Annotated in this window: 210 protein-coding genes and 6 pseudogenes (2 of these 216 only partly in view); 95 read left to right on the top strand and 121 right to left on the bottom strand. The window is 59.8% G+C overall.

Annotation, left to right across the window (positions count from 1 at the left end):
• Nucleotides 1–87, top strand: the 3' end of a protein-coding gene (locus DQ393_RS33240; protein ID WP_145644290.1) for a hypothetical protein. The gene continues 114 nt to the left of window position 1, outside the view; 87 of the gene's 201 nt are visible here — the last part of the coding sequence; its start codon lies beyond the left edge, outside the window; its stop codon occupies nt 85–87.
• 49 nt (nt 88–136) lie between these two features.
• Here the strand turns inward: DQ393_RS33240 and DQ393_RS27175 are convergent, their stop codons facing one another.
• On the bottom strand, nt 137–934 hold the full coding sequence (locus DQ393_RS27175; protein ID WP_112344785.1) for an SDR family NAD(P)-dependent oxidoreductase: 798 nt from the start codon (nt 932–934) through the stop codon (nt 137–139).
• A 208-nt stretch (nt 935–1142) separates the two neighbouring features.
• Here DQ393_RS27175 and DQ393_RS27170 point away from each other — a divergent pair, with 208 nt between their 5' ends.
• Nucleotides 1143–2081, top strand: coding sequence for a GlxA family transcriptional regulator (locus DQ393_RS27170; protein ID WP_112344784.1), 939 nt, complete (start codon nt 1143–1145; stop codon nt 2079–2081).
• Nucleotides 2082–2394: 313 nt separating this feature from the next.
• Here DQ393_RS27170 and DQ393_RS27165 read toward each other — a convergent pair whose 3' ends face one another.
• Together DQ393_RS27165 and DQ393_RS27155 are read right to left on the bottom strand one after the other, a co-directional pair.
• Nucleotides 2395–2973 carry a hypothetical protein gene (locus tag DQ393_RS27165; protein WP_112344783.1) on the bottom strand — a complete coding sequence of 193 codons (579 nt, stop codon included), beginning with the start codon at nt 2971–2973 and terminating at the stop codon, nt 2395–2397.
• A gap of 748 nt (nt 2974–3721) precedes the next feature.
• Nucleotides 3722–5056, bottom strand: a complete 1335-nt coding sequence (locus tag DQ393_RS27155; RefSeq protein WP_112345196.1) for an aspartate aminotransferase family protein — start codon at nt 5054–5056, stop codon at nt 3722–3724.
• A gap of 144 nt (nt 5057–5200) precedes the next feature.
• Between DQ393_RS27155 and DQ393_RS27150 the strand changes: the two genes are divergently transcribed.
• A complete protein-coding gene (locus DQ393_RS27150; protein ID WP_112344781.1) occupies nt 5201–5749 on the top strand; it encodes a cupin domain-containing protein in 549 nt (182 codons plus the stop codon).
• 170 nt (nt 5750–5919) lie between these two features.
• Entirely contained in the window at nt 5920–6540 is a 621-nt protein-coding gene (locus DQ393_RS27145; protein ID WP_348628028.1) for a GNAT family N-acetyltransferase, read from the top strand.
• Nucleotides 6541–6606: 66 nt separating this feature from the next.
• Here the strand turns inward: DQ393_RS27145 and mnhG are convergent, their stop codons facing one another.
• The 6 genes from mnhG to DQ393_RS27115 are packed head-to-tail and all read right to left on the bottom strand — an operon-like array spanning nt 6607 to nt 12628.
• On the bottom strand, nt 6607–6990 hold the full coding sequence (mnhG, locus tag DQ393_RS27140; protein ID WP_112344779.1) for a monovalent cation/H(+) antiporter subunit G: 384 nt from the start codon (nt 6988–6990) through the stop codon (nt 6607–6609).
• Nucleotides 6987–7268, bottom strand: coding sequence for a K+/H+ antiporter subunit F (locus tag DQ393_RS27135; protein WP_112344778.1), 282 nt, complete (start codon nt 7266–7268; stop codon nt 6987–6989). The genes mnhG and DQ393_RS27135 overlap by 4 nt, the downstream gene beginning before the upstream one ends.
• Nucleotides 7265–7741, bottom strand: coding sequence for a Na+/H+ antiporter subunit E (locus tag DQ393_RS27130; protein ID WP_112344777.1), 477 nt, complete (start codon nt 7739–7741; stop codon nt 7265–7267). The genes DQ393_RS27135 and DQ393_RS27130 overlap by 4 nt, the downstream gene beginning before the upstream one ends.
• Nucleotides 7741–9372 carry a monovalent cation/H+ antiporter subunit D gene (locus tag DQ393_RS27125; RefSeq protein ID WP_112344776.1) on the bottom strand — a complete coding sequence of 544 codons (1632 nt, stop codon included), beginning with the start codon at nt 9370–9372 and terminating at the stop codon, nt 7741–7743. The genes DQ393_RS27130 and DQ393_RS27125 overlap by 1 nt, the downstream gene beginning before the upstream one ends.
• Nucleotides 9369–9707, bottom strand: coding sequence for a Na+/H+ antiporter subunit C (locus tag DQ393_RS27120; RefSeq protein ID WP_112344775.1), 339 nt, complete (start codon nt 9705–9707; stop codon nt 9369–9371). Before DQ393_RS27120 ends, DQ393_RS27125 begins: the two co-directional genes overlap by 4 nt.
• Nucleotides 9707–12628, bottom strand: a complete 2922-nt coding sequence (locus DQ393_RS27115; RefSeq protein ID WP_348628031.1) for a monovalent cation/H+ antiporter subunit A — start codon at nt 12626–12628, stop codon at nt 9707–9709. The genes DQ393_RS27120 and DQ393_RS27115 overlap by 1 nt, the downstream gene beginning before the upstream one ends.
• 77 nt (nt 12629–12705) lie before the next feature.
• On the opposite strand from DQ393_RS27115, the pseudogene DQ393_RS27110 reads away from it, so the two are divergent.
• The 4 genes and pseudogenes from DQ393_RS27110 to DQ393_RS27095 form a co-directional block, all read left to right on the top strand.
• Nucleotides 12706–12991: pseudogene (locus DQ393_RS27110) on the top strand (helix-turn-helix transcriptional regulator); the annotation flags it as partial.
• A 378-nt stretch (nt 12992–13369) separates the two neighbouring features.
• Nucleotides 13370–13696 (top strand): DUF2568 domain-containing protein, encoded by a 327-nt coding sequence (locus DQ393_RS27105; protein ID WP_162737014.1) that lies wholly within the window; start codon nt 13370–13372, stop codon nt 13694–13696.
• Between the two features lie 513 nt (nt 13697–14209).
• Nucleotides 14210–15175 (top strand): alpha/beta fold hydrolase, encoded by a 966-nt coding sequence (locus DQ393_RS27100; RefSeq protein ID WP_112344772.1) that lies wholly within the window; start codon nt 14210–14212, stop codon nt 15173–15175.
• Between the two features lie 25 nt (nt 15176–15200).
• Nucleotides 15201–15917: a hypothetical protein gene (locus DQ393_RS27095; RefSeq protein ID WP_112344771.1), complete on the top strand. Its 717-nt coding sequence runs from the start codon at nt 15201–15203 to the stop codon at nt 15915–15917.
• A 33-nt stretch (nt 15918–15950) separates the two neighbouring features.
• Here the strand turns inward: DQ393_RS27095 and DQ393_RS33565 are convergent, their stop codons facing one another.
• Nucleotides 15951–16190, bottom strand: coding sequence for a hypothetical protein (locus DQ393_RS33565; protein WP_162737010.1), 240 nt, complete (start codon nt 16188–16190; stop codon nt 15951–15953).
• Here DQ393_RS33565 and DQ393_RS27090 point away from each other — a divergent pair.
• The gene (locus DQ393_RS27090) at nt 16090–17010 is read left to right on the top strand and encodes an ornithine cyclodeaminase family protein (RefSeq protein WP_112344770.1); all 921 of its coding nucleotides are present in this window, start codon (nt 16090–16092) and stop codon (nt 17008–17010) included. The two genes, DQ393_RS33565 and DQ393_RS27090, sit on opposite strands and share 101 nt — an antisense overlap.
• Nucleotides 17011–17065: 55 nt before the next feature.
• Here the strand turns inward: DQ393_RS27090 and DQ393_RS27085 are convergent, their stop codons facing one another.
• The gene (locus DQ393_RS27085; protein ID WP_112345194.1) at nt 17066–17461 is read right to left on the bottom strand and encodes a VOC family protein; all 396 of its coding nucleotides are present in this window, start codon (nt 17459–17461) and stop codon (nt 17066–17068) included.
• Between the two features lie 131 nt (nt 17462–17592).
• Between DQ393_RS27085 and DQ393_RS27080 the strand changes: the two genes are divergently transcribed.
• The 4 genes from DQ393_RS27080 to DQ393_RS27065 all read left to right on the top strand — a co-directional run bounded on the left by DQ393_RS27080 (nt 17593) and on the right by DQ393_RS27065 (nt 21270).
• Nucleotides 17593–18096: an NUDIX hydrolase gene (locus tag DQ393_RS27080; RefSeq protein ID WP_112344769.1), complete on the top strand. Its 504-nt coding sequence runs from the start codon at nt 17593–17595 to the stop codon at nt 18094–18096.
• A 104-nt stretch (nt 18097–18200) separates the two neighbouring features.
• The gene (locus DQ393_RS27075) at nt 18201–18716 is read left to right on the top strand and encodes an adenylate kinase (protein WP_112344768.1); all 516 of its coding nucleotides are present in this window, start codon (nt 18201–18203) and stop codon (nt 18714–18716) included.
• A gap of 272 nt (nt 18717–18988) precedes the next feature.
• On the top strand, nt 18989–19819 hold the full coding sequence (locus tag DQ393_RS27070) for a DUF1236 domain-containing protein (protein WP_112344767.1): 831 nt from the start codon (nt 18989–18991) through the stop codon (nt 19817–19819).
• A gap of 404 nt (nt 19820–20223) precedes the next feature.
• On the top strand, nt 20224–21270 hold the full coding sequence (locus tag DQ393_RS27065; RefSeq protein ID WP_112344766.1) for an isopenicillin N synthase family dioxygenase: 1047 nt from the start codon (nt 20224–20226) through the stop codon (nt 21268–21270).
• 62 nt (nt 21271–21332) lie between these two features.
• On the opposite strand, the gene DQ393_RS27060 is transcribed toward DQ393_RS27065, so the two are convergent.
• On the bottom strand, nt 21333–21653 hold the full coding sequence (locus DQ393_RS27060; protein ID WP_112345193.1) for a 2Fe-2S iron-sulfur cluster-binding protein: 321 nt from the start codon (nt 21651–21653) through the stop codon (nt 21333–21335).
• A gap of 29 nt (nt 21654–21682) precedes the next feature.
• Entirely contained in the window at nt 21683–22933 is a 1251-nt protein-coding gene (locus DQ393_RS27055) for a cytochrome P450 (protein WP_432422034.1), read from the bottom strand.
• A 104-nt stretch (nt 22934–23037) separates the two neighbouring features.
• Here DQ393_RS27055 and DQ393_RS27050 point away from each other — a divergent pair, with 104 nt between their 5' ends.
• Together DQ393_RS27050 and DQ393_RS27045 are read left to right on the top strand one after the other, a co-directional pair.
• Nucleotides 23038–23919: a helix-turn-helix domain-containing protein gene (locus DQ393_RS27050; RefSeq protein ID WP_245430469.1), complete on the top strand. Its 882-nt coding sequence runs from the start codon at nt 23038–23040 to the stop codon at nt 23917–23919.
• 143 nt (nt 23920–24062) lie between these two features.
• Nucleotides 24063–24989, top strand: a complete 927-nt coding sequence (locus DQ393_RS27045; protein WP_112344765.1) for a cation diffusion facilitator family transporter — start codon at nt 24063–24065, stop codon at nt 24987–24989.
• Between the two features lie 92 nt (nt 24990–25081).
• Here DQ393_RS27045 and DQ393_RS27040 read toward each other — a convergent pair whose 3' ends face one another.
• The 3 genes from DQ393_RS27040 to phnF all read right to left on the bottom strand — a co-directional run bounded on the left by DQ393_RS27040 (nt 25082) and on the right by phnF (nt 28056).
• A complete protein-coding gene (locus tag DQ393_RS27040; RefSeq protein ID WP_245430468.1) occupies nt 25082–26245 on the bottom strand; it encodes an acyltransferase family protein in 1164 nt (387 codons plus the stop codon).
• A gap of 137 nt (nt 26246–26382) precedes the next feature.
• A complete protein-coding gene (locus DQ393_RS27035; RefSeq protein ID WP_112344764.1) occupies nt 26383–27195 on the bottom strand; it encodes a class I SAM-dependent methyltransferase in 813 nt (270 codons plus the stop codon).
• 102 nt (nt 27196–27297) lie between these two features.
• Complete coding sequence (gene phnF / locus DQ393_RS27030; protein WP_112344763.1) at nt 27298–28056, bottom strand: phosphonate metabolism transcriptional regulator PhnF; 759 nt, start codon at nt 28054–28056, stop codon at nt 27298–27300.
• A 342-nt stretch (nt 28057–28398) separates the two neighbouring features.
• On the opposite strand from phnF, the gene DQ393_RS27025 reads away from it, so the two are divergent.
• The 3 genes from DQ393_RS27025 (at nt 28399) to DQ393_RS27015 (ending at nt 30870) form a co-directional block, all read left to right on the top strand.
• Nucleotides 28399–29199 carry a PfkB family carbohydrate kinase gene (locus DQ393_RS27025; RefSeq protein WP_169643246.1) on the top strand — a complete coding sequence of 267 codons (801 nt, stop codon included), beginning with the start codon at nt 28399–28401 and terminating at the stop codon, nt 29197–29199.
• Nucleotides 29200–29393: 194 nt separating this feature from the next.
• Nucleotides 29394–29729 (top strand): ATP-binding cassette domain-containing protein, encoded by a 336-nt coding sequence (locus tag DQ393_RS27020; RefSeq protein ID WP_245430487.1) that lies wholly within the window; start codon nt 29394–29396, stop codon nt 29727–29729.
• The gene (locus DQ393_RS27015; protein ID WP_112344762.1) at nt 29716–30870 is read left to right on the top strand and encodes an alpha-D-ribose 1-methylphosphonate 5-triphosphate diphosphatase; all 1155 of its coding nucleotides are present in this window, start codon (nt 29716–29718) and stop codon (nt 30868–30870) included. Before DQ393_RS27020 ends, DQ393_RS27015 begins: the two co-directional genes overlap by 14 nt.
• A 103-nt stretch (nt 30871–30973) precedes the next feature.
• Here DQ393_RS27015 and DQ393_RS27010 read toward each other — a convergent pair whose 3' ends face one another.
• A complete protein-coding gene (locus tag DQ393_RS27010) occupies nt 30974–31783 on the bottom strand; it encodes an SDR family oxidoreductase (protein ID WP_112344761.1) in 810 nt (269 codons plus the stop codon).
• Between the two features lie 7 nt (nt 31784–31790).
• A complete protein-coding gene (locus DQ393_RS27005; protein ID WP_112344760.1) occupies nt 31791–32984 on the bottom strand; it encodes a phytanoyl-CoA dioxygenase family protein in 1194 nt (397 codons plus the stop codon).
• Between the two features lie 105 nt (nt 32985–33089).
• On the opposite strand from DQ393_RS27005, the gene DQ393_RS27000 reads away from it, so the two are divergent.
• Nucleotides 33090–34109: a LacI family DNA-binding transcriptional regulator gene (locus tag DQ393_RS27000; RefSeq protein ID WP_112344759.1), complete on the top strand. Its 1020-nt coding sequence runs from the start codon at nt 33090–33092 to the stop codon at nt 34107–34109.
• A gap of 55 nt (nt 34110–34164) precedes the next feature.
• Here the strand turns inward: DQ393_RS27000 and greA are convergent, their stop codons facing one another.
• Complete coding sequence (gene greA / locus DQ393_RS26995) at nt 34165–34647, bottom strand: transcription elongation factor GreA (RefSeq protein ID WP_112344758.1); 483 nt, start codon at nt 34645–34647, stop codon at nt 34165–34167.
• 293 nt (nt 34648–34940) lie between these two features.
• Between greA and DQ393_RS26990 the strand changes: the two genes are divergently transcribed.
• Complete coding sequence (locus tag DQ393_RS26990) at nt 34941–35567, top strand: LysE family translocator (protein ID WP_169643247.1); 627 nt, start codon at nt 34941–34943, stop codon at nt 35565–35567.
• A 233-nt stretch (nt 35568–35800) separates the two neighbouring features.
• On the opposite strand, the gene DQ393_RS26985 is transcribed toward DQ393_RS26990, so the two are convergent.
• The 13 genes from DQ393_RS26985 to DQ393_RS26925 form a co-directional block, all read right to left on the bottom strand.
• The gene (locus tag DQ393_RS26985; RefSeq protein WP_112344757.1) at nt 35801–36637 is read right to left on the bottom strand and encodes a bifunctional allantoicase/(S)-ureidoglycine aminohydrolase; all 837 of its coding nucleotides are present in this window, start codon (nt 36635–36637) and stop codon (nt 35801–35803) included.
• Nucleotides 36638–36727: 90 nt separating this feature from the next.
• Entirely contained in the window at nt 36728–37318 is a 591-nt protein-coding gene (locus tag DQ393_RS26980) for an ankyrin repeat domain-containing protein (RefSeq protein WP_210209438.1), read from the bottom strand.
• Nucleotides 37319–37526: 208 nt separating this feature from the next.
• A complete protein-coding gene (locus DQ393_RS26975; RefSeq protein WP_112344755.1) occupies nt 37527–38978 on the bottom strand; it encodes a sensor histidine kinase in 1452 nt (483 codons plus the stop codon).
• Nucleotides 38975–39649, bottom strand: coding sequence for a response regulator transcription factor (locus DQ393_RS26970; protein ID WP_112344754.1), 675 nt, complete (start codon nt 39647–39649; stop codon nt 38975–38977). The genes DQ393_RS26975 and DQ393_RS26970 overlap by 4 nt, the downstream gene beginning before the upstream one ends.
• 129 nt (nt 39650–39778) lie before the next feature.
• Nucleotides 39779–40123, bottom strand: coding sequence for a type II toxin-antitoxin system RelE/ParE family toxin (locus DQ393_RS26965; protein ID WP_112344753.1), 345 nt, complete (start codon nt 40121–40123; stop codon nt 39779–39781).
• Nucleotides 40110–40385 carry a type II toxin-antitoxin system ParD family antitoxin gene (locus DQ393_RS26960; RefSeq protein WP_112344752.1) on the bottom strand — a complete coding sequence of 92 codons (276 nt, stop codon included), beginning with the start codon at nt 40383–40385 and terminating at the stop codon, nt 40110–40112. The genes DQ393_RS26965 and DQ393_RS26960 overlap by 14 nt, the downstream gene beginning before the upstream one ends.
• 83 nt (nt 40386–40468) lie before the next feature.
• Nucleotides 40469–41125: a class II aldolase/adducin family protein gene (locus tag DQ393_RS26955; protein WP_112345187.1), complete on the bottom strand. Its 657-nt coding sequence runs from the start codon at nt 41123–41125 to the stop codon at nt 40469–40471.
• 32 nt (nt 41126–41157) lie between these two features.
• Entirely contained in the window at nt 41158–42546 is a 1389-nt protein-coding gene (locus DQ393_RS26950; protein WP_112344751.1) for an FGGY-family carbohydrate kinase, read from the bottom strand.
• Nucleotides 42543–43424, bottom strand: a complete 882-nt coding sequence (locus DQ393_RS26945; protein WP_432422038.1) for an ABC transporter permease — start codon at nt 43422–43424, stop codon at nt 42543–42545. The genes DQ393_RS26950 and DQ393_RS26945 overlap by 4 nt, the downstream gene beginning before the upstream one ends.
• Before the next feature lie 169 nt (nt 43425–43593).
• Nucleotides 43594–44628, bottom strand: coding sequence for an ABC transporter permease (locus DQ393_RS26940; protein WP_112344749.1), 1035 nt, complete (start codon nt 44626–44628; stop codon nt 43594–43596).
• Nucleotides 44621–46114, bottom strand: a complete 1494-nt coding sequence (locus DQ393_RS26935; RefSeq protein WP_112344748.1) for a sugar ABC transporter ATP-binding protein — start codon at nt 46112–46114, stop codon at nt 44621–44623. The genes DQ393_RS26940 and DQ393_RS26935 overlap by 8 nt, the downstream gene beginning before the upstream one ends.
• Before the next feature lie 175 nt (nt 46115–46289).
• Complete coding sequence (locus DQ393_RS26930; RefSeq protein WP_112344747.1) at nt 46290–47297, bottom strand: substrate-binding domain-containing protein; 1008 nt, start codon at nt 47295–47297, stop codon at nt 46290–46292.
• A complete protein-coding gene (locus tag DQ393_RS26925) occupies nt 47261–48331 on the bottom strand; it encodes a LacI family DNA-binding transcriptional regulator (RefSeq protein ID WP_245430467.1) in 1071 nt (356 codons plus the stop codon). The genes DQ393_RS26930 and DQ393_RS26925 overlap by 37 nt, the downstream gene beginning before the upstream one ends.
• 178 nt (nt 48332–48509) lie before the next feature.
• On the opposite strand from DQ393_RS26925, the gene DQ393_RS26920 reads away from it, so the two are divergent.
• Complete coding sequence (locus DQ393_RS26920) at nt 48510–49406, top strand: sugar phosphate isomerase/epimerase family protein (protein WP_112344745.1); 897 nt, start codon at nt 48510–48512, stop codon at nt 49404–49406.
• 89 nt (nt 49407–49495) lie between these two features.
• Here DQ393_RS26920 and DQ393_RS26915 read toward each other — a convergent pair whose 3' ends face one another.
• The 8 genes from DQ393_RS26915 to DQ393_RS26875 all read right to left on the bottom strand — a co-directional run bounded on the left by DQ393_RS26915 (nt 49496) and on the right by DQ393_RS26875 (nt 58310).
• Nucleotides 49496–50263, bottom strand: a complete 768-nt coding sequence (locus tag DQ393_RS26915) for a L,D-transpeptidase (protein WP_112344744.1) — start codon at nt 50261–50263, stop codon at nt 49496–49498.
• Nucleotides 50264–50533: 270 nt separating this feature from the next.
• Nucleotides 50534–51874, bottom strand: a complete 1341-nt coding sequence (locus DQ393_RS26910; RefSeq protein ID WP_112344743.1) for an SAM-dependent methyltransferase — start codon at nt 51872–51874, stop codon at nt 50534–50536.
• Between the two features lie 459 nt (nt 51875–52333).
• Nucleotides 52334–53107 carry an SDR family NAD(P)-dependent oxidoreductase gene (locus tag DQ393_RS26900; protein ID WP_112344741.1) on the bottom strand — a complete coding sequence of 258 codons (774 nt, stop codon included), beginning with the start codon at nt 53105–53107 and terminating at the stop codon, nt 52334–52336.
• Between the two features lie 11 nt (nt 53108–53118).
• On the bottom strand, nt 53119–53844 hold the full coding sequence (locus DQ393_RS26895; RefSeq protein WP_112344740.1) for an SDR family oxidoreductase: 726 nt from the start codon (nt 53842–53844) through the stop codon (nt 53119–53121).
• Between the two features lie 23 nt (nt 53845–53867).
• Nucleotides 53868–55145, bottom strand: a complete 1278-nt coding sequence (locus DQ393_RS26890; RefSeq protein WP_112344739.1) for a class II D-tagatose-bisphosphate aldolase, non-catalytic subunit — start codon at nt 55143–55145, stop codon at nt 53868–53870.
• On the bottom strand, nt 55145–56122 hold the full coding sequence (locus DQ393_RS26885) for a tagatose kinase (protein WP_112344738.1): 978 nt from the start codon (nt 56120–56122) through the stop codon (nt 55145–55147). The genes DQ393_RS26890 and DQ393_RS26885 overlap by 1 nt, the downstream gene beginning before the upstream one ends.
• 29 nt (nt 56123–56151) lie before the next feature.
• Nucleotides 56152–57360, bottom strand: a complete 1209-nt coding sequence (locus tag DQ393_RS26880; protein ID WP_112344737.1) for an ROK family transcriptional regulator — start codon at nt 57358–57360, stop codon at nt 56152–56154.
• 65 nt (nt 57361–57425) lie between these two features.
• Nucleotides 57426–58310, bottom strand: a complete 885-nt coding sequence (locus DQ393_RS26875) for a sugar phosphate isomerase/epimerase family protein (RefSeq protein WP_112344736.1) — start codon at nt 58308–58310, stop codon at nt 57426–57428.
• Between the two features lie 294 nt (nt 58311–58604).
• Here DQ393_RS26875 and DQ393_RS26870 point away from each other — a divergent pair, with 294 nt between their 5' ends.
• The 6 genes from DQ393_RS26870 to DQ393_RS26845 all read left to right on the top strand — a co-directional run bounded on the left by DQ393_RS26870 (nt 58605) and on the right by DQ393_RS26845 (nt 63922).
• Complete coding sequence (locus DQ393_RS26870) at nt 58605–60038, top strand: extracellular solute-binding protein (RefSeq protein WP_112344735.1); 1434 nt, start codon at nt 58605–58607, stop codon at nt 60036–60038.
• Between the two features lie 97 nt (nt 60039–60135).
• A complete protein-coding gene (locus DQ393_RS26865) occupies nt 60136–61011 on the top strand; it encodes a carbohydrate ABC transporter permease (RefSeq protein WP_112344734.1) in 876 nt (291 codons plus the stop codon).
• Between the two features lie 4 nt (nt 61012–61015).
• Nucleotides 61016–61852, top strand: a complete 837-nt coding sequence (locus DQ393_RS26860; RefSeq protein WP_112344733.1) for a carbohydrate ABC transporter permease — start codon at nt 61016–61018, stop codon at nt 61850–61852.
• A gap of 4 nt (nt 61853–61856) precedes the next feature.
• Nucleotides 61857–62063 (top strand): DUF2160 family membrane protein, encoded by a 207-nt coding sequence (locus tag DQ393_RS26855; RefSeq protein ID WP_112344732.1) that lies wholly within the window; start codon nt 61857–61859, stop codon nt 62061–62063.
• A gap of 59 nt (nt 62064–62122) precedes the next feature.
• Complete coding sequence (locus tag DQ393_RS26850) at nt 62123–63184, top strand: ABC transporter ATP-binding protein (RefSeq protein WP_112344731.1); 1062 nt, start codon at nt 62123–62125, stop codon at nt 63182–63184.
• Between the two features lie 12 nt (nt 63185–63196).
• Complete coding sequence (locus DQ393_RS26845; protein ID WP_112344730.1) at nt 63197–63922, top strand: SDR family oxidoreductase; 726 nt, start codon at nt 63197–63199, stop codon at nt 63920–63922.
• 43 nt (nt 63923–63965) lie between these two features.
• Here DQ393_RS26845 and DQ393_RS26840 read toward each other — a convergent pair whose 3' ends face one another.
• The 8 genes from DQ393_RS26840 to bhcA all read right to left on the bottom strand — a co-directional run bounded on the left by DQ393_RS26840 (nt 63966) and on the right by bhcA (nt 70775).
• Nucleotides 63966–64184 (bottom strand): hypothetical protein, encoded by a 219-nt coding sequence (locus DQ393_RS26840; protein ID WP_245430466.1) that lies wholly within the window; start codon nt 64182–64184, stop codon nt 63966–63968.
• Nucleotides 64184–64339 carry a hypothetical protein gene (locus tag DQ393_RS33560; RefSeq protein WP_162737015.1) on the bottom strand — a complete coding sequence of 52 codons (156 nt, stop codon included), beginning with the start codon at nt 64337–64339 and terminating at the stop codon, nt 64184–64186. Before DQ393_RS33560 ends, DQ393_RS26840 begins: the two co-directional genes overlap by 1 nt.
• Before the next feature lie 27 nt (nt 64340–64366).
• On the bottom strand, nt 64367–65137 hold the full coding sequence (locus tag DQ393_RS26835) for a 2-keto-4-pentenoate hydratase (RefSeq protein WP_112344729.1): 771 nt from the start codon (nt 65135–65137) through the stop codon (nt 64367–64369).
• Nucleotides 65138–65363: 226 nt separating this feature from the next.
• Nucleotides 65364–66362 (bottom strand): type I glyceraldehyde-3-phosphate dehydrogenase, encoded by a 999-nt coding sequence (locus tag DQ393_RS26830; protein ID WP_112344728.1) that lies wholly within the window; start codon nt 66360–66362, stop codon nt 65364–65366.
• A gap of 76 nt (nt 66363–66438) precedes the next feature.
• Nucleotides 66439–67404, bottom strand: a complete 966-nt coding sequence (gene bhcD / locus DQ393_RS26825; protein ID WP_162737016.1) for an iminosuccinate reductase BhcD — start codon at nt 67402–67404, stop codon at nt 66439–66441.
• Nucleotides 67405–67448: 44 nt separating this feature from the next.
• Complete coding sequence (bhcC, locus tag DQ393_RS26820; protein WP_112344726.1) at nt 67449–68612, bottom strand: 3-hydroxy-D-aspartate aldolase BhcC; 1164 nt, start codon at nt 68610–68612, stop codon at nt 67449–67451.
• Between the two features lie 13 nt (nt 68613–68625).
• A complete protein-coding gene (gene bhcB / locus DQ393_RS26815; protein ID WP_112344725.1) occupies nt 68626–69573 on the bottom strand; it encodes a beta-hydroxyaspartate dehydratase BhcB in 948 nt (315 codons plus the stop codon).
• 11 nt (nt 69574–69584) lie between these two features.
• Nucleotides 69585–70775, bottom strand: coding sequence for an L-aspartate--glyoxylate aminotransferase BhcA (bhcA, locus tag DQ393_RS26810; RefSeq protein ID WP_112344724.1), 1191 nt, complete (start codon nt 70773–70775; stop codon nt 69585–69587).
• 193 nt (nt 70776–70968) lie between these two features.
• Between bhcA and bhcR the strand changes: the two genes are divergently transcribed.
• From bhcR to DQ393_RS26790, 4 genes and pseudogenes are all read left to right on the top strand, one after another.
• Entirely contained in the window at nt 70969–71778 is an 810-nt protein-coding gene (bhcR, locus tag DQ393_RS26805) for an HTH-type transcriptional regulator BhcR (RefSeq protein ID WP_112344723.1), read from the top strand.
• Between the two features lie 137 nt (nt 71779–71915).
• Nucleotides 71916–72220: pseudogene (locus DQ393_RS26800) on the top strand (type II toxin-antitoxin system RelE/ParE family toxin).
• Nucleotides 72213–72506 (top strand): addiction module antidote protein, encoded by a 294-nt coding sequence (locus DQ393_RS26795; RefSeq protein ID WP_112344722.1) that lies wholly within the window; start codon nt 72213–72215, stop codon nt 72504–72506. The pseudogene DQ393_RS26800 and the gene DQ393_RS26795 overlap by 8 nt, the downstream one beginning before the upstream one ends.
• 409 nt (nt 72507–72915) lie before the next feature.
• Nucleotides 72916–74208: an NCS2 family permease gene (locus DQ393_RS26790; RefSeq protein WP_112344721.1), complete on the top strand. Its 1293-nt coding sequence runs from the start codon at nt 72916–72918 to the stop codon at nt 74206–74208.
• Between the two features lie 250 nt (nt 74209–74458).
• Here DQ393_RS26790 and DQ393_RS26785 read toward each other — a convergent pair whose 3' ends face one another.
• Nucleotides 74459–74944: an ureidoglycolate lyase gene (locus DQ393_RS26785; RefSeq protein ID WP_112344720.1), complete on the bottom strand. Its 486-nt coding sequence runs from the start codon at nt 74942–74944 to the stop codon at nt 74459–74461.
• A 43-nt stretch (nt 74945–74987) separates the two neighbouring features.
• On the bottom strand, nt 74988–76433 hold the full coding sequence (puuE, locus tag DQ393_RS26780; RefSeq protein WP_112344719.1) for an allantoinase PuuE: 1446 nt from the start codon (nt 76431–76433) through the stop codon (nt 74988–74990).
• A gap of 159 nt (nt 76434–76592) precedes the next feature.
• Here puuE and uraH point away from each other — a divergent pair, with 159 nt between their 5' ends.
• From uraH to xdhC, 4 genes are read left to right on the top strand one after another with little or no spacing between them, the layout of a single operon-like run.
• Nucleotides 76593–76958, top strand: coding sequence for a hydroxyisourate hydrolase (uraH, locus tag DQ393_RS26775; RefSeq protein ID WP_112344718.1), 366 nt, complete (start codon nt 76593–76595; stop codon nt 76956–76958).
• Between the two features lie 3 nt (nt 76959–76961).
• The gene (xdhA, locus tag DQ393_RS26770) at nt 76962–78446 is read left to right on the top strand and encodes a xanthine dehydrogenase small subunit (protein WP_112344717.1); all 1485 of its coding nucleotides are present in this window, start codon (nt 76962–76964) and stop codon (nt 78444–78446) included.
• Between the two features lie 3 nt (nt 78447–78449).
• A complete protein-coding gene (gene xdhB, locus DQ393_RS26765; RefSeq protein WP_112344716.1) occupies nt 78450–80804 on the top strand; it encodes a xanthine dehydrogenase molybdopterin binding subunit in 2355 nt (784 codons plus the stop codon).
• Nucleotides 80805–80808: 4 nt separating this feature from the next.
• Nucleotides 80809–81660: a xanthine dehydrogenase accessory protein XdhC gene (gene xdhC, locus DQ393_RS26760; protein WP_112344715.1), complete on the top strand. Its 852-nt coding sequence runs from the start codon at nt 80809–80811 to the stop codon at nt 81658–81660.
• On the opposite strand, the gene DQ393_RS26755 is transcribed toward xdhC, so the two are convergent.
• From DQ393_RS26755 to DQ393_RS26745, 3 genes are all read right to left on the bottom strand, one after another.
• Nucleotides 81650–82090 (bottom strand): type II toxin-antitoxin system VapC family toxin, encoded by a 441-nt coding sequence (locus tag DQ393_RS26755; protein ID WP_112344714.1) that lies wholly within the window; start codon nt 82088–82090, stop codon nt 81650–81652. The two genes, xdhC and DQ393_RS26755, sit on opposite strands and share 11 nt — an antisense overlap.
• A 2-nt stretch (nt 82091–82092) precedes the next feature.
• Nucleotides 82093–82344, bottom strand: coding sequence for a type II toxin-antitoxin system Phd/YefM family antitoxin (locus DQ393_RS26750; RefSeq protein WP_095438739.1), 252 nt, complete (start codon nt 82342–82344; stop codon nt 82093–82095).
• Nucleotides 82345–82426: 82 nt separating this feature from the next.
• Nucleotides 82427–83365 (bottom strand): LysR family transcriptional regulator, encoded by a 939-nt coding sequence (locus tag DQ393_RS26745; protein WP_112344713.1) that lies wholly within the window; start codon nt 83363–83365, stop codon nt 82427–82429.
• Nucleotides 83366–83506: 141 nt separating this feature from the next.
• Here DQ393_RS26745 and DQ393_RS26740 point away from each other — a divergent pair, with 141 nt between their 5' ends.
• The 6 genes from DQ393_RS26740 (at nt 83507) to ligD (ending at nt 93019) form a co-directional block, all read left to right on the top strand.
• The gene (locus tag DQ393_RS26740) at nt 83507–84745 is read left to right on the top strand and encodes a urate hydroxylase PuuD (RefSeq protein ID WP_112344712.1); all 1239 of its coding nucleotides are present in this window, start codon (nt 83507–83509) and stop codon (nt 84743–84745) included.
• Nucleotides 84742–86094 (top strand): guanine deaminase, encoded by a 1353-nt coding sequence (gene guaD, locus DQ393_RS26735; protein WP_112344711.1) that lies wholly within the window; start codon nt 84742–84744, stop codon nt 86092–86094. Before DQ393_RS26740 ends, guaD begins: the two co-directional genes overlap by 4 nt.
• Nucleotides 86095–86354: 260 nt before the next feature.
• Nucleotides 86355–87983: an MFS transporter gene (locus DQ393_RS26730; protein WP_112344710.1), complete on the top strand. Its 1629-nt coding sequence runs from the start codon at nt 86355–86357 to the stop codon at nt 87981–87983.
• Between the two features lie 336 nt (nt 87984–88319).
• Nucleotides 88320–89375, top strand: a complete 1056-nt coding sequence (locus DQ393_RS26725) for a hypothetical protein (protein WP_245430465.1) — start codon at nt 88320–88322, stop codon at nt 89373–89375.
• Between the two features lie 186 nt (nt 89376–89561).
• Nucleotides 89562–90449, top strand: a complete 888-nt coding sequence (locus DQ393_RS26720; RefSeq protein WP_112344709.1) for a Ku protein — start codon at nt 89562–89564, stop codon at nt 90447–90449.
• Nucleotides 90450–90451: 2 nt separating this feature from the next.
• A complete protein-coding gene (gene ligD, locus DQ393_RS26715; protein WP_112344708.1) occupies nt 90452–93019 on the top strand; it encodes a DNA ligase D in 2568 nt (855 codons plus the stop codon).
• Nucleotides 93020–93096: 77 nt separating this feature from the next.
• On the opposite strand, the gene DQ393_RS26710 is transcribed toward ligD, so the two are convergent.
• The 4 genes from DQ393_RS26710 to DQ393_RS26695 form a co-directional block, all read right to left on the bottom strand.
• Nucleotides 93097–93903 (bottom strand): Ku protein, encoded by an 807-nt coding sequence (locus DQ393_RS26710; RefSeq protein WP_112345185.1) that lies wholly within the window; start codon nt 93901–93903, stop codon nt 93097–93099.
• A gap of 186 nt (nt 93904–94089) precedes the next feature.
• A complete protein-coding gene (locus DQ393_RS26705; RefSeq protein WP_112344707.1) occupies nt 94090–95697 on the bottom strand; it encodes a DHA2 family efflux MFS transporter permease subunit in 1608 nt (535 codons plus the stop codon).
• Between the two features lies 1 nt (nt 95698).
• Nucleotides 95699–96841 carry an HlyD family secretion protein gene (locus DQ393_RS26700; protein WP_112344706.1) on the bottom strand — a complete coding sequence of 381 codons (1143 nt, stop codon included), beginning with the start codon at nt 96839–96841 and terminating at the stop codon, nt 95699–95701.
• A gap of 63 nt (nt 96842–96904) precedes the next feature.
• Nucleotides 96905–97555: a UdgX family uracil-DNA binding protein gene (locus DQ393_RS26695; protein ID WP_112344705.1), complete on the bottom strand. Its 651-nt coding sequence runs from the start codon at nt 97553–97555 to the stop codon at nt 96905–96907.
• Between the two features lie 142 nt (nt 97556–97697).
• Here DQ393_RS26695 and DQ393_RS26690 point away from each other — a divergent pair, with 142 nt between their 5' ends.
• Nucleotides 97698–98051, top strand: a complete 354-nt coding sequence (locus tag DQ393_RS26690) for a hypothetical protein (RefSeq protein WP_112344704.1) — start codon at nt 97698–97700, stop codon at nt 98049–98051.
• Between the two features lie 86 nt (nt 98052–98137).
• Nucleotides 98138–98656 (top strand): ferritin-like domain-containing protein, encoded by a 519-nt coding sequence (locus DQ393_RS26685; RefSeq protein ID WP_112345184.1) that lies wholly within the window; start codon nt 98138–98140, stop codon nt 98654–98656.
• A 43-nt stretch (nt 98657–98699) separates the two neighbouring features.
• Here the strand turns inward: DQ393_RS26685 and DQ393_RS26680 are convergent, their stop codons facing one another.
• A complete protein-coding gene (locus DQ393_RS26680; RefSeq protein WP_112344703.1) occupies nt 98700–98891 on the bottom strand; it encodes a ribosome modulation factor in 192 nt (63 codons plus the stop codon).
• Nucleotides 98888–99136 carry a DUF982 domain-containing protein gene (locus DQ393_RS26675; protein WP_245430485.1) on the bottom strand — a complete coding sequence of 83 codons (249 nt, stop codon included), beginning with the start codon at nt 99134–99136 and terminating at the stop codon, nt 98888–98890. The genes DQ393_RS26680 and DQ393_RS26675 overlap by 4 nt, the downstream gene beginning before the upstream one ends.
• Before the next feature lie 285 nt (nt 99137–99421).
• Between DQ393_RS26675 and DQ393_RS26670 the strand changes: the two genes are divergently transcribed.
• The gene (locus tag DQ393_RS26670) at nt 99422–99814 is read left to right on the top strand and encodes a response regulator (RefSeq protein ID WP_112344701.1); all 393 of its coding nucleotides are present in this window, start codon (nt 99422–99424) and stop codon (nt 99812–99814) included.
• 36 nt (nt 99815–99850) lie between these two features.
• On the opposite strand, the gene DQ393_RS26665 is transcribed toward DQ393_RS26670, so the two are convergent.
• Entirely contained in the window at nt 99851–100354 is a 504-nt protein-coding gene (locus tag DQ393_RS26665; protein WP_112344700.1) for a sigma-70 family RNA polymerase sigma factor, read from the bottom strand.
• Nucleotides 100355–100681: 327 nt separating this feature from the next.
• Nucleotides 100682–101239: a NuoB/complex I 20 kDa subunit family protein gene (locus tag DQ393_RS26660; protein WP_112344699.1), complete on the bottom strand. Its 558-nt coding sequence runs from the start codon at nt 101237–101239 to the stop codon at nt 100682–100684.
• A gap of 170 nt (nt 101240–101409) precedes the next feature.
• Between DQ393_RS26660 and DQ393_RS26655 the strand changes: the two genes are divergently transcribed.
• The 3 genes from DQ393_RS26655 (at nt 101410) to DQ393_RS26645 (ending at nt 103141) form a co-directional block, all read left to right on the top strand.
• The gene (locus DQ393_RS26655) at nt 101410–101727 is read left to right on the top strand and encodes an oxidoreductase (RefSeq protein ID WP_112344698.1); all 318 of its coding nucleotides are present in this window, start codon (nt 101410–101412) and stop codon (nt 101725–101727) included.
• 97 nt (nt 101728–101824) lie between these two features.
• Nucleotides 101825–102109: a hypothetical protein gene (locus DQ393_RS26650; RefSeq protein WP_245430464.1), complete on the top strand. Its 285-nt coding sequence runs from the start codon at nt 101825–101827 to the stop codon at nt 102107–102109.
• Nucleotides 102110–102172: 63 nt separating this feature from the next.
• A complete protein-coding gene (locus DQ393_RS26645) occupies nt 102173–103141 on the top strand; it encodes a DUF72 domain-containing protein (RefSeq protein ID WP_112344697.1) in 969 nt (322 codons plus the stop codon).
• 39 nt (nt 103142–103180) lie between these two features.
• On the opposite strand, the gene DQ393_RS26640 is transcribed toward DQ393_RS26645, so the two are convergent.
• Nucleotides 103181–103450, bottom strand: coding sequence for a hypothetical protein (locus DQ393_RS26640; protein ID WP_112344696.1), 270 nt, complete (start codon nt 103448–103450; stop codon nt 103181–103183).
• Between the two features lie 185 nt (nt 103451–103635).
• Here DQ393_RS26640 and DQ393_RS26635 point away from each other — a divergent pair, with 185 nt between their 5' ends.
• Both DQ393_RS26635 and DQ393_RS26630 read left to right on the top strand, forming a co-directional pair.
• Nucleotides 103636–104808 (top strand): acetate/propionate family kinase, encoded by a 1173-nt coding sequence (locus DQ393_RS26635; RefSeq protein WP_112344695.1) that lies wholly within the window; start codon nt 103636–103638, stop codon nt 104806–104808.
• A gap of 19 nt (nt 104809–104827) precedes the next feature.
• A complete protein-coding gene (locus DQ393_RS26630; protein ID WP_112344694.1) occupies nt 104828–107203 on the top strand; it encodes a phosphoketolase family protein in 2376 nt (791 codons plus the stop codon).
• A 34-nt stretch (nt 107204–107237) separates the two neighbouring features.
• Here the strand turns inward: DQ393_RS26630 and DQ393_RS26625 are convergent, their stop codons facing one another.
• The 3 genes from DQ393_RS26625 to DQ393_RS26620 form a co-directional block, all read right to left on the bottom strand.
• Nucleotides 107238–107426, bottom strand: coding sequence for a DUF3008 family protein (locus DQ393_RS26625; protein ID WP_112344693.1), 189 nt, complete (start codon nt 107424–107426; stop codon nt 107238–107240).
• 38 nt (nt 107427–107464) lie between these two features.
• Nucleotides 107465–107635, bottom strand: a complete 171-nt coding sequence (locus DQ393_RS33555; protein ID WP_181592424.1) for a hypothetical protein — start codon at nt 107633–107635, stop codon at nt 107465–107467.
• Between the two features lie 93 nt (nt 107636–107728).
• Nucleotides 107729–108190: a YbhB/YbcL family Raf kinase inhibitor-like protein gene (locus DQ393_RS26620; RefSeq protein ID WP_112344692.1), complete on the bottom strand. Its 462-nt coding sequence runs from the start codon at nt 108188–108190 to the stop codon at nt 107729–107731.
• A 142-nt stretch (nt 108191–108332) separates the two neighbouring features.
• On the opposite strand from DQ393_RS26620, the gene DQ393_RS26615 reads away from it, so the two are divergent.
• Entirely contained in the window at nt 108333–108569 is a 237-nt protein-coding gene (locus DQ393_RS26615) for a DUF2934 domain-containing protein (RefSeq protein ID WP_112344691.1), read from the top strand.
• 118 nt (nt 108570–108687) lie between these two features.
• Here DQ393_RS26615 and DQ393_RS26610 read toward each other — a convergent pair whose 3' ends face one another.
• Complete coding sequence (locus DQ393_RS26610) at nt 108688–109026, bottom strand: hypothetical protein (protein ID WP_112344690.1); 339 nt, start codon at nt 109024–109026, stop codon at nt 108688–108690.
• Between the two features lie 274 nt (nt 109027–109300).
• On the opposite strand from DQ393_RS26610, the gene DQ393_RS26600 reads away from it, so the two are divergent.
• Nucleotides 109301–109741: a hypothetical protein gene (locus DQ393_RS26600; protein ID WP_181592423.1), complete on the top strand. Its 441-nt coding sequence runs from the start codon at nt 109301–109303 to the stop codon at nt 109739–109741.
• 122 nt (nt 109742–109863) lie between these two features.
• Here DQ393_RS26600 and DQ393_RS33550 read toward each other — a convergent pair whose 3' ends face one another.
• The 5 genes from DQ393_RS33550 to DQ393_RS26570 all read right to left on the bottom strand — a co-directional run bounded on the left by DQ393_RS33550 (nt 109864) and on the right by DQ393_RS26570 (nt 114064).
• Complete coding sequence (locus DQ393_RS33550; RefSeq protein ID WP_181592422.1) at nt 109864–110007, bottom strand: hypothetical protein; 144 nt, start codon at nt 110005–110007, stop codon at nt 109864–109866.
• 14 nt (nt 110008–110021) lie between these two features.
• Complete coding sequence (locus tag DQ393_RS26595; protein WP_112344688.1) at nt 110022–110570, bottom strand: BON domain-containing protein; 549 nt, start codon at nt 110568–110570, stop codon at nt 110022–110024.
• Nucleotides 110571–110638: 68 nt separating this feature from the next.
• Complete coding sequence (locus DQ393_RS26590) at nt 110639–111367, bottom strand: MgtC/SapB family protein (protein WP_112344687.1); 729 nt, start codon at nt 111365–111367, stop codon at nt 110639–110641.
• Nucleotides 111368–111663: 296 nt separating this feature from the next.
• Nucleotides 111664–112371, bottom strand: a complete 708-nt coding sequence (locus DQ393_RS26580; protein ID WP_181592431.1) for a LuxR family transcriptional regulator — start codon at nt 112369–112371, stop codon at nt 111664–111666.
• Between the two features lie 607 nt (nt 112372–112978).
• Nucleotides 112979–114064 carry a hypothetical protein gene (locus DQ393_RS26570; protein ID WP_112344684.1) on the bottom strand — a complete coding sequence of 362 codons (1086 nt, stop codon included), beginning with the start codon at nt 114062–114064 and terminating at the stop codon, nt 112979–112981.
• A 600-nt stretch (nt 114065–114664) separates the two neighbouring features.
• Between DQ393_RS26570 and DQ393_RS26565 the strand changes: the two genes are divergently transcribed.
• The 4 genes from DQ393_RS26565 to DQ393_RS26550 all read left to right on the top strand — a co-directional run bounded on the left by DQ393_RS26565 (nt 114665) and on the right by DQ393_RS26550 (nt 118791).
• Nucleotides 114665–115240 carry a PE-PGRS family protein gene (locus DQ393_RS26565; protein WP_112344683.1) on the top strand — a complete coding sequence of 192 codons (576 nt, stop codon included), beginning with the start codon at nt 114665–114667 and terminating at the stop codon, nt 115238–115240.
• A 104-nt stretch (nt 115241–115344) separates the two neighbouring features.
• The gene (locus tag DQ393_RS26560; protein WP_112344682.1) at nt 115345–117060 is read left to right on the top strand and encodes a type I secretion system permease/ATPase; all 1716 of its coding nucleotides are present in this window, start codon (nt 115345–115347) and stop codon (nt 117058–117060) included.
• Nucleotides 117061–117074: 14 nt separating this feature from the next.
• Nucleotides 117075–118511, top strand: coding sequence for an HlyD family type I secretion periplasmic adaptor subunit (locus tag DQ393_RS26555; protein WP_112344681.1), 1437 nt, complete (start codon nt 117075–117077; stop codon nt 118509–118511).
• 7 nt (nt 118512–118518) lie between these two features.
• Nucleotides 118519–118791 carry a transposase gene (locus DQ393_RS26550; RefSeq protein WP_162737005.1) on the top strand — a complete coding sequence of 91 codons (273 nt, stop codon included), beginning with the start codon at nt 118519–118521 and terminating at the stop codon, nt 118789–118791.
• Nucleotides 118792–118927: 136 nt separating this feature from the next.
• On the opposite strand, the gene DQ393_RS26545 is transcribed toward DQ393_RS26550, so the two are convergent.
• A complete protein-coding gene (locus DQ393_RS26545) occupies nt 118928–119932 on the bottom strand; it encodes an aldo/keto reductase (protein ID WP_112345181.1) in 1005 nt (334 codons plus the stop codon).
• A gap of 305 nt (nt 119933–120237) precedes the next feature.
• Between DQ393_RS26545 and DQ393_RS26540 the strand changes: the two genes are divergently transcribed.
• On the top strand, nt 120238–120780 hold the full coding sequence (locus tag DQ393_RS26540; RefSeq protein WP_112344679.1) for an AAA family ATPase: 543 nt from the start codon (nt 120238–120240) through the stop codon (nt 120778–120780).
• 73 nt (nt 120781–120853) lie between these two features.
• Here the strand turns inward: DQ393_RS26540 and DQ393_RS26535 are convergent, their stop codons facing one another.
• Both DQ393_RS26535 and DQ393_RS26530 read right to left on the bottom strand, forming a co-directional pair.
• Nucleotides 120854–121024 carry an SDR family oxidoreductase gene (locus tag DQ393_RS26535; protein WP_432422032.1) on the bottom strand — a complete coding sequence of 57 codons (171 nt, stop codon included), beginning with the start codon at nt 121022–121024 and terminating at the stop codon, nt 120854–120856.
• A 52-nt stretch (nt 121025–121076) separates the two neighbouring features.
• Nucleotides 121077–121729: pseudogene (locus DQ393_RS26530) on the bottom strand (glutathione S-transferase).
• A gap of 115 nt (nt 121730–121844) precedes the next feature.
• On the opposite strand from DQ393_RS26530, the gene DQ393_RS26525 reads away from it, so the two are divergent.
• Nucleotides 121845–123050 (top strand): polyhydroxyalkanoate depolymerase, encoded by a 1206-nt coding sequence (locus DQ393_RS26525; RefSeq protein WP_112344678.1) that lies wholly within the window; start codon nt 121845–121847, stop codon nt 123048–123050.
• A 290-nt stretch (nt 123051–123340) separates the two neighbouring features.
• Nucleotides 123341–123598 (top strand): annotated as a pseudogene (locus DQ393_RS26520) (IS110 family transposase); the annotation flags it as partial.
• Nucleotides 123599–123749: 151 nt separating this feature from the next.
• Here DQ393_RS26520 and DQ393_RS26515 read toward each other — a convergent pair.
• Nucleotides 123750–124538, bottom strand: coding sequence for an ABC transporter permease (locus DQ393_RS26515; protein WP_112344677.1), 789 nt, complete (start codon nt 124536–124538; stop codon nt 123750–123752).
• Nucleotides 124538–125074, bottom strand: coding sequence for an ABC transporter permease (locus tag DQ393_RS26510; protein ID WP_245430463.1), 537 nt, complete (start codon nt 125072–125074; stop codon nt 124538–124540). Before DQ393_RS26510 ends, DQ393_RS26515 begins: the two co-directional genes overlap by 1 nt.
• 142 nt (nt 125075–125216) lie before the next feature.
• On the opposite strand from DQ393_RS26510, the gene DQ393_RS26505 reads away from it, so the two are divergent.
• A complete protein-coding gene (locus tag DQ393_RS26505) occupies nt 125217–125969 on the top strand; it encodes a FadR/GntR family transcriptional regulator (RefSeq protein WP_112344676.1) in 753 nt (250 codons plus the stop codon).
• 40 nt (nt 125970–126009) lie between these two features.
• The gene (locus DQ393_RS26500; RefSeq protein ID WP_112344675.1) at nt 126010–127005 is read left to right on the top strand and encodes an MDR family oxidoreductase; all 996 of its coding nucleotides are present in this window, start codon (nt 126010–126012) and stop codon (nt 127003–127005) included.
• Nucleotides 127006–127258: 253 nt separating this feature from the next.
• Here DQ393_RS26500 and DQ393_RS26495 read toward each other — a convergent pair.
• Nucleotides 127259–127699, bottom strand: a pseudogene (locus tag DQ393_RS26495) (type 1 glutamine amidotransferase domain-containing protein); the annotation flags it as partial.
• A 54-nt stretch (nt 127700–127753) separates the two neighbouring features.
• Nucleotides 127754–142792, bottom strand: a complete 15039-nt coding sequence (locus DQ393_RS26490) for a VCBS domain-containing protein (RefSeq protein WP_112344674.1) — start codon at nt 142790–142792, stop codon at nt 127754–127756.
• 410 nt (nt 142793–143202) lie between these two features.
• On the opposite strand from DQ393_RS26490, the gene DQ393_RS26485 reads away from it, so the two are divergent.
• Both DQ393_RS26485 and DQ393_RS26480 read left to right on the top strand, forming a co-directional pair.
• Nucleotides 143203–144240, top strand: coding sequence for a hypothetical protein (locus DQ393_RS26485; protein ID WP_145644300.1), 1038 nt, complete (start codon nt 143203–143205; stop codon nt 144238–144240).
• A 255-nt stretch (nt 144241–144495) separates the two neighbouring features.
• The gene (locus DQ393_RS26480; RefSeq protein ID WP_112344672.1) at nt 144496–145446 is read left to right on the top strand and encodes a transglutaminase-like cysteine peptidase; all 951 of its coding nucleotides are present in this window, start codon (nt 144496–144498) and stop codon (nt 145444–145446) included.
• Between the two features lie 60 nt (nt 145447–145506).
• On the opposite strand, the gene DQ393_RS26475 is transcribed toward DQ393_RS26480, so the two are convergent.
• The 4 genes from DQ393_RS26475 to DQ393_RS26460 are packed head-to-tail and all read right to left on the bottom strand — an operon-like array spanning nt 145507 to nt 151066.
• Nucleotides 145507–146157 (bottom strand): ribbon-helix-helix domain-containing protein, encoded by a 651-nt coding sequence (locus tag DQ393_RS26475; RefSeq protein WP_112344671.1) that lies wholly within the window; start codon nt 146155–146157, stop codon nt 145507–145509.
• A 9-nt stretch (nt 146158–146166) separates the two neighbouring features.
• Nucleotides 146167–147471, bottom strand: coding sequence for an HlyD family type I secretion periplasmic adaptor subunit (locus tag DQ393_RS26470; protein WP_112344670.1), 1305 nt, complete (start codon nt 147469–147471; stop codon nt 146167–146169).
• Entirely contained in the window at nt 147468–149621 is a 2154-nt protein-coding gene (locus DQ393_RS26465) for a type I secretion system permease/ATPase (protein ID WP_112344669.1), read from the bottom strand. The genes DQ393_RS26470 and DQ393_RS26465 overlap by 4 nt, the downstream gene beginning before the upstream one ends.
• A gap of 29 nt (nt 149622–149650) precedes the next feature.
• Nucleotides 149651–151066: a TolC family outer membrane protein gene (locus tag DQ393_RS26460; RefSeq protein WP_112344668.1), complete on the bottom strand. Its 1416-nt coding sequence runs from the start codon at nt 151064–151066 to the stop codon at nt 149651–149653.
• Between the two features lie 1021 nt (nt 151067–152087).
• Here DQ393_RS26460 and DQ393_RS26455 point away from each other — a divergent pair.
• Complete coding sequence (locus DQ393_RS26455; protein WP_245430462.1) at nt 152088–152645, top strand: GGDEF domain-containing protein; 558 nt, start codon at nt 152088–152090, stop codon at nt 152643–152645.
• 371 nt (nt 152646–153016) lie between these two features.
• Here the strand turns inward: DQ393_RS26455 and DQ393_RS26450 are convergent, their stop codons facing one another.
• Both DQ393_RS26450 and DQ393_RS26445 read right to left on the bottom strand, forming a co-directional pair.
• Nucleotides 153017–153700 (bottom strand): DUF6862 domain-containing protein, encoded by a 684-nt coding sequence (locus DQ393_RS26450; RefSeq protein WP_112344666.1) that lies wholly within the window; start codon nt 153698–153700, stop codon nt 153017–153019.
• Between the two features lie 31 nt (nt 153701–153731).
• Nucleotides 153732–154448 carry a GntR family transcriptional regulator gene (locus DQ393_RS26445; protein ID WP_112344665.1) on the bottom strand — a complete coding sequence of 239 codons (717 nt, stop codon included), beginning with the start codon at nt 154446–154448 and terminating at the stop codon, nt 153732–153734.
• Between the two features lie 184 nt (nt 154449–154632).
• Here DQ393_RS26445 and DQ393_RS26440 point away from each other — a divergent pair, with 184 nt between their 5' ends.
• From DQ393_RS26440 to DQ393_RS26420, 5 genes are all read left to right on the top strand, one after another.
• Nucleotides 154633–155619, top strand: a complete 987-nt coding sequence (locus DQ393_RS26440; RefSeq protein WP_112344664.1) for an ABC transporter substrate-binding protein — start codon at nt 154633–154635, stop codon at nt 155617–155619.
• 191 nt (nt 155620–155810) lie between these two features.
• Entirely contained in the window at nt 155811–156590 is a 780-nt protein-coding gene (locus tag DQ393_RS26435) for an ABC transporter ATP-binding protein (protein WP_112344663.1), read from the top strand.
• Between the two features lie 7 nt (nt 156591–156597).
• Entirely contained in the window at nt 156598–157521 is a 924-nt protein-coding gene (locus tag DQ393_RS26430; RefSeq protein ID WP_112345180.1) for an ABC transporter permease, read from the top strand.
• 19 nt (nt 157522–157540) lie between these two features.
• The gene (gene kynU / locus DQ393_RS26425; RefSeq protein WP_112344662.1) at nt 157541–158788 is read left to right on the top strand and encodes a kynureninase; all 1248 of its coding nucleotides are present in this window, start codon (nt 157541–157543) and stop codon (nt 158786–158788) included.
• A 37-nt stretch (nt 158789–158825) separates the two neighbouring features.
• Nucleotides 158826–159656 (top strand): alpha/beta hydrolase, encoded by an 831-nt coding sequence (locus DQ393_RS26420; protein WP_112344661.1) that lies wholly within the window; start codon nt 158826–158828, stop codon nt 159654–159656.
• A gap of 62 nt (nt 159657–159718) precedes the next feature.
• Here the strand turns inward: DQ393_RS26420 and DQ393_RS26415 are convergent, their stop codons facing one another.
• Nucleotides 159719–160144 (bottom strand): VOC family protein, encoded by a 426-nt coding sequence (locus DQ393_RS26415; protein WP_112344660.1) that lies wholly within the window; start codon nt 160142–160144, stop codon nt 159719–159721.
• 140 nt (nt 160145–160284) lie between these two features.
• Nucleotides 160285–162375, bottom strand: coding sequence for a putative bifunctional diguanylate cyclase/phosphodiesterase (locus DQ393_RS26410; RefSeq protein ID WP_112344659.1), 2091 nt, complete (start codon nt 162373–162375; stop codon nt 160285–160287).
• A 237-nt stretch (nt 162376–162612) separates the two neighbouring features.
• Here DQ393_RS26410 and DQ393_RS26405 point away from each other — a divergent pair, with 237 nt between their 5' ends.
• The 4 genes from DQ393_RS26405 to DQ393_RS26395 all read left to right on the top strand — a co-directional run bounded on the left by DQ393_RS26405 (nt 162613) and on the right by DQ393_RS26395 (nt 169347).
• Nucleotides 162613–163149: a pentapeptide repeat-containing protein gene (locus DQ393_RS26405; RefSeq protein WP_245430461.1), complete on the top strand. Its 537-nt coding sequence runs from the start codon at nt 162613–162615 to the stop codon at nt 163147–163149.
• A gap of 106 nt (nt 163150–163255) precedes the next feature.
• A complete protein-coding gene (locus DQ393_RS33545; RefSeq protein ID WP_162737004.1) occupies nt 163256–163414 on the top strand; it encodes a hypothetical protein in 159 nt (52 codons plus the stop codon).
• 28 nt (nt 163415–163442) lie between these two features.
• A complete protein-coding gene (locus DQ393_RS26400) occupies nt 163443–165911 on the top strand; it encodes a glycoside hydrolase family 2 protein (RefSeq protein WP_112344658.1) in 2469 nt (822 codons plus the stop codon).
• A 175-nt stretch (nt 165912–166086) separates the two neighbouring features.
• Nucleotides 166087–169347, top strand: a complete 3261-nt coding sequence (locus DQ393_RS26395) for a GH36-type glycosyl hydrolase domain-containing protein (protein WP_112344657.1) — start codon at nt 166087–166089, stop codon at nt 169345–169347.
• Nucleotides 169348–169406: 59 nt separating this feature from the next.
• Here the strand turns inward: DQ393_RS26395 and DQ393_RS26390 are convergent, their stop codons facing one another.
• Both DQ393_RS26390 and DQ393_RS26385 read right to left on the bottom strand, forming a co-directional pair.
• On the bottom strand, nt 169407–170237 hold the full coding sequence (locus tag DQ393_RS26390; protein ID WP_112344656.1) for an aldo/keto reductase: 831 nt from the start codon (nt 170235–170237) through the stop codon (nt 169407–169409).
• Between the two features lie 27 nt (nt 170238–170264).
• A complete protein-coding gene (locus DQ393_RS26385; RefSeq protein WP_112344655.1) occupies nt 170265–171458 on the bottom strand; it encodes an MFS transporter in 1194 nt (397 codons plus the stop codon).
• 142 nt (nt 171459–171600) lie between these two features.
• On the opposite strand from DQ393_RS26385, the gene DQ393_RS26380 reads away from it, so the two are divergent.
• From DQ393_RS26380 to DQ393_RS26350, 7 genes are all read left to right on the top strand, one after another.
• Nucleotides 171601–172497 (top strand): LysR family transcriptional regulator, encoded by an 897-nt coding sequence (locus tag DQ393_RS26380; RefSeq protein WP_112344654.1) that lies wholly within the window; start codon nt 171601–171603, stop codon nt 172495–172497.
• A gap of 33 nt (nt 172498–172530) precedes the next feature.
• Nucleotides 172531–173187 carry a DUF2161 domain-containing phosphodiesterase gene (locus tag DQ393_RS26375; RefSeq protein ID WP_112344653.1) on the top strand — a complete coding sequence of 219 codons (657 nt, stop codon included), beginning with the start codon at nt 172531–172533 and terminating at the stop codon, nt 173185–173187.
• Nucleotides 173188–173446: 259 nt separating this feature from the next.
• On the top strand, nt 173447–174949 hold the full coding sequence (locus DQ393_RS26370) for a DegQ family serine endoprotease (protein ID WP_112344652.1): 1503 nt from the start codon (nt 173447–173449) through the stop codon (nt 174947–174949).
• A gap of 345 nt (nt 174950–175294) precedes the next feature.
• The gene (locus DQ393_RS26365; RefSeq protein WP_112344651.1) at nt 175295–175924 is read left to right on the top strand and encodes a DnaJ domain-containing protein; all 630 of its coding nucleotides are present in this window, start codon (nt 175295–175297) and stop codon (nt 175922–175924) included.
• Between the two features lie 232 nt (nt 175925–176156).
• Nucleotides 176157–177644 (top strand): lipopolysaccharide biosynthesis protein, encoded by a 1488-nt coding sequence (locus DQ393_RS26360; protein WP_432422037.1) that lies wholly within the window; start codon nt 176157–176159, stop codon nt 177642–177644.
• Between the two features lie 98 nt (nt 177645–177742).
• Nucleotides 177743–178558, top strand: a complete 816-nt coding sequence (locus DQ393_RS26355; protein WP_112345178.1) for a galactosyl transferase — start codon at nt 177743–177745, stop codon at nt 178556–178558.
• 38 nt (nt 178559–178596) lie between these two features.
• Entirely contained in the window at nt 178597–179667 is a 1071-nt protein-coding gene (locus DQ393_RS26350) for an acyltransferase family protein (protein ID WP_112344649.1), read from the top strand.
• 8 nt (nt 179668–179675) lie between these two features.
• On the opposite strand, the gene DQ393_RS26345 is transcribed toward DQ393_RS26350, so the two are convergent.
• Nucleotides 179676–181004, bottom strand: a complete 1329-nt coding sequence (locus DQ393_RS26345; protein ID WP_112344648.1) for a PLP-dependent aminotransferase family protein — start codon at nt 181002–181004, stop codon at nt 179676–179678.
• A 100-nt stretch (nt 181005–181104) separates the two neighbouring features.
• On the opposite strand from DQ393_RS26345, the gene DQ393_RS26340 reads away from it, so the two are divergent.
• The 5 genes from DQ393_RS26340 to DQ393_RS26320 all read left to right on the top strand — a co-directional run bounded on the left by DQ393_RS26340 (nt 181105) and on the right by DQ393_RS26320 (nt 186003).
• The gene (locus DQ393_RS26340) at nt 181105–182082 is read left to right on the top strand and encodes an ABC transporter substrate-binding protein (RefSeq protein WP_112344647.1); all 978 of its coding nucleotides are present in this window, start codon (nt 181105–181107) and stop codon (nt 182080–182082) included.
• 46 nt (nt 182083–182128) lie between these two features.
• Nucleotides 182129–183019 carry an ABC transporter substrate-binding protein gene (locus tag DQ393_RS26335; RefSeq protein ID WP_112344646.1) on the top strand — a complete coding sequence of 297 codons (891 nt, stop codon included), beginning with the start codon at nt 182129–182131 and terminating at the stop codon, nt 183017–183019.
• Nucleotides 183016–183960, top strand: coding sequence for an amino acid ABC transporter permease (locus DQ393_RS26330; protein ID WP_112344645.1), 945 nt, complete (start codon nt 183016–183018; stop codon nt 183958–183960). The genes DQ393_RS26335 and DQ393_RS26330 overlap by 4 nt, the downstream gene beginning before the upstream one ends.
• Nucleotides 183957–184748 (top strand): amino acid ABC transporter ATP-binding protein, encoded by a 792-nt coding sequence (locus DQ393_RS26325; protein ID WP_112344644.1) that lies wholly within the window; start codon nt 183957–183959, stop codon nt 184746–184748. Before DQ393_RS26330 ends, DQ393_RS26325 begins: the two co-directional genes overlap by 4 nt.
• A 73-nt stretch (nt 184749–184821) precedes the next feature.
• Entirely contained in the window at nt 184822–186003 is a 1182-nt protein-coding gene (locus DQ393_RS26320; RefSeq protein ID WP_112344643.1) for a M20 aminoacylase family protein, read from the top strand.
• 172 nt (nt 186004–186175) lie between these two features.
• On the opposite strand, the gene DQ393_RS33540 is transcribed toward DQ393_RS26320, so the two are convergent.
• Together DQ393_RS33540 and DQ393_RS26315 are read right to left on the bottom strand one after the other, a co-directional pair.
• Nucleotides 186176–186352, bottom strand: coding sequence for a hypothetical protein (locus DQ393_RS33540; protein ID WP_169643266.1), 177 nt, complete (start codon nt 186350–186352; stop codon nt 186176–186178).
• 156 nt (nt 186353–186508) lie between these two features.
• Nucleotides 186509–187519 (bottom strand): LysR substrate-binding domain-containing protein, encoded by a 1011-nt coding sequence (locus DQ393_RS26315; protein WP_112344642.1) that lies wholly within the window; start codon nt 187517–187519, stop codon nt 186509–186511.
• 342 nt (nt 187520–187861) lie between these two features.
• Here DQ393_RS26315 and katG point away from each other — a divergent pair, with 342 nt between their 5' ends.
• The gene (gene katG / locus DQ393_RS26310) at nt 187862–190060 is read left to right on the top strand and encodes a catalase/peroxidase HPI (protein ID WP_112344641.1); all 2199 of its coding nucleotides are present in this window, start codon (nt 187862–187864) and stop codon (nt 190058–190060) included.
• Between the two features lie 42 nt (nt 190061–190102).
• Here the strand turns inward: katG and DQ393_RS33910 are convergent, their stop codons facing one another.
• The 5 genes and pseudogenes from DQ393_RS33910 to DQ393_RS26285 all read right to left on the bottom strand — a co-directional run bounded on the left by DQ393_RS33910 (nt 190103) and on the right by DQ393_RS26285 (nt 194818).
• Nucleotides 190103–190711 (bottom strand): acyltransferase family protein, encoded by a 609-nt coding sequence (locus tag DQ393_RS33910; protein ID WP_245430460.1) that lies wholly within the window; start codon nt 190709–190711, stop codon nt 190103–190105.
• A 743-nt stretch (nt 190712–191454) separates the two neighbouring features.
• Nucleotides 191455–191976 (bottom strand): DUF992 domain-containing protein, encoded by a 522-nt coding sequence (locus DQ393_RS26300; protein ID WP_112344640.1) that lies wholly within the window; start codon nt 191974–191976, stop codon nt 191455–191457.
• Nucleotides 191973–192317: a BON domain-containing protein gene (locus DQ393_RS26295; protein WP_112344639.1), complete on the bottom strand. Its 345-nt coding sequence runs from the start codon at nt 192315–192317 to the stop codon at nt 191973–191975. The genes DQ393_RS26300 and DQ393_RS26295 overlap by 4 nt, the downstream gene beginning before the upstream one ends.
• Before the next feature lie 386 nt (nt 192318–192703).
• Nucleotides 192704–193717 (bottom strand): aldo/keto reductase, encoded by a 1014-nt coding sequence (locus DQ393_RS26290; RefSeq protein ID WP_112344638.1) that lies wholly within the window; start codon nt 193715–193717, stop codon nt 192704–192706.
• A 160-nt stretch (nt 193718–193877) separates the two neighbouring features.
• A pseudogene (locus DQ393_RS26285) lies at nt 193878–194818 on the bottom strand (alpha/beta hydrolase family protein).
• Nucleotides 194819–194879: 61 nt separating this feature from the next.
• Between DQ393_RS26285 and DQ393_RS26280 the strand changes: the two are divergent.
• Nucleotides 194880–195518: a TetR/AcrR family transcriptional regulator gene (locus tag DQ393_RS26280; protein ID WP_112344637.1), complete on the top strand. Its 639-nt coding sequence runs from the start codon at nt 194880–194882 to the stop codon at nt 195516–195518.
• Here DQ393_RS26280 and DQ393_RS26275 read toward each other — a convergent pair.
• The 4 genes from DQ393_RS26275 to DQ393_RS26260 all read right to left on the bottom strand — a co-directional run bounded on the left by DQ393_RS26275 (nt 195494) and on the right by DQ393_RS26260 (nt 199506).
• On the bottom strand, nt 195494–196072 hold the full coding sequence (locus tag DQ393_RS26275; RefSeq protein WP_112344636.1) for a hypothetical protein: 579 nt from the start codon (nt 196070–196072) through the stop codon (nt 195494–195496). The genes DQ393_RS26280 and DQ393_RS26275 overlap by 25 nt on opposite strands.
• Before the next feature lie 347 nt (nt 196073–196419).
• A complete protein-coding gene (locus DQ393_RS26270; RefSeq protein WP_112345177.1) occupies nt 196420–196812 on the bottom strand; it encodes a DUF779 domain-containing protein in 393 nt (130 codons plus the stop codon).
• A gap of 80 nt (nt 196813–196892) precedes the next feature.
• Nucleotides 196893–198401 (bottom strand): aldehyde dehydrogenase, encoded by a 1509-nt coding sequence (adh, locus tag DQ393_RS26265; RefSeq protein ID WP_112344635.1) that lies wholly within the window; start codon nt 198399–198401, stop codon nt 196893–196895.
• 154 nt (nt 198402–198555) lie between these two features.
• On the bottom strand, nt 198556–199506 hold the full coding sequence (locus tag DQ393_RS26260; RefSeq protein ID WP_112344634.1) for a GAF domain-containing protein: 951 nt from the start codon (nt 199504–199506) through the stop codon (nt 198556–198558).
• Between the two features lie 375 nt (nt 199507–199881).
• Here DQ393_RS26260 and DQ393_RS26255 point away from each other — a divergent pair, with 375 nt between their 5' ends.
• Nucleotides 199882–200898, top strand: a complete 1017-nt coding sequence (locus DQ393_RS26255; protein WP_112344633.1) for a phosphatase PAP2 family protein — start codon at nt 199882–199884, stop codon at nt 200896–200898.
• 101 nt (nt 200899–200999) lie between these two features.
• Complete coding sequence (locus DQ393_RS26250) at nt 201000–201254, top strand: GCG_CRPN prefix-to-repeats domain-containing protein (protein WP_112344632.1); 255 nt, start codon at nt 201000–201002, stop codon at nt 201252–201254.
• Nucleotides 201255–201440: 186 nt separating this feature from the next.
• Here DQ393_RS26250 and leuA read toward each other — a convergent pair whose 3' ends face one another.
• On the bottom strand, nt 201441–203114 hold the full coding sequence (leuA, locus tag DQ393_RS26245) for a 2-isopropylmalate synthase (protein WP_112344631.1): 1674 nt from the start codon (nt 203112–203114) through the stop codon (nt 201441–201443).
• A gap of 294 nt (nt 203115–203408) precedes the next feature.
• Here leuA and DQ393_RS26240 point away from each other — a divergent pair, with 294 nt between their 5' ends.
• On the top strand, nt 203409–204230 hold the full coding sequence (locus DQ393_RS26240; RefSeq protein ID WP_112344630.1) for an AraC family transcriptional regulator: 822 nt from the start codon (nt 203409–203411) through the stop codon (nt 204228–204230).
• Nucleotides 204231–204233: 3 nt separating this feature from the next.
• Here the strand turns inward: DQ393_RS26240 and DQ393_RS26235 are convergent, their stop codons facing one another.
• The 11 genes from DQ393_RS26235 to DQ393_RS26180 all read right to left on the bottom strand — a co-directional run bounded on the left by DQ393_RS26235 (nt 204234) and on the right by DQ393_RS26180 (nt 215487).
• Entirely contained in the window at nt 204234–204791 is a 558-nt protein-coding gene (locus DQ393_RS26235; RefSeq protein ID WP_112344629.1) for a GNAT family N-acetyltransferase, read from the bottom strand.
• 4 nt (nt 204792–204795) lie between these two features.
• Nucleotides 204796–205857 (bottom strand): serine hydrolase domain-containing protein, encoded by a 1062-nt coding sequence (locus tag DQ393_RS26230; RefSeq protein ID WP_112344628.1) that lies wholly within the window; start codon nt 205855–205857, stop codon nt 204796–204798.
• A gap of 112 nt (nt 205858–205969) precedes the next feature.
• On the bottom strand, nt 205970–207772 hold the full coding sequence (locus DQ393_RS26225) for a sensor domain-containing diguanylate cyclase (protein ID WP_112344627.1): 1803 nt from the start codon (nt 207770–207772) through the stop codon (nt 205970–205972).
• A 647-nt stretch (nt 207773–208419) separates the two neighbouring features.
• Nucleotides 208420–209199, bottom strand: coding sequence for a polysaccharide deacetylase family protein (locus DQ393_RS26220; RefSeq protein ID WP_112344626.1), 780 nt, complete (start codon nt 209197–209199; stop codon nt 208420–208422).
• Nucleotides 209200–209510: 311 nt separating this feature from the next.
• A complete protein-coding gene (minE, locus tag DQ393_RS26215; RefSeq protein WP_112344625.1) occupies nt 209511–209771 on the bottom strand; it encodes a cell division topological specificity factor MinE in 261 nt (86 codons plus the stop codon).
• A complete protein-coding gene (minD, locus tag DQ393_RS26210; protein WP_112344624.1) occupies nt 209768–210583 on the bottom strand; it encodes a septum site-determining protein MinD in 816 nt (271 codons plus the stop codon). Before minD ends, minE begins: the two co-directional genes overlap by 4 nt.
• A gap of 29 nt (nt 210584–210612) precedes the next feature.
• Nucleotides 210613–211344 carry a septum site-determining protein MinC gene (gene minC, locus DQ393_RS26205; RefSeq protein ID WP_112344623.1) on the bottom strand — a complete coding sequence of 244 codons (732 nt, stop codon included), beginning with the start codon at nt 211342–211344 and terminating at the stop codon, nt 210613–210615.
• Nucleotides 211345–211658: 314 nt separating this feature from the next.
• The gene (locus tag DQ393_RS26195) at nt 211659–212075 is read right to left on the bottom strand and encodes an organic hydroperoxide resistance protein (RefSeq protein WP_112344621.1); all 417 of its coding nucleotides are present in this window, start codon (nt 212073–212075) and stop codon (nt 211659–211661) included.
• A gap of 187 nt (nt 212076–212262) precedes the next feature.
• On the bottom strand, nt 212263–213585 hold the full coding sequence (locus DQ393_RS26190) for an ATP-binding protein (RefSeq protein WP_112344620.1): 1323 nt from the start codon (nt 213583–213585) through the stop codon (nt 212263–212265).
• Nucleotides 213582–214322 carry a response regulator gene (locus DQ393_RS26185; RefSeq protein ID WP_112344619.1) on the bottom strand — a complete coding sequence of 247 codons (741 nt, stop codon included), beginning with the start codon at nt 214320–214322 and terminating at the stop codon, nt 213582–213584. Before DQ393_RS26185 ends, DQ393_RS26190 begins: the two co-directional genes overlap by 4 nt.
• A 112-nt stretch (nt 214323–214434) precedes the next feature.
• Nucleotides 214435–215487, bottom strand: coding sequence for an alpha/beta fold hydrolase (locus tag DQ393_RS26180; RefSeq protein WP_112344618.1), 1053 nt, complete (start codon nt 215485–215487; stop codon nt 214435–214437).
• Nucleotides 215488–215845: 358 nt separating this feature from the next.
• Here DQ393_RS26180 and DQ393_RS26175 point away from each other — a divergent pair, with 358 nt between their 5' ends.
• Nucleotides 215846–217618, top strand: coding sequence for a cytochrome c biogenesis protein DipZ (locus DQ393_RS26175; protein ID WP_112344617.1), 1773 nt, complete (start codon nt 215846–215848; stop codon nt 217616–217618).
• A 48-nt stretch (nt 217619–217666) separates the two neighbouring features.
• Complete coding sequence (locus tag DQ393_RS26170) at nt 217667–218425, top strand: alpha/beta fold hydrolase (protein ID WP_112344616.1); 759 nt, start codon at nt 217667–217669, stop codon at nt 218423–218425.
• Nucleotides 218426–218487: 62 nt separating this feature from the next.
• Here the strand turns inward: DQ393_RS26170 and DQ393_RS26165 are convergent, their stop codons facing one another.
• Entirely contained in the window at nt 218488–219384 is an 897-nt protein-coding gene (locus tag DQ393_RS26165) for a LysR family transcriptional regulator (protein WP_112344615.1), read from the bottom strand.
• 94 nt (nt 219385–219478) lie between these two features.
• Here DQ393_RS26165 and DQ393_RS26160 point away from each other — a divergent pair, with 94 nt between their 5' ends.
• The gene (locus DQ393_RS26160; protein ID WP_112344614.1) at nt 219479–220894 is read left to right on the top strand and encodes an aldehyde dehydrogenase family protein; all 1416 of its coding nucleotides are present in this window, start codon (nt 219479–219481) and stop codon (nt 220892–220894) included.
• Between the two features lie 271 nt (nt 220895–221165).
• Nucleotides 221166–221660 (top strand): cytochrome b, encoded by a 495-nt coding sequence (locus DQ393_RS26155; RefSeq protein ID WP_112344613.1) that lies wholly within the window; start codon nt 221166–221168, stop codon nt 221658–221660.
• Between the two features lie 21 nt (nt 221661–221681).
• Here DQ393_RS26155 and solA read toward each other — a convergent pair whose 3' ends face one another.
• From solA to DQ393_RS26125, 6 genes are all read right to left on the bottom strand, one after another.
• A complete protein-coding gene (gene solA, locus DQ393_RS26150; protein WP_112344612.1) occupies nt 221682–222830 on the bottom strand; it encodes an N-methyl-L-tryptophan oxidase in 1149 nt (382 codons plus the stop codon).
• A 1-nt stretch (nt 222831) separates the two neighbouring features.
• The gene (locus DQ393_RS26145; RefSeq protein WP_112344611.1) at nt 222832–224337 is read right to left on the bottom strand and encodes an HAL/PAL/TAL family ammonia-lyase; all 1506 of its coding nucleotides are present in this window, start codon (nt 224335–224337) and stop codon (nt 222832–222834) included.
• Nucleotides 224334–225110 carry an ABC transporter ATP-binding protein gene (locus tag DQ393_RS26140; RefSeq protein WP_112344610.1) on the bottom strand — a complete coding sequence of 259 codons (777 nt, stop codon included), beginning with the start codon at nt 225108–225110 and terminating at the stop codon, nt 224334–224336. Before DQ393_RS26140 ends, DQ393_RS26145 begins: the two co-directional genes overlap by 4 nt.
• Nucleotides 225111–225132: 22 nt before the next feature.
• Nucleotides 225133–225837: an ABC transporter permease gene (locus DQ393_RS26135; protein ID WP_112344609.1), complete on the bottom strand. Its 705-nt coding sequence runs from the start codon at nt 225835–225837 to the stop codon at nt 225133–225135.
• Between the two features lie 10 nt (nt 225838–225847).
• Nucleotides 225848–226573, bottom strand: coding sequence for an ABC transporter permease (locus DQ393_RS26130; RefSeq protein ID WP_112344608.1), 726 nt, complete (start codon nt 226571–226573; stop codon nt 225848–225850).
• Between the two features lie 103 nt (nt 226574–226676).
• A complete protein-coding gene (locus tag DQ393_RS26125; protein WP_112344607.1) occupies nt 226677–227516 on the bottom strand; it encodes a transporter substrate-binding domain-containing protein in 840 nt (279 codons plus the stop codon).
• A 193-nt stretch (nt 227517–227709) separates the two neighbouring features.
• On the opposite strand from DQ393_RS26125, the gene hutC reads away from it, so the two are divergent.
• Nucleotides 227710–228465: a histidine utilization repressor gene (gene hutC, locus DQ393_RS26120; RefSeq protein WP_112344606.1), complete on the top strand. Its 756-nt coding sequence runs from the start codon at nt 227710–227712 to the stop codon at nt 228463–228465.
• 211 nt (nt 228466–228676) lie between these two features.
• On the opposite strand, the gene DQ393_RS26115 is transcribed toward hutC, so the two are convergent.
• Nucleotides 228677–229114 (bottom strand): Lrp/AsnC family transcriptional regulator, encoded by a 438-nt coding sequence (locus DQ393_RS26115; RefSeq protein ID WP_112344605.1) that lies wholly within the window; start codon nt 229112–229114, stop codon nt 228677–228679.
• Between the two features lie 141 nt (nt 229115–229255).
• On the opposite strand from DQ393_RS26115, the gene DQ393_RS26110 reads away from it, so the two are divergent.
• Nucleotides 229256–230305 carry an ornithine cyclodeaminase gene (locus tag DQ393_RS26110; protein ID WP_112345176.1) on the top strand — a complete coding sequence of 350 codons (1050 nt, stop codon included), beginning with the start codon at nt 229256–229258 and terminating at the stop codon, nt 230303–230305.
• 64 nt (nt 230306–230369) lie between these two features.
• Here the strand turns inward: DQ393_RS26110 and DQ393_RS26105 are convergent, their stop codons facing one another.
• Nucleotides 230370–230686: the 3' end of an MFS transporter gene (locus DQ393_RS26105; protein WP_112344604.1), read on the bottom strand. The gene runs 1003 nt beyond the window's last position; the window shows 317 of its 1320 coding nt (coding positions 1004–1320); its start codon lies off the right edge, out of view — the gene reads right to left on this strand; its stop codon occupies nt 230370–230372.

Here is a 230686-nt window from a genome sequence, read left to right as displayed (position 1 = left end):
CAACGAATAGCTCAAGCAGAGGCTGTCAGGATCGCGTCGATCCGCCCTGCATTCCTGAGCCTCTTTAGTTTTGTGGCTTTTGAATGACCGGCACCCGCGATTTGATGCCGGCCATGGCATCATTTCGATAATCTTACTATTTCACCTTGTAGCGCGGTGCGGCGCTGGAGCGTGACAAATTGGGTTTCAGAGCCTGCCGCGCATCCTCATAGGCGTTCTGCAGTTCGACGCTTTCGAGAGCGGGAATCGTCGCCAGCTCTCCCTGATCAAAACCGGCCAGCGCGGCGTCGACCATGTCCTCGGTCGACATTACGATCTCGGACGGCAGATGCTCGACGGGAACACCGGCGACAGCCCAGAATTCCGTAGCGGTCGCACCGGGCAGAACCGCCTGGATGCGAACATTCTTATCCGCCAGCTCATGCTTCAGCGATTGGCTGAACGCCAGAACGAAAGCCTTCGTACCGCCATAGACGCCGTTCAGCAGCTCCGGCGCGATCGCAACGATTGACGCGATGTTGATGATGGCGCCACCACCACGCTTAACGAACCCCGGCGCGGCGGCATAGGTGAGCCGCATCAGCGCCGTGACGTTGAGATCGATCATCTGCTGCATTCTTTCGACGTCCGACTCCAGCAAGGATCCTGCCCCGCCGAAACCGGCATTGTTGACGAGAAGCGTGATCGCATCATCCGTCTTCAACACATGCTCGACACGGCTGAGATCCTTCTGCGAGCCCAGGTCCGCGGCAATGACCTCGACCTTGCGGCCCGTCTCCTCGCGAAGCTGAGCGGCGATTGCCGAAAGCCGTTCTTCATTGCGCGCGACCAGAATGAGGTCGAAGCCGCGTCTGGCAAGACGATGCGCATAAACCGCGCCGATGCCCGACGATGCACCTGTTACCAATGCTTTTCCTAGGGATGAATTTGTCATCGTTTCTGTCCTTTTCCTGCGGTGGGAGGTTCAATCCGCATGAAGGAACAATAGTCTTGAAAGCTTGCGTCCCAAATGTCATATTCACTACGTTTTCGGACATGCGAGCGCGCATATGCGATCAAGTTCCGAGAGCAGATCGAGGCATCCGGCACGGCGTGCCGTCCGAGAAGCGCCTCAGGTACCGTTTCCAGCTGCGAGCGCCGCCATGCATTCCATTGGATTTCTCCTCTTTCCTGGCTTCCAGGTCATGGGTTTCACCGCAGTGACCGCCTTCGAGGTCGCAAATCTGGCGAGGGAAAGAGAGCTCTATCGCGTGACGCTGCTTTCAGAGGGCGGAGGGCTTGTGCGCTCATCCGCGGGGTTCAGCGTCGAAACGGAAGCCTTTGGCGACACGTCGTTCGATTCTCTTTTCATCGGCGCCGCCACGCAGGTCTCGGCCATGTCTCCGGCTATCCTCGATTATATCCGTCGGTCGGCAAAGTCCTGCCGACGCGTCGCCGCTCCTTGCACAGGCGCCTTTGCCTTGGCCGAGAGCGGTCTGCTCGATGGCCGCCGTGCGACGACGCATTGGGTTTTTGCTCGGGAGCTGCGAGATCGGTTCCCTGCCCTGAAGGTCGATGAAGACAAGATCTTCATCATCGATGGGTCGATCTGGACCTCTGCTGGCATGACGGCCACCATCGATCTCGCCCTTGCGATGATCGAAAAGGATCACGGCGAGGAACTGGCCCGGGAGGTTGCCCGGAAGCTCGTGGTCTATCACCGCCGCGCCGGCGGACAGTCGCAATTTTCGGCCCTCCTGGAACTCGAGCCGAAATCGGATCGTGTTCAACGCGCGCTCGACTTCGCAGGACGAAATCTGCGCAAGATCGTGTCCGTCGAGGAGCTGGCGGAGGCGGCAAGGCTCAGTCCCCGCCAATTCAACCGCGTTTTTCGCAGCGAAACCGGCCAGTCACCCGCCAAGGCGATCGAGAACATGCGGGTAGAGGCGGCGCGGTTGATGATCGAAGAAGGCGGTCATTCGATGGACGAAATCGCCATAGAAGTGGGCTTTGCGGATCGCGAGCGCATGCGCCGCGCCTTCTTGCGCGTACTCGGCCAGCCGCCGCAAACGATCCGCCGTAATGTCCGCGCAATCGGGTGAGCAAAGACAAAGCTCTTATAGAGCGGTTGAACAACATCGAAAGCACTGGCAATGCGCCGCGATTGCACCTTCGATTATGCAGCCACAGTCGTTGTTCGGCGATATCGCTAGGTTTTGGACATCAAGACATATCACGGCGGTCACATCGGCCGCTTTGAATTCGTCTTGCTGCTCCTTGCATACGGAATGATGCGAGGTTCCGCGGTGGTCTCAACACTTCGAAGCTTCCTGTTTGACCGTGGATCGAACAGGAAGCTTCAAAGCCAATCGATAGCTGCAGGATCAAAGCCCGCTCGAAGCGGGCTTCGTCATCTTATTCAGCGGCGCTCGCGGCCTTTGCCTTGCGAGCGCGCTTCGGCTTTGCCGTTTCCGCAACGGCCGGCGCGGCAGCTGCGGGAGCAGCCTTTGCCCGAGTGGTCTTCGGTGCGGACTTGCTTGTGGCTGGCTTGGCAGCCGGCTTAGCCGCTGCAGGCTTGGCCTTTGCCTTGCCCTTGGAAGCAACTGCCTTGTCGCCCGTCTTTGCAGCATTCAGAAGTGCAACGCGGCGCTGGCGGTTCTTTTCAAGTGCCTGCTGAAAGCCGACATCATTTTCCGCATGATAAGCAAGATCGTCGAGGAACTCGGAGACGTCCTTGACCGATTCAACGACGACATAGCTTAGTCCGTGACCGGCATTGATGGAGTCACGACCGACCGTCACGCCGAAACCGCCGGGCACGCGCTGGAACCAAGTGGAGCGCCACTTCTTGAAGCCGGAGCTATCGCGCTCATACTCCTCCAGATATGCTTTCTGTTCCGCTACTCGTGCACGAAATGTATCGACAACATTCCGTGCGCCAGCCTTCGGCTTGTCAGCCTTCTTCGAAGACCATTTATCGAGAAAGTTTGCCATTAGTCTGCTCTCTTCTAGTTAGCGTTCCTTGCCAAGCCGCCGTTGCTTGTGAAGCGATGACGGAGCTCCTCCACATGGATGCCCGCACAAATGTAAAGGATAGATGTATAATGGCAACATCATCCGTTATTATTATCGATAATTGGACCCCGCGGTTGCGTTATTTGCCGCTCTTTGGACACCAGGAATCACAAACCTTGTGGCTTTACCCATCGTGAGAGCAGCCGCATCATCTGTGGAGCGGCATGATCCAGCCATTCGAGACGATGATTTTAAGCTCAACGAGCCGGTACTGCGATCGCATACCCGTTGGAAATACTCTATGGCGTTGCCGGAAATCGGCGCAAGTATCTGTGGGCAAGTGATACAGGCTTTCGGCTTTCATCACTGCTTTGTTGTCCGGCAAACTGATATCGCTTCGCCAAAACGACACCGGAAGCGCGGATAGGTACGCTCGCTCCTCACCCATATTCCTCCCCGGCCCGGCGCCTTATACAACCCGCTTCCATTCCTCTTTGTATCGCCCTCGGCATTTGATCGCTGGGTTCGAAAACAAACGTTATTGCACCGCGGTGATCGAGGTTTCCATAGCCTTGTGCCCACATCCTCGAACAGGATGGCCGTGGCGCTGACGACGCCGGCAGCCGGTAACCTGTCATGCGGCATCCCCGTGCCACACCGACGCTTGCACGAACGGCCCGATGATCCCTGGCCGGTGCAGATGGTACCGGCCAGGGATCGTGAATTATCAGGCCACCCGCTTCAGCGCGTCACCAAGCATGGAGACGATCGTCTCGATCTGTTCGCGTTCGATGATCAGTGGCGGAGAGAGCGCGATGATATCGCCTGTTACACGGATCAGCAGGCCCTTCTGGAAGCAATCGACGAAGACGTCATAGGCGCGCGTGCCGGGAGCACCATCGCGCGGCGCAAGTTCGATGGCGCCGACGAGGCCGAGATTGCGGATATCGACGACATGCGGAAGGCCTTTCAGCGAATGCAGCGCACTCTGCCATTCGCCCGCGAGCTCGCTCGCGCGCGTCAGCAGACCTTCCTCCTCGTAGATTTCCATGGCCGCAAGACCGGCGGCACAGGCAACCGGATGCCCCGAATAAGTATAGCCGTGGAAGAGCTCGATCTGGTTTTCCGGACCGGTCATGAGGCCATCATAGATCTTGCGGCTGGCAAAGACGGCACCCATCGGAATCGTGCCGTTGGTGATGCCTTTCGCAGTCGTGACGAGATCGGGAACGACACCGAAATATTCCGTCGCAAACGGCGTGCCCAAGCGGCCGAAGCCGGTGATCACTTCATCAAAGATCAACAGGATACCATATTTGTCGGCGATGGCGCGTAGGCGCTCCAGATAGCCTTTCGGCGGCAAGACGACGCCGGCGGAGCCGGACATCGGCTCGACGATGACGGCCGCGATTGTTTCAGCGCCATGCAGCGCGACCAGCCGCTCCAGATCCTCGGCAAGCTCGATACCATGGGCCGGAAGACCCTTGCTGAAGGCGTTGCGTTCGATGTCCAGCGTGTGGCGCATGTGATCGGCGGGGATCTGCGGGAAGACACGGCGGTTATTGACAAGGCCGCCGACAGAGATGCCGCCGAAGCCCACGCCGTGATAACCCTTTTCCCGACCGATGATGCGCGTGCGCGTGCCCTGCCCAATCGCGCGCTGATAGGCGATGGCGATCTTGAGCGCAGTGTCGACGGATTCAGAACCCGAGCCGGTGAAGAACACGCGATCAAGGCCGGCCTCAGGGCCGCCCGGTGCGTGCGCGGCGAGCTTCGCGGCGAAATCGAAGGCGATCGGATGGCCCATCTGGAAAGTCGGCGCGTAGTCCATGGTGGAAAGCTGGCGCTCGACCGCCTGCGCGATCTTTCTGCGGCCGTGGCCGGCGTTGACGCACCAGAGGCCTGCCGTCCCATCAAGCACCTTGTTGCCATCGACATCGGTGTAATACATGCCATCAGCGGCTGCGAGCAGCCGGGGCGCTGCCTTGAACTGCCGGTTTGCCGTAAACGGCATCCAGAAATTGTCGAGAACAGGGGTATTGGGATGAGTGATCTTGTCCATTTTCGCCTCCATTGCGCTGTCCTTGACATCAGCGATTTTCCAGCTCCGAACAAGTCCTTTTCTATCCGCCTTTAAATTATTGATTTTGTTTCATCGACATGGAATGTTTTCGATATTTCGAACATCCGAAACCCCGGAGCCACGATGTCTGTCGATATCGGCAATCGCCTGCGTCATCTGCGCCTGGCGCGCAACCTCTCCCAGCGCGAGCTCGCCAAGCGCGCCGGCGTGACCAATTCGACAATCTCTTTGATCGAATCCAATTCGGCCAATCCATCCGTCGGGGCCCTGAAGCGCATTCTCGACGGCATCCCGATCGGGCTTGCGGAATTCTTCGCCTTCGAACCCGAAGCGCCGAAGAAGGCCTTTTATGCAGCCGAGGAATTGGTGGAGATCGGCAAAGGCCCGATTTCCTACCGCCAGGTCGGTGAAAACCTCTTCGGGCGCAGCCTTCAGATCCTGAAGGAGCGCTATCAACCGGGCGCCGATACCGGCAAGGTGCCGCTGGTTCATGAAGGAGAGGAAGGCGGCATCGTGCTCACCGGCCGCCTGGAGGTAACCGTTGATGATGAACGACGTATTCTAGGCCCGGGCGACGCCTATTACTTCGAAAGCCGCCGGCCGCATCGCTTCCGCTGCGTTGGCCCGGTTCCCTGCGAGGTCATCAGCGCCTGCACTCCTCCGAGTTTTTAGATGCAGCGGCTGACAATCACCTGGAAGATAGGACCGGACCGCAAAAGGGGGTTCGCCCCTCGTAAACGGAACGCTTTCACGGCCGGTCCCGCTGTCCTGCAGGCCGTGCCTGCAAGAGGCGGCGCTTTTGCGCACGCATTGCGGCAATATATGGGCTGTCACTCAAGAATATGCAGCTAAATGGAATCGCGCGATATAGATGCATCGATAGTCTCCCAGACAGCAAGGCATGTATGATGACCGCAAGATCGATCCCCCGCTCATTCATTCAAACTGCCCGTCTCCTGCTTCGCCCCACATCTGCGGGTGACGCCGAACGCGCGTGCGAAATTCAGAGCGACTGGAATGTGACGCGCATGCTGAGCAACGCCACCTATCCGCCAGGCCGGCAAGATATCCAAAGCTGGTTTTCCAGCCACGAGCAGGAATGGGCCGATGGCACGGCTTACCGCTTCGCCATCGAGCAGGCGGGAAGAATGATCGGTGTCGTCGATGTCGATGGCATCAGCGGCGCCGAGGGCAGCCTGGGCTACTGGTTGGAGAAAGCCGCCTGGGGCAAGGCCTACGCCTTCGAGGCCGCACAAGCGCTGTTCGGTTTCGTCTTCCACGAAGTCGGCCTGACCGGGCTCGAATCCGGTCATGCATCCGACAATCCCGCATCGGGACGCGTGCTGACCAAACTCGGCTTCACACAGATCGGCAGCAGAGAGCTTTTCTCGCGCTCGCGCCGCGAAACCATCATCCAATGCTGCTATATGCTTGAAAAGGGAGACTTGCCTCTCGGACCTTAACGCTGATTGTCCTAGGCGCAACGAAGCCAACCTTTGCCCCAATACATGGCGAAAAGAGTCAGATGACTACGAAGAGCGTCCTTCGGACGACGTTCCTGCAGGCGATTGCTTGGGCGGAGCATTGCTGTTTTGCTCGGCACGATCGCGATGCAAGGCCGCGCGCGCAAGCAGCATAAAGGTGACGGGCGTCGTCACCGTTACGAAAATGCCGATCAGCAGCTCATGGATGACCAGCGACCATGTCGAAATCGAAAAGAAGATCATCGAGGCGATCATGATTGCGCCAATGCCGCCGCTCGTTCCCAATGTCGGCGCATGAATGCGCTCGTAGAAGGTGCCAAGCCTCAGGAAGCCGATCGCACCAACCAGGGTGAGGAAGGCGCCGATGAGAAGCAGTCCACCGACAGGGATCGCAGCCCATAGGGGCAAGTTTTCAAACTGCGGACTCATTCGATCACCTCCCCGCGCATCAGGAATTTCGCTAGAGCAACGGTTGCGACAAAGCCGAGCATGCCGATGACGAGTGCCGCTTCGAAATAGACGACACGCCCCGTGCCGATGCCGAAGGTCAGAAGCAGCAGCATGGCGTTCACATAAAGCGTATCGAGCGCGATGATGCGATCCTGCGCGCGCGGTCCACGAAACATGCGAATGGAAGCAATCGCCATTGCCACCACGATCATCAGCTGTGCAGCCGCGACGGATATCTGGATGATCATGGCGCTCATGCGAATATCTCCATCAGCAAGGCTTCGTATCGATTGGCGACCATGTCGCGCCATTGCGCTTCATTTTCGAGATCAAGAACATGCAGCAGCACGGTATTGTCATTGGAGTCATATTCGAGCCACGCCGAGCCCGGCGTGCTCGTGAGGATAACCGCCAGCAGCGCAAGCGCGATCTGATCGCGCACCCGAAGTTCCAGGACAACGAAACCCGGATTTGTCTTGCGCGATCGACCTTTCAAAATGATCCAGGCGACTTGCAGGTTCGATTTTGCGACGTCGAAGACAACCCGGAAAAAGAGCTTGGGCAGCAGATACCACTTGCGCAAGCGCGGCTTTTCGGGCCTGAGCGATGCCATGCCCCAGGAGGCGAAAACGGCAACGATGATGCCGAGTATGAGTTGACCAAGCGTGAAACCGTTCAGCAGCAGCCACATCAGGATCAAGCTCAGCGCCAACAGCGGATAAGGCAGCATTACAGGCCCCCCGCTTTGCTTGCTTGAGCTGCGATAGTTGCCGGCGCAACCACCGCATTACGGACAGCATCGACATAGATATTGGGATCGCTAAGGGTGCGGATGGTCGCATCCATGTACTGCATGACGGGGCCGGCCCAGATGGTCAAGGCCAGCGTCAATGCGAGCAGGCCCATGACCGGGAATATCTCGATGACAAGCACGCGTGGAACCGTTCCCTCGAGCGAGCTCCAGAATGTGCGTATGCCGGCACGCGTCATCGCGATTAGCGCGGCAATGCCTGAAAGGATGACGAGCAGGATCAAGGTCCAGACGGCGGCGCTCGGCGGAATGCCGATCGCGCCGGTTCCCATCATGGCGGAGAGCATGGCAAACTTGGCGACGAAACCGGAAAGCGGCGGCAGACCGGCAAGCAGGATACCGCAGGCGGCGAAGCAGATGCCGAGCATCGCCATGGTGCCTGGCATGGTGACGCCTTCGCCTTCCGTCGGCTCCGTTTCCTCGGCATCGCCATAAGCTTCCATCGTGACGGCAAGAACGCTGGCGCCCGCATCCTGCCCGCGCTCCACGAGCTCGATCAGCATGAAGAAGGCGCTGATCGTCAGCGTCGAACTGACAAGATACATCAGCGCGCCGGACGAAATGGAACCATCATTGATGCCGATCACCATCAGCAGCGTGCCGGACGAGACGAGCACGGAAAAACCGGCGAGCCGGCCGAGCGCCTGAGACGCCAGCACGCCGACGGTTCCGAAGATCAACGTTGCCATGCCGCCGTAGAGAAGCACGGTCGCGCCGAAGCCGGCGGACGGGCCGGCGCTGAACAGAAGCATGGTCAGCCGCAGGATGACGTAGATGCCAAGCTTGCTGAGAATGGCGAAGATGCCGGCGACCGGCGCCGAAGCCGCGCTATAGGCCGTCGGCAGCCAGAAGCAGAGCGGCCACATGCCGGCCTTGATCAGGAATGCGATGCCGAGCACGCCGGCGCCGGCCTGCATCAGCATGCGGCGATCGGCGGACATCTCCGGGATGCGCACCGCGAGATCCGCCATGTTCAGCGTTCCCGCCGTGCCATAGATCAGGCTGACGCCGATGAGGAAGAGCAGCGCGGCCGCGAGATTGACGGCAATATAGTGCATGCCGGCCTTGACGCGGAGCGGCCCGGAACCGTGCAGCAGCAGGCCGTAGGATGCCGCCAGCATGATCTCGAAGAAGACGAAGAGATTGAAGAGATCGCCGGTCAGGAATGCGCCGTTGACGCCCATCAGCAGCAGCTGGAACATGGTGTGAAAATGCGCACCGACCGCGTGCCAGCGCGCCAGCGAGAATATCAGCGCCGCAACGGCGACGATGGATGTCAGCAGCAGCATCAGCGCCGACAGCCCATCGAGCACGAGCACGATGCCGAAGGGCACGCTCCAGTTTCCAAGCAGATAGGCGCGTTCCTGGCCGGGCGACCCGCCTTCTGCAAGGAAGAGCGTAAGCGCAATGCCGACCAGCAGGACGGTGGCGGCCAAGCTGATGAGCGCCTTCAGTGTCCGCGAGCGCTCGTCGATGAATACGAGCAGCGCTCCCGCGATAAGCGGAACGAGGATCGGCGCGATGATGAGATGGTGCGACCAGCCTGTCATTTCCGATCGCTCCTTCCATCGACATGGTCTGTACCGGTCAGGCCGCGCGAGGCGAGCAGCACGACGAGGAACAGCGCCGTGGTTGCAAAGCCGATGACGATCGCCGTCAGCACCAGAGCCTGCGGCACCGGGTCCGCCAGAGCACCCGTCGCCATGCCATCGCCGAGCAGCGGCGGCACATTCGTCTTCACACCGCCGACGCCGAAGATGAAGAGATTGACCGCATAGGACAGCAGCGACAGTCCGATGATGATTTGATAGGTGCGCGGACGCAGGATCAGCCAGACGCCGCAGGCCGTCATCACACCGATCGCAATGGACAAGATGAGTTCCATCAATCCCCCTTTGCCTTATCGGCATCTAGCACGCGCAGGCGGTTGATGCGCAGTGACTGGTGCGCAAGGGCCACCAGGATCAAAACCGTGGAGCCGACGACCAGCAGGAAGACGCCGAGATCGAAGAGAAGCGCGCTCGCAGCCGGCACCTTGCCGATCAACGGCACATCCAGGTACTGGAAATGCGATGTAAGGAAGGGATAGCCGAAGAACCAGGCGCCGATGCCCGTGGCAGTTGCGACCAGAAGCCCCGCCCCCATCCATCGCAGCGGCAGGATGCGGATGCGATCCTCGGCCCAACGCGTACCGCCGGCCAGATATTGCAGCAGGAAGGCGATCGAGAGCGTCAGGCCAGCCGAGAAGCCGCCGCCCGGCGCATCATGTCCGCGCATGAAAATATAAACGGACAGGGCGATGACGAAGGGGAACATCCACTGCATGATCACGGAGGGCACAAGCAGGTAATCGCGCACCGTATCGCCGGCCGAACGCTCCGGCCTTTCCTCGTCGAAACGGTTCTGGATCTGCTGCTGCTCCGGCATCTGCATGCTGTCGGGCGCCGGGCGGAAACGACGCAGCAGCGCGTAGACCGTCAAGGCGACGACACCGAGGACGGCGATCTCGCCCAAAGTATCGAAGCCGCGGAAATCGACCAGGATCACATTGACCACATTGCGGCCGCCACCCTTCGAATAGGCATTTTCGAGGAAATAATTCGCGATGGCGTCGGGCACCGGCATGGTCATGACGGCGTAGGAGACGAACGTCATGCCGACGCCGCAGATGACGGCCAGCGCAAGATCGCGGAACCGGCGGAAACGAGCGCGCAGGTCGACCGTATCGTCGATCCCTTCCGTCCGCTTCGGCAGCCAGCGCAAGCCGAGCAGGATGAGAACCGTCGTGACGATCTCGACAAGAAGCTGGGTAATGGCGAGATCCGGCGCGGAAAGCCAGATGAAGGTCATGCAGACAATCAGCCCGACGCCGCCCAGCATCACGAGCGCGACAAGACGGTGGTATTTGGCAAAGAAGGCGGTGCCGATTGCAAGGCAGATGCCGATCGCCCAAATGAAGGCAAAGACCGGATCGGCGCCTGAAAAGGCAAAATGCTTCGCCTCGAAACCCGACAAATAGAGCGGCAGCAGGCCGGCCGTAAAGCCGGTCACAACGACCCAGCGAAGCTGCGGCTGCAGCTTGCGCGTGCCGATCCGCTTTTCGGCCGTTCTCGCCCAGTGCCAGGAAACCTCCACCAGCACGCGCTCGAAAATGCGCTGCCCCTTCAGGCGACGGAAAAGGGGCGGACCGTCGTCGCATCGCGACAGATAATCCTTGAAGGCGAAGTAGAAAGCGGTTCCGCCGACCAAGGCGAGGATGCTCATGACCAGCGGCAGATTGAAGCCGTGCCAAAGCGAGAGGCTGTATTGCGGCGTATCGGCATTCAGAACGCTGACGACGGCCGCGTGCAGGAAGGGCGCGACCGAAAGCGCCGGAACGATGCCGACGACAAGGCAAACGACGACCAGAAGCTCGATCGGCAAGCGCATTGAGCGCGGCGGCTCATGCGGCTTGGCGATCGGCAGGTCGGCCGGCGCCGGACCGAAGAAGACGGTCTGAATGAAGCGCAGTGAATAGGCGACACTGAAGGCGCTTGCAAGCGTCGCCACATAGGGAAGCATGCGATCGAGCATGGAATCGGCATGAGTTTCGATCGCTTCGGCGAAAAACATTTCCTTCGACAGAAAACCGTTGAGCAGCGGCACGCCGGCCATCGCGGCACTCGCGACGATCGCGAGCGATCCTGTAAACGGCAGATAGCGGAACAGGCCGCTCAGACGGCGCATATCGCGCGTACCCGTTTCGTGATCGATGATACCGGCCGCCATGAACAACGATGCCTTGAAGGTCGCGTGGTTCAGCATGTGGAAGATGGCGGCAACCGTGGCAAGCGGGCTGCCGAGACTGAGCAAGGTGGTGATGAGGCCGAGATGGCTGATCGTTGAATAGGCGAGCAGTCCCTTGAGGTCCTGCTGGAACATCGCAAAATACGCGCCCAGCAGCAGCGTGATGATGCCGGCAGCGCCGACGATATAGAACCATTCATTCGTACCGGCCAGAACAGGCCAGAAGCGCGCCAGCAGAAAGACGCCGGCCTTTACCAGCGTAGCGGAATGCAGATAGGCAGAGACCGGCGTCGGCGCCGCCATGGCATTCGGAAGCCAGAAATGGAACGGGAATTGCGCGCTCTTCGTCAGCGCTCCCAGCAGGATCAGCACCAGCGCCGGCAAATAAAGCGGGTGATTGCGGATGGCATCACCCGAGGCCAGAATCTTATCCACATCATAGCTGCCGACGATATGGCCGATCAGGATCAGGCCGATCAGCAGGCAGAACCCACCGATCCCGGTGATGGTCAATGCCATGCGGGCGCCATCACGGGCGGCGGCGCTATTGTGCCAATAGCTGATCAGCAGGAAGGAAAAGATGCTGGTCAGCTCCCAGAATATCGAGAGCAGAATGACATTGCCCGACAGCACGATGCCGAGCATCGCCCCCATGAAGGCGAGCAGGAAGGAGAAGAAGCGAGGAACCGGATCCTCTTCCGACATGTAGTAGCGAGCATAGACGATGACGAGAAAGCCGATCGCCGTAATGACGACCGAGAAGAGCCAGGCGAAACCATCCAGTCTGAGACTGAAATCCAGCCCCAGCTGCGGCAGCCACGCGATGCTGTATCGCACCACGCCGCCATCCTTGACGGCGGGAAAGAAGCTCGCGGAAATCAGCAGCGCCAGAAATGTGACCGCTCCGGCGACCGCAGCCGGACCGCGCCGCGACTGAGTGCGCAACAGGCAGACGGAAAGGAGACTTCCGATAAACGGCAGGGCCAAAAGTGCCAGAATGAAAACAGGCTCGCCAGTTATCCCAAAACGTCATTCCCTCGCTTGGCCGGATAACTCAGACTGCTACGGCAGCAAAACCCCTGGAAATCCGGTGGATTATGTCCTATATGATAGATATTGCCCAATATGGGCAGCTTTGAACCCTGCGTCAAGGTTAAGATGGCGATGATTTTGACACCAGCGCTCTGCCGGGCGGCCCGAGGCTTTCTCGATTGGACGCAGATGGACCTTGCGGACCGCTCTGGCGTGTCGCGCAGCACAATCCGCGATTATGAAGGCAATCGTCACAGCCTGCATCGGGCGACGGAAGCACAGCTGCGATTGGCACTGGAGACGGGAGGCATCGCCTTCTTTCGGATTGAAGGACACGAGATCGGCATCTGTCCCAGGGCCCTTGCGGCGGCTGTACCCGCGCCGACACATGCCGAAAGGTGCGAGATCCTTTCGGCCGCCGGCGAGCGGAACCAGGCAGCCGCCCCAAAGACGGCGCGATAGTGCCCATTACAGGGGCCTGAAGGAGGACTGGTAAGCCACACCGTCCATGCCGAGACTCCGCCGTGTGTCGAATATCGCGCCACGAAGGAAGGGTGAGCCTGCGCCCATTGATCGAGTTTGCCGAAGCTTGGGGCAGAGAACGAATGGGAAGTCGGTTGCCCCGGACTTAGGTGCCGCTATAAAGTGACCTGCGGGATCGAGCATGCGACGATACCCTCTGCCATCCGGCAGACCACAAACAATCGTTTGACCGGCATGGGGGGAAGAATGAGAGCGATCGCGCTTGGCATAAGGTTTGCCCTGGAACTTTGCATCCTTGCGTCACTTGCCGCATTAGCAGCGCATCTGGCAGTGCCATTGGTGGTAAAAGCACTGTTGGGTATAGTGTTCTGCGCGGCGGGCGCTATCGGCTGGGGCACATTCCTCTCCCCGAAGCGGAAATACGAAATCGGACCCGCCGGACGGCTGGTGCTTGAGGCCGGGTTCTTTGTCGGCGCGGCCTTGATCCTGCATTATGTCAGTTTGCCGGTGCTGGCGATCGCGCTGATCGTCGTGGCCGCCGCCGATCGGTTCGCTCTGGCGCTGCTTCCATAAGCCCGAAGTCGTGGGTTTCTCGCTCACCTCCCGCATCGGCCGCCTATGAGAAAGCTGAACGATGTCGGTAGAGTGCCGAGATCTTGAACCAATGTTCGTCGTATCACGATACAGAACTTTCGTCGGCCCGTGATTGTCTCATAGCCGCGCCAAAAGCAATTCCGCGCGTCACCCAGTGACTCCATGCTCGGCGACAGGCCGCTGCTTCACTGTGAAGTTCTGCTTCATAGCCCATCGACGTTATCGCCAATAGTCGACCGCAGCAAGCGGCCATACACTCGGTGTGCAATCTGGAATTAGGTCCGCATTTCGGTGCCTTCAAAGCCACCGAGGTTCCGGATGCGACGATCGGAAGAGAGCGACACAATGCGAGATGCGATATTTTCCCGACGTGAAGTCCTCTTGGCAGGGCGCGCGCTTACCATAGGCGCCGCTTTCGGAGAGCCGTTAAAAACCGCCGCCGCTGAACTCGGCGGAGCTGACTCTGAACCGACATCCTGGGTAGATTCGGCAATGCCCGAGATCAGGCATCGCATGGTCAAAGCGAACGGTATCCGGTTGCATGTGGCCGAACAGGGTGAGGGTCCACTCGTCATTCTCTGCCACGGCTTTCCCGAATGCTGGTATTCCTGGCGCCATCAGCTCGGCGCGCTGGCGGAGGCGGGGTTCCATGCAGTGGCGCCCGACTTGCGCGGCTATGGGTGGAGCGATCGTCCGGAAGCGATGGAGAAATATACGATTCTCCATGACATCGGTGACATGCTGGGGCTTGTCGATGCCTTAGATGCCAAACAAGCCGTGATCGCCGGCCACGACATCGGCGCTGCGATAGCATGGCAAACGGCGCTTTTGCGCCCCGATCGCTTCCGCGCAGTCATCGCGCTCAGCCCGCCGTTCCGCTCACGGGGCTTCGGCGACGCAGGACCGCCGACGACGCTCATGCCGCAGACCAAGGATGCGGTGTTTTACCAGCTCTACTTCCAGACCCCCGAGGCGGAGGCGGCGCTCGGGCGCGATCTGCGCCACACGTTCCGATCCATGTTCTACTCCCTCTCGGGCGATAGCCCGCCGCCGGCGGGCGCTGGAGGGTTTACCGCCGGGATGGTGCCGCGGAGTGGGGATCTCTTCACCAATCCGGTTTCGCTGCCTTCCTGGCTCGCGGAGTCCGACATCGATCTCTATGTCGAGGCATTCTCGCGAAGCGGATTCCGCGGCGCTTTGAACTGGTGGCGCAACATCGATCGCAGCTGGGAACTCATGGCCGCCTTTGGCCGAGCAACGATAACCGTTCCAGCGCTCTATATCGCGGGCGACCGCGACATCATTGTCGAGGTGTTTCAGCCGATCATTGCCAAGCAATCGGCAATGGTTCCCAAGCTCCGGCCGGCGGTCATGCTACCGGGCTGCGGCCACTGGACCCAGCAGGAACGCGCGCCGGAGGTGAATACAGCCATGATTGACTTCCTTCGAAGTCTTTAGACGACGGAACGGGACCGGAAGGAGCATGGTATCTATATCGATCAAAGCAGCCACACTCGCAGTCCTTCTGATTGCGACGACAGCCGCCGGCCTCTTGGCCGCATATCCGGCGATAGCTGCTGTGGTGTGCCCGAACTGCATGGGCTTCAAGAGGGCTCGGGGTCAGGTCTATGTCGAGGATGGGATGGCTTCTCAGCAGCAGGCAGCCGTGCTCAAGACGATTGCCATGGCTCGCGACCAGCTCCGCCAGTTCTACGGGACAATCGATAGTGATCCCAGAATCTTCGTCTGCGGCGACGACAATTGCTACCGCAAGATCGGCGGCGGAGGGTCGCGGGGTATGGCGCTTCTCGATTTCGCATTGTTCCTCTCGCTCCAAGGAACGACCGTCACCATTGCATCACACGAGATGTCACATATCGAACTTCATACCCGGATCGGACTGATCAAGACCTTCCGACGTGATGTGCCGCAATGGTTCGACGAGGGCATTGCGGTACTCGTTTCGAATGACGGCCGCTACCTGAGGCCGGCATCGTCGCCTGATCGTTGCTTGGTGGAACCAGATGATACGCTCCCGACGTCGAGGAGAGCGTGGATTGAAAGCGCAGCGTCGGTCAATCTGTATGCGAAAGCTGCCTGTCGGGTGAGCCGGTGGATCGCGACCCATGGCGGTCCACCCGCCGTAACGCGGCTACTGGCAGATATTGCTGCGGGCCAATCATTCGACATGGTGTATTGACGGTATCCTTCACTTACGATGGGAGAGGCGATTTTAAAGCGAAATACCGACCGATTCATCCAGGCCGATACCTGCCCAGCCAACATGTGCCCGGACCAGCGCCGAGCTGAAAATAGAGCTTGACCTCAACTTGCGTTGAGGTTGCAGCATGTCGTCACGCCGGAGGTTCGTGATGTTGAAAATACTGAGAGATGAGGATTTGGACAGTTTCGCGCTCATGCCGATCGCTCTCGACGCATTGGAAACGGCCTTCCTCGCCAAAGCATCCGCCAATATCGTTTGCCCTCCTCGGCATCACGTCTCATTTCCCGGCAGTGGCGACCTGGTGTTTACGGTCGGGGGTATACTCGGGGAAAAGCCGCTCGCCGGCTTCCGCGTGTATGAAACCTTCAATGGACCGGAACATTCGCAGATCGTTGCCGTCTGGTCCGTGCATGACGCAAAACTTAAAGGGATCATCCTGGGCGAACGGCTTGGCCAGATCAGAACGGGAGCGATCGGGGGCGTGGCCATACGCCATCTCAGCGATCCAAACGCCAAAACCGTTGGGGTTATCGGCAGCAGTGCTCAGGCCCGGATGCAATTGATTGCCGCTGCGGCCGTTCGAAACATAAAAAGTGTCCGCGTCTTCAGCCGCGATGAGAAAAACTGCAGGGCTTTCGCCGAGGAAATGCAACGCGAATTGGACATAGCGATAGAACCCGCCGGCAGCATTGCCGAAACCGTGGCGGATGCCGATATCGTACTTTGTGCAACGGACAGCAATGTGCCTGTGCTTCACGCGGCGGATTTGAAGGCCGGAGCGCACGTCAATACGGTCGGTCCGAAAACATTGCGGGGACACGAGCTCGGACTGGACGTAGCCGATGCCGCGCATGTGATCGTCACGGACTCCATCGAACAGACACGAACCTACGCCTCGCCCTTTTTCCTTGCGGGATCGGCGCACGAAACCCGCATGCGGGACCTTGCCGACATCGTTGCGAACAAGGTGCCAGGCCGAACACTGCCCTCCGATACGACACTTTTTTGCTCGGTTGGCCTGGCGGGAACGGAGGTAGCGGTCGCGTCAGCCATATTCGACGTGCTGTGAGAATGCATGCCGCTGCACGGCATGTCCCAAGGCCTACCCGAACGCGAGGATCTTATCAGCCTGCCGCGGGGACCTGTTCGACCGATTGCGGCTCACCGATCTCCACCGCATGACCATCGGGATCATAAAAGCGGAATACCCGCTGTCCCCATTCCTGCTGCTCGACCGGATGGATGAGATCGACATGCAGGGCTATTTTGGTAAAGGCCGCATCCACATCGTCGTGTTCGAAATAGAGAAGCATGTTTCGGCGCCCATATGGCTCCGATGTTTCCGTGACTTTCTTCCAGACCGTTTGCTCCAGCGCTTTTCCGTCATGAATGGCAAAGCCGCTTTCAAAGAGCACGAAACTCCCGAAATCGTTCAGGATCTTGAGGCCCAGCAGATCGCTGTAGAACGTCTTCGAGCGAGCAATATCGCCGACGAAAGGAATTGGATTTACGAAACGCATCGTCCAGGCCGATTTGATGAACAGGATCGATAGAGAAGGAAACAATCTTCAAACGATTTCAATACACTTCGGAGCAAATGTCGATAATTCTGACCACTGATCCCATCCCACCCGGAACCGGAGGCCGATCCATGACAGAAACCCAGCGAACCATGATCGTCATGGATTCGGGGGAATCCCGCTTCCAACTGCGCGCAGGCGCCTTGATCCGCTCGAACGATCATATCCTCATTCACCGCGCACTCGCAGATAAGTTCTGGTCCTTACCCGGCGGCCGGGTGGAATTTCACGAGGCGGGCGCCGAGACGCTTGCCCGCGAAATCGAAGAGGAAATCGGCTGTACGGCCACCGTCGGCCCCTTGCGCTTCATCATCGAGAACTTCTTCGAATTGTCAGGCCGGCGCGTTCACGAAGTCGGCTTTTACTACGAGGCAGAGCTCTCGCAACCGCTTCCGTTTCATGAAACGGACGTCGTGCACCGGGTGAAAGACGGCAGTGCCGAGCTTGAATTTCGCTGGGCACCATCCACACGAGCCGGTCTCGATCAATTCGAGCTGGTGCCACCGACCTTGCGCGATCTGATCGAAACTACTCCGACCGGCATCCGACATTTCGTGCGCCGGGACGCTGTTTGACCGGTAGCAATAGGCAAAGATTGCAACGGCGGCGGAATGGCAGCATAAACATGCAGACATCTCTGTCAGGCTTCCGATAGGTTCAAATCTTCAGGTCTATTCGAATGCTGCGCGTCGCCATTCTCGGAAATGCTGGCGGTGGAAAATCCACCCTCGCCCGTAGATTGGGCGAGAAACACGCAATTCCCCATTTCGAGATCGACACGTTCCTTTGGCGAGAAGGCTGGGTCCCGGCGCCACTTGAAATTTATACAGCAAAGCATGAGCGGATCATAGCCGGCGAGAGCTGGGTTATCGATGGACTGGGGCACCGGAACTCAACCCAAGCGCGAATAGATCGCGCAACCGAGATCATTCTCGTCGACATGCCACTCTGGATGCATTTCTGGCTCGCTGCGGAGAGGCAGATCGCCTGGCAATCAGGCAAGCTCGAGCATGCACCTGGCGGGCTTTCGGCGATGCCGCCAACACGGGATCTGTTCCGAACCATATGGGAAATCGAGCAGGACTGGATGCCTGACATCCGCCGCCTGTGCACTGAGGCCTTTGATGCCGGCAAAAGGCTCACGCTGATCCATAACGTCGATGAGTTGAATACGCTGGCGGAAGATTTGACCTAAGCTCAGCTATCGAGGCGTCCGTGTAAGCAGTTCTCGCAGAAGCAGCCTCGATCGTTTCCCTTTGCGCCGCCGCCATAACGTCTTAGCGGAAAGCAAACAAGCGCGCCCACTCCATCAATAATCGCTATTGCGCCAAGGAACTCCTGTTTGGACTTTAGTCGCGCCCTATTCCGACTGAAGCCGCAGCTCTGGAACACGGCAGCTGCAGCTGTGTTCGTTCCATAGCGGCGGAAAGGCGTCGCCATCGATCACCAGCAGGAAATGAGGAAATCATGAAGACCAAGGCACTTGCCGCTCTGATAGCGGCTCTATCCATGAGCGTTTCGTTTGCAGGCACCATGCCCGCAAACGCACAGGATAACCCGATCGTCCCCAAAAGTGGGAAAACGCACGACAGCAAACAGCCCGCCACGGAATCCCAGCCAAACTCGGGAACCACTACCGGTGGCTCCACAACAGGTTCAAAGTCGGGAACCGGCAGTTCCGCCGATCAACCCTCCGGTCAGTCCGCGCCGGATAATCAGGGTTCGATGTCGAACGGCACCCAAAAAGGTACCTCGACGAACAATGGATCAACCGATCAATCTGGAACTCCTAAGCAGCAAGACAATGGCACCAAAAGCGGAAAGGATACTAAGAGCGGATCGACGAACAACACTACCGCTCCCCAATCCAACGATGCAAATCAGTCCGGCGAGAGCCAGAATGGCGCCAATACAAAAAGCGGAACTGCAGGGAATTCGGGAAATAATATGAAATCTCCCGATAATCCGGCTAGCAACAGCCAGCAGGGTACAACCGGAAGCGAAACTACGACGACAGGCAAATCTCAGACGAACACGCAAGTGCAGGTATCTGTCGAACAACAGACGCAGATCCGCCAGGTCATCAAGGAAGTTCACGTTACGCCCGTCCGCGAGACCGATTTCACGGTATCGGTCGGCACGAGAATCCCCCGGAAGATCAAGCTGCAGCCGCTACCGCCGCGAATCGTCGAAATCGTACCTCAGTACAAGACTTACCGCTTCTTCGTTCTGGCTGACGGCCGAATTGTGATCGTAGATCCCTCCACCTTCGAGATCGTCTACATCATCGATGCTTAGCCGCCACTCGATGCCGGTATCGCGAAGTCGCGATACTGGCATCTTGAGGCTATGACCTTAGGGCTAGACTGATTGGCCCGCAGTTGAGCTCATTGTCTGCGGGGCGGCAAACGTTGGCTTGCCGACAAAATCCGGGATTGCCTCCTCCTACTGTCGCAACAGCAATCCTTTCTTCTAGCTCGATAGTATTCGTAACTGGGCCGCCGCCAGCCTTTTAAAAGGGATTCTCCCGACATAAGTCCTCAGCCGGGCGCCGCAGTGGCTGCAAAAACCATTCCAACGGATCTGCGATCTCTAGGATTATCTTCTTTGCCTTCGCTCCCGATGAATTCTAGCTTCGGCCTGGATGACACGTTGCCATCTGAAACGACAGCAACAAGTTCACCTTGAAAGAGGAGCAATCGTTGACCCCTAACACCGCGCAATCAGCCGTCGAAACATCATTGCCGACGCTCGATCTCCAGCGCTTCTACGCATCGCCATCGGAACGCCAGGCATTCGTCGCGGAGCTTCGCACGGTGCTCCATGATCACGGCTTCTTCTATCTGACGGGCCATGGCGTCGATCCGGAACTGATCGAAAACGTCGTTGCCACCGCGAAGCGCTTCTTCGCGCTGCCGCTCGAAGAGAAGCTCAAGATCGAGATGGTGAAATCGCCGCATTTCCGAGGCTACAATCGGGCCGGACAGGAGCGCACCCGCGGCGAACAGGACTGGCGCGAACAGCTCGACATCAACACCGAAAGCACACCCTTCGAGATCGGCCCGAATACCCCGGCCTGGCGGCGACTGCAGGGACCAAACCAATGGCCCGAGGCACTGCCGGAGCTCAAACCACTCCTGCTTGCCTATCAGGCAGAAGTGACGCGCATCGGCATCGATGTGCTGAAGGCGATCGCTGCAGCTCTCGATCAGCCGGAAAACGTCTTTGCCGACATCTATGAGCCGCAGCCCTCGCAGCTTCTGAAGATCATCCGCTATCCCGGCCGCGATGTCGCCGAAACGGATCAGGGCGTCGGCGCCCATAAGGACGGCGGCTTCGTCACCGTGCTGCTGCAGGATACGACACCCGGCCTGCGTGTGCGCACGGAAGACGGACAATGGATCGATGCGCCGCCGGTGCCCGGCACCTTCGTCATCAATACCGGCGAGTTGCTAGAATTGGCGACCAATGGTTTCGTACGCGCCGACGTGCATGATGTCATCGCGCCGCCTGCGGGCGTCGAACGCTTCTCCGTCGCTTTCTTCCTGGGCTCCCGGCCGGATGCCGCGATCCCCGTCATCGAATTGCCTGACGAATTGAAGCGCGCCGAACGCGGCATCTCGGTCGATCCGCTCAACCCGATCTTCCGCGAGGTCGGCCAAAACCAGCTGAAGAGCCGGTTGCGGTCACACCCGGATGTCGCCCGTGCTCACTATGCCGATCTCCTGGCATCGGAACAGTCGGTCTAGGCCGGAATCGTGAAAGTTCGGGCGAGGTCGCTGCGTCGGACATCTCGTCTGAAGGCTAGTCCCTAGTGCTGGTTATCCGGCACAATGACGCGCATGCCGTCGACGACGCTGCGTGCCACGATCTGACAGCTCAGGCGGCTGTTCGGCGCCGGCTCCATGACGAACTCGATCATCGCCGCCTCTTCTTCGGAAGGCGGGGGCAGGAGATCGAGATAAGGCTGCTCGACATAGCAATGACAGGTGCCGCAGGCCAGTGCGCCGCCGCATTGCGCCACGATGCCATCGATACCGCTCCTGACGGCAGCGGCCATCACCGTCTCGCCATCCTGGGCTACCACATGGGTCTCGCGACCGGCGGAATCGATGAACACGATTTCACACATTGTATTCTCCATGCTTTCGGCAAAACCGATCATGCGGCAACAAGCCTGATGTCCAGGCGTTTCGGGCCGCGCACCGACAGCCCGCGCTTATAGGCGGGATGTTCATCCAGCAGTTCGATGGAACGTGTCCGCTGCAGGAGCGTCGAGAAGATGATCTCCATATCCAGCCGTGCAAGGTGATTGCCAAGACAGAAATGCGCGCCGCCGCCGAATGCCAGATGGCGATTGGGAGTACGCTCGACATTGAACCGATCGGGCGCCTCGAACTGCTCGGGGTCGCGATTGGCCGCGCCATAGAGCAGGCCGACCTTCGTGCCCTTCGGCAGCCGCTCGCCGGCAATCGTCTTTTCTTCCGTCAGGTAGCGATGAAAGAACGGTAGCGGCGACTCGAAACGGAACATCTCCTGGATGGCGGTCGATATGATATCAGGCGTTTCCCGAAGCTTGGTCAAAGCGTCCGGATATTGCAGCAGCGCATGCATGCCGCTGCCAAGCACGTCGATCGTCGAGCCGTGGCCGGCCATCAGGATCAGCATGCAGGTGGAGACGAGCTCGTCTTCGGTCAGTTCACCGGCGACATGCGCCTCTGTCAGCCGACAGAGAAGATCGTCGCGCGGGTTGCGCGTGCGGTCGGCGATGAGCTCCTTGAGCAGTTCGTAGAACTCCGTCGTCGCTCGTTCGGCGATCGCCTTGCGCTCCGCGCTGCGATCGACGTCGAAATATTGCACCACCTCTTCCGACCACTTGCGCAGCTGCCCGGCATATTCCTCCGGCACGCCGAGAACCGAACCGATGATATGCCCCGGGACCTGCGAGGCGAGATCCTCGACAAAGTCGATCGTGCCGGTTTGCAGAAGGCGATCGAGCAGCCGGTCGACGAAATCCTGTATCATCCCGCGCTGGCGGGCGACGAGGGCCGGCGTGAATTCACGAAATACCTTGCGGCGCAATCGGTCATGTGTCTCGCCATCGGAATCCAAAAGGCTGAATTGTACGAAGCGCGAATGGTTCGGCATGTCGTGCCAGTTCTGCCTAACCTTCTGTTCCTGTATTTCCTCCGGGGAGAGAAAGAACTCGAGCGAGCGCACGAGCGTCTTGTCGCCGGCGGCAGCGGCGACGTCCTGATAGCGCGACAACAGCCATATGTCGAAATGCTCGTAATAGACCGGGCCCGGGCTGGCGCGCAGCTCGCGATAGGCGGCGTAAGGGTCGTCTGTAAACGCTTGCGAGAGCGGATCAAACACCGGGCTTGCCATCGACATGATCAGGACCTCGTCCATTCTGGTTCATCGGCCACAGATTACAGCGTCGAACGGCGAAAAGACATGGATGCCAGCCGCAGCTATATGGATAAAACTCTCATCTCCGGATAAGACCTGACGACATGACAGATGAAGCAATCCCAGATGATATTTACCCTCTGGATGACGTCTTCTTTCAGACGCCGGGCAGGCTGTCCCGCGCCCTTCCCTATGCGCTTCTCGCCGCGGGGCGCCGCATCTGCACGCCCGAGGAAATGCCGATCGCCCATCGTTTCAACCAGCACACTCTCATCCTGACCCTCAGCGGAAAAGGCCTGCTGCAGGTCAACGGTCTCTCAAGCGCTCTCTGTGAAGGAACGATCGCATGGCTGGATTCCTCGATGCTGTATTCACATCGTTGCGAGCCGCATCATTCGCACTGGTCTTATCTCTGGCTGGGGTTCGCAGGGCACGGGCTCGACACACTGTTCGACAGCCTCGGCGTGATCGCCAATCCGGTCTTCGCCATTTCTAACCCACGCGATCCGCAGGCGCTGTTCGAAGGCATCCTCCGAAACGTGGAAACTGGCAGTTTCCTCTCCGACAGTCACTGTTTTGCCCTGCTCGCACAATTGATCTCGCTTCTGGTTTCCGCGCGCGCGGAACATGGCGAGCTGAGCGGCGCCGTCCAGCGATTGCAGCGGGTCATGGAATTGGTCCGCGCCGACCTCAGCCGCCCCTGGTCGGTGGATGAACTCGCCATCGCCGCCCATCTAAGCCAAGCGCAGCTTTTTCGCCGCTTCCGTCAGAGAATGGGGACAACACCTGTCGATTGGCTCCGCCACGAGCGCGTGAACGCCGCGAAGCGTTTGCTTGTCGTAACCGACGAGCAGATCGGCAGGATCGCCGCCCAATGCGGCTATCCAGATCCCTTCCACTTCGCCCGGGATTTCAAAAAACTGGTTGGCGTCACGCCGAGCGAATTCAGGCGGCAGGGTCAGAGCGCTCGGCCGCGCGAGCCCTGATCGAACAACGCATTCTGTCACCATATAGGGAGAGTCCCTCGCTATCATGGCTCGGATTGGCTCGGGCCACATGACACGATAGAAGTCTGGCGTGTATGCAAGTTTATCTGAACCGCTGACCAGCCTCTCTCCGGAGATTGAAAGTGACAACCGAACAAAGCGTCCTGCGCATCTCCATTATCGTGACGTTCGTTCTGGCGGTCGCCGGCATTGTCTTCGGTCTTCTCTCCGGCTCCTATGCGATCGTCTTCGACGGCGTCTACGCACTCACGGATGCGAGCATGACGATCGTTGCACTGATCGTCTCCAACCTGATCGTGTCCTCCGCAACGAACACGGCGGCGGGCGGCAGGTTCGCCAAGCATTTCACCATGGGCTTCTGGCATCTCGAACCCATGGTGCTCGGACTCAATGGCGTCCTGCTGACCGGGGCTGCGGTCTATGCCCTGATCAACGCGATCGGCAGCATCATGGCCGGCGGCCGGCACCTCTCCTTCGATCATGCCATCATCTATGCGGTGCTGACCATGATCATCGCCTTCCTGATGGCCGCCTATGGCAGGCGTGCGAACGAAACGCTGAGGTCCAGTTTCATTGCGCTCGATGCCAAGGCCTGGGTAATGACAGGCTGCCTCAGCGGGGCGCTGCTGCTCGCCTTCATCTTCGGCTTTTTCATTCAGGGGACGAGCCTGGAATGGATGTCACCCTATGTCGATCCCATTGCGCTCTCTCTCGTCTGCCTCATCGTCATCCCCATGCCGATCGGAACGATCAAGCAGGCCTTTGCCGATATCCTGCTCGTGACGCCTTCCGATCTGCGGGAACATGTCGATCGCGTCGCCACCGACATCGTCCAACGCTATAATTTTAAATCCTATCGCTCCTATGTCGCCCGCGTCGGCCGCGGCAAGCAGATCGAGCTCTACTTCATCGTGCCACCGGACGGACCGGCGAAGAAGCTGGAGGAGTGGGACCATATCCGCGACGAGATCGGCGAGGCGATCGGCGACGAAGGCCCGGACCGCTGGCTGACGATCGCTTTTACGACCGATCCCGAATGGGCCGATTGAACGGCAGGATAGCTGCCGCAAGAATATAGATCGGCGGGACGGGCGAACCGTTGTCGCATTTCGAATCCGATTTATGAATCGCTTTAGCTTGTTTAGAGGCTTTCAGTGTCGGCTGCCGAAAGGGTTGCCGATATGCGCTTTCGCGGTGCTGCGCGCAGCACCAAGCTCTGGACGTAGCTCGTGAGCGGCTTTTCGACGCCTCTGAAGAGTGCCAGTGCAGACATGGCGGCGACGCTCGTCGCAGCGACAACGAACAAACCAAGAGGAAGAGCCCCGCCAAGCGCTTTTGCCCAGATGGCTCGCATTGGCCGCAGAATAAAGGGGTGCGCAAGATAGAGGCTATAGGAGGCATCGCCTAGGGCGACACCCCAAAGAACGAGACTCCTCTGAGGCAGGACGGGGCCGATTGCGGCTGCAAGAACGAATAGTGCCGCGGGTAGGCCGCTTCGCAGGAATTGCGGCAAAGCCGCATCATCCCAAGGGGTGGAGATGCGTACAAAGCCGAGAAGACCGATGGCCATGAGCCCGACCGCCGCTGCACCGCCGATCCTGATGCCGCTGCGAAAGATCAGGGCGACATAGACACCGAAGAGGAACTCCAGAATGATCGGGCTCGTCCAGAAGGCTATCTGGACATGGCTGAGATCGACGAGCCTTCCGATAAGCGCCATGCCTGACATCAGCACCGACAGCCAGACGAGACCCAGCCTTATCGGCAGCAGGAGTGCGGCCGCAAAGAACACATAGAACAGCATCTCGTAGTTCAGCGTCCAGGCGAGCGCGAGCACCGGCCTGATCTCATCCGCACCACGCCCGGACGGAATGAAGACATAGGATGCCAGGACATGAGACACGGAACCGATAGGAACAGCCAGCAGCGAGGGTGCTACGAGCGCGCCGATAAGCATAAGGCTCGTCAGCAGCCAATAGAGCGGGATCACGCGGGCGCAGCGCCGCAGGAAGAAACGCAATGGAGCGCCGCTCTTGCCGAATTCCGAAGCAGCGGTATGGGTCATGATGAAGCCGGAGAGGACGAAGAATATATCCACCCCGAAACCGAGATTCCATGCAGAGCCGTCGACCGCTGCCCGCCCTGTCGCCCCGGCCAGTATCTCGGTCTCGTGCAAGGCGTGAGCAACGACGACGGACAAGGCGGCGAGCGCACGCAACACCTGAAGATTCGACAGCAGGCGCGATGACTTGCCGGCATTACTGCCGACGGCCGGCCCCTCAAGTATTTCCCTATAAAATCCCACAAGAAATCTCAGTAAATATCGTCTTCGATCTCTATTTATGACCCGGAGGATATAACAACTCGTCGCCGCGCGCTAAATTCGGCAGACTTGCTTTAAATCATAGTTATTCTTCAGTTAAGCTTGCAGCACGAGACGGATTAGGCGGTGGCCAGGATGATATGTGCCTGAATTTTCGCAGCAACTTCGCCATTGCCATGTCTGTCGGCGATCGCAGATGCCGCGCAGGCGGTTGCAGCCTCCAGGCTTCCCGCTTCTCTGGCCTCGATTTCGTTGCGAAGAAGCGTTCCCTGACAATAGGCTACGGCCGGAAGGCGCGGTGAGGATGCACGGCTCTGTTCGGCTCTCGTTTCGATCACCACATCGGTGAAGCTGGCATTCTCGAGATCGCTGCGAATCCGGTCCACATCGTGATAGCCATGCGGGGTGCGTGCCAGAAAGCGCGGCGGATCGTTCGGGAAAATGCGGGCCAGCGCGTTCGTCACATCATCGGCGAAGATATTCTCCTCGATGCGATCCCAGACGTTGAAGAGGAAATGTCCTCCCGGCTTCAAAACGCGCTTTGCTTCGCGATAAGCCGCGATACGATCTGGAAAGAACATCGCGCCGAATTGGCAAAGGACGAGATCGAAGGCCGCATTTTCAAACGGCAGCGTCATGGCATCCGCCTGCCGCCAAGTGATGCGGCTGTCGGGAGCCTGTCGCGAGGCGGCATAGTCCAGCATCGGCTGATTGAGGTCGGTGACGACATAGCTTGCACTGTCGGATAGTTTAGGCGTCAATGCGCGGGTGACCGCACCGGTTCCCGCGGCAATTTCCAAGACGGCGATCGGCGCCAGCGACGCGGCCCGTCGTGCAAGATCCGCGGCGTAAGGCTCGAAAATCAGCGGCACCATATGGCGGTCGTAATTTTCCGGAATCGAGCCGGCAAATACCTTGTCCGTCTCCAACATTGCCATGATCCCCTGCGCACCTCACAGGCCATTATATTAGCATATCGCAGCGGGGGCGTCATTCGGCGTCGGACGGGTGCAAGCCGCGCGAAACTGATCCACTCAGTCCGCATCGCCGCGCGCAAGTACGTCCAGAAGCTGGCTGGTATTATCGATCGAGAATTGGATGCGCTCACCCGGCCATACAGACTCGGAATAGGAGATCGGCGTGCCCTTGAGATCGACGTCCACCTTTCTCGACACGGCCACCGGCTGAGACATGGGCTGGCAGAGCTGCTTGGCCTCCTCGCTCGTCGGCAGACGGACGATGATGTCGGTGCGCAGGCGGATATAGTCGGGAATGCCGTATTCGGCCAGAATGACGGTCACGCTTCGCCCGCTGCGGCGCGCCTCGTCGAAGCCCGGAAAGCGACGCACCGGATAATAGGCATGCGAATAGTTGATCGGCTCCTCGTCGGCAAAGCAGCGCCGGACGATATGGTAGACGGGTTCGCCACGGGGAAGCCGCAAGGCCTCCGCGATCATCTCGGAGGCAGGAACCACCTCTTCGTGAATGGCCTGTCCAAGCGGCTCCCTGCCCTGATCGAGCAGGTTCTGGGAAAAGCGCGTGCGTTCCGACAGGCGGTAATCGAGGCGACTATCCCTGACAAAGGTTCCGCGCCCCTGCTCGACCAGCACGAGCCCCCGGCTTTCGAGACGGGAAATGGCGCGCCTTATGCTGTGGCGGCCGACGCCGAAACGTTCCATCAGGTCTGATTCCGTCGGAAGCTGCGCCTTGGGTAACAGGCGTCCGGTCAGAATATCCTCGGCAATATCGCTCTCGACCTGTTGCCATTGCCCGTGCGGCGACTTTTTCTCCATGCCTGCTTTCCGAATTCAATCATATCATTCGAATGATATATATCGGCTACAACATCGTTTTCAATCTCCGTCCAGTAGCCGAAATCCTACGAACAACTACTGAGGCCGATTCAGCGAGTATATTTGGCATTTAACCATATCTCCTTTCACAGGTGCGTCATTCCTCACGATTAGGTAAATATCCGAATGTTTTTCTAGTCATTCGGATATCGAGGATAAATGGCACTGCTTAATCGTCGGCAACTCATCGCGGGCACGACCCGTTCTCTTGATCTTCCTGCTGGCGCAGCGTTTCATCGAAGACGCGCTGGCACCAGACATTGACGACAGATAGGCAGACGCATGCCCCGGATAATCGTAATCGGATCGGTAAATCACGATCGCATATGGCAGCTGGATGCCCCGCTGGCTCGGGGAGGACGCATACAATTTTCATCCCAGATAACCCGTCTCGGCGGCGGCGCCTTCTATACCGGCCGACAATTGCTGGAATTGGGAGCCGATGTCGCCATCGTCTCGCGATTGATGCAGGATGAGCAAGGGCAAGCAGCGCTCAAGTCGCTCGCAGCGCACGGCTTCGATATCGGCCACATAATGATGGTGGCCGGCGAAACCACACCGCTGGAAATTCTTCTCGAACCGAGTGGAGAGCGGACGATCATCGCGCCGACAGGGCGATCACAGCCGCTCGCGGCCACCGGGACACTGTCAGGCGCCGGCATCTATATCAACGCTATCGCCCTCGACGAAAGCCTTGTCGCACAGATCGACGCCCAGCCCCTTGTAGTCTCACAATTTCCACTGCGGCCGGCGACACCCCGCCCGGCCGATTATGTCATCTCCTCGCGTGACGATGTTCCGGATGATCTTATGCTTGCCTGGCAGCGCGCCGGCCAGATCGCCGGTCCGCGTCTGAAAATGCTCGTGCTCACCGACGGCGCGCGTCCGATCACCCTGTTTGACGGCTTAAAGCCTGTTGAGATTGAACCCACCGAGCGTGTCGACACGGCGAACACGATCGGCGCCGGCGACCGGTTCGCGGGATCTTTTCTCTTTGCCTTGTTGGAAGGGCGGGCGCCAGCGGCAGCCGCACGAGAGGCAAGCCGCATCACGGCGGAATGGCTGCGCCGGCGCGATGACTAAAAGTTCGCGCCGCCTTAGAAAATGCTCCTACATCTGAAAACATCGTGGACAATTCATTCGAATGAATGTAGTCATCATTCGAATATTTAAAGACTCGCCCCGCGAATGCCAAATGCCCGAGGAAAAGATGATGACCGAGGAGAAGGCCGGCACTCCGGTCAGCGCATCCCATAGCCATGCGCAGGCGCTGAGCCCTGACCCAGGCTCGGCACTGGCTCGACGCTTTCGGCGTCAAGAAACGGCTTTGGTCGACTTATCCCTCCACCTTCTCGGGTGGCGAGCAGCAGAAGGTCAATCTGGCCCCCGCGCTCATCCTGCCGCAGCGCCTGCTGCTGCTCGGCGAGCCCACCGCATCGCCCGATCGTGCTGCCCGCAAGGCGCTGGTCGAAAGATTGGCGCAACTTAAAGTGTCCGGCATTGCAATGATCGGTGTCTTTCACCATCCGAGTGATGTAAAGGCATTGATCGACCGGAAATTGCATCTGGAAGCCATCAAGATCGAGGACGAGCAAGACGATGTGGCTGAGTAATTTCGAAATTATATTGCAGGACCGCGTGATCGAACGCGGCGCTATCAGGATCGAGAATGGGTTGATCGCCGAGATCAGCGAACGGCCTGTCCAAGGGGCGGAGATAGATGGCGGCGGCCGGTTTCTCCTGCCCGGTTTCGTCGACATGCATGGCGACATGATCGAGAAATGCGTGGAACCGCGCGTCAATGTCCGCATGCCGCTCGAACTCGGCGTCTACGATCTCGATAAAATGCTCGCCGCCAATGGTGTGACGACAGCCTATGCCGCCGTCGCCTTCACACCCGCAACTTACGGCCATGTCCGCTCCATCGAGCACACCCATGCAATGATCCAGACCCTCGTATCGATGCGGGAAGAGCTTTTGATCGATCATCGCATCCATGGCCGCTTCGAAGTCACCTTCCTGCCCGCCTTGACGGAGGCAAAGACGCTGATCGACGCCGGTGCGCTCCACTTGATCTCGCTCATGGACCACACGCCGGGACAAGGGCAATACCGCGATATCGAACTGCACATCGCCAACACGGCGAAGGCAAGGAAGATCAGCGAGGCCCAAGCGGCCGAGCTCGTGAAGCAGCGCATGGCTGCCCGCTCCGAACATGGCGACGGCACGGACATCATCAACGGCCTGTCGGAATTGGCGCGCGAGCATGGCGTCGTGCTGGCATCCCATGACGACGATACTGTCGAAAAGGTGGCGCTTCTGCACAGCCTCGGCGCTGCGATCAGCGAATTTCCGATCAATATCGCAACGGCAAGAGAGGCGAGGCAGCTCGGGCTGGCAACGGCCATGGGCGCGCCGAATGCGCTGCGCGGACTTTCCTATTCGGGCAATCTATCCGCGCGGGAAGCCCATGAAGCCGGCATGCTCGATATTCTTGCCAGCGACTATCACCCATCGGCCATTCTGCCGGCCGTGATCGCGCTTGCGGAAATCGGCAAGGGCGGCCTTCCCGCCTCCGCTACGCTCGCAAGCGCCAACCCAGCAAAGGCGCTCGGCTTACACGACCGCGGTCGCATCGCCGAAGGATTACGCGCCGATCTGGTCATCGCCGAGCGCGGCCGAATACCGCGGGTGCGCGGCACGATCCGCGGCGGCAAAATGGTCTGGTCTGACGGTTCCATCAAGAGCTTTTGAGCCCCTCATCCGACCCTTCGGGCCACCTTCTCCCCGAGGGGAGAAGGGGAGTTCCGCCCTTGCCGCCAGCGAGAGGGTCGCCGCTCCCGCCAATCTCCATGGCTTACATCGCCTTCTGCGGATGCGGCGAGCCTTCATAGGCGCCCCAGATCGACTGATCGAAATTGATCGTGGCGCCGGTCATCAGGCCGGATTCCTCCGATGACAGGAAGGCGACGGCGCGCGCGACCTCGGCCGGATCGACCAGCCGGCCGAAGGGTTGCTCGGCGGCGGCTTTTGCCAGCCAATCCTCCGCGGCGCCGTGATATTCGCGTTGAATGCGATCCTCGCCATCGCTCGACATCCAGCCGATGTTGAGGGCATTGACCCTGATGCGGTTTCTGAGCAGCGCGAAGGCCGTATTCCGCGTCAGCGTATCGAGCGCGCCCTTGGAGGAGCAATAGGCGCTGATGAAAGGCTGGCCGGCCATCGACGACATCGAGGAGATGTTGACGATCGTGCCTTCGATGCCATTGGCGATCATATTCTTGATCGCGTCCTGCATCAGGAAGAAGGGTGCGCGCACATTGACCGCGAACATCCGGTCGAACAGGCCTGGATCGGTATCGAGAATGGTGCCGCGGTCCGTGATGGCGGCGACATTGACGAGGGCATCGGTGCGGCCGAATTTTTCGACCGCCGTCGCGATGACTTTACGGCAATCTTCGACTTGACCCAGATCGGCGGCAACGAAAGCGACCGGTATTTTATAGCGGTCACTTATCTCACGCGCCTTGGCCTCGCCCTTGGCGGTGCTGCGGCCGCAGATCGTCAGGCCGGCGGCGCCCCGTTCGGCAAAGAGGCGCGCAACTTCCGCGCCCAGGCCTTGCGTGCCGCCGGTCACGACGGCGAATTTTCCATCCAGTCGGCTCATCGGATCCTCAAGCCTCCCTGCGTACTGCATGGGCAGCGATCAATTCGGCAAACTGCCGGGAATCCATTCCGGCATCGATCGCCTCGGCCATGATGGTCGCTTGCGTTTTCGGCGCCAAACCGCCAACGGGCGGATCGCTGTCGAGATTGGTCGGGAAGGCATAGCCCTCGGCCGTTGACGCGATCACGTTCGCAGCTTCTGTGCGGCTCAGCGTGCCGGCGTTGAGCGCGGCAAGAAGTGCGGGATAGACCGTCACCGACATGCGGCTGCGGTTGACGCTCTCCATCGCTCGTCCGAAGGCCGAGGAGATCTGCAGGAGATTGGCCATACGATAGATGTCTTTCGAGACATTGTTACCGGCCCCATGCATGACGGCCGGATTGAAGAAGACGGCATCGCCCTTCTTCAGCGGCAATTGGACGTGATGCTCGGCGAAATAGGCTTGGAACTCGGGTCGGCCGAGGGCGATATAGCCTTCGAAGAAGGTCTGCGAATAGGGCAGGAACAGCGTCGGCCCGCTTTCAAGCGGCATGTCGCAATGCGCGATCGCGCCTTGCAGCGTCAGCAGCGGCGAGACGGCATGGATATGGCCGGGATAGGCCTGCATCTGCTGCGGCGACATGAAGCCGAGATGATAGTCGCGATGCGGCTTCTGCGCGGTGCCGCCCGGATTGACCCGGTTCATCTGCGCCGTCATCTGATAGCCGACGCCGAGCCAGGCTTCCGACACCATGGCGACGGCAGCCGACGCATAGTAGCGGGCAAAATTCTCCGGGTCCGCCAGGCAATGTTTCTCCAGTGCATTCCAGATACGATCATTGGCGCCGGGTTTGGCAAAATGATCGCCGGCGCCCCTGCCCTTCTCTTTTTCCTCGCGAACGATGGCTTCGAATACGGCAGTCGCGCGATCGACAACTCCCGCATCCGGCATGGCGTTCTTGATCACGACGATGCCTGGGCCTGAGGTGAAGGCCTCGACCCACTCGGCCATCAGGGTGCGGCGTTCGTCTTCATCCTCGGCAGCGCTGCGAACCTTGTCGCCATCATAGATCAGGATGTTTTTCTCGATTCCCGCGGCCAAAGGCCAGTCCGCCGGATTGGCAGTCTTTTCCACTAGGCCTTTGAAAGTATCGAAATTGCCGCAATCGGCCGACAGCCAAACCTTTTGACGGCGCCGGCTGGCGAGCGTCTGAGCGTCCATGGTGATCTCCTCCCAAAGTGACGTTGGACTTATGGGATTGATTCTAGCCTCGGGCCGGCCTATGAAAAAGATAGGACACCTCAAAAACACCTCAGAAGAGCCGCCTTGAAGCCGCCTTTCCCATTGAAAGACATCGCGCTGCAGGCCGGTCTCAGCCTCGCGACAGTCGACCGCGTGATGCATGAACGCGATGGCGTGCGCACCGTTACCCGTGCACGCGTCGCAGCGGCAATTGCCGAGCTGGAGCGGCAATATGTGCAATCGGGCTTGGCCGGCCGGCGCCTTGTCATCGATGTCGTCATGCATACGCCGCAACGCTTCTCATCCGCCGTCCGTGGAGCCTTCGAAGCGGAATTGCCCGGCATGCGGCCCGCTTCCTTTTCCGCGCGGTTTCATGTGGCCGAAACGATGAGCGAGCACGAGCTTCTTTCGATCCTGCGCGCCATACGCCGGCGCGGCAGCCACGGTGTCGTCCTGAAGGCAGCCTCCACACCTGCCATTGCCGATCTTGCCGGCCAGCTCATCGCGGCAAAGATCCCAGTGGTTACGCTCGTGACCGATCTGCCCGAAAATGCCCGCATCGGTTATGTCGGAATGGACAACCGCGTGGCGGGGGCGACCGCCGCCTATCTTCTCGGCCGCATGGCTGGAGAACGGGCGGGCAAGGTGTTGGTGACGCTATCAAGCAGGCTCTTTGCCGGCGAGGACGAGCGCGAACAGGGATTTCGCGATGTACTGGCGGCGCGCTTTCCGCACCTTTCGGTCGTGCGGATTTCAGAAGGATTCGGTGTCGATCGTGCAACGGAACTGCTTGTCCGCGACGCGCTGGAACGAGACCCGGATATTCGTGCAGTCTACTCGGCCGGCGGCGGCAATCGCGCCATCTTGAAAGCCTTTGCCGAAGCCCGGCGTGAATGCACGGTCTTTGCCGCCCACGATCTCGATCGGGATAATATCGGGCTGCTTGCGGCCGGCGAGATCAGCTTCGTCATCCATCACGATCTGCGTCATGACGCCCGCAGCGCCTGCCAGTTCATGCTCGCCTATCACCGCATGTTGCCGGCCGATTTTCAGGTGGCGCCGTCACGGGTCGCGATCGCCACGCCCTTCGAGCCCGCGCGCTGAAACACGTCGCGATTTTTCAGCTTTGGCGGCGGCAATATCCGGAACGAAATGGAGGCTATTCGATCGCGATGATCTCCAGCTCTTCCTTGCCAAGGCTGACGATATCGCCAACCTTCTTTCCCATCAGCAACCTTGCAACGGGTGAAACATATGAAATCGATCCAGCCCTGGGATCGGCTTCATCCTCTCCGACGATACGATATTTCTGCACGCGGCCATCTTCCCGGCTGTAAGTCACCGTACTTCCGAAGGCGACAACGTCAGACGAGCCGGGAGCCGTGACGACCTCGGCCGTGCGAACCCTTTCCGCGAAATAGCGCGCATCGCGCAATGGGATGGCAGTCTGCCGCCGGCGCTCATTGATGTCTTCAATGGCATTTGCCGTGTCATACGCTTTTCGCGCGTCCTGAAGCTGCAGTTCCAGTGCTTTCAATCCCGCTTCCGTAACAAGGTTCGGATGCGGTGAAATGGGCCGGTCGGGCAGCACGGTTTCCGCTGCCGCTTCGGCGCTTTCTTCCTTCATGAACGCTGTGCTCAATTCTAAGCTCCATTTCGACGCTTTGTACTCTTACGATATCTCCGGCAGTCTCCCGCCGGCCCTTGCACGGCTCGGCTTGGAGGAAGACGATTGGAAAATCAGCCTTATACCATAGATCAGACAGCAGCCTCGGAGAAATGCAATTGCCGATAGATAGGTCTCCACCGATCTCGGGTGCGGCGATACTATTGAAACAATCCGCGGATCGACTAGTGTTCGACCAGACAATAGTGACGGATGCAGATCACCGTTTTCGCGGCTTCGACCCGCAAATGTCAGCTTGAGAGAGATCGATGATCAGCCTTGGTGTTTTGACGACATATATATTGGTGGTACTCGGCCTGATGGTCATTCCCGGACCTGCGACGCTGCTCACCCTTGCCAGAGCCGTCAGCGGCGGCAAACGTGCCGGGCTGGCAACCGGCCTCGGCATTGCCGTCGGCGATCTCTTCCATACGATGATGGCAACCTTCGGGTTGTCGGCGCTGCTCGCCACATCCGCGCTGGCCTTCGAGATCGTCAAATATGCCGGCGTCATCTACCTGATCTATCTAGGCTTCAAGGCCTTTATCGAAAAGAGCGGCAGCATCGACGTACCGACAGCGCAGGCTATCACCCCCATGCGCGCGTTCCGGCAAGGTTTCTTCACCGAGATCCTCAACCCGAAGACCGCTCTTTTCTTTCTGGCGTTCCTGCCGCAGTTCATCCATCCCGAAAGCGGCTCCGTCATCGTCCAATTCGCGCTGCTCGGCGCCATCTTCGTCGCCCTCAGCATCGCCGTCACGTCGCTTCTGGCGATCGGCGCCGGATCGATCGGCGGCTGGCTGCGCCGCAACCGCACCATCGGACGCTGGCAGGGAAAGGTCATCGGCACGATCTATATGGCCCTCGGCGTGAGGCTTGCCCTGCAGCAGCAGTGATGCGATCTCGTGAAAACTGTAGAAGCGTCCGTAAAAACAGCGTCCAATACGTTCCAGCTCGCCGGCATGCGCATATTCTTCGTAGAGCTGCCCGCGGGCTATGACATGCCAAAACCGGGTGACAAAACTGACAGCCGATAATATTCGCGTCGAGCGAGGCAGCACGCGGGCAATAGCCGCCGAGCGGGCAAAGCCCGGCGCCCAAGGCGCCGGGGTTCCCGATACGCTCGGGCTTAACGGCGCGAGCCGAAGGGACGAAGCGCCATGTGGCGGTTGACATCCTTATAGAGCAGGTAGCGGAAGGGGCCGGGACCGCCAGCATAGCAGGCCTGCGGGCAGAAGGCACGCAGCCACATGAAGTCGCCAGCCTCCACCTCGACCCAATCCTGGTTCAGGCGATAGACGGCCTTGCCCTCCAGCACATAGAGACCATGCTCCATGACATGGGTTTCCGCAAAGGGAATGACGGCGCCGGGCTGCAGGGTGACGATCGTCACATGCATGTCGTGACGCAGGTCGGAGGGATCGACGAAGCGGGTGGTCGCCCAACCTCCCTCGGTGCCCGGCATGGCCGACGGCGTGATGTCCTTCTCGTTGAGGATAAGCGGCTGCGGGTAATCCAATCCCTCGACGGCCTCATAGGCCTTGCGAATCCAATGGAAGCGGGCATGCGCGCCTGCACGGTTGTGCAGCGACCACGTCAGGCCCGGAGGCAGGAAGGCGTAGCCGCCCGGCTGGAGGACATGCTTGCCGGAAGGCAGGGTCAGTTCGATCTCGCCATCGACGACGAAAAGCACGCCTTCGGCCTCTGCATCCTGTTCCGGCCGGTCGCTGCCGCCACCCGGCGCCACCTCCATGACATATTGCGAAAAGGTCTCGGCGAAACCCGAGAGCGGCCGGGCGATCACCCAGCAGCGGGTGTCGTTCCAGAAGGGCAGATAGCTGGTGACGATGTCCTGCATTACCCCCTTGGGGATGACGGCATAGGCCTCCGTGAATACCGCCCTCCCCGTCAGGAGATCGCTCTGCGGCGGATGGCCGCCGAGGGAGGAATAGTAGTTTCTTTGCATCGTCTGGACCCTTCATTCTCATGGTTTCGCGGAGGCTGCGGCATGCGCCTTCGCCATATAGCGGATTGCGCTACAGCCGGAAATGCAACGTCACGTGGCCCCCGCCTTCTCAAGCAGTTTCACGATCTTGCCGTAGCCGCGGTTGCGGGCATGCTGGAGCGGCGTCACGCCATCATTGTCCGCGAGATCGACGTTTGCGCCGGCACCGATCAGCAGTTCGACGATCCGAACGTGAGATGCACCGCCGTCACTGAGGATGATCGCCTCCAGCAGGGCCGTCCAACCGAGCCGATTGACGTGATCGACATCGACCCCGGCCTTGATCAAGGTATCGACCGTCTCGATATGGCCGCGCTCGGACGCGGGAATGAGCGCCGTGCCGCCATAGCGATTGATGCTCTTGAGATCCGCACCATGGGCAAGGGTGAGCTTTAGAATGTCGAGATGGCCGCGGGCGCCGGCATAGAGATAGGGACGGTCCTCAATCTCGTCCTTGGCATTGACGTCGGCGCCGGCCTCGATCAGCGCCCGTGCGGCCTCCACCTGGTTGCCATGTGTCGCGACAAGCAGCGCCGTCGCGCCGCTTGCGTCCCGCGCCTCGATGGCAGCACCGCTGACGAGCAGTTCCCGGATAGCGGCGACATCGCCCGCCGCGGCCGCCTTATGTAGTCGAAGATCCATTGTATCGCCGAAGGCAAGGAAAGGATTGCAGACAGCCATCAGGAAAAGCCAGGCCGACAGCAAAAATTTCAACATGCCTCATCCCGTTGGTGGTTCTGTCTGAATCTAGCAGGGAACTCCGCTTCGGAAAATCGAATATCAAAGCCGGGACCACTGAGAAAATGAAAACACTTTCAGGATTTTCCGTTGCTATGGCCTTGCCATAGCCTCACCGTTTTCCGCGCCAGCCCTTGTCCGCCACCACGACCGTGGGAGGGATGGAGCCGATCTCAAGCCGCACGCAGAAGCCTTGGCCGGTGTCGAGGAATAAAACGCGTCCGCCGTGAATCTCGGCCGCCTTCTTGACCAGGTTCAACCCCAGGCCTGCTCCGGAGGAGCTGGCATTGATGCGGCGAAACGGTTCAAAGACGCGATCGCGTTCCGCCTGCGGTATGCCTGGACCTTCATCGCAGACATCGATCGTGCCGGCAGCACCGACCCGAACGACGATCGACCCCTTGCCGCCCGCATGATCGATCGCATTTCGGATCAGGTTGACGACCGCCATCTCGATCGTCGAGGTCTGGATCACAAATACAGCTTCCTCGGGGCTCGGCTCAAAGTCGAAATCGTAGCCGGCATCCATCGCGATCGGCGCAAGGTCGGTGGCGATGTTTTCGACCACGGCATTCAGATCTTTCCTCTCCGCGCGCAGCTCGACCGCGCCGATGGCCTGCATTTCCAGAAGTTGATGCGCCACGCGGGAGAGGCGGTCGATATCTTCCCGAAGCTGGTGGCTCACCTCGGCCTCGGGGAGAAGATCGGCCCGGGTTCGCGCAATCGCAATCGGCGTTCTCAGCTCGTGCGCTGCGTCGGCGAGGAAACGATGATGCCTTTTATACCCTTCATCCAGCTTGGAAAGTGCATGGTTGAACGCGTCCACCAGCGGGATGATCTCGGTCGGCACCTTCGAACGCTCAAGCTGGGCTGGGCGGGTATCGAAATCGATGGCCTGCGCCTGTGTTGCCGTTTCCACGAGGCCGCTCAGCGACCGCCCGACGGCACGCGGCGTGACGAGCAGCGTTGCGATACCCGTGAGCACCAGTATGGGAAATACACCGACGATGATGAGGACTGCCACCGCCGGCAAGACACTGAACCAGTGAATTTCACCATGGGGACCCTCGGCGACCTCGACACGCATATTGATCCACACGTTCAGGCCGTCATTATCAAAGCCCCGTTCGGTGGCAGCCATGATCTGCAGCCTGCCGACCGAAGTCTCCTGGTTTTCGACTGTCGCATGCACGCCGTTGCCCGCTTCCACCCTCGCCCGGTCGATTGTCCAGGGAAAGCTTTCCTTGAGGGCGGCTGCCGGTATCTCCCCATATTGAAGAAGAAGTCCCTTCTCGTCCCGAACAGTGAACCAGAGTTCCGGGTAGCGCTGCTTCAGCTCGACGACCTCGCGTGTTTCGGCCACCTGCAGCTGCCCGTCATCGTCCTTTGAAAGCTGTTGCGCGACGACGCGGACGGCCTCTTCATTGGCATCCTCTAGCTCTGGATTGATGATCCAGATCCAGCCGACGAGAAGAACGGAAAAGAGAACGAGAATAAAGGCCTGCAGGACGATGAGGCGCTTTATCAGGCCCCATCGCAACGACCGGCTGCGCTCCGACTTCATGCCTTGGTCCGGATGAGATAGCCAATGTTTCGAACGGCTCTTATCTCGACCGTGGCTTCGGCCAGCAGTAGCTTCTTTCGGATTCGCGAGATGTGCGCATCCAGGGCATTCGATTCGATTTCGTCCTCCAATGCATAAACCGCCTCGACAAGGTTCGGCCTCGTGACGATGCGGTTCGGACGGCGCATCAGCGCCTCCAGCACCAGATATTCGCGCCGTGGGAACTCGACAAGCGATCCTGCAATGGAGATTTCGCTGCTTCGCGGATCGACGCTGAGATTGCCGAAGCTCAGATATCTGTCGGAAAGTGCCGGGCCGCGTCTCTGGAGAGCTCGCAGCCGGGCAAGCAACTCCTCGATGGCGAAAGGCTTGGCAAGATAATCGTCGGCTCCGCTGTCAAGTCCGTTCACACGATGATCGACGGTGCCGAGAGCGGTCAGAACGAGGATCGGCACGGGATGCCTGCGCTGACGAAGCGCGGCAACAAGATCGAGACCCTCACCATCCGGCAGGCGACGATCCAGGACCAGGACATCATAGGTCCCGAGACGGGCCATCGCCTCGGCATCCGCAATCGTCCGGACATGATCGGCAAGCACGTCGCGGCGTCTCAGCGCCTCGAGAAGCGCGAGAGCCATCTCGGGCTCATCCTCAAGAAGCAAGATTCGCAACGATGTTTCCCCCAAAGAATGGCGTTTGCCGTCCTTTGCCCCACTGACAGCCAAAGATTGCAGCTACATTACACGCAGATTTGCGAAGGGATACTGCGTTGCGTTGACTCTTGCCGGCTGAACCGGTCGCTAATTTTCCAGCAAACGCGCCAGCATCCGCCTGATGTGACCCTTGCCGCCAAAGAAAATCGCGGCGGCAACAATCGTCCGACGTTCCTCGATCGGCAGAAACCAGACTGCAGCCCCGCCACGCCGCAGGAAGCGAATGCCGGGATGGATATCCGATCGCAACGTTCCGATGTGCGGCGTCTCGACCAGCCGATCGATCGCCAGACGAAGCGCATGGATACGCTCGGCGGCGCGCTCGAGAGCTTCCTCGGGCGTGTCCCCCAAGTCGATATAGGCCACGAACAGATGATCGAAGATCAGCTCGAAGTCGCGGTCCGCGTCTTTTGAATATTCAAGATTCCACACGAAGAGCGTGCCGTTTCCGCTCGATCATGCTTGCGATCCGCTCTTCCATGTCCATTGCCGAGATTTTCGGCTCGTCGACCCTGCGCCGGATGAGCATGCGGAGCGCCTCCGTCTCTGCCGCCTCCGCCTCGGTTTTCTGCCGAAGCAGTTCCAGACCCTGCTGGAGGACAGAGCTCAAGCTGGAATAGCGACCCGTTTCGACGAGCGAGCGGGCAAACGCATCTTGCTGCTCGGTCAACGATATCGACGACTTGACGCTCACTGGCTATCTCCTTCAAGCGTTAAAGTGCGACCCAGTCGCATATATATCAAGGCGTCGTGTCTGGAAGATCTGGAGCGTTGGCCCTATTGCCGGCGTTTGGCCGTATCGTTGACGCCGCCCAGATCCGGCGCCATCCCATAGCTCATATTCTTCATCTGCTGGATGACGCGCGCCATCTCCTCGTCATCGAGAATGGGAGGCTCGCCGAGCGTCAATGCCTGAACATAAAGGCGCGACAGGGTTTCGACCTCGATAGCAAGGGCAAGCGCTGCCGCCGGCGTCGTGCCGAGCGAGATCTGGCCATGCTGACCGAGCAGGCAGGCGAGCCTGTCCTGCAGCGCCTCGATGGCCGCATCCGAAAGCGCCTGGGTGCCGAAGGTAGCATAGCGCGCGCAGCGGATCGTCGTACCTCCGGCGACACCGGTCATGTAGTGGAAGCTGGGGATGGTCTTGTGGTGCACGGCGAGCGTGGTCGCATAGACCGAGTGGCAGTGGAGAACGCATTCGATATCCTGGCGGGAGGCAAGGATATCGCGATGAAAGCGCCATTCCGACGACGGCCGGCGTTCGCCCTCGTAGCTGCCGTCAAAATACATCTGCACCAGGTCCTTCGGCTGCATCACGTCGTAGGGGAGAGATGTTGGCGTGATCAGGAAACCCTTGGGATTGCGCACGGACATGTTGCCCGCCGTTCCCTGGTTGATGCCGGACGCGTTCATCCGGCGGCAGATCGCTACCATTTCCTCGCGCAGGGCATTGTCGTCATAAGTCGTCACGATATTTGCTCCATGGTCTTGATCAGCGCCTGCCAGCGGCGCTGATAGGATGAAAGTTCGGGAAAGTCGGAAATATCCGGCGCTTCGGCGGCGAGTGGCACCGGCGAAGTGCGCTTCTCATGGGCGGCGAGCATGGCAGCGCCTGTCGCCGTGCCGGTCGTGCTGCGGCTCACAAGCACCCGCCGTTCGGGCAAAAGGGCCGCAACGGCGGCGCCATAGAGAGGATCGACGACAAAGTTGCCGTCAAGCACCACCGTTCCCGCGGGAGGCAAATCCCGGATGCAGGCTGCCGTCAGCAGCGCCGAATAGAGCATGGCGAGCGTGAAACGGACATCCTCATCCTCCGCAAGCGGACCTTGCAGACGGCCGCGATCCGCCGTGCCGGGAAAGAGCCCGTCGTCCGAGCCGAAGGTCGGCAGCGCAAAAGTGCCTGAGGCGACGATCCTCCGCACCGCCTGCAGCGACGCTGGGCCTGAGGCCTTTGCGGCGACGGCGGAAAATTCGCGCCCGCCCATGGTGAGCATGCCGGGCATCGGATTGCCGAACACATCGGCATTGCAGGAGTGACCGGGTAACTCGACATCGAAATCGACGCCGAGGCGATCCGTGAGCGCGACGATCCATGTGCCCGTCGAAATCACAATGAAATCGGAGAGATCGGCGGCCTGGTAACGGTAGAAGTTCGCCGAGGAGTCATGCACGCCGCATAGGATGCGCGTCGTTGCCTGCAGGCCGCAGCGTCTGGCCAACTCCGGCTTCAAAGGCCCAAGCGTTTCCCAGGCGCGCCGCATCGGCGGCATGAGGCGCTGCCAGCCACGGCTTTCGACGAGCGTAGCCGGCCGCCCATCGGCCGAGGCCCAAAGATGCGACTGCGCCGCGAGGCTCGTAACCTCGCTTGACAAGACCCCGGACAGGCGAAAAGCCCAATATTGCGGGGTGGCGAGATAGGCACTGGCGGCCGCGAATGTCTCTGGCCAGTGCATTTCCTGCCAGAGCATTTGTCGCGCTAGATGCGCCGCACCCAACATGATGGCGCTCGCCCTTTCGCGATAGGGGCCGACGATCGTCCTGTAGCAGGCGTCGACATCGGCGGGTATGGGCTGCTCGTAGTCGATCATCGGCATTGCCGCACCCTGCCCGCCGACCAGCACGCCGCCGGAACCATGCGCGCAGGTGACGATCGCGCCTATGTCATGCCGTTTGGCCAATACAGCCAGGCTATCGATGAGCCAAGCTTCGAGTTCATCAAGGTCATGATGGCGATAAGGCGGTCCGTCCTTGACCTTGTTCGGCGTCGACAACGTCTCCAGCACGCGACCGTCATCGCTTGCCGCCGACAACTTCACATTCGTCTTGCCGATGTCGAAAACCGCGACGATGCTCATTTCGGACCGACAAAACGTGTTGGCAGCAGCCCCATGAGATAGGGCCGTACCGTCTGAACCATGGCGACGAAGATGAGAATGCCGCCCCATATCGCGACCGTCAGATAGTTGCTGAGGCCGAACTGGTTGAAGCCCGAGGAGATGACCTGCAGGATCGCCAGCGCCAGCATCAACCCGCCGGCCGTGCCGAAGCCGCCGAATGGATCGACGCCGCCCAGCACGGCCGCAAGGATCGTCACCAGCAGATAGGATTGCGCATAATCCGCGCTTGCCGAATTGAAGGTCGCCAGCATGACCAAGGCGGCGAAGAAGCAGATGAGGCTCGACATGACATAAACGCCGACCAGCACCCGGCGCGTGTCGATCGCCGAATAGCGCGCGGCTTCAATATTGGAACCGATCATGGCGCAGGCGACGCCGAAGGCGGTACGCCGCAATATGAGGCTGACGATGACGGCCACAACGATCAGCAGCAGGAAGATCATCGGCACGCCGATAATTGTGGCCGTGCCGATACGGCTGAAACCGTCCGGTATGCCTGAAAGTGCCATGCCGCGCGTGAGATAGATGCTGATCCCGTCGATCAGCGATTTCGTGCCGAGCGTGATCAGGATCGGATGGACACCGGTATAGGCGATGAGCAGACCGGTGACGAAGCCGATAAGCAGGCACAATGCGAGACCGGCAACAAGTGCCAGGGCGATCACGGCAATTGCCGTCCCGGTGCCGCTGTCAGGCGTGATCAGGCTCTGCATGGTGAAGGCCATCAGCAGCGCGCATTGGTTCGTCGTGGCGATGATCGCCAGATTGAGCCCGCCCGTTATCAGCGGCGCCATCATCGCCAGAGACAATAGTCCGAGCAGCGGCAGCTGGTACATGAAGGACTGCAACGTGCCGATCGAAGCAAAATTCGGAATGAATAGCGAGAAGCCGGCGACGAGAAGGATCAGCAGGACGACCAGCCCGGTATGCGCACCGGGAATGCCCGTCCGCACGCGCGCCATCAGATCCGCAAGGCCGCTGTTGAGATTATAGAGAAGCGGGTGCTCAGCCATTGGACGACGCTCCTGCGATGATGCGATGGCGGCGGCCCGGACGCGAGCTGATCACGGTGATCGACGTCGAAACCAGGATGGTGATGCCGATGACGATCTGGAAGAAATAAGAGGAGACGCCGAGCAGGTTGAGCCCGTTCTGCAGGACGGCCAGCAGAACGATGCCGAGCAGCACGCCGGGCACGGTACCGATGCCGCCCGTCAGGCTGGCGCCGCCGAGCACCGCGGCGGACAATACCGCAAGTTCGGTATTGTACATGGCATTGGGCACGCTTTCGCCGACCCGGTGGGCCTGCAGGAGGCCCGCGATCGCCGCCATCAATCCGAGATAGCCGTAGGCGACGAATTGCAGGCGGCCGATATTCATGCCGATCCGTCGTGCCGCCTCGCCATTGCCGCCCATGGCATAGAGCTGACGGCCGACCGAAGACCGCGTCATCCATGCCCAGGTGAACAGCGTCACCACCACCATGGCGACGATCGGCAGCGTCAGGCGGACGATATCGCCCGATGCCGTCTCCATGCGCCAGAACACGATACGGTTCGTCCACCAATCCGGCAACGTGTAGATCGATTTGCCGCCGGAGAAATACATCAGCAATGAAAAGCTGACGCTCATCATGGCGATCGTGGCGATGATCGACGTGATGCGCACGTAGTGGACCAGCAGCGCATTCAGGCAGCCGAGGCCGACACCGATCGCCAGGCCGCAGACAATGACGGCGGGTGCGGAATAGCCGAACTGCGTTGCCAGCAATGCCGCGCAATATTGCGCCACTGAGGCGGTTGCGGCGAAGGAGATGTCGATGCCGCCCGAAACCAGCACGACGAAAAGCCCCATCGCCATGATCGCCTGCACGGAATAGGTTTCAAGGAGGTCGATGAGATTGGCGAGCGTCAGAAAATCTCGCGCCGTCAACGAGAAGACGAGCATCACCAGAACAATAACGGCCAGCAGCCATGTTTCGGGGCGGCGCTTCAATTGCGCGACGAAGGATGATCCGACCGTCTTGCTGTGCTCATGCATAGATGCGCTCCTTCATATCGGCCTCGCTGACGTTTCCGGGCACCGCTTCGCCGACGATGCGGCCGGCGCGCATGTGCAGGATGCGGTCGCAGGTCGCAAACAGCTCGGACACTTCATCGGAGATGAGGATGATGGCGACGCCCTGGCGGGCGAGATCGGCCACCACGTCGTAGATGCCCTGCTTGTTCTTGATATCGACGCCGACGGTCGGGGAATCGAGGATCAGAACCTTCGGCCGCGTGGCGAGCCATTTTGCCAAAACGACCCGCTGCTGATTGCCGCCTGAAAGCGTCTGTACGGCACGATCGGTGGAAGGGACCTTGATGGCGAGCCGCTTCACCCAATCTTCGGCAAGCTGCCTGCGTGTCCTGTCGGGAATAAGCCCCAGCTGGTTTGTCATGCCCCTCATGACTGCAAGCATGATGTTGTCGCCGATCGACTGCTGCAGGATGACGCCGAGGCTCAGACGATCCTCGGAGACATAGGCGATGCCGGCACGCACCGCGTCACGATTGGAGCGAAGCGTAAGCTGTGCGCCCTCGAGGCGGATGCTGCCGCTTTCGGCACGATGCATTCCGAACAGCGTCAATGCCAGTTCGGTGCGCCCCGATCCCAGCAATCCGGAGATGCCGAGCACCTCGCCGCGGTGAAGAGTGAAATCGATATCGGCGAACTCACCGCGGCGCGACAAGCCGCTGACCTCGAGGACAGGCTGCGCTTCGCCCATGTCGCGGGCGACGATCGCATGATCGATATCGAGCCCGGTCATCAGATGCGCGATCTTCTTCTCGTTCATCTGATCGGCAGGCCAGGTGCCGACCTTGCGGCCGTCACGCATCACGGTGACGCGCTCGGCAATCTCGACCACCTCGTCGAGCCGGTGGGAGACGAAGACGACAGCTATGCCATCGGCCTTGAGCCGTCCGACAATATCAAGCAGACGGTCGACCTCCGCGCGCGTCAGCGACGCCGTCGGCTCGTCCATAAAGATCAGCCGCGCCTCGGCGGCAAGGCCGCGCGCGATGGCTACGATCTGGCGCTCGGCCACCGAGAGATCGGACACCACCAGATCGAGGTCGAGCGCAAAGCCGAGCCTTGCCAGCACGGTGCCGGCCTTGTCGCGCATCTGCCGCCAGTTGACCGGCTTTACAAGTCGATCGAGATGGCTCTCGATGGCGATGTTTTCGACAACGGACAGGTTGGGAAACAGCGACAGATCCTGAAAGATCACCTGGATTCCCAAAGCTTTGGCGCCGGCCGGATCCAGCGGCAGAACCGGCTTGCCTTCGATCTCGATCATGCCTGCGGTGGGCGGGTGCACGCCGGCCACCGTTTTGATGAGTGTCGACTTGCCGCAGCCGTTTTCACCGACAAGGCAATGGATTTCGCCGGGCCGCACGTCCCAGTCGACCTCTTCCAATGCGCGCACGCCCCCGAACCGCTTGGACAGCCCGGTCAATCGTAGAAACGGAATATCATCGCTCATCGATCCACTCCGATTGGGATGGGTTGGCCGGCGGCGGCATCCACGCCAACCGCCGGCCCTCGGGAGGAACAGCCAGAACTTTTCCGCTTTTCTTCGAATTGCGGAAAAGCTCTATCCTCTTGGTTTCTTACGCATTCCGAACGGAAAACCGCTGCGCACTTTTCCTGGAAATGCTTTAGAGACCAAGCGCTACGAGCCGGTCGATATTCTCCTTATCGAGCGACTCCAGCTTCTGGGCCTGGATGAGCTTCTTGTCCGGATAGACGCGGACCTTGCCGACGCCGGTCAGCTCCATATTGTCGGTCGGCTCCTTGCCGGCGGCGAGCAGGGAGGCAAGCTGGACGAAGATTTCGCCTGCCGTCATCGGATTCCAGATGAAGCCGCCGCGGATCGTGCCGGACTTGACGTATTTGACGCCCTGCCCCGGCGAGAAGCCGCCGACCAGCACGATCGACTTCGCCTTTTCGCGATCGTCGAGAACGCGCGCCGCACCGATCGGCCCCTGCGAGCCGAATGTCAGGATACCCTTGAGGTCCGGATGCGCACGCAGCTGATCCTGCGTGGTCTTGATGCTTTCATCCAGGCTCTCGGCCACGCCGAAGCGGTCGCCGAGCATCTGCATCTTTGGATATTTCTGCTTCTGATAGGCGATCGCCGCATCCGCCCAGGCATTATGCAGCGGAACCGTCAGCGAACCGACATAGACGATGTATTTACCTTCCTCGCCCATCTGCTTCGCCAGCAGGTCCATATGCGCCTGGCCGTAGCCCTCGATGGTCGTCAGTTCAAAGTCCCAATCCGCTTCCTTCTGGCTCGGACCTTCGTGGGCCAGTACCTTGATGCCGGCTGCCCTCGCCCTGCCGAGAACGGGATCGAGTGCGGCGGAATCATTCGGAACGATGCCGATGACGGCGACCTTGCGGGCAATCAGATCCTCGATCGCGCGGACCTGCTGGGCGGCATCCGCCTGCGTCGGTCCGACCATCCAGGCATTCGCCTTGAATTCCGGTGCAGCCTTCTTGATGCCGACTTCCATGGCATTGAACCAGGGAATACCGCCGATCTTGACGACGACGCCGACCTGCGGCTCGGCCGCCTGGGCAACCCCGATCGTAGCGCCGAGCGTCCCGGCGACGACGGCGCCGCCTATTCCGGTGAGTATGGTTCGTCTTGTAACTTCCATTTTTCTCCTCCCAGTTTCGTGTTACCCGCCTCCTCAAGCGGGCTCCGCAGCGTCGAGCCGCGGATCTCGATGGCGCAGCGCAGGCGCCGTGTAACCGGTTTTCCGGCAGAGCCGGTCATGCGCCGCAAGAGCAGCGCCCAGGCCTGTTCGGCCATTTCCTCGATAGGCTGGCGCACGGCCGTGATGCCGGGTGCGACCAGCTGCATCCATTCCATATCGTCAAAGCTCGCAAAAGCGAGATCCCCGGGCACCGAAAGTCCGATCTCCGCCATGGCGCGATAAGTCAGGAGCGTCGTGCCGTGGTCGAGCGAAAACAGCGCGCCGGGCAGCGGACGACAGCGAAGCCGCTCTTCGAGACGCTGCGCGCCGTTGGCATCATCGATGCCGATCTCCAGCATTTCGACATGCATGCGCCTGGCTGCCGCCTGCACGCCCTCCCAGCGTTCGCGCACATTGCTGATTGAAAGGCTGCTGCCGACAATCAGACAATCGCGATAACCCCGTCCATCGAGATGGGCTGCGATCGCGCCGGCGGCCGGACCGTTATCGACCGCAATGAGATCGAACCCAGCCGCATCCGGTATGCGGTCGGCAAGGACGACCGGCGCGAAAAAGCCCGTCGGCAACCGCTCGGCAAAGGCGCCGTCGCAGGGAATGACGATCAGACCGGCCGGGCGCCAGGCACGAATCTTGCGCAGGCGGTCGGCCTCCTCCTCGGTGTCGTTGCGTGCCGACACGACGACCAGATCGTAATCGTCCAGGCGCGCCAGATGTTCCAGCGTGGAGACGAAGGAGGCAAACATCGGATTGGTCAGATCCGGCACGACGACGCCGACAAGCTGGGTCTTGCGCGAACGCAGCCGCGACGCGCCGAGATCGACGACGTAGCCGAGCTCACGCACCGCATCGTTCACGCGCCGGGCAAAGTCCGGAGAGACCGTGGGCTTGCCATTGAGGACATTCGAGACGGTTGCTACCGAAACGCCGGCCCTGTCGGCCACCATCTTGATGGAGGGAGTTCGCGATTTCGACACTTTCCCCTCCTCCACGACCAATCTCCGATTGATATTGCGAAAATTCTGGTGAAACGTTTTATTGTAAGCTATACCTGTATAGGTGCGATGTCAATGTGAACGTTTTCAAGTATAAAACGATTCATTTCTTTTGCATTGCAGCAATTTGTTTTGCATACACGAAACCGGGAGGACGATCATGAACAAGCTGGGAGTTCACGCGCTGGTCTGGGAGGCTGGCTGGAGCCGCGACGAATGCGCCCGCGCGATCGCAAAGAGCGCCGAGGTAGGCTATGATTTCATCGAGGCGCCGGCGCTCGATCCCAGCCTGATCGATCCTGAATTCACACGCCACCAACTGGAAAAAAGCGGCATCGGCATCAATTTCTCGCTCGGCCTCGATTTCGACAGCGACATTTCAAGCGGCGACAAGGAGAAGGGTCGGCGCGGCAAGGAAAAGCTGGAACAGGCGATCGCTGTCTGCCGTGATTGCGGCGGCGAATATATCGGCGGCATCCTGCACTCGGCCTTCGGTAAATATACCGAGCCGACGACGGCTGCCGGCGTCGCACAATCGGTCGACATTCTGCGTCAGGTAGCCGAAACGGCGGCAAAAAGCAACATCACGCTCGTTCTGGAAGTGGTCAACCGTTACGAATCCAATGTGCTCAACACGGCCGCCCAAGGCGTGGAAATGTGCAAGCGCATCGCCATGCCGAATGTGAAAGTGCATCTGGACGTCTACCACATGAACATCGAGGAATCCGATATTCAGGCCGCCATCCTCGAAACCGGCGATCATCTCGGCTACTTCCACACCGGCGATTCCCATCGCGGCTATATGGGCTCTGGCACGATCGATCTTGCCGGCGTCTTCAGGGCTTTGGTACGCTCTGGCTACAAGGGGCCCATCACCTTCGAATCCTTCTCCTCCCGCGTCGTCGGCCAGCCGCTCGAAGGCATTCTCGGCATCTGGCGCAATCTTTGGGACGACGGACGCGACCTTGCCGAACATGCGCTGATGTATACTAAGGCACAGCTCAAGGCCGCACAGGAAGCCCAGCGTCAAAGCCAGCAGCGCAGTCTACTGCCCTGATCGCTGAAGGCACTCGCTATCTCCTTCTCTCCTCGGGGAGAAGGAGTTTATAGCTTTACAATCCCCCGTCTCGAAGGCGCGCCGCTCTCTCAGGCAGAGATCGCCTTGCTTTGAAGCGGCGTCTGATGAACGACGATGCGCGCGTGGTATGGAATACGCTCGTAAAGGTCGATGACATCCTGATTGATCAGGCGAACGCAGCCGGACGATGCTGCCTTGCCGATCGAGCGCCATTCCGGCGAACCATGCAGACGGTAAAGCGTATCCTTGCCGTTCTGGAAGATATAGAGGGCGCGGGCACCCAGAGGGTTCTTGATGCCCGGATCCATGCCGCCATTGGCAACCGAATATTTCGCGAGTTCCGGTTTGCGGGCGATCATGTCGCCCGGCGGCTTCCAGCGCGGCCAATGCTGCCGCCAATGAATGATCCCCTCCCCTTCCCATGCAAAACCGTCGCGGCCGATGCCGACGCCATATCGCATGGCAGTGCCGCCACGTTCCACGACGTAGAGCAATCTCGACGCGGTATCCACGACGACCGTGCCGGCCGGCTCTCCGGTCGGATCAGGAACGCGCTGCCGGTAAAATTTCGGATCCAGTTTTCGATAAGGTATCGCCGGAATGACATGGCCGCCATCAACCACAGAGGCATAGCGAGCCTCGAGTTCCGGATCCGGTGCGATCGTGCTCTCAGCTTGCGAAGCGACGGGAACGACGGGCGGCATGCGAGCCGGAGCAGCGATCGGCGTCGGAACCGGAGCCGTCGTGGCACATCCGGCAAGCGTTGCGGTGGCGGAAATGGATCCGAGTATGAAAGCCCGTCGTGAGAGAGTCTTTTCGTTCTTGGCTGAGTGCATTTCGGTCCCGATAATCCTCGCGAATTGGTGCCGCCCTTTCAGGCAATGAAGCTGAAAGGCAAACGTGTCTAATCATCCTATGGCGATAACCCCATAGCCAATTGCGATCTGTGATGGCAAGTCCGCCAACACGATGACCACACGTCGCACATTTTCGCGAACAGCCAACTCACACCGAACCGTCGCCGGGGCCGGCCTCGTGTTTGCCGATGCCGGCTGGCGTCAGTCCGCACGATAAGGAGACGCCAGCTGCCACATCGAAGGCTGCTTTTAGAGGTTCCGGGAAGACTCCGTACCGGATTGATTTTGCTGACGGGGCTTGCGTTCGTCATGCACGGTAAGATCCCGTCTTGCCCGCGCGCTCGCGGCTTCGATCGGCTGCGCCTTCCCCTGCTCTGCGATGACAGCCCTCGCCCGTTCGATATCGACCATGTAGTCACGTGCCAATGGCAGTGCAGAGACATTCTTGGTCAGCTGTAATTGCCAGTTCATATGACCCATGCGGAGGAAGGCAAGTTCGGATCCGATCAGATAGAATTCGAACATCCGACAGAACCGTTCGTCATAGAGCTTTGCCAGGGTGTCCCTGTTCTTCATGAAGCGATGCCGCCATTGCTCAAGGGTCTTGGCATAGTGGAGACGAAGGATTTCGATGTCGGTCGTCCAGAGCCCGGTCTTTTCGACTACGGATAGGACTTCGGAGACCGCCGGCGAATAACCGCCCGGGAAGATATATTTTGCGATCCAGGGATTCGTGCTGCCCGGCCCGTCAGCCCGGCCGATCGCGTGGATCAGGGCAACGCCATCCTCCTTGAGCACGGCGCGAATCTTGTCGAAGAAGGTCCGGTAGTGATTGATGCCGACGTGCTCGAACATGCCGACGGAGACGATGCGGTCGACGGGCCGCGTCCATGACCGGTAGTCCAGCAGCTCGAACGTCACCATATGCTCGAGACCGGCGTCCTTCGCACGCGCCTTCGCCGCCAGCAATTGCTCTTCCGAAAGCGTGAGGCCCGTTACCCGCGCTCCGAATTCTCGAGCCAGATAAAGCGCCATGCCGCCCCAACCGCAGCCGATATCCAGAACCTCGAGGCCTGGACGATCCAGCATAAGCTTCGATGCGATATGCCGCTTCTTCTTGAGTTGCGCCTCCTCGAGCGTCTCATCGCCGACAGGAAAATAGGCGCAGGAATATTGCCGGTCGTCGTCCAGCATCAGCGAATAGAGTCGCGCATCGAGATCGTAGTGATGGGCAACATTGCGCTTCGAGCGTCCGGCGAAATTCAACTGATCGAGATGCCGGCGCAGCCAGCGAACCTTGTCCATGATCTTGCTGAAGGGGTGGGTGCCGCCTTCCATCATGTTCAGGACGAGCAAATCCATCATTTGAAAGAGGTCGCCGGAGCCGGGCTCGACATCGCCATCCATATAGGCCTCGCCGAGCGCCAGGGCAGGATTGAAGAAGAGGCGGCGCTTTGCGCGAGCGGTTTTTATTTTCATCGTTGCGCGCGGTTCCGATCCCGTACCGAAATCGCGCGTGGAACCATCGGGAAAAATGACCGTGAGCGTTCCGATTTTGATCAAGCTGGAAAGAGCTGCTTCTAGGAACATGAAAACTACCTGCTTATCGTTTCCTTGCGGGTGGCTCCGCGGCCCGAGGGCGGCCGAGAAACCCGAGACGGTATTTCAATGCGGAAAGCGTACTACCTGATTAGGCAGAATAGCCAGATCATTTGCGACATCAAGGTTGCGTAAACTTGATTGTGATAATGCCCATGCGGTTGTATTGCCATCGTCGCCAGATCGACACGATGACGAATTCAGAACCTTCGTTCACATCTGTAAAGCATCGTCTCTGCGCGGGACGGAGACTATTCCCGAAAAAGCGCTCAGCGGCTTTCCTGCCGAAGCTGCGTAAAGGCAATATGAGAGATCGGTCCTCGGAGCCAATGAAACAATCCAGCCTCGTCCGCGGACGAGGCTGGTTCATGACGAAACCAGCCGCTGCAATGGACATTCCCATCTGAATGGACGCAAGCAGGCCTGCACCTCTTCCATCGAACGGAACGCCTACCAGCAGGTAAAGCCGGCATCGACATTGACGATGGCGCCCGTCATCAGGCTTGCGGCGCTCGATGCGAGGAAGAGGACCGCGCTGGCGACTTCCTCAGGCGTGCCCATTCGCCCCATCGGCGTGTCGGCAAGCCAGATCGGAATGCGATCGCGATTGGCCTCCACCGCCATGACCATCGGCGTCTCGATATAGGTCGGCGCGACGGCATTCACCCTAACGCCATCCCCAGCCCATTCGGCCGCCATCGAACGTGTGAGATGATGGACGGCCGCCTTGGACACATTGTATGGCGTCTGCGGCTGCGGCCGGTTGCAGATGGTTCCGGACATCGAGCCGAGATTGACGATGGCGCCGCGCTTCATCGCAACCATGTGACGGCCGAAGGAACGCGAGCACCAGAACACGCCGTTGACGTTCACGTCCATCATGCGCAGCCAATCGGCATCCGTGACGTCCTGCGACGGGATGCCACTCTGGCCGATCCCGGCATTGTTCACCAGGATCGTCGCGGCGCGGCCGCCATCGGCAAGCTCCGTGGCGATCGCTTCCATGCGCGCGGAGTCGGTGACATCACCGATCCGCAGGTCGATATCGTAGCCTTTCTGCCGCAAGGCGAGCGCCTCTCGGGCGTCGGCCTCGGCGCGCTCGATGACGACGACGGCCGCTCCGGCCTCGGCCAGCGCCTCCACGCAGCAAAGGCCGATCGCACGGCCACCGCCGGTAACCACCGCATGTTCGCCATCAAGGCGAAATTTTTTCTGATAGCTCATGACGCTGCTCCTCAGATGTCGAAAGCGCTTGGCAGGACAACGACGTCACGGATCGTGACGTTGCGCGGACGCGTCAGCATGAACATGATCGCATCCGCCACTTCCTTGGGTTCGATCAGGGCGCCGGCCTCTTTGGCCTTGCGCAGATTTTCTTCCGGCCAATCGGCGAGCAAGGCACTGATGACGGGGCCTGGAGAAACCGAACCGACGCGGATTCCGCTCTGCAGAAGCTGGCGACGCATGGTTTGCACGAAGCATGTCATCGCCCATTTCGATGGCGAGTAGACTGGCTCCCATGGCACCGGCGAATGGCCCGCGACCGAGCTGGTGACGATGATGTCGCCCGTTCCCCGCTCGATCATATGCGGCGCCACGGTTCGGACATTCTTGATGACGACATTGACGTTCAGATTGAGCATCCGGTCGATGGCATCGAGATTGGCTTCCACCAGATCGCCGCCGATATATGTGCCGGCATTGGCATGCAGGATATCGAGGTGGCCGACCTTGGCGAGGATGCGATCCAGCAGCGAGGCGCATTGTTCGGTATCCAGCAGGTCGATGGCGAGGGGGATAGCCTTCTCTCCCAGGCGCTCGCAAACCGACCTCAATGCCTTCTCATCGCGATCAACGAGAACGACCGTCGCTCCGGCCGCGATCATGGCCTCCGTGGACGCCAATCCGATCCCGGATGCCGCACCGGTGACAGCAGCCACTTTTCCCTTCAATTCGTCCATTCTCTCCTCCTTGGGTTAAACTTCTATCGTTTCCCTGCACCGCAGGCGGCGTGGTAGTCCGCAAGGCTACGGGTGACCCGCCAGATCAGGACCTCCTCCGGGTCCAGCGGCGCATCGGCGAAATGTCGGGCGGCAGGCATATGTTGCCAGAACAGCGGCAGCGGTATGGTCTGTCCCCGCAGGGCATCGCATAGTTTCTGGACGGCGGATTGAGCGTCCGCCGAGGCCCAGTAGTAGCGGATGCGATCGGACAGTGAATAATGCCGCAGCCACCGCTGTTCACCCTCGGTCCCGTGATAATGCTGGTTCCAGCTCTTTGGATGAGCCAGCATCAACGCTTCCATGGCGGCGTAAAGCGGCCGATTGCCATAATCCGGCAAGAGATCGGAAGCGATCAGATCCAGTCCGTAAAGGACCTCGCGCAACACGAAAGTCAGTTCGGGGCCGACCTTCAGGATGGGAAATCCATCCTCCACGAGCGCCGTCAGCGGCGCTGTACCCTGATAGTCGGTTGAATGGGCTTCGAAAACGAATTGCTGTTCGTCGGTCAGCACGGACTTCAGCTCGGCAATCTTGCTGCGGTCGTAGACAATGACATTGTGATTGCCGAACTCGACGCCGGGCTGCACGACCAGTCCGATGGCGCGCTCGAACGCCTCGTGTAGGCCAGCGCCCTCAAACACGCGTCGATGGACGTCGATCGTCTTGCGCGCCGCCGGAGCGGCCGTCGGCTCGATGGCCGTTAGAGCATGATCGGCGCCGCCCGGAGGCGGGACCTCCGTGCCGATCACATAGACCGGCATGGCACCGCTGCTCCTCCGTGCCGAAGCTTCGGCCACAGCCGCAAGCCGCGCCGCGCGATGGGCGGTGGTTTCATCGTCGAGCGCCGCAGGCTCACCCTTGCAGCCCATCGAGGCATCCAGGTGGATCTTTCGAAACCCGGCATCGACATAGGCGGCAACCATTTTCTCCGCTTCGGCCATGGCCTCTTCGGCTGGGCGATCCCGCCACGGATTTGGGCCGACATGATCTCCACCCAGAACGATGAGCTGCTCCGGGCAATCCTCCTCCTTGGCGATCCGCTGGACAAGGGCGGCGAAGTCGCCCGGCGTCATACCCGTATAGCCGCCCAGGTGGTTGACCTGGTTGCAGGTCGCCTCGATCAGCACGGTGCTCGAATGCAGGCGTCCATGCCGGAGTGCGGCTCTGAGCACCAGCGGATGCGCCGAGCAGACCGAGGTGATGCCCTTCGGCTGGCCTTCGGCTCGCAACGTTGCCAGTTGATTGAGATGGACCTGCATCAGGAGCGCCTCGCGGTAGCGGCTATGAACGCATCGAGTTCGCCGCGGCTACCGGCACCTTCCATCGGGCCGACGACGGTGACATTGCGGGCGCCGGCAGCCGCCGCATAGGTCAGGGCATCTTCTGCCGGCATGCCCAGGCGGCGGCAGGTGAGATAGGCGCCGCCGAAGCAATCGCCCGCGCCGGTCGGATCGATTTCCTTGACGATAAAGGCCGGAGCATCGATGCGCTCGCCCTCGCTGTTGAAATAGGTCGCCCCATCCACTCCCCGCTTCAGCACAATTTCCCTGACCCCGATGCTGAACAGGCGGCGGATCGCATTCGCTTCACCCTCGACGCCAGCCGCCCGCTCCAACTCTTCTCCGGATGGCAGCAGCAGATCGGCGGCAGCAACCAGCTTGGCAAAACGTCGTTCGGTATCCGCGTCGAGCTTGAGCTCCTTGCGGATGTTCGGATCGACCGAGAGCGTGCCGCCGCGAGCCTTTACGATGTCGACGGCCTTGTCGATCACCTCGCATGCGCTCGGAACCGACAGCGCCGAGCCCATGACATGCAGATGGCCGCTGCGACCGATGAGATCGCGGACACCGTCGCTCCAGCCGAAACGCGCGGCGGCGGACTTGGCGATGTTGTAGACGAAATCGCGGGAGCCATCCCTGCGGTAGCGAACGAAGGCGCTGCCCGTGGGGTAATGCGGATCAATGGATATCGCGGAGATATCGACGCCATCGCGCTTCAGCCTTTCGATGTTCACCCGGCCAAAATCGTCGGCTCCGACGGCGCCGATCATGGCCGCGCTGCCACCGAGCCGCCCGCATTGCGAAATGAAGATCGCCGGCGCACCGCTGGCGAAAGGCCCGATCAGCGGCTGGGCCTCGACGAACCCATCGCCGACGGTCGTGGCGACGATCTCCACGAGAATTTCCCCGACGCATACCGTGGGGCCAAGCTGGTCAGGAGCCAGTGCTGAAGTCATCGCAGTCATGCTTTCGATACCTGTTGTTGTCAAACCGCCGCGCGCTGCTGCATGCCGTCGTCACTGCTGAACTCCTCGTTTTCCAGCGAAAGGAAGCGCTGGTGAAGCATGCATGCCGCTCCGAATGCGGACCCGAATTCCGCGTCCTGGTCAACGACGATTTCGGGATTGGGAAAGGGAATATTCTGGCCCTCGGACAGATGGACCGCCACGCGGGCGGCAACCATCGGATAGAGAGATGCCACCGAGCCGCCGAGCACGATCCTGCCGGGGTCGATCAGCCGGCAGGCCTGCAACAGCGCATATGCCAGATGACGCGACCAGGTCTCCGCAATGTTGACGGCGGCCGGAACACGATCGCGAACGCCGACCAAGAAGTCCTGCAGATCGGCGTCATTTTGTCCGACGGCCTCGCGATACTGCCTGATCAGCACTTCGCGCCCGATCAGCTGTTCGAATTTCTGCCCGCCGCTTCCGGACACGAGAGTATGGCCGATCTCGCCGGCCAGGCCATGGCCGCCACGAAACAGCTTGCCGTCGATGACGATCCCGCCGCCGACGCCGGTCTCCATGAGCAGGAAGAGCGTCACGCCTGCGATGCGGCTGCGGTAACTGTCCCCTATCGCGAAGGCATTCGCATCATTCTCTATTGCGATCGGAACCTCGACCGGAAATGCGGACCGGCAGATTTCCTTCAACGGGACGTCTCGCCATCCGAGAATGGGCGCAAGCCTTACCGACCCATCGGGCCGGATATGAGCCGGCGTCGAAATACCCAGCCCCCTGCACCGCGCCATCATCGCCTTGGTCATGTCGCCGACGATAAGTGCTACGCCATGTTCGACAGCCCTCTCGACCGTCGAAGACAGCGTATCGAAGGCGACCTTGCGGCAAAGCCTGACTTCGGCGGCAAGATCGATAACGACAGCGGATATATGCTCCACGCCGATCTCGATACCGACGAAAAACGCGGCATCGGGAATGAGTTCCAGCATGATCCCCGGCCGTCCCGCACGCGACTGCTCGCCACGTCTGCTGGCTGCCTCCAGCTCATGAACAAACCCGCCCTCCGTCAACTCGGCAACGATCTCCCCCGAGGACGAGCGGTTCATACCGAGCTTTCGCGCCAGATCGGCGCGGCTCATGCCGCGGTGGCTGTAGATCGCCTGCAGAGCCGCGACGAGATTGCTCTGGCGAATTCTACGCGGCGAGCTTCCGATGGAGACGGTGTCGTTCATGTTCCAATCCCTTCAAATCGACCCGCGCCAGCTTACACGGCAGGAACGGGTCACACGAAGGATTATCAGGGACGAGCGCTTGTGGCACGCCGGCGCCTGGCCTCGTCATATTTGAGCTCGATGTAACGCTTCGCATGGGCGGCCAGAGGGTCGTTGTCGGTCCATGTGTCGCGCCAGATCGCGCAGGCGAGCGACAACCCCTCGTCGACGACAGCGGTCGAAAAGCTCTCGAATACGATGTCGCGCCTGTAATCGATATCGAGCAGGGCGTCGAAAATGAGGTCGAAATCGATGACGCCATCGCCGAGATAGCCTCGATTGCTTTCGCCGATGTGGAAATAGCCGATCTTGTCGCCGGCCAGGCGGATTGCCGCGGCGGGATTGGCCTCCTCGATGTTCATGTGGAACGTATCGAGATGCAGGCGAACATGATCGGAGCCCGTCTCGGAGATGAATTTCAGCCCTTGTGCGGTCGTATTCAACAGATTGGTCTCGAACCGGTTCACGATTTCGAGGACGAGATCGACTTTCGCCTCCCTGGCCACGTCGGCCGTCGCCGCAATGGCCGCGACGCTGTTGTCCCAGCCCTTCCTTGTCGGCTGGCGATTGTACTTGGTGTGCGCTGAATAAAGAATCCCGCCCAGCTTGTTGCCGCCGATGTCTCTGACTGCGCGCACCGCGTCAGCCAGCATCCGCTTACCATCCGCAACGGCAGAAGCATCCTCGCTCGACACGTCCTTGTTGAGCGGCAACCCCATCGTCACGCCGATCTCCACGTCAAGCGACTGCGCAAGCCTTGCGAGCCGATCCAGGTTGAATTTTTCGGGACGAAGATAGGCGAACTCGATGGTTCCGTAGCCATGCTCGGCCGTCTTTTGCAGGGCCATTTCAAGCCCTTCCTGGGTTTGGCCGCCCGTCCATACAAATGAATGGATTCCTAAGCGTCGCATCGTCGTAACCTCACGATTTTTCGTCCGAGCTCAATCCAGGATTAAGTTATTTAGTATGGCAAAGCAACAAATAAATTCAGCGAAATGAGCTTTGCAATAGCGAGAATATCGTTGCATTGCAGCATTTTATGTCAGACTGGACATTCCCATACGTTTACATCGAGCATTATCGACAACCGAAACAACAAGATAGCTCCATAATTTGCATGTTAAAGCAACAAATATTGCAAACGACGGAATTTCGGGCTAAGAATCCCTCGGCGAATGATCTCGCTGTAATCTGGGAGGATTGAAATGAGATACGCTATGAAAGCCGGCGCCATCGCGCTGACGCTTAGCCTTGCCGCCGCCGCTTCACCGGCCTGGGCAGACTTCTGGTCCGACGCCGGAGCGAAATTCAAGGGCGTGACGCTGCATGGAGTGACCGAGTCCACGCCCCCTTCCAACTTCATCAAGGATGTGCTGGCACCCGAATTCGAGAAGAAAACGGGCATCAAGGTCGAAATCGAAACGACATCCTGGGATCAGATGTACGACAAGGCGATCAAGGACATGGAAGCCGGCACCGGCATCTACGACGTCGTCTATATCGAGCAGGACATCGTCTATTCCTATATGGCACGAAATTTCCTGACCGATATCACCAAGGCGCTAAAGGACCAGCCGGATCTGAAGGCGCCGACTTACGATGCCGCCAATTTCACCAGCTTCTCCAACTACTTCAAGGACGCGAACGGCGATCTCTACGGCGTGCCGATGGAGGCCTTCCTCAAGACCTATCTCTATCGCAAGGACCTGTTTGACGATCCGGAAATCCAGGCGGCGTTCAAGCAGAAGACGGGGCATGATCTGAAGCCCGCGACGACCCACGAGCAATATACGGAAATCGCCGACTTCTTCACCCAGTGGGGCAAGGATCACAATATGCAGCTATGGGGCTCGACGGCGCAGGCCCATACGGGGCATCCGGCCTCCTGGTACGAGTTCTTTGAGTCCGTTGCGCCGACCTTCGGCGTCTACAATTGGGGCATCGATGCGCAGAAGGACTATGCCGCGACCGTCGAGCATGGCGGCCAGATGAACAGCGACAAGGCGAAGGCCGCGCTGAAATGGTGGCTGCATCTGCGCGACATCGCACCGCCGGAATCCTCGCAATCCACATGGACGGAAGTCGCCACGACCTTCGCTGCCGGCCGGGTGGCGCAGGGCCTGGTCTACGGCGAGAACGCGGCCTGGATCGCCACCGATTCCTCGCAATCGAAGGTCACGGGCAAGGTCGGCTTCGCCCTGCCGCCGCTCAAGCCGGGCGTGCTCGAGGCCGCCGAAGCCGGTAAAGGTTATGTCGGCTATTATGACGGCGGCGCCTTCGGCCTTCCTGTCACCTCCAAGAACCAGGAGGCAGCCCTGCTCTTCCTGCAATTCATCGGCCAGAACGATGTGCAGCCTGACTGGGCGATTGCCGCGCCGCGCGTCACCAATACCGCGACCTTCGACGACCCCAAGGTCAAGGCCATGGATGTCAAGCTCGGTGGCTTCTATACGATGCTGAAAGATCAGGGCAAGCTCTTCGCCGGCGCTCCGCCCTATCCGTTCCACGCCCAGGTGCGCGAAGCGACCGCCCCGATTTTCTTCGACATCCTGACCGGCAAGATCGGCCCGGACGAGGGCCTCGACAAGATGGCGGCAAAGACGGAGGAGGAACTGACCTCGCTCGGCTATCGCAAATAGCCTTCCCTTCCGAACGAGCAGGCCGCCGTCAATAGCGGCCTGTCATCCCATCGCTGCAAAACGGGCACCTTAGCAACCGCCACAGGGGGATAGGGCGATGCATTCACAGAAGCTCGGCTGGCTCTTGCTATCACCAACCATAGTGATCCTTGGGCTCTTCGGCATTTTTCCGTTCGTCTATGTCGTCTGGGTTTCCTTCCATGCGTGGAATCCGTTTGCCGCCAACCCTCACATGGTCTTCAACTGGGCGGAAAATTACCGCAAGGTCGTTTTCGATCAGCAATTCCTGGCGTCCCTGGGCATCACGGCGGCGTTCGTCTTCTTCGCCGTAGTTTCGGAAATCGTGCTCGGCTACGTGCTCGCGCAGGCGCTTCTGAAGGATTTTCCCGGCAAGGCAATATTCCGCACTATCCATACCCTGCCGTTGATCATGGCGCCGATCATCGTCGGATCGGTCTGGAAGCTGATGACGACGCCCTCCATCGGCATCATTCCATACCTGCTGCACAGCTGGTTCGGCTTCGATCTCAACATCGGCCAAAGCGCGGGTGCGGCTTTCATCGTTACGGTGATCATGGACATCTGGCACTGGACGCCCCTGGTGACGCTTTCGCTGATCGCCGCTCTGGTTTCATTGCCACCGGATCCATTCGAGCAAGCGCAGATCGACGGAGCGGGCAAGAGCCAGATCTTCTGGCACATCACGCTCCCGATGATCCGACCGGCCTTGATCGCCACCGTCTTCATCCGGCTCATGGATGCGCTGCGGACCGTGGACGAGGTGCTGATGCTGACTGGTGGCGGCCCCGGTTCCGCGACGCGCTACATCGGCGTGCACATCTTCAGGGAAGTCTTTCCCAAGACGAACTACGGCTATGGTTCGGCCATCTCGGTCGTCGTGCTGTATCTGACCATCGTTGTCTGCTGGCTGCTCTATGTCAGCCTGATCGCGCCGCGCGCCAGGAAAGGTTGAAACGATGAAGACCCGTTATCCTTGGCTTCTGGCCGTCATGTGGATCGCCATCAGCTTTGCGACCCTCTTTCCGATCTACTGGCTCTTCGTCATCTCGGTAAAGCCGACGGTCGAGCTGTTCTCCACGCCCGAAGTCATTCTGAGAAGCCTGTTCTGGAAGAACTATACCGATGTGCTGAACAACCCGACGCTGCGTGGCTATATGGTGAATTCGCTGCTCATTTCCTCGGGCAATGCGCTGCTGGTGACGACGCTCGGCTTTCTGGCCTGCTACGCGCTTTCCCGCTTCGACCTCGCCGGCAAGGAGAGCATCTTCTTCTGGACCATCACCAACAGAATGGCGCCACCGGCCGTATTCCTGCTGCCGCTCTTCCTGCTGCTGACACAGGTCTACAAGATCGGCAGTTTTTCCTTTGCGGATACGCGGACCGGCATGATCCTCGTCTATTGCTCGTTCAATCTTCCCTTTGCGATCTGGACACTTCGCCCGACGGTGGAAGGCATTCCGAAAGAGCTTGATGAGGCAGCCTATGTCGACGGCGCAAGCACATGGACGGTTCTGTCGGATATCATATTCCCGCTGGCGCGGCCGGGATTGGCAGTGACGCTGATCCTGACCTGGGTCTTCGCATGGAACGAGTATCTGCTCGCGGCGACCCTGACCAATTTCAGGGCGCGTACCTTGACCACCGGCCTTTCGGAATATGTCACGACGACGGGCACCCAATGGGGGATCATGGCGGCAATATCGGTCTTCACCCTCATTCCCGCACTCATCGTCTTCACCATCGTGCAGCGCCATATCGTTGCGGGCCTGACCTTCGGTGCCGTGAAAGGATAACGCCATGTCTTCGGAATCCGAAAACGACGAGCGCAAGGTGGGGTTCCTGCCGATTGAGACGAATTGGTTCGACCGGCTGTTCATCTCGGTCGTCATCTGGGTGGCGCTGTCGCTCCTATGGATGCGCTTTATCGAACCATTGGGGCTTTCGGTCTGGATAGCGACGGCGATTTCCGCCGCTCTCGGCGCCTACATCATCCGGCGCGGGTAAGGGACTGCCGGTAACGGCCAGGAAACACAGCATGCACTGCTGCATCTGGGAGGAAGACATTGGCAAACGTACAGATTAGCGACGTCACGAAGAAATATGGCGCCCTTCAGGTCATGCATGGTGTCAGCGTCGACATCGACGACGGCGAATTCGTCGTTCTGGTCGGCCCTTCCGGATGCGGAAAATCGACGCTGCTGCGCATGGTCGCGGGCCTTGAGACGGTAAGCGGCGGCGATATCAGGATTGGAGGCCGCGTCGTCACCAATGCCCCACCGAAGGAGCGCGACATCGCCATGGTCTTTCAATCCTACGCGCTCTATCCGCACAAGACGGTCGCCGAGAACATGGGCTTTCCCCTGAAGATGGCGAAACGCCCCAAGGCGGAAATCGATGAAAAGGTGCGTCGTGCCGCCGAAATCCTCGATCTCTCCCGTTATCTCGATCGTTATCCGAAGCAACTGTCCGGCGGTCAGCGCCAGCGCGTCGCCATGGGCCGCGCCATTGTCCGCGATCCGCAGGTCTTCCTCTTCGACGAGCCGCTTTCGAACCTCGACGCCAAGCTTCGCGTCACGATGCGGGTCGAGATCAAGGAATTGCATCAGCGGCTGAAGACCACCACCATCTACGTCACGCACGACCAGATCGAGGCCATGACGATGGCCAGCAAGATCGTCGTGATGCGCGACGGACGGGTGGAGCAGATCGGCAAACCGCTGGAGCTATACGATTTTCCAGCGAATATTTTCGTCGCAGGCTTTATCGGCAGTCCCTCGATGAACTTCCTGAAAGGCCGGATCGGCAATCGCGACGGCCGGCAGGTCGTCATCACGGACGAAGGCGTCGTTCTGCCGGTGGAAACGGTCAACGCCGAGGACGGCCGGCCGGTGACCTATGGAATTCGGCCGGAACACATCACGATCGGCGACGACGGCATCCCGGTCGAGGTGTCCGTGTTCGAGCCGACCGGCTCCGAGACGCTGATCTTCGGCCGCGTCGGTGGAGTGCCGATCGATGCACTTATTCGCGAGCGGATCGAAATCGCATCGGGGCGAACAATGCATTTCCGTATTGACCTGCGCCATGTTCATATCTTCGATCAGGAAACCGGCAAGAGACTGTAAGAGGACGTTCCGATGAATTTCGATGGGAAGAGGGTGATCGTCACCGGCGCAGGCAAGGGCATTGGCCGCGTGACGGCGGAGATACTTGCGAAGCGGGGGGCTCGTGTGGTGGCCTTGACCAGAAGTGCGGCGGATGTCGCCTCGCTGCGCGACGAACTGGACTGCGAGGCGATCCAGATCGATCTTGCCGACGCCGAAAAGACGCGGGAAGCGGCATTGGCCGCACTTCCGGCGGATTATCTGATCAACTGCGCTGGGACGACCGAGCTGCAGTCATTTCTCGACACCACGGTGGAAGCCTTCGACCATCTGTTCGCGGTCAATACTCGCGCGCCGATGATCGTGGCGCAGGAATTCGCCCGCTCACTGATCGAAAGAGGCCTTTCCGGCGCGATCGTCAACGTATCCTCCGTCGCCGCCTTCGTCGGCATACCGGACCATGCGGCCTATTGCGCCTCGAAAGGCGGGCTGGACGGCCTGACGCGCGTGATGGCAAAAGAGCTGGCGCCGAAGGGCATTCGCGTCAATGGCGTCCATCCGACCGTCACGCTAACACCCATGGCCCTCAAGGCATGGAGCGACCCTGAAAAGGCAGCGCCGATGCGCGAACGGATCCCGCTCGGCCGATTTGCCGAACCTGCAGACGTCGCCGAAGTGATCCTGTTCCTGCTTTCCGACGAGGCGGCCATGGTCAACGGCATTTCGATGCCGGTCGACGGCGGCTATATGATCGCCTGAGATCGCGCAGCTCTACGCCACCATTAGGCTGCCTCTTCGTAAATCAGGTCCGGTGCGACAATCCATTCTCCCCGCCGGAGCGACAGCACATCAAGCCGGCCTTGACGATCCCTGACGGCAACTCCGACGAAGCGATACCGGCTGCCGTTCCTGTCGACGACGGCATTACGGATGGGTCGGCCGTGAGATAGCCGACGACGGGACCTTCCTCGCTTGCCGTGGACAGCAGGAAGTATTCATGAGGGATGTTTCGGCTCACCATCAGCGACGATCCTCACGCTGCAAGGCCAGCCCGACACGCACCGCATCCTTCTGCACGATCAGGCGATCGCGGTCTTCCTGAAGCAGCGGGATTTTTGAGCGGGAGCGCCTGCTCTTCTTGAGTTCGACTACGAATGGCTTTCGTTGCGGCCGCATTATCAGTCCTTTCGGCTATTGATCATGTCAATTAAACAGGCACTCGACCTGACCGAGCGGTCCGAAGTCGGCCGCCAGATGCTGTCCGGCCCGGACTTGGAGGATCGGCGTGCAGGAGCCTGTCGCCACGACATCGCTCGGTTCAAGCTGCCTGCCATTGGCGGCAAGCTCTTCCGCCAGCCAGGCAACCGCATTCAGCGGATTGCCCATGACCGATGACGAATTGCCTGAAAGCATGGTTCGCTGGAACAGGAACGTCGTGATCTCGATCCCGGCAAAATCGCCGGCCTCGCCCCTTTCGGCATGCTCGCCGCAGAGGGTTGCGACGTGCAGGCCGAAGTCCGCGATCGCTGCATTGGTGCCAGCAATCGCGTGCCGGGTCCTTCTGCCGATAATGCCAATTGCTGGGCGGCAGCTCATAATGGCATCGGCCACGCTGTCGAGGGAAATTCGCTCGCCGTCATCCGGAAATGATCGCAGCATCGTAAAGACGAACTCGCACTGTACGCCGATTGTTCCAGGCGGCAGCCGGAAGTTCTGAGCCTTCCTTTGCAAGCCGAAGGCAGGGATTTCAGAATAGATCGGCCCCTTCAGGCCGAGCATGCGGCGCGCAGGATCGCTCGTGCCGACAAGTGCATAGCCTTTGCGTTCGAAACCGAGCGCGTCCTGCGCCGTTGTCTGGATATCGTATGCTTCACGTTCGGATTCTATCAGGTCGAGCGGAAGATCGCAGAGCTCTTCACGACGACGGCTTTTTGCGAGAATATCCGCCGTCGTGTCCTTCAGTTCGAAATACATCTTCGCGCTCCAATCCTGCCATTGGCTATAGGACGAAGATGGCCCGACATGCGTAGCCGTTCCATTCATCGCAGCGCACGAAAATATTAAAATCTCATAGTGATCGCGCTACCCGCCGCGACAGGCGGGCAGGTGCATATCATTGATTTTCCTGATTGAAGCGAATTGACAGCCTGCCTGCGTCCATTTTTGACAATACCGGGAGCGGGAAGGCTACCGAGCGCCCCTAATTTGCCCGCCCGATATATTGCGCCATGTCGATCATGCGGTTGGAAAAGCCCCATTCGTTGTCGTACCAGCCGAACACCCTGAGGAGACCGCCGGCGGAAAGCGATATTTCCGGTCCGCTTAAGACGAGTGATTCCGGACGGCCGCGCAGATCGACCGAAACCAATGGCTTCTCGATCCAACCCAGTACCGGCGATCCCTGGGCGACATGCTTCAACCTTGCGCGCATGGTGTCCAGGTCCGACACGTTGCGAACGGCAACCGTCAGATCGATCGCCGAGACGCTGGCGGTCGGCACGCGAAGGGCGCGAGCTTCGATGAGACCGGCAAGATGAGGAAGCACGTCGCCGACGATCGCATGTGCACTCGTCGTCGTGGGCACCATCGACAGAGCGGCCGCGCGGCTGCGCGACAGCTCCGAGCGCGGCTGATCGATCGTCGGCTGGCTTGCCGTGTAGCAATGAACCGTGGTCATCTGACCACCGATGATGCCGAATTCCCGGTCGACGACGCGCAGAAGCGGCGCAAGCGCGTTCGTCGTGCATGATGCGTTTGAAATCACCGCCTGGCCGCGGAAGGCTTCCTCATTCGCCCCCAGCACCAGCGTCACATCGGCTGCGGCGGAAGGGCCGGAAATGAGAACCCTCTTTGCTCCGGCCGTAATTCCCCGCTGTGCCACGACCTGAGATTTGGCATGTCCGGTACACTCCAGAACAACGTCGATGCCGCGAAGATCGAGTTTGCTGATGTCGGGAGCATTGCGAAACGGTATCGACGCCCCACCGACGATAAGGAGCTGGTCCTCGAAGGACACCGGCTCCGCCCACGGGCCGTATACGCTGTCAAATTCAAAGAGATAAGCGCATGTCTCCAAATCGGCGATGTCGTTGATCAGCGCGATTTCGATATCGCGGCGATCACGCAGGAGAAGGCGCAGAACGGAACGTCCGATCCTGCCAAATCCATTGATTGCAATTCTTAATGGCCGGCCTGACATGCGAATCTCCACCTACTCGATCGAGCGGAAAGTGTAGACGACATCACCGCCTCGTGCCTCCCGCAAATGCGCCGCTTCAGAAATCGACCTCGATCGCCACGCCTCTCGCCAAAGCGAGCTCGACGGCGGCTGAAGCAACGGCAAGGTCCTGAAGGCCGACACCCGTACCATCGAACAGTGTGACCTGATCCTGGGAGGTTCGGCCCGGATGCGTTCCGTTGATCACCGCGCCGAGTTCGACGACGGCCTCCTTCCGGATCAGCCCCTTTTCGATGGCGTGCTGCGTCTCACCGATCGTTATGGCCTGCTCGACTTCATCGGTGAAGACGGTTGCAGCAGCGAGAAGCTCAGCCTCGATCTCCTGCTTGCCCTTCGTATCCGTGCCCATGCAGGCGAGATGAGTGCCTGCGCGGACCTGCGAGGCCTTGAGAAGCGGAGCGAAGGACGAGGTGATCGAGATGATGACATCCGATTCGGCTCCCAGTCGATCACGATCGACTGCCTCGAAGGGAAGGCCCTCCTCCTTGGCAACCTCCTCCAGACGGCTCAGCATGTCGGGATGCGGGTTCCAGGCGAGGATCTTCTCGAATGCACGCTGCTCAAGGGCTGCACGCAACTGAAACGTCGACTGGTGCCCCGCACCGATCATGCCGAGGACCTTCGCGTCTTTTCGGGCGAGATATTTTATCGAGATTGCCGACGCGGCAGCCGTCCGCAGCGCAGTCAGCAAGTTGCCGCCCACCACGGCACGGCATTTTCCGGTATCCGCGTCGAACAGGAAGATGGCGGACTGATGATTGGTGAGGCCTCTGCTGGTATTGTTTGGCCAGAACCCGCCGGACTTGAGGCCGAGCGCCAGGCTCTTGCGATCGAAGCCGGACTTGAAGCCATACAGCGCATCGGCATGCCCGATCGCCTCCCGGATCACGGGAAAATTATAGGCCGACCTGTTCGCCATCGAGGCGAAGACCTCTTCGACCGCCTTGAGGCAATCAGAGGACGTGATCAGTTCGGCAATGGCACTTTCTGGAATGATGATCATGGCGCTTCCGCTTGGTTTGCCGGGAGCCGAAGTCCCCTGTTTCATCAGTAGGCCTTGCCGCGGGCCGACACCGGCCAAAGCGTTTCCACCTTGCCGTTGCGCACGCCGACATACCAGTCGTGAACATTGCAGGTCGGATCGCAATGGCCCGGAACCAGGCGGAGCTTCTCGTTGATCTTGAGAACGCCGTCCGGATCTTCGATAACGCCGTGTTCGTCGGAGCATTTGATGTATTTCACATCATTGCGGCCGTAGATAAAAGGCAGGCCTGAGTCGACCGATTGCGCCTTGAGGCCGGCGTCGCAGATCGCCTTGTCGGGCTTTGCATGGCTCATGATGCTCGTCAGGATGAAGAGAGCATTTTCCCATTCGCCATGGTCGATCCTCTTGCCGTCCTTGTCCTGGATGCGGCCGTAATCGGCATCCATGAACGCATAGCTGCCGCACTGCAGCTCATTGTAGACGCCCGAATTGCTCTCGAAATAGTAACTTCCCGTGCCGCCGCCACTGACCAGTTCGGGTTCCAGGCCTTCGGCCTTCAGCGCTCCGACGGCATCCTTGACCTGAGCGATGGCCGCATCGAGCTTCGCCTTGCGGTCTTCATATTTATCGATGTGCTGCATCGCGCCCTGATAGGCCTGAATGCCGGTGAACTTGAGACCCGGTGCCGCATGGATCGCATTGGCGAGTTCGACGACGGCCGACGTCGTCGTGACGCCGCAGCGTCCGGCGCCGCAATCGATCTCCACGAAGCACTCCAGCATCGTGCCGTACTTCTGTGCCGCCTTGGAGAGTTCCTCGACATTGGCGAGATCATCGACGCAGACGATGATGCGTGCGCCGTGCTGCGGCAGAAGCGCCAGGCGGTCGATCTTTGCGGGATCGCGAACCTGGTTCGAGACCAGGACATCCTTGATGCCGCCACGCACGAAGACCTCCGCCTCGGAAACCTTCTGGCAGCAGACGCCGATTGCACCGCCAAGCTCCTGCTGGAGCCTGAGGACATCGACGGATTTATGCATCTTGCCATGCGCCCTGTGGCGCATGTTGTGGGCTTTTGCATAGTCACCCATCTTGCGGATGTTGTGTTCGAGCGCATCGAGATCGAGGATCAGGCATGGTGTCTGGATGTCGTCGACGCTCATGCCCGGAAGAGCCGGCACATCGTAGCCGACTTCCATGCCGGCGAATTTCGGTTCCATGTTCATTGCTCTTTCTCCCTTACTGCCAAGGCAATGTGTCGAGGTCGACGTTTCCGCCGGTGATGATGATGCCAATGCGTTGACCGGCGAAAACCTCCCTGTTCTTGATGATCGTCGCCAGCGGGACGGCGCTTGAAGGTTCCATGACGATCTTCATCCGCTTCCAGATGAGCTTCATCGCATCGACGATATCCTCTTCGGAGGCCGTCAGGATATCGGTCACGTGGTTTCTGACGAAATGCCAGGTCAGCTCCTTGAGCGGCACTTTCAGACCATCGGCCACCGTATTCGGCGCGTCGTCGGCAATGATGTAGCCCGCCCTGAAGCTGCGGCAGGCATCATCGGCCTGCTCGGGTTCGGCGGCATAGATCCGGACATTCGGCGCGAGGTTCGACAAGGTGAGGCAGGTTCCCGACACCATGCCGCCACCGCCGATCGGTGCGACCACGGCATCGAGCCCGTCGACCTGCTCGATCAGTTCCATCGAGCAGGTCGCCTGGCCTGCGATGACGCGCGGATCATTGTAGGGATGAACGAATTCGGCGCCGCTCTCTGCGACGACTTCGGCAAAGACGGCCTCGCGCGAGGAGGTCGAAGGTTCGCATTGGACCACTCTGCCGCCGTATCCCCGGACGGCATCCTTCTTTGCCTGCGGCGCGGTCCGCGGCATGACGACGGTGCAGGGAATGCCCCGCCGCCCGGCGGCGTAGGAAAGGCACGTTCCGTGGTTTCCGGATGAATGCGTGGCAACGCCGCGGGCAGCCTGCTCGTCACTCAGGCCGAAGACGGCGTTGGATGCGCCGCGGGCCTTGAACGCACCGGCTTTCTGGAAGTTCTCGCATTTGAAGAACAATTCGGCGCCGACAAGCGAGTTGATGAAGCTGGAGGTGAGGACCGGGGTGCGATGGATGTGGGGCCTGATGCGCGTATGCGCAGCCACCACATCGGCCAATGTCGGAATGTACATCATATAGCTCCTCAGGCCGCGGCCTGAATCTTGGATTGCTGGTCGTTGCGATAGTGTTCCTGCGCGGCCGCAACACCCGAGCCGAGTTTGACATTGAGACCGAGATCGACCATGGCCATCTCAGCCGCCGCTATCCCCGACAGGGCCATGACGTCAGTCAAACTGCCGAGATGCCCGATGCGGAACACCTTGCCGGCGACCTCGCCCAACCCGGTTCCGAAAGCGACATCGTACTTCCTCGCGGCATGCGCGACGATCGATGTCGCATCGAAACCTTGCGGCGTGCGGATCGCACTCACCGTGTCGGAATAGAGTTCCTCGCTTCTAGCGCACAGATTAAGATCCCATGCCCGAACGGCGGCTCGGATGCCGCCGGCAATACGCCGGTGTCTTGCAAATACATTCTCCAGTCCTTCGGCGAGCAGCAGCTCCGTCGAGAGTTTCAGCCCGTTCAGAAGGCCGACCGCCGGGGTATAGGGATAGGCGTTGTTCGCATAGCTCTTCGCCATATCGCGAATATCGAAGAAGGTACGCGGAAGCTTTGCCTGATCGACCGCTGCCAGGGCCTTCGGGGAAAAGGCCGTGATCGCCAGACCGGCGGGCAGCATGAAGCCCTTTTGCGACCCCGTCACGGCGATGTCGACGGACCATTCGTCCATGCGGAAATCCATCGAGGCGATCGAGCTGACCCCATCGACGAACAACAAGGCGGGATGGCCGGCGGCGTCGATCGCCCGGCGGATGGCAGCGATATCGGATTTGACGCCGGTTGCAGTCTCGTTGTGCGTGACGAGGACGGCCTTGATTTCGTGCGCGGTATCGCCTGCAAGAACTTCCTCATAGCGATCGGCAGGAGCGCCGCCGCCCCATTCCGCCTCCATGATATCGACCTTGAGGCCATGGCGCTGACACATGTCGATCCAGCGATGGCTGAACATGCCGTAGCGGGCCGCCAATACGCGGTCACCGGGGCTGAGCGTGTTGGTGATGGCCGTTTCCCACCCACCGGTTCCCGTGGACGGAAACACGAATATGGAGGCCTTTTCGGTTTTGATGACCTTCTTTACGCCGGCAAGCGCCGGGCGCAGAATTTCGCCGAAGAGCGGGGACCGGTGATCGAGCGTCGGCATGTCCGCAGCCTTGCGAAGGACTTCGGGCATATTCGTCGGACCGGGGATGAAAACCGGATTTTGCATATACATCTGGGTGTCCTCCTAATGTTGAAAGATGGATAGCATGTCCAACACGGGAGATAAATTTTTTTGAAGTCATTTTTCAAAGTAGAAACTAATACAATTTTATTTATAAAAAACATGATGTTGACTTTTTTCATTATATGAATGATTTTTTCATCATAAAATTTTTCTGGAAATGGCTTCAAGGAGACGATGATCGATGCCTGCCGAAACGCGCCGACGCGGGCGCCCAAAAGCCTTCAACGGCCCTCAGACACAAAATACGATCCAGGCGCTCGATCGCGCATTGGACGTGCTCGATGCGCTTTCGACGCCCGAGGGCATGACACTTTCGGAACTCGCCGGGAAGCTCGACCAATCCGCAGCGACCATGCACCGCGTGCTTGCAACGCTGGAGCGCCGCGAATTCGTCGAGATCAGCCCCGATCGCCAGGTATGGTATATCGGCCCGGAGGCATATCGGCTCGGCTCCGCCTTCCTCCGGCGCACCAACGTCGTCGAGCGAAGCCGCCCGATCATGCGGGAGCTCATGCTGGAAACGGGTGAGACCTCCAATCTGGGCATCGAGAAGGACGGAAATGTCCTGTTCATCAGCCAGGTGGAGACCCACGAGTCGATCCGGGCGTTTTTTCCGCCGGGATCGCTGTCGCCGCTGCATGCCTCCGGCATCGGCAAGGCGCTGCTGAGCACCTATGACGACGATCGCCTCGCCACGCTTTTCAAGAAAAAAGAGCTGGAGCGCTTTACCGAGAACACCATGCGCTCCTTCGACCAGTTGCGCGAGGAGCTGCAAAAGACACGGGACCGCGGCTATTCCTTCGACGACGAGGAGCGGACAAAAGGAATGCGCTGCGTGGCGGCGCCCATCCTGAACGTGCATGGAGAAGCCATAGCAGGCATTTCCGTCTCCGGGCCGAAGCATCGCCTCCAGGACGCCGACATCCATCGGATCGGCGAACGGGTGAGGAGCGCTGCCGGAATGGTGTCCCGTCGTCTCGGGGCTCCGTGAGATCGAGCAACCTTACCATGGAATCCACCAGCGGCTCGTGTGCGGGATGAACCGTTCCGACTGGAGACGTCTATTCCATCGCTGGACCCGAAAGGAAGGACGTTGCACATATGTAGTTTTTAGACTACATTTCTCTCATGATTGAGTTAAAGCAAACTGCGATCTTCGCAAAATGGGAATCCCGCCTCCGAGACAAGCGAGCCAAAACCATTATTGCAGCGCGACTGATGCGGTTGGCCGAAGGCTTGCCGGGCGACGTCGAACCCGTAGGCGAAGGCGTTAGCGAACTGCGGATTCACTACGGTTCCGGATATCGCATCTACTTCAGCAGCGCGGAAATCTCCTGATCGTGTTGCTATGTGGCGGAAACAAAGGATCGCAAGCCCGCGAGATTGCCGCCGCCAAGAAACTGGCTAAAGAATGGAATGCACAAGATGACTGAAAAACTAACTACCTACGACCCTGCCGCCGCACTGGTGGACGATGAAGAAATCGCCGCTTTCATGGCGGATGCTTTTGAAACTGGCGATGCGGCCTATATTGCCAAGGCGCTTGGCGTTGTCGCCCGCGCTAAAGGCATGACCGAAATATCACGCAAAACCGGGCTGTCCCGGGAACAGCTCTACCGCTCATTTAGTGAACGCGGAAATCCAACACTCAAGACAACACTTGCAGTGATGCGTGCACTTGGCGTTGACATCACTGCCAAGGCCCATACCGCGCATTGACCTTACCCAATGGCTCGGGGCGTAATTGTGCCATTTGCGCTAAATGGGCTGTGTGGGACAACGATGAGCCTCTTGTAGATCAAAGCCCGGCGCAGAATAAGTTGGCTTTGCCGCCGGGAACGCTATAGAGTGGATGCAGTACTATGGTGTCCGATCGATGGCGTATTGGCACTCTCTTCCGCAAGTCCATCCCCAGAGCGCAACTCGACTCTCTCGGAAATAGTCTGAAAATCTAGAATGTCTTTCGCAAATTGTAGGGAAATCCGGCTCTAGCGCCCGGAGCCTTTAAAAGCGCACAATCTCTCCCGCCACGAAACGCCGGTCACAGGCGCTTCTCGCGCCCGCATCGGAGGAGATGCGGGCAAGCCCCATGACATTCATGAGCGCATGAAACGCTTAGGGAGGAACGATGCTTGAACGACTTTTCAAATTGAGTGAACACGGCACGTCCGTGCGCACCGAACTCATCGCGGGCGTGACGACGTTCTTGACGATGTCCTACATCATCTTCGTCAATCCGGATATCCTGTCGACCACCGGCATGGACCGCAATGCCATATTCGTCGCCACCTGTCTTGCCGCGGCGCTGGGTTCCATCGTCATGGGGCTTGTTGCCAATTGGCCGATCGGCATGGCGCCGGGCATGGGGCTCAACGCCTTCTTTGCCTTCACCGTCGTCGCCACACTCGGATTCAGCTGGCAGCAAGCGCTCGGTGCAGTCTTCATCTCGGGCGCCATCTTCGTCTTGCTGACGGTCACCGGCGTGCGCAGTTGGCTGATCGCCGGCATACCGCGATCCCTCAGAAGCGCGATCGCCGCTGGTATCGGCCTCTTCCTGGCGATCATCGCGCTCAAGAGCGCCGGCATCGTCGTTGCCAACAAGGCGACGCTCATCGGCCTTGGAGATCTGAAGCAGACGGGCCCGCTTCTTGCGATCTTCGGCTTCTTCGTCATCGCCGTACTCGACGCGATGAGAGTCAGAGGCTCGATCCTGATCGGCATTCTTGCGGTCACAGTCCTTTCCTGGATCCTCGGCGTCAGCCAGTTCCACGGCATCGTTTCGGCACCGCCATCGATGATGCCGACCTTTCTGCAGCTCGACATTGTGGGCGCCCTGCACGGCGGCCTGATCCACATCATCCTCGTCTTCGTGCTCGTCGAGGTCTTCGACGCCACCGGAACGCTGATCGGTGTCGCCAAGCGGGCGAAGCTTCTCGAGGAAGGCAAGCCGAACCGCTTGAGCCGGGCTCTGCTTGCCGACAGCGCGGCCATCGTCGCCGGCTCGCTGATGGGCACCAGCAGCACGACGGCCTATGTCGAAAGCGCCTCGGGCGTTCAAGCAGGCGGCCGCACCGGCCTGACGGCACTCACCATAGCCGTGCTTTTCCTGGCGTCGCTGTTCTTTTCACCGCTCGCGGGCTCCGTTCCCGCCTATGCAACCGCACCGGCCCTGCTCTATGTCGCCGGCCTGATGATGCGCGAGTTGACGGAGATCGAATGGGACGACCTGACCGAGGCGGCACCGGCAGCGCTGACGGCACTTGCAATGCCGTTCACCTACTCGATCGCCAACGGCCTTGCCTTCGGGTTCATCAGCTACGTCGTCCTGAAGGTCTGCACCGGGCGCTGGAAGACACTTCATCTGGCAACGCAGATCGTAGCCGCCTTGTTCATCGTTCGCTTCGCCTTCTTCGCGGGCTAGCCAAAACGCTGCACGTCAAGGGAGCCGGATCACCCATTGCGGTGGTCCGGCTCCCAATCTGTTTGCAGTCCTTGGCTTGACCAACGCGGACACTCTAAGGTCCGAAATGCCGCGCATCTCAAGGATGAGTAATTCCCAAAAACGTCGGCGGAATGCTGTATGTGAAAGGCAGGGCCAAAAGCGAGGCATCCAAATGAGAAAGGGGCGTCGGAATTGCGGCGCCTCTGTTTCATTTAAACCGCTCCGCTGATTAGCGGATCAGGAATGGCTCGGCAAAGAAGTGCTCTTCCAGATTGACACCCTCGCCGCCACGATCCACGACGGCAAAATCCGAGACGCCGTCGAGTGGTGTGAGGATGCCATGCCAGACATTGCGGCCGATATTGACACCCTGTCCGGGCTTTGTGCGAAAAGCCAAAGGCTCTCCCGGCCCATTTGCGGTTTCCTGTGCGACGACAACCAGAAACGGATTGTCGGTCAGCGGTATGAAGGCCTGGCTGCCAAGCGGATGCCGCTCCACCATCTTCAGCTCAAGCGGCAGCCTGTAAGGCTCGCCGCGCAGCAGGCTGATCATCGCGCGCGCTTTCTCGCCGGTCGTCTCGACTTTTGCGAGATCATGATATCGCACACATTTGCCGGCATTGATGGGGTAATTATAGGCACCTTCCATCTCTATCACTTCGCCGAAGGGGAAGAAGGCAACACGCGTCAGCGGCTGAATCTCGATCACTTTCATTCACGCTCTCCTCATTTGTGCTCTTGACGTGCGATGGCCGACCTCATGCGGCACTCCGATCCAGCCCTTCTTCATCGGGAAGCATGGCGACAAGCCGCAGGAACGCGATGCGCTCCACCTGCCGGCAGGCAGTGGCAAATTCAGCGTCGCGATCATTTTCGATCCGGGTCTCGAATGCAGCGAGGATCCCGGATTTCGTGTGATCGCGCACGGCGATGATGAATGGAAAGCCGAACTTGGCGACATAGCGGTCGTTGAGATCGGTGAAACGCGCCCGCTCGTGGTCCGTTAGCGCGTCGAGCCCGGCGGATGCCTGCTCTTCCGTGGAGTTCGTCGTCAGACGCTTCGCCTGCGCCAGTTTGCCGGCAAGATCCGGGTGGGCGACGAGTACGCCGAGCCGTTCTTCCTGGCTTGCCGCCCGGAATTGAAAGGCGAGCGCGGCATGGAGGCCAATCGCCGTATCGTTTGCCGGCGAAAGCTCGTCTGCGAAGGCGCGATGGGCGATCCAGGGCGAATGTTCGAAGACGCCACCGAACCGCTCGACAAAGGCACCCTCCGGCATTTGCGAGGCCCGCTCCGAGATCGGCCTTGGCGGATACGTCTTCGTCCAATGCTCGGCGATATCGACGCGGCGGGCGATCCAGACCTTTTCATGGCTCTGGATGTAGTCGATGAAGCGGGCGAGCGCCATGATGCGCCCCGGACGTCCGATCAGCCGGCAATGCAGGCCGACGCTCATCATCTTCGGGCGGCCGGCTGCACCTTCGGCATAGAGCGCATCGAAGGAATCCTTCAGGTAGGTGAAGAACTGATCGCCACTGTTGAAGCCCTGCGGCGTCGCAAAGCGCATGTCGTTGGCATCGAGCGTATAGGGAATGACAAGTTGGTGGCGGCCGCCATGCTCATGCCAATAGGGAAGGTCGTCGGCATAAGTGTCGGAGATGTAATCGAAACCGCCCGCTTCCGTCACCAGATCGACAGTGTTGACCGAACAGCGGCCGGTATACCAGCCGCGCGGCCGCTCGCCGGTAACGAGCGTATGCAGACGGATTGCCTCGGCGATCGCCGCTCGCTCCTCTTCAGGCCCCATATCCTTGTGTTCGACCCACTTGAAGCCATGCGATGCGATTTCCCAGCTGGCCTCCTGCATGGCGGCGACCTGCGCTGGCGAGCGCCTTAGCGCGGTTGCAACGCCGTAAACGGTGACGGGCAGTTGTTTCTCGATGAAAAGCCGATGCAGACGCCAGAAGCCGGCGCGGGCGCCATATTCATAGATCGATTCCATGTTCCAGTGGCGCTGGCCCGACCACGGAGCAGCGCCGACGATTTCCGACAAAAAGGCTTCGGATGCCGCATCGCCATGCAGCACGCAATTCTCGCCGCCCTCTTCGTAATTCAGGACGAACTGTACGGCGATGCGCGCCTCGCCCGGCCATTGAGCCGCAGGCGGCGTCCGGCCATATCCGTGCATGTCACGGCAATATCGCATGAAACACTCCTCCAAATGTCGTCGATGGCAAATGTCTAACCGCAAATCGCGCGCGCTATTCCCCTTGGAAATTTTGAAAGTCTCGAACGTTACAGCTGCTTTTCAGGGGAATGAGCCTGGCGGATAGTGAAGGCAGAAGCGCTACGTTCGGGAGAAAACATGCAGCCTCATTCGCCAGGAGCCGGCCGGCTCACGACCCACGTGCTGGATACCGCGCTCGGCAGGCCTGCAAAGGGCCTGCGCGTCGATCTCTACCGGATCGAGGGCGAGGCGCATCACCATCTCAAATCCGCCGAGACCAACGCTGACGGCCGCTGCGATGCGCCGTTGCTATCAGGCGAAAGCATGAAGGCCGGTACCTACGAGCTGCGCTTTCATGCCGGCGATTATCTTGACCGCTCTGGCGATGGCCCGATGTTTCTGGATGTCATTCCGATCCGTTTCGGTCTTGCAGACGAAGGCGCGCATTACCACGTGCCGCTCCTCCTCTCGCCCTACGGCTACTCCACCTACCGCGGGAGCTGAGCAATGACATCGACGACAATCCGCTCCGAACTTCATTTCATTCTCAACGGCCGGGACATTGCCCTTAACGACGTCGCGCCGGACCAGACGCTGCTCGACTGGCTGCGCCTCTCCCGCTCGCTGAAGGGCACCAAGGAAGGCTGCGCCGAGGGCGACTGCGGCGCTTGCACCGTGCTTGTGGGACGGCTGACGCCCGCAGGCGGTCTCGTCTATGAGGGCGTCAACGCCTGCATTCGCTTCCTTGGATCACTCGACGGCTGTCATGTGGTCACCGTCGAGCATCTTGCCCCGAGCGGCGAGCACCTGCATCCTGTACAGCAGGCGATGGTCGACTTTCACGGTTCGCAATGCGGTTTCTGCACACCGGGCTTCGTCATGTCGCTCTACGGGCTTTGGATGCAGACGCCGAACCCAACGGATCAACAGATCGAAACGGCGCTCCAGGGCAATCTCTGTCGCTGCACCGGCTATGAGCCGATCCTGCGCGCTGCCCGCTCCATCTCCAATTATGGCGGGACAAAAGACGACGCGCTGCTGATCGAACGCGAAACCATGATCACGCGCCTGCAAGCCCTTCGCGATGGCGCCCGCGTCGAAATCGGCGAGGGTCGTAATCGGCTTATCGTGCCTGCGAACCTTGATGACTTCGCCTCGGTTCTGGAAGCATCGCTGACGGCAACGGTGGTGGCCGGCTCGACCGATGTCGGCCTCTGGGTCATCAAGCACATGCGCGACATCACGCCGGTCATCTTTATTGCCGGGCTGCAGGAGTTGAAATCGATCATCGTGCACGACGGCATCATCTCGATCGGTGCGGGCGTCACCTATTCCGAAGCGATTGCGACGCTCTCCCAGCATATTCCGGCGCTCGGTCCGCTGATCGCCCGCATCGGCGGCCAGCAGGTACGCAATATGGGCACGATCGGTGGCAACATAGCCAACGGCTCCCCAATCGGCGATACGCCGCCGGCGTTGATTGCGCTCAACGCGTCGCTGACCTTACGCAAGGGCTCGGTCCGGCGCACCATCGCACTCGAAGACTTCTTCATCGCCTATGGCAAACAGGACCGCCAGCCGGGCGAATTCGTCGAGGCCGTGCATATTCCAGTTCCGGCAGCGGACGAGAAATTCGCGGTCTATAAGGTGACGAAGCGGCGGGACGAGGACATTACCGCCACGCTCGGCGCCTTCCGGCTGGCACTTGGCGAAGATGGCACGGTTGCCGAAATCCGGATTGCCTATGGCGGCATGGCCGCGACGCCGAAACGGGCCTTCGCCGTTGAAAAGGCATTGCTCGGCCAGTCCTGGAACGAGACGACGGTGGAGATGGCGATGGAGAAATATGCCGAGGATTATGCGCCGCTGACCGATATGCGCGCCACGGCGGAATATCGTGCGCTGGCGGCAAAGAATCTTCTCTTGCGTTTCTACCTGGAAACGACCTCCAGCGCCGCACCGGCCCAGGTGTCCAGATATGAGGCCGCATAAGCCATGAACAAACACGCTTCCGATCTCAAGGCCGACACCATCGTCGGCGGCGTCCATTCCAGCCCCCGTCATGACTCCGCCCATAAGCATGTCTCAGGTACGGCCGTTTATATCGACGACATAACGGAACCAACCGGTACGCTTCACGCCGGTCTTGGCCTATCCACCGTTGCCCACGGCACCCTGAAATCCGTCGATCTTTCCGCCGTCCGCGCCGCCCCCGGCGTCGTTGCCGTGCTCACCCATCAGGATGTGCCCGGCGTCAACGATATCTCGCCCTCCTATATGCATGACGATCCCGTGCTTGCCGCCGGCAAGGTCGAGTTTCATGGTCAGCCGATCTTCTGCGTGATCGCCGAAACGCGCGATGAGGCGCGGCGTGCTGCGCGGCTGGCAAAAATCGAGTACGAGGAATTGCCTGCCGATATCGACATATGGGATCTCGATGTCTCGACCCATAGGCAGGTGGTTACACCGCTGACGCTGGAACGCGGTGATGCGGCGGCCGCCCTTGAGAGTACGCCGCGGCGCTTGACGGGCCGCATGCGGCTCGGCGGCCAGGATCATTTCTATCTCGAAGGCCAGGTCTCGCTTGCCGTGCCCGGCGAGGATGACGAGGTTGTCGTCTACTGCTCCACCCAGGGCCCGAGCGAGACGCAGCATATGGTCGCCCATGCGCTGGGCGTCCCGAGCAATGCTGTTACGATTGAGGTTCGCCGCATGGGTGGCGGCTTCGGCGGCAAGGAAACCCAGGCAAACCAATGCGCTGCGATCTCGGCCATCGCCGCCAAGAAGCTGAAGCGCGCCGTCAAAATCCGACTCGACCGCGACGAAGACATGATCGCGACCGGCAAGCGGCACGATTTTGCCATCGACTACGATGTCGGCTTCGACGACGAGGGGCGTATCCTTGCCGTGGACTACACCTTCGCGCTTCGCGCCGGCTTCTCTGCCGATCTCTCAGGTCCGGTCGGCGACCGCGCGCTGTTCCATTGCGACAATGCCTACTTCTTCCCGCATGTTCACGCGAAGTCGGCGCCGCTCTATACTAACACCGTCTCCAACACGGCCTTCCGCGGCTTCGGCGGTCCGCAGGGGATGGTCGGTGCCGAACGCGTTATCGACGAGGTGGCCTTCGCCGTCGGCAAGGATCCGCTCGACATCCGCAAGCTGAATTTTTACGACGCGATGGGTGTCGATGGCGAACGTAACCTCACCCCCTATCACCAGACCGTCGAAGACTGCATCATCCAGCGCATTGTTGCCGAACTGGAGGAAAGCGCCGATTATGCCGGACGCCGCAAGGCGATCGCCGAGTTCAACGCGAAGAGCCGCATCGTCAAGCGCGGCATCGCGCTGACGCCGGTCAAATTCGGCATTTCCTTCACCAAGACGGAATCGAACCAGGCCGGCGCGCTGGTGCACGTCTATAGCGACGGCTCCGTGCACATGAACCACGGCGGCACCGAGATGGGGCAAGGCCTGCATCTGAAAGTGGCGCAGGTCGTGGCGGAAGAGTTCCAGATCGATCTCGACCGGGTGAAGATCACCGCAACGACGACGGCCAAGGTGCCGAACACCTCGCCGACTGCAGCTTCTTCCGGCGCCGATCTCAACGGCATGGCGGCGCAGAATGCCGCGCGCCAGATCAAGGACCGGCTGATCGCCTTTGCCGCCGAAAGCCATCAAGTTCCGCGCGAGCAGGTGATGTTTCTGCCCAACCGCGTGCGGATCGGCGATATCGAGATGTCCTTCAGCGATCTTATCAAGAAGGCCTATATGGCTCGCGTCCAGCTTTCGGCCGCCGGCTTCTACAAGACGCCGAAGATCCATTGGGACCGCAAGGCGGGCCGCGGCCATGCCTTCTACTACTATGCTTATGGCGCTGCCTGCTCGGAGGTGTCGATCGATACGCTGACCGGAGAATATGTCGTTGAACGCACCGATATCCTGCACGATACCGGCCGCTCGCTGAACAAGGCGATCGATATCGGGCAGGTCGAGGGCGGCTTTATCCAGGGCATGGGATGGCTGACGACGGAGGAGCTCTGGTGGGACGGCAAGGGGCGGCTTCGAACGCACGCGCCCTCGACTTACAAGATCCCGCTTGCATCCGACCGGCCAAAGATTTTCAATGTGGCTCTGGCCGATTGGTCGGAGGCCTATGAGCCGACGATTCATCGGTCCAAGGCGGTCGGCGAGCCGCCGCTGCCACTCGGCCTTTCCGTCCTGCATGCCCTTTCGGATGCCGTGGCGAGCGTCGCCGACCACAAGATCTGCCCGCGTCTCGACGCGCCGGCGACACCCGAACGGGTGCTGATGGCGATCGAGCGTCTCAAGGCGGCGAAGAAGGAGTAAGATCATGTCTGCCGCCCGTGAAGATATCCGGGATTTCCTGCGCCGCGAACCGGCATCGATCCTCGTCGAGGTCATCGGTGTCGCAGGTTCGGCACCACGCGATGCGGATGCCTGGATGCTGGTGTCGGAACGGGCAATCTTTGCGACGATCGGCGGCGGGACACTGGAATATATGGCGATCGACCAGGCACGACGGGCACTGCGCTCCGGCCTTGCGGCGGAGCCGATGAACGTACCGCTCGGTCCGGAGATCGGCCAATGCTGCGGCGGCCGGGTGGGCCTCGCCTTCACCGTCGTCAGCCCCAGGCTTGCGAATGATCTCATAGCTCGGAGTGATCGCGAGATGGCCGCACGCCCACATGTCTATGTTTTCGGCGCCGGTCATGTCGGCGATGCCCTCGCCATGGCGCTTTCGCTGGCGCCGTTACGCGTGGTGCTTGTCGATACGCGAGAAGAAGAACTCGTCGCCAGCACCGTGCCGGGCGTTGAGACCTGTCTCACGGCCATGCCTGAGGCCGTCGTACGCGATGCGCCGGCCGGCAGCAGCTTCGTCATTCTCACCCATGATCACGCACTCGACTTCCTGATTGCCGCCGAGGCGCTCAAGCGCTCGGATGCCGCCTATGTCGGCATGATTGGTTCCAAGACGAAGCGCGCCACCTTCCGCAACTGGCTGTGGCGCGAAAGCGGTCAGGCCGAGCTTTTCGATCGCCTCGTCTGCCCAATCGGCGGAACAGCAGTAAAGGACAAGCGTCCCACGGTCATCGCCACGCTTGCCGCCGCCGAGATCATGACGGCGGCGCTGAGCTGGACGGCTGCAGCACAGCTGGCCGCGACAAAACCTGTTATCGGATAACAGGCAACTGCTTGAAGGGATTGGCGAGCGGCACGCCAAGCGGCGCGAAATGCCGCTCATTGGCCGTCAAAACGGTGAAACCATGAGCGGCAGCAGTCGCGGCGATGGCAATGTCCTCGAAGCCGGGGTCGTGAGCACGCGCCCTGTCAAGCATCAGGCCAGCATGCCGCGCCTCCTCAACTCCGAAGGGCAGGATACGGCCGGCATAGAAATGTTCCACCGCAGCGAGCCAGCGGCGCAAGTGCTTCGCCTTAGTCCTCGCCCCAATCCTAACCATGCGGGCGATGCCTGCCTCGATCTCGGCGATGGTGATCGCGGAAAGATAAAGCCGGTCACTATTCGCGCGCAGCCAGGCCGCGAATGCCTCAACGCCGACTTGGCGCTTGGTCGGCGCATCGGCCGATACGATATTGGTATCCAGAAGATACAAGATCAGAAGCCGTTTCCACGCAATGAACGCGCGGGTTTTCGCGATCGCTCTGGAATATCGGCGGGCTCGCCGGGAAAGGCGAGAAGCAGATCGGCGAAATCAGGTACTCTGGAGACGCGTTGCCATTCCTCGAAGGAAACCAGCACCGCTTCCTTCCGGCCATGGCGGGTAATAACGGTCGGCTCACCGGCCACGGCTTGATCGACCACGGCGGAAAGCGTCGCCTTCGCATCCTTGAGCTGGATTTCCTTCATAGCCGTTCTCCATATGACCACTGATAGTCATATATGCTTTCGCTGGCTTGATTCAAGCGGAGATCAATCTGTCGCCTTCGGATCACGAGACCGCAGCGGCTGGCTCGTCCTCCAGCAGCTTACCGATCAACCGCTGACAGCGCTCTGCCATGAAATCGATCATCAGGCGGACCTTCGGATCCTGGAAACGCTTGTGCGGATAGATGGCGGCGAGCTGCACCGGAGCCGGCGGGCTCTCCTTCAGGATTTCGACCAGTCGCCCCTCCCTTAGATAGGCCTTCACCTCGAACAACGGCTTGTTGATGATGCCGCGATCTTCCAGTGCCCATTGGGTCAGCACGTCGCCGTCGTCGCTGTCATAAGGGCCTGCGACCTCGAACTTCCGAGGGCCTTCCGCCGTTACAAGCATCCAGTAATATTCCTTGGAGCCGGGATAGCGCAGCAAAAGACAGTCATGCTTGTCGGCAATCAATGCATCCGCGGTCGGCGGCACGCCGCGCTGCGCCAGATAGGCGGGCGACGCGCACAGCACCCGCTCGCAATTGAGGATGCCGCGCATGCGCAGGTTGGAATCCTCCAAGACGCCAAGCTTGAAGGCGACGTCGACGCCCTCGGCAAGGATATCGACATTGTGGTCCGACAGGCGCACGCGCACCTCGATATCCGGGTATTTGTCGTGAAACTCCGGAATGCCCGAGGCGATCAACCTTCGGCCGATGCCGAGCGGCGCGGTGATCCTTAGCGAACCCTTCGGATTTCGCGAGAGATCGGCGATCGCCGCTTCCGCCTCATTGACAGCCTCGATGATCTTCACTGCCTTTTCATAGAAGACACGGCCATGTTCGGTCGGCGAGAGCTTACGCGTCGTGCGGTTGAACAGGCGCACGCCGAGGTGACGCTCGAGTTCCTTGATGCGGTTGCTCGCCACCGCAGGCGTGACGCGCTGGTCGCGGCCTGCTGCCGAGAGAGTACCGAGTTCGACCACGCGAACGAAGACGCGGACATTATCAAGATAGGACATGGCACCTTTCTACCACATCGGCGGGCGGAACAAACCAGAGTTCATCTTATAGATTTTTTTGAAAGTGTTGGCGGATTAACCGGGATTTTCGAGAAAATGGAGGGATGGCAAACACTCCCATAGAGATCGGGAGGAGTTCCCATGTATGAATATGCCATCGCCTGGGACTGGCTGACCTTCGCCGTCCGCTGGCTGCACGTCATTACCGCCATCGCCTGGATCGGTTCGTCGTTCTATTTCGTAGCACTTGACCTCGGCCTGAAAAAGCACCCCGCCCTGCCGCCGGGAGCCTATGGCGAGGAGTGGCAGGTGCATGGCGGCGGCTTCTACCATATCCAGAAGTATCTGGTGGCGCCCGCCAACATGCCGGACCATCTCGTCTGGTTCAAATGGGAAAGCTATGTCACCTGGCTGTCGGGCTTCGGCATGCTCTGTCTCGTCTATTACGCCGGCGCCGATCTCTACATGATCGACCCGGCCGTGCTCGACGTCTCCAAGCCGGTGGCAATCGCCATTTCGCTCTGCTCGATCGCCGGCGGCTGGCTCCTATACGATCTGATCTGCAAATCGCCCTTCGGCAACGACAATACGCGGCTGATGGTGGCGCTCTATTTCATCCTGGTGGCGGTGGCCTGGGGCTATACCCATCTCTTTACCGGCCGTGCCGCCTTCCTGCATCTCGGTGCCTTCACGGCGACGATCATGTCGGCCAATGTCTTCTTCATCATCATTCCGAACCAGAAGATCGTTGTCGCCGACCTGCTTGCCGGGCGCAAGCCCGATCCGAAATACGGCAGGATCGCCAAGCAACGCTCCACACATAACAACTACCTGACGCTGCCCGTGCTGTTCCTGATGCTGTCGAACCACTACCCGCTGGCCTTCGGCACGCAGTTCAACTGGATCATCGCCTCGCTCGTCTTCCTAATGGGTGTCACGATCCGCCATTGGTTCAACACCCGCCACGCCAATGCCGGCAACCCGACCTGGACCTGGCTGATCACCGTCGTGCTTTTCATCATCATCATGTGGCTTTCCACGGTGCCGAAGATCCTGACCGGCGAACCCACGACGAAGATCTCTGCCATCCAGCAGCCCTTCATAACGGCGCAGGATTTCCCAAAGGTCCGCGATACCGTGATGGGTCGCTGCTCCATGTGCCATGCGAAGGAGCCAAGCTGGGAGGGCATCGTCGCTCCGCCGAAGGGGGTGATGTTCGAGACCGATCGCGATATCGCCGCCCATGCGCGCGAGATCTATCTGCAGGCCGGCCGTAGCCACGCCATGCCGCCCGCCAACGCCTCTCACATAACCGACGGGGAGCGCCGCCTGCTCGTCTCCTGGTATGAAAGTGCCGTCAATGGGGAGAAGACCCAATGAATGAAATCCTGATCCGTGGCCGCGTGCTGACCTTCCTCGCCGAGCCGCAAGGCATCGACGATACCGCCTCCTATCGCTATATCGACGACGGCGCGGTCTTCGTTCGCGATGGCAAGATCGTGGAAATCGGTGCCTATGGCGACATTCGCAAGCTGGCCGATGCCGGCATCAGGATCGCGGATCACCGTCCGAACCTCATCCTGCCGGGCTTCATCGACACACACCTGCATTTCCCGCAGACGCAGGCGATCGCGTCTTACGGCGCGCAGCTGCTCGAATGGCTGAACACCTATATTTTCGTCGAAGAGCAGAAGTTTGCCCGCGCCGCCCACGCAGCTGAAGTCGCCGATCGCTTCATGGACGAGCTCCTGTCGAACGGCACCACGACGGCCGTCGCCTATTGTTCGGTGCATCCGCAAAGCGTCGATGCCTATTTCGCGGCAGCCGAAGCGCGCGGCATGTGCATGATCGGCGGCAAGGTCATGATGGATCGCAACGCGCCGGATGCACTGCGCGATACGCCGCAGCGCGGCTACGACGAGACCAAGCGGCTCATCGACAAATGGCACCGCCGCGGCCGCGTGCATTATGCCATCAGCCCGCGCTTTGCCATTACCTCGACTCCCGAGCAGATGGAGATGAGCAAGGCGCTCGTTGCCGAACACCCGGATTGCTATGTCCAGACGCATCTCTCGGAAAATCGCGATGAGATCGCCTTTGCCACATCTCTCTATCCGGAGGCCAAGGACTATACCGATATCTACGCCCGCTACGGCCTTCTCAACGACCGTATGCTGCTCGGCCATTGCATCCATATGAGCGAACGGGAAGTCGCGGTGCTCGCCGAAACCGGCGCGGTCGGTGTCTTCTGCCCCACCTCGAACCTCTTCCTTGGTTCCGGGCTCTTTAACGCCGCGGAGTTCGACAGGCTTGGTGCGCGCTGGTCGGTCGCAACGGATGTCGGCGCAGGGACCAGCTTTTCCATGCTGGAAACGATGGACGAGGCCTACAAGGTGCTGCATCTGCAGGGGCAACGGCTGACGCCGTTCAATTCCTTCTACCGCATGACGCGCGGCAATGCGCTGGCGCTTGGCCTGGAGAAGCAGATCGGCTCGCTCCAGGCAGGCGCGGATGCCGATATCGTCGTGCTTGATTCCAGCGCCAAGTCGGCAATGGAATTCCGCATGCGCACGGCAACCTCGCTTGCCGAAGAGCTGTTCATTCTCCAGACCATGGGCGACGACCGCTGCGTCAGCGAGGTCTATGTCGCCGGCAGGGCCATGAAGACGAAGAATGCAAAGCATCAGGCAACGGTAAGTCGAAAACCGGAAGCCGCCCTCTTCGCATAAGGATTTCCATACGGCTTCGATCTCTCTGGGAAAGGGGCGTAGGGCCTGATGGGAAAATGAAGCGCGCTTTCGCTGGGTGACAGGTCTGGAGACCGGTCCCGGCGTCGCGCGCATTTTCGCTTCATCAGTGAGAATATTATTCCAAAATCATTTCGGAAATTAGCAAATCACTATAGGCTGAGGTCGACTCGGCTGCGCATGCGCTTTGGGAGAGTTTGCCACGCCCGCCGAGCAAGACAATCCGATGAAGAAAAGCCGACATGCCCAACAGAACCTCGCCGCTCGTCGCGTTCCAGTCCAGGACATTCCGTTCACTCTGGTCGGCAACGCTCATCTCCAATCTTGGTGGGCTGGTCGAAGGCGTCGGTGCTGCCTGGCTCATGACCAGCCTTGCCACCTCTCACGGCATGGTGGCGTTGGTCCAGTCCTCCACCACGCTGCCGGTTATGATCTTTTCGCTTGCGGCTGGCGCGCTGGCCGACAACTACGACCGAAGACGGATCATGCTGATCGCGCAGATGCTCATGCTGTGCGTATCTGCGACGCTTGCGGTACTGTCCTACACCAATGCCTTGACGCCCTGGCTGCTGCTGAGCCTCACCTTCCTGATCGGCTGCGGCGGCGCCCTGCACAATCCGTCCTGGCAGGCCTCCATGGGCGATGTCGTGCCGCGCAACCACCTGCCGGGCGCCGTCGCCCTCAACAGCATGAGCTACAATCTGATGCGCAGCATCGGGCCGGCGATCGGCGGCGTCATCGTGGCGGCGGCAGGTGCTGCTTTCGCATTTCTTTTCAACGTCTTCTGTTACTTCGCCCTCATCTTCGCATTGTGGCGCTGGAAAAAGGCGCCTGACCGCAACACCCTGCCGCGCGAACCCTTCGGCAGTGCCATGTCGGCCGGGTTCCGCTATGTCCTGATGTCGCCGAACCTGCTCAAGGTGATGTGCCGCGGCTTCGTCTTCGGCCTGACGGCGATCGTCATTCTCGCGCTTCTGCCGCTGGTTGCCCGCGACCATGTACATGGCACGGCAATCACCTATGGCATCATGCTCGGCTTCTTCGGCTTCGGCGCGATCTGCGGGGCGCTGCTGATCGGCCACATTCGCGATCTCCTCAGCAATGAATGGGTGATCCGTGGCGCCTTCTTCACGCTGGCGGTCAGCTGCCTCTTTCTTGCGTTGAGCGACCAGGTATGGCTGAGCTGCCTTCTCCTCATGCCGGCAGGCGTCGCCTGGGTGCAGGCCTTCTCGCTGTTCAACGTCACCGTTCAGCTTTCCACGCCGCGCTGGGTCGTCGGCCGTGCACTTTCGCTCTACCAGACCGCCACCTTCGGCGGCATGGCCGTGGGAAGCTGGCTCTGGGGTGCACTGGCCGACGCCCATGGCGTCACCGGCGCGCTCCTCATCGCAAGCGCCGCCTTGGCCATAGGCGGCCTGCTCGGTATCCTGCTACGCCAGCCGGACTTCGAATCCTTGAACCTCGATCCGACCAACACCTTCAGCGAACCGCAGCTGCTGCTCGACCTGCGCTCGCGAAGCGGCCCGATCCTGGTCATGGTGGATTACAGCATCGACCAGGAAGACGTGCCGGAATTTCTGGCCGTCATGGCGCAACGGCGCCGGATGAGAATCCGGGACGGGGCCAAGCAATGGTCGCTGTTGCGCGACCTGGAAAAGCCGACCACCTGGACCGAAAGCTACCATTTGCCAACCTGGATAGACTATGTCCGCCATAGCCAGCGCCAGACGCATGCCGACGTCGAGGTCGCCGAACGCCTCGATGCTCTGCACCGTGGCGATCAGCCGCCGGTCATCCACCATATGATCGAACGGCAGACGGTGCCGAGACATGATGACATGCCCTTGAAGCCCTATCTCGACGCAACCTGACGCGGCTTACGGCCGGGCGCCAGCCCGATCGTTGCCATCGCAGTCGATGGGAATATCCAGCGGCCCAGTCAACCTTGCGGGACAAAAAAGTCACACCGTGCGAGCGTTTAGCGACCACGCCGCCTTTAAGTTGCGGATGTTCCACAACCACATATTGAGCTGCCATGCAAATTGTCTATTTTCCCGCGCTGCAATCGTAGGCGCAAAGTCGGACCCCAGGATTTTGCGATGCCGCCGCGTCGCCCCTGCTTTGCGGATGCCTACGCGACCATTCACATTCGGAGTTTCAGGCAGACAATGACATTTCCGACGATCAAGCTTCCTCAGAGAGCTCTCATGCTTGCTCAGGGCGTGATTTCGATGCCGAGGGCCGTCTACTTCTCGCTACCGATATTGATCGGCCTGACCGTTTTCATGGCAGTTTCCGAAACGCCCGACATATTGAGAGATTGGACGATCAACCAAAATCCCGTCGTGCTCGATAGCGGCGATATCCGCGATGGAAAATGCTCGACCCGGAAGGGCTTCTTCACCAGTTGTTCCGCTCATCTCAATTATGCCTATAAAGGCCAGAACTACGACAAGGATGTCGAGATCATGTTCGTCGACATCCATGCCGGCGACTATGAAACGGACCTGGTGATCTCCGCGGATCATCCGGAATTGGCGACCCTCAGCCTTGGGCTTGAAAAGCTCTGGAACCGGATCATCACGCTTGCCGTATTCGTTGCCCTGCTCGGCGGCGCCTGTATCGCCATGATCTTCCAGCTCTTGCGCATCTGGCGAGTTCGCGGGCAGTTGCGCCAGCCCGCTCAATTGGTGCCGGTCCCGGTGGAAATCACCACGTTTCAGCGCAAAGGCAAGCGGTTGACGGTGACCTACGCGGATAAGGTCGCCAACAGATGGACCGGAAGAGCGGCCCATACGCGTTTTGAACCGGGAGAGCAGCCTCTGCTCGTCGGCGAAAAGGGCGGCAAAGCCGTGGGCCTGGCCGTCTGGCATGGGAAAGCGGCTCTCCCGGTGCTTCTCGATCAGCGACTGGAGCGAATTGACATGACGGCAGACGAGCGCGCCAGAACGCTCGCGCCACTGACAGCCGAACTGGGCAGCCATCCGCCGGAACTCGTCGCACGAGCGAAAAAGGGCCTGTCCGTCCTGGCGCGGCTCGCGAGGTTCTTCCTCGTCATACTCCTGATTATCGGCGGCCTTCTTGGCTACTGGCTCTGGTATGTGACCAGCGCCGGCTCGCAATTCACGTCGCCGGCCATGGATCTCAACAATATGATGCCTGCTCCCCTCAATCGCTGGGGCTGCGATCAGCTGAAGAAGCGTTTCGGCGATCAACGAGCCCCCTTCGGCTGCGTCGCATCGGACTATACCAGCTGGAAGTGAGGTTGGACTGATATAGATGGGCCTGGTCTGATGACCCGGTCTCCATCGACGGCGCCTTGGGCATTTCTCGATCGTTCCCGGCATGATTGGCGGTGCACCGCTTCCGCGCGGGAAGGGAACAATGATCGGCGAATGTCGTTTGACTTCCATTGTCGATCTTGAGCCTGGACGACTGGGAGCCCGCCTATGAGCCCGCGCGCGCAATGGAAAGGATATCTGAAATTCGGAGAGGTCAGCTGTGCCGTCGCCCTTTACACGGCGGTCTCGACCTCGGAGCGCATTTCCTTCCATACGCTGAACCGGGAAACCGGCAATCGTGTTAGGCGCGAGTTCATCGACAGCCAGACCGAAAAACCGGTACCGCGCGACGACCAGGTCAAGGGTTATGAGCTCAACAAGGACGATTACATCGTGCTGGAGCCGGAGGAAGTCGCTGCCGCCGTGCCGGAAAGCGACAAGGTCCTGCACGTAAAGGCTTTCCTGGCGTGCTCGGATATCGACGATGTTTATTTTGACCGGCCCTACTATCTCGCCCCTTCCTCTTCGGCCAGCGAGGAAGCCTTTGCGCTGATCCGCGAGGGCATGCGCAGGAAGAAAGTGGCCGCCATTGCGCAGGCCGTCCTGTTTCGCCGTTTGCGAACCCTCATGATCCGCCCGCACGGCAAGGGGCTGATCGCCACCACCTTGAACTTTGACTATGAGGTTCGGTCGGCAAAAGAGGCTTTCGAGGATGTGCCCGACATGAAGATCAAGGGCGAGATGCTCGAGCTTGCCAAGCATATCATTGCCACGAAGGAAGGCAGCTTCGACGCTGCGGAATTCGAGGATCGCTACGAAGCGGCACTGACGGAACTCGTCAAAGCCAAGGTCGAAGGCAGGGCGATCCCGAAACGCGAGCCGGCAAAAATCGCCAAGGTGACGGACCTCATGGAAGCTTTGCGCCAGAGCGCCGGCGCTGATGGTCGCGGCAAGGCAAGTGCGAAACGCGCCTCGCAAAAGGCCGGTTCTGCGTCTCGCAAGGCAGAGAAATCGCAAGCCGCATCCTCGTCCCGCTCGCAACGCAAGGCAGGCTGACGATGGTATTGGAAACCTATAACCGCAAACGTGATTTCACGAAGACGACCGAGCCGAAAGGGCGCGCAAACCAGGAAAAGCGGAGAGCCTCGGGAGACAGCTTCGTCATCCAGAAGCATGATGCCCGCCGGCTCCATTATGATTTCCGCCTCGAACTCGATGGCGTCCTGAAGAGCTGGGCCGTGACCAAGGGGCCAAGTCTCGTGCCGGGTGAGAAGCGCCTCGCCGTGCAGACCGAGGACCATCCGCTGGAATACGGCGATTTCGAGGGCACGATCCCGAAGGGCGAATATGGCGGAGGCACCGTCCTCGTCTGGGACAAGGGCTCCTGGACGCCGCTTGGCGACCCCCACAAGGGCCTGAACAAAGGACATCTCGAATTCGAGCTCCATGGAAAAAAACTTGGCGGCCGCTGGCACCTGATCCGTATGGCGGGAAAGCCGCGCGAAAAGCGGGAAAACTGGCTGCTGATCAAGGGGGAGGACGATGCGGCCCGCCCGGAAGGGGCACCCGACATTCTTGAAGAACGCCCGGAATCGGCCAAAACAGGGCGCGTCATCGATGACGTCGAAGGCGAGAAACCGGGCTGGTCCTCGAAGACCGGCAAGATCGATCGCAGCCGGGCGAATGGTGCCACCAGGGAAAAAACGCATAAAGCCGAACCGGAAGCGGATGCGAAGGCTATCGATCCATCATCCCTAAAGGGGGCCAGGAAGGCGCACCTGCCGACCTTCATTGAGCCGGCCCTGGCAACGCTCGTGGCAAAGCCACCCTCGGGCGCGCGCTGGCTGCACGAAATCAAGTTCGACGGCTATCGGCTAGAAGTCCGCATAGAGGCCGGGCGCATCAAGCTGCTCACCCGCAGCGGGCTCGACTGGACCGGAAAGTTCGGCAAGGAGATCATCGCCGCCTTCAAGGATCTGCCCGTCGGTACGGCGATCATCGATGGCGAACTGGTCGTCGAGCCGACGGCCGGCGCCTCGGACTTTTCAGCACTTCAGGCCGACCTCAGCGAAGGCCGCAGCGATCGTTTCGTCTTCTACGCCTTCGATCTCCTCCATCTCGATGGCTATGATCTTGTCTCCTGTCCTTTGGTCAGCCGAAAGGAGCTACTGCGGACGATCATTTCATCCGAGACAGGCATGCTTCGCTTCAGCAGCCATTTTGACGAGAACGGCGACCTGCTGCTAAGCCACGCCTGCCGGCTGAGCCTGGAAGGGATCGTCTCGAAAATCGCCAACGATCCCTATCGTCCCGGTCGCGGAAAGACCTGGGTCAAATCGAAATGTTCGTCGCGGCAGGAATTCGTCATCGGTGGCTGGGTTCCCTCCACGACATCGCGAAAGGCAATCGGCTCGCTGGTCCTTGGCATCTATGAGGACGGCAAGCTCGAACATGTCGGTCGCGTCGGCACAGGTTACACGCACATTGTTGCCGAGCAGCTTTTCAAAACGCTTGGTCGCCTGAAAGCGGAGCAAAATCCCTTTGCAACGAAGCTGACGGCCGAAGAAAATCGCGGCGTCCGCTTCGTGCGGCCCGAACTGGTGGCGGAGGTCGAGTTCCGTGCGTGGACGGCCGATGGCCACCTGCGTCACGCCTCCTTCCGTGGCTTGAGAGAGGATAAGAACCCGCTCGAGATCGTTCGGGAAACACCGAAAACCGCCACCGGCGCTTCAGCCGAAAAGCCCGCCCGCAGCAGCGTATCCTTGACGCATGGCGACCGCCTCTACTGGCCGGACGAGGGCGTGACCAAGGCAGGACTTGCGGATTATTACACGCAGGTTTGGCGCTACATGGGCCCCTACGTCGTCGGCCGGCCGCTCGCGCTCGTCCGCTGCCCGAACGGCATCGGCGGTCAGCACTTCTTCCAGAAGCATGCCTGGAAGGGCATGAACCGGAATATCGCCCTGGCGAAGGATCCGCAGGACGAAGAGCCCTATGTGAGCATCAACGATCTGAACGGCCTGATCGGCCTCGTGCAGGCGGCCGTTCTCGAAGTGCATCCCTGGGGATCGATGGTCGGCCAGTGGGAAAAGCCTGACATGATCATCATGGATCTCGATCCGGGGCCGGGCGTCGACTGGACCGAGGTCATCGCCGCCGCGGAAGAAACCGGCGAGCGCCTGAAACAGGCAGGTCTCGTTCCGTTTATCAAAACCTCGGGCGGCAAAGGGCTGCATATCGTCTGCCCGTTGGTCGCCAAGACTGAATGGCCTGCGGTCAAGGCTTTCACAAAGGGTATCGCCGATGCGATGGCGGCCGACAGTCCCGGACGCTATGTTTCGACGATCACCAAATCGAAACGACGCGGCAAGATCCTGATCGATTATCTCAGGAACCAGCGCGGTTCGACCGCCGTCGCGCCCTATTCCACCCGCGCTCGTCCCGGAGCCGCCGTCTCCATGCCGCTCTCCTGGGACGAGTTGAGCCCAGCCATCGGCCCGGACTATTTTACCGTGCTCAACGTGCCGACGCGGCTTGCCGCGCTCCGCTCGGATCCCTGGGCTGACTTCAGGGCAGCCGCGGAACCGTTGCGCCAATCGCGGGCAAAAAGCAAACCTGGCTCATAACCGGAGCGGCTCTCTGTTGTCTCGCAGCTTCGGACGAAAAACCGCTGCGCACTTTTTCTGGAATTGCTCCAAGCGGGCTATCGCTTCTTTGTGCCCTTCTCCTGCGAGAGGCTCTTTCGAAGCGCATCCATGATGCTGATGACATTGCTCGGTGGCTCTTCCTCCTCCACCTTCGCCTTGGCCGGGCGCTTTCGGCCCTTCTTCTTCGAGGCGATGATGTCGAGCAGCTTTTCCTGGACGGGGTCTGAAACCATGGCGGGATCCCATGGCATTGTTCGCTCTTCTATGAGCTCCTCAACCAGCCGCATCAGCTTGGTATCCACCGATTTCGATGCGATATCGCCGAAATAATCCCGTTCGTCGCGCACCTCGTCGCCAAAGCGCAAAGTCCAAAGCACGATCCCCTTGTCTCGAGGCTCCAGCATGACGGCGCGTTCGCGGCGATACATGACCAGCCGGGATATGCCGACCATCCGGCTTGCCGCCATCGCATCGCGGATGACGCAGTAAGCCTCCTCGCCGACGGGATCGTCAGGCGTCAGATAATGCGGAGTATCGAACCAAATCCATTCGATGCCGTCGCGCGGCACGAACATCTCGATATCGATCGTCCGCGTGCTTTCCAGAGCTACGGCGTCGAGCTCCTCATCCTCGAGCAAGACATAGTCATCCTCGCCGCGCTCATATCCCTTGACTTCATCGTCCTCGTCCACTGCCGTTCCGGTGACGGAATCCACATATCGGCTGACGATGCGATTGCCTGTCTTCCTGTTGAGCGTATGGAAGCGAACCTTCTCATTGTCGCTGGTTGCCGGCGCCATAGCGACCGGGCAGGTCACGAGCGACAGTTTGAGGTAGCCCTTCCAGAATGATCGTGGAGCCATGAATTTTTCCTCCGATACCGGAGAGGAACGGCCTTCGCCCTGCATGGTTCCGCTCGGCCTTCGCTCTCATCGCGCCTGGAAGGCAACTCGACCGGATGACGAGTTTGCCTGTAATCCAAGACCGCGGATCGCTTCAAACCGCGAGCGATGGCTTTGGCGGGAATTGCAACTCATGGATCATCGCTCTCAATGCATGCTACCGCCGCCCTCCTTCAGATCCACATTGCTGAGGATCAATGCCAGTGGAATGGCACAAAGCACGATCAGCATCAGCACATGGAACACGTCGATATAGGCGAGAAAACTCGCCTGCGTCTGCACCTGCTGCCCGATCCAGGCGGTCGCCTGTGCCCGCGCATCCGCCACCGTCGCGCCCTTCTCGGCAAAATAGCGCGACATGGTCTGCAGCGTCTCCTGATAGGCCGGTGAGGATGGCGTGACATGCTCCACAAGGCGGCTCTGATGCCATTGCTCGCGATGAGCAAGCACATTCGACGCGACGCACACGCCGATCGAACCGCCGATATTGCGGGCCGCATTGATCATGGCGGATGCCTGGTTGGTCTGCTCCGGCCTGAGGCCGTAATAGGAGGCTGAGGTGATCGGGATGAAGATCAGCGGCAGGCCAAGTCCGATATAGAGACGCGACCAGACGAAGAAACCGAAGTTCAGGCCGGGATAGAGCCGGGTCAATTGCCACATGGACACGGCAATGATCCCAGCACCGATGGCAATCAGATATTTCGGCTGAACCAGTGAATTCACCCGGCCGGCGACGAACATCATGACCATGGTCACAAGCCCGCCCGGCGACAGGGCGAGCCCAGCCCAGGTGGCCGTGTAGCGGTAATTCTGCTGCACGACTTCGGGAATGAACTGCGTCGTTGCGATCAGTATGGCGCCGGTTGCCATCATGACAATGAAGCAGGATCCGAATTGCCGGGTGCCAAGCAGCCAGCCATCGATGATCGGGTTGGCCTTGGTCAGAACCCATGGGATTGCGAGGAGAAATGCGAGAACGCATATGGCAACCATCACAATGATGAAGCCGGAGCCGAACCAGTCATCTGTCTGGCCCCGATCCAGCACAAGTTCCAGTGAGCCGAGAAAGGTCGCCACCAGCAGAAAGCCGACAAGATCGAAGCGAACGCCTTTACGGCGAAACTCCTCGCGCATGCGCTTTGTCTGAGGCGTCTCTTTCAACAGGACATAGACGAGGGCAAAGGCGAAGACGCCGACGGGGCCGTTGATGAGAAAACACCAGTGCCAGGAAAGATTGTCGGAGAGATAGCCGCCCAATGTCGGCCCGATGACCGGCGCCACGACCACGGCGACGCCGAAAAGAGCGAAGGCCTGTCCGCGCTTTGCCGGCGGAAAGGCATCCGCAAGGATCGCCTGCGAGGTCGGCACCATGCCGCCGCCGGCAAAGCCCTGGATCACGCGGAACATCAGCAATGTTTCCAGATTCCAGGAGAGGCCGCACAGGACGGAAGCGATCGTGAAGGTCGCCAGGCACAGGAGATAGAACCTGCGACGGCCGAACCGCTCGGCAAAATAGCTGCTGGCAACAAGCACGATCGCATTCGAGACGAGATAGGTCGTGACAACCCAGGATGCCTCGTCGGAACTGACGGCCAGACCGCCGGAAATATAGCGTAGCGCCACATTGGCGATCGTCGTGTCGAGCACCTCCATGAAGGTCGCGAGCGACACCACGATGGCAATCAGCCACGGATTCGTTGTATGCGCGGAAGACGCCCCTGCCCCGCCTGCCGTTGCGCTTGCGCCGCTCATCTCAGTTCCTCGGGCGCACTGTCACCGTCGGCACCACGGACATGCCGGGGCCGATGGCGACATCTGCGGGCCATTTGTCTACCACGATCTTGACCGGCACGCGCTGCGTGACCTTGACGTAGTTGCCGGTCGCATTTTCGGCCGGCAGCAGCGAGAAGGCCGTTCCGGAACCTGGCTGGACGGATGCGACCTTGCCGTGAAGCTTATGATCCGGATAAGCGTCGATCGTGAGTTCCACCGGCTGGCCCGGCCGCATGTCCGTCAGCTGCGTCTCCTTGAAGTTTGCCGTAATCCAGATTTCGTCGGGAACGAAGGTCGAGATCGCCTGCCCTGCGTCGATATATTGGCCCTTGGCGCCGGTGAGGCGCACAACGCGGCCCGGCTGGGCTGCGGTGATGGTCGTATAGCTCAGGTTCTGCTGCGCCTCTTCCGCCTGCGCTTCGGCCTGTTTCAGACTGGCGAGCGCGCTGGATTTCTGCGCTTCCGCGACAGTCTTGTTCTTCAATGCGGAGGTCACGTTCGCCTGCATCTGCGCAAGGCTTGCCTGATCCTGCTGCAAGGTCGAGGCCGCCTGCTGGACGGCCTGTACGCTGCCGGAGCCGCTCTTGACCAACTGTTGCTGACGAGCGGATTCCTGCTGCGCATATTGGAGGGCGGCGGCGGCGGAATTCTGCTGCGCTCTGGCGACGTCGACCGAAGCATTGGCCGCTTCGATCTGCGCGCCGGCGCTATCAACGGCCGCCTTGGCGACCTCCACCTGGCCATTCGCCTGATCGAGCGCGATCTGATAGTCGCGCGGCTCGATCCGCAAGATGACATCGCCGGCGGCGACGTGCTGGTTGTCTGTCACCGGAACTTCCGCGACATAACCGGAAACTTTGGCAGCCACGGAAAAACTGCGCGCGGCGACGAAAGCGTCATCCGTCGACTCGTAAGGATAGAAATAGATCTTCCAGCCGAACCATGCGCCAACGATCAGAGCCGCCAGCACTACAATGCCGGAGAGAATCCAGAAGGGATGGCGACGGACGAGTGAAGGCCGCTTTTCCACCGAGGAATCGGCCCGCCGGTCTGCATTTTCAACCGGCTGCTGTTTCCGCCGATCCGGCTTGGTTTCCATGATATCGGGTTGATTGTCAGCCATGACTTGACCTTTGCTTGTTGTCGTGCGGGGTTTCAGCTCCCGGTCAATCGGTTGAAATGATGGTCAATGCGGCAGAAAGCGTCGGATCTTTTTCAGATCCCGAACGAAGGCGAGCCGGCTCTTTTCCTTTTCATCCTGCTCCCTGATCCGCAAAAGTGCCGAAGGATGAATGGTCACGAGAACATCGGGCTTTCCCGCGGAATGCAGGATATGGCCACGGTCGCGCATGACCTTGACCTTCGAACCGAGCAGCGAGGATACCGCTGTCGCGCCGAGTGCGACGACCAGTTTGGGCTTCAGGAGTTCGAGCTCGGCCCCGAGCCACCAGGCGCAACGCTGCACCTCTCCGGCATTGGGCCTTGCATGCAGGCGCTTCTTCCCACGCATCTGATATTTGAAATGTTTGACGGCGTTGGTGACGTAACAGCGGTCCCGCTCCACGCCGGCCTCTTCGAGGCACTGGTCGAGAAGCCGGCCCGCAGGTCCGACGAAAGGCCGCGCGGCCAAATCCTCCTTGTCGCCGGGCTGTTCGCCCACAAGCACGATATCGGCCGTATCTGGCCCTTCGCCGAAGACGAGATGGGTGGCATTGCGGTAGAGATCGCATCGCGTGCACGAGCGAGCATCGTCGCGCAGTTCATCGAGGGTTTCTGCGTCCGCATGTTCATATGCCAGCGAAGGACCTGTACCGGTCAGAGGAAATCTATCGAGCATTGGGGGCTCGCTATGGTTCCAGACTCTACGACGATCAACTAATCGCCGTTCTCTTTGTTCCATGCTCGGATGCTGCCGGGAGGGGAACCCACCTCATTGCTGTTCGTTAGAATGATGAACCGTTGGAACGGAGGAAGGCGTCATGAACGGCAACGGCAAAATAGGTTCCTTTGCACTGAGCGCGTTCTTCAAGGACGAATATGATGCGGAGGCGGCAGCGCAGGCTCTCATGGACGCCGGCATACCCAAGGATGCAATCACCATGACGCCGGGCAATCGGCCGGATACGTCGCCGATCGATCATATGGGCTTTCTCGATGCGCTGACGGGAATCTTCTTTCACGAGGAACAGCGTGCGGCCTACGCGGCCGCTCTCGAACAGGGAGGAACGCTGGTCACCGTTCAGGAAATGAACGAGGCACAGCACAATATCGCTCTGCCGATCCTGGTCGAAAAGGGTCAGATCGATCTCAACGAACGAGACGGCGATAGCTGATCCATTCGCCTTGTCATGCCGGAACAACCGGTATCCGCTGCGGTTCGGAACCAGCGATGGAGCGTGGCCTGCCAAAGGAGGAAACCATGGCGGAAACGGAAATCCACGACATGTTTGTCATCGGTCTTCGAAATGCCCATGCGATGGAAAACGAAGCCCTGAGCATGATGAGGCCACAACTGCCGCGCATGGAACGCTATCCCGAAGTGGCAGCAAAGCTCGAACAGCATATCAGCGAGACCCAGGATCAGATCATCCGCCTTGAGCATATTCTTGAGGAACTGGATGAAAATTACCTGAGCGTCAACGACATGGTCCTTTCATTCAACGGCGCGACAGCCGTCATGAGCCATGCAGGCATGGGCGACGCGGTGTTGAAAGACGCCTTCGCCGACTTCGCATTCGAAAACTATGAGATTGCGGCATATAAATCGCTGCTGACGATCGCGGATGCCGGAAATTTCCGCGAAGCGAAGGATGCATTGCAGGCAAGCCTTGCCGAAGAACAATCGATGGCCAGATGGCTGGACGACAATCTGCCCTTGGTCACGCAGAAATTCCTGCTGATGTGGGAAGGCGATGGGCCTCTTGGGACGCAGAGGTAATCTCAGCTGATTTTACCTGGAGGAATCTACAATGCCTTGCCTATCAGCTCGACGGGCGGCCTGGCAGGTGCTCATCGCTCAGGATCTTCTGCGCATCCATAAACCCGTGCGCCCACTTGTCTCGGCGGTGGTCACCTTCCGGAAATGGGTTGTTGTCGCCGCTTACACCCTTTTGGAAGGCCTTCCTGCCGAGTTCATAAGCTTCCGTTTCGGAAATCGTGTCGTCGTTGCTCATGGCCGATATCCGCCTGTTGCCATCAACCGCGCATCAAGGCAGGCCATCACGAAGGCTGGTCTCGATGCCTCGACTGGAATCCGATGCGAAACGGCTGCGACGCAGCGCTCCCTTGCATGGGCGTAGGAGGAGCCTCTTTCATACGGCCATCGTCGTGCGAGGAAATGGATGGCGTCCTCCGGCCCCTGAACGGTCTGGCAACCCTGATCCCCGGCAGCAAGGCGAACCGGGGCGTTCCAAAGCATTTTAAATTCGACATCAATGACTTCGTGCATTCGATCCTCCCATGTCGCGGAGGTCCCTCTCCTCAATGAAAAACCGCAGACGCGGCCGTTTGTTCCTGAACCCCGCTGCGCTCCGCCATGCTTTCACAAAATTCTTTCGCTGTGGAATTGGAAACTTTTATCGGCCTAGAATGTTCTGGACGCCAGGTTCCCATGAGGTGAACGCCAGCCTTTGTCCCGCCTTGCGGTTCACTTTCAGTTCACGCGAAACCATCTATAAGCGATTAACTCACTCTGGATTGATGGATGGACAACTCGACGGCCCCCTATAGCCAGATGTTCCGGGGCAAACGGCTTCTGATCGTGGAGGACGGTTATTTCCTCGCCGACGAGGCACGGCAAAAATTGCAAGAGCTCGGCGCGATCATAGTCGGACCGGTCGATGACATCGAGCATGCCGCCGAACTGATTGAGGAGAGCGATGCAGATGCGGTAATCCTGGATTTGCATCTGGCTCCGGAGCGCGCCTTTTATCTGGTTGAACGGCTTGAAAGGCAGAGGCTTCCCTATGTCTTCGCCCTGGCTCGGGAACCGCCCGGCGCAACGGCGGATTTTGCCGGCTTTGTGCTGTGCGAGAAATCGGCTGCCATGGAGCACATTGCCAAGGCTCTGTTCAACAACCGAAAATCGGATATCTAGCGCTGTTTCCTGCTCGTGTGACGGAGATCCAATCCGTCAGCGCCTATCCTCGTCGAGGCGAGCGGCCAATTGCTGCCTTGCCCGATTGATCCTGCTTTTCACCGTGCCGATCGCGCAGCCGAATTTTTCTGCCGCGGCATCATAGGAACGGCCTTCTATGACGACATATTCAAGCACCGCCCGATAAGGCTCGGGCAGGTGATTGCAAGCTTCCTCCAGCTCCCTTGCCCGGATTGTCCATTCCTGCGACGGCAAGGCGATGCCATCACCAGAAACACATTTCTTGCTGCCCGGAGCCTCCCGCTTGGCAATGCGGAACTTCGTGCAAAACGTATTGCGCATGATCGTGAACAGCCACGATTTCAGTCGGGTGCCGCGATCGAATTGATTGAGATTGGCCAATGCCTTCGCCAGGGTCTCCTGAACAAGATCGTCGGCATCGTTGGTATTTCTGTGAAAGGTCCGCGCAAAGGCGCGAAGGGCTGGAATAAGTTCGACAATTTCGGTTTGCAGACCGGTTGTTCGGGACAGGTCGGTCACAACTTCCTCCTTGGCAGGTTCTAATAAGAGCGCTCCTCGCCCGCCTCGCATGCAGCACCCGATCTCGTTCAACGCCGGCCATGCGCGATGAGATCGGCATCCACGCGGGTGCCGGCCCAATCGCCATTGGTCTTGATTTGAGTAGTCTCCGCTTTCGCTATACCGCGATGCCTGTTCGGGATGCTTTGGATTGACTTTCGGACTTCAGACGCCGTTTACGTCTTGCGGGGAAACGGTTGTATTCCGAGCTTGTTCCATCCAATTCCAAAAAATCGCCTGCTGTCGCTGCGAAAGAAATCGGAAAAGCAGTGGGCCGATGCAGAAGGATTACCGCTCGATTGTCCCGTTTCGGCGAATCTTGCGTTGAAGAAGCATGATGCCATAGAGCAAGGCTTCCGCGGTCGGTGGACAGCCCGGCACGTAGATATCGATGGGAACGACCCGGTCGCATCCGCGCACGACCGAGTAGGAATAGTGATAATAGCCGCCGCCATTGGCGCAGGAACCCATCGAGATGACATAGCGCGGCTCTGGCATCTGGTCGTAGACCTTGCGAAGCGCCGGCGCCATCTTGTTGCAAAGCGTACCCGCGACAATCATTAGATCCGACTGCCTCGGGCTAGCCCTTGGCGCCGCGCCAAAGCGTTCGACATCATAGCGCGGCATCGACATCTGCATCATTTCGATCGCGCAGCAGGCGAGCCCGAACGTCATCCACATCAGCGATCCCGTGCGCGCCCAGGTGACGAACTCGTCCGTGCTGGTGACCAGAAAGCCCTTGTCGGCAAGCTCGCTGTTGATCGTCCCCAGAAATGGATCGCCGCCTGGAGCCTCGCCGGGGTACTGAAAGTCGCTGATCACAGGCCGATTCTTGAAGGAAGACATGGGTCCGTTCTCTCTGGAAAAGACGCCTACAACTTTCGCAAGCTCGATTTGTTCCGTGAAGGAAGCGTCTTCAAAAGCATGATCCTGCCAAGAGCAAAAATGCAGAAAACTGGAAACAACCACTCTGCTGTTGAGTTTGAAGGCGGCAAACAGAAGAGAGGAATGATCCTATGTTGATGAAAATGATCGCAGTCGGCGCCTTGTCGATCGGCATGGCCACAGCTGTCATGGCGCAGCAGTCCGGCTCTGGCGGCACTGGCGCCGGTGGATCCGGCAGCGGCAACGGCGCCGCGACAGGCACGCAAAATAACGGCACTTCCGACGGAAACGGAGGCACCACCGGCACCGGTGCGACCGGTACTCCCAATTCCAACGGTCAGTCGCAGGACTGCAATGCCATGAAAACAGGCAAGAACACGACACAAGGCAACGACACGCAAAATAGTCAATCGAACGACAGCGCGACGAGCAGGAATTGTCCTCAATGACGAAAACTCGGGAAAATGCGGGACCGTTTCGTGTTTCGCGGGCCATCCGGCGTCGCCATAGGCTTTCCATATATCGACTGCATCGGATGCGATGTGGATGGCCGGCGATACAGGCCGCAATCGAGGAGCAGATGCCATGAGAAACCCAGCATCGATGAAAAACCCAGACTCCGTGAGAAACGGTGCTCAGGAACTTGCGAAGGAATATCTGCGGCTCGGCGGACGCAGGCTTCTGGTCATGGATGATAATATTCTGTCGACCAACAGCTGGGAAGCGGACCCTCCCGAAGCCGAGACATTCTGGAAACGGGAGATCGAGACACTCGAACCGCGGCAACGCAGCGAGGTCATGTCGTTTCTCCCTTCCATCAATGCCACCTAGTGGGGGCACCGGCTTTGCCGAAGTCATCCCGAAGCAAGCGGCTCCAGACATGGCCATGAATTGATGACAAAGACAGGTACGATCCGTATCGGTATTTCAGGCTGGACCTACGCCCCCTGGCGCGGCGTTTTCTATCCGGAAGGCACGACACAGAAGCGCGAGCTGGCCTATGCCTCCCGGCAGTTTCCTTCCATTGAGATCAATGGCACATTCTACGGATTGCAACGTCCCGAGGCTTTTGCGAAATGGCGGGACGAGACGCCCGATGGCTTCGTCTTTGCCATCAAGGGCTCCCGCTACATAACCCATATGCGCAGGCTGCGCGATGTCGAGACGCCGCTCGCCAATTTCATGGCCTCGGGTTTGCTGCGCCTTGGACCGAAGCTTGGCCCTATCCTCTGGCAGTTTCCGCCGCGGCTACAGTTCGACGCCGAACTCTTTTCCACCTTCATGTCAATGCTGCCAAAGGACACCCATGCCGCGGTCAAACTTGCGAGGCGACGCGATGCATGGATGGAAGGGCGCGACTGGCTGGAGACCGACGAAAACAGGCCACTGCGCCATGCGTTCGAGATTCGCAACGAAAGCTTCGCGCAAGCCGATTTCATCCGGCTGCTGAGGGAACACAAGATGGGACTGGTTTGCGCCGACACGGTCGAATGGCCGTTGCTGATGGATATCACGGCCGATTTTGTCTATTGCCGTCTCCATGGCTCGGAAGAGCTCTATGTCAGCGGCTACGACGACAAGGCTCTCGATAAGTGGGCAAAACGAATCAGCGCCTGGGCGCACGGTCGCGAGCCCGCCGACGCCAATCGCGTGTTGAAGCCGCTGACATCGTCCGCGAGAGGTCGCGACGTCTATGTCTATTTCGATAATGACGTGAAAGTCAGGGCACCGGTCGATGCCCGACGACTGGCCGAGCGGCTCGGGCTTGCCTCACCAGTCGAAGCCATGCCGCCCCTTGAGAGGAAGCGGCCGCGCAAGACGGCGGTTACAGAAGAGGCCCGCCAGCATTGGCCGGGCCGATGACGCTCTCTTCACCGGAAAAAGGCGCCGGCCCGGTTCAGATCACTCCAGCCGGCCCCATGCCGGGTCCCACTGCACACCCTCGGACAGCTCCACATAGATCGGCCTGAGTGTCTCGCCGATCATCTTGTTGCGTGCCGCTATGAAAGCGTCATTAGGCTCCATTTCCTCACCGGGGAAAACGACATCATCTTCGCCAGGCGGTGTTTCCCTGCGCAGGAAGCCCCTGATCTGATCGCCGGAATGATAGAATTTGACGATAATGGAGCCCGGCGGAACCTCGTTCTTGCGATATCGGCGGTAGGTTTCCATCTTGCACCTCCTCATATCGGCGGGCATTCGCCGAATGATTATCGAATTGACCATGATCCGAACCGCCCTGCCTCGGCTTGGTTCCTCAAGCATTTGCCCGATCGGCTCTGCGACCACATGGCCGGTTGTTTCCGGGCCCGAATGCCCTAACTAGCGGTAGTCGACACCCTTCATCCGAGGCTGACATGACCGACGATGTCTTGCTGACATTCAATGCCGGGTCCTCGACTTTGAAAATCGGGGTCTTCGAGCTTGCGGGCACGCAGGCGCGCAATGTCGGCCGCGGAAAGATCGACTTCGATCAAGCTCCGCTGATGCTTCGCTACTCCATCGGAGACGATAAATACGAGAGGTCGGTCAAGGGCGACAACGATGCAAATTTCGTCTCCGTCGTCGCCGAAACCCTGGACCATATGCTCGCACATCTTCCGGGCAGGCTGCGCGCGGTCGCCCATCGCGTCGTCCATGGCGGCCTGATGTTTCGAGAGGCGACGCTGCTCGACGATGCCGCGATCGGCCGGATCGAGAAGCTCATACCTCTCGCCCCCCTGCATCAGCCGCAGGCGCTCCGTGTCATCCAGTCTATCGAAAAGCTTCGACCCGAGGTTCGGCAAGCCGCTTCGTTCGATACGGCCTTCCATTCGTCGCAATCAGGCCTTGTCAGCAGGTTGGCAATCCCGCGCGGCATGCATGATGACGGCGTGCGCCGCTACGGCTTTCACGGCCTTTCCTACAAATACATCGCCTGGCAGCTTAACAAGATCGCGCCGGCAAGCGCCGGGGGCAAAGTCATCGCATGCCATCTCGGCAGCGGCGCCAGCCTGTGCGCAATGGAAAATGGCATCAGCCGCGACACCAGCATGGGGTTTTCGGCCCTGGACGGGATCCCGATGGCGACACGTCCCGGCTGGCTCGACCCGGGCGCCCTACTCTATCTGATGAGGAGCGGGATGCGGGAGCCGGAACGGATCGAAGACTTTCTCTACCATGAATGCGGTCTGCTCGGCGTTTCCGGCATCAGCGGCGACACCCGCGTCCTGCTCGAAGACAAGCGGCCGGAGGCGGCTGAAGCCATAGATCTCTTCTGCCTGCGCATATCGGGCGAAGTCGGCCGGATGTGCGCGACGATCGGAGGCCTCGACGCTCTGGTCTTCACCGCCGGCATCGGCGAAAACCAGCCGCAGATCAGAGCCCGCGTCGCACGGAAGTTGCAATGGTTGGGTATCGAGATCGATGACGATGCAAACCGGCGCAACTCGACCTCGATCAGTGCAGGTTCCAGCCAAGTGAAGCTATTCGTGATCCCGACCGATGAGGAACAGGTGATCGCCGACGAGGCCGTGGCCCTTATCACATGACGAAAACGAGGAGACGGAAATGAATGCAGTTACCACGCCGCTCTCACCCGAAGAACTCTCTCTGATCGACCGCTACTGGCGGGCTGCCAACTACCTTTCCGTCGGCCAAATCTACCTGATGGACAATCCGCTGCTGCGCGAGCAGCTGAGGCCCGCGCACATCAAGCCGCGACTGCTCGGCCACTGGGGCACGACGCCTGGTCTGAATTTCATCTATGCCCATCTGAACCGTGTCATCAAGGCACGCGATCTCGACATCATCTACATATGCGGACCGGGTCACGGTTGTCCCGGCATGGTCGCCAATACCTACCTCGAGGGCACCTACAGCGAGATATATCCGGATATCGCCGAGACTGCGGACGGGATGCAGAAGCTGTTCAAGCAATTTTCCTTCCCCGGCGGCATTCCAAGCCATGCGGCACCCGAGACGCCGGGCTCCATCCATGAAGGCGGCGAGCTCGGCTATGCGCTCGTCCATGCCTTCGGCGCGGCTTTCGACAACCCCGACCTCGTCGTCGCATGTGTCGTCGGCGATGGCGAAGCCGAAACCGGGCCGCTGGCGGCAAGCTGGCATTCCAACAAATTCCTCAATCCGGCGCGCGATGGCGCGGTGCTGCCCATCCTCCATCTCAACGGCTACAAGATCGCCAATCCGACGATCCTCGGCCGGGCAGGCGACGACGATCTTAAAAACCTGTTCTCCGGTTACGGCTACGAGCCGTTTTTCGTCGAGGGGCACGAGCCCGCCGCGATGCATCAGGCGATGGCCGCAACATTCGATCAGACGTTCGACCGCATTCGCAGCATACAGAGAAACGCACGCGAAAAGACTTCGCCCGAAGGAATGCCCCGCTGGCCGATGATCGTGCTGCGCAGCCCGAAAGGCTGGACGGGACCCAGGCAAGTGGACGGCAAGAAGGTTGAAGGTTTCTGGCGGGCGCACCAGGTGCCCGTCGCCAATTGCCGCGGTGATGAGGCTCATCGCAAGATCCTTGAAGACTGGATGCGCGGCTATGATCCCGACGATCTTTTCGACCGCGATGGGCGGCTGAAGGCCGAGCTGCGGGCGCAGGCACCCAAAGGCGAAAGACGAATGGGTGCCAACCCCCATGCCAATGGCGGCCTGCTTCGCAAAGAGCTCCTGGTTCCCTCCATCGAGGACTACGCTGTCGAGATCGGCGAGCGCGGCAGCAAGCAGGTGCAATCGACGGAGATACTCGGCCACTATCTGCGCGACACGCTGAAGCTCAATGACATCAGGCAGAATTTTCGCATCTTCGGCCCTGACGAGACGGAATCGAACCGCCTCGGCAGCGTCTTCGAAGCGACCGATCGTGTCTGGATGGAGGCAATCGAAGACTATGACGTCCATCTAGCGCCGCAGGGCCGGGTGATGGAAGTCCTGAGCGAACATCTTTGCCAAGGTTGGCTGGAAGGATATCTGCTCACGGGCCGGCACGGGCTTTTTTCTTGCTACGAGGCCTTCATCCATATCGTCGATTCCATGTTCAACCAGCATGCCAAGTGGCTGAAGGTCTCGCGCGAGCTGCCGTGGCGCAAGCCGATCTCATCGCTGAACTACCTGCTGACGTCGCATGTCTGGCGGCAGGATCACAACGGCTTTTCGCATCAGGATCCCGGCTTCGTCGATCTCGTCGCCAACAAGAAGGCCGATGTGGTGCGCATCTACCTGCCACCGGATGCCAATACGCTGCTGTGGGTCGCTGATCATTGCCTGAGGACTTATGACAGGATCAACGTCATCGTCGCCGGCAAGCAGCCTGAATCGCAGTGGCTCGGCATGGACGAGGCGATCGCCCATTGTAAGGCCGGCGTCGGCATCTGGGATTGGGCAAGCTACGAGGAGAATACGATCGCTCCCGACCTCATCATGGCCTGTGCCGGCGATGTGCCGACCATGGAGACGCTTGCCGCCGTCATGCTATTGCATGAGGCGATCCCGGACTTGAAGATCCGAACGGTCAACGTGGTCGATCTCCTGGCCCTTCAGGATCCGGAGCAGCATCCGCACGGTCTCGAGCATCAGGCATTCGACCGGATCTTCACCACGGACAAACCGGTGATCTTCGCCTATCACGGCTATCCCTATCTGATCCACCGGCTGACCTACAGACGAACCAATCACGACAACATCCATGTGCGCGGGTTCATCGAGGAAGGCACGACGACCACGCCCTTCGACATGACGGTGCTGAACGAGCTGGATCGCTATCATCTCGCGCTGGAGGCGATCAACCGCGTGCCGGGTTTGGCCGAAAAAGTTCCGGATGCCGTGGATGGCCTGAGAGCAAAGCTCGTCAAGCACCATGACTATGTCCGGCGTCACGGCGAGGATATGCCGGAAGTTCGCGACTGGCGGTGGAAGCGGTGAGGCTGGAACGGCTCAGCCCTTCACCACCGCACCGTTAGGATTTGGCCGCGTGCGCCGGTTTTCCCTTTCGCTTGGTCGATGCCATGTCGTGAAGCTCCTTTTCGCTCATGGAGTCGACCATGCTCTTCGATGCGCCCTTCAGCTCACTCTTCTTCCTCTCGCCGCGCTTGGCGGCGAGCGCCGCGCCGGCGGCCATTTGCTGCGATTTCGACTTTGCGGGCATGATGAGCCCTCCTCTAACTTGTTTGCGATCTCGTTTGCCTATCCGGCAAAGCGTACCAGCAGAATGAGCAATACCGCCGCGGCAAGCCCACCGATGAATATCACGCGCTGCCAACGCCGTTTCAGGATGATCTCGCCTTGGCGAACATCCTCGGCCGCGAAGCTGCGCGGCTCGTCCCTGTCTGAATCGCCCTGATCTTTTCCGTTCATTGCAACCATCCGGAGGCCGGATTTCGGCGACCATTCGTGCCAGGAGCAGCCGACGCCGCGGCGCCGGTCGCAGAAGGCTGACAGAGCATAAGCCTAGGATTGATAGGTGCCGATGATGCTTGCCTCTGCCAGCGTGTGTTTCTTCACTTTCTGCCACATTGCCTCCGCCCCGACGGCATCCGGAAGGGTAACCCTCGGCACGTCAAGCGCAGCGAGCCGAAAGATATAACGATGAGGGGGATCGCCGCGTGGCGGCCGCGGACCGTCGTAACGGGCATTGCCGAAATCGTTTTTGTAAAAGCGGAGCGCCTGTTCCTGCGTCGTGTCGACGCTTTCGGCCAGCCCAGTCCATTCCGCCGGAATGTTGGCAATGCCGCAATGGCAAAACGTACCACTCGGTGCATCGGGATCCTCGACGATCAGGGCAAAGCTCTGGGTTTTATCGGGAGCACCGCCCCAAGAGAGCGGGGGGAATAAATTCTCGCCTTCCATCGCGTATTTGCTCGGTATCGGCTCGTCTTCAGCGAAGGCCTTGCTGATCAACGTCAAAGCCATCAGGCTCCTCCTTTCTGTCGCGGATTCATGCTTTTGTGAAGTTCTCAACATAAGGTGCAACCCGTCAGCACCATTATTGTTCCCGGCGCGGAACATTCATGCACAAGCGCAGTTCTATGCATCCAAAAATGGAGGAGAACAAATGACGGATGAGCGGTTCGAATGGATCAGCAAACGGGCCTATGCCATTTGGGAGGCTGCGGGGCGCCCCTGGGGATGCAGCCATCTCCACTGGGAGCAAGCGGCTGCGGAGCGCGAGATCATGGAGCGAACACGAGCATCCGTTGACGGCGAAGACGTGCTGATAAGGCTTCGGCGGAAAGTTGCGCCGCCCGAAGCCGAAAATGATGACTCTCCAAAGGACCGTAACGTCGGATAGTGTCAATACGCAGGAAATTCTCGCAGAGACAATTCCCGGGCGTACATAGCCCGGCCGAATTTTGGTGGGCGAACGGCCTGCTACGGAGCGCAATCATGGCTTCGCCGTACGTTTCTTCCTAATTCTGAGTTCCGTCTCGGTTTGGCTGGGCCGGCGTGCTCTTGGTGCCCTGCTGATTGTTTTCCGACCGGTCGGTCGGTGCGGGCTGGGCAGCTTGTCCGGCGGGCGGAGTATTGTCGATCGTGCCGCCCTGCGGCTGTCCGCCGGAGGAGCTTATGGGCGGCGCCGGGTTTTCCGATTTATTCGGCTCGATGTAACGGCCCCATAGTTCGACGCCGGCCCACACGATTGCGGCCAAAACCAGCCCCGTGACCAACACGGCGAAAAGATGCACGCCGCGCACGCCCTGACGAGCCTCGGTCGCAGAAAGCGGCTTTTTGGGTTCCTGGGGTGCCATTGCAGGCCTCCGTAAGTTGCAAATGCCATAGCGGCCTAACCTCAGCGCTGCGAGATGGTTCCATCGCGCGACGCCGCATCCCGTCGGCGTCGGCCGGAACAATGCGCATAGCCGGACGTTAGCCCTGTGAGGCTGCAGATCGTGCCAAGCGGACACGATGGTGCTGAAGAATATGGAGATTTTTCCGCTTTCTCTCCATAGCCAACGAAATGGCAGGCGAGCTTCCCACCCATCCGATCCGCAGCCTTCCCGGCATCTGGGATGCCGAAGACTGATGGATCTCTCAAGCCGACTGGTTCCGATCGCAGCGGACAACGACCCCAATCGGAAACGTTTTTCGCCACGAGAACTTCATACCGTCATCGAGGTGAACAATGACAAAGAATATCACCAACGCAATGTCGTCGACGGCTGCATCATCGACTTCGGCACAATCGTTGCAACGCAGCTTCGATTGGCCGCGCCATTTGAATGGCTGGACCTTGCCGAGATGCCGCGGCATTCTGCTGGCGGTGATAGCGGTCGCTATTTCCTCGACCTTCGCATTCGCACAACAGACGCCGAACGACGACCGGTGCAAGGCTATGGACACCAATCGACAGACGGAAAACCAGCAGCCAGGCGACGGCCAGGCAACTCCGGCACCGGACAGCGATCCAAGTCGGACGTTGGCGGACTGCGGCGGCGTTCTCAAGCCGCCATCCGTCGGCGATAGTCAAATGGAAAAGCCTGCACCAAAGGTCGGCAATACTCCCATCATCAAGCCGGGTGATCCGAAAAATGGGCAGCAAAACAGTCAACAGCCCAGCAAATAAGGACCCAGCAAATGAGGATGCCTTACGGCTTCGGTTCCGGCTGCTCGATTGGCCCATTGGTCACCGTTGTGTCCCGGCTGTCGCCGGCGGTAAATGGCTTGATGACGAGAATGGCCAGTACCGATGCGATCATCAGACCAAAGACCACGAGCAACAACATGCGCATCTCGGCGTGTCCATCTATCGCGTCTTGCTGATAGCAAGATTGCTGTCGTGCCCGACGATGCCGCCCGCCTGTCGGGAGATCGCTTCCGCGCGCTGCTTGGCTTCGTGATTTTCGACGGATCCTTCGATGATCACTCGTCCGCGGCTTACGGTGACGAAAATGCCCGCGGTATCGAGCAGCCCATCCGCTTTCAGCCTGCTTTCGATTTCCGCGCGAATTTCGGCATCGGCCCTTTCTTGTTTCCACGCTGAAGATGCACCCTCCTCAGCCGCCGGCGCCAAATCATCAAGCTGCTGCGATTGAAGGCCGGACTGCACCTCGGAGATCCTGAAGAAAACCTCATCCACCTCCTGTTTGCGACGCCGATCGCATTCGGCCGAATCCTCGCAGCGAGCATCGTCCGTACCCGGTTGCGGCGGAATATCCTGCGCCGATGCTCCTGCTGCGGCAGCCTGCGTGACATCTCCTGAGCCGCCGGCCGCCTGGTCGAGCGCTTGCAGGGTGCGAATATCGGCGCGATCCGGAGGATCCCTTGCCGTCTTTGTATTCTTGATCTCGGTCATTGTTTTCTCCCGTGTTGATAGGGAAAAACATTTGTCGCCTGCGAATGTTCCGTCTTGATCGCCGATGGTCATGTGCCCGTCGTGAGCATCTCGAAGGATACGATCTTGTGATACTCCCGGAGAGACGCAAGCAGTTGCGCGCCGCCGGCATCCAAGCCCGCCTGCCTCCATCGCACCTCGTAGGAAATATGCGCGGTCGCCTCCGTCGGTCCCATCGTCTCGGCGAGAAAGGCGAAGGCATATCCGCGCGGCTCCAGCGCCGTTTGCATGCCGGCGACCGTAACGCCGGCATCCCGCGGGAGCTCGATCACGAACCGCGCCTTCTGCCGGCGCGGTATCAGCTTGTCGAACCGTTTAAAGGGCGACAGCACGATAAAGGCGATGACCGCGCCGGCCGAACCGACGATCAATTGTCCGCCGCCGATACACAGGCCGATCGCGGTCATGATCCAAAGGGTCGCCGCCGTCGTCACGCCGGTCACCAGATCCCCGCGCTTGAGGATGGCGCCGCCGCCGATAAAACCGACCCCGGTCAGTACGCCGAGGGGAAAGCGCAGCACGTCCATCGAGGCGAATGACTGCGGTGTCTTGCCCAGTGTCGACAGCAGAAGATTGGCCTGGATCATTGTGAGGCAAGCTGCCAAGCCCACCAGAATCGTCGTACGGAATCCCGCCGCATGGCCACCAGCCTCCCGGTTTATGCCGACCAAGGCACCCGCTGCCGTCACCAATGCGAGCCGAACGACGATATCGAGCCAGTTCGGATCGAGGGGCATATCATCCATCAGATTCGGCACGTTATTCTCCGACAGAAGGCCTCTTGGGACAATTCTTCATTGAGAACAGCGCTGCGGGCTTTTCGTTCCGCTGCATCCCTCTTCCAAGGACGGCGACCTTCGATCGTGAACCTGCAACAATGCGGGATCGGGAGAACGATCGTCGTGCCTCCGCCCTTGCGGCTGTCGACCGTGGCGTGGCCGCCATGCGCCTCGGCCATGGCCTTGACGACGGCAAAGGCCGGATCCCCGCGTCGTCTCGTCTCCCATGCGGATGAGGCCACAAAAGCGATCCCAAAAAGTTCTGCCACCTTCGCCTAACTCGGCGAGGCGTCTGGCCCGCTGGCGGCTCTTTGAACCAAGCGGGCAACCACTTCGGTGCGGTTCTGCGCCTGCAACTTACGCATGATATGTTGCAGATGCATCTTCACGGTATGCCCCGACAAATTGAGTTTTCCTGCAATGACCTTATTTGAGCAGCCGCATTGCAGCTCCGCGAGGACATCCGCCTCCCGGGGAGTGAAATCGGCGATCGCCAAATATTGCGTCCTATCATCCAAGCTTTTTTCGGCCTCGTTTCTGACCGGAATATGCTCGTTTGAGCCGTTTGCAACAGCTCCCAATAGCTGTGGGCAGAATGTTCCTCCCGCCAGAACGAGACGGAGGCCGGCAAGGGCGATATCAATGGGAAGTGACGTCGAGAAAAAGCCGCGAATGCCCATCTCGAGTGCCTGACGGACTATGCTGACGTCATCTGTGCCCAAGAGCAAGGTGACAGGAGCCTCAGGAAAACGTGCAGCAATTGCCGCGAGATCGTCACGCAGGCTTGTGCTCTCAACACCTCTGCCGGCCAGATCGAGTGCAATCAGACGCACCTCCGCTCCAAGGGCTCTATCGAGACTCTCGGTGGAGATCATATCGATAAAATTCCAACCGGCGAATTCATGCTCAAGAAGCTTGACCACAGTCGTTCGCGCCAGTGTGGAATGCTGAATTACGACAATAGTTGGTGCACTGCGCCGCATCTGGCGCCTAGTTTTAGTACTGTTGGACACCTGCGTGCTCCCCGGAATATTTGCAGACCAACAGGAACACACATTATTGCTGCACTCACTTCATGTCATGACAGAAAAAAGAGGTATTCTCGATATCAATAGTCTTATCTCTCATGAGAATTCTCATAGTCTCAGAGACTCTGGCGAGTGACAACCAGAGCCTGTAAAACATGTTGAAACACCTATTTATGAGGACATGCAGAATCGACCTGTCGCTGTAGAAAATACATGCTTTCGCGGAATTCGCGTGCCACAAGAAGGTCAATAGAGCTTTCAAACACACTGAAAAGACAATCGATCTGTTACACGTGCATACAGGAAATGTCGTTGGATAGAAGAAGCTATCGATCAACTTGCACTTGATCCCGCATCTCAACTCAAGGCAGCAGCAATCGACGACCAATGCGGACAAGGCATGGTCGATTGTTGGTACCTCAGTGAAATGTGTTCCGCGGCATGTCGGCCCACGAGGCGAAAGCCCGAGCGCCCGAGACGATCCGGCATGCGGCTGGAAAAATGGCAGGAAGAACGGATTTTGCGCAGTTGAGCTCGCGCAATGCAAATGGGATTCTATCCGCTAGGTATGGATGAAGCTCAGAATGTCGTCCACGAGAGCCGAGTGGGCGTCCGTGAGGTTGCCGCCCCCGCCGTGGCCACCGATGCCGGCCAGCTGAAGCGCATGCTGATCATAGAGAACATGATCGATCTGTTGGGCGTCCGCCGTCCCGCCGGCGGGAACGGCGATGTTGATAGGATGGAAATAAGCGAGATTGACGTCTACCATGCTGCCGGTTGACGATCCGATCCCGCCACCGCCGCCCTCATGACTGCCGGTAAAGATCGTCCCCGACGACATGTTGAAGCCACCGCCGTCGCCACCGATGCCTGCAATCTGCACGGTGCCCTGATCAAAAATTGCATTGTTTGTCTGATGAGCCTCCGCCGAGCCGCCTGCCGCGCCCACGGCGATGTTGATCGGTGAAAAAATAGCCACGCTGACGTCGACCATGCTGCCGACGAAAAATCCATTGCCGCCGTGGCCGGCATAATTGTCGCCGGTAAATGTAAGTGCAGTTCCCGGGCTCATCGATGCATCATGGCTTGCGACATTATGGTCCCCTCCCGAGCCGCCAACGCCACCAATCTGGGTTGCACCCTGCAGGAACAGGGCATTGTTCGATTGATCGGCGTGAGCCACCGCGCCAGGGCCTGCCGCAACGGCAGCATTTACGGGGGCAAACAGTGCGACGTCGGTGCTTACGAGGCCGCCATAGAAGAGACCATTGCCCCCGGTGCCCGCATGACTGACGCCCCCGCCGCCGATGGCAACATTGCCGCTTCCGCCATTCCCGCCTATCCCAGCCATTTCGGTGGGATGCTGATTGATGAGCGCATCGTTGCCCTGGAAGGCGTCGGCAGCCGAATGAGGTCCTGCAATAGCGGCATTGGAGGGCATGAAGACGGCCAAAGCGTTGCTGTCGATCACGCCTACGCTTATCCCGTCACCACCGCTGCCGGCAGAATTGTAGCTCGGACCAGAAGCGACATCCAATGGAAGCCAGGTCGGCACCAGCGCCAGATGTCCCGCAGCCGAATTGGGGGCGAGGTTTTGATCGGTGCCTGTTTTGGGCAAGTCTTCCGATAAGGGACGAACTTCCGTCATTACCGTCTCCATTGCGCGATCAACCGCACGTTCCAAGCGAGCAGCATATGCCGCCTGAATTGTTCAGGGCATTGTGCATCTGAAGGTGAAAAAAACAGAGCCTGCAATTCGTCTACATCCAGTCGGCTAGTTCCGTAGCCATTTGGCTGTCATGGATGCGGCACCCGTTATGCGCGCTTAAAAGCGCCAGATCCACCCCCTGGTTTACAGGTTCGGCGTCGCACAAGCCATCTTTCGCGGCGGAAAACACTCGTTTTCAACCTTCGAACAGGATCTCCTCGCCAAGCGCAGCCTGATCGGACCCCCGGAATTCAGCCGTTTTGCCGGATAGCCTTTGATTTGAAGAACGGCGTCGCTTCGACCGGATCGCAGATATCATCATGATCGTGCCCCCCAGAGCCAAATCCATAACGACTAACCCGGAATATCGCTCTGTCACCTCCAACCATACGCCCGAAGGAACGTCGCCGATTAGCTAGATAGCTCACAGATCAAATCGCGGGTAATATTTACCTGCGGTTGTATTGGCTGGCGATGAGATGCTGGATACCCACGCCGTAGAACAAACTCGGACGAAACGAAGTAGAAGGAGGGACATCAATGCCTATTCCACAAATGTCTGACACGATTCAACTCAATGATCCAAATGCGGGCGATGCCAATGCCGGTAATGGCGGTGATGGCTACAGCCATGGGAATATCGACTACAACCCGGTTGCGTATGTCGCCAATGTGCAAACAGTCGATGGAGCATCGACCGATTTGCACAACGGCGATCATGTTTGGCAGACGGCCGATTGGACCGCCGGCGGTGGCGGAAGCGGTGGCTTTACTCAGGCCCAGAACGGCTTCCTGGCGGCGGTTACGAACACTGGCGCCGGCGGCGCGGGGGGAGATTCTCACTCCGACGGCAGTCAAGGAAGCTCGAGTGGTGGCGACGTCGCTGCGGTGAGCGCCGCGACGACCGGGACCCAGTATACGCAGCTTCTGGCTGATCAGCATGCTACCATCCTCGCAGGCGTCGGCGGCAATGGTGGTAACGGAAACATCGCTCGAGGCGGAGATATCTCGTCAGCGTTGGTTCACACCGATCCAGAAACGACGACGGTGAACAATGCTCTCGATCATTTCGTAAACGACTTCGGTCATATCGATCTCAGCCATCTGGGCTCCTGAAACTCAGATCCTGAAGGTCGCCGGCTTCGGTCGGCGACCCTCACAGGTTGCAAAATCAGCCAGCAGCCTCTTCTTGTCGGCATCAAGCGCAGCGAGATCTGATAATGGCAACGCTTTCTGCAAAGCTATCGCGCCCACAGACACAGCTCGTTGTTGCGCTCCGGGCTTGTGCCGGAGCCTTCGGATTGGTTTTCCTCTATAGCTGCGGCTACAATCTCTTCCTTCTGGCGCCTTCGATCTATCTACTCCAGATCTATGACAGGGTCCTGTCGAGCCGAAGCGCCGACACGCTTCTGATGCTGACGATGATCATCGCCGTTGCCGTGCTGGTCGGATCAACGCTGGATATCGTTCGTAGGGCAGCTCTTTCGCGCATCGGCAGCTGGCTGGATCACAGGTTACGGCCGATGGTGCTCACCGCATCATTCGAATATGCCGCTCGCGCCAATGCGGGAGCCGCCACGGAATGCTACAGGGACCTCGCCGCACTACGCCAGTTCCTCGATTCACCGGCCAGTTCCCTTTTTTTCGACGTTCCCTGGGCGCCAATTTTCCTGCTCCTGCTCTTTCTTGTTCATCCGCTGCTTGGGACCATCGGTCTTTTGAGCGCGGTTGCGCTTCTGCTGTTTGCGTTCCTGACGGAACTGGCGACGCAAGAGCCGCTTGCCCGAGCCAATCTTGCCCTTTCGAGGAGCTATCAGCGATTTGCGAGCGCCCTCAAAAACATCGAGGTGATCCGGGCCATGGGCATGCAGTATGGCGCGGCACTGGTCGTCTATCGCGATGCGGAAATGGCAAGAAGGGTCCAGGACATCGCGATGCATCGGACGGAGATCATTCTTGGCTTCTCCAAGGCAATCCGCACGCTCGCGCAGATCCTCATGATGGGATCGGCGACATGGCTGGTGCTCGCGAGCAACAGCAGCCCAGGAATCATCTTCGTTGCGAGCTTGCTGCTCGGGCGCGGGCTGGCACCCATCGAGGGCGCAATAGGTGCATGGCGCTCTTTCACCTTCGCGCGGAATGCCTTCAATCGCTTGAATGGAATGCTGATCGCCGTTGCGGCGGAACACGATCCCCGAACGGTGCCGCAACCAGAGCCCAATGGCCTGGTTCTCGATAACGTCAGCTATATTCAGCCATTCGCCAACAAGCAGATATTGACCGGTATCACATTGCGCCTCGCGCCGGGCGATTGCATAGCGCTCATCGGCCCGTCGGGATCGGGAAAATCGACACTAGGCCGCGTCATGGCAGGTGTTGTGCAGGCAACCGGCGGATGTGCTCTTCTTGGTGGTGTCGACATATCGGCTCTGCGCCTTTGCGGGGGAACCCATCATGTCGGATACCTGCCCCAGGACATCGAACTCTTCGGCGGCGCAATCAAGGATGTGATAGGCCGGCTTGACGGAGGAGATCCCGTCAAAGCGATCGATGCCGCGAAGCTGGTTGGATTGCACGAAGCGATCATGCGGCTGCCCCAGGGCTACGAGACCGATATCGGCGAAGGCGGAAACCTGCTGCTTCGAGCTCAGCGCCAGCAGTTGGCACTGGCGCGGGCCGCCTATGGAAACCCATCCCTTGTCGTTCTCGACGATCCAAACTCGAGCCTGGACTATGACGGCGAACGCATGCTGTTCAGGGCAATCGAACGCATGAAATCCAGGGGAATGACCGTCGTCATCATAACGCATCGGATGGGGATCCTGCCGGTCACCAACAAGATTGCCATTATGCGCAACGGGACGGTGGCGGCCTTCGGCGAGAGCGAGCGGATTTACGAAACCTATCTTCAACCGCCATCTCGAACAGGAACGTAGGGAGGGACGCCGCCATGACCCTTGTTCACCTGGACGCAATGCTGGCGAGGTTTTCAAATTCGTCAAGGACAGGCCAGCGGTTCGCTCGACGATCGACGGCCAAGCGACAGGCCTATTCACCGGTGATCGACCCGAAACAGCGCGGCCCCGCCCCTCCTTCGCCCATGCCGAGGCTCAGAGGCGTTGTTTGGACAGGCAACCTGCTGATCGGCGTCTTTATAGTCGGATTGGGAGCCTGGTCGGTTCTGGCGCCGCTGAAGAGCGCGGCGATTGCACCGGGCGTTATCGAACCGGAGTCCAGCCGCAAGACCATTCAGCATCTGGAAGGCGGAATTGTGCGACGGATACTTGTCAAAAACGGCGATGCGGTCACGGCCGGGCAGATCATCATAGAACTCGACGATACGAAGTTTCGCTCGGAGCGCGACAGCATTCAAGGGCAACTCTGGGACGCCGAAGCAAGCCGCGCGCGCTTGCTTGTAGAGCAGACGGGCGGTGATCATGTCGCCTATCCGCAGGACCTCCGGGCGGCAATGGACAGGGATCCTTCGGTTGGCGCGATTCTGACTGGGCAACAGAAAATCTTCGAAGCGCGGCGCCGGGTCATGCAGGCGGAAGTCGGGATTACCAATGAAAAAATCGCGCAGGTACGGCAGGAAATCGTCGGACTTGGCGCACAAAAGGCAGCATTGGCCGACAGGGCCGCAATCTCGCAGGAAGAACTGGATCAGGTCACGGTGCTCAACGCCAAAGGATTGGAAAGAAAAAGCAGACTTCTCAACCTCCAGCGGGAAAAAGCGGATCTGGATGGCCAGCAGGGTCAGGTAGAGGCGCAGATCTCCCGCGCCTACCAGGTCATCAGCGAGTCACAGGCCGATCTCGCAAAGCTTGAGAGCGACCGGTTGAGCGAAGTCGCACAGGGCATGCGCGACACGGAAGGCCAGATCATGCAGTTGCGCGAGCGCTTGCGGGCGATCGACGACCAGCTTTCAAGGACCGATATCCGTGCTCCCGACGATGGAACAATCATGAACCTGCGCATCCACACAGCCGGTGGGGTGATTGGCGCCGGCGAACCGCTTGTCGACCTTCTCCCCGGTGCCGATCGCCTTGTCGTATCCGCCCACGTCAGGCCGGAAGACATCAATCTCGTCCATGCGGGGCTCGAGGCGCAGGTTCACCTCCTTCCATACAATCAGCGGCGTGTTCCACTCTTGAAAGGTCGGGTCGAGTATGTATCGGCGGATCGTCTCACCGATACGCAGAGCGGCCAGCCCTACTTTGCCGCGACAATCCGTGTAACGGACGAGCGGTTGACGAAAATGAGCGATGTCGAGCTGATCGCAGGCATGCCCGCACAGACGCTGATCGAAACCGGCAAAAGCAGCGTGGCGTTCTATGCTATCAGACCACTTCTCGACAGCTTCAACAGAGCATTTCGTGAGGACTGAAGCGGTGATGGGCAAGAGAAGATTCGACGACGACCAGATTACGGGCATTCTGATGGAACACCAGGCCGGGGTGAAGGTAGCAGATGTTTGCCACAAGCACGGCATCAGCGAGCCGACCTTCTATCGGTGGCAATCCCTGCAGTTCGGAAATGCCGGTTTCGATGCCAAAAGGGTGAGAGCACTGGAGGAAGAGAACCAGAAGCTCAAGAAGCTTCTGGCCGAAGCCATGCTCTCGGCAGCAACGCTGAGCGAGATGCTGGCAAAAACACCGAAAGGGTAAATCCAACCTTCAGGCCGGGAGGCGGCAACAAGCACCCCCGGCCCTGTCTATCAGGAACGCGCACATATTGGACGAGGGAGCTCCCCAAGGGGATGCAAGAAGAGAAAGTCTCAATGTGACGCACCGCCGGATCTGGTCAGCTTGGTTGGAATTCAGACAGCGCTTGATCGATTTTCGCCATCACATCTGCTTGCAATGGCCCCTTCGCCAAGGCGCCGGCATTTTCCTCGACCTGCGCAACCGTGCGGAAACCGGGAATTGGCAGCGTGCGCGGCGAACGCGCCCAGAGCCATGCGAGCGCACCCTGTGTGAGCGTGCGGCCGTCTTCGGTCAGCAGTTTTCGGACCGCCTCCAGCCGCGCAGCAAATTCGGGAGCGATCCTACCATCCTTGAAGTAGACCATCCAATCGAGACTTGCGCCACGCACGTCCTTCTCGCCGACACTTTTATCCAGAGTGAATTTGCCGCTGAGCAGACCCATGGCGAGCGGACCGCGATTGATGGAAATCAGGCCGTAGCGCTCGACGAGTTCGATCATCGCCGGAACCGGCTCGAAGACGTTCATCGTATGCTGGATCGATACGAAGCCCGGCCGATGCACATGACGTGCGGCGCGATCCGGATGGTCCGTGCTCCAGCCGAAAGCGTCGATCTTGCCTTCGGCCCTCAGCGTTTCGAGTGTCTCAAAAACCTCATCCGAGGCTTCGAGCGAAAAATCGTTGAGATGGAATTGCAGCAGGTCCAAGCGTTCACGGCGCAGACGACGCAAGGACGTCTCGACAGACTGACGGATAAAAGCAGGGTCGGCGAAGGCACCCGTCATTTGTTTGGTCTTCTCGTCCGTGGCAAAGCCAAACTTGGTAGCTATGACGATGTCGTCTCGATCGCCGATCGCCCTGCCGACCACCTCTTCGGAATGCCCGGCGCCATAGTTCGAAGCGGTGTCGAAGAAGCGAATGCCGAGATCCACCGCCCGCTCGATAGCGCGAACCGATTCATTATCATCGACCTCACCCCAGCCAAGTGGCACGTCGCCGGCATAAAACGGACCGCCAATCGCCCAGCACCCCATGCCCAGGCGAGGAATGTCTCGGCCGTTCCAGAGAGCCATTGTGATTGCGCTACCAGGCTTGGTCAGCATGTCATCCTCCGCGATCGTCTGCCTTTGCAGACAGAAATAGGCAGAGACCGCCAAGTGATAAACATCCAAATCCGCAGGGTATTTTTCATCGATGAAAAACAGCCCTTGGCGGCAACGCCATAGGAAGCAGCGTCATATCGGCCTCCCGTCCCCGCACAGGAAGGTTCAGCTGGAATGGTCAGGAAGCTATGGGGCGCATCGTATAACGCCGACGAAATATCACACGCATGATATAGGTCTGCATCATTGATCGGCCGTCGCGTTTGGCGGCCAAGCGAGCGTATTCATTCACACCTGAGGGCGAAATGGGCAAAAGGAACTATTTGATCGAGGGTGTGTCCGGCAGCGGCAAGACTTCGGTAGCCACAGAACTGCAGCGGCGCGGTTATCATGCTCTCCACGGTGACCGCGAACTAGCTTATAAGGGCGACCCTTTAACCGGACGACCGCTCGATTTCTCGATGCTCGATCCGAGTATGTTGGATAGTGCCTTAGGACATCATCATCACATTTGGGACGTCGAAAAAGTTAAGTCGCTGCTGGCCGACAAGGGGCACCGACTGTCTTTTTTCTGCGGGGGCTGCAGGAATTTCCATAGCTTTATCAAATTGTTTGATGAGGTGTTTGTTCTCGACGTCGATATCGACACGTTGAAGAGGAGGTTGTCTGAGCGACCCCAAGACGAGTTTGGAGGCAAGCCTGACGAGCAAGAATTCGTCTTGAAGCTTCATGGCACAAAGGAAGAAATGCCCGGCAACGCTACGATCATTGATGCGACTGCGCCGCTCGTGTCCGTCGTAGACGATATCCTTTCCAGATGCGATCCGGGCGGCCACAATATGCGATAACCGCTGTTGACGCGATACGATGCCTCGCACGCGAAACGCGGGCGCCATTCAGACATGAAGATGCCTCAATGTCTCATTCCAAACTGTCTCGGAAGGCGTTGAAGCCGGCGTCTACATTGAGAACTGCGCCGGTGATCAGACTAGCAGCGGGACCAGCCAGGAACGAGACTGCGCTGGCGACTTCACGGGGCTCGCCCAATCGACCGAGCGATGTAAGGCTCCGCTGATAATTAGCATTCTTCAACCCGTACAATTCGCTATGTTTCAGCTGGGACAGGCTCGATAGCCCCGGCTGCTCAGAATTCCACTTCCAGTTCGACGATTTCGTCCGGCTCGGCGATCGCGCCGGCTGTCCATTCGATCATGAGCGGCCAGGACAAGACGGTGTCGGCGTAAGCTGCCAGTTGCGGTTCGAGTTCCACTGCATAAGTGCGGAACCGCGCGCAGACCGGCGCGTACATGGCGTCGGCAATGGTCGGAGCACCACCGAAGAGCCAGGGGCCGCCACTGGCATCCAGCATTCGGTCCAGATCGTCTTGACGCGCTCGACATCCGGCCGCGCCCCCGAGAAGATCTTGAAGCTCTCGTGCCTTGACTTCAAGTTCATCGGCAGTGCCGAACGCAGATTGTGGAAGCCCGAATGCATCTCGCCGGAGACGGATCGGCAGCGTGCGCGTATTGCCTGCGCAGCGGGCCAGAGGCCGGCCTTGGGAGCGATCTCGTGCAGATATTCGGCAATCGCCAGCGTATCCCACACAGTGACATCGTCGTGGGTCAGTCTTGGGACGAGCACCGAAGGCGAAAGCAGCAGAAGCTCCTGACGGGCATTGTCATCCAGTTCGACGAGCACTTCGGTGAAATCTAGCCCCGCCATCCGGCACAGGAGCCAGCCGCGCAGCGACCACGAGGAATAGTTCTTCGAGGAAATCGTCAGTGTCGCTTGCGTCATTCTACCCACATCCTTCGAACAACATTGCTTTCGCAGACAATCTTCTCGCATCGCAAGAAATATTGCACTAGCATTTTTGCATCGTGAAATTCTGTCGCGATGCAGGAGACGCGTCATGCTCTACCAGGCCTATCAGTTCCAGGATGACCTCTTCGCCCCGATACGCGATTGGGCGCGACGCCTCGAGATGTTTTCCTCGAGCTTCTGGAGTGGTGACCTGAGCCGCTACTTCGAGGCGGCGATGGAGATGATCTCCCGGTTCCAGCTCACTCACGAACGTCCGGACTTCGCCATAACATCGGTGACGATCGGCAATCGCGAGGTGCCGATCACCCTGGAGACAGCCCTCGATCTGCCTTTCGGCAAGCTGCTGCATTTTTCCGCGGACGTCGATACGAGACGGCCTCGGGTGCTCGTCGTCGCCCCGCTCTCCGGCCATTTCTCGACACTTCTGAGGGGGACGGTGCAGACGCTGCTGCGCGACCACGACGTCTATATCACCGACTGGGCCAACGCTCGCGACGTTCCGCTTTCCGCCGGACGCTTCGGCATGGACGATTACGTGGACTATATCATCCGCTTCCTGGAGGAGATCGGCCCAGGCGGACATATCCTTGCCGTCTGCCAGCCCTGCGTCCAGGCGCTCGTGGCCGTTGCCGTGATGTCGGAAGCTAGGCATCCCGCCACGCCAAGAACAATGACGCTGATGGCCGGTCCGGTGGACCCGCGCGAGAGCCCAACGAAGGTCAACGAACTCGCCGTCTCGAAATCGCTCGCATGGTTCGAGAATTCGCTGATCAGCTGCGTTCCGTTGCGCTTTGCCGGCGGCGGGCGGCGGGTCTATCCGGGCGTCGTCCAGCTCAGCGCCTTCATGAGCATGAACATGGAGCGCCACCAGACCGCCCATCGCAAGCTCTTCGAGCACCTGGCAAAGGGCGAGACGGCCGAAGCCGAGAAGATCAAGACCTTTTACAACGAATATTTCGCAGTGCTCGACCTTACGGAAGAATTCTATCTCGAGACGATCGACCGCGTCTTCCAGAAGGCCGAACTGGCGATGGGCGAGTATACCCATCGCGGGCGTAAGGTCGATCCGGGCCTGATCCGCAACACGGCACTCCTGACGGTCGAGGGCGGGCGCGACGACATCTGCGCCCTGGGCCAGACCTCGGCCGCCCACGACCTCTGTCGTTCGCTGCGCCCTCACCTGAAGCGCCACCACCTGCAGGCCAACGTCGGACATTACGGCGTCTTCAACGGCCGCCGCTGGGAGAAGGAGATCTACCCTGTCGTGCGCAACATGATCCTGGCGATGGAGTAGGAGACCCGCCCGACCGCCTGAAGGCCTGCGTCCCTGTGACCACCTTCAGCCAGATTCGAGATACGCAAACGCCCGCTGTACTACAGCGGGCCTTTCTGCAATCGGCCGACAATCCGCGCTGGCGAATAAAGCGGTCACAGCCTTTGGGAAATGCCGCTCGCATAGGCCAGCTATCCCCAAGGGGGGGGGCCGATCCGCCTACCTAGCTCTTAATGTCGGAGTGGATGGCCCTGAACGGCATCGAAATGTGCCAGAATGAGCTGTTGAGATCTCAATCGGAGGGGCCGCCGATGGACAAGATTATTCGTATTGGCATGGATACGTCAAAACATGTTTTTCAGCTGCATGGCGTGAATGCTGAAGAGAAGTCGGTCTTGCGTGAGAAAATGCGGCGCAAGGAGATGATCGACTTCTTCACGACCTGCCCGCCAACTTTGGTCGCGATCGAGGCCTATGGTGGTTCGCATCATTGGGCACGGCTGCTCGCCTCATTCGGGCATGAGGTAAAAGTGATCGCACCACAACTTGCTAAGCCTCTGGTCGATCGGGTCCTGCCTGCCGTCAGCGGCACAGACCATGTCGTATTGGAATTAGCCGGAAGACTGAACCTCCAACACTGCACGAAAGCATAGGCGAACTTTCTCATTCCACATAACGTCGCTCCCGCGCCACTGCCATTTCGCAGGATCGAAAGACCGTTCAAAAACGGTGTATCCGCAGGCCGAGCAGTTTTTCGGAGACAACGACCACGACCACGACCAGCGTCATCACGATAGACAATGTCGATACTGACGCCGCCTCCGGGGTAAAGTTCGTCCTGAGATAATCGTAGATCTGGATCGGAAGCGTGGCCGTTCCGACATTCTTCAACATGAACGATATCGTGAAGAGGTCAAACGAGATGATGAACGCGAACAGGCAGCCGCCGATCACGCCGGGCTTGATCAACGGCAGCATGATACGTCTGAACCGCGTGAATGGTTCCGCACCAAGGCTGCGGGCGGCAAGGCTCCATGACGGTTCATAGGCTTCCATCGCCGCAGACACGTTGATGAAAACGAAGGGCAGCGTCATGAGCACATGCCCAATCAGCATGCCAGCCATTGTCGTCGTGCCGATGCCGATAGCGTAGACAAAGAACAGAAGCGAGATCGCTGTCAGAACTTCCGGCAAAAGCAGCGGCAACAGCATCGCAAGCCGGACACTCTCCTTCCATCGTCCCGCATGCTGCGTGTAGAACATTGCAGCCATCGTGCCGGTAACACCCGAAATCAGGGTCGAGACGGCTGCGACCCAAAGCGAGGTTCGGATGGCACGCCAGAAGACATCGTTATGGAAGAAGACGACATACCATCGAAATGAGAAGCCTTGGGGCGGAAAGGTCAGAAATGCGCCCGCGTTGAAGGAGGCACCGACGACCACGAGAATGGGCAGCAAGAGAAAGCTGTAAATCATGAGGCAATAGCCATTCAACATATGCTTGGACATCAGCTCATCTTCCATTTCATGCGGGTAAGCCGCGCAAAGATCACGACGATCACCGCTCCAGTGAGGGAAAGCGTCAGCGCCATGGCGGAGCCGAATGGCCACTGGAATGTGTCGATCAGCGCGTCAACGACGCTGACTGCCATCGTCTTCACCCTCAGGCCACCGATCAGGGCGGGAGTCACATAGGCGCTCAATGAAAGCACGAACACCAGAATGCAGCCCGCCTGGATACCCGGCATGGCCAGCCGCAGGATTACGCGCGTGAAGACCGTCAGCTTTCCGGCGCCAAGCGAGCGTGCGGCCGACGTCAACGATGGGTCGATCCCCTGCAGCGCGCTCATCAACGGCAGGATCATGAAGGGCAGGAAGACGTGAACGAGCGCAATGACGATGCCGAGGACGTTGTACATCAGGCCGACCGGACGATCGATCAGGCCCAAATTCATCAGCGTCTTGTTGATGATGCCGTTATTCCCAAGAAGGATCGTCCACCCGTAACTGCGGATGACAATGCCGACGAGAAGCGGCGACAGCACGAGCCCAATTTCGTTCCCCTTGGTTATCTGGATCGAAGGCAGGTTATCGTCTATCCGATATTTGTCAAACCTATATTCAATTTTCAGTGGCGTTTTCGAAGCGGCCGTGGCATCTATGAAATCGAGGTAAGGGTGACAATCAATGACGTTGAAATTTGATGAGGTCGTGAGGGCTGGCATCGCCAAGCAGGTTGCGGAGAACATAAAGTCCGCCATCATGGATGGCCGCCTGAAGATCGACGAGCGGCTTCCCACGGAAGAGGATCTCGCGAGAAGCTTCGGCATATCGCGGCCAACCGTGCGCGAGGCGCTGAAACGTCTGGCAGCGCAAAATCTCATCCATTCAAGGCGCGGCCCGCTCGGCGGAAACTTCGTCAAGAGGCCGGATCCGGAAGGGCTTTCCAAAGCGATCACCGCAGCAGCAACCCTGCTAGTCGGCATCGGCGCCTTCGATATCCACGAGATCATTACGGCCCGCCTTGAGACGGAGACGATCTGTTGCAGGCTCGCCTGCGAAAATCACGGCGCTGCCGATCTGGAGCGAATGGCGGCGGAGATCGAGATCCAGCGCGACGAGACGATCAGTGACGAGGACTTCTGTGCATCCGACGTGCGCTTTCATCGTGCGCTGGTGGATTCCACCTGCAATGGCCCGCTGAAGCTCATGATGTACACGGTGATCGAGTCCTTCATCCCCATAACCAACATGATCGTGTTCCGGGTTCGCGAGCGTCGCAAGGTCGCTGGCTTTCACCGGCAGATCATGGAGGCCGTCGCCAAGCGCGACACCGAGACGGCGACAAAGGCATTGGCGGACCTGCTGGCCTACATTCGTAATAGCTACGCGACCGCGATGGACGCACGCGACAGGATGAAGGTGGCGCCTCAGACCTGACAAGACGAACGGCCGACTTCAAGTGTGAGAAGGGGGACGCATGTCCGATACATTCCAGGCAATGGTCATCGACATGGCCGATGGCAAGCCGCAGGCGGGTTTCCGCCAGCTTTCACTCTCCGATCTGCCGGATCATGATGTTCTCGTCGAGGTGCATTATTCGACCGTCAATTACAAGGATGGTCTGGCCCTGACCGGCAAAGGACGGATAGCCCGGCGTACTCCCATGGTCGGAGGTATCGACCTTGCCGGAATCGTGGTTGAATCCCGATCGGACAAATGGGCGCCAGGCGACAAGGTCATCGTCAATGGCTGGGGTCTGTCGGAAACAGAATGGGGCGGATATTCGCGATTTCAGCGCCTGAAAGCGGAATGGCTGATCGCGCTGCCCGAAACCTTCAGTCTTTCGCAGGCAATGGCAATTGGAACGGCCGGTTACACGGCGGCGCTTTGTGTCAATGCGCTTGAGGATTGGGGTACGATCGCCAACGACGATCGCGAAATTCTCGTGACCGGTGCGGCGGGCGGTGTCGGCTCGGTGGCGATCAGCCTGCTCGCTGACAAGGGTTACAAAGTAACCGCATCGACCGGACGCTCGGAAACATGGGACTATCTCGGGTCGCTCGGCGCGAGCGCTTTCGTTGACCGGGCATCGCTTTCAGAAAAGGGCAGCCCTCTACAAAAGGAGCGCTGGGCCGGCGTGGTTGATTCCGTCGGCTCGACGACGCTTGCAAACGCACTTTCACAGACCGTCTACGGCGGAGCGGTTGCTGCCTGCGGCCTTGCGGGGGGCGCAGACCTGTCGGCAACGGTGCTCCCGCATATCCTGCGCGGCGTGGCACTGCTTGGCATTGATTCCGTTGTGGCGCCGATGCCCAAACGGATCCGCGCATGGCAGACCCTGGCCGAACACCTGAAAGTGGAAAGGATCGGGACATTGGCGAGGATCGAGCCCTTCTCCGAGCTTCCGAGCCTCGCTCAGGATATCGTCGAGGGCAAAATCAGGGGGCGTGTCGTGGTGAAGATAGCACCGTAAGGCTGCTCCGGCGCGCGATCTGCCGCCCTACCGCAAATCGCCATTCCACCTGAATTTCCTGGCCCAGCTGCGTCAGCAAGTTTTTCTTCTGCGGGAGGCGAACGGATTTGGATGGGTAGTAACCGATGGTTGGGACACAAGACATTGAATCCGGATATCATCACCTGAAAACAAAGCCGGCCGCAGGAGAGAGCGGCAGGCCGATTAGAAAATAACCTGCGGGAAATCGCTGGCGGACGTGGCGGCGGCCATCTTACTTCAGTCGGACCAACAGTTCGTGCGCTACGGCCAAGGCTGACGCAGGATTCTGTCCGGTAATCAGCTCGCGATCTGTCACAACACGGGGTGAGAATGCTGTGTCAGCTTGACTGTACTGGCCGCCCGCTCGGGTGAGTGCATCCTGCGGACAGAATTTCATCGCATCGCCACCCAACAGGCCTTTGGCCATTTCTTCCTCCTGGTTGCTGAAGACGGTGAATCTGTAGCCAGCATAGGCCCAGTTCGTTTGCGGTTTTTCTGTTCCGCTCGTCTCGAACTGCCTGATAAAGGCCTGGGCGTCGGGCAGCGTTGAAAGCAGAGCGATAGGACCATGGCAGTCCAAGGCGGTCGGCTTGCCGGTCTCATGGAAGTAGGTCAGCAGCTTGCCGAGTTCGGAACTCACCAGAAGATCTTGCATGGGAGCATGACCGCCCGGATGCGGCGCTTTCAAGAAGCGCCGCGTAGAAATTTTGGTTCCGACAGAAAGGCGTCAGGCGCCAGCGATCTGCGTATGGGTGGCAAGCTGCTCATCGTGGTTATTGAACAGCACATGCACGGCGTCGTGCCCTGCCGGTGTGTAGTTCTGCAACGTGGCCACCACATGGGTCTCCGAGCCGGTGTTGACGCTGATCTTCGTCGAATTGGCTGCGGTGTCGACCGCTGCCGTCATCGACGCGACTGCACTCGCCTCGGTCATGCCCGGATGTTCTCCGACCAGCGCGTTCAGCAGGTTCGAGACATCCAGCTTGTCGCCCTCTCCCTTCGGGCTGAAGTCAGTGATGACATCAGCCATGTTGAGGTTGTGCAGCGCCTTGGCATCGAGCACGAAGGTATCCGCGCCAGCGCCGCCGGTCATTGCATAACCGCCACCGCTTATCAGTGTGTCGTTGCCGTCGGTGCCGTAGAGGTGGCCGATCCCGCTGAAGTCGATCTCGGCAGATGCGCCGTCGTGACCGAGCGAAAAGTCATTGGCTGAATATTCGCCGCTGAGGCCGACGGAGGCGGTATGAGTGCCGTCGGTGACTGTCAGCACGCCGCCTGTCTTCGCCGCGTTCTCGGTATAGGAGAAGCTTGCGGTTGCGGCGGAGATGTCGCCGAACCGCAGGGCGTCGTTGCCGTCGAGGCCTGCGATCGTGCCGGTGAAGGCGGTCGCGTGGTCGATCGTGATCGTAGCCTGGGCGTTCTTACCAAGCGTGATCGCTTCGTTGAACGAGCCACCGATTTCGAGGCCCGCGTGACCCGACACCAGCACGATGCCGCTGCCGCTGACATTGCCCTCGAGGTTGACGTTGCCGCCATTCGCCCACACGACGCCGTTGTTGACAACGTCGCTGTGTATATCGAGACCGCCGGTGCCGGTCGCTTCCAGCGTGCCGGTATTACTCACCGCGTGGGCGCCGCTGTCGATGACGAGCGCGTGGCTGCCATTGGCAATGATCGTGCCCTCGTTGACCAGCGTCAGATGGCCGTCGCCGAGCTGGCCGGCACCGGAGATGGTATTGTCGACATTCGTCAGGGTAATGCCGTCACCGCTGCCAAAGATGACGTTATGCGCATCGTCGGACAAGATTACCGTGCCACCGCCGGTCAGCGTGAGGCCGCGCTGCACGATTTCGAGGGCCGTCTCGCTGCCGGTCGAGGCGAGATGGATGCTCCCGGTGTTATCAAGCGTTCCGCTGAACGGCATCAGCGCGCCGTCGGCGAGCACCATGTCCCCGGCATTATGCGTTACGACCTCTTTGTTGAAGAGGAAGTCGTCCGCCGTCAGAGCCGCGACGCTCACGCCTGTCAGCGTAATGGTCTCGCCATTGCCGAGCGTGATGACGGCATTGCCGGAGGCATCGGTCGACAGATGGGCCAGCACATCCGCGAAGCTATTGAAGCCTGCAAAGCCGATCAGGTCGATCTTGTCATGCGCCACATCGAAGTTGTGCACGACGTCCTTGCCGATAGTGTTCGCAAAGACCAGCGTGTCATTGCCGCTCGAGGCGGTCAGCGTGTCGTCGCCCGACCAGGCAAAGATCGGCGAGCCCTTGGCATAGGCTTCGACGTTGTCGGCCACAGTTGCCATCCCGGTCGAACCATCGGCATTGGTCCAAGTCTCAGTGACCTGGAGAACCACCGCACCGGTTACGTCATCGGGCGAAGTCACCGTCAGCGAGGACGGATTGTTCGTCACCACGGTCCAGGTGCCGTCGGCGTTGTGTGTGCCTTCGCTGAGCACCCATCCCGCCGGCAGACCGGCGATGCTCACCGTGATCGCTCCGACGTGGTGCGACGGATCTGCAAGCGCAAGGTTGATGGCCTCGCCGGAGGCGCCGGCAGGCATACCTGGGGGCTGCAGCGTGACGTTCGCGGAAGCGAATCCGCCATCCCCATCGGTGATGGTGAAATTAACAGTCCTGCCATCACCCGAATTCGCGGTCGATTTGAATTGAATGTTTTTCAGGAGTGCCGTTATCGCAAAGGGTGTAGCGCCATACGAGGTGAATGCGATCGTCAGTGTCGCGTTACCATTGCTCAGCGTGTAGGTGCCGAATTTCGTCGCACCTTGATATATATTGCTTCCATTAACACTGATATAGCCTTGACTCAAAATGCTCAACTTGTCCGAAGCACTCTGCGAGCTGATGGTAAGAGTTCCACCATTAAAATTGGACGAATCGGTGTCTGTCACAAGAGCATTAGGCGCCAGATTAATGGTTGTATTCCTTGTGTAACTAAGCGATTCATTATTTCCGCTGGCTCCCGTGTCAAGATCCAGTACTGGCGCCACATTTTCATGTGGAGCAACAGTGATCGTCGTCGTACTTACACTACTATCGATTGTTCCATCATTGACAGACCAGCTGATCGTCCGAGTGGCTGTGCTGGAACTTGTCGATGAGAACATTACGCTGTCCAAGACTGCCTGGTAATGCGCCAGTGTGTCGCTGCCCGTTAGTGTCAATACACCTGTCGCAGTATTGTAGTTTGCCGTAATCGATGTCCCCGCGACCGTTGCCGTTAGTGTGTCTCCGCTGACAAAGCCTCCTGATACTGAAACCTTGGCCGATACCAGCATCGTATTATCAACATCATTTGCAGTCGTCGTGCCTGATAGAACTACCGCAGCATTTCCAGCATTATATGATGCCGTCGTAGCAACATTATTCAGCGTCGGTGCGTCGTTCGCTCCATTGATGGTTACGACGACATCCTTTGTAACCGTTCCGCCATGACCATCACTCAGTATCAGGGTATATATCTGATTAATATGATCATTTACGCCAAATGATTGGATCGCGCTATCGTTGACGCTGAACGTCCAGTTAACCTTGTTATTGGTGTTATCGACGCTAGCATTGAACGTACCATAGTAGTTGCTACCGACAGGCGCCGTATAGCTAACGGTATGTGTATAAGATGCATGTGTATCCGTGAACGCAATCGAACCCGTCGTCGTTTCAACACCTGGTGTTGCGGCAATCGATTTTACGGAGACGTCGTCGATATTAAAATAGCCAAAAGGTTGATTTGGCGACCAGAATTTTATGACCGTACTAGAACTCGTGGCGACGAAGTTGACGGTATAGAGCGTGTACGGACCGACACTCGAATAATATGTATAACTGATAGCCTGCGTTTGAGATCCTGTCGTAACGTCGAAAATTGCCGTCCCACTGCCCGCCAGACTGGTGGAAAAGTCCTGCATGTAAAAGGAGAGTTTATATGTCTGACCCACAACCGTCGATATCGTCTGCGAAAGCGAGTTGTTGGTCGAGCTGGTATTCGCAGTGAGCATTACAGACGTGCCGTCAAGTCGACCGGCATTTACCTCGAAGGCTGCTCCAGTGAATGACCAGCCATTCGGATAGGTATGGCCTCCGGAGAAGTAATAATCCTGGAACCCGCCATTCGCTATAAGCTCCGAACCTACGTTGTACGACGCATCCTCCGTTACAGACCCCGTTGTCGTCCCCGTGCCAAAGACCGGCGCGCTGTCGACACCCGTGATCGTGACGGTGACGTTGTGCGGCGTTCCATCGGCTGAGGTGATGGCCAAGGTATCGGTCAGCTTGGCGCCAGCCGTCAGCGCTTGAACCGCCGCGTCATTGTTGTTCAGCGTGTAGGTCCATGCTCCCGTAGCCGAGCCATCATTGGTAAAGGTAAACGTCCCATGTGCGCCTGCGATCGAATTTGAAGACGCAGTCGTGAAGGAGCTTTGGTTTGCATCGACGTCAGAAACGGTAATCGCGCCGCTGATCGGAGCGGTGCTGCCCTCCAGAATGTTTCCGGTATCGCCAGTAAAGGCCGGCGCATCATTCGTTCCGTTGATCGTGATATCGATCTGCTGCTGCGTACCGTCGGCAGTCGTCACGGTGATCAGATCGTGCAGTGTCGTGTTGCTGCCGGTGCTGTTCAAGGCCTGGACGGCATTATTGCTGTTGTCCAGCACATAGTTCCAATGACCATCAGCGCCGATGGTGAAGTGACCGTAGTTCGTCGCCACGTTGTTTTGCGCTGCAAATGAGGGATCGCTGTCGACGTCCATCGACGAAAGCACTCCGCTCGTCGTCGGTATCCCGGCCGTACCGTTGTTGACGCCGCCGGCCTCCGTCACGCTCTTGGCAACATCGCCAGTGATCACGGCAGCGTCGTTCGCTCCGTTGATCGTGATATCGATCTGCTGCAGTGTGCCATCGGCAGTCGTCACGGTGATCAGATCGTGCAGCGTCGTATTGCTGCCGGTGCTGTTCAGCGCCTGGACGGCATTATTGCTGTTATCCAGCACATAGTTCCAATGACCATCGGCGCCGATCGTGAAGTGACCGTAGTTCGTCGCCACGCTGTTTTGCGCCGTAAAGGAGGGATCGCTGTCGACGTCTGTCGCCGAAAGCACGCCGCTCGCCAACGGTACCCCGGCCGTCCCGTTATTGACGCAGCCGGCTTCCGTCACGGCACCCGCCACATCACCGCTGATCACGGCTGGATCGTTCACACCGTTGATCGTCACCACGATGTCATGGGTCGTTCCGTCGACCGATGAAACCGTAAACGTATCGGTCCTGGTCTGGTTCGCACCCAGGCTCTGCACGGCCGACAGGTTGTCATCGACCTTGTAGCTCCAGTTGCCGTCCGCATCGATCGTCACCGCACCGAGATGCGTGCCGTCCGGATTTATGGTCGTTGCCTGGAACTTGCTTTCGCCCCGATCGGCATCGTTGACCAACAACTGTCCGCTTGTCTGCAGAAAGCCGCCGACAACGTTCAGATCTTCCGTGACGGCGCCGGTCTCGGCCCCGGTAAACACCGCCGGGTGATTGATGTGATCCACGACAATGGTGAAGGTGCCCGTGCCCAAGGTCACGGGGTCGCCATCGGCGTCCGTCGCCTTCACGTATTGCGAGAAGTCGAGCGTCTGGTCCTTGGCACCGTCAAACACCTGGTTCAGCACCAAGCTAGCATGGCCGGCGCCGTCGACAGTCAACGTAAAGACCGTATCGCCGGCCGCCGAGCCGACAATCATATGCCCGTCCGTGCTGGTAAGCGTGACGGCCGCGCCGTTGTAGGTCAACGGGGTGCCACCTGTCAGGATACCGGAAGAGGTACCGGCCGCTATGGCATTCACCGACCACGCCAATGGACTGTCGGCACCGGAAATTACCAGCGAAGTCAGGTCCGTCGCCACCACTGCAGAATGCGAGCCGGCCGTCACCACGCCATCGTCGGAAACGGTTGCGGAGATCCCTGCACCGGTCAGCTCCGGCGCGTCATCGGCAATGTTGAACGTCAGAGTCGACTGGCTTGTCCTGCCGTTCATGTCGGTCACCGTGTAGGTGAACTGATCCGTATCCCCCGATGCATTCAAGCCCGGATGAGTCAGCGTGTATGTATATGCGCCATTCGCGTCGATTGTGAGATCGCCATAGGAGCCATGGATCGTCGTCGTCTGGCTGTCCGGAGCGGTTTGATCGACTGTTACGGCATTGTTGTCGGCGCCTGTGACGCTGGTGATATGCGGATTGTCGAATGTCCCAAGGACGATGCTCCCCGCGGCCGTCAATTGACCGGGTTGCGGATCGGAGCCGGTCGCAAGATAGGCTTCCGACAGCGGCGTTGTATCGATCGTCGGGGCGAAGACGACCGGCGCGATGACGGTGGACGTCGTCTGCGTCACGACATCGTTGAAGCCCTGACCGTCCGTATAGCTCACTGTCAAGATCAGTGAATGCCCGACATCGGCACTCGTCACCGTATAGGACGATGCAGTTCCGAGAACGGTATGCGAGCTGTCGTCCGCCCAGCTCCACGCATAGGTCAGGCCCGACTGCCCGCGATCTGGATCGTCTGCCGCAACGGCGGCGTTCAGCGTGTCGCCCGCGACGATCGCTTTGCCTGTATGCGTGGTCTGATCGGCGACCGAGATCGCGGCCTTGCCATCGTCGATGGCCGTAACGTTGATCGCCATCGTATGAGCAGTCGACGTATTCGCGCCGCCATTGGCAGTGCCGCCGTCATCCTGCACAGTGAAGCTGAAGCTCTCGGTCTCGGTCGGACCGGCAAATCCCGCCGAAGGCGTGAAGTGCAGCGTCGTAAGCGCGCTGGCAGCGATATGCTGCCCCACGGCAACTGGTGTCGAGCCAAGATAGAGCGTGCCATCCGTCGGCAGGCTGTTGATGGTGACGTAGCCCAGCTTATTGCCGTCGATGCTGTCGCTGAAGGCGAAATCCGTCGATTTGAAGTAATAGTCCGCGTCTTCACTGGTGACGACGCTTCCATCCGCCGTGGTCGGCGCATGGTTTACGCCATGGACGGTAATGTTGAAGGTGCCGCTGGATTTGCTGCCATCCCCGTCGGTGACCGTATAGCCGACCGACAGGACCGAGGACTTGCCGAGCGGCAGGGCGTCGAACACCCCACCTGGCGTGACGGTCACATGGCCGGCGTCGATCGTGACGATGGAAGTGCTCAGCGTCGTTCCCGTGAGAGGGCCGCCGGCGCTGACGCTGTCAACATGGATCGCACCGCTCTGGGCCGCTCCGTCGGCACCAAAAGCGATGGTTCCGGCAGAAAGAGTGAAGATCCGGTTGCTGTCGTTCTCATACATCGATCCCAGCGAAAGGGTGCTGGCGATCGGCTTGTCGTCGTTGATGTTGAAGGTCAGTGTTGCCGTCTGGCTTTCACCGTCAATCGGCGCATCGCTGACTTTAACGGAGAAGTCGTCATGCTTGCCCGCGCCGCTCGTCGCACTGGTCAGCGTATAGGTGTAATTGATGGCCGTCGTGGTGACGCTGAGGATATGCAGCGTTCCGTGGGCGCCCTGAATGGTGGCATTGGTATCGCCGCTAGCTATCGCGACGCCGACATTGAATGTATGGCCGCCGATTGTCACCGTCGAAGGTGTATCGCCTGCGGTGATTGCGATGCTCCCCGTATGGACGTTGGCGACGCCGGCTGTCCCCGTGCCACCTGGCAAGCCGCTTTCGCTGACACTTGACACGAGGCTCGCCGAAGAGATTGTCGGAAGACTGTCCGTCGCCGACTGAACGACAATGGTTGCGGAACCGCCGCTCAAGGTGACGGAATCGCCGTCGAAATCCGTCACCGTCAGATATTTCGAGAAGTCGAGCGGCAGCGTCTTGCCGCCGTCGATCGCATGGTAGAGATCGAACGTGGCATGGCCGCTGGCAGGATCGACAGTCAACGTAAAGACCGTGACGCCTCCTGCCGAGCCGATGATCGTGTGTCCATCCGTGCTGGCGAGCGTGATGGCCGTGCCGTTGTAGGTCAGCCCGGTACCGCCAGTCAGGTTACCGGAAGACGTTCCGGGGGCAACCGCGTTCACTGACCAGGTCAACGGGCTGTCGGCGCTGGCGTGGACGAGCGAGGTCAGATCTACCGTTGTCTCGGCAGGATTATGGGTGGGCGTCGTCGTCGTGTCGGTGACATGGACGTTGTCGACCGTGACTGTCAGCGAATTGTCATGCGGATCGATCTCGACCGACGTCAGTTGTTTGCCTTCGAGTGCCGTCCCGGCGGCCGAGAAGGTCTTGCCGGTAGTCGTCACCGAATACGTGTGGCCTTGCGCATCGGTGCCGATGATCGTGACCGTCTTGGACGACACGCCTTTGTGGTCAAACACACCTATATCCATCTGGGTGAGGACAAAGGTCGTTCCCGTGTTGGACACGAGCACGATGTCGCCGCCCTTGAACGACGAGCCCACATGGCCGCCGCTGACGCTGCCTTCAGTAACCGTCAATTTGGCAGCAGCAGGGTTCACCGTGTCGAAACCGATCGTATAGGATGCCGTCGTCACCACCGGAGCATTGATCGCCGTTTCCGATACGGTCGCAGAAACCGAGGCATGATCAGCCAGCGTCGGCACATCATCGGTGATGTCGACCGAGAAGCTCTGTGTACTGCTCGTGGTGTCCCCATCGCCGTCATGTCCGGCAACCTGGAAAGTCAGCTTGATATCCGAGAGGTTGGTTTGACCGTTGACGTCGTCGAGCGACTTGTAAAGCGTGAAGTTGTAGGCGCCGTTGGCGTGGCCGCTGTCCTGGGTCAGGACAACCTTGAAGACCCAGCTCGACTGGTCGGCGGCATCGCTGCCGGTATAGGCGATCAGCGTCATGCCGTCGCCGCTGAGCGAGTAGGACAGCGCGTGGCCGCCAGAGCTGAGCTTTGTCGCATCAAACGTCTGATTGTTGCCGTAGCTCGCGGTGAAATAGCTGCCGTTCGAATGCGCTACGAAGGCGGCAGCATGGGCGGCCGGGCCGTCGGCGCCGAAGGCAAGATTGAGCGCAACCGCGCCAGTGCTGATGCCTGAAGGCGACAGCGAACCCGTATTCGTCAGAAGGTCATGCTCGGCAAGTGTCTTCGTCGATATGGCAACGCCGATCGACGGGCCGTCATCATCGAAGCGAATGCTGCTGCCGATGGAAACCGACTTGGCGACGGTATCGCCGTCACTATCGGTCGCGCTCAGAACCGCCGAGAGCTTGCCGGTAAGATCGACCGTATCGCCGTCCGATTTAGACGTGTTCGGATTGGCAAGGGACATGTACTGGGCGATGCTGACCTTGCCGCTGTTGTCGATCCGGATCGCAAAAGCGATTTCGCCGTCGGCGATCTTGCCGACAACCGTGCCATCGGCGAGCTGCGAGAGCGTGATCGCCTGACCTGCCGTCGTCGTCAGCCCGGAGTCGGCATTGTCGATATGAAGCGTCAGGCTGCTCGTCGCGCCCGACGCATCGTCGGCGCCTATCGAGACCGACGGAGAGACGATATTATGTTGTGCGTAGACCGTCGACATGTGCGGATCGTTGCCGCCGGTGATGCCGGCAAACAAGCTCTTCACCGAGAAGCTGGCGTTGACGTCGTTATCACCGCTGCCGCTCTCGTCGATCGTGATCGAGCCCGTCAGGGCCAGATCGACCTTCGGTACGTCGTCAACGATCGTGATGTTCAAAGCGCCGGTCAGCGTCACGCTGTCGCCGTCGCCGTCAGTCGCCTGGATGACGGAACCGAAGTCGATGACCGAGATCGAGCTATTGCCCGAGCGCAGATCGTTGCCGGGACCTGCGACGTTGTCGAGCTGATCGTACTGCTGGAAGGTGAAATTGCCGTTGCTAGACAGCGACAATGACAGGACCGGACGGTCGAGAAGCGGATTGTAGCCGCTGTGGTGGTCATTATCGACATAGCCGATGATCACATTGTTGATGACAGCATAGGAGAGCGCGCCGCCACCCGAAGTCAGATGCAGGGCGGTAAGCGTCAATGCCGCATTGGCCGTGAAGCTGAAGCCGCCACCGATCGCTGCGCCGTCAGCACCGAAGGAAACGGTGGATGCAACGGAGCCGGATACCGTGGCCGCAAAACCGAGACCGAAGAGTGCCGGCTGCGAGGATGATCCGTCGTGTGTGCCGTCGAGCGGACTGTTGCCATGCGACAGGAGATTGTAAATATCGCCCTCGTCGGCCCTGGCCGCGATAGTCGTGCCGGAGGCAACCGGAACGTCGTCGATGATGGCGATCGCGAGCGCCCCCTCCGCCGTATCGCCGTCGCCATCCGTAACTGTGAAGCCGAAATTCAGCGTCATGCTGTCTTCGGTCGTCGACGACGCCGAATGAACGAGCGGCGCATCCGCGGTGAAGCTGTAGGAACCGTCCGAATTGATCGTCAGAACCGCAACGGTGGCATGGCTGGAGGCGCCGGTTGCCGTCCAAGTCGTCACACCGTTCGCCGCTGACGACGTCCAGGATACCGATTCTTGATGGCCGATGCCGTGGCCGTCGAGGTAGATTGCCTTCAGCGTCGGCAGGCTGTCCATCGACACGCTCATGACGCCATCGGCACCGGCGGAGAACAGAGCCCCGGCACCGCCGTTGATCGTCTTCGCGTCGGCGGCGCCATCCGGGTTGCCATGCGCCTGCGCATCGTCGTTGAGCGACGTTAATGCGGTATCGACCTTAAAGGCGATCGGCGCGTCGTCCTTGACGGTAACCGTCAACGCGCCATTGGCGGTATCGCTGTCACCGTCGGTGACCGTGAAGTTGAAGGTCAGATCCTGCGTATTTTCCGCGGTCGGGCTTGCCTGATGCGCGACCGGCGCGCTGAGCGTGAAGCTATAGGAACCATCCGCGCCGATCGTCAGCGTCGCGACCGTCTGGCCGCTGTCCTTGCCCGTCGCGATCCAGACCGTCTCGCCACCCGCCGCAGTCATCGGGCTGCCCCAAACGACCGACTCGACATGGGCAAAGCCATCCTTGCCGGTATAGATGGCACTGAAATCCGTCGTCGCTCCGAGCGTTACCTGATGAACGCCATCCGCGCCACCCGTGAAGAGCGTGCCGCTCGTGCCACTGACCGTATCGGTATCGGTTACGCCAACTGTGTCGGGATTTCCGCCCTTCAGGGCATCGTCGTTCAGCGTCACGCTGGTCACAGCGACGGTGTTTGCCAGCGGCACGTCATCCGTAACATGAAAGGTCAGCGAGCCGGTGGATGTATCATTGTCACCATCAGTCACTGTGAAGGTGAAGGTCAGCGGCAAGCCTTCTTCCGTCGTGCCGGAGGTCGGATGGACAAGCGGCGCACTGGTGCTGAACGTATAAGAGCCGTCGGCGTTGATGGTCAGCGTAGCGACCGTCTCATGGTTGGTACTGGAAGCAATCCAGGTCGTCGCACCACCGGAAATCGTCGGCTTGCCCCAGATGACGTCTTCCTGCTGCGCGAACCCGTTGGCATCGACATAGATCGTCTTCAAAGCCGGCAGGCTGGACTGATCGATCGAGACGCTTGCAAAACCGTCAGCACCAGCGCTGAACAACGCACCGGCAGCGCCCGAGACGCTATGCACGTTGGCGCCGTCGGCATCGAGGTTTCCGCCGATCTGCGCGTCGTCGTTGAGCGTCGAGGCGGTATTGTCAACCGTGTGAGCGATCGGCACGTCATCCTTGACGCCTATCGTCAGCGAACCCGTTGTCTTGTCGCTGTCGCCATCGGTGACGGTGAAATTGAACGTCAGGGAGAGGGTCTCTTCGGCGGTTTGCGCGGTCGGATGCACAAGCGGTGCGCCGGTCGAAAACGTGTAGGAGCCGTCGGCATTGATGGTCAGCGTGGCGACGGTCTCGTGATTTGCGCTGGAAGCAACCCAGGTCGTCGCGCCGCCGGAAATCGTCGGCTTGCCCCAGGTGACGTCTTCCTGATGCGCGACGCCGTTATCATCGGTGTAGATGGTGGTCAGCTGCGGCAGATCCGAATGAGCAATCGTGACACGCTTGAACCCATCTGCGCCCATGTTGAACAGGCTGCCAGATGCGCCGCTGACGCTGTTGTATTCGTCAGTCTTGTCGGGATTGCCGCCTGGGAACATATCGTCGTTAAGGAGGCGATCAGCGGTGGCATTGTTGGCGACCGGGAGGCTGTCGGCGACGTTGAGCGTCAGCGAGCCCGTTGCCTTGTCTCCGTCACCGTCGGTAACTTCGAAGCCGATCTTGAAATTCTCGTTATCGGAGCCCTTGGCGTCAGCGAAAGCGCCAGATTGGACATAGGTGTAGCTGCCGTCGGCATGCACGGTCAGCGTGAAGATGACGTGGCCGGAATCCTTGCCGGTCGCCGTGTAGACCGTGTTACCGGAATCGTCCCTCGAGGTGTTGTAGGATAGGCCTTCCTTGTGGGCGACGCCGTTATCATCGATGTTGATGGCTTTGAGACCGGTTGGATTGGTGAAGGTCAGCCGCGCGAAGCCATCGGCTCCGGTCGTGAACAGGCTGCCCGATGCGCCACTGACGCTGTTGGAGTCAGTCTTGGCGCCATCCGGCTTCGAACCTTCGCTCGGCTGCTCGAGAAGCAACGGGACGGGAGGCAGATTCGGCCCCGAGGGGGTCGACGTGGTGTCGTGAAGGCTGCCCGAGTCGACCGTCACATCATTGGCGGCCGGAAGGCTGTCGGCGACGTTGAGCGTCAGCGAGCCTGTTGCCTTGTCGCCATCACCATCGGTGACTTCAAAGGCGATCTTGAAATTCTCGTTATCGGAGCCCTTGGCATCGGCGAAAGCGCCAGACTGGGCATAGGTGTAGCTGCCGTCGGCACCGACGGTCAGAGTGAAGAGAACTTGGCCCGACTCCTTGCCAGCTGCGGTGTAGATCGTGTTACCCAGATTGTCCGTCGTGGTGTTATAGGACAGACCTTCCTTATGAGCGACGCCATTGGCATCGATGTAGATGCCCTTGAGGCCAGTCGGATCCGTGAAGGTGACCTGCTGGAAGCCGTCGGCGCCGGCAGTAAACAGACTGCCCGATCCGCCGCTGACGGTGTCGGCGGCGCCCTCCGGCGGCGTCGGCCCTTCGCTGAGCTCGACGGGTGGGCGGGGCGGCATCTGCTCAGCGGCCGTCGTGTCGTAAAGGCTGCCCGTACCGACGGTGACATCACTGGCGACGGGCTTGTCGTCGATGACGGTGACGCTGAAGGTGTTCGAGGCGGTATCGCCATCAGAATCGGTTGCCGTGTAACCAAAGGTCAGCTTGATGGCATCCGATCCCTTGGCGTCATCGAGCGATTGCACCAGGGTGAAGTTATAGTGACCGTTGTCGGTGTCGGAGACGGTCGCGTAGAAGACGATGTTCGAGCCGACCGCACCCTTGGCATCCACGACCGCTGTCGGAGCGGCCTCGCCGGTGTAACCGACGAGTGTGCCATCGGCCAGCAGCACCGTGTGAACGGCCTGACCATGCGAACTCAGCGTCTCGCCATCCTGGCCCTCTGTCGTGACACTAGCGCTGGTGAAGGCAACAGACCGATCGCCGGCACCGCCTTTATCCGAGTTGGCATTGTCGGCGCCCCAGGAGATGTTGAGCGAACCGGTGGTCGCCGTATCGCTTTCGACATGCGGGTTTTCATTGCCGCTCGCCAGCGCGCCTTCGGTGACCGAGCCTGCATCACCGGCTGCCGCGACCGGCTTGTCGTCAGCGACGATGACGGTGAAGCTGTTCGAAGCGGTATCGCCATCAGAATCGGTTGCCGTGTAGCCGAAGGTCAGCTTGATGGCATCCGATCCCTTGGCGTCATCGAGCGACTGCACCAGGGTGAAGTTGTAATGGCCATTGTCAGTGTCGGAGACCGTCGCGTAGAAGACGACGTTGGAGGCGGAGGTCGCGGTCGGCGCGGCCTCGCCGGTGTAACCGACCAGTGTGCCATCCGCCAGCAGCACCGTATGAACGGCCTGACCCTGCGAACTCAGCGTTTCACCATCCTGGCCCTCTGTCGTGACACTAGCGCTGGTGAAGGCGACCGAGCGGTCGCCGGCGCCGCCCTGGTTGGTGTTGGCGTTATCGGCACCCCAGGAGATGTTGAGCGAACCGGTGGTGATGGCATCGGCCTCGACATGCGGGGTCTCGTTGCCGCTAACAAGCGCGCCTTCGGTGACCGAGCCTGCATCACCGGCTGCCGCGACCGGCTTGTCGTCGGCAATGGTGACGGTGAAGGTGTTCGAAGCAGTATCGCCGTCAGAATCGGTCGCCGTGTAACCAAAGGTCAGCTTGATGGCATCCGATCCCTTGGCATCGTCGAGCGATTGCACCAGGGTGAAGTTGTAATGGCCGTTGTCAGTGTCGGAGACCGTTGCATAGAAGACGACGTTAGATGCAGAGGTCGCCGTGGGAACGGTTTCACCGGTATAGCCGACGAGCGTGCCATCGGCCAACAGCACCGTATGAACGGCCTGACCATGCGAACTCAGCGTTTCACCATCCTGGCCCTGTGTCACTACCGTTGTATTGGTGAAGGCAACCGAGCGATCACCGAGGCCGCCCTGATTGGTATTGGCGCTATCGGCACCCCAGGAAATGTTAAGCGAGCCGTTGGCCGTCGCGGCGCCCGTGTCATGGCTTAGGGCTGCGTTGCCGGCAGCCAGCGCTGCCTCGGTGACAGAACCCCCAGTTCCTGCGGCCGCAACCGGCACGCTGTCTGTGATGTCGACATTCGCGATGGACGCAACCGTATGACCGCTCGTGTCGGAGACGGTGTACCGGAATTGAAGCTGAAGTACATCGCCCGATGCATTGGCGCCGCGGGGATGGTCGAGGGCAGCGAGCTGAGTAAAGGTGTAATCGCCGGTCGAAGCGTTGAATACCAGCGTGAAGACCGCGACGCCATTGGCCGTGCCGGTAACAGTCTGGCCGTTCTGGGTGACGACAACGGGAACGCCGCCGGAGGTTAGACCCGACAGCTGCTGCGTGCCGCTGCCGGTGATTTCTGCCTCGCCGACCAGCGTGACGGTGGTGATCGCGGCATTATTGCCACCGAAGCCGAAGCGACCGGTGCTGCTTGTCGTGAGAAAGGCGCCAGTGCTGCTGCCGCGTTCGATCAGCGAAGCCGTTTCGGTCGCCTGCTGATCGATGAAGGGAACGCGAGTCTGCGTGCCAGATAGATTGCGGCCGTTACCGCCACCGATTATGTCGCCAGGACCAAGAAGGCCAAGCAGATTAAGCGGCGTGCGGGGGTTCCCAGCCTGGCTGTCCGTGAACTGGTGGCCGGAATCCGTGCTGTTGCCGGCATGAACCGAACCATCGGGACCTTCAGCGACATTGATGCCCTGCTGCTGCAGCGCGGCGACGACGGCCTGCTGCGGCAGCGTGACCTCACCGATCAGGAAGGTTGGAACGTGCAGCGCTCCGTTGATAATGACGATGCGCGTACCGTCGGCCTGGATGAGAACAAGGTTACGTCCCTCGACATGAATATCGTCGATGGAAGTGTTCGGCGGCAGATGAACGACATTGCCATTGTCGGGTACGATCTGGAGCGGCTGACGAGCGCCGGGGTTTTGCGGCTCGTTCGCGGCAAGTCGCCCTGTCTTGCCATTCGCCTGCTGCTCCTCGGCTTGTGCCACTTCGAATGCAGCGACATCAGCATTCTGCGACAATGGCAGCAAATGATCGGCGCCGATATCGGCCGTAACGCCCGTGTCCCGGCCGCCTGATGCGAAATCATGCGAAGCAGCTTCGTGGTCTACGGTCGAAATGCGCAAGTCGTCCATGGGTCTGGCTCCCGGTGTCTCGTAATTTGCCGCAATCAATTACGGGAGCTGGCTGATTGCAATACTTCATTAACCTCACGGATATAGCCGGTTATGCAGCACGGCAGAATTATTTTACCGATGGTTAACTCAACGAAAGAACAACTCGTTAAGTATACTGCTTGACTTTACGTCAGCCGCAGTGTGCAAATGCGGCCCGACTGGCTGTTGCAGTCTGCCGTAGAGAATCGGGGGGAGTAGTTGTGCCGTTTGCGATCAGCCTTTCATTGAGCCTTTTGACGGAGTGGCTGCCGCGCAGACCGCGTTGGCGACCAGCATGCGGTGCCGCCCTCATTCTCTGTGCCGGCCTCGCCGGCTGTCAGATGGACGGTGTGGGACTGGAGAACAACAGCAAGAAAGACGACATAAAAATGCCGTCCACTGCCATTGAAGAGAGCTATGGCGGCGACGGCGGCACCGAAATCACGCTATTGCTGCGCAAGGGTGCGGCAGGTCTCTATGAAGGCCCGGCACGCGATGTGCGCGACGGGGCAGTGCTTGGCGTCGGCGAACTCGGCAACAATCAGGTCCGGTTGCGCGTCAAGAATGTCGGCCCTGGACTTGCCGGCGTTGCCGCACAGGTCACTGCGGCCAAGGCCCGGAATGCCGCGCTGATCGTCAGCTATCTGCCGCCGGCCGAGACGGCCTCCATCGCTGCCATTCCAACCACCCAGCGTCCCCCATTGCTTAACCTTGCGGGTGCGGCGACCGGCGGAGACGTCTTCAATCTGGCCTCGGATGAGATCGACAGCGCGACGGAAGGCGTCAAGGCGGCCGGTCCTTCGGGTCACAAAAAGGTATCGGCGCTGGTGCCCGCTGATTTTCCTCAATCCGACGCAACGAGATTGGGCAGCGCCATCTGGAACGGTGGCAACACCTTCATGGGCCTTGGCCGTTACGGCGCAAGTGATCAGTCCTCCGATATCCTGACCAAGAACCGGCCGCTCATCCAGTCGGCCGACATCGTGGTCATTCTCGGCAACACCCCGGAAATCGGTATGGCCGCAAATGCCGTTCGTAGCGCAGCCATTCCCGGTCAGACGCTGGTCGGCACCAACAACTGGCCGCAATCGGTCTATGCGACGCCCGCCGTAGCGGGTGCGTTCGTCGCGACCGACGACACGCAGAGCAGCGGGCTCATTACCGAGCGCTATCAGCGCCATTTCAATCACCCGCTGACGACCTACGGCGCCTATGGCTACGACGCCATGGCGATCGCCTCCGGCCTGATCCGTTCCCAGGGACCGCAGGCCATCACTGCAGCCAATTTGAGGAACAAGGTGGGCTTCCGCGGCACGACCGGCCTCTTCCGCTTCAATGCCGCCGGCCAGGTGGAGCGCAGAATGGTGATCAATACGATCGACGGCGGCACACTGAAGGTTTCCGCACAGCCCTCACAATCGTTCTGATGCCGGCAGGCTCATCGAGCACATTGGTAACGAGACGCGCTTCGTCATCACGATAGCGCCGCTTCATCTGATCCTGAGTCAAGACGGGCCACTTTAGTACCCTTGGCGAAATCATCCTTAATTCTTTCTCATCGTATTTCGTACAATTTTATACTTATTTGATCGCTTAATTTATACTTAGTTTATCTATATATCCCAACGCCATATTCAGAAGTATCGCGCACTATTCTCTCAATCAGAGGGAATTTAGCGCCAATGGTACGCAAGAACAAAAAAACTATACTTGCAGCACTCGCTGCAGCTTCCTTTGCCTTCGGTCTAGCCTCACCGACCACCAGCATGGCGGCGACCGACGACACTGTCCGGCCCGTCGTCAAGCTGTTTCAGGACCCGCTGGTCCATACGGCCATCGATCTCTTTGCGCCCACCATCGGAAACGCCGCAAGAGCGATCAGTGGCATCGACCTGGCGGCATTGAACAACAGCCTCGCAGTTGCGCCGGGCGGCCTTCCGCACAATGACTTGACTGCGTCTGAGCCGGTACGCCCCGCAAAACCGAGCAGCGCTCCTTTAGGCGACTCTGTATTCGGAACTGTCGCCATTCCGTTCAAACATCTTGCCGCGCTCAACAATTTCGCAGGCCCGCTCGCGGAAATCCGGTCGGGCAAGTCGCTCGATTGCGGAACAGGTGGATGCAATGCAGCCGAAACCGTCATCGCGGCCGCCGAAACAAAGATTACCGGCGCGTCGATCCGCGACAAGATCAATACCATCAACTACACGGTCAACCATGCCATCCGCTACGCCAGCGACATGGAAACCTATCATGTAGCAGATTACTGGGCGAAACCGAGCGAAGCACTGTCGCATCAGCGGGGCGACTGCGAAGACTACGCCATCTTGAAGATGGCAGCACTCTATAAGGCAGGCGTCGATCTCGACCATATGACACTGGTGGTCTTGTTCGACCAGCAGCGGCATTTCTACCACGCTGTCCTGTCGGTCTCCGTCAACGGTAATAATCTTATCCTCGACAACATGCGCGACGAGGTCTTGTCCGACAAACGGATTGCAGAATATCTGCCGCTCTATTCGATCGTTGCTGATCGCGGCTATCTGCACGGTTCGCGCGATCCTCACGCACAAGCGGTTGCCGCCGCAGTGCCGCTCGCCAAGGTGGTCCCCGGCGAAGGCGAAGTTCACTAACCGAACCCGCCCCCAGGCATTTCGGGGCGAGCGTCGCGCATAATGAAAGCGGTGGCATTCTCAGTAGACGGAAAGATAGCCGATCAGCATCAATGCTTCGTGTGTCGGCGCCAACGCCAGATTGATTTGCCCCGTCAGCGATTGCGAACCGAGGCCGATCTTGAAGCCGGTGTTCAGCGTCTTACCGCGATTGACCGACAGAACGGAGAGTACCTCTTGGATCTGGGTGTCAATCGACAGGCGTAGCGTGCGCGCGGTCTGCTGGACATCATCGATCAGCGGCAGGCGATGGCGCAACATCTTCAGGAAGGCATCGTTGAAGAGCTTGATCCCGCGCTCTTGCGTCAGGACCACTGCAGGTGTCGGCGACGCCTGGAGGACAGCGTTGAGATTGGTCAGCGATGCGAGATCTTCGACGGCATCGAGGCGGCTCAGCGCCCATTTGAAGCTTAGCACGCGCAACAAGGACGTGAGATTGCCGGTCTCCGGCATCTCCGCCGCTATGTTTGAAACCAGGTCACCGATGCTGATGCCACCGGCCTCCGACATTCGCCCTAGCCCATCCCAATAGATACCCTCCAGGCGAATGCCACGACGCTCGCCGCCACCGGTTACCGCGCGAAAACGTGGCTCCAGTTCGTCACTATCGACAGATGGTAGGGATTCCTCCCGAATTATCGCAGCTTCGTCCTTCCCGCCTCCTTTGCGCATGGCTGCCCCTCACCGTTCCGTCAGCGCTTCGGAGCGCGCCTTGTTGATCGGCTTCATCAAATAGGCCAGGATCGTCTTGCGGCCGGTCATGATCTCGGCCGAAGCCACCATGCCTGGGATAATCGGATAGTGCTTGCCGTCGCGTTCCAGCGCCGATTTGTCGGTCTTGATGCGCACAAGGTAATAGGTTTCGTTCTTGTCCTTTTCGACAAGACTATCGGCGGAGACGTTAACGACCTTACCGTCCAGTGCGCCGAATATCGAGAAATCATAAGCCGAGATCTTGATGACCGCCGGCTGATCGATGCGCACGAATGCAACGTCGCGTGGAGAAATCTTCGCCTCGATCAGCAGGGTGTCCGCTGTCGGGACGACACCGGCGATGACCTTGCCGGCGTCGACATAGGCGCCGATCGTGTTGACCTCCAGCGTATTGACGATGCCGTCGACCGGAGATCGGATATCGGTGTGCTTGACGCGATCGGATGCCCCGCGGATCGTCTCATCGACGACGGAAAGTTCCGACAGTGCCTGCCCCTTGTCGGTCAGGGCCTGCTGCCGCAGCTGCAATCCAAGGTCGGCGACCTGTAGCGTCGCCTCATTGACGGCCGCTTGCAGACGATCGAGGCTTTCGACATAGACTTTAAGCTGCCCTTGCAGGTCGACAAGGTCTCGCTGGACTTTGAGAACCTCCGTTTGGGCAACGAGCTTTTTCTCGCCGAGCGGCTTCAGCAGATCATATTGCTTTTGGGCGCCTTCGATGTTCTGCGTCAGGCGGTCTATGTTGGCATGGGCTTCATCCAGCTCGTTCTGATGCTGCTTCAGACGCTGATTGAGAACGTCGAGCTTGTTCTTGTAGGAAGCGCGATCCGCCTCCAAGAGCTTTTCCTCGTTATCGCAGACGGTTTTTGCGGTAGCAAGAATGTCAGCTGGGCAGACGAACTGTGCGTCGAAGGCGCCTGCCTCCTCCAGGGCCAGGCGCTCAACTTTGGCACCGAGCGCACGAGCCTTCGCAACCGACTCGCCGAGTGTCGACACCGTCGTCGTGTTGTCGAGCTGGACCAGAATATCGCCTTTGTGGACGACCTGGCCGAGATTGACATTGATCTGTTGGACGATGCCGGGCTCGGACGATTGCACGATCTGCGTCTTCGATACCGGTATCACCTTGCCTTCGCCGCGAGCGATCTCGTCGATGTCGGCGAAGGCCGCCCAAGCGACGAAAGCAACGATCATCAAGGCACAGAGGCCAAGGATCAGCCGGGCGAACAACGGAGGATTGTCGTCGATATTGCGCTGAGAGGCACGCATCATTGCACCGCCTTGCGCTGCATCGCCTCGATGACAGCGTTTTTCGGTCCATCCGCGATGATGCGGCCCTTGTCGATGACGATCAGCCGGTCAACCAGCTCCAACATACTGTGACGATGGGTTGCTACCAGCAGCGTCGTTTCCGGGCCGAACGCATCGGTCAGCTTGCTGATCAGATGGCGCTCGCTTGCCAAATCCATCGCTCCCGACGGCTCGTCAAGAAAGACGATCTTCGGCCGGGTCAGAAGCAGGCGCGCGATGGTCAATGCCTGCTTCTGGCCATTCGACAGGTTCGCACCGCGCTCGCCAACCGGCATATCGAAACCGCGCGGATGTACGGAGACGAACTCCTCGACGCCGGTCATTCGTGATACCGCCAAGAGCTCTTCATCGGTGGCGTCGGCCCGGCCGAGCAGCAGATTTTCCTTTACCGTGCCGGAGAACAGGTCCGACGATTGGCCGGCGACGGCCACCGCGGAGCGCACCTCCGCCACGTGATACTGGCGTATATCAACGCCATCGATGAGTACACGGCCGCTGGCAGGCTGAAACAGCCCGTCGAGAAGCCGGCCGAGGGTCGTCTTGCCCGAACCGATGCGGCCGATGATCCCGATCTTTTCCCCGGGCGCAACCGTGAAGGACAGCTGATTGATGACCGCCTGGTCAGATCCTGGATATTGGAAGGAAACATTCTGAAAGCTGAATCCACCGCTACGGATCTGCCGGTTGACGAAGCCGACCGTCGACGGACGGTCGTCAGGCTGCTCCATGATCTTGTCAAGAATGCGCAGCGACATGGTGGCCTGGCGGAAACGCGCCAGCGTCATGGCGATCTGCCCGAAGGGCGCACCTGCGCGGCTCGCCAGCATGACGGTGGCCACGATCGCGCCCATGGCGATTTTGCCGTCGGCAAATTCATACGTGCCCGCAACGACGATGAGTACGCTGACCATCTGCTGCAAGAACATCGTCATGTTCATTGCGTTTGATGAGATGTGCTTGATGTCCTCACTGGTGCGGCTCGAATATTTCGTCAGCTCCTGCCAGCGGCGCAACATCGTCGCCTCGGCGCGGAGGCTCTTCAATGTCTCGATCGTCGAGATGGTCTCGACGAGCAGCGACTGGCGGCGCGAAGCCTCGTTCGTCGCCGTCGCCATGCGCTTGCCAATCTGAGCCTGGGCCACGAGGCCGATCGTCACCGAGAGAATGAAAGCGACGCCTGGAATGATCACGAGCCACCCGGAGATCAAATATATGACAACCAGGAAAATCACGACGAACATGCTGTCGATCAGCACTCCGATCGTGTTCGATGTGAAGAATTCGCGCACGAATTCATATTGTGTCACCCGATTGGCATATTCTCCGGTCGACATCGGGCGGGACGCCAATGTCGAATTCAGAATCTTGTCGAAGATCAACTGCGACAGCCGCAGATCCGCCTTACGACCCGCATAGTCGATCAGCGATGCACGGGCCATCTTCAGTAGAAAATCGAAGAGATAGGCAAGCGAGATGCCGGCGGTCAGCACCCAGAGCGTTGGGAACGCCTTGTTCGGCAGCACACGATCATAGACATTCATGGTGAAAAGCGGCGATGCCAGCGCGATGATGTTAATGAAGAGTGCCGCCAGCATGACGCGGGCATAGGTGCGCCAATAGGGTACCAGCGCCGTTGCCAGCCAGTGCCGCCTCTCGATCTCCAGGGCGTGGCCGACGCGCGCTTCTTCCGAAGAATTCTGATAATAGAGCGTGAAAGCAAATGCCGATTGCGGATTGAGCGCCTTGAGTTCGTCCCGCGTCAAGCAGGCCGCTGTCCCGGCGACCGGCACGAGCTCAGTGATGTAGGAACCGCTTTCGGTCGTTTCGAGCAACGGCAGAACGCCGCCGTCAGCGAAGGTGACGATCGCCGGGCAATCGAAATTGCCCAGGCGGCAATCTCGTTCCGTATGCTTTAGGACCTGCAGACCGACGCGTTCCGACAGCCGTTCGACATCGTCCAGCTCCATGGCTTCCAGAATTTCGTCCGGAATGCCCGAAAACAGCACTGTATCCGAGTTCGGACGGCCGTAAAACGCAGCGACCGATTTAAATGCCGACTTGAAAGTCCGCAGCGATACGCTCGCAGACACGTCAGGTGCTACGTTCAACATGAGCCACTATCCAATTCGGATCGTAACGATTAACGAATCGGCTCGAGCAGATCCATCGGCAAGCCGGGCTTCTGATGCGAGTCGTATCTGGTATATCCGGGATCAGCCGTATTCGACGAAACAGCGAACTGATCACGGGCATAAGGCGTCGCCTGATCGACCGGCTTCAGTTTCATCGTCGACAACAGGCTGCCCGATGCCGCTAGGATCTTGTATTCCGCAAAGAGTGATGCGACTTCCGCCGTCTTGGCCAAGATCTCAGTGTTAAAGCGAGTGTTCTGGGCATCCAATAGATCAAGCAGCGAGCGCTGACCGACCTTGAATTGCTCGCGGTAAGACGTGACGAGTTGAGCGTTCGTCTTTTCCTGCCCGCCGAGGATATGTGCCAACTGAGCCTGATTGGTGCGCTCACTCCAGGCGGAACGGACGGACTCGTCCACCTCGCGGTACGTCTGGCTCAGCGCAAAACGCTGTTCGGCGGCGCGACGAACCAGCTCCTGTTGATGGGCGGTATCGATGCCGCCATGATAGATGTTCCATTTGGCGACGACACCAACTTGGACGTCGCTTGTGTTACCCTTGTTGCCGTCGACATCGTCACCAATGCGAGCGCTGCCGACGAGGTCCAACCGTGGCAGGAATGCGGACTTCGAACCGCGCACGTCCGCGTCAGCGGCATTGACATCAGCCTTTGCCGACGAGATCTGCGGGTTGTTCTTTTGAGCGATAAAGACCGCGTCGTCCAACGTCTTCGGCAGGTAGCGCGCGACGGAAGCCGGTCGGCTCGCATTACTGATCGGCTCGCCGACGACCTGGAGAAAGCGGATCTTCGTCGCGTCGAGCTCCTTCTTTGCCTCCTGAAGGCGAGCGTTAGCCGCCTCCAAGCGCTCCCGACCCTGAAGACGGTCGGCATCGGTGAGAGCGCCGCCCTTGATGCTGTCCTCGATATTGCCGACCATCTGCTTGTGGAAGGCGACGTTCTTCTCAGCAGCTGCGACGATTTCCATCTGCAACTGATATTCAAGGTAATCCTGGGTCACTTCCAGCGCTAAAGCTTCCGAGCGCTGTTGGACGCGGAAGGATGCGCCGTCAACGCGGGCGGCCTGCTTGTCCTTCTGCGCCTTGCGGTCGCCGCCATCAAACAAGGTCTGCGTAATAGTCAAGCTTACGTCAGCAGGATTCAGGTAATCATGGGTGCGCGATAAAGCTCCGGATGTGACGTCCGATAGTCTCCGGCGGCCATAACCAGAGTCAAGGTCGACCGAGGGCAAATAAAGCCCCCTTGCCTGGCGCAATTGAAACTCGGTTGCTTCCCGGTTCTGCGCCGCCTGCATGATCTGCGGATTGGTTTTTAGTGTTTTGTCAATCGCCTGCTGCAATGTCACAGCACCGGCAGAACCACTTGATAAAGAACTTATGGCCATCGAAATTCCGATTGCCGCCATCAATCGCGTCTTATTAGCCAAAACTATGCCCCTTCGCCGACATAATACTCTAAAGATACATTTTATAAATCTTATTCACCTACGAACGTAGACGACATCCCATCTATTTGTAAGATAGACTCCCATTTAATCTCCTGAAACAGTTAATACCGGAAAGCGCAAGCCTTTCCGACGGCAATCTATTGACTATTTTTGGGCTATTCACAGAGTCGATGCCGCTGTCGCATGATCGCAACAATTCTAATCATCAACCGTGCGGAGAATGTACATAGCCTTAACCACTAAGGCGCGCCGGAAGAGGATTTAAAACATTCCCAAAAACCTAGTAATATTAGGAAATACTCATCGGCACGCGAACGCACCCAAGCATGGATGAGGTTGAAGCTCGATTAGCCATATGGCGGGACGCGATACGCCGGATGTATTTTAGATATTTTCAATATTTGATTGCTAAAGGGGGCAAATCGGTTCACGTTTCAGGCATGCTCCCGCCAGGCACATCCGCTGCCGGGTTGTAAACAGGCATCAAGTATGACCGAGACGCTACGGCGAAACAATTGATTGTTGTGTCTATCGGCATCGTAACTCCCATGGCGATAGACACGATGAAACACGCTCAGGATCTGGATCGAGATAAAGCCGACGGGGTTCTGTCGCAAACCGGGCACCAAGCGAAACGGCGGCTCCGGATATTCGTTCGAAGACAGGTATTTCATGAAAACAACGATGCAAAACAGCAAATTTTACCGGTTTTCTTAAGCCGGCTTTTTCGGACCTCTGTTTAGCTGACGCAGTATTACGGAACGGGGATAACTCCGATATGATTCCACAGCGGCGACATCCCTCCGCCACCATTTTCAAGGCCATGCGGAGAGCCACACTCGGCGCACTATGCGCCGTGGTCGGTTCCGTTGCGCTTATATTTATATTAAACCTATTGATGCCGGATCGACCATTTTTAGTCGGATTTGCCGGTGCCGTACTTATTTCTGCATTTGTGGCCTTTCCGCTGCTTTTTACCTTGCAGCTCAACAACGACGTCATCCGTAAGATGCAGGAAAACGTCACCCAGGCGGCGCGCTACGACAGCGTGACGAAGACGCTCAACGGTACTGCCTTTGCCGCGGCCGTCGAGCACTTTATCGACCGGCGCAAGCATGCCGACGCAGATGCCGGCGGTATCGTCATCGCCGTCATCGTCGATACGCTCGACGACATCGGCCGCCGCTATGGGCTGCAATGGGCCGACACGGTGATGCAATCGCTTGCCTCGATCATCCAACCCTCGGTTCGTCGTGGCGATCTTGTGGCGCGGCTTGCGACCAACGAACTTGGCATCTTCCTGCCTGGCGCTACGATCGAGAACGCCCGCGACATCGGCAACCGCATCCGCGCGGGCGTCTCCGCGGCCACCTTCAGCGCTGACGGCGCGCCGCTTTCCGTCGCCATCCGCCTCGGGGGCATCTCCTTCGACGGCCCGGCCGAATTCAACCAACTCCGCCAGCTCGCCGACCAAATGGCCTTCGAGAGCAGTGACGAAAGCGATGACATCCCGATCAGCGTGCTGCCGGCCGCATGAGGCTGACATCCCATCCTGCGGCAGCGACGGCATAGTCCCATACGGCGATACCTGTCTTTGATGCGGTGTCAAAGCCAGCTGGGATCTCGGCCGGCCTTCTGGATCAGCCGAGGCTAATCGGCCCTCAGGTGATGAGATGTCGATGCGGCTCCTGTTACACAGCCTTCACGACGGAAGCTTCAATTCAACGTCCTCGGTTACATATTTCCACATCGCGACGAGCAGCTTTCCCACCAAGCGCCGGGGTCTGCCTTAGGTGTGTAGATCCGGCTGTGTATGCGCCAATACGTGATCAATGCGGTTCACGAAGTTTTTGTCAGATCCATAGACGAGCCCTGCCGGCGAGACATGAACGATATCGCCGTCGGGCGTTATATATGAAGTAAATCCTGCTGGAGTGTTGACTTGTGCACCCGCCCGTTGATCGGTCTCCAATCATTCGGGATTCCTGTGGCGCTCTTTCCGCCCTCGAGAAGATCGTCAATCGCATTGCCCGTCCTGAACTTCGCAAAGAACGTCAGCACCTGCACCAGAGCGAGCGGATCACCATTGTTTGCTTTGGCAATCAGCGACGGCAGAGCAGTAACGCCGGTCGGATCTCCCGTAAGAACAAGAATCGGTCTCGCAGCGTCTTCTTGTTGTTGCGCAGTAAGGCTGTTGACTCCTTCGGGAGCTATGATCTTCCAAATTTGATCAAGCCCAGCGCTGCTGCGAAGGTCCGCGCGGTATTGATCCGCCGAGATAAACCACGATGATGCCGTGCCACTGTAACTCGACAATGCTGCGATCACACTAGCGAAAACTGCGCCGCATCCTTCTGCCTGGTAGCCACTTGGTCGGCAGGCAATCATTGCGTCTTGCTGCAGCCTATCCTTCGCCGCCAATCGTGCTTTCTCCGCGCAGGCAGTATCATCACCGCCTTTGCATGCCGCCTTCGCAGCATTCAGCGCATCGTTGTCCGCATGGTCGAGATAGTTATACTGATACTGCACAGCCCCATACCCATAGGAGGCGCCTTCGCCACCTCCGACAGCGCCAGCGGCCAGAGCAGACAAGCTCTCGCCGAGCAGGGCGGCAAGTGTCTGCTTATCCTGAGCGGATATAGACCTGCAGCGTGTAACCGATATGCTCGGTCATCAGCGCTTTGGCGCGCTCGAGATCGCGGTCGAGGGCAGCCTCCATCAGCGCCGTGTGATGTTCGATCGCCATCGCGTCCTTGAGCGCCGCCAGCGCCTTCTCATAGCCGGCGGACAGGCCGGCCGTCGCGCGCTGCGTCGGCGCCAGGCCGAGGAAACGGTGGTGACGCCGCAGTTGATCGGTAATGGTGGCCTGGAAGCGCTTGAGCCAATTTGATGTCGCAGCGCTTATCAGCGCGGCATGGAAGGCGGAATGCTTCTCATCCCACTCGTCGGCCATCTCCTCGGAAGCGGAATCCGGCACGATCCTGCAGCGCGACAGGCGGTAGTGCGCGGTCACGACGGCTGATTCCCAATCGGGGCCGCCTTTTTCGATCGATTCCATGAACAATGGCAGTTCGATGACCATCCGCGCGCGCATCAGATCCTCCAGCTCCGCCCTGGAAACAGGAGCGACCGCGAAACCACGATTGCTGACGGCCGTCACCAGCTTTTCGGCTTCCAGCCGCGAAAGGGCCTCGCGAAGCGGGGTCCAGCCGACGCCATAGGTCTCCCGCAGGGCGCCGAGCCGCAAGGATGCTCCGGGCCTGAGCTTCGTATTGAGGATATCGCGTCGCAACAGCCAATAGGCCGCCTCGGTCTTGCTCAACGCATCCATGTCCTGCATGCGGCCTGCCCTTCCCCGCAAAATCCGAATTATATATAAAACTCGCCAGCATAGGAATATATATATCAAAGGCGTGGATAGTGCACATCATATATCTGAATTTGACAGGCTTGCAGCAGTCGCTATGATCCCTTGCCAAGAGAGCTGAAGGAATACGGCTCCTTGTCACATCCGGGAGGAAAATATGCTGAGATCTACATCCAAATGGCTGTCCGGACTCGCGGTCGCCGGCGCCTTCGTGGCCAGTGTCGCCACCGCTTCGGCCGAACCCATCAAGATCGCCATCGCCAATTTCGGCGAACATCCGCAGCTCAATGCTTCGATCGCCGGCTTCAAGAAAGCGCTCGCCGACAACGGCTTCGTCGAAGGCAAGGATGTCGTCTATTCCGAGAGCAACACCAGCTTCGACGCGTCGCTCGTGCCGCAGATGATCGCCAAGCTGCAGTCCGAGCATCCGAAGCTGATCTATACGGTGACGACCCCGGTGTCGCAGATCGCAAAGAAGGCGCTCGCCGGATCCGGCATTCCGATCGTCTTTACCGCCGTCACCGATCCTGTCGCCGCCAAGCTTGTTCCTTCGTGGGACGCGGGTGACGACGGCATCACCGGCTCGAGCGACCTGCAGGATATCTCGGCGATCCTGACCTTTACCAAGAAGCTGCTGCCGAACGCCAAGCGGCTTGGCGTGCCTTACAACCCCGGCGAGGCCAATGACGTCGCGCTGATCGACAAGGTCAAGGCCGCCGCTCCTGCAGCCGGCTTCGACGTGGTTCCTGTCGGCGTCGACAACGTCAACGAAATCCAGCAGCGTATCGCATCGCTCGCCGGCAAGGCGGACGTGATCTATACGCCCGCGTCCAACCTGCTGCAGCCGGCAATCCCGGCCGTTGCTGCCGCTGCCCGCCAGGCACAGATCCCGATCGTCAATTCCGACGATGCCGCGGTCCGCAATGGCGTCGTGCCGGCAAGCTTTGCCGTCAACTACGAGCAGGTCGGGGAAAATGCCGGCAAGATCGCCGCGCAGATCCTGAAAGGTGCCGATCCGAAGACGATCAAGCCTTCGCGTCCGGCCTATGAGGACCATGCGCCGCTGATCAACAAGACGGTGTTGAAGGCCTTCGGCGCCGACGTGCCGGCTTCGCTTGCCGATTGCAATTGCTTCACGAAGTGATAGGCGGCATCTTCTACTGCATAATTCCTTAAATCGACGTGCATTTAAGGATGAAATTATGCAGCCGATTTAAAGTGCTACAGCGACCTTTGCGCGTCAGATGTGACGCGCGGCGCTGTAGGATCAATCCGATCCATGGCGGCGCCCAGGATGCCGCCATTTCATAACCCTATACTGCAGGGGAGGCACGGATGCTTGATATCAAATCCGCGCGCAAGGTTTTCTACAGAGGCCAGCCCGACGAAAAGGTCGCGCTCGACGGCCTGACGCTCTCCCTCAAAACAGGCGAATTCGGCGTCGTCATCGGCTCGAACGGCGCCGGCAAGAGCAGCATGCTGAATGCGATTTCCGGTGCTCTCAGCCTCGATTCCGGTCAGATCCTCATCAACGGCAATGACGTGACGAACATGCCGGTTCACAAGCGCGCCGCGCGGCTGGCCCGCGTGTTCCAGGATCCGATGAAAGGAACCGCCGCCAGCATGACTGTCGGCGAAAACATGCTCCTGGCGGAACTGCGCGGCAAAGCCAGGGGATTTCGCCCCGGTCTGAATGCCGCCCGTCTCGCCGCCTACAAGGAACGTCTCGCCGTTCTCGGCCTTGGCCTGGAGAACCGCCTGGATACGAAGGTCGAGCTGCTTTCGGGCGGCCAGCGTCAATCGCTGTCCCTCATCATGGCCGTCGGCGGTTCGCCCGACGTGCTGCTGCTCGATGAACATACCGCAGCGCTCGACCCGCGCACGGCCGATATCGTCATGCAGGCGACGGTGCGTACCGTCGAGGCGCTCAAGCTGACGACATTGATGGTGACGCACAACATGCAGCACGCCGTCGATTTCGGCGACAGCATCATCATGCTCGATGCCGGCCGCGTTCATCTCGAAATCACCGGAGATGGCAAGCGGCGCATCACAGTGCCCGAGCTGATCGGTCACTTCGCCGTCAAGACCGACCGAATGCTGCTGGTGAGCTGACAACATGATGGATTTCATTCAGGCAACCGTTTCAAGCTTCGTCTCGCTCATCCCGGTCACCCTGGCGCAGAGCTTCGTCTTAAGCTTCGTCGTCCTCGGTATCATGATCCCCTTCCGGATGCTGAGCTTTCCGGATCTGACCAGTGAAGGCGCGTTTCCGCTGGGCGGCTGCGTCTGCGGCATCCTGCTTGCCGCCGGCGTCGCGCCGCCGCTCGCAATCGCCGTTGCCTTCGTCGTCGGCCTTGCCGCCGGCTGCTGTACGGCCTTCATTCACCTGCGCTTCCGCATCCATACGCTGCTCGCCGGCATCCTGATGTCGACCATGCTCTATAGCGTCAATCTCGGCATCATGGGCAAATCGAACCTCTCCGTCTTCGGCTCGCCGACGGTGTTCGACTGGGTACCGTTCACAGCAGCCGGCTTCCCTGCCAGCAAGATCGTCGTCGCCGGCATCCTCGCACTCATCGTGCTGATCGCCCTCAACCTCTACTTCAAGACGGAAAAGGGCACCGCCATGCGTGCCGTCGGCTCCAATCCCGACATGGCCGAGGCGCAGGGCATCAATGTCTGGGCCGCAACCATCGGCGGCGTCGGCATCGCCAGCGCCTTTTCCGCCGCCAGCGGTGCGTTGATGGTCCAGTCGCAGGGCTTTGCCGACGTCAACATGGGCATCGGCATCCTGATCAACGGCCTTGCCGCCCTGATGATCGGTGAGGCCTTTACCGGCAAGCAGACGGTGTTCAGACAGCTGCTGGCGCCCTTTGTCGGCTCGATCATCTATTACCAGCTCGTCTCGCTCTGCCTTGCCGCCGGCATGCCGCCGCCGAACCTGAAGCTCGCCACGGGCCTGTTCGTGCTCATCATGCTGGCACTGCCGAGCATCCGCCGCAGCCGCGGCGGGGCGGCCACCCGAGAAACCATTCGCGAATAGATTACGAGGCAACGACATCATGGATAGCCTTCCCGATCTCGCGGCCGTCGAGGCCATGGACGAGGCCGATCTGCTGCGCGTTTTTCGCAGCCGCTTTGCCCTGCCCGCCGGCGTCATCTACCTCGACGGCAATTCGCTCGGCGCGGCCTCGCACGAGGTCTTTGCCGAAGTGCGCCAGGCCGCCATGGAGGAATGGGGCAACGGCCTGATCCGCAGCTGGAACAGTGCCGGGTGGTTTCATCTGCCGCTCGAGCTCGGCGACCGTATCGGCCGGCTGATCGGCGCCGCCGAAGGCCAGACCGTTGTCACAGATTCCACGTCGATCAACATCTACAAGACCTTGCATGCAGCGCTCGCCATGCGGCCCGGCCGCAATGTGATCGTTGCGGAGGGCGATAGTTTCCCCACCGATCTTTATATGGCGGAGGGCGTGGCTTCGACACGCCCTGGCCTGACGCTCCGCTTCGAGGGCCGCGATGCCGAAAGCATCGAGGAACTGATCGACGACGGCGTCGCCGTCGTTCTCGTCAACCACGTCAATTATAAGAGCGGCGAGCTGCGCGACATGGCGGCGCTGACAAAACGCATCCAGGCGGCAGGCGCGCTCGTCATCTGGGATCTGTGCCACAGCGCCGGCGCTCTGCCCGTCGATCTCGATGGTGCGGGCGCCGATTTCGCCGTCGGCTGCACCTACAAATATCTGAATGGCGGCCCGGGCGCGCCGGCCTTCATTTATGCCGCAAAGCGCCATCACGCATCGATCGTCCAGCCGCTCAGCGGCTGGTGGAGCCATGCGCGCCCCTTTGCCTTCGAACGGAGCTTCGATGGCGATGCCGGCATCAAGCGCTTCTTGTGCGGCACGCAGCCGATCCTGTCGCTGCGAGCGTTGAAGGGTGCGCTGGCCATCTGGGATGAAGTGGACATGACGGCCTTGCGCGCGAAAAGCATAGCGCTCACGGAGCTCTTCATCCGCTTGGTCGAAGCGAAATGTGGCCAATATGGCGTCGAGCTGGAGACGACCCGCGAAAGCGGCAGGCGCGGCAGCCAGGTCTCCTTCAAGCACGACAACGGTTATGAGGTGATGCAGGCGCTGATCGAGCGCGGTGTCATCGGCGACTTCCGGGCGCCATCGACCCTGCGCTTCGGTTTCACGCCGCTTTATGTCGGCTATCGCGACGTATGGCGTGCCGCGACGGTGCTTGAGCAAATCCTGAGCAGCGGATCATGGAAGGACGCGCGCTTTGCGGTGCGGGCGGCCGTGACCTGATCCACAGGCGTCGGCAGTTGGAGAGAGGAAGCTGAGCATGAGCTATTTCAGGGTCAACGATTGGGACGCAGCCTATACCAATGGCGCCTATATCGTCGACGGAGATCAATGGCCGGCCGCCTGGGTCGAGCCGGCAAAGTCCTTCCGTGACAGGCTGACGACCGCGGGACGCGCGAAACTCGATCTGGCCTATGGTCCTGCGGAGCGCAATCGCTTCGATCTCCTTCTGCCCGAAGGCCAGCCGAAGGGATTGGTGGTTTTCGTCCATGGCGGTTACTGGCTGCAGCTGGACAAAAGCTATTGGTCGCACTTTGCAGCAGGCTCTATCGCCAGAGGATATGCGGTCGCGATCCCGTCCTACACTCTTTGCCTGGAAAATCGCATCGCCGGGATCGGCAAGGAGATTGCGGCCGCGATTACCAAAGCCGCCGAACTCGTCGGCGGCCCCATCGTTCTGACTGGTCATTCGGCCGGCGGTCAGCTCGTTGCCCGCATGATGACAACGACATCGCCGCTCCGTGAAACAATCCGCAACCGCATTCGCCATGTGCTTGCCATTTCCGGCCTTCATGACCTGCGGCCGATCATGAGGCGCAGCATGAACGAGCAGCTTCGCATCGATGACGCCGAAGCAAGAACCGAAAGCCCAGCCCTGCTGGAGCCGCTCGAGGCCGTCCGCCTCACCTGCTGGGTCGGGGGTGCCGAACGCGCCGAATTCATCCGCCAGAATGCGTTGCTCGCCAATATCTGGACCGGACTCGGCGCGGCAACGGCGGTCGTGGTCGAACCGGACAAGCACCATTATTCGATCCTGGACGGCCTTGCGGACGCTGAGCACCCTCTGACACAAACCCTGCTTGCAGAATAGCATCTTCGCAGCCGGATCAAAGGAAATGCCCTCGGCGCTACAAACACCGAGGGCATATATCGTCAGCCGTTGACCGGCGCATTCATCGCCCAGAGAACGCCGAATGGATCGCGGAGCTGGCCCCAGCGATCGCCCCAGAACATCACCTGTGGCTCGACGACGACCTCAGCGCCTGCATCGACGGCGCGCTTCCACCAGAAATCGAGATCATCCACGACGAGCTGCATCACGAAAGACTGCGGCTTCTCCAGTGCATGGCCATATTCGGGAAAGGCGTCGCCCAGCATCACCGAGCTGCCGTTTATATAGAGATGGATATGCATGGTCCGGCCCTTCTCGTCGACCGGATACATGAAGGCTTCCTCCGCACCGAAGGCGCGCTTGTAGAATTCGGCAGCCTTCGCGGCGCCGTCCACTGTCAGATAGGCCACGACGCCGCCGCGAACCGGCACGCGAGGTTGTTGGGATTGTTCTGCTGCATCGGTCATATCGGTCTCCTTGGAAACGGTTGTGCATATCCGCCCTTATCGTTGGGCTGTTCCAAGGACGTTGCTCGATCACGACTTCCGACAACGGGAGTCGAAGTTTTTTATTTTTCCAGGTCCGGCCTGCCCAGCCCTTTCACATGTCATCCTTGCGCCCGCTTTCGGGCGTGCAAAGCGCGCTCGGGCCGGGTCTCACCGAGAATTCGCAGCACAGCATCCTCGCGCGACATCGGACGCCCCAGCAGGAAGCCCTGCACCTCGTCATAGCCTTCGGCACGCAATTTGGCCAATTGCGCCTCCGTCTCGATGCCTTCCGCAAGCGTTACCGCATTGAAGCCCGAGGCTATGCCGACCACGGCCCGAACGATCGCGAGATTGCCAGGATCGGCCTCCATGCCAGCGACGAAGCTGCGGTCGAGCTTGATCTTGTCGAAGGAGAAGGCACGCAGATAGCTGAGCGACGAATAGCCTGTGCCGAAATCGTCGATGGCAATGCGAATGCCAAGCTCCTTCAGCGCGCGCAACAGCGACAGGCTTTGCTCGACCTCGGAGAGCAGAATGGATTCCGTAATCTCGATCTCCAGACGCCCGGGGCGGAGACCTGTCTCGTCGAGTGCCGAGACGACGGTGGCCAGCAGGTTCGCGTGGCGGAACTGATAGACGGACAAGTTGATGGCCACCTTCAATTCCTCGGGCCATTCCACCGCAGTCCGGCAGGCTTCCCGCAATACCCAGTCGCCGATCGGCACGATCATTCCCGTCTCCTCGGCAACGGGGATGAACTCGGCCGGGGAGATGAGCCCACGCCTGGGATGGCGCCAGCGGATCAGCGCCTCGAACCCCGAGAGAATATCTTCGTCCAGCCGGATGATCGGCTGATAGTGGAGTTCGAACTCGTTGTTCTGCAGGGCTTCCCGAAGCTCCAGTGTAAGCTGGTGGCGCCGTTCCGCTTCAAGCCGCATCTCGGTCTGGTAGAAACGATAGGTCGATCGGCCGCTGCTCTTGGCCGCATAGAGCGCCAAATCCGCATCCCGCATAAGGACATCGGCATCTCTGCCGTGTTCCGGCGCCATGGCAATGCCGATGCTGCAGGTCACGTGCTCGCGGACGCCATCGAGATCGAAGGGTGTCGAAAACGACAGCAGCAGCAAATCGGCGAGACGCTGGGCGCGCCCGACATCCGTCATTCTCAGAACCAGTGCGAACTCGTCTCCACCCAGGCGCGCCACCAGATCGTTTCTCTCCGCGAGCTGCTGCAAGCGTTCGGCAACCTGGCGCAAAAGCATATCGCCCGCAGCATGTCCCTTGCTGTCGTTGATATGCTTGAAGTGATCGACGTCGATGTAGAGCAGCGCAATCGGCTTTTCCGGTGTCGCAGCCGCAACCTGCCGCACGATGCTCTCCGAGAAGAAGGCCCGGTTCGGAAGGCCGGTCAGGGAATCGTGCATGGCAAGATGCGCAAGCCGCGCCTCGACGCTGCGCTCTTCGGTCACATCCTGGGAAATGCCGAGAACATAGCGCGGCGCTTGCCCTGACGGCGCGGGAAGCGCCCGCTTCGCCGTCTTCAGGATGCGTGTCACTCCATCCACCATATGGATGGTTTCCTCGAAGTAAACGGTTGCGGCGGTCTCGAAGGCAAGCTTGTCCTGCTCCCGGAAAAGCGCCGTCTGCTCGTCGGAAAATATCGCCCGATCCGACTTGCCGATCACATCCGGTGCTGGCTGCCCGACGATGGCGCCGCAAGCTTCGTTGAACAGGATATAACGGCCATCCCGCTCCATATCCTTGACGAAGACGCCGACGGGAAGATTGTCGACGATGCTGTCGAGCAGCGATTGGGTGGCATCGACCTGGCGTCGCGCAGCGTTGACCTCGGTGCGATCCTGGACGATCGCCAGGATTGCCACCTTGCCATTAAAGCGAATTTCCCGCCCGTAGGTCAGAACTTCGAATGTCTCGCCATCGGCCTTCAGATGCGTCCAGCGCTGCGCCGTTTCCATGTCGGTGCGCCGATGGACAGCGTCCAGCATGCGCTCCCGCTCTTCGGGCGGCCGGATGTCGAGTACGGTCATATCGGCGAACGCCGCGTGACCATAGCCATAGAGATCGCGAGCGGCATCGTTGACGATCAGGAATCTCAACGTCTGCGGATCATACACCCACATAGGCGACGGATGCGTCTTGAAAAGCGATCGAAAATCGTCGCTTGGGGCATCGAGCCAAACGGAATTCATGGAAGATCGACCTTGCCAATTCGTGTTCTAATATCTGCGAATTGACGATTTATGATTGAAAAAGTTAAATAAAATCAAAATGCTAAGCCGGCCTAAACTTTAAGCAAAAAGCCCATCAAATATGCAACCGACTGCTTCCTCTTATCGGATGCCGACCGACGAGGACGTCGGATCTTGTAGAGCTATCGCCCTGAATAACGAGAACTGTGTGATATACCGCCGATCGAAAGGCGCAATATGCTGCCGCTTGCCAAATCGAAGTGGCAAAGGCATTTTCGCCGGATAATGAGGAAAATCTCCCAAAAGGATTTCGAAGCAAATCTTCTGGCCCAGGCAAGGGAAAACGGTATCGACCTCAGCGATGCCGATCTCTCGGACATTGTTTGGCATGGACTTGACCTAAGCGCAGCCACCATTGCCATGTCGGTTCTGCGGAACGCGCACTTTTCTGCAACGCAATCACTAAGTGGCTGCACCTGGATCGGCAACAGGATCGAGAACTGCGCCTTCGAGTCGGTACCGATCTCGAAGGCAGAGTTGCTTCATTGCGAATTCGAGGCATGTGCGATGCACGCGATGCGGTTCTTCAGGACGGATCTTTCCGGAACGATCTTCTCTTCCTGCCGTTTTGTCGATGTTGATCTTTCGGAAGCTGTCGCGATCCGGGTGCGGTTCGAAAATTGCAGTTTCACCCATACTCGATTGACCAGGGACTTTCTGTTTACCGGCACCGGTGACTTCAAATTCTCGCCTGAAGGCAATCTGAACATATAACCGCCCGCCGCCCAGTATCGCAGACGCGTATCTTCAAGCTCGTTGACGTCTCAATCTGCTTCACCGGTGAACCTACGGCATTCTGCGGCCATTGTTGAAGCGGCTCATGAAGGGGCAGTACTCTCGCAACGTCATGGGCGGCGCCTACATTGAACACAGCGGGATCACCAAGGCGTTGATACAACGCAACCGAATCGCCTACGTCTATCGCATGAACCGCCATCCGCAGGCAGGCCGGCAATTCATCACGCCAAAGGCTGTTTGAGACATCCATTTCATAACGGACGCATGCCATGAAAAGACAGACGCTCGACACCGGCTGGACCCTCTCGCGCCTTCGCGCACCCTCCAGCGCACCGGCCTTGCCCAATTCGGTTCCCGCCGCCGTGCCGGGCAATGTGCATCTCGACCTGATGGCGGCGCAGCTGATCACCGATCCCTATCTCGACGTCAACGAAATCTCGCAGGACTGGATTGGGCGTTCCGCCTGGCGCTATCGTCTGGCCTTCGACTGGGATGGCGAAGACGCCGAGCGCATTGATCTTTCCTGCCTCGGCCTCGACACGGCGGCACGCCTGGAACTGAACGGCAGTTTGCTTGGCGAAACCCGCAACATGCATCGCAGCTACCGCTTCGATATCGGCAATCAGCTGAAAAGCGGCCGTAATGAGCTGATCGTCGATTTCCAATCCGCCTATGAACATGGCGAGGAAGTCCGCAAGCGGCTGGGCAGCGCCGCCGATATCCCCCAGAATTATCCCGGCCCGAGCAATCTCATCCGCAAGATGGCCTGCAACTTCGGCTGGGACTGGGGTCCGACCGTTGTCACCGCTGGCATCTGGAAACCTGTTGTCATCGAGAGCTGGTCGAAGGCGCGCCTCGGCAGCATCCGGCCGGAAATCACCCTGCAAGGCAGCCAGGGCGTCGCGCGCCTGCATGTCGAAATCGAATGGGCCGACAAGGGCACGGACAGCGCGGCCCTCGTGCTCTCCATCGGCGGCAAGCGCGTGGAGGTCCGCGTCGCGCAAGGCGAGACCCATGCGCTGATCGAATGCCGGATCGACAACCCGCAGGTCTGGTGGCCGCATGGCATGGGCGGTCAGCCGCTTTACGATCTCGACCTGCAGCTGCTTGGCTCGGACGGTGCGGCGCTTGACGGCTGGAAGCGGCGCGTCGGCTTCCGCTCCGTGCGGCTGGATACGACACCGGACGAGATCGGCTCCGCCTTCACCCTCGTCGTCAACGACGTGCCGGTCTTTGCCCGCGGCGCCAACTGGATCCCCGACGATTGCTTCCTGCCGCGCGTGACGCGCGAACGCTATCGCGAGCGGATCGCTCAGGCCCGCGACGCCAATATGAACATGCTGCGCGTCTGGGGCGGCGGCATTTATGAGACCGACACGTTCTACGAGGAATGCGATGCTGCCGGCGTCATGGTCTGGCAGGATTTCCTGTTTGCCTGCGCCACCTATCCCGAAGAAGAGCCGGTCCACAGTGAGATCGAGGCGGAGGCGCGCGAGGCGATTACAAGGCTTATGCCTTACGCCTCGCTGGTGATCTGGAACGGCAATAACGAGAATATCTGGGGCTATTTCGACTGGGGCTGGCAGGACGTGCTCGGCAATCGCCCATGGGGTGCCGGCTACTACCTCGACCTCCTGCCGAAGGTGGTGGCCGAGATCGATCCGACCCGACCCTATTGGCCAGGCAGCCCCTATTCCGGCTCCATGGAAATCGCGCCGAACGCGGACGAGCATGGTTGCAAGCACATATGGGATGTCTGGAACGAGGTGGGCTACGAAACCTACCGCAACTATATCCCGCGCTTCTGCTCCGAATTCGGCTGGCAGGCACCGCCGACCTTCGCAACGCTTGCCCAATCCATGCGCGAAAAGGACCCTGCGCCGGCCTCTCCCGCGGTCCTGCATCACCAGAAGGCAACCGGCGGCAATGACAAGCTTCTACAGGGGTTGGAGGGCTGGTTCCCCCACCCGGAAAACTTCGACAACTGGCTCTTCGTTACGCAACTCAACCAGGCACGCGCGATCAGCTACGGCATCGACCACATGCGCTCGCATCGGCCGACCTGCATGGGCACCATCGTCTGGCAGCTCAACGATTGCTGGCCGGTCACCTCCTGGGCGGCTATCGACGGCGCCGGCCGGAAGAAGCCGCTCTGGTATGCCTTGAAGCATAGCTATGCGCCGCATCTGCTCACCATCCAGCCTCGCGGCGATCGGCTGGCCGCCATTGCCGTCAATGATGCGACCCTGTTCTGGCGCGTGCCTTTCACGGTCGAGCGTTTCGATTTCACCGGCAGGCTGCTCGCCCGTCACCACGTCTGGCGCATCCTGTGCGATCGCTTTGAGAATACCGATATCGAGATCCCGACCGAGCTCGCGACCGCTGGCGATCCGCGCCGCGAATATCTGCGTGCCCGCCTCGGCGATGCGGAAGCCTGGTGGTTCTTCGAGAAGGACATGCAGCTGCAATATCCGCAGCCCCGCTTCGACATCGAGAGCGTCCAGACGACGGACGGCATTGCTGTCACCATCACGGCGCAGTCCTTCCTGCGCGATGTCTGCCTGTTCGTCGATCGCATCAGCCCGAATGCCGAAGTCGACGACATGCTGGTCAATCTCGCGCCCGGCGAAAGCAGAACGTTCAGGGTCAAAGGCATTTCCAAGGAAGCCTTCGACGACGCCGATCTTTCGGCTGTTATCCGCACGGCCAACCAGGTTGCGGAGCGCGCGCACCACTGACACCGGGTACTCTCTCACGGAAATACCCGGCGCATTGCGTCGGATCGAGGCCTATATTTTCCGTATACCGTCACAAAAGATTGCGCTGGTGAATGGCGAATTGCCTCCTATGATCGGGCGGCGCCTTGTGATCTAGTGCCCCTCATCCGATCCATGAATCAGTGAGATCACGCTTATGTCCTCGGACACCAATCGCAGCTTTCAAACGCCCCGCCGCGAAGAACTTGGCCTCATCACACTCGGCAACACCGCCGGTCTTTCGGCTTCCGCCCTGCCGAACGGCACGCTGTTTTCGATCGACTTTGCCGACCAGCAGGGCGGCATAATGATCAACCAGGTGCTCGGTTCGCCCGTCTATGGCGGCATCGGCCGGCTCTTTCTGCGCATCGGTGGCGCCAAGCCGGTAACGGCTGAAATCGTCGGTCCGAAGGCTGCCGTACAATTCGGCCATGGCAGAAACGGTTTTTCCTGGAGCGGAGAGACGGAAGGCGTACGACACACGGTCAGTCTGCGGCTGCACCCGAGCGAGACCGCATGGTTCTGGCAAGTTTCGCTGGAAAACAGCACTAACGCGACACTTTCAGCCGACCTCGTTCTCGTTCAGGATGTCGGCCTCGGCGATCGCGGCTTCCTGATGAACAGCGAGGCCTATGCCTCGCAATATATCGACCATCACATCGCCACCCATGCCGCCTTCGGTCCTGTCATCATGAATCGACAAAATCTTAAGCAGGGCGGCGGGCGAAATCCTTGGCTCGCACAGGGTTGCATCGAGGGTGCCGCGGCTTACGCGACCGATGCAATCCAGCTCCTCGTGCCATCGAAGGGCGACGATGGCGTCATGGTGCCGGATTTCGGCACCAGCCTGCCCAGCGCGCGCCGCCAGCATGAGGTCGCCTGCCCGGCGATCCAGTCGAAGCCGCTTTCGCTCACAGCAGGTGCATCAACCACCACGACCTTCTTCGGCCTCTTCATCGCCGATCATCCGACCGCTTCCAGCGATGCCGATCTTGCCCATCTCGATGGCCTGCCGAAACTTCAGGGCGAATTGGCGATCGACACGATTGCTGCCGCCCAATCGGTACGCAGCCTCGTGCAGGATGCGCCGCTTGCGGAAAGCGGCGGCCTGGATCAGGCCGCGATCGATGAGCTCTATCCCAGGCGCATGCTCGAAGAACATGCCGACGGAAAGCTGCTCTCATTCTTCGTGCCGGATGGACCGCACAACAGGCACATCGTGCTCCAGGAAAAAGAACGCCTGGTGGCGCGTCGCCACGGCGCCATCGTTCGCAGCGGCCAGAATATGCTGCTCGATGACCAGACGCTGGCTGCCACCTGCTGGATGCAGGGCATCTTCGCCGCACAGCTGACCATCGGCAACACCTCCTTCCACAAGCTGTTCTCGGTCTCGCGCGATCCCTACAACCTGACCCGGTCGAGCGGCCTGCGCATCCTCGTTGATCTCGGCGATGGCTGGCGCCTGCTCGGCGTGTCCGCCGCCTTCGAGATGGGGCTCAGCGATACCAAGTGGATCTACAAGCTCCCCGGTCGAACCATCACTGTATCGGCAATCGCCTCCGGCGACGACCCGGCGATGCAATGGAGCGTTTCGGTGGAGGGCGAAGCCTGCCGTTTCCTCGTCTTCGGCCATATCGTTCTCGGCGAGCGTGACTATGAAGCCGTGGCGAATATCGCAGTCGATGCGGCCGCCAAGCGCGTTTCCTTCCGGCCGCAGCCGTCCTGGCTCTGGGATCGGTACCCGAAAGCGGGTTATCATCTCGTCACCTCGACACCGGACGCCCTCGAGACCATCGGCGGCGACGAGCTGCTTTACACCGACGGCACCACCCGCAATGGCCCGTTCATCGCGCTGAAATCGCATCCGACGAAGGAATTGCGCTTTGCCGTTACGGGCTCGATGACCGATCCGGATGCGGCGGAAGCTCTTGCCGCGCGCTACAGCGCCGGTGTCGACAGTGAAGAGATGCTGGCGCCGGCGCGCCGCTTCTGGAGCCATGTGACGCGGGGCGCACGCATCGAAGGCGATGGCCGCGATGTGGCGGCGCAGGCCGTCATGCTGCCCTGGATCGCGCGTGATGCGATCGTGCATTTGAGCGTGCCGCATGGACTGGAACAATATACGGGGGCTGCCTGGGGAACGCGCGACGTCTGCCAGGGGCCGATCGAATTCCTGCTTGCCTACGAGCATGACGAAGAGGTCCGGCAGATCCTTTTGACGCTCTTTTCCGAGCAGTACCGCGATCGCGGCGACTGGCCGCAATGGTTCATGCTGGAGCCCTATGCCAATATCCGCGCCGGCGAGGCGCATGGCGATATCGTCGTCTGGCCGCTGAAGGCGCTCTGCGATTATATCGAAGCGACCGGCGACCTCACCTTCCTTACCAAAACGGTGCCGTGGCGCGCCGACGACACGATGCAGCTGACGTCGGAACGTGCGACGATCTCCGATCACGTCGAGAAATTGCTGGAGACGGTGCGCAGCCGCTTCGTGCCGGGCACGAGCCTCATCCGCTACGGCGAAGGCGACTGGAACGACAGCCTGCAGCCGGCCGACCCGCATCTGCGGGATTGGATGGTCAGCAGCTGGACTGTTTCACTTCTGTATGAACAGCTTGTGCGCTATGCCAACATCCTGACGCTCGCCAGCCGCAATGAGGAAGCGCAGTCGCTGCAGGCGACCGCCGTTGCCATGCGCGCCGATTTCAACCGGCTTCTGATGCGCGACGGCATCGTCGCCGGCTACGGCGTCTTCGATCCGAGCCATGACGGTGTCGAATTGCTGCTGCATCCGGAGGATACGCGCACCGGCCTGCATTATTCGCTGATCGCGATGACGCAGCCGATGATCGGCGGCCTGTTCACGCCCGATCAGCGCCACGCCCACATGAAGATCATCCGCGAGAACCTGCTGTTCCCGGATGGCGTCCGATTGATGGAAAAGCCGGCAACCTATTCAGGCGGTCCGGAAAAGCTCTTCCGTCGCGCCGAATCCTCGTCCTTCTTCGGTCGCGAGATCGGGCTCATGTATGTGCATGCGCATCTGCGCTACTGCGAGGCCCTTGCCCTCGACGACGACGCGGAGGCCGTATGGCAGGCGCTGGCGCTCGCCAACCCGATCGCCGTCAGCGGTCGGGTGGAGCATGCGTCGCTGCGCCAGCGCAACACTTATTTCAGCAGCAGCGATGCGGCCTTCGACGACCGCTATCAGGCATCTGCGGAATGGGCGCGCGTCAAGGCGGGCGATATCGCCGTCGACGGCGGCTGGCGCACCTATTCGAGTGGTCCCGGTCTCTACACCAAGAGCCTGATCGGCAATGTCTTCGGCTTCAAGCGGCAATTCGGCCAGCGCAGCCTCAAGCCGCTGTTGCCAGCCTCGATCGGCGCCTGCGAGGTCGAGCTGGACTTCAAGGCTTGAGCCAGCAAACGCAAAAAGGGAGCCGCTGAGCGGCTCCCTTGTTCGCTGAACCATCAATATTAAGTCGCTTCGTCCCAGACCGGCGCCAGGCCGTCAGGGCTGACGATACGCCCGTTCGGCTGCGCGAGAGCATGGATCGCAGCCATCTCATCCTGTGAAAGCGCAAAGTCGAAGATGGCGGCATTTTCCGCCGCACGGTCTTCCGACACAGTCTTGGAAAGGACGATCAACCCCTGCTGCACGATCCAGCGCAGAACGATCTGGGCGATCGATTTGCCGTGCCTGACGGCGATGTCCTTCAGCATCGGATCGGAAAGCACCTTGCCATCCGCCATGGCGTAATAGGCGGTCACCGACATGCCGAGGCTGGCGGCGACCTCGAGGATGGGCGACTGGTCGAGATAGGGATGATATTCGACTTGGTTGGTGACGAGCGGCAGGTCGCTGAGCCGCACCGCCTCGCGCATCAGGGCACGGTTGAAGTTGGACACGCCGATATGGCGAACTTTGCCTGCCTTTGCGACCTCGTTCAATGCGGCAATCTGCTCGGCCAGAGGTACCGCGTCGTTTGGCCAGTGTAGAAGCAGGAGATCGACATAATCGGTCTTCAGCTTCTTCAGGCTTTCATCCACCGAGGCAATGAAAGCATCGTGCCGATAATTTTCGACCCAGACCTTGGTGATCAGGAACAAGTCGCCGCGAGCAATGCCCGAACGAAGGATGCCATTGCCGACGTCGGCCTCGTTGCCATAGATCTGGGCGGTATCGATGTGACGATAGCCATTGCCCAGAACATGCGCGACCATGCGTTCCGTATCAGGCCCCGGCATACGGAAGGTGCCGAAACCCAGGGCGGGAATGGATGCGCCATTGGCGCTGACGATTTTCATGAATGATCCTTTCGGTACGGGTTTTGATCAGGCGGCGCAGGAGACGGCCTGCGCCGCGGAAGCCGAGCGGCGGTCGAGCGCACCGCTCCACAGGGTCAGCACCAGAGCCGCGACGACCAGGATCGCGCCGACCCAAGGCGTGGCGCTAAGGCCAAGCGAGGATTCCACCACCAGCCCACCGATCCAGGCTCCGGCGGCAATGCCGAGATTGAAGGCGGCGATATTGAGCGCCGAGGCGACATCGACTGCGGCGGGGCGAACCTGCCGGGCAAGCTGGACGACGTAGAGCTGCAGCCCGGGCACATTGGCGAAGGACAGGAAGCCAAGCGCCGCAAGCGTCGGGATCGCAAGCCAGGGCGAGACGGCGGTAAAGCTAAAGAGAGCAAGCACGAGAGCCTGAGCGACAAAGAGCCAGGTCAATGCACGAACCGGATTGCCGTTGGCAAGACGGCCGCCGACAACATTGCCGATGGCAATGGCGATACCGTAGAGCACAAGAATGAGACTGACGGCGGAAGCGGCAAAGCCGGTCACTTCCTGCAGGATCGACGCCAGGAAGGTGAAGGCGACGAAGGTGCCGCCATAGCCGAGTGCCGTCATGGCAAAGACGATCAGCAACCGGCCGCTTGCAAGCACGCGGACCTGTTCACCGATGCCGGCCGGCGGCGCCTTCTTCAGGCTGGACGGCAGAAGCAGCAGAATGGCGACAAAGGCAATGATGCCAAGGCCCGCGACGGCTGCGAAGGTTGCGCGCCAGCCGAAAGTCTGGCCGATGAAGGTACCGAGGGGAACACCTGTGACGATAGCAACGGTCAGGCCCATGAACATCATGGCGATTGCGGAAGCACGGCGGTTTTCAGGCACGAGATCGGCGGCAATGGTGGATCCCACAGAGAAGAACACACCATGGGCGAAGGCCGAAAGCACGCGCGCGACGAGCAGCGGCGCATAGCCAGGGCTCAAGGCGGCCATGCCGTTGCCGACGATGAACAGCGCCATCAGGCCGAGCAGCAGCGGTTTGCGCTCGATGCGGCCGGTAAGCGCCGTCAGGATCGGCGCGCCGAAGGTGACGCCGAGCGCGTAGACACTGACAATGAGACCGGCGAGCGGCAGGTTGATGTGAAGGTCGCTTGCGACGGTGGGCAGGAGACCGACGATGACGAATTCGGTTGTGCCGATCGCATAGGCAGCGATCGTCAAGGCAAAAAGAGCCAGAGGCATGAGATCACCCGATCAAATGGCACCCGCCAGCTGCGGATGCGCGAGTTCTTGTTCGGGAAGAATATGGCGTAGCGACATTCGAACGATAATCGGCTATATCAACTCAACACCTGTGAATTGAATTCAAAAGAGTGAGTTGCAAATGGACAATCGCGTCGGCGAGATGGATGTCTTCGTTCAGGTGGCCACTCTCAGCAGCTTTTCCGCAGCTGGCCGCAGGCTGCGTCTTTCGCCCTCGGCCGTCAGCAAGCTCGTCACCCGGCTGGAAGAGCGGCTGGGCACTCGCCTCCTGGTGCGTACCACCCGCTCCCTGCAATTGACGCCCGAGGGAGAGATCTATCTCGAAAAGGCACGAACGATCCTGGCCGATATTCAGGAAGCGGAACGGATCGTGGCATCAGGCGGCGCCACGGTGCCGCGCGGCCCGCTGCGCGTCAGCGCCTCCGTCGCTTTCGGGGTCTGTTATCTGGTGCCGATCATCCCGGATTTTCTGCGGCGCTATCCTGAGATCGAACTCGACATCTCCTTGACCGACAGTGTCATCGATATCGTCGGCGAGCGGGCCGATGTCGCCATCCGCGCCGGTATCTTGCGGGATAGTTCGCTCAAAGCCCGCAAACTGATGGACAGCCGCCGCGTCATCGTCGCGGCACCCACCTACATCGAGCGAAACGGCCGGCCGGCAACGCCGGATGAGCTCGATCACCACAACTGCCTCACGTTCAACTTTCGACCGACTGCCGAAGGCTGGCCCTTTCGCGATCCGAAGAGCGGCGCCCATTTCGTGAAAACCGTGCAAGGCAACCTCCAGGCAAACAACGGCCCGACCGTTCGCAGCCTTTGCGTTGCGGGGATGGGCCTTGCCCGCGTCGGCCAATTCCACGTACAGCCGGATCTCGACGCCGGCAGGCTCGTACCCGTCCTCGACGATTTCAATCCGGAAGACATCGAGCATATCCACGCCGTCTATGCCGGCCATGAGCATCTGGCCGCCCGCATCCGCGCCTTTATCGACTTTCTGGTTAACCGAATCGGATAGAATAAGACGGATATTCAAAGGCCGGAGGCGGATTTGGAAACGGCGCTCTATCTCCCGATCAAGTCATTTCTCGAAGCCGCCGGCTATGCCGTGAAAGGCGAAATCGGCGGCTGCGACCTTGTGGGACTGACTGACGGCGAACCGCCCATCGTCGTCATCTGCGAGCTGAAGATGAGCTTCAATCTCGAGCTCATCCTGCAGGCTGTCGATCGGGCAGCGGCCAGCGACGAAGTCTGGATCGCCGCCCGCGTCTCGGCAAAGGGCAAGGGCCGGGAAGGCGATCGCCGGTTCCGCGATCTTTGCCGAAGGCTAGGCTTCGGCATGCTTACTGTCTCGGGTAACGACCAAGTCGATATAGTCGTCACTCCCATTGCGCCGATGCCCCGCAAGAATGCGCGGCGCAGATCGCGCCTTGTCGACGAACATCGCCGGCGCAAGGGCGATCCCGCTCTCGGCGGCAGCACACGCAAGCCGATCATGACCGCCTACCGCCAACAGGCCCTTGCTTGCGCCGCCGCTATCGAAAACGGCGTGCAACGCCCCAAGGACATGCGGGAAGCAGCACCGAAGGCCCCACAAATTCTGAGAGATAATGTCTATGGCTGGTTCGAGCGCATCGACCGCGGCATCTACGCACTGACGGAGCTTGGAACGGAGGCTCTCAAGAGATGGCCTGTAGCGCAAAGCTAAATGTGGAAAAATTCCGGCTGAGCAACATTAAATTCATGTAATATCTTAAAATCTCGCAATAAAAACATGATCAATATTTAATTTGTAAAAATTTCCCGGCGGATCATATTAACCACAAGCGCCAATTCAAATCTATACTTTGCTTCCCGCAGTAAAAACGGGAAACAAAGTCGCTCGCAAATTGGCGCGGATCAATCGAAGCTCGTTCCCGATATGACGGGCCGCCAAACCGCCAACGATCTCGCAAGGGACTTTTGCCATGCCTTCTCTTCTCCGCAAACATCGCACAGCCGCCATCGTCGGTGCCGCTATCATCGCCGGCGCCGGCGCGTTGCCTTTTGCCTTCAGCACATCCGCAACCGTCGCCTCGGCCGCCGAACCGGCCGGCATCATCGCGCCCGGCGGCTCCTTCGCTCCGATCGTCGATGCCGACAAGCCGGCCGTCGTCACCGTCACCACAACGATGAAGGCGACCGATACGAGCGCCGACGGCAGCAATTCGCCGATGGACGAACAGTTCCGCCAGTTCTTCGAAAACCAGGGTATCCCCTTCCCGAAGCAGATGCCGCATCAGCAGCAGAGCCAGCGCGCGATGGCACTCGGTTCGGGCTTCATCATCAGCCCCGATGGTGTCATCGTCACCAACAACCACGTCATCCAGAACGCCGTCGACATCAAGGTCACGCTCGACGACGGCACCGAACTGCCCGCCAAGCTGCTCGGCGCCGACGCCAAGTCCGACCTTGCCGTCCTGAAGATCCAGGCTCCGAAGCCGCTCGCAACCATTGCCTGGGGTGACTCCGACAAGCTGAAGCTCGGCGATCAGATTCTGGCGATCGGCAATCCCTTCGGTATCGGCACCACCGTCACCGCCGGCATCGTGTCAGCTCGCGGCCGCGACCTGCACAGCGGCCCCTATGACGACTTCATTCAGATCGACGCGCCGATCAACCACGGCAATTCCGGCGGGCCGCTGGTCGACCGCGAAGGCAATGTCGTCGGCATCAACACCGCCATCTATTCCCCGAACGGCGGCAGTGTCGGCGTCGGCTTTGCCATCCCCTCCGATGAAGCCAAGGCGATCGTCGCCAAACTGGAAAAGAACGGCTCGATCGATCACGGCTATCTCGGCGTCGCGATCCAGCCCGTGACCTCCGATGTCGCCAATGCTATGGGCCTTTCTCAGGCGCAGGGCGCGCTCGTCGCCAGCGTCAATGACGATACGCCGGCCGCTCGCGCCGGCATCAAGAGCGGCGATATCGTCACCGCCGTCGGCAACGAGGCCGTCAAAACGCCAAAGGACCTGTCGCGACTGGTCGCCGACCTCTCTCCCGGTGACAAGCGCTCGGTCACGCTGTGGCGCGACGGCAAGAGCTTGGACGTCAATGTCACCATCGGCGGCAATGACGACAGCAAGCAGGCCGCCAACGACAATGGTGACGGCAAGGTGCAGCCCTCCAACCAGCCGAGCATCGGCGTCGGTCTTGCCAACCTGACGCCCGATATCCGCGAACAGTTGAACCTGCCGCATGGCGTCGAGGGCGCCGTCGTTGCGAGCGTCAATCCGGACAAGTCGGCTGCCGCGGCCGGCATTCAGACCGGCGATATCATCGTCTCGGTCAACGATCAGCCGGTCCACAACGCCCATGAGGTACAGACGGCCGTCGCCAAGGCCGGCAAGGATGGCCGCAAATCCGTGCTGCTCCTGATCGAGCGCGACGGCAACAAGACCTTCGTCGCCGTGCCGTTCTCGGCCGCTTGAAAGCTGAAGCATTCTTTGATTGGCCCGCTTCCTTCAAGGGAGCGGGCCAATTGCCATTAGGTCACCGCAAGACCCTGACGTTCCACAAGCCCTATCGTTGCCAACTCTATCCGCTCAAGCAGGCACGCTCGATCGTCTTCCTCGACCGAACGATCCTAGACGCTAAATTTCCACAGAAGAGGCAATTCGGTTTTGACACGGGACTCTTTTTGTCCAAACTCTGCCTTTCTGATGGTACAAATAGCGCCGGGGCCGGTTGAAACAGCCCAGCGGCAAGTTTAAACCCCGCCGGCAAGATCAGCGGCTAGGGCCTCGAAACTGGAATAAGCGGCGGCAGGAGTTGGAGTGACTGATCCATACGATATTCTCGGCGTTGCACGCGATGCGAATGAAGAGCAGATCAAGGCGGCTTATCGCAAACGCGCGAAGGCGGCCCATCCGGATTCCGGCGGCGACACGGAGGCTTTTGCCAAGCTGCAGAAGGCCTACGAGCTGCTTCTCGATCCCGTGCGCCGCAAAGTGTTCGACGATACCGGCTATGATGTGGAATTGACCGATGCGGTCGACCTGCAGGCGCTGGTCGCCATCGAAAAACTCATTACCGAGATAGTGCTCGACGAGCGTGAACCGGGAACCTTCGACCCGGTCGCCAAGATGCGCGCCAGTCTTCTCGAAGAAATTCGCAAGGCGAATTTCAGCAAAAGTGAGCTCGAGCGGCATTCCAGCCGCATCGGCCTCCATCTCGACCGGCTTGGCAAGCGTCCGGGCAAGGATGTGGTCGGCCATATGCTGCGCGCCCGCATCAGGGCGATCGCGACCGCCATCAGTGAAACGGAAGCGAAGATCGGCGCCAGCGAACGTGCCTGCGACATGCTCGAAGGTTATCTCTACGTGATGGACGAAACTCGAGAAGAGCGCGATGCAGCACCCGAGATCGAATGGGACGAACCCCAGGTCCGCTCCGCCGCACAGTAGCAATAGCGCTTTTTCGGCCGTCCCGAGGAGGCGGATTTCGCGTTTGCCTTAATGGTGCGATCAATTTCGGCAACGCAATAATGTTGCAATGCAACAATTATCCCTAGACAAATCGAGGGGCTGGCCTAGATCATGCATCCGTAAGCCGTCCTGCCGATCGGGCGATAGCGGCACGGCGCAATTTGCGGACGTCGGAACCCCGGCTCCGAGATCTGGACGACGAGGTATGCGTTTGCTGATTTCCGAAGCGGATGAAATCGTCTTTGAACATCTGAGCGAAAACCGCTCGCGGGCCGCTTTGAGGGGTGCCTTCTGGTCGGCTCTGGATACGATGATCCCGACGGCGCTCAACAGCCTTGTCTTCATTGTTACGTCGCGCTTTCTTCTGCCGCAGGATTTCGGCCTGGTCGCGCTCGCCTTCGCCATCGTGAGCTTCACCGCCGGCTTCGGGCCGACGGCCTTCGGCGAAGCATTGATCCAGCAAAAATCCATTCGACGCAGTCATCTTGATACGGTTTTCTGGCTGTCCTTCCTTTCCGCGGCTATCCTCTATGCCGCGCTGTTCCTGCTTTCACCCCATCTTGCCCATTGGGTCGGACATGACGAGATCGTCAGCCTGCTGCTGATCATCGGGCTGAAAATCTTCTTCGACATGATGATCATCGTCCCCAATGCCCTGATCGGCCGGACCATGTCCTTCCATCTGGCGGCGGCGCGGACCGCGATCGCCACGATCGTCTCGGCGTCCATCTGTCTGGCGCTGATCTTTGCAGGCTTCGGCCTCTGGGCGCTTGCAATCGCCCAGATCGCGGCTCCGGCGGCTGCCTGCATCGCAGCATTCTGGGGCGCAAGATGGCTGCCGGGTTTCAGGATCAAGCTTTCGAGCCTGCGCGAATTGCTGCATTACGGCATCTATGCCTCAGGCAACCGCTTCCTGCAGACCATGAATCTCGACCAGCTGATCATCGGCACCCTGGTGAGCCCGGCCGCCCTTGGTATCTACAATTTCGCCCGGCGGCTCTACGAGATGCTCAACAATGTCCTGTCGGGCGGGCTGAATTCGGTCAGTCACGTGCTGCTCTCCTCCCTGCAGCATGACAAAGACAAGGTGCGCGAAGCCTTCCTTATGGCAACCTTCGGCTGCTCGCTGGTATCCTTCCCGGCCTTCATGGGGCTTGCAGCCGTTGCCGACGATGCCATTCCCCTCATCTTCGGGCCGCATTGGGCAGCCGCCATCTGGCCGGTCCGCTTCTTCTGCGTGATCGGGCTGATGGCCGGGATAGGCGTCATCCAGGCCTCCCTGATCACGAGCCAGGGCAGGTCCGACTGGTGGTTCTATTATCAGCTGGTGCGTAACGTCGTCTCGATCCTGACCGTTCTTCTTCTTCACAAATACGGCGTGGCGACCGTCGTCTTCGGGCTTATGGTCGGCGTGCTGCTGCTGTGGCCGGTGACGCTATGGATGGTCTCGCGATTAATCGGCCTCAGCATCGCCGAATATTTCGGCCAGTTCCTGCGGCCGATAGCCGCCTATCTCGGCATGCTCGTCGCAGTGCTGGCAACCTCGTCGGCCTTGTACGACTGGTCGCTTGCAGCCCGTCTGATCTGTGAAGTCCTGGTCGGCGGCCTTGCCTATTCGGGCCTTATCCTCCTCCTGTGCAAGGAGAGGATCCTCTTCCTCGCGCGGACGACACTGCAAGGTCGCCGCGCAAAGGCATAGCAGCAGGCCATGGCGAACGGCACATCGAAGCGCGGCAAATCCCGGATGGATCCTTTCGGTCACCGCAATAGCAATGGCAAATGTCGGAAAGGCGCATCATGACACTGGTTACGTTCATCATTCCCGTTCGCCACCAGGCCAATTCCAACGATTGGCCCGCGCTGAAGCGGCGGCTGTCGCAAACGATCGCCTCGATCTCCGGACAATCCAATGGCAACTGGCGCGGCGTCGTGGTTGCCAATGAAGGCGCCGATCTGCCCGATCTGCCGCCGAATTTCTCGGCGGAGCGGGTCACATTTCCCCCGAACCAGCTCCACGACATCAACGGCGCCGACCGGGAGAAGGTCTACGACGCATTCCGGCTGGACAAGGGCCGCCGCGTTCTGAGCGGCATGCTTTCTGCGCGCGACACCCGCTTCTTCATGATCGTCGACGACGACGATTTCGTCAGCGCCAACATCGTCGATTTCGCGGCTAAGAATACCGACGCCAACGGCTGGAAGATCGACCGCGGCTATCTCTGGAACGAGGGCGGCCGGCTGCTGCTGCACCATAACGACTTCGCCAATTACTGCGGCACATCGCTGATCATCCGCTCCGACCTCTACCGATTGCCGGCAAGCTTCGCCGACGCCGAGGTCGATTACATCAAATCCATGCTCGGCAGCCATGTGCGCATCGGCAAGCTGCTGGCCGATGCCGGCTCTCCGCTCGGATCCCTTCCCTTCCGCGGCGCGATCTATCGGGTCGGCCATGCCGGCGCCCACAGTAAATCCTCCGGCCTGATCAGGACCCATTTCCTCAATCGGTCCGTCCTCACAAATCCCCGCCAATTCCTGGGCAATCTTTCGCGGGTGCGCCCGCTCGATCGAAACTTGAGAACCGAGTTCTTCGGCGCGCGCGCCGCCGGGTAGCCGAGGCGCAATCCTTCCGCTCAACGAGGTTTCGATCAATGCCGGCTGACGCAACGAAACACAGATACGCCGCCCTGGATGCGATGCGCGGCCTGGCGGCCTTTGCCGTCGTCGTCTACCACCTCGATAGGCCCTATGCGCCTTCGGCCTATATCGCGGTCGATTTCTTCTTTGTGCTCAGCGGCTTCGTGATCGCCAGAGCCTACGGTGAAAAGCTTGCCGCTGGCATGACCGTTCTTGCCTTCATGAAGGCGCGCTACGCACGCCTCTATCCGCTCTTCCTGATCGGCAGCATCTATGGGCTTGTGCAATTGCTGCTACATTGGCAGGCGGCAGGCGTCGGGCGTGCCGATCTGAGCGCAAGCATCCTCACGACGCTTTTCATGCTGCCTTCGCCGAGCTTTCTGACCCGATCGGCTGGTGACATCTGGGCACTCTATCCGCTGGATGGTCCGGCCTGGTCGCTATTTTGGGAATTGCTGGCCAATCTGGTATTCGCGCTCGCGCTGTTCCGGCTGAAAACACGAAGCCTAATCCTCGTAGCCGCCGCATCTCTGGCGCTGCTGATCGGTTCGGTCCTCTTCCACAAATCGCTCGATCTCGGCTGGGAATGGCGCTCGGTGGACGGCGGCCTTGCCCGTGTCTTCTTCTCCTTCACGCTCGGAATGATCATCTATCGACTGCGAAGCAGCGCGGCGTTTGGCTGGACCATGAACAGCTATGTCGCCCTGCTGCCGATCGCGGCGATCTCGGTCTTGCTGTTTCTTCCGACCTATTCGCTGAAATATGCGCTTGTTTTCTGCATCCTGATCTCGCCGTTCATCGTCCTTGCCGGCACGATGCTCGAATTGCCGGCCAGCCTGCAGCGGCTCGGCATCTTTCTCGGCTACCTCTCCTACCCGATCTACATGTGCCATCGCGGCTTTACCGAGATCTACGGGCATCTGATGCGCGACGTCCCTCTGCCGCAGCCGGTCTACATAGCGATCTATCTCGTTGCGATTTCCGTGATTGCGTTGCTTTCGGCGAAGCTTGCCGCGATACTGGTAAAGTATGCGTCTGCCTGGAAGGGCGTACCCAAAAGCATTGGCGCGACTCCGAGCCGATAGATTTGTCGTCATGTATGGACGGCGGCGAGCGCGATCGCATCCGCCACTTCTTCCAGGCGATCCGAAAGATTGGCCGTCGCCACGCGCAAATGACTGCTGGGCAGAATGGAGAATTTAGCACCCGGATGCACCGCAATGCCCCTGGCGGCAAGCGTTACCATTGCAAAAGGCTCCGACGAGACCGGTATCCAGGCGCATAGTCCTTCGCCATGGTGCGCATCGACGTCGCGCTCGCCAAGCGCATCGATGAGGCCGGCCCGGCGCTGCCGATAGGTCTGCCGGGCATGATCGAGACATGCAGCCGTTTCCGGATCGCGCAGCAGCCAGGCACCGGCCGCCTGCAGAATTCGGCTCGTCCAACCGGCGCTGAAGCTGCGATAGGACTGGACCTGCTCGACGATCGCCCGCGAGCTCGACAGTACGGCGAGACGGAGATCCGGCCCGTGCGTCTTCGAAAACGACAGGATATGGATGACGCGATCGGGAAAGAGATGGCCCAGCGAATGGCGCGGCGCGGTCGAGATATCGGCAACGCCATCGTCTTCCACGATCAATGTATCCTTGTCGCGAAGGATGTCGGCGAGACTTTCCATCCGCGCCGCGCTCACGCTCTGGCCGGTGACAGAATGGATGCGCGGCTGGAAGATGAAAGCGACCGGGCGATACCGCAGCGCCCCTTCCAGTGACGACGGCAGCGGCCCCTCCTCGTCGCATTTCACCGGAATGATGCGCGCACCGCGATCCTCAAGAATATCCAGAAGCCGCATGCCTGTGGGGTCTTCGATCGCAACGGCAGCACCGGGCATAACCAGGGCGTTGATCACAGTATAGACGGCATTATAGCCGCCATTGGTTGCCAGAAACGCCTCCGGCTCGTAGGGCCACGTCTTCCTGACTTCGCGCTCAAGCTCCGGCAAGATGCGGCTGCGTTCATAGCTGTTGAGATTTTCCGCCGACGCCCCATAGGCCATCGCCGCCTCCAGCTTCGGCAGCAGCCGAACATCGGGAACGGCAGCCGTGAGGTTCAGGGCGTCGGAACCATAATCGCCGACGCTTGCAAGCCGCGCCGGCTTGGCGACGAAGCGATCGCCGCTGACCCATGTGCCGTTTCTGCCGCGTCCGCTGATGATCTTCTGGCGCCTGAGCTCGCTCCAGGCTTCGGACAAGGTCGCGGGGCTGATCCCAAGGGCAAAAGCAAGATCGCGAATGGGCGGCAGCTTGGTACCAACAGGCAGGGCACCGGCGCGAATGAGCGCGCTCGTCTCAAGCGCGATACCGCGAATGGTCCGATCGCTCAATTTTTCGGCAAACCATTTCGCGTCCCGATCTTCGCTCATTTTCGCACCATTTTTAATGTTCAATAACGTAATAACATTTGATCGACATATATTGAACATTTACTCGTTGAGAAAACAAGTTTTCCCGCGAGTGAATTTCATGCCCCTTACTCTCCGCCTTGCCCTTCGTGACTGGGACTATATGACCCCTCTGGTGCTGGGTGATGTCTCCTCCCCCAAGCTCGATATTAGGGTGGATCGGGTCGGGACGCTGATCTCGCATGTCGGCAAAAGCGACACTTATGATGCCGCCGAAACCTCCTTCAGCCGTTACACGCAGATGCGCATCGACGGCGATGAGAGCGTGGTCGGCATACCGAACTTCATCATGCGCGGCTTCCGTCACCGCTGTGTCATCACCACCAAGGACAGCCCGATCACGAGCTTTGCTGAGCTCGCCGGCAAGCGCATCGGCGTCACCGGTTGGCGCGACTCCGGCAATACCTGGACGCGGGCAGCGCTGCGCCGAGAAGGCGTCGGCGTCGAAGATGCCATGTGGTATGCCGGCCGCCTCACCGAAGCGCATCCGATCACCGATCGCCTCGACGGCTTCGGCCGCCCCGGCCGCATCGAGGCAGCACCCGGCGAGAGGCCGATGGTGGACCTCCTGAAAGAGGGCGAGCTCGATGCGATCTTCACGCCCTTCATGCCGGATGGCTATTTCGCCGGTAATTCCGGCTTCCGCCAGCTGCTGCCGGATTTCCGCGCCGCGGAACATCGCTATTTTGCCGATGTGGGCTATGTACCGGGCATGCACCTGATCGGCTTGAAGGCCGAACTCGTCGCCGAGCATCCCTGGGTCATCGCCGAGTTGAGCGCGCTCATCGATGAATCGCAGCGCATGTGGCGCAGCAAGCGGCGCAAATATGCCGACACCACGCCCTTCATGCTGGATGAGCTGCTGAAATCGGCAACCGAGCTGCCCGAAGGCTGGGATGCAAGCGGCTTTGCCGCCAACCGCAGGATGATCGCCGATTTCGCCGGGGAGCTGCATGTGCAGGGCATCCTGCCGCGGCTCCTGACGCCGGAGGAACTCTTCCCGTTCGACGTCGACGGCAGCCGGACGAGCGCTGCCTGACCACCGACTGAAGAATCAGAGACGCAAAGCAAAAAGGGGAATGAACATGTCGCTGAAGAAAATGACCTACGTCGCCCTGGCAAGCCTGATGATGTCAAGCGCGGCCTTCGCCGAGGATGCCAGCCTGCCGAAACTTTCGGTCAACAAGGACCTGCAGGCCAAGCTGCCGGAAGCCATACGCACATCGGGTAAGATGATTTCCGTCAACAACGGTTCCTTCCCTCCTTATGAAATCGTCACCGGCACCAAGCTGACCGGCGCCAGCGCCGATCTGACCGATGCGATCGGCGAGGTGCTCGGCGTGAAGATCGAGCATGAAAGCGTCAGCGGCCTGCCTGCCATTCTCGCGGGCATCAACTCCGGCCGCTATCAATTCGCCTTCGGTCCGATCGGCGATTTCAAGAGCCGCGAGGAAGCCAACGACTTCGTCGATTGGGTGCAGGAATTCGTCGTCTTCGCAGTCCAGAAAGGCAATCCGAAGGGCATCACCTCGCTCGACAGCGCCTGCGGCCAGCGCATCGCCGTCATGGCGGGTGGATCGGCCGAAAAGGTGATCCAGGTTCAGGCCGAAAAGTGCAAGACAGATGGTAAGGGCGCGATCGAGGTCCAGTCCTTCACCGATCAGCCGAGCTCGATCCTCGCCGTCCGCTCCAAGCGCTCCGACGCCTTCTTCTCCTCACAGGCTCCGCTCACCTATTTCGTGTCCCAGGCGAACGGCCAGCTGGAGCTCACCGGCGTCGGCCAGAAGAACGGCTTCGAGGATCTCTATCAGGGCGCCGTCGTGCCGAAGGGTTCTCCGCTCGGCCCAATTCTGAAGGACGCCATCAAACTTCTTATGGACAATGGCACCTATGCCGCCATCATGAAGAAGTGGGGCCTTGAGAATAACATGATCAAGGAACCCGGTATCAATCTTGGCGGGACGTTGCCGAAATGAGCACGAATGCCAGAGACATCGCATCGCCATCAGGCGATGCCGCGGAACGGGATGTGGCGAATGCCCACACGCCGTTCCCGAAGGGTCGTGTGGCGGCTTGGGTCGTCACGCTTGCGATCGCAGCCTATTGGGCATGGTCGGTCGCCCACAATGAAAACTTCGGCTGGCATGTCGTCGCCCAGTATTTCTTCGACCCCGTCGTCATCAGCGGCCTTTATGTCTCGCTCGGCCTGACCGTCGTCGCCATGGCGCTCGGCATCGTCTTTGGCCTGCTTTTGGCGATCGCCCGCATGTCGAAGGATAGGCTGGCAAGCACGCTCGCCTCGCTGTTCATCTGGTTCTTCCGCGGCACGCCACTGCTCGTGCAGCTGATCTTCTGGTACAATCTTTCGACGCTCTTTCCGACATTAACGATCGGCATTCCCTTCGGCCCGACCTTCGTGAGCTGGGACACGAATTCGGTCATCAGCCCGATGACGGCGGCGATCGCCGGCCTGGCGCTGAACGAAGCCGCCTATATGGCTGAAATCATCCGCGGTGGCCTGCTTTCGGTCGACAGAGGCCAGTTCGAGACCGCCGAAGCCTTCGGCATGACGAGAAGCCGGGCTCTGCGCCGCATCATCATCCCGCAGGCCATGCGCTCCATCGTGCCGCCGACGGGCAATCAGCTCATCAGCATGATCAAGGCGACCTCGCTCGTCAGTGTTATCGCCATGGCCGACCTGCTCTATTCCGTGCAATCGATCTACAACCGCACCTTCGAAGTCATCCCGATGCTGCTCGTCGCCGTCATCTGGTATCTGCTGATCACCTCGGTGCTGAATATCGGCCAGAGCTACATCGAGCGCTATTACAGCCGCGCCGACCGCCGCACCGGCGGGACGAAGGCGGCAACGGAGAGCGCGCCAGCGCTCGTGCCGGCACAGGAGGCGGGCCAATGAACGCCCCAATCAGTACCGTTGCCGACCTGCCGCCGCTGGTGCAGGCGCGCAACGTCCACAAGTCCTTCGAAAATCTCGAAGTCCTGAAAGGCATCGACCTCGATGTGATGCCGGGCGAAGTGGTCGTCATCCTCGGCCCTTCCGGCTCCGGCAAGTCGACCTTTCTGCGCTGCATCAACCATCTGGAAGCGATCAATCGCGGTTCGATCGAAGTCGACGGCGAACAGATCGGATATCGGTTGAACAAGGGCAGGCTGCTCAAACTGTCCAACCATGCGATCGCGCTGCAGCGGCGCAAGATCGGCATGGTGTTCCAGCAGTTCAATCTTTACCCGCATATGACGGCGCTGCAGAATGTGATCGAAGCGCCGATCGGCATCCACGGCGAGAGCCGAAAGCAGGCGACGGAAAATGCGCTGGCGCTGCTTGACCGCGTTGGCTTGTCGGCCAAGGCTCACAACTACCCTCGGCAACTCTCCGGCGGCCAGCAGCAGCGCGTGGCGATTGCGAGAGCGCTGGCGATCAAGCCGAAGCTGATGCTCTTCGACGAACCGACCTCGGCGCTCGATCCGGAGCTCGTCGGCGAGGTCCTGTCGACCATGCGCGATCTTGCTAGCCAAGGCCTGACGATGATCGTCGTCACCCACGAGATCGGCTTTGCCCGCGAGGCTGCCGACCGTGTCGTCTTCATGGACGGTGGCAAGATCGTCGAACAGGGTAGGCCGGAGGATGTGATCGGCAATCCGCAGCATCCGCGCACAAGAAGCTTCCTGTCGCGCTTCATCTAGCGCGACACATATCATCAGTGAAGCCCGCACGCTTTTGGCGAAAAGCGGCACAAGCGAACCAATGGGAATAGCCATGACCCCCGACAACGATTTCGCCCGCCTTTCCGATTTCGAACCGATGAAGGCCGAACTGACCGGCATCCGGCGGCATCTCCACGCCAATCCCGAACTCTCCTTCGAAGAGGCGGAAACCGCACGTTTCGTCGCCGAAAAGCTGGAGGCCTGGGGCTACGAGGTCACTCGCAATGTCGGCGGCCATGGTGTCGTTGCGCGCATGACGGTCGGTGCGGGCAAGAAGAGCATCGCAATCCGCGCCGACATGGACGCGCTACCGATCACGGAACAGACGGGCAAGCCCTATGCCAGCAAGGTGTCAGGCAAGATGCATGCCTGCGGCCACGACGGCCACACCACCATATTGCTCGGAGCTGCCGAATATCTCGCCCGCACCCGCCGCTTCAATGGTACGGTGAACCTGATCTTCCAGCCGGCCGAAGAGGCGGGAGCGGTCAGCGGCGCTCCGGCGATGATCAAGGATGGGCTGTTCGAACGCTTTCCCTTCGACGTCATTTTCGGGCTGCACAATCATCCGGGTGCTGCGGAAGGCACCTGGCTGTTGCGCTCCGGCCCGCTGATGGCGGCGGCCGATACGGTCGAGATTACCATCATAGGCAAGGGCGGCCATGCTTCGCGCCCGCATCTGACCGTCGACCCCGTCGTCGTCGCCTGCAATCTCGTCGTCAGTCTGCAGACGATCGTTGCCCGCAGCGTCGACCCGACGCAGACGGCGGTTGTGACCGTCGGCGCCATCCACGCCGGCGAGGCGTCGAACGTCATTCCGGAGAGCGCGAAGATGCTACTCACGGTCCGCTCCTTCGATCCGAAAGTGCGCGAGCTGCTCGAGGCCCGCATCCGCAAACTGACGGCCTCCATCGCAGACGGCTATGGCGCTAGCGCCGAGATCGACTACGTCCACGGTCACCCGGTCGTCGTCAACTCGGAGAAGGAAACGGAATTTGCGCGCATGGTGGCCGAAGAACTCGTCGGTGCCGACAAGGTCACCACCTGCGGCCTGATCCCCGGCAGCGAGGATTTCTCGCATTATCTCGAGCATAAGCCCGGCAGCTTCCTGCGCCTTGGCAATGGCTTGAAGTCAGCCATCCTCCACAGCGCCAAATATGATTTCGCCGATGAGAACCTCACCGTGGGGGCTGCCATGTGGGCACGGCTGGCGGAACGTTATCTCGACGCCTGAACCGATTCTTATCTCGATCGCATCCGGCGCCAATGGCGCCGCAATAAACGACAGCCCTGGCAACAAGCCGGGGCTGATCCGTTTTCTGGATGTCATGGAAAAAGGCGGAATGCGATGCCTTCAATAGCGCGGCGAGACCTGCGAGCGCGTGCGATTCCTGCCTTCATAAATACTACTTATCGATGGATCCGAGACTATCGCCCGTTGTAGGCCCTGTATTTGCAGGCGTTTCAGTCTGCAGCCCCGTTTCCAGCTGGACATTCTGAGTCTGCATCACCCGCCATTCGTTTTCGAGGCGATCAATGACATACGTAGGAATTTCATTTCTTACGCTTTCAAGCTCTTGCATCACGACCTCCATTGTCATGCGTCACTGGCATGACATGGAGGAGTTTCTTTGTAAATCAAGGCATTAAACTATTTAAACGATTAAAATATTTTCAATCGTTTGAAATAACGCCTTCTGTGGAAAAGTTTCCTGCAGCGTTAATGCGAAATGCTGAACCTACTGGTGCGAAGCCCGGTCATCGGCGGTATCAAGGCTGGGGTGGCGAGCAGCCGACGGTTGCAATCGGCCATCGAACTCCAGATCCTGCGCGCGCCAAATCGAATCGTGCTGCTCGCGCATTGCGTCGGCAGCTTCCCGGACCACCTCGGAAATCTGCATGAGCTGCCTCGCCAAGGGGCTCGTCTTGCGCCAGATCATCCCGATCGTTCGCGACGGCTGCGGGCTCTGGAAGCGCACGGTCGAAACCGAAGCCGAACGCGTTTCCACCGCCACGGCCATCTCGGGTATCAGGGTGATGCCGATGCCGGCGCTGACCATCTGCACCAGCGTCGATAGCGAGCTGCCATCCATCAGCTCCCGAGGAACGGCCGACTGTATATTGCAGAACGACAGCGCCTGATCACGGAAGCAATGCCCCTCCTCCAGCAATAATAGCCGCATTTCGCGAAGCGCCTCCCGGTTGGGCACCGGCTTGCCCTCATCCTCGCTCGGCCGCACGAGCACGAAATTTTCGGCAAATAGGGGGATTTCCGTCAGCGACGGCTCGGATACCGGCACGGCGACAATGGCGGTGTCGAGCCGACCTTCCTCCAGTTCCTCCACCAGTTTCGACGTCAAGGTCTCGCGCACATGGATATCGAGCCCCTCATAGATACGGGTGAGATTGCCGATGATGCTCGGCAGCAGGTAGGGCGCGACCGTCGGAATGATGCCGATTCGCAACCGGCCGACAGGCTGGTTGTGCGATGCGCGCGCAAGGTCTCCCAGCTCGTCGACCGATCGCAGGATATTGCGCACGCGGCTTGCGAAAGCCTCTCCAAAATTGGTCAGCCGTACCTGGCGCGCACCTCTCTCGAAAAGATTCGTGCCGAGCTGCTCCTCCAATTCCTTGATCTGCATCGATAGGGCGGGCTGCGAGATGGCGCATACGTCGGCAGCGCGTCCGAAATGGCCGTGCCTGGCCAGAGCTTCGAAATACCGGAGCTGCTTGAGGGTCAAATTTGTCATAAGTTCATCTTATCGCGCCAATCAGGAAATCCAACTTAAATTAATGGATAGCCTTGGTTATAGTCCCGCGGCAAAGATGAGATGCGGCCGCCTGTCACACGAAGCTCACATTGGGAGCATTGACTGCGTTCAATTCATCGATGCGCGGACTATCGGGAAAGCGGGGGCATTGGCCTTGTCGGTTTTCCGCGAATCCGCTCTATGCGAGGTCAGTACAACGAGAGATTTTCACGCGTCGGACATGCCGTCGTCACGCTTGTCATAAAACCAAATGACTTACCGAGAGGGTCGCAAATCCATCCTCCGGTCGTCACAGCCCAAATCATCGTAAGGGAGACAATTATGGATACCAAAGTCGAAACTGCCGGCAAGTGTCCGTTTCCGCATGGAAACACAAGCGTTTCGGCCCGTTCGAACCGTGACTGGTGGCCGAACCAGCTGAACCTCAAGATTCTTCACCAGAACTCCGCGCTGTCCAGCCCGATGGGCACGGCATTCAACTATGCCGAAGAGTTCAAGAAGCTCGATCTGGAGGCCCTGAAGAAGGACCTCACCGCCTTGATGACGGATTCGCAGGATTGGTGGCCGGCCGACTTCGGTCATTACGGCCCGCTCTTCATCCGCATGGCCTGGCACAGCGCCGGCACCTACCGCACCGGCGATGGCCGCGGCGGCGCCTCCTCGGGCACGCAGCGTTTTGCGCCGCTCAACAGCTGGCCGGATAACGTCAACCTCGACAAGGCTCGCCGCCTGCTCTGGCCGATCAAGCAGAAATACGGCAACAGCATCTCCTGGGCCGATCTCATGATCCTCACCGGCAATGTCGCGCTGGAATCCATGGGCTTCAAGACCTTCGGCTTCGGCGGCGGTCGTGAAGACGTCTGGGAACCGGAAGAAGACATCTACTGGGGCGCGGAAGACACCTGGCTCGGCGACAAGCGCTACAGCGGCGATCGCGATCTGGAAAACCCGCTCGCAGCGGTGCAGATGGGTCTGATCTACGTCAATCCTGAGGGACCGAACGGCAATCCCGATCCGCTTGCAGCCGCACGCGACATCCGCGAAACCTTCGCCCGTATGGCCATGAACGACGAAGAAACCGTCGCCCTCATCGCCGGCGGTCATACCTTCGGCAAGACCCATGGCGCAGGCGATGCCGCCCACGTCGGTCCTGAGCCGGAAGCGGCCGGTATCGAGGAACAGGGCCTCGGCTGGAAGAACAGCTTCGGCACTGGCAAGGGCGGCGACACGATCGGCAGCGGTCTCGAAGTCACCTGGACCTCGACGCCGACGAAGTGGAGCAACAACTTCTTCTGGAACCTGTTCGGCTATGAATGGGAACTGACGAAGAGCCCGGCCGGCGCGCATCAATGGGTGCCGAAGCACGGCGCCGGTGCCGGCTCGATCCCGGATGCACACGACAAGTCTAAGCGTCACGCGCCGTCCATGCTGACGACCGACCTCGCCCTGCGTTTCGATCCAGCCTATGAGAAGATTTCTCGCCGTTTCTTCGAAAATCCGGATGAGTTCGCCGATGCCTTCGCCCGCGCATGGTTCAAGCTGACCCATCGTGACATGGGGCCGCGCGCCCGTTATCTCGGCCCGGAAGTGCCGAGCGAAGAGCTGATCTGGCAGGATCCGGTTCCCTCGGCCGATTATGCAGCGATCGACGCCAACGATGTCGCCACCCTCAAGGGCGAGATTGCTGCGTCGGGCCTGACCATCCCGCAGCTGGTTTCGACTGCCTGGGCTTCCGCTTCCACCTTCCGCGGCTCCGACAAGCGCGGCGGTGCCAACGGCGCCCGCATTCGTCTCGCTCCGCAGAAGGACTGGGAAGCCAACCAGCCGGCCCAGCTCGCTTCCGTGCTGCAGACGCTCGAAGGCATCCAGAAGAAGTTCAACGATGCCCAGACCGGCAGCAAGAAGGTATCTCTCGCCGATCTTATCGTTCTCGGCGGTTCGGTTGCCATCGAGCAGGCTGCGAAGAAGGCCGGCCACGATGTGGCTGTTCCCTTCGCTCCGGGTCGTACCGATGCATCGCAGGAACAGACCGATGTCGACGCCTTTGCCGTTCTCGAACCGATCGTTGATGGCTTCCGCAACTACCAGCGGCGGGCCTACACCGTCTCTTCCGAAGAACTGCTGATCGACAAGGCACAGCTGCTGACGCTCACGGCTCCGGAAATGACGGTTCTCGTCGGTGGCCTGCGCGTGCTGAACGCCAATGTCGGCCAGAGCCAGCACGGCGTCTTCACCAAGCGTCCGGAAACGCTGACCAACGACTTTTTCGTGAACCTGCTCGACATGGGCACGGAATGGAAGGCGGTTTCCGACGCCAAGGACGTCTTCGAAGGCCGCGATCGCGCAACCGGCGACGTGAAGTGGACCGCGACGCGCGTCGATCTCGTTTTCGGCTCCAACTCGCAGCTGCGCGCGCTCGCCGAGGTCTATGGCCAGGCCGATGCCGAGAAGAAGTTCGTGCAGGACTTCGTTGCCGCCTGGACAAAGGTGATGAACGCCGACCGCTTCGACATCGCTTGAAGTTAAAAGCATCGGGCGCGACCAAAATTGGTCGCGCCCGTTTCAGCCGATTTTCAAAGCAGCGCCTTGCTGTTTGCTTTTTTCAAACCACGCATTCAATCGCGTGCGGCTTGGGTGCTCGATCAGGTAATAGCTCAGCAACCCGAAACACATTGCCAGAACCAGCGCGAGAACTTGGGATAGCAAACCTTGCCGGGCGAGGATGTAGAATGGCTGCTGCCATAAGTAGATCGAAAATGACATCCGGCCGACCTGCCGGAAGATAACCCCTTCAAACAATATTGCGGAGAAGCGCGCAGCTCTCTCGATCATGCAGACGGCGAGCGCCAACAGCATGATTTTTGCACCGAAGAACAACCAGGCGGCATCAGCGAAAAGGCGCGCCGCCAGGCCGCAGAAAAATGCCAAGGGCACCAACCACTCCATGGCCGGCCGATAGCGATACTGCCCAAGCAGCAGGAATAATGCGGCGGAAATCAATATCGGCGCGACCGCCACATGGCTCGGCCAAAAGACTGTGAATGGATTCTGTCCGTAGCCATCATATTGTAAGATGCCGTCGCCGATCGCGGCAAAGCCGAGGCCTAATATCAAAAGTCCAATGAACCGGTGATTGGCACCACGAAACAAGCAGGCCAGCAGGCCAAGCAAGACATAGCCGTGCTCTCCACACACAATGACCAGATGTGGTCAAATACCGGGATGAAGCTACCGCTGTCGATTATGAGGTAATTCAACGTGAAAGAAAGTGCAGAGAGCACTCCCACGACGCCGGGTGTCAGCGGAGTCGACCAGAAAATGGCTGCATTTATGCAAACAAATAACAACAGAACGGGATAAACACGGCTGAACCGCCGAAAGAAGAAAACCCGGAGAGGCATTTTCCTTACAAAGAGGATATCGGCCATAAGGCGTCCGGAAGAACAAAAAACAGGTCGACGCCCGACGATCCAAGATTTGGAAGGTAGTGATCACCGCCGAAATGCCCCGCCAACACCAGCAAGACGGCCAGTCCGCGCCAACCGTCAAGGGCCGGGATATACGGCGGCTTTCCATACTCGGACATCGAATGACTATCTAGTTGCTTTACTGGGCAACTATCCTAGGATGCAAATGCTAATAAAGGCGATATAGATTACTATTAAAAGTATCAAAATACCCGCAGAAAGAGAACTTCATCGCGCAAGGCAAACCTTGTTCACCTCATGAGCAGCGATGAACGCGCAATGATCGAATTCTACCGCACATAGCCATAGCGACTGTGCCTTTGGCCCCTCAGATATGATCCGAACAGATATCGACACCATCTTCGTCCGGGGCCGGGAGATGTTCCGGCTTCCAGGGCAAGGCAGCAACGGCGTGGTTGCTGGGAACCGCGCCGTTGTCGATCTGCGTCAGCTGGCCGGGCGCAACTGCAGCCGGGAAACGCCGGCTGCGACATTCAGGCCGGTTCCGGCCTCGCCACTCAGCGGCTGCAGCGCAAAGTTCTTGGAATTGCCGCCGACCAGCGCATTGGCTCCGAGACCGAGGCCAACGGAAGCACCGGCGGATGCGCCGACATAAGTGCCTGCCAGGGCACCATCGCCGACACGCGTAGGCGCGGTGTTGATGACGACCCAGCTCAGATAGGTCTTGCGGGTCACGCCGATGTCGATCCCGAGCTTGCCGATCGCGCCCGTATAGCGTTCGACCCTGCCGGTTCGCTGCTTGAAGGTGCAGCTGACCTGCTTGTTGGAACCGATGATCATGCCGACACCGCCTGCGACTTCGCAGGAAAGCGTTCCAAGGCGTTGCCGGGGCTCGGAGGCGACTTGCGCCGATTGCCTTTTCGGATGGTGTTGCTGGCTGCTGGCGGCGGAAGCCGCAGAACCGAAAGCCACGGCAATGGCCGCAGCCGTGATGATGATCTTTTTCATGACGTCTCCTTCGGCGGTTTGAGCGCCGCGGGCGGCCCGGACGGCGCAGGGGAATTCGACGAGCTGATCCCGGTCTCGATGGAAGGGCCGCGATCGGCCTGGATAACGATGTTGTTGATGATGCGGGTTCCAGCATAATCGCCGGCAATCGCGATGGCTTGCTGCCGTGCCTGATCGGATGGCGCAACCCCGGACAGGACGATCGCCCCCTCCTCGGCGAGAACCTCGATACGGCAATCTTCCAGTCCTTTGGCGTAAGCAATGAGGCACCGGATCGCCGCGCAGATCGCACTTCTATCCGGTGATGTCGTCAGCGATGACAGCTTGGCCAGAAAGAGCATCGGAAGCCTCGATAAATCGCGAGAAGAAGCGTTCGCGCCGACGGCTTCAGCGACGCGCGTTCCCGGTCAGCTTTCCGGCTGCTTCCTTGACTGCGCCTTCGGCACGGTTCCTGTTCATTTCCTGTCTCCTCGAGCTTTTTCAAAAAGAGGCAGCGCGGGCATTCCCCGAATCTCATGAACAACGAATTGGGGCAGCAACGCCTGCGCGTGCAGAGCAGAGGCAACAATGACTACTAGTAGAAGAAAGCCTTTTTGAGGCCAGAACGGCCAGGACAGGACGTTCCGGTTCACATTCAGCGGCTGCGGCGTACCTACCGCTCATGCCATTTCTCGTCTCGATATCGGCAACTTAGCTTGGAGGAACGATCGTTAAGAGAAACCGACGCTTACCGGGGTGTTATCCAGGCGCAGGCAGGGGCGGCTTCGCGCAGCAATAGTGATGGGGCAAGCGTGTGATTCGGAATCGTCAGCGCATCGAGGGTCATGGTCTGCTCTGTCGATAGGCGGACATCGAGTGCGCCAATATCCTCCTCCAGCTGCTCCATGCTCCGCACGCCGATAACGGTGGACGACACGGCCGTGCGCGCCATGACCCAGGCAAGGGCGACGCGAGCGGTACTGGTGCCAAGCTCGCCTGCTACGCGGATCAGGGCATCGACGATTTCGAAATCCTCCTCGCCGGGCGTCTGCGCCAATTGCGCCGCCTGACCCGACCTCAGCCGGGCATTGTCAGCGCGCGTATATTTTCCGCTGATGAGCCCACCATTCAACGGCGAATGCGATACCACGCCGAGCCCCAATCCGCGTGCCATCGGAATGAGCTCGACCTCGAAGAGCCTTGCAGCAAGTGAATATTCAATCTGCAGGCCGATGAACGGAGACCAGCCGTGGGATTGTGCGAGCAGATGTGCATGCGCCACCTTCCAGGCCGGCGCATCGGAGATGCCAAAATAGCGCAGTTTTCCGGATTGAACGAGATCGTTCAGCGCCGCGAGTATGTCCTCCAGCGGAGCCTGTATGTCCCAATTGTTCAGCCAATAAAGATCGAGATAGTCTGTGCGAAGCCGCCGCAGGGCCTGTTCGAACCCATCGATCACCGCTTTGCGGCCTGATGTTTCGCCATTCCGATCGGCGTTGAACCTGGCAGCGACGACGAGCTGGTCGCGCCTTATCGAGTTCTGCGCAAAGTAATTGCCGACAACCGTCTGGCCACCCGCTTTTACGTCGCCGTTGCCGGTGTCGAGATAATTGCCGCCGAGATCAAGATAGCGATCGAGAATCGCCGCAGCCTTATCGCGCGAATACCAAGCAAAATCCCCATCGAACGACATGGTCCCAAGTGCAAGCGGGCTGACGCGCAACTCCGAATGCCCGAGCGCAGCGTAATCACCAAGATGCATGCATTACCCCCCAGCCGGCGCAGGCCGATACATATTCATTACGATATGTAAGATTGCCGAACAAAGGAATTAAGCCGCAAATTGCGATTTTACAATTCGGGAATCCGGATAATGGGTCGGTCGCTGATCCGCTGATTGCTTGCCACGCTGGACCGAGCCTTCAAGGCTGCGAGGAATTCTCCACCGGGAGTAAGCAGGAGGGCCAGGGATTGCTGCCTTCCCGCAGCCAGGACAGCGTATCGATCCAGAAGCTGCTGGCATAACGATCATGAAACAGGCCGAAATGGCCGATCGCGTCGCAGCCGAAATCGGCCGGTTTCAGCAACACCGGCATGCATTGCGCGCCTGTATAATAGCTCAGCGTGCGGCGGATGGCCGGCATCGTGCCGAGTTCGTCGTCCGAAACCGCAACGGCCAAAATCGGGGCTTTGACTGCCGCCATGCGACGCAGCACGGCCTCTCGCTCGCCTCTCGGATGGCTGCGCTCGAACCGGCGCCCGCGAAAACTCCATTCGTTTGCCACGCCTTTCGGCAGATCCTCAAGCCAGCCGAGCCGGCGCCCGGGAAAATAGCCGCAGATCGCAGTCATTGCAGGCATGGCGATGTGCCATTTCAGGAACAGGGCGGCTCGCCTGCCGGGCATGTAATCGCCCACCAGGCATATTGTGCGCCGACCGTCAGCATTCTGTCGATCATCGGGGCACTTTCGGCCAATCCCGGCAGGAAACCGCCGACGCTATGGCCGACCACCATGAGCGGGCCGCCGCGCCGATAAGCAGCCATCAGCCGAAGCGCGGCGTCGAAATCCCGCTCACCCCAATCCCGCCAGCGATAGTCCGAACCCCGCATCCGTTGCGGGCGTGACTGACCGATGCCGCGGTAATCGTAAGTCAGCACATCGAACCCATGCCCGGCCAGAAACTGCGCGTAACGATGATAGTAGCGCGCCAGAACGCCCGTGGCAGGATTGATAATGACGCTGCCTTCCGGTCTGTTCATCCCGGTCAGCCACAGATGGCCGCCGAGAACGACGCCATCCCGGCAGGGAATGGAAATCGGCAGATTGCTTGCATCCGCCAATGGAATTGCTCGTTCGCTCATGGCCGCCAAGATGAGGCGAGCGCTGCGTTGTGTATATTCACTACCCGGTATACATTAGGCTATGAGAGACCGCTCCCAGCCGACACGCGACCGCATTCTTCAGGCCGCCGGAAAGCTCTTCCATCGTGACGGCATCCGCGCGATCAGCGTCGACGCCATCGCCGAAAAGGCGGGCGTCACCAAGCGCACTCTCTATTATCATTTCCGCAGCAAGGACGACCTGATCGCCGCCCATCTGCAAGCACGCGACGAGCCTAACCTGGTTCTGTTCAAGCGCTGGTTCGAGGAAACGGACGGCGATATCGCCGAGAAAGTCGCCGGTATTTTTCACCATCTGGCACAGTCGGCGCGCAGCGCCAAATGGAAGGGCTGCGGCTTCCTGCGCACCTCGGTGGAGCTCATCAATCTCCCCGGCCATCCGGCCCTGGTGGCTGCCCGCGCCCACAAGAAGCGCGTCGAGGATTGGCTGGGTTCGGCTTTCATGGAGGCTGGAGCCGGCAATGATGCCCTGCCGCTCGCGCGCCAGATCATGCTGCTTCTCGACGGCGCGTTTGCCGTGGTGCTGCTCCATCGCGATCCAAGCTATATGGAAACTGCGGCGGATGCGGCAGCCGAGCTTGTCAAAAGTCGTCTGATAGCACCGCCAGAGCGCGATTCCGCGACTGACAAACCAGGTCAGTTGAACGAAAGCAGACCGTAGAGAGTGGCAGCCGCCGCATCGATCTGGATAGCCTCATCCGATCCGGTTCCGCTCGCCTCGTCCTTTTCTTTCTTCGCCTGTCTTTCGAGGGCTTTCGTGACCTTGTCGTTGCTGCCGCCGTCTTGAGCGCTCTCGATAACGTCTTCGATCGTCAGGCCAAGCTTATCGAGGCCGAGCTGCCTTTCAAGCACATGAAACGCTCCCATGCCACCAGCCTGCACCTTCATCTCGCCATAGACCTTTTTCATCGCTGCAACAAACTCGTCCATGGAGGAATAGTCGCTTCGTTCAACCCCAAGAGCCCGGCCCGTCCGCTCGATAAGATCAAGCTTCTGCTTGGCGATGCTGTCCCTGCTCATGCTGAACATGGCTTCCGAGACATTCGACTGGGCCTGTGTGGGCTGCTTGGAAACGGCCACTTTATTCACTTGGCCGGTCGCCACTGCAATAAGACTATCGGCGGCGGACGGAGACTGCTCCGTCATTGTCGTGCCCTTATTCAATTGCTGGAGAATGGCCAAGGCCGCCGAGGGCACGTTTGAAATCGCTGTCATCGCTTATCCTCAAGCGCCACAGCCTCTCCCTCATGGAAGCTTGACGCAAAGCCCTATGCCTCATGCGATAGTCGATGATCGGAATACTACCTCAGGTTAGTTAAAGGTTCATAACCCAGGATATAGGCCCGCGCGAGATATTCTCTAAAAGTTGCATGTTCCGGTGAAAGTCATTTTCTACACGGCGATGTCCGGAAACCGGATACGCTGCGAGTGAAATCACCGGTGATCATCAAAATCTTCGCTGCTCGCATCGCTTCCTCCCTCAAAACCAACGCACAGCACTCTATCAAAGCCTCTACGGTCGCGGGTATTAGGGGAATACGACACGCCATTTATGACCTTGCTTACGGCGCCGGCGCACGGCTGATGTCCGGGATTGCGCAGGCTTCACCGCCGCCAAAGAGACGAGAGCGTGTTAGAAACCGCTTCTCTCGTCCATTATCGAGCGAGAACATGCCGCCGCGTCCCGGCACGACGTCGATGATGAGCTGTGTGTGCTTCCAGGCCTCGAACTGGCTGCCACTGATATAAACCGGCACGCCGCCAATCTCGCCGAGCTTGACGTCGTTGTCACCGATCATGAACTCGCCTGCCGGATAGCACATCGGCGACGAGCCGTCGCAACAGCCGCCCGACTGATGAAACAGGATATCCGGATGATCCTGCTGTATCTCGCGGATAAGCTCGAGCGCCTTGTCGGTCGCGAGCACCCGCGGTTCCGATCCACCGTCGTTCATCATGATCCTCCATCTCCGCCTGTAAATGCTTGAAGGCTCCCGGCCGCGGCTGGGAGCCTTGACGGCTTGATTGGGAGATCTCAGAAGAAGCCCAGAGCCTTCGGGCTGTAGCTCACCAGCATATTCTTGGTCTGCTGGTAGTGATCGAGCATCATCTTGTGCGTCTCGCGCCCGATACCCGATTGCTTGTAGCCGCCGAAGGCCGCGTGGGCCGGATAGGCATGATAGCAATTCGTCCAGACGCGACCGGCTTGGATCTCACGGCCAAAGCGATAGGCACGATTGCCGTCGCGGGTCCACACACCGGCACCGAGGCCGTAGAGCGTGTCATTGGCGATCTCAAGCGCTTCCTTCTCGTCCTTGAAGGTCGTCACAGAAACAACCGGGCCGAAGATCTCCTCCTGGAACACACGCATCTTGTTGTGCCCCTTGAAGATGGTCGGCTTGATGTAATAACCGCTCGACAGCTCGCCACCGAGATCGGCGCGCGCGCCGCCCGTCAGCACCTCGGCGCCTTCCTGCCTGCCGATATCGAGATAGGAGAGGATCTTCTCCATCTGCTCGCTCGATGCCTGGGCGCCGATCATGGTTGCCGCATCAAGCGGATTGCCCTGCTTGATGGCTTCCACGCGCTTGACGGCCCGCTCCATGAAGCGATCGTAGACCGATTCCTGGATCAAGGCGCGGCTGGGGCATGTGCAGACTTCGCCCTGGTTAAGCGCGAACATCGCAAAACCTTCGAGCGCCTTGTCAAAGAAATCATCGTCTTCGGCCGCGACATCGGCAAAGAAGATGTTCGGCGACTTGCCGCCAAGTTCGAGCGTGACGGGGATCAGGTTCTGGCTGGCATATTGCATGATCAGCCGGCCCGTCGTCGTCTCGCCGGTAAAGGCGATCTTGGCGATGCGCGGGCTGGTGGCCAGCGGCTTGCCGGCTTCGAGGCCGAAGCCATTGACGATGTTGAGCACGCCCGGCGGCAGGAGATCGCCTACGAGTTCGGCCCAGACCAACAGCGAGGCCGGTGTCTGCTCGGCCGGCTTGATGACGACGCAATTGCCGGCGGCCAGTGCCGGCGCAAGCTTCCAGGCGGCCATCAGGATCGGGAAATTCCACGGAATGATCTGACCGACGACGCCAAGCGGCTCATGGAAATGATAGGCGACGGTGTCATGGTCGATCTCGCCGATCGAGCCTTCCTGGGCGCGAATGCAGGAGGCGAAATAGCGGAAATGGTCGATCGCGAGCGGAATATCGGCTGCCATTGTTTCGCGGATTGGCTTGCCATTGTCCCAGCTTTCGGCCTGCGCCAGCACTTCCAGCTTGTCTTCCATGTGCTGGGCGATTTTCATCAGGATATTGGAGCGCTCGGTGGTAGACGTCCGCGCCCACTTGTCCTTGGCCGCATGGGCGGCGTCGAGGGCGGCGTTGATGTCCTTTTCATCGGAGCGCGGTATCTCGCAGATCTTGCCGCCGGTGATCGGCGTGAGGTTGTCGAAATACTTGCCGGCGATCGGTTCGCGCCACTCGCCACCGATATAGTTGCCATATTTCAGCTTGAACGGAGATTCGACGATCTTCTGATGCAGCATGCCATCCTCCCTTGGTCGGCAGGTCCGGTCAACGAACCCATGGGAGAAGTCTGAGTGCATATGCTTTCGGACGGTAGGCCCATCGGGTAATGCTGCAGTGCACAGTGTCGCAACCCTGCGACATCTGCCTAAACAAATGCTCCGTCTTTAGAGGTCAGTGCAGATTGAGCCGGTTCATCTTCCGATGCAGCGTCGAACGGCTCATGCCGAGCGCCGCGGCCGCCTGCGAGACATTGCCGTTGGCGCGCGAAAGAGCTCTGAGCAGGGCGGCGCGTTCGGCCTCCAGGAGATCCTCACCCCCGGCCCCCTGCTCGCGCAGAATATCGGAAGCAGGAATTCCCGCCGCGATGCGATGATCGTCAAGCTTCAGCGCAAGGCGGGCCGCCCGTGTCGCGCCGAGCACGAGATCGTTGCGGTCGACGGCGAGCAGCGCGGAGTTGGAGGCCGTCTCCGTCGGTACCATGACGAAGCGCGCACCGGCAAAGGCACTGCGGAAAAGATTGAGCTCGATCCGCATCGCCGCATCGCGCACCGTCTGCGACAGGATCGCCAGGGTCGCGTCGTTGACATCGTCGCGGCAGCTGGAAATGTCGAGCGCGCCGGCGAGCTGGCCGCGATGATCGCGGATCGGCGCCGTGGTGCAGCTGAGATTGATGTTGGAGCAGAAGAAGTGCTGATCGCGAAAGATCGCAACGGCCCGCTCGTCGGCAAGCGCCGTGCCGATGCCATTGGTGCCGATGCTGGCTTCGGTCCAGACGGAACCTGTCCACAGGCCAAGGTCGTGGAATTCCTTGTCGTCGCCGGCAGCACCTCGGCGCTCGAGCGCGATGCCGTCTCGATCGGTCAGAAGCAGGCAGCAGCCGGCCTTGCCGACCGCAAGGAAAAGACGGTCCAGTTCGTTCGAAGCTTCGGCGACCAACCGCTGCGAGCGCTCCAGCGCCGCCTGGAATTCCTGGCCCGCCAGTCGTATCGGCAGACGCTTATCTTCCGGCGCAAGGCGATGCATGGTCATGCAGCGACGCCAGGATGCGACGACTGAAGAACTTGCCGCGGCCGATTGCGCGGACGCGTAGACCTGATCCGCATGCGCGGAATATTCGTGCATCTGGCTCCTCCCACCGAACGCTGCCCTGATTGTCGCTAAAAAAGGCAGCCGAGGCAATCCTCCCCTCGCTTTGTGAGCGCGGCTGCGAAATTCCGCTGCTATCTCTCTGGCGAAAAAGCCTTTTTTTGCTTCGTCCGCTTTTCCTGCCGGCATTGCGATATTCAGAAAAGTGAACCTGGCCCGACGAGAGGCCAATGTCGCAGTTAGTCGTCCGGGCGGCTGAAATGCATGCCGCTCGGCGCTGCAGACGCGCTGCATGGCGGCTTTCAGGCATCTGTCAGCGTATTGCTGTAGCAGCCTCACCAAGGGAAACACAGCGTAAGGCCTTATTCGCGGGCATCAGCGAATGATCGGCAGCAATGGGAAGTCGGCTTCATGCAGGCATGGCAGCGGAAACAGGAGGTCATGAAAGAGGCGCTGGAGCATTCCGCGAAAACCTGTCGCAGGCGTCTGATCGGTGGCGTCCGATGTTTCTTCAATACCCCTGCCATCGCGCCTCCCGAAAATCGCGCATTTCTCGAGCGCCCTATCACCATCATCGCCGTCTTCCTTGCCCTGTCATTGCTCGTGATGGCGACTTCAGACTACCCCTTGGGCGTCTGGATGAAATCGTTCCCTGAGCAATTGCGCGGAATGGCGAAATGGATCAGCAGCCTCGGCACAGGGCTGCTGGTGCTCTCATTCAGCGGCACATTGCTGATGTTCGCCATCCTCGCTCCCGCGTACAAATTGCGCAAATCGATGCGAACCGGCGCAGACCTCATCGCCACCGCGGCTGTATTCGTCTTCCTGGCGGTTGCCGGCGGCGGCATTGTCGCTTCGCTCGCCAAGAACATCATTGGCCGTGCCAGACCGGAACTCCTGCAGACGAACGGCGCCTTTTATTTTCGCCCCCTTGCCCTACACGCCGACTTCGCATCCTTTCCCTCCGGACATTCGGCAACAGCCGGCGCCATGGCGATGTCGCTGGCGCTCGTCTTCCCTCGCCTTCGCCCCATATTCATGCCGGTCGGCGTCCTGATCTGCCTGTCGCGCCAATGGGTCGGTGCCCACTGGGCGAGCGACACGCTGATGGGCTGGGGCGTCGGCGTCGCCTTCACCCTGTGGCTGGCGCACGCCTTCGCGCGGCGGCATCTCCTCTTTGCCTATGATTCCGATGGCCGCCTGCGCCTGGGAGAGCAATACAAGGCAATTCTGGCCGTCCGGCGCGCTTTGATACGGCGCATGCCTCTGGTCGGCAAAAAACCGATACCTGCGGCAAAGACGTGTCCTTCACAGTCCCACCCGCACATCAAACCTTTGAAGTTCAGTCCTGATCCCAAAGGCGATTCTTCGGCACGGCTTGCAGACCTGCAGACCGGCGCGCCTCAAATGCCTGCCTTCCCCATGTGAATGCAAAATGATCGAACGCAGCGACGGATTTACCGATCGCAGCCGTTTAAGCGCTGAAGGGATAACAGCATCAAACTTCCCTTAGGACGAATGAGGACATCATGAGAAAGATCATCTTGCTGGCTTTTGCAGCAGCTGCCAGCTTCGCCGCGATCTCGCCGGCCGAGGCTCGCGACGGATGCGGCATCGGCTTCCATCGCGGCCCTTATGGCTATTGCCGCCCGAATGGGCCCCCGGTTGTGGTCGTGCCTGCAGTTCCGGCCTATGGCGTGTTTTATCCCGGCCGCGGCTACTGGGACGGACATCGCTACTGGGTACATCGCGAATGGTGGCACGGCGGCTGGCGCTATCGCTAAGCCCGTCTTTTGATGGAATCCCGGCCCGGTCATCGAGATCGGCCGTGCCGTTCGTCGAACCGATCGTTCGCTACCGAGCCGGGTTACAGCAAATTGACCAGACACGATAGAGACGGCCGGCCGTGGCGCCCAAAGCTGGTCGTCATCGGCCCAGCTTCGGCCGATGACAAGCGATACGCCACATCGTCAACCCGCCGCATTCGCAGCGCTGAGGACGGCCTTGACGCTTGCGGTCGCAGCATCGTCATCGATGCCAACGCCGAAAATCTGGGTGCCGTCCGGCCGGACGCATTGCAGATAAGCAGCCGCTTTCGCCTCGCTTCCGCGGCGAAGCACATGCTCCTGATAGTCCATAACGCCGAGCGTCACGCCGAATGTCTCGGCAATCGCGGCAAGCACCGCCGAGATGAGCCCGTTGCCGCGGCCGCTGACGGCAACGTCCCGACTGCCATGGCGAATCCGGCCGGTGAAAATGCGCTCCGCACCGGCGCCCTTGCGGAAGCCGCCTTCGTAATCGACAAGCTCGAAGCTTTCGACATCATCGACATGATAGGCGTGCACGAACGCCTTCCAGATATCCTCGGCCGTCAGTTCCCGCCTGGTGCTATCGGCGAGAAGCTGTACCCGCTTGCTGAAATCGACCTGCATGGCGCGGGGCAGCTTCAAGCCCTTATCCTGCTCGATGACCCAGGCGACACCGCCCTTGCCCGATTGGCTGTTGACACGGATGACGGCCTCATAGCTCTCGCCGATATCGGCGGGATCGACAGGCAAATAGGGCATTTCCCAGATGCCGTCATTGCGTCGCTCGTGTGCGGCAAACCCTTTACGGATGGCATCCTGATGCGAACCGGAGAATGCGGTGTGCACCAACTCGCCCGCATAAGGATGGCGCGGGTGGATAGAGATCCTATTGCAATATTCCACCGTCTTGACCACGTCGCGGATCGACGGAAAGGTCAGGCCGGGATCGATGCCTTGGGTGTAGAGGTTCAAGGCCAGCGTCACCAGATCGACGTTGCCGGTGCGCTCACCATTGCCGAAGAGGCAGCCTTCGACGCGATCGGCGCCAGCTAGCAGCGCCTGTTCGGCCGAGGCCACCGCCGTACCGCGATCGTTGTGCGGATGGATGCTGATGATGACGGCTTCCCGCCGCGAAATATTGCGGCAGAACCATTCGATTTGGTCGGCATAGACATTCGGCATCGCCACCTCCACCGTTGCCGGCAGGTTGAGGATGGCGGGCCGCTCCACGGTCGGCTGCCAGACATCGAGCACGCGCTCGCAGATTTCCAGGGCGAAATCCGGCTCGGTAAAACAAAAGGTTTCCGGCGAATATTCGAAGGTCCAATCGGTGTCAGGCTGTCTGCGACTTTCCTCCAGCATCGCCGTGACGCCGCTGATCGCCAGATCGACGATCTCGTGCCGCTCCATACCGAAGACGACGCGGCGGAAGAGCGGCGCCGTCGCATTGTAAAGATGGACGATGGCTTTGCGCGCGCCCACGAGGGACTCGAAGGTGCGGGCGATGAGATCGGCGCGCGCCTGGGTGAGCACCTGGATCGTCACATCCTCGGGAATGCGATCCTCCTCGATCAGCGCGCGGACGAAATCGAACTCGATCTGCGATGCCGACGGAAACGCAACCTCGATCTCCTTGAAACCGGAGGCTAGAAGCATGTCGTAGAAGCGCAGCTTGCGCTCGACATCCATCGGGTTGGCGAGCGCCTGGTTTCCATCGCGCAGATCCGTGGAAAGCCAGCGCGGTGCCTCGGCGAGCCGCTTGTTCGGCCATTGCCGATCCGGCAATTCGATGGGCGAGATAAAGGGGCGATATTTGATTTTGGGATTCTTCAGCATGATCCGTTCCGTCACGTGTCGGTAAATTCAGGAAAAAGCGGACAGCAGCCTACGGTCGCCGGGATGCCGTCAGGCCCGACGACCGCCGGTAAGTCGCAGCGCAACGGAAAGCTGAAGGGAAGCGAGCACGCAGAATACGGCACCGATGTTCGCCCGCATGTGCAGCGATGCGATGGCAGCGAGATGCGGCCGATCTGATCGATGCAGATTGTGGGAGAGGACGGACACGGAAGGAGAGATCCTGTTTGAAAGGAACTCTAGGTTATCGCTAAAGGCTCTGATATTCTCGCGCGAATGGATCAATCATCGTCGCAAAAGGATCAAACCTATCTGTATCACGGCACCGACGTCGCTGAAGGCGTCGCGGTCATCGCACATGACGATCATCACTTCACCAGTTCCCGCCACAGCCATAGCCAGGCGCAATTGCTCTACGCCGTCAGCGGCGTGATCTCCTTGACCACGGAGAGCGGCACCTGGGTCGTGCCGCCGAGCCGCGCGGTCTGGCTGCCGCCGCATCTCGAGCATGTGACGGCAAGCCGCACAAGCATTCAATTTCGTTCGTTGCTGATCGACGCCGACGGCAGAGATACCCTGCCGAAAGACTGCATGGTGGTGGAAGTCACCCCGCTTCTACGCGAGCTCATCCTGCGGCTCGCCGGCCTCGTCGATAAACCCGATCGCAAGGAGGTCGCGGATGCGGTCATTCGCCTGCTGCTTCTCGAACTCGCTTTCCTGCCGGCACAACCGCTGAATTTACCACTGCCGAAACATCCGGTGCTTGCCGCCTTCTGCGAAACCGTGCTTGGCGATCTCGCACATACGATTTCGATCGAAGAAGCCGCAAATGATCTCCACGTGAGCCGGGCGACGCTTATGCGGCTGTTTCAACGCGAGACCGGGTTGAGCTTCGGCCGGTGGCGGCAGCAAGCCCGTATGCTGAAGGCTCTCACCCTGCTCGCGGAGGGTCGGACCATTCTCGATGTCGCGCTGGATTGCGGCTATGAGAGCCCAAGCGCCTTCTCGGCTATGTTCCGGCGTTCGCTCGGACGTTCACCTCGGGATTATTTTCAATCCGCAATACTGACTGGCGAAACCAGCCGGGGCGCCGACTAAGGGCTAGTTTTGCGGGTCGCCTGCCAGGCAGCCGAACATGCGGAAATCATGAAAGGCCTCTTTGAACCGCGCCTTTTGCCGCAGCGTGCCCTCATACCGGAACCCCGTCTTTTCAAGAACCCGATCAGAGGCCGCATTTCCCGGCAATGTCCAGGCTTCGATGCGATTGAGCGCAAAAACGTCGAAGCCGCATCGAACGACAGCCTTTGCTGCTTCGCTCATGAGCCCTTTGCCCCAGGCGGAAGGATGCAGTTCGTATCCGAGCTCGGCACATCTGGCGTGCCGGTCGATACTGTTGAAGCGGATGGCCCCGAGCAAATCGCCGGAAGCCCGATCCTCGATGATCCATGAACAGCCCGCTCCCTTCGGGAAGATTTTGATCATCCATCGCAGGGAGCGCTCGATCTGCGCCATTTTCGGCGCATCGACCCAATTCGAGAACCGTGTGACCTCCGGAATAGAAATCAGCGCATGGAAGTCGTCGCGATCGTCCATGCTCGCCTCGCGAAGCCGCAGCCGGTCGGTCTCAAGTGTGGGAAACGCGTCCTTTGGCGGAACCACTTCTTCAGGCCTTCAGAAAGTTGGCGAGAATGATCTCGCGCCACACGCGGGTCGGCATTATCCAAGCATCCCATGCATTGTACTTGCCGGAATAGATAACGGCGGCAATTCCCGCATCAGGCATCAGCCAGAGCCTTTGACCACCGTTTCCGAAGCCCGCACGCCAAGGGCGTGGATTGGCAAATGCCGGCGCGGGCGCATCTCCGCAAAACCACAGCATGCCATAGTCCAAACCGTCGCCGGTCGAAATCGCCGGCGTAAGGGATCGCGCGATCCACTCTTCCGAAACGATCCTCCGGCCCTTCCACAGGCCCTTTTGCAGAAGCAGCATGCCGATCTTCAGCAAATCGGGCGCCGTCAGGCGCAGTCCGGACGCAGCCGACGCCACGCCGTCATATCCCGACGACCAGTGGAACTTTGTAATATCCAGCGGCTCGAAGAGGGCGGTTTGCGCGAAATCAGGCAAACGCTTGCCGGTGCCCCGCTCGATGATAGCGCCGACCAACGCGACGCTGCCGCCGGAATAAATCCAACGCGTTCCCGGCTCCGCGATCACCGGGCGCCCCAGAACGAAGCGATAGCGATCCGGCGCGTTTTCCATGGCTATTTCGCTGTTTAACGGGTCCGTGTAGGGACGATCCTCGTCCCACTCCATCCCCAGCGTCATCGTCAGCGCATGGCCGATGGTGATCCTGGCGCGGACGGCATCCTCGGCGAGATCGCCATATTCCGGAAATTGCTCGTAAAGGGGTGCATCCGGCGGCGGCACCAATCCCTTGTCCAGCGCGATGCCGTAAAGGAGGCTGACGATGCTCTTGGTCACCGAGCGGAGATCGTGCAGCGTATCCGCATCGAATGCGACGCTGTCGAGCGGAGTGCCCCAATTTTCATCGGAACCAACGCCGTAATACTCCATGAAAACCTGCTGGGAGCGAGCGGCGAGTACGACATGCAGATCGCGCAGCAAGCCGGATTCGATGCCGGCCGCAAACTTGCGGTGAAGGGCCGGGTCAAAACCTATCGACTGCAGGATCTCGCTATCCGAAGCATTCCGCGTCATGCCCATAAACCGAGCCCTCCATTTATGCGATTTCCAGCCTCAAGCTACAATCGAGGCGCGCATTGGGCAAGGCGGCAAAACCGGATTTCGACGCCATATGCGCCCTTTAAGATCAACCCTACCCTCTTTTCAATTCTTCCTCCGGCTCCATCATGAAGGCCGCCACCGTCCTGTTGCGCCCGTCGAGCTTTGCCTTCAGCAAAGCTCCGTCCGCGCGGTTGATCAGTGTTTTGGCGGGTCCGGATGCCGGGGATGAGGCGATGCCGACGGAGACGGAAAGCGGTCCGACAATACGTGCGCGATAGGAAAACGGCGTGGCAAAGATGCGCGCGCGAAGTTGCTCGGCAAGTGCAAAGCCCGCATCGTCGGCCATATCGGTGGCGATGACCGTCAGCTCCTCCCCGCCGAAACGATAGACCGTGCCGGTTTCGGCGACCGTATCGGCGACGATCTGCCCGACATGACGCAGCACTTCGTCGCCGGCATCATGGCCGAACTCATCGTTGAAACGCTTGAAGTGATCGATGTCGATCATCATGCAGATGACCGTGCGGGCTGAATGATCCCGATAAAGATTGTTCAGCATCTCATCCAGGGAGCGCCTGTTCAGCAGGCCCGTCAGCGCGTCGCGCACGGCGAGATTGATCAGCCTGTCACGCAGCTGCAGGTTTGCGATGGCAAGGCCGATATTCTCGGCAATCAGTTCGAGGTAGAGCCTCGGCGCATCGGCGGCAGCGGCATCCTTGGATCGATCTTCGAAATAAAGCAGGCCGATCGCCTCGCCGAGCGCGGTCAAGGGGACGCAAAGGCCGGGCACACCGGAACCATCCAGATGCTGGCAGGGAATATCATTGTCCGCGACGTGGCTGGCATGCGGCCGGCCGCGTCGCAGCCCCCAGCAGGCCGAAGCGGCGAAGGAAAGTTCGGTATGGGCCGGCTCCAGCCACCGGCTGACCTCGGTCAGCGCCGTCCTGCTTTCATTCATCGTATAGAGGCATCCGGCGATGCCCGGAAAGATCTGCGGCACGAACAACGCGACGACCTCGGCAAGTTCGTTCTGGGCATAGCAGGCCTGCAGGCGATGCATCATCTGTAATATGAGATCCTTCGTCTCCAGGTCGCGCTTCCGTTCGGCGTCCAGCCGGTTCCGCTCGAGGCCATTCTCACGAAAGATCTGTATGGCGTCGTTCATCTCGCCGATTTCGTCGCGGCGGCGGTCGGGCGGCACTTCGACGGCGTAGTCCTGCTTGGCCAACCGGTTGACGATCCCGGTCATGCGGATCAGCGGCAGGGCAACCCGGCGCCGCAGGATGAAATAAAGCACGCCGAGAAACACCGCCGCAGTCAAGGCAAGCATCACCTTGGCGACATCGGCCCACAAATCGCTGCGTGCCTGTGCACTGCGCACAGCCGCTTGCGTGCGCGCTGTTGCCATGGCGCGAAATTGGCTCACACCGCTGAGGAGCGCCGTCTGGATGCGTTCATGCTCCGGGCCGAACAGGGCGTCGCGCGCACCTGCCTGATTTCCGCCGGTATAGGCGGCTACTGCCGCTTCCTCGATCTTATCGAGCGCTTCCGCATTGGTTGCCACCTGCCCGACGACCTGCAGTTCGGCGTCGGGAATCCCCGAGCCACGCAGGGAATTGAGCGCGGCATCGCGCCGCCGCTCCTCGCCCTCGTCGCTAGTGAAAGCTTCGAGATGTCTCGCCTCCCCGCGCATCACGTAGAGACGAGCCTCGTCCGTCGTCTCCTCGGCTGCGAGCGCAAGTTCCTCGCCCATGCTGGTCAGCAGCAGGTGCTGCTCCACTGCCTGCCTTTCCTGGATGGCGCTTCGGGCCGAGAGGATGAACGCGACGGCAGACAGCACGGTCAGGACGACGGTGATGCCGTAGGCCCAATTCGTAATCGTCGTAATTCTCATCTGCCGTCCCCTGCGCCTCGCTCATACATGCCTGAAGTACTCCTCTCCTCGAGCCTTCAGCTATGACGTCAGCCTCTATGATAAAACGTGAATAAACAGCGAGGAAAGCCTATTCCGGACCTTTGTGAGGCGCATCCTCGCCAATCCGATCCACGACCATTGCAAACGGCTGGATTCCGACACCCCAATATTTGCAAGCCGCTCTCTCACTCTTTTTTGAATACCGGCCGATCGGCATTGGTATCCTCTGACGGGAATCTCGGTCGCAGCCGAGGGGCCGTCTCCGAGACTCCCGGCTGTCGTCAGGGGTGAGTACGACAGCGCCGACAACAAATCGATTTTCAGGCCGGCAATCCATAAGCCAACTGGAAGTTGGGAAACATAGATTTAAAATCCACAAGTGACTGTGCCATTTTGCGGCAGCACTACATGATCCCGAAGTCAATCTGAAACGCATATCATTGGGGATGATGCTTCCTTGCGCACCATCGCCCGACAGCAAAAAGCGGCCTGTGGCTGAAACCATCGACCGTTCCACTGTTTCAGTATCCGGAGCTTACGCCGCCTGGAACGGGAACTGGACGATTTCATCCTGACGGTTGCGGCAGGAACCGCGGCGGGACAGGCCTAAGCAAACTCAGGTGGGTTCAGGGGTTCGGGGGCGCGTAGGTTCTGATATCGCCGAAGGCATAGCCACGTTCGCGAAGCGAACGAATCAAGGTCCTCAGATTATCCTGACCGTTGAATTGGTCCTGGAACATTTCGTCGTGCATCAGCAGGATCATCTTTCCCGGTTGCGTGAAGCGGCCATATTGGAAGAGATGATCAATTTCGCTGACGAGGTGGTCCACCGATTGGACAGGCTTGCCGTCGTCGCTGTGCACCCACTCGAAATCCCAGCCATAGAGATAGAAACCCGCTTCCGCGACCAGCTCATAATCCAGCCACTCGCGCTCCCATTGCGCGACATTGATGGAGAGATCCTCCCTCGCGACCGTGGGAAGCCGAAAGACGTCCCTGCCCGGCAATCGCGCATGCACGACCGGCGTCAAGCCGAGCACCTGGTTGGCATGGCGCATATCCGCAACCACCGCCTGGGTATCGGCGTAATATTTCCTGTAGCGATTGTTGGCGTGACTATAGCTATGATTGCCGACGGTCACGAGCGACATGGCCTTGGCTTCGGCAAGCAGGTCGCGCCCAGAGGGAATGGTTTCGACATGCAGGCCGACCATGAACATGGCCGCCGGAACCTTTTCCTCGCTCAGCACGGCAAGAATGTTCCTCGTTCCCGGCAAGGGGCCGTCGTCGAATGTGAAATAGATCGTCTTGTCGGCTGCCTGGGCGCCGATGGCGCATACTGCGAGGAAGATGCTGGCAAGCAGCCATGAGAACACGGCATTCCGTTGATTGTCCAATCCGCCCAAGCCAATCGCCTCCCCGCATGATCGGCGCAAACTGGCATATCGCATCGACCAAGAAAAGTACCGCACTGCGGACGCGACAAAAGCAAAGGGCGCTCTACCCATTTCTGGGGAGCGCCCTTGCTTTTAACCCGGACAGCGAACACCGGCTCGACACGGAAATGTCAGCGGCAGGCCATCGATACAGGTGATGGCGTGCAGATAATCGCGAATCATACCCTTTGCAAGGGCAAGCTTCGAAAAAACTTCGACGCTCCGCCACACGGAAGGACCATGTGGCATCATTCGCACACATGCGCAGTGCCAGGCTTGCCTCAGGCGGCCTTCAAGGCCGCGTCGCGCGGGATCTCGACATCGATCTCCAGCATGGAGACGTCCTTGTCGCGATCCATCTTCACCTGCACCTTATCGCGATCGACCTGCACATGCTTGGCGATGACGGCGAGGATTTCCTCCCTCAGCACGGATACGAGATCCGAGCCCACGGAGGCGCGCTCGTGGGCAAGGAGGATCTGCAGGCGCTCGCGCGCCATGGGTGCAGATCTCTGCTTGCGGAACAGTCCGAAAATGCTCATGCGGCCCTCCTTGCGAAGATCTTGCCGAAGATACCCCGTTTTTCGCCAGGGATGGTGATCGGCACCTGCTCGCCGGCAAGACGGCGTGCGGCGTCGAAATAGGCAAGCGACGGCGCGCAGCGCGCATCGGCAAGCGTGACCGGCGAACCGAGGTTGGACGCGCGCAGGACATCAGTGCTTTCCGGGATGATGCCGAGCAGCGGAATGGAGAGGATTTCCAGCACGTCGTCGACCTTCAGCATGTCGCCGCGTTCCGCGCGACCAGCATCGAAGCGGGTCAGCAGCAGATGCTTTTCCATGCGCTCGCCGCGCTCAGCCTTCAGCGTCTTGGCATCGAGCAGGCCAATGATACGGTCGGAATCGCGCACCGAGGAGACTTCCGGATTGGTGACGACGACGGCGACGTCGGCATGGCGCATGGCAAGGGTGGCGCCGCGCTCGATACCGGCCGGGCTGTCGCAGATGACCCAGTCGAAATAGGTTTTGAGCTCGTTGATGACGCGCTCGACACCCTCGGGTGTCAGATTGTCCTTGTCGCGGGTCTGCGAAGCCGGCAGGAGGAAGAGCGTCTCCAGCCGCTTGTCGCGGATCAGCGCCTGCGGCAGCTTGGCATCACCGTGAATGACGTTAACGAGATCGTAGACGACGCGCCGTTCCGCACCCATGACCAGATCGAGATTGCGCAAACCGACGTCGAAATCGACCACGACGACCTTTTCGCCTCTCTGTGCCAGAGCCGCTCCCAGTGCGGCCGTCGAAGTCGTCTTTCCAACTCCGCCCTTGCCTGATGTGACGACGATTACCTTGCCCATCTCGCTCTCCTGTTTTGGCCGGCTCCGGCTCAGATTAGTTTTTCGGCCATGATCGTTTCGCCATCCAGCCAGAGCTGAACGGCCTGCCCCTTGAGGCCGGGTGATATGTCTTCCGCCATCTTGTAGATGCCATCGATCGCCAGCAGCTCGGCCTCGAGCTTGCGGCAAAAGATACGCGCCGAGGCATTGCCGATCGATCCTGCCATGGCGCGGCCGCGCAGGGCGCCATAGATGTGGACCGATCCGCCCGCAATGACTTCCGCGCCCGACGCCACCGAACCGATGACGGTGACATCGCCTTCGGGAAAGATCACCGACTGTCCCGAACGCACCGGCTCGCGGATGATCAGGGATTGCGTAACCGCACGCACTTCCGGCGGCGGCGCCTTGGGCTCGCTGTTGCGGCGCTCGACGACCGGCTCGGCCTCGGAGACCTCGAAATCGGCAGCCGGGCGACCACCCTTCAGGATCGGCGGCATGCCGGGGCCAGCGATCGATGGGCGCCCACCCTCGATGCCCATGATACTGACATTGCGGGCCGAAAGCTCAGCGAGCAGCTCCTTGAGCTGCGCCTTGTCGATCGGCAGGTCGGTGATGTCCAGCACGACCGGCCGCCCCAGAAAGAAGCCGGCCGAACGGGCTGCTAGGTCGTCAAGCCTGATCAACCACTGATCTAGCGGAAGATCCGGCGAAAGCATGACCGCAAGAAATGAGCGGCCCTTGATACGGATCGAACGAGCGTCTGTTAGCACTTTGGTCATCTATGTGAATAAATCGTTGATCCTGTGTACCGTTGATATGGTTAACAATTGGTTAATACGCGGCTCCATTCGGGCTCGAAGCGCCCCATAAAACGGCGACGCTCGCGAGCGCCGACGGCTCGTTGGAGCTGGGGTCGTAGACGCATGGAGCGGCGAAAATCGCAGCTCCTGCAAGGAGAAGAATGATAGCCTTCATGTGATCCTCCATGCGCAACGCATGACCTGCCTTGCCTGAAATTCGATCTGATAAAAATTAACGATTCGGCGCACCGCACCTTCCGGAGCGGCGCGCAATATCGCGGCTTGGGTGATTCTCAGGCGAGCCTCAGTTCGACATTGATGTTGCCGCGAGTCGCCTTCGAATAGGGGCAGGTCTGGTGGGCTTCTTCGACCAGCGCACGTGCCAGTTCAGGCTCGATACCGGGCATGCTGATGGTCAGGCGCGCCTGGAGGAAATAAGCACCTTCCGTAGTGCCCAGATCCACTTCGGCATCGACGGCGAGATCGGCCGGAAGCTTGATCTTGCGCTTTCCCGCGGCAAGACCCATTGCGCCGATAAAGCAGGCCGACCAGCCGGCGGCGAAGAGCTGCTCGGGATTGGTGCCGGCATGGGCGCTGCCGGGAGGCGAAAGCTTGACATCCAGCTGGTTGTCATCGCTGCGCGCGAAGCCATCGCGGCCGCCGATGGTGTGGGTCCTGCCGGTGTAGAGAACCTTGTCGATCTTGGTCATGGAACACTCCTTTGTTGCGTTGCCCGTCTGCTATGTCGGGAGGGCAACGTCTGTTGACGGAGTTGTTTTTGATGGATCGACGTATCCGGCATGTTTCGAGAATCGCCGGAAGTGTTACAAAGCGTAGGCTCCAACGAGCCGGATACAAATGCTTACAAATCGGCCGAAAATCTTTTGAAGAGGCCGATCAGGAAATGACGACTTCGGCCGCCAAGCCACCGCCTTCACGGTTGTAGAGTCTGACGGAGCCACCGAGCGTCTGGGCTAGCTGCTGGGCAATCGCCAGACCAAGCCCGGTGCCGCCGGTGTTGCGGTTGCGCGATTGCTCCAGCCGGAAGAAGGGCTGCATGGCTGCCTCGATCTGATCCTGCGGAATGCCGGGACCGCGATCCAGAACGGTGATCGCAACCTGGCCCGTATCCCGCCGCTCCACGGCGATTTCCGCCGCACCGGCGAATTTCAGGGCATTGTCAATGAAGTTGGTGAGGATGCGACGTAGCGCGTGCGGCTTCGTCGTCGCTGTGCCCTGGATGAGGCCAAGAATCTCGACGGATTTGCCGGTGTCCTGATAATCGTAGCTGATGCTTTCGATGAAGGAGGCGAGATCGATGCGTGCGCTCTTCTCGCCATTGCCATGGGCGCTGCGCGCATAGGCAATCCCATCCTGCACCAGACGCTCGATCTCGCCGAGATCCTGCAGCAGCTTGGTCTTCTCGGGCGAATCGTCGGCAATGTCGGCGCGCAGGCGCATGCGGGTGATCGGCGTCTGCAGATCGTGCGAGATCGCCGCAAGGATCTGCACCCGCTCTTCGAGATAGTGCGCGATTCGATCCCGCATGGCGTTGAAGGCCCTGGCTGCATGCGCCACTTCGCTCGGCCCCCGGTCGCTCAAGGCCGGGCTCTTGTTGTTGGGATCGAGCGCATCGGCCGCGGCAGCCAGCTCGGCGAGCGGACGTGTAGCCTGTCGCACGGCAAGCCAGGTACAAAGCACGATCAACAGCATCTGGACGACGAAGACATAGGGCAGCCATGCCGCGATCGGCATGACCCCCTTGGGCGTGACATCGATCGTCAGCGGACTGCCGTCGCTCAGATTGAGATGTGCCTGCAGCCGTGAGATCGGCCCTGGTATCGATTCCATGCGGATGGGAAAGCGATGGCCAACCGCATCCTCTATCTTGGCGGCGATCTCCGCGCCATGCGCGGAGGTATCGGGCACACCAGGCAGGCCCGTCCCCAGCTCGAAATTGTAGTTGCCGCGGCTCAGCCAGTCGACGAAATTCGCCCTCTCATCGGCCGGCAGGCGGTCGAGAACCGCGATAGAGGTGGCAACGTCGTTTTCCAGCGTACCGAGCATGACCGCCTTTGCCGACATGTAGCGCTCGATATAGAGCACGCTGAACGACAGACCGTAAGCGATCGCAAGCCCGGCCAGCAGGATCAGCGAAATACGTGCACGCAGGGTGCTCGGCCACCACGGCCGGTGACCTGGAAGGTCAACCGCGGTCATGGGCGAAGCTCCGCAATTTCCACCGGCACGGAGAAGACATAGCCTTCGCTGCGCACCGTCTTGATATACATCGGCTCGCGCGCGTCATCCCCCAGCCGCTGGCGAAGACGGCTGACGAGCAGGTCGATGGAGCGATCGAAGAGATCGGCGTCGCGGCCCTGGGTGAGATTCAGAAGCTGGTCGCGATTGAGCACCCGCTGCGGGTGATCGATGAAAACGCGCAGCAGGCGGTATTCGGCACCGCTGAGCGTGATTTCCGTTCCATCCTTGTCGAGCAGATGACGGCCGACCGTATCGAGCCGCCAATCGCCGAAGACCAGCAATTGACCGGCTTCGCTGATCTGCAAGTTGGGCGGCAGCATGCGGGTGCGCCGAAGAACCGCCTTGATGCGGGCGAGCAGCTCGCGGGCGGCAAACGGCTTTGCCAGATAATCGTCCGCGCCCATCTCCAGGCCGAGAATGCGGTCCATTTCGTCGCTGCGCGCCGTCAGCATCAGAATGGGCGTCGCCTTGTGCTTTCCGGCGCGAAGCTCGCGACAGAGCACGAGGCCGTCATCGCCCGGCATCATCACGTCGAGTACGATCAGATCGACCGAGTTGGCCTCGAGAAAGCTGCGCATCTGCCGGCCGTCGGCGGCCGTCGTCGCCCGCAAGCCATTCTTCTTCAGATAGCTCGACACCAGCTCACGGATCTCCCGATCGTCATCCACGATCAGGATATGGTCGATATGCTCCATTTCGATTTCCCGCTCAACATCGTAAGCACCAACCTACGAATAATCATTCCTCGTCGCGCCAACGGCAGCGGGCGCCGGCTTTGCCGGCACCCACTCGCACACTACCGCCGAACTAGAAACGATCAACATCTATCACAGCCTGGGCGAAGGCTTGCGGCGCTTCCTGCGGAAGATTGTGACCGATGCCGCTGGTGATGGTGCGATGCTCGTACTTGCCCGAGAACTTGCCGCGATAGGCCGCAGGCTCCGGATGCGGCGCACCGTTGGCATCGCCCTCCATGGTGATGGTCGGGATCGAAATCACCGGACCTGCGGCCAGCTTCTTCTCATAGGCATCGAACTTTGCCTCGCCTTTGGCGAGATCGAGGCGCCAGCGGTAGTTATGGATGACAATGTCGACATGGTCGGGATTGTCGAAGGCTGCAGCCGAACGATCGAAAGTGGCGTCGTCGAAAGCCCATTGCGGCGAGGCGGTGTGCCAGATCAGCTTTGCGAAATCATGGCGGTTTTCCTGATAGCCAAGGCGACCGCGCTCGGTTGCGAAATAAAACTGATACCACCATGCGAGCTCGGCCTTCGGCGGCAAGGGCTTGCGGTTGACTTCCTGGCTGCCGATGAGATAGCCGCTGACCGACACCAGCGCCTTGCAACGCTCGGGCCAAAGTGCCGCCATGATGTCAGCGGTGCGGCCGCCCCAATCGTAGCCGGCAACGACAACCTTTTCGATCTTCAGCGCGTCGAGCAGCGCAATCATGTCGACGGCAAGGGCTGCCTGCTGACCATTGCGCGGTGTGTCCCTCGAAAGGAAGCGTGTGGTTCCGTAACCGCGAAGATAGGGAATGATGACCCGGTAGCCGGCGCCGGCAAGAAGCGGTGCGACATCGACGAAGCTGTAGATATCATAGGGCCAGCCATGCAGCAGCAGGACGACCGGGCCGTTGGCCGGACCGGCTTCGGCGTAACCGACATTGAGCACGCCGGCATCGATCTGCTTCAGCGCGTCGAAGGATGTATGGCTTCCTGCCTTGATCGCCGGCAGGGCCGATGTGGAAGCCTTTGTTTCTTGCGCACCGGCGATGGCAGGCAGGCCGAATTCGGCAGCGGCAACGGCGGCGGCGGCAATACCAAAGAAGCGGCGGCGGTTGTGATTGATTTCCTCGGACATCTCTATCTCCTGTCGATTGGATCGTGAGCATAAGAAAGCCAGCCGCATGTATCGCCGATGTGTCGCCGATCGCCTTGTTTTGAATGCCTATGTAGCTTCCGGCCGCCAGGATACAGTCTGATACAATTGGCGGCTCCTGGCGGCAACGCCTCGGCAAACAGCCGGGCTCGCTGAAAACCGCGCCACCCCCATCCGATTTGTATCGCAGTGTATCGAAGCCCGAGACCTCGACGTTTCGGTACATTCTGCCACCCAATCGGACACATTCGGGATACGTCGCCACAGGCAGATAGCGTCACTGCTGGCCACGGCATGTCGCCGTCCGCAGCCGGTCAATCGCTTCCAAAGGAACAAGACGATGACGCTTCTCATCATAGCCTATCTCGGCGGTGCGCTGACGATCCTCAGTCCGTGCATCCTGCCCATCCTCCCCTTCGTCTTTGCCCGCGCCGGGCAGCCCTTCGTCCGGAGCACGCTGCCCATGCTTGCAGGCATGGCACTTACCTTTGCCATGGTCGCAACGCTTGCCGCAGTCGGCGGCGCCTGGGCGATCCGCGCCAATGAATATGGTCGCCTCGCAGCCATCGTTCTGCTGGGCCTCTTCGGCCTTAGCTTGATTTCACCGCGCATCGCCAGCGCTCTCTCCCGGCCGGCGGTCGATCTCGGCAACAATCTCCTGAACGCCGCCGGCGCGCATCGCGCAACAGCGAGCGTCAGAAGCTCCTTCGTGCTCGGCATCGCAACCGGCCTGCTCTGGGCGCCGTGCGCCGGCCCGATCCTCGGGCTCATCCTGACAGGCGCAGCCTTGAAGGGTGCCAATCTGCAGACGACAATCCTGCTGCTTGCCTATGGGGCCGGCGCCGCCACTTCGCTTGCCGTTGCACTCTTTGCCGGTGGCAAGATCTTTGCCCGCATGAAGCAATCACTCGGCCTCAGCGAGCGCATCCGGCAGTTTGCCGGTGCCGCAGTTCTCGCCGGCGTTGCTGCGATCGCCCTTGGCCTCGATACCGGCCTTCTCGCCCGCCTTTCCTATGCCAGCACCGGCTCCTTCGAGCAGGCCCTGCTGAATAAACTGCCTAGCAAGAGCGCAAACCCAGGGACCGAAGTTGCCAGCAACAACGCGATGAAGATTGCCAGCGACGCGACGCGCCCCTTCCATAGCGACCTGCCCGTCGAAGGCCCCGCGCCATCGCTCGATGGCGCCGTCACCTGGCTGAACTCTCAGCCGCTGACGACGGCCGGGCTTCGCGGCAAGGTCGTGATCGTCGATTTCTGGACCTATTCCTGCATCAACTGCATCCGCACCATTCCCTATGTGCGTGCCTGGGCGGAAAAGTATAAGGATCAGGGCCTCGTCGTCATCGGTGTCCATGCCCCCGAATTCGCCTTCGAGAAGAATGTCGACAACGTCAAGCAGGCGATCGCCGACTTCAAGATCAACTATCCGGTTGCGATCGACAACGATTACCGCATCTGGCGCGCCTTCGAGAACAACTACTGGCCTGCACTTTACCTGATCGATGCCAAGGGACAGGTTCGCTACCAGCACTTCGGCGAAGGCAACTATCGCCAGACCGAACAGGCGATCCAGGACCTTCTGCGCGAGGCCGGCAGCAACATGGCCCAAAGCGGCCCGGTCGTTCCGGATGCAAAAGGCGCGGAAGCAAGCCCCGATCTTAGCCATATCCGCTCCGGCGAGACCTATGTCGGCTACAAGCAGGCAACGGGCTTTGCTTCGCCTGAAGGCGTAAAAGCCGACACCGCAGCCGACTATTCGATTGCCGATCCCGCCCTCAACCAGTGGGGACTGGCAGGCACATGGACGATCGGCCCGGAAGAGGCGACACTCGACAAGGCAGGCGGCAGCATCAGCTATCGCTTCAGCGCCCGCGACCTGCACCTCGTCCTCGGGCCTTCGGCAGACGGAAAGCCGATCCGCTTTCAGGTGACGGTAGACGGAAAGATACCCGGCCCCGACCACGGCTCCGATATCGACGCCGGCGGCAATGGCACCGTGACCGAAACCAAGCTCTACCAGTTGGTCCGTCAATCCGGTGACGTCACCGCACGTAACTTCGAGATCCATTTTCTTGATCCCGGCGTTCAGGCCTATGCCTTCACTTTCGGCTGAAATCCCCTCTCACCCCAAGCATGAACCTCAACTGACAGGAGTTACCCCATGAAGACCCGTTTTCTCTCCATCATCGCTCTCGGCCTTGCCGCAAGCACCTTTGCCATTGCTGCACAGGCAGCCGAGATCAAGAACATCGTTATCGTCCACGGCGCCCTTGCCGACGGTTCGGGATGGCGCAAGACCGCCGAGATCCTTGAAAAGGACGGCTTCAAGGTCACGGTCGTGCAGGAACCCATCACCTCGCTTGCCGACGATGTCGCCGCCACCAACCGCGTGCTCGACCTTCAGAACGGCCCGAGCCTGCTCATCGGCCACAGCTATGGCGGCATGGTCATCACGGAGGCGGGCAATCACCCGGATGTCGCAGGTCTCGTCTATGTCGCCGCGTTCCAGCCGGACAAGGGCGAAAGCCTGATCAGCCTCGCAAGCTCCAAGCCGGCGGGCGGCATGAACATCCGGGAAACCAAGGACGGCCAATATCTTTATCTCGATCCAGCGGCCTTCGCGGCGGACTTTGCAGCCGACCTGCCGAAGGACGAGGCCGATTTCATGGCGAAATCTCAGGTCTTCGCCGCGAAGGCCGCCTTTACCGCCAAGGTCGGCGATCCGGCCTGGCGGGCGAAGAAGAGCTGGGCCATTGTTGCAACCAACGACCGCTCCATCAACCCCGAGCTCGAGCGCGACATGGCAAAGCGCGCCGGCAGCGACGTGACCGAAATCAAGGCAAGCCACGCCGTCTTCGCGTCGCAGCCGGAAAAGGTTGCCGCCGTGATCGAGAAGGCAGCCAAGGACGCCGGCAAGTAACGACAAACCGGCGGCGGCCTCATCAATGAGGCCGCTGCTTGCCTTGATCAGGGATCCGGCGATCAGCGGGACGCATTCTGCTCGCGGATCAGATCGATCAGGGCCCGCAGCCGCGCCGGCATCTGGCGGCGCTGAGCAAAATAGAGGCTGAGCCCCGGATAGGGCGGGCTCCAATCCTCCAGCACGGAAATCAGCTTGCCCGCCGCTATGTGCTCGGCAATGGACGCTTCGCTGATATAGGCAAGCCCCGCCCCAGCGAGGGCAGCGCTCAACATCAGGTCGGAAGCATCGAGGGTGAGGCTTCCCGGCGCGTCGATCAATATCGCCTGACCATGCCGCTCGAATTCCCAGCGATAGAGCCTGCCGTTTGCCATACGCGCACGGATGCACGAATGCTGCAGGAGATCACCGGGAACGAGCGGGCGCGGCCTGTCGCTGAAATAGGCAGGTGAGCCGACGACGAGCGAGCGCAGCGTCGGAGCGATTGATATTGCGATCATATCCGTCGGAACGGCCTCGGCAAGCCGGATGCCGGCATCGAAGCCCTTGCCAATGACATCGACCAAGGCATTGTCGGTGACGATTTCAATGTCCACATTCGGATGCCGCCGCCCATATTCGAGGATAAGGGGAACCAGCAGCATGCGCGCCGCACCGGGTGCCATGTTGAGCCGCAGCGTGCCGGACACCGATTCCGACGACACGCCGGCATTCTCGATGGCCCTGTCGATCGCGGCAAGCGCCGGCGCGATCTCCGCCACCAGGCGCTCACCAGCCTCAGACAATGTCACGCTGCGCGTTGTCCTGTTGAAAATCCGCACGGACAGACGCTCCTCCAGCGTGGCGACCGCGTGGCTGAGTGCCGAGGAGGACATGCCGAGTTCACGGGCGGCGGCGCGAAAGCCGCCGTGGCGGGCAACCGCGGCGATCGCTTCGAGCTCCGTCAGGCTTGCCTTCATTGCGCGATTTTCCTTATCAGCCTGTTCCGCTTTGTCCTGCTAGACCGATCAAATAGCGCATCTTACCTCTCTGGTGAAGATAAAGGAGACGCTCATGCGCACCATCGACACGATCTATATCAACGGCAGCTTCGTTCAGCCCCATGGCACGGAAGAAGCCCCTCTTTTCAATCCAGCCACGGAAGAGCAAATCGGCACCGTTCGCCTTGGCGACGAGCAGGATGTCGACAATGCCGTCAGCGCTGCCAAGGCAGCATTTGCGAGCCAGTCGCAAAGCTCGAAGGCCGAGCGCGTCGCCATGCTGCACAGCCTGCACGATGCGGTCGAGACTAGAGCCTCCGATCTCACCGACGCCATGCGCGAGGAATATGGCGCGCCGGCATCCTTCATCGGCTTTTCGGTGCCGCACGCCGCCACGGCGTTTCTCCACATGGCCAAGACGCTCGACAATTATGAATTTCGTCGTCGCATCGGCCATGCGGAAATCGAAATGCGCCCTGCCGGCGTGGCAGCCGCCATCACGCCGTGGAACAGCAATTACGGCTTCATCTGCAGCAAACTTGCCACCGCCATTGCCGCGGGCACGACCATGGTGATCAAGCCGTCGGAAATGAGCGCGATCCAGACGCAGCTCATCACCGAATGCCTGCACGCCGCCGGCCTGCCGAAAGGCGTTTTCAACATCGTCAACGGATACGGTCATGTGGTCGGCGCCGCCCTCAGCAGCCATCGCGACATCGCCAAGATCAGCTTCACCGGCTCGACGGTGACGGGTCGGGCGATCCTCCAGGCGGCCTCAGTGACTTTGAAGCGCGTGACGCTCGAGCTCGGCGGCAAGAGCCCGAACATCATTCTGGACGATGCCGACCTTAATACCGTCATCCCGCAGGTAGTGGCTGCCGGCTTTGCCAATAGCGGCCAGGCCTGCATTGCCGGCACCCGCATTCTCGCGCCGGAAAGCCGGCTGGCGGAAATCCATGACCGACTTGTCCAAGCCGTCGCGACGCTCAAGGTGGGTGATGCAAGCGATCCTGCCGTCAAAATCGGCCCGATGGTCAGCCAGAAGCAATGGGATCGCGTTCAATCCTATATCCGCCTCGGCCAGGAGGAGGGTGCACGGCTGATCGTGGGCGGTGAAGGCCGTCCTGAAGGGCTCGATCGCGGCTGGTTCGTTCGCCCGACGATCTTCTCCGGCGTCAACAACGATATGAGGATCGCCCGCGAGGAGATTTTCGGGCCGGTGCTTTGCGTCATTCCCTATCGCGATGAGGCACATGCGCTCGAAATCGCCAACGATACAGCCTATGGCCTGCAGGCCTATGTCTTCTCGTCCGATATCGCCAGGGCAAAGCGGCTCGCCGAGCGCATCGAAGCCGGCCGGGTCGTCATCAACGGCGCACCGCACGAGCCGCTTGCGCCCTTCGGCGGGTTCAAGCAATCGGGTATCGGCCGCGAATTCGGCACCTATGGCCTGGAATCCTTCCTCGAACCGCGTGCGGTGCTGAGCTGACAGCGCGGAGCCCCGGAGGCCTGAATGGGCCGTCGGGGCTCCCGTTGAAATGCTAGGGCACTCCAGGAAAAGTGCGCCGCGGTTTTCCGTCCGGAATGCATAAACAAACAAGGAGATTGAGCGTTTTCGCAATTCGAAGAAAAGCGGAAATGTTCTAGTGGAAGGTCCCCAGCTCACCACAACCCGACGGCCCGACAAGCTCCCCGTGGCGTTCAGGTTCTCGTTAGGATCACGTTCTATCTTTAGAACAGTTTCAATCTAAGGAGAGCCAATGCCTGCCAGAGCTGCCTATTCCATTCCGCAACGCATCCTTCACTGGCTCATGGCGCTGCTGATCTTTTTCAATCTCTTGTTTCCTGACGGGATGAACGCGTGGCGGCGTCTGATCCGCAACGGCCAGACGCCCTCATCAGCCGATATTGCCAGCGCCAATATCCACGCCTATGCCGGCATTGCTGTCCTGTTGCTCGCCGTCCTGCGCCTTGCAGTCAGATTTTCGTCCGACGTCCCCGCTACGCCGGATGGCCAGCCTGCCTTCCTGCACTACCTTGCGCAGCTGACACATGTCCTGCTCTATGTGCTGATCTTCGCGATGCCGCTGTCGGGTATAGCAGCCTACTATCTGGGGATCGATACGGCGGCATTCGTTCATGGCGGACCGATCAAGTCCCTGCTCTGGATCGTCGTCGTCCTTCACATCCTCGGCGCGCTCGTCCAACACTTCTATTTCCGATCGGACGTGCTGCGACGCATGACGATCGGCTGAATTGCCCGCGAGATTGGTGGCCTATGCTTCCAGACCGCCAAAATGCTTCTCAAAAGAGAACAGCGCGGTCGGCAATGCGCTTCCGCCTTGGAGCGCCAGATCGGCGAGAATCTCGCCGACCACGCTCGTAAATTTGAAGCCGTGGCCGGAACAGGCCGACGAGACCATCACATTCGGCTGTCCCGGCATTTGATCGATGAGGAAATCCTCGCTCGGCAGCATGGTGTAGCGGCAGGTGGTCGCTCGCACGCGAAACGAGGCGGCATTCGGCAGGCGCTTGCGGGCGAAGCTATCGAGCAGATCGGTGTCGGCGTCATTGACCGGCGGATTGGGCATGGTCGGGTCGATCGGCTCCCGGAAATGGGCGTGGCGACCGATTTTCACGCCATCGACGCCGATCGCCGGAAAGCCGAAATAGGAACCTTCGGCGCCTTCATCCTGCAGGAAGCAGGGCATGCGCTGCGGCTCGGCAACAAAACCATCCCTCGGCTGATACCACGCGACCACCTGCCGGATCGGCTGAGCATGCGCCTTCAGCTGCGGCACGAGCTCGGCAATCCATGCGCCCGTTGCGACGATCACCTTGCGGGCGCGATATCGCCCTGTCGAGGAAACGACGGTGACACCCGTACCATCAGGATCGATCGCGACAACGCGCTCGCCGAAATGCAAAACAGCACCATCTTCCGCCGCAAGCTTCAAATAGCCCATGATCGCCGCTTCAGGCCTGACATAGCCGCCCTGCGGATCGAGCACGCCGACCTCCCCTTTTTCCAACGTAAAAGCCGGAAAACGACGGTTCATGGCGTCGCGGTCGAGTACTTCGTACGGCAACCCATGCATGTCACAGGAGGCGCGCGTGCCGCTGACGATCTTGCTGTCGGGCGTGCCGATCTGCAGGACGCCCGTAACAGTCAGAATCTCGGCCCGCAGCCTCGCCTCCAGCGCGCGCCAGTTTTGATAGGCACGCTCCAGCAGCGGCACATAGGACGGATCTTCGAAGTAGCCGAGGCGGATCAGGCGGCTGTCGCCATGCGAGGAGCTGAGGGAATGAGCGGGGAAATGTGCCTCGATCCCGATCGCCTTTGCGCCGCGCGCTGCGGCGAAAGACAAGGCCGCACTTCCCATTGCGCCGAGGCCGACGACGGCAAGGTCGAATTCCGCAGTCATTTCATGCTCCAGTTTCATCTTCCGCAGGCGGCGCGATCTTGGCGATCATGCCTCGTAAGGCTTCCATATCCGCATTCAGCGGACGATCGTCGCCATAGATGGGCACGCAGGAACGAGCGGCCGCATAGATATGCTCGGTTCCTGGCGCCCGCGTGCCCTGCGAGGTGAGAAAATCGTGCGCCTGCGCCGCCGCCATCAGTTCGATCGCCAGGATGTATTCCGCGTTATCGAGGATCGCGAGCAGCTTGTTGGCCGCCGCCGTGGGATGGGCCAGGAAGTCTTCCTGCAGGCCGGAGGTCAGGCCGCCGTCGAGCGAAGCAGGAGCGGCGAGCCGCCGGTTGTCGTTGCTCAGCGCTGCAGCCGTATATTGCGCGATCATGAAACCGGAATGGCTGCCGGCGTCGCTCGCAAGGAACGGCGGCAGGCCGCTGACCAGCGGATTGACGAGGCGATCCGTCCGCCGCTCGCTCATCGCCGATATCTGCGCGATCGCGATAGCCAGACTATCGGCCGCCTGGCCGAGGGCGGGGGCAACGGCATGGGCTTCGGAGGAGACGACGGGCTTTTCAGGTGTACCCGAAACGGCTGGATTATCCGTGACTGAAGCCAGTTCCTGATCGACGATATCGGCCGTCTGCTCGAAGACATCCCAGGCTGCGCCATGGGCATGAGGCACCGATCTCAGGCTCAAGGCATCCTGCGTGCGCCGTCCGAGAGCGGCAGCAATGAGGCCGCTGCCATGCAGACGGCTACGAAGCCTGCGCCCGACCTTGGCGATGCCAGCCGATGGGCGCAGCGCCAATACTTTCTCGTCGAAAGCCGCCATCTGGCAACCTGCGGCTTCCAGGGTCAGCGCGGCGATGGCATCGGCCCAATCGAGCAGGCGTTCGGCACGAGAGACAGCAAGCGCCGACAATCCGGTGGCGCAGGCCGTGCCGTTGACGAGGCTCAGGCCTTCCTTGGCGCCGAGCACCAGGGGGCTCAGGCCGATTGCGGCGAGTGCCTCGGCACCGCTCATGGATGTGCCCTTCACGATAGCCCTTCCCTCGCCGATCAGGACGAGAGCCGCATGGGCGTTATGCGTGAGATAACCGGCGGAGCCCTTGGACGGGACTTCCGGAATGCAGTCATGCTCGAGAAACGCAGCCAGATGCCTGACGATTTCGGGCCTCACGCCGGAATGGCCATGGGCGAAATTGGCGATCTGCGCCGCAATGATCGAGCGCACCTCTCGGACCGGCAGCAATGGGCCGACGCCACAGGCGTGGCTCAAGATGATGTTGCGCGAGAGCCGGCTCTGGGAATCGCGATCGACCACGGTATCGGAAAGCGCACCGACACCGGTATTGACGCCATATGCGCGCACGCCCGTTTCGACGATGCGCTCGACGATGCGGCTCGCCTCGACAACGCGATCCCAGGCGGCATCGGAAAGGGAAAGCGGCTCGCCGCCGCCGACGCGTGCGACGTCGCGCCAAGATAGCGGCCTATCGATCGTGACGGTCATTGCCCGTTTCCGAAATGGCCGATGAACTGGCGGAAAGCCGGCGAGGCGCCGCCGCCGAACATCTCATCCGGCGTGCCGGTGCTTTCGACAAGCCCTTCCTTCATGAAGACCACGCGGTTGGAGACATTGCGGGCGAAGCTCATCTCGTGGGTGACGACCAGCATGGTCATGCCTTCTTCGGCAAGGGCGCGCATGACGCGCAGCACTTCGCCGACGAGTTCCGGATCAAGCGCCGAGGTCGGCTCGTCGAACAGCATGACCTTCGGCTTCATGGCCAGCGCGCGGGCAATCGCCGCGCGCTGCTGCTGGCCGCCGGAGAGATGGGCGGGATAGGCATGGCGCTTGTCGGCAATGCCGACCTTTTCCAGCAGCACTTCGGCCTCGGCAATGCACTCAGCGCGGGGACGCTTCAGGACATGAACCGGCCCCTCGATGACATTCTGCAGGATCGTCATGTGAGACCAGAGATTGAAGCTCTGGAAGACCATGCCGAGTTCGGAACGAATATGATCCACCTGCTTATGGCTCGCCGGATAGCTCCTGCCATTCTTGTGGATCATGCGGATCTGCTCGCCATCCACCCAGATCTCGCCATCCGTGGCAATTTCGAGAAGATTGATGCAGCGAAGGAAAGTCGATTTGCCCGAACCGGAAGCGCCGAGCAGCGAAATCACATCGCCATCCTGCGCATCGAGGGAAATGCCGCGCAAGACCTCATGGGTACCGAAGCTCTTGCGGATGTTGCGGACGGAAAGTCGGGTGACACCTGGCATGATTTGCCTGCTCCAGTAAGCTTTAGGCCTTCAACGCCGGCGGAATGGCGCGGCGATGGCGGGACAGAGAATATTCCAGCAGGGCCATGGCCTGCAGAATGATGAAATTCAGCACGAGGTAGATGATCGCCGCGCAGATGAAGACCTCCATCGTGCGGTAGGTCTGCGAGATCAACCGCTGGGCAACGCCCGTGACCTCCCAGACCGTGACGAGGCTCGCAAGCGCCGTCGACTTCATCATCAGCACGATCTCGGTCAAATAGGCCGGCAGCGCGTGCCGGAAGGCGATCGGCGCGATGATGCGGCGCACCAGCAGGAAGCCTGACATGCCGATCGAACGGGCGGCTTCGATCTCCTTCGGCGAAACGGCACGGATGCCGCCGCGGAAGATCTCGGCCGAATAACCGGCGGTGCAAAGCGCCAGCGACAGGATGGCGCAGACGACCGGCTCACGCAGGAAGGGCCACAGGAACGAATAGCGGATGAGCGAGAATTGCGCCAAACCGTAGAAGACCAGGAACATCTGGATCAGCAGTGGCGAGCCGCGAAACACGAAAATATAGCCCTTGGCAAAACCGGAGAGAATCGGATTGCCGCTGACGCGCATGGCGACGATGACGAGCGCCAGAATGCCGCCGCAGAGGACCGACAGGAAGAAGAGAAGCAGCGTCATCGGCACCGCCTTCAGCAGCGTGACCATCGTGCTCGCAAGGAAATCGAAATCCATACCGTCCTCCTCAAGCCTGGCCGATGGTCGCGGCCGGCATGCTGCGATTGGCGCGCCGTTCTGCCCTGTTGAAGATGCGATCCGACAGGCTGGTCAGGACCAGATAGAGAATGCCGCCGGCGATGAAGAAGAGGAAGTACTGGCGGGTAGAGCCGGCAGCCACCTGGCTGGTGCGCATCAATTCGGCGAGGCCGGTCACGGAGATCAGCGCGGAATCCTTGAGGCTGAGCTGCCAGACATTGCCAAGGCCGGGAATGGCGAAGCGCAGGACCTGCGGAATGATGATCCGCCGCAGGCGCAGTCCGCGATGCATGCCGATCGCGGATGCTGCCTCAAGCTCGCCCTTGGAAATGGCAAGATAAGCGCCGCGAAACACTTCGGCCTGATAGGCGCCGGAAATAATGCCGACGGCAAGCGCGCCCGCGGCAAAGGATGGCAGGCCGAGAAAGCCTTCATAGCCAAGCCATTTACCGATCGACGTCACCGCCGATGAACCACCGAAATAGATCAGGTAGATGATCAGAAGTTCGGGAACGCCACGGAAGACGGTGGTGTAGATATTGCCGAGCGTCTTCAGCACCAGACTTCCGGAGAGCTTCGCGAAAGCGATTATCGCGCCCAACACGGCTCCGATGATGAGGGCCGTCGCCGTGACCGCTAACGTCATCAAGGCGGCGACGAGCAGCAGCGCGCCCCACCCGTTCGAGCCGAAGCCCAGCAATTGCAAGCTTGCCATAGATCCAATCCCTATCCGTGGCAGTTTCAGGCGTCAGGATGATATCATACGGTCCCCGGCCGCAAAGCCGGAGACCGATGATGTGGCCCGAGGGCCGCGCTCATCAATTCGGGCTGACGTCGACCTTGAACCACTTCATCGACAGGGTCTTGATGGTTCCGTCGGCAAGCGCGGACTTGATCGCCTCGTTAAACTTGTCGCGCAGGTCGGTATCCGCCTTGCGGATGCCAAGGCCTTCGCCTTCACCCCAGATGGAACCGGCGATTTCCGGGCCGGTGAAGGCGAGCGAATCGTTGGCGCTGGCAAAGGCGTTCGCAAAGTAGACGGCATCGTCAAAGCCGAGATCGATGCGGCCGTTCTGCAGGTCGAGATCGCGGTCGGCGCCTGTCTTGTATTCGCGGATCGTGGCGACCGAACCGAAATTGTCGTAGATGAACTTGGCGTAGACGGTTGCCGCCTGAATGCCGATCGTCTTGCCCTTGAAGGCTTCCTTCAGCACATCGATTTCCTTGACGCCAGTCTGGCCGGGGGTCATCTTGATCGTGGTGCCGGTGCCGGCGGCGTTGGCCAGCGGGCTATCCTTGGCGGTCGCAAAAGCGGCAGGCGTTGCAGCATAAGGAATGGTGAAGCCGATAACCTGCTTGCGCTCGTCGGTGATCGACAGCGCATCCATGATCACGTCGAACTTGCCGGCGTTCAGCGCCGGGATCATGCCATCCCAATCGGAGGCGACGAGCTTGCAGTCGATCTTGGCGCGTTCGCAGAGAACCTTGGCGAGTTCCGGCTCGAAGCCGCCGAGTGTGCCGTCGGCATTCGTCATGTTCCACGGGGCGTAGGCACCTTCCAGGGTAATCGTCGCCGTCTTCCAGTCCTTGGCGAAGGCCGGCGCGGCGAAAGCGGCGGCAGCCACGACGCCCGACAAGAGAATTGCACTGAATTTCATCGTATAGAGCTCCTCTGAGGTTGAAACAGGCCTTGCAGCACTTCCTACCGATCTTCGCCGGCTTGCCCGCTTTCCCAATGAAATTTTAGGATTGATTGCGAGGTTGTATAGGGTACCATATGAGATAATTTATGATATGCAAGTGGGAAAGTTGTTTTCGAGGCAAATTCACTCGGTGCAAAGGGAATAGGCAATGAAGCGCTCCGGCGAGATGAAACGCGAACTGGCGGAAAACGACGCCGCGCCTCTCTATGCCGGCGTCAAGCAGATGATACTCGATCGCATTCACAGCGGCGAGTGGCCGCCGAAATATCGCGTCCCCTCCGAAAACGAGCTGGTCGTCGAACTCGGCGTCAGCAAGATGACGGCCAATCGGGCGCTGCGCGAACTCGCAAACGAGGGCGAGCTGGTACGCATTCAGGGCGTCGGCTCCTTCGTCGCCGAACGCAAGGGCGCATCCGCCCTGTTCGAGGTGCGCAATATCGCCGAGGAAATCGCCGAACGTGGCCATTCCCACCAGGCAACGGTGATCGTACTGGCTCGCGAGGCCGCATCGCCCGATGTCGCTGATGCGCTGGAACTCGACATCGGTTCACCGGTTTTTCACTCGCTGATCGTCCATAGCGAGAATGGGGTGCCGGTCCAGATCGAGGATCGCCATGTCCATCCGGAGGCCGCTCCCGACTACCTGCAGCAGGACTTCATTGGCATGACGCCGAACGCCTATCTTTCGGCGGTCGCGCCCTTGAGCGGCTCTGAGCATGTGGTCGAAGCCGTGATGCCGCAAGCCTGGGAATGCAAGCTGCTGACCATCCTGAAAACCGAACCCTGCCTGACGATCCGCCGTCGGACATGGTCGGCGCGCGGCGTCGTTTCCACGGCACGGCTGGTTTATCCCGGAAACCGTTATCGACTGGAAAGCCAAAGCAGCAGGTCTTCGGATCGCTAAGTTGTATATGGAAGCTATACCATTCTTCCGCTCGAAAGCGGCGATCCGTCGATTGTTGCACTTTATTTGAGGTGGAGGCCTACGAGATCTGCTGCATGAGCTTTACGAACAGGCAGGGCGTAGGTGAATAGGCTGAGGTCCGTGCGAAAGCATAACAACACATGCGGCGAGTTTTCAATCGCGGCGCAGCGTCCCGCCACTTATAGGCGAATCATAGGCTGCTGAGCAGCAGGCTGGTTTCGCTGTTGGCGACGCCGTCGATCATCCGCACTTCGCGCAGGACCCGGTCGAAGTCCGAAAGGCTGGCGGCTCGGATATTAGCCACCAGGTCCCAATTTCCGTTGGTCGTATGCAGCGAATAGATCTCGGGCAGACCGCGCAGCCTGCGGATGACCTGGGTCGTCGACTTGCCGACGACTTCGATCATCATGACGGCGTGGACAGTCTGCTCTTCATAATCTTCGCGCACCCGCACGGTGAAGCCGAGAAGCGTACCCGTATCGATCAGCCGGTCCAACCGGTTCTGCACCGTACCGCGCGCGACACCCAAGGCATCCGACAGCTTGGAGAGGGAAGCGCGGCCATCGGCGCGCAAATGCGCTATGATGCGCCGATCGAGATCGTCCGGAATATATTTAGCAAGCGCCATTGCGTGATCCCGTTCTGCCTTTTTCGTCAAAAATACTAGGCAATTCGTATAAACTAATACCAGAACTGACACAGTTTTGCGATTTCAGTCAATCGATCCGCTTGTTACCCTATGCAAAACAACTGCATCGAGGACATGACGATGACCGCACCGCTTCCTTCGGAAAAAGCCTTCATTCCCTTCGTCAGCGTCGAGAATATGATGCGGCTCGTCCATCATGTCGGCATTGAAACCATGCTGGTCGAACTCACCGACGCCATCGAGGCCGACTTCCGTCGCTGGGACCTCTTCGACAAGACTCCTCGCGTCGCCTCCCATTCGCATGACGGCGTCATCGAGCTGATGCCGACCTCCGACGGAGCGGTCTACAGCTTCAAATATGTGAACGGCCACCCGAAGAACATGGCTCAGGGCCTGCAGACCGTCACTGCCTTCGGCCTATTGGCGGAAGTCTCGACCGGCTACCCGGTGCTACTGACCGAAATGACGCTGCTGACCGCCCTGCGCACGGCAGCGACCTCGGCCATGGCGGCTCGCCATTTGGCACCAGCCAATTCGCGCTGCCTGACCCTGATCGGCAACGGCGCGCAGGCAGAGTTTCAGGCTCTGGCAATGAAGGCGGTGCTCGGCATCCAGGAAGTCCGCCTTTACGACATCGATCCGAAGGCGACGGAAAAAACCGTGCGTAATCTCGGCAAGACGGGCCTGCGGCTCGTGCCCTGCACCTCGGCCCAGGCCGCCATCGAAGGCGCCGACATCATCACCACGTGCACGGCCGACAAACAGTTTGCGACCATTTTGACCGATAACATGGTCGGCGCCGGCGTGCACATCAACGCCATCGGCGGCGACTGCCCGGGCAAAACCGAGCTTCACCGCGACATCCTGCTGCGCGCCGACACCTTCGTCGAATATCCACCGCAGACGCGCGTCGAAGGCGAGATCCAGCAGATGAATCCGGACTATCCCATCACTGAACTCTGGCAGGTCGTCGCCGGTAGGGCGCAGGGCCGCAGCAGTGAGCGGCAGATCACCCTATTCGACAGCGTCGGCTTTGCGATCGAGGATTTCTCCGCCTTGCGCTATGTGCGCGAGAAGCTGAAAGGCACGGACTACTTCCAGAAGCTCGATATTATTGCCGATCCGGACGACCCGCGCGACCTCTTCGGCATGCTGCTGCGGGCCGGCTGAGAAAATCGATGGCGATCGCATTCGTGACCGCCATCGAATTCATCCATTCATTGCCCTGGACGCTTCAGCCCCTGCTGGCCGACGCAGCCAGTTTCGGTTCCTCTACCCTGCCGCTCAGCGAGAAGGCGAGCAGTGCCGACAGCAGCATCAGCGCCCCGACGATGAACATTGGCAATTGGTAAAGGCCGGTCGCATCCTTGACCGCGCCGGTGATATAGGGCGCGGCAAAGCCGGCGATGTTGCCGATCGTATTGATCAGGGCGATGCCTGCCGCGGCCGCTGGCCCGGTCAGAAAGCGCGACGGAATGGCCCAGAAATTCGGCAGGGCGGAAAAGATCGCACAGGCCGTCAGCGTGATCATGACGATCGTCGCTTCAGGCG

Source organism: Martinezella tropici (genome assembly GCF_003287875.1).
GTDB classification, from domain to species: domain Bacteria; phylum Pseudomonadota; class Alphaproteobacteria; order Rhizobiales; family Rhizobiaceae; genus Rhizobium; species Rhizobium tropici_C.
Note: the sequence above shows the minus strand (reverse complement) of the source record. Positions and strands in the feature narration are given on the sequence as shown.

Excerpts from the sequence above, each read along its gene's own strand:
- DQ393_RS26260 (WP_112344634.1), bottom strand. The coding sequence starts at position 199,506 with ATGCACGAATATTCCGCGCATGCGGATCAGGTCTACGCGTCCGCGCAA.
- DQ393_RS26655 (WP_112344698.1), top strand. The coding sequence starts at position 101,410 with ATGTTGATGAAAATGATCGCAGTCGGCGCCTTGTCGATCGGCATGGCC.
- DQ393_RS26465 (WP_112344669.1), bottom strand. The coding sequence starts at position 149,621 with ATGTTGAACGTAGCACCTGACGTGTCTGCGAGCGTATCGCTGCGGACT.
- DQ393_RS26865 (WP_112344734.1), top strand. The coding sequence starts at position 60,136 with ATGCATTCACAGAAGCTCGGCTGGCTCTTGCTATCACCAACCATAGTG.
- DQ393_RS26980 (WP_210209438.1), bottom strand. The coding sequence starts at position 37,318 with ATGGATCTTCGACTACATAAGGCGGCCGCGGCGGGCGATGTCGCCGCT.
- DQ393_RS26420 (WP_112344661.1), top strand. The coding sequence starts at position 158,826 with ATGAGCTATTTCAGGGTCAACGATTGGGACGCAGCCTATACCAATGGC.
- DQ393_RS27085 (WP_112345194.1), bottom strand. The coding sequence starts at position 17,461 with ATGCGTTTCGTAAATCCAATTCCTTTCGTCGGCGATATTGCTCGCTCG.
- DQ393_RS27055 (WP_432422034.1), bottom strand. The coding sequence starts at position 22,933 with ATGGACGAGGTCCTGATCATGTCGATGGCAAGCCCGGTGTTTGATCCG.
- DQ393_RS26485 (WP_145644300.1), top strand. The coding sequence starts at position 143,203 with ATGCCGTCCACTGCCATTGAAGAGAGCTATGGCGGCGACGGCGGCACC.
- mnhG (WP_112344779.1), bottom strand. The coding sequence starts at position 6,990 with ATGAGTCCGCAGTTTGAAAACTTGCCCCTATGGGCTGCGATCCCTGTC.
- DQ393_RS26350 (WP_112344649.1), top strand. The coding sequence starts at position 178,597 with ATGCCGGCTGACGCAACGAAACACAGATACGCCGCCCTGGATGCGATG.
- DQ393_RS27145 (WP_348628028.1), top strand. The coding sequence starts at position 5,920 with ATGCAGCTAAATGGAATCGCGCGATATAGATGCATCGATAGTCTCCCA.
- DQ393_RS26190 (WP_112344620.1), bottom strand. The coding sequence starts at position 213,585 with ATGACCGCGGTTGACCTTCCAGGTCACCGGCCGTGGTGGCCGAGCACC.
- DQ393_RS27165 (WP_112344783.1), bottom strand. The coding sequence starts at position 2,973 with ATGGCAAACTTTCTCGATAAATGGTCTTCGAAGAAGGCTGACAAGCCG.
- DQ393_RS26895 (WP_112344740.1), bottom strand. The coding sequence starts at position 53,844 with ATGGACGAATTGAAGGGAAAAGTGGCTGCTGTCACCGGTGCGGCATCC.
- DQ393_RS26505 (WP_112344676.1), top strand. The coding sequence starts at position 125,217 with ATGACGTTGAAATTTGATGAGGTCGTGAGGGCTGGCATCGCCAAGCAG.
- DQ393_RS26560 (WP_112344682.1), top strand. The coding sequence starts at position 115,345 with ATGGCAACGCTTTCTGCAAAGCTATCGCGCCCACAGACACAGCTCGTT.
- DQ393_RS26380 (WP_112344654.1), top strand. The coding sequence starts at position 171,601 with ATGGACAATCGCGTCGGCGAGATGGATGTCTTCGTTCAGGTGGCCACT.
- DQ393_RS26290 (WP_112344638.1), bottom strand. The coding sequence starts at position 193,717 with ATGCATCTTGGTGATTACGCTGCGCTCGGGCATTCGGAGTTGCGCGTC.
- DQ393_RS26880 (WP_112344737.1), bottom strand. The coding sequence starts at position 57,360 with ATGAACGACACCGTCTCCATCGGAAGCTCGCCGCGTAGAATTCGCCAG.
- DQ393_RS26795 (WP_112344722.1), top strand. The coding sequence starts at position 72,213 with ATGACTGAAAAACTAACTACCTACGACCCTGCCGCCGCACTGGTGGAC.
- DQ393_RS27135 (WP_112344778.1), bottom strand. The coding sequence starts at position 7,268 with ATGAGCGCCATGATCATCCAGATATCCGTCGCGGCTGCACAGCTGATG.
- hutC (WP_112344606.1), top strand. The coding sequence starts at position 227,710 with ATGAAGCGCTCCGGCGAGATGAAACGCGAACTGGCGGAAAACGACGCC.
- DQ393_RS26595 (WP_112344688.1), bottom strand. The coding sequence starts at position 110,570 with ATGACCGAGATCAAGAATACAAAGACGGCAAGGGATCCTCCGGATCGC.
- DQ393_RS26920 (WP_112344745.1), top strand. The coding sequence starts at position 48,510 with ATGAACAAGCTGGGAGTTCACGCGCTGGTCTGGGAGGCTGGCTGGAGC.
- bhcD (WP_162737016.1), bottom strand. The coding sequence starts at position 67,404 with ATGATCATCATTCCAGAAAGTGCCATTGCCGAACTGATCACGTCCTCT.
- DQ393_RS26660 (WP_112344699.1), bottom strand. The coding sequence starts at position 101,239 with ATGTCTTCCTTCAAGAATCGGCCTGTGATCAGCGACTTTCAGTACCCC.
- DQ393_RS26195 (WP_112344621.1), bottom strand. The coding sequence starts at position 212,075 with ATGACCAAGATCGACAAGGTTCTCTACACCGGCAGGACCCACACCATC.
- DQ393_RS26300 (WP_112344640.1), bottom strand. The coding sequence starts at position 191,976 with ATGAAAAAGATCATCATCACGGCTGCGGCCATTGCCGTGGCTTTCGGT.
- DQ393_RS26955 (WP_112345187.1), bottom strand. The coding sequence starts at position 41,125 with ATGGTAGCGATCTGCCGCCGGATGAACGCGTCCGGCATCAACCAGGGA.
- xdhB (WP_112344716.1), top strand. The coding sequence starts at position 78,450 with ATGAACAAACACGCTTCCGATCTCAAGGCCGACACCATCGTCGGCGGC.
- phnF (WP_112344763.1), bottom strand. The coding sequence starts at position 28,056 with ATGGAGAAAAAGTCGCCGCACGGGCAATGGCAACAGGTCGAGAGCGAT.
- DQ393_RS26390 (WP_112344656.1), bottom strand. The coding sequence starts at position 170,237 with ATGAAAATCGTCAGCGCCAATGGCGCATCCATTCCCGCCCTGGGTTTC.
- DQ393_RS27035 (WP_112344764.1), bottom strand. The coding sequence starts at position 27,195 with ATGTTGGAGACGGACAAGGTATTTGCCGGCTCGATTCCGGAAAATTAC.
- uraH (WP_112344718.1), top strand. The coding sequence starts at position 76,593 with ATGCAGCCTCATTCGCCAGGAGCCGGCCGGCTCACGACCCACGTGCTG.
- bhcC (WP_112344726.1), bottom strand. The coding sequence starts at position 68,612 with ATGAACATGGAACCGAAATTCGCCGGCATGGAAGTCGGCTACGATGTG.
- DQ393_RS27075 (WP_112344768.1), top strand. The coding sequence starts at position 18,201 with ATGCTGCGCGTCGCCATTCTCGGAAATGCTGGCGGTGGAAAATCCACC.
- DQ393_RS26130 (WP_112344608.1), bottom strand. The coding sequence starts at position 226,573 with ATGGCAAGCTTGCAATTGCTGGGCTTCGGCTCGAACGGGTGGGGCGCG.
- DQ393_RS27170 (WP_112344784.1), top strand. The coding sequence starts at position 1,143 with ATGCATTCCATTGGATTTCTCCTCTTTCCTGGCTTCCAGGTCATGGGT.
- DQ393_RS26250 (WP_112344632.1), top strand. The coding sequence starts at position 201,000 with ATGAGAAAGATCATCTTGCTGGCTTTTGCAGCAGCTGCCAGCTTCGCC.
- DQ393_RS26145 (WP_112344611.1), bottom strand. The coding sequence starts at position 224,337 with ATGACCGTCACGATCGATAGGCCGCTATCTTGGCGCGACGTCGCACGC.
- puuE (WP_112344719.1), bottom strand. The coding sequence starts at position 76,433 with ATGCGATATTGCCGTGACATGCACGGATATGGCCGGACGCCGCCTGCG.
- katG (WP_112344641.1), top strand. The coding sequence starts at position 187,862 with ATGGATACCAAAGTCGAAACTGCCGGCAAGTGTCCGTTTCCGCATGGA.
- DQ393_RS27015 (WP_112344762.1), top strand. The coding sequence starts at position 29,716 with ATGTGGCTGAGTAATTTCGAAATTATATTGCAGGACCGCGTGATCGAA.
- DQ393_RS26410 (WP_112344659.1), bottom strand. The coding sequence starts at position 162,375 with ATGAATTCCGTTTGGCTCGATGCCCCAAGCGACGATTTTCGATCGCTT.
- DQ393_RS26645 (WP_112344697.1), top strand. The coding sequence starts at position 102,173 with ATGACAAAGACAGGTACGATCCGTATCGGTATTTCAGGCTGGACCTAC.
- DQ393_RS33550 (WP_181592422.1), bottom strand. The coding sequence starts at position 110,007 with ATGCGCATGTTGTTGCTCGTGGTCTTTGGTCTGATGATCGCATCGGTA.
- DQ393_RS26640 (WP_112344696.1), bottom strand. The coding sequence starts at position 103,450 with ATGGAAACCTACCGCCGATATCGCAAGAACGAGGTTCCGCCGGGCTCC.
- minD (WP_112344624.1), bottom strand. The coding sequence starts at position 210,583 with ATGGGCAAGGTAATCGTCGTCACATCAGGCAAGGGCGGAGTTGGAAAG.
- bhcA (WP_112344724.1), bottom strand. The coding sequence starts at position 70,775 with ATGTATATGCAAAATCCGGTTTTCATCCCCGGTCCGACGAATATGCCC.
- DQ393_RS26460 (WP_112344668.1), bottom strand. The coding sequence starts at position 151,066 with ATGGCGGCAATCGGAATTTCGATGGCCATAAGTTCTTTATCAAGTGGT.
- DQ393_RS26630 (WP_112344694.1), top strand. The coding sequence starts at position 104,828 with ATGAATGCAGTTACCACGCCGCTCTCACCCGAAGAACTCTCTCTGATC.
- DQ393_RS26730 (WP_112344710.1), top strand. The coding sequence starts at position 86,355 with ATGCCCAACAGAACCTCGCCGCTCGTCGCGTTCCAGTCCAGGACATTC.
- DQ393_RS26790 (WP_112344721.1), top strand. The coding sequence starts at position 72,916 with ATGCTTGAACGACTTTTCAAATTGAGTGAACACGGCACGTCCGTGCGC.
- DQ393_RS26700 (WP_112344706.1), bottom strand. The coding sequence starts at position 96,841 with ATGGCTGACAATCAACCCGATATCATGGAAACCAAGCCGGATCGGCGG.
- ligD (WP_112344708.1), top strand. The coding sequence starts at position 90,452 with ATGGTATTGGAAACCTATAACCGCAAACGTGATTTCACGAAGACGACC.
- DQ393_RS26725 (WP_245430465.1), top strand. The coding sequence starts at position 88,320 with ATGCTTGCTCAGGGCGTGATTTCGATGCCGAGGGCCGTCTACTTCTCG.
- DQ393_RS26985 (WP_112344757.1), bottom strand. The coding sequence starts at position 36,637 with ATGCAAAGAAACTACTATTCCTCCCTCGGCGGCCATCCGCCGCAGAGC.
- DQ393_RS26160 (WP_112344614.1), top strand. The coding sequence starts at position 219,479 with ATGCGCACCATCGACACGATCTATATCAACGGCAGCTTCGTTCAGCCC.
- DQ393_RS26600 (WP_181592423.1), top strand. The coding sequence starts at position 109,301 with ATGGATCTCTCAAGCCGACTGGTTCCGATCGCAGCGGACAACGACCCC.
- leuA (WP_112344631.1), bottom strand. The coding sequence starts at position 203,114 with ATGCTGAAGAATCCCAAAATCAAATATCGCCCCTTTATCTCGCCCATC.
- DQ393_RS26930 (WP_112344747.1), bottom strand. The coding sequence starts at position 47,297 with ATGGAAGTTACAAGACGAACCATACTCACCGGAATAGGCGGCGCCGTC.
- DQ393_RS26170 (WP_112344616.1), top strand. The coding sequence starts at position 217,667 with ATGAAGACCCGTTTTCTCTCCATCATCGCTCTCGGCCTTGCCGCAAGC.
- DQ393_RS26230 (WP_112344628.1), bottom strand. The coding sequence starts at position 205,857 with ATGGGCATGACGCGGAATGCTTCGGATAGCGAGATCCTGCAGTCGATA.
- DQ393_RS26950 (WP_112344751.1), bottom strand. The coding sequence starts at position 42,546 with ATGAGCATCGTCGCGGTTTTCGACATCGGCAAGACGAATGTGAAGTTG.
- DQ393_RS26845 (WP_112344730.1), top strand. The coding sequence starts at position 63,197 with ATGAATTTCGATGGGAAGAGGGTGATCGTCACCGGCGCAGGCAAGGGC.
- DQ393_RS27150 (WP_112344781.1), top strand. The coding sequence starts at position 5,201 with ATGTCTGTCGATATCGGCAATCGCCTGCGTCATCTGCGCCTGGCGCGC.
- xdhA (WP_112344717.1), top strand. The coding sequence starts at position 76,962 with ATGACATCGACGACAATCCGCTCCGAACTTCATTTCATTCTCAACGGC.
- DQ393_RS26135 (WP_112344609.1), bottom strand. The coding sequence starts at position 225,837 with ATGGATTTCGATTTCCTTGCGAGCACGATGGTCACGCTGCTGAAGGCG.
- DQ393_RS26515 (WP_112344677.1), bottom strand. The coding sequence starts at position 124,538 with ATGTCCAAGCATATGTTGAATGGCTATTGCCTCATGATTTACAGCTTT.
- DQ393_RS26185 (WP_112344619.1), bottom strand. The coding sequence starts at position 214,322 with ATGGAGCATATCGACCATATCCTGATCGTGGATGACGATCGGGAGATC.
- DQ393_RS26340 (WP_112344647.1), top strand. The coding sequence starts at position 181,105 with ATGCCCCTTACTCTCCGCCTTGCCCTTCGTGACTGGGACTATATGACC.
- DQ393_RS26670 (WP_112344701.1), top strand. The coding sequence starts at position 99,422 with ATGGACAACTCGACGGCCCCCTATAGCCAGATGTTCCGGGGCAAACGG.
- DQ393_RS27090 (WP_112344770.1), top strand. The coding sequence starts at position 16,090 with ATGTTGAAAATACTGAGAGATGAGGATTTGGACAGTTTCGCGCTCATG.
- DQ393_RS26355 (WP_112345178.1), top strand. The coding sequence starts at position 177,743 with ATGACACTGGTTACGTTCATCATTCCCGTTCGCCACCAGGCCAATTCC.
- DQ393_RS27155 (WP_112345196.1), bottom strand. The coding sequence starts at position 5,056 with ATGGACAAGATCACTCATCCCAATACCCCTGTTCTCGACAATTTCTGG.
- DQ393_RS27070 (WP_112344767.1), top strand. The coding sequence starts at position 18,989 with ATGAAGACCAAGGCACTTGCCGCTCTGATAGCGGCTCTATCCATGAGC.
- DQ393_RS26525 (WP_112344678.1), top strand. The coding sequence starts at position 121,845 with ATGCTCTACCAGGCCTATCAGTTCCAGGATGACCTCTTCGCCCCGATA.
- DQ393_RS26690 (WP_112344704.1), top strand. The coding sequence starts at position 97,698 with ATGAACGGCAACGGCAAAATAGGTTCCTTTGCACTGAGCGCGTTCTTC.
- DQ393_RS26325 (WP_112344644.1), top strand. The coding sequence starts at position 183,957 with ATGAACGCCCCAATCAGTACCGTTGCCGACCTGCCGCCGCTGGTGCAG.
- DQ393_RS33545 (WP_162737004.1), top strand. The coding sequence starts at position 163,256 with ATGAAGGGGCAGTACTCTCGCAACGTCATGGGCGGCGCCTACATTGAA.
- DQ393_RS26405 (WP_245430461.1), top strand. The coding sequence starts at position 162,613 with ATGCTGCCGCTTGCCAAATCGAAGTGGCAAAGGCATTTTCGCCGGATA.
- DQ393_RS26945 (WP_432422038.1), bottom strand. The coding sequence starts at position 43,424 with ATGTACCAGCTGCCGCTGCTCGGACTATTGTCTCTGGCGATGATGGCG.
- DQ393_RS27100 (WP_112344772.1), top strand. The coding sequence starts at position 14,210 with ATGCCCGAGATCAGGCATCGCATGGTCAAAGCGAACGGTATCCGGTTG.
- DQ393_RS26540 (WP_112344679.1), top strand. The coding sequence starts at position 120,238 with ATGGGCAAAAGGAACTATTTGATCGAGGGTGTGTCCGGCAGCGGCAAG.
- DQ393_RS26555 (WP_112344681.1), top strand. The coding sequence starts at position 117,075 with ATGACCCTTGTTCACCTGGACGCAATGCTGGCGAGGTTTTCAAATTCG.
- DQ393_RS26180 (WP_112344618.1), bottom strand. The coding sequence starts at position 215,487 with ATGTCCGAGGAAATCAATCACAACCGCCGCCGCTTCTTTGGTATTGCC.
- DQ393_RS27005 (WP_112344760.1), bottom strand. The coding sequence starts at position 32,984 with ATGGACGCTCAGACGCTCGCCAGCCGGCGCCGTCAAAAGGTTTGGCTG.
- minC (WP_112344623.1), bottom strand. The coding sequence starts at position 211,344 with ATGACCAAAGTGCTAACAGACGCTCGTTCGATCCGTATCAAGGGCCGC.
- DQ393_RS26830 (WP_112344728.1), bottom strand. The coding sequence starts at position 66,362 with ATGTCAGGCCGGCCATTAAGAATTGCAATCAATGGATTTGGCAGGATC.
- DQ393_RS26320 (WP_112344643.1), top strand. The coding sequence starts at position 184,822 with ATGACCCCCGACAACGATTTCGCCCGCCTTTCCGATTTCGAACCGATG.
- DQ393_RS26570 (WP_112344684.1), bottom strand. The coding sequence starts at position 114,064 with ATGACGGAAGTTCGTCCCTTATCGGAAGACTTGCCCAAAACAGGCACC.
- DQ393_RS26255 (WP_112344633.1), top strand. The coding sequence starts at position 199,882 with ATGCAGGCATGGCAGCGGAAACAGGAGGTCATGAAAGAGGCGCTGGAG.
- DQ393_RS26345 (WP_112344648.1), bottom strand. The coding sequence starts at position 181,004 with ATGAGCGAAGATCGGGACGCGAAATGGTTTGCCGAAAAATTGAGCGAT.
- bhcB (WP_112344725.1), bottom strand. The coding sequence starts at position 69,573 with ATGTACATTCCGACATTGGCCGATGTGGTGGCTGCGCATACGCGCATC.
- DQ393_RS26165 (WP_112344615.1), bottom strand. The coding sequence starts at position 219,384 with ATGAAGGCAAGCCTGACGGAGCTCGAAGCGATCGCCGCGGTTGCCCGC.
- DQ393_RS26680 (WP_112344703.1), bottom strand. The coding sequence starts at position 98,891 with ATGAGCAACGACGACACGATTTCCGAAACGGAAGCTTATGAACTCGGC.
- DQ393_RS26565 (WP_112344683.1), top strand. The coding sequence starts at position 114,665 with ATGCCTATTCCACAAATGTCTGACACGATTCAACTCAATGATCCAAAT.
- DQ393_RS26400 (WP_112344658.1), top strand. The coding sequence starts at position 163,443 with ATGAAAAGACAGACGCTCGACACCGGCTGGACCCTCTCGCGCCTTCGC.
- DQ393_RS26740 (WP_112344712.1), top strand. The coding sequence starts at position 83,507 with ATGTATGAATATGCCATCGCCTGGGACTGGCTGACCTTCGCCGTCCGC.
- DQ393_RS27050 (WP_245430469.1), top strand. The coding sequence starts at position 23,038 with ATGACAGATGAAGCAATCCCAGATGATATTTACCCTCTGGATGACGTC.
- DQ393_RS26580 (WP_181592431.1), bottom strand. The coding sequence starts at position 112,371 with ATGCGGCGCAGTGCACCAACTATTGTCGTAATTCAGCATTCCACACTG.
- DQ393_RS26695 (WP_112344705.1), bottom strand. The coding sequence starts at position 97,555 with ATGCTCGATAGATTTCCTCTGACCGGTACAGGTCCTTCGCTGGCATAT.
- DQ393_RS26225 (WP_112344627.1), bottom strand. The coding sequence starts at position 207,772 with ATGAGAATTACGACGATTACGAATTGGGCCTACGGCATCACCGTCGTC.
- DQ393_RS26470 (WP_112344670.1), bottom strand. The coding sequence starts at position 147,471 with ATGATGCGTGCCTCTCAGCGCAATATCGACGACAATCCTCCGTTGTTC.
- DQ393_RS26610 (WP_112344690.1), bottom strand. The coding sequence starts at position 109,026 with ATGGCACCCCAGGAACCCAAAAAGCCGCTTTCTGCGACCGAGGCTCGT.
- DQ393_RS26500 (WP_112344675.1), top strand. The coding sequence starts at position 126,010 with ATGTCCGATACATTCCAGGCAATGGTCATCGACATGGCCGATGGCAAG.
- DQ393_RS26490 (WP_112344674.1), bottom strand. The coding sequence starts at position 142,792 with ATGGACGACTTGCGCATTTCGACCGTAGACCACGAAGCTGCTTCGCAT.
- DQ393_RS27080 (WP_112344769.1), top strand. The coding sequence starts at position 17,593 with ATGACAGAAACCCAGCGAACCATGATCGTCATGGATTCGGGGGAATCC.
- DQ393_RS26370 (WP_112344652.1), top strand. The coding sequence starts at position 173,447 with ATGCCTTCTCTTCTCCGCAAACATCGCACAGCCGCCATCGTCGGTGCC.
- DQ393_RS27025 (WP_169643246.1), top strand. The coding sequence starts at position 28,399 with ATGCCCCGGATAATCGTAATCGGATCGGTAAATCACGATCGCATATGG.
- DQ393_RS26990 (WP_169643247.1), top strand. The coding sequence starts at position 34,941 with ATGATCAGCCTTGGTGTTTTGACGACATATATATTGGTGGTACTCGGC.
- DQ393_RS26650 (WP_245430464.1), top strand. The coding sequence starts at position 101,825 with ATGGCCGGCGATACAGGCCGCAATCGAGGAGCAGATGCCATGAGAAAC.
- DQ393_RS26115 (WP_112344605.1), bottom strand. The coding sequence starts at position 229,114 with ATGGCGCTTGCTAAATATATTCCGGACGATCTCGATCGGCGCATCATA.
- DQ393_RS26705 (WP_112344707.1), bottom strand. The coding sequence starts at position 95,697 with ATGAGCGGCGCAAGCGCAACGGCAGGCGGGGCAGGGGCGTCTTCCGCG.
- DQ393_RS26295 (WP_112344639.1), bottom strand. The coding sequence starts at position 192,317 with ATGCTCTTTCTGGCCAAGCTGTCATCGCTGACGACATCACCGGATAGA.
- minE (WP_112344625.1), bottom strand. The coding sequence starts at position 209,771 with ATGAGCATTTTCGGACTGTTCCGCAAGCAGAGATCTGCACCCATGGCG.
- DQ393_RS27010 (WP_112344761.1), bottom strand. The coding sequence starts at position 31,783 with ATGAGCCGACTGGATGGAAAATTCGCCGTCGTGACCGGCGGCACGCAA.
- DQ393_RS26270 (WP_112345177.1), bottom strand. The coding sequence starts at position 196,812 with ATGAACGACGGTGGATCGGAACCGCGGGTGCTCGCGACCGACAAGGCG.
- DQ393_RS26900 (WP_112344741.1), bottom strand. The coding sequence starts at position 53,107 with ATGAGCTATCAGAAAAAATTTCGCCTTGATGGCGAACATGCGGTGGTT.
- DQ393_RS27105 (WP_162737014.1), top strand. The coding sequence starts at position 13,370 with ATGAGAGCGATCGCGCTTGGCATAAGGTTTGCCCTGGAACTTTGCATC.
- DQ393_RS26395 (WP_112344657.1), top strand. The coding sequence starts at position 166,087 with ATGTCCTCGGACACCAATCGCAGCTTTCAAACGCCCCGCCGCGAAGAA.
- DQ393_RS33560 (WP_162737015.1), bottom strand. The coding sequence starts at position 64,339 with ATGCGGCCGCAACGAAAGCCATTCGTAGTCGAACTCAAGAAGAGCAGG.
- DQ393_RS26720 (WP_112344709.1), top strand. The coding sequence starts at position 89,562 with ATGAGCCCGCGCGCGCAATGGAAAGGATATCTGAAATTCGGAGAGGTC.
- adh (WP_112344635.1), bottom strand. The coding sequence starts at position 198,401 with ATGCTGCATCAGAAGATCGTCGAATCTCCGTTCAAGCTGAAATATGGC.
- DQ393_RS27130 (WP_112344777.1), bottom strand. The coding sequence starts at position 7,741 with ATGCTGCCTTATCCGCTGTTGGCGCTGAGCTTGATCCTGATGTGGCTG.
- DQ393_RS26870 (WP_112344735.1), top strand. The coding sequence starts at position 58,605 with ATGAGATACGCTATGAAAGCCGGCGCCATCGCGCTGACGCTTAGCCTT.
- DQ393_RS27120 (WP_112344775.1), bottom strand. The coding sequence starts at position 9,707 with ATGGAACTCATCTTGTCCATTGCGATCGGTGTGATGACGGCCTGCGGC.
- guaD (WP_112344711.1), top strand. The coding sequence starts at position 84,742 with ATGAATGAAATCCTGATCCGTGGCCGCGTGCTGACCTTCCTCGCCGAG.
- DQ393_RS26335 (WP_112344646.1), top strand. The coding sequence starts at position 182,129 with ATGTCGCTGAAGAAAATGACCTACGTCGCCCTGGCAAGCCTGATGATG.
- DQ393_RS26280 (WP_112344637.1), top strand. The coding sequence starts at position 194,880 with ATGAGAGACCGCTCCCAGCCGACACGCGACCGCATTCTTCAGGCCGCC.
- solA (WP_112344612.1), bottom strand. The coding sequence starts at position 222,830 with ATGACTGCGGAATTCGACCTTGCCGTCGTCGGCCTCGGCGCAATGGGA.
- DQ393_RS33540 (WP_169643266.1), bottom strand. The coding sequence starts at position 186,352 with ATGCAAGAGCTTGAAAGCGTAAGAAATGAAATTCCTACGTATGTCATT.
- DQ393_RS26935 (WP_112344748.1), bottom strand. The coding sequence starts at position 46,114 with ATGAGCGATGATATTCCGTTTCTACGATTGACCGGGCTGTCCAAGCGG.
- DQ393_RS26940 (WP_112344749.1), bottom strand. The coding sequence starts at position 44,628 with ATGCATGAGCACAGCAAGACGGTCGGATCATCCTTCGTCGCGCAATTG.
- DQ393_RS26545 (WP_112345181.1), bottom strand. The coding sequence starts at position 119,932 with ATGCTGACCAAGCCTGGTAGCGCAATCACAATGGCTCTCTGGAACGGC.
- DQ393_RS26675 (WP_245430485.1), bottom strand. The coding sequence starts at position 99,136 with ATGCTTTGGAACGCCCCGGTTCGCCTTGCTGCCGGGGATCAGGGTTGC.
- xdhC (WP_112344715.1), top strand. The coding sequence starts at position 80,809 with ATGTCTGCCGCCCGTGAAGATATCCGGGATTTCCTGCGCCGCGAACCG.
- DQ393_RS27175 (WP_112344785.1), bottom strand. The coding sequence starts at position 934 with ATGACAAATTCATCCCTAGGAAAAGCATTGGTAACAGGTGCATCGTCG.
- DQ393_RS26885 (WP_112344738.1), bottom strand. The coding sequence starts at position 56,122 with ATGACTTCAGCACTGGCTCCTGACCAGCTTGGCCCCACGGTATGCGTC.
- DQ393_RS26480 (WP_112344672.1), top strand. The coding sequence starts at position 144,496 with ATGGTACGCAAGAACAAAAAAACTATACTTGCAGCACTCGCTGCAGCT.
- DQ393_RS26110 (WP_112345176.1), top strand. The coding sequence starts at position 229,256 with ATGACCGCACCGCTTCCTTCGGAAAAAGCCTTCATTCCCTTCGTCAGC.
- DQ393_RS26620 (WP_112344692.1), bottom strand. The coding sequence starts at position 108,190 with ATGGCTTTGACGTTGATCAGCAAGGCCTTCGCTGAAGACGAGCCGATA.
- DQ393_RS26240 (WP_112344630.1), top strand. The coding sequence starts at position 203,409 with ATGGATCAATCATCGTCGCAAAAGGATCAAACCTATCTGTATCACGGC.
- DQ393_RS26175 (WP_112344617.1), top strand. The coding sequence starts at position 215,846 with ATGACGCTTCTCATCATAGCCTATCTCGGCGGTGCGCTGACGATCCTC.
- DQ393_RS33555 (WP_181592424.1), bottom strand. The coding sequence starts at position 107,635 with ATGAACGGAAAAGATCAGGGCGATTCAGACAGGGACGAGCCGCGCAGC.
- DQ393_RS26315 (WP_112344642.1), bottom strand. The coding sequence starts at position 187,519 with ATGACAAATTTGACCCTCAAGCAGCTCCGGTATTTCGAAGCTCTGGCC.
- DQ393_RS26430 (WP_112345180.1), top strand. The coding sequence starts at position 156,598 with ATGGATTTCATTCAGGCAACCGTTTCAAGCTTCGTCTCGCTCATCCCG.
- DQ393_RS26710 (WP_112345185.1), bottom strand. The coding sequence starts at position 93,903 with ATGGCTCCACGATCATTCTGGAAGGGCTACCTCAAACTGTCGCTCGTG.
- DQ393_RS27125 (WP_112344776.1), bottom strand. The coding sequence starts at position 9,372 with ATGACAGGCTGGTCGCACCATCTCATCATCGCGCCGATCCTCGTTCCG.
- DQ393_RS26745 (WP_112344713.1), bottom strand. The coding sequence starts at position 83,365 with ATGTCCTATCTTGATAATGTCCGCGTCTTCGTTCGCGTGGTCGAACTC.
- DQ393_RS26860 (WP_112344733.1), top strand. The coding sequence starts at position 61,016 with ATGAAGACCCGTTATCCTTGGCTTCTGGCCGTCATGTGGATCGCCATC.
- DQ393_RS26435 (WP_112344663.1), top strand. The coding sequence starts at position 155,811 with ATGCTTGATATCAAATCCGCGCGCAAGGTTTTCTACAGAGGCCAGCCC.
- DQ393_RS26855 (WP_112344732.1), top strand. The coding sequence starts at position 61,857 with ATGTCTTCGGAATCCGAAAACGACGAGCGCAAGGTGGGGTTCCTGCCG.
- DQ393_RS26840 (WP_245430466.1), bottom strand. The coding sequence starts at position 64,184 with ATGGTGAGCCGAAACATCCCTCATGAATACTTCCTGCTGTCCACGGCA.
- DQ393_RS26890 (WP_112344739.1), bottom strand. The coding sequence starts at position 55,145 with ATGCAGGTCCATCTCAATCAACTGGCAACGTTGCGAGCCGAAGGCCAG.
- DQ393_RS26550 (WP_162737005.1), top strand. The coding sequence starts at position 118,519 with ATGGGCAAGAGAAGATTCGACGACGACCAGATTACGGGCATTCTGATG.
- DQ393_RS26615 (WP_112344691.1), top strand. The coding sequence starts at position 108,333 with ATGACGGATGAGCGGTTCGAATGGATCAGCAAACGGGCCTATGCCATT.
- DQ393_RS26155 (WP_112344613.1), top strand. The coding sequence starts at position 221,166 with ATGCCTGCCAGAGCTGCCTATTCCATTCCGCAACGCATCCTTCACTGG.
- bhcR (WP_112344723.1), top strand. The coding sequence starts at position 70,969 with ATGCCTGCCGAAACGCGCCGACGCGGGCGCCCAAAAGCCTTCAACGGC.
- DQ393_RS26475 (WP_112344671.1), bottom strand. The coding sequence starts at position 146,157 with ATGCGCAAAGGAGGCGGGAAGGACGAAGCTGCGATAATTCGGGAGGAA.
- DQ393_RS26330 (WP_112344645.1), top strand. The coding sequence starts at position 183,016 with ATGAGCACGAATGCCAGAGACATCGCATCGCCATCAGGCGATGCCGCG.
- DQ393_RS26275 (WP_112344636.1), bottom strand. The coding sequence starts at position 196,072 with ATGACAGCGATTTCAAACGTGCCCTCGGCGGCCTTGGCCATTCTCCAG.
- DQ393_RS26140 (WP_112344610.1), bottom strand. The coding sequence starts at position 225,110 with ATGCCAGGTGTCACCCGACTTTCCGTCCGCAACATCCGCAAGAGCTTC.
- DQ393_RS27095 (WP_112344771.1), top strand. The coding sequence starts at position 15,201 with ATGGTATCTATATCGATCAAAGCAGCCACACTCGCAGTCCTTCTGATT.
- DQ393_RS26415 (WP_112344660.1), bottom strand. The coding sequence starts at position 160,144 with ATGACCGATGCAGCAGAACAATCCCAACAACCTCGCGTGCCGGTTCGC.
- DQ393_RS26910 (WP_112344743.1), bottom strand. The coding sequence starts at position 51,874 with ATGTTCCTAGAAGCAGCTCTTTCCAGCTTGATCAAAATCGGAACGCTC.
- DQ393_RS26785 (WP_112344720.1), bottom strand. The coding sequence starts at position 74,944 with ATGAAAGTGATCGAGATTCAGCCGCTGACGCGTGTTGCCTTCTTCCCC.
- DQ393_RS26125 (WP_112344607.1), bottom strand. The coding sequence starts at position 227,516 with ATGAAATTCAGTGCAATTCTCTTGTCGGGCGTCGTGGCTGCCGCCGCT.
- DQ393_RS26975 (WP_112344755.1), bottom strand. The coding sequence starts at position 38,978 with ATGAAGTCGGAGCGCAGCCGGTCGTTGCGATGGGGCCTGATAAAGCGC.
- DQ393_RS26625 (WP_112344693.1), bottom strand. The coding sequence starts at position 107,426 with ATGCCCGCAAAGTCGAAATCGCAGCAAATGGCCGCCGGCGCGGCGCTC.
- DQ393_RS26440 (WP_112344664.1), top strand. The coding sequence starts at position 154,633 with ATGCTGAGATCTACATCCAAATGGCTGTCCGGACTCGCGGTCGCCGGC.
- DQ393_RS26635 (WP_112344695.1), top strand. The coding sequence starts at position 103,636 with ATGACCGACGATGTCTTGCTGACATTCAATGCCGGGTCCTCGACTTTG.
- DQ393_RS26750 (WP_095438739.1), bottom strand. The coding sequence starts at position 82,344 with ATGAAGGAAATCCAGCTCAAGGATGCGAAGGCGACGCTTTCCGCCGTG.
- kynU (WP_112344662.1), top strand. The coding sequence starts at position 157,541 with ATGGATAGCCTTCCCGATCTCGCGGCCGTCGAGGCCATGGACGAGGCC.
- DQ393_RS26875 (WP_112344736.1), bottom strand. The coding sequence starts at position 58,310 with ATGCGACGCTTAGGAATCCATTCATTTGTATGGACGGGCGGCCAAACC.
- DQ393_RS26445 (WP_112344665.1), bottom strand. The coding sequence starts at position 154,448 with ATGCAGGACATGGATGCGTTGAGCAAGACCGAGGCGGCCTATTGGCTG.
- DQ393_RS26915 (WP_112344744.1), bottom strand. The coding sequence starts at position 50,263 with ATGCACTCAGCCAAGAACGAAAAGACTCTCTCACGACGGGCTTTCATA.
- DQ393_RS27060 (WP_112345193.1), bottom strand. The coding sequence starts at position 21,653 with ATGTGTGAAATCGTGTTCATCGATTCCGCCGGTCGCGAGACCCATGTG.
- DQ393_RS26835 (WP_112344729.1), bottom strand. The coding sequence starts at position 65,137 with ATGTATTTCGAACTGAAGGACACGACGGCGGATATTCTCGCAAAAAGC.
- DQ393_RS26685 (WP_112345184.1), top strand. The coding sequence starts at position 98,138 with ATGGCGGAAACGGAAATCCACGACATGTTTGTCATCGGTCTTCGAAAT.
- DQ393_RS26385 (WP_112344655.1), bottom strand. The coding sequence starts at position 171,458 with ATGCCTCTGGCTCTTTTTGCCTTGACGATCGCTGCCTATGCGATCGGC.